The organism is Mediterraneibacter sp. ICN-202921 (assembly GCF_037890075.1).
GTDB classification, from domain to species: Bacteria; Bacillota; Clostridia; order Lachnospirales; family Lachnospiraceae; genus Mediterraneibacter; species Mediterraneibacter massiliensis.
The window spans coordinates 1-201,168 of record NZ_JBBKBE010000005.1 but is presented as its reverse complement, the minus strand read 5'-3'; the positions used below and the strand labels follow the sequence as shown (position 1 = coordinate 201,168).

The following is a 201,168-nucleotide window of genomic DNA, read 5'->3' as shown; positions in this document are numbered from 1 at the left end:
CCCCTAAGATGTCCTGCTTTAATTTCTTGCAAATTATCGAGAAATAGTGTATATTGAAAGAGTATATCTACAATTTTATTTTTATTATTTATACCAAAAGGAGTGAACAACAGTATTGGACTCGAGTGACAGTATACAATTTATCATATTGATGATTCTTCTTGCGCTATCTGCTTTCTTTTCTTCTGCGGAGACTGCATTGATGACTGTAAATAAAATGAAGATGCGTTATCTTTCTGAGCAGGGAAACAAACGCGCAAAACTCGTTTTAGACATTACAGAAAATCATACGTCTAAAATGTTAAGCGCTATTTTGATCGGAAACAACATCGTCAATCTTTCCGCTTCTTCTTTATCCGCAATGATCGCCTATGATTTCGGCGGATATATGGTCAGTATCGCCACTGCTGTCTTAACTTTTGCAGTCCTTGTTTTTGGCGAAATAACACCGAAAAACTTCGCAACGATCCATGCAGACAAAGTCTCTCTGCTGTATATACCTGTGATCCATATTTTCATGACGATCATGACTCCCGTTATCTTCGTCATCAATCTTTTCGCAAATGCTATCCTTTTCTTGCTGCGGGTAGATCCAAATGCTCGCAATACAACCATGACAGAAGATGAGCTTCGTACGATCGTAGACGTAAGCCATGAGGACGGCGTGATCGAATCTGAAGAAAAAGAAATGATCTACAACGTGTTTGATCTAGGCGACGCCAAGGCAAAGGATGTCATGATCCCACGGGTACAGATCATATTCGCAGATGTAAACAGCACCTATAAAGAATTGATCGAAATATTCCGGGAAAATAAGTTTACCCGTTTGCCTATCTATGAAGAAACAACTGACAATGTCATCGGAACGATCAACATGAAAGATCTGCTTTTATTTGACAGCGATAAGTTGGATTCTTTCCATGTGCGTGATATTCTTCGAGAAGCGTATTTTACCTATGAATATAAAAATATTTCCGAACTTCTCGTAGAAATGAGAGATGCTTCTTTTAATATCGCCATCGTTTTGGACGAATATGGGGAAACAGCCGGACTGATCACACTGGAGGACATACTGGAGGAGATTGTCGGTGAGATCCATGATGAATATGATGAAAACGAGGAAGATTTTATCAAAAAGATAAATGACCGGGAATATATTATTGAAGGTTCTGTCAGCTTGGATGACGTAAATGACGAATTAAATCTTAATCTTGAATCAGAGGATTATGATTCTCTTGGCGGCTTCATTATTGAACACCTAGATCGTCTTCCGGAATTAGGCGATAAAGTTACTACGCAGAACGGGCTTCGTCTTATTGTGGAAAAATTAGATAAAAATCGTGTTGAGAGTGTGCATGTATATCTTCCTGAAGAAATGCAGGAAGAAAATGAACTTCCGGAAAAAAGCAGTAAAAAGTCTGAAACTCCTTAATTCTATACAGAGAATATACACACCTATACCACCCCTCCCGCATATGCTGATAGAAAGGATATGCAGGAGGGGTTTTTATGCCTTATTCCATTATGCTGGACGCCGGACATGGAGGACGAGATCCGGGCGCAGTCTACGAGGGCAGACAAGAAAAAGACGATACTTTGCAGCTTACATTAGCCATCGGAGAAATACTGCAAAATCACGATATTGATGTAGAATATACGCGTACGACAGATATATATGAATCTCCTTATGAAAAAGCCATGGAAGCAAACAATGCCGGCGTAGATTTTTTTGTCTCTATACATCGAAATTCCTACCCCACTGACAACACTGTTTCCGGAGTAGAAACGCTTGTCTATGATAAATCCGGCATCAAATTAAAGATGGCAGAAGATATAAACGAACAGCTGGAAGCGATTGGCTTTGTAAACCTCGGGGTAAAGGAACGTCCCGGACTTGTTGTACTTAGAAGGACGAAAATGCCTGCCGTACTTGTAGAAGTAGGTTTTCTCAATTCTGATACAGACAATACACTTTTTGACAACAATTTTAACGATATTGCACAGGCAATCGCCGCAGGAATACTAGATACGCTGGAAGTAGAACATGATATTTTACCTTCAGGCTATACTGTACAGACAGGGGCTTTCCGCAATCCGAACTATGCGGCACGTCTCGAAAATGAACTCAAGGAACAAAACTTTCCTGCGGTCACTATACAAGAGGATGGACTCTATCGTGTCTTTGTCGGAAGCTATCCTCTACTGGACGATGCCGCCGAAATGGAACGCAGGCTAAAACGAGCCGGATACCAGACTCTCATTGTGAGCAGTTGATCCTACGTACCTATCATGCAGCAGCTGCCGAATGAAAAGGAACAGCTCATACCCTGTGTTTACATGCAAGCATGACACATGGCATGAGCTGTTCTTTTCGCACTGCTTGTTGCTTCGTTCAATTTCTTTTTATTTTTCTAGCAGGTTGCTCCGCCTTTCATGTGTTTCTGTGCCGCTATGTTTTCTGCCTTTCTCGCCAACAGACCATTCTCAAGGAGCTGTTCCTGCACATTAGCAAACCCTAATCTTGCCACCGTATCCGCAAAACGTTCTCCTGTGATCCCCTGCTCGCGGAACAGAAGGATCGCCTTTTCTACGATGGCGAGCACCTCTTCTTTGTCTGTAAAGACCTTATCCAGGTATTGCCCCTGTGCCACTTTCTTGCCCCAACGGCCCCCAATATAAACACGGTATCCAGTAATAGAATCTTCCACAGCCTTAAACGGACATTTTCCTACGCAGCGGCCGCAATGATTGCATACATTCTCGTCAATCGTAATTTTTCCATCTTCCATTTTCGCAATCTGGATCGGACAGACTTTCTCTATCTGACACACTTTACAGCCACGGCATTTTTCCAGGCTGATCTGTGGAATTTTCTGTCCGATGATCCCCAAGTCGTTTAAGTCTGGTTTTACACAGTTATTTGGACACCCGCCCACTGCAATCTTAAATTTATGGGGAAGCTTGACTGTATTATAACCATGATAAAATCTCTCATGAATTTCTTCTGACAAAGCAAACGTATCAATCAGACCATACTGACAGGTCGTGCCTTTACAGGATACGACGGGACGTACTTTTGATCCTGTTCCTCCTGTCTCCAGTCCTGCCTGCATCAGATATTCACGCAGCGGTTCGATATTTTCAAACGGCACGCCCTGGATCTCCATAGTCAGACGAGAAGTCATGGTCACCTCTCCGCTTCCAAACATTTCAGCCGCCTCTGCAATCGTCCTGGCCTCTTCCGCTGTGATCTTTCCATTTCTTGTGATGACGCGTCCATTAAATTTATCCGGTGTTCTCTTATCGTGCAGAAAGCCGAGAGCTTTTACTCTTGTGATCTCTTCTGCAGATATCTTTTCCCCTGATACATTTACCTTTACATCATTAAAGAACGTTGCGCCTTCCAGCACCACTGTATTTTTATAACCATAATACCGCATTCTGTTCTGCAGAAAATATCCTCTTTTTCCTCTCACACATACAAGCAGTATGTTTTCTTCTTTATCCAGCCCCGGGATTTCCCCATTTACAGAAGAAAGTTCTACATGCATAGCGCCCCGGATCGTAGGAACAGGGCTGACATCCACTACTTTATACCCTTCTGCCTTTCCTTCCAAATACTCTGCGGGAGTCATGCTGACCAGAGATCCATTTAATTTATTTGCAAGTACATACACGGCCTGTACAAACGGATGGATCGCTGTAGAAAAAGGCGGAGCATATGCGAAATCGGCGTTTTCAAAATCTTCTAATACAGCGCCCATGTTCAGCCCCATCACCGCAATATCTACCATCTTGTCTACAGCGCCGGGTCCCAGTACCTGAATGCCCAGTAATTTATGGCTTGTTCTGTCTGCAATGATCTTTGTGATAAAAAAAGCTGCATCCGGATAATAATGCGCTTTATCATCTGTCGGAACCAGTGCTGTGATCACATCGTATCCTGCTGCTTTTGCCTGTGCTTCTGTCAGACCGGTACGTCCGCAGTTCAAATGCGGTAATTTCACAACTCCTGTCCCCAAAACTCCTGGATACCTCTTTTCCCCTCCTGCCAGTATCTGTGCCAACGTTCTGCCTTCCATATTGGCAGAGGATCCCATAGGCGACCACTGTGCTTTCTTGGTAATACGGTTTGTTACCATAGCGCAGTCGCCCACGGCATAAATATCCTCTACACTTGTTTTCAAGGAGGAATCCACCTTAATAGTCCCCTTGAACATCTCAATACCAGTTCCCTCTACAAATTCTGTATTTGGCCGGATCCCGGCTGCCATTACGACCATTTCACACTTCCATGTACCCGCGGATGTCCGGATCCCACTGACCGCTTCATTGCCAAGGATCTCTTCTCCCTTTGTTCCCGTGATCACACGGATCCCCTCTTTTAAAAGATGTTTCTTGATATATAAAGCGATCTCATGATCTACAATATTGGGAAGCAGCTGATCCGCAAAATCAATGACAGTTACATCAACTCCTTTTGCATGCAGATTTTCTGCCACTTCCAGACCTATAAAGCCAGCTCCCACAACCACTGCTTTCTTAACGCCTTTTTCCTCTGCATAGGCACGCATCGCAACTGCGTCATCCGGCGTACGCATCTTAAATACCCCTGGAAGATCTTTCCCCGGAATCGGAAGGACCGCCGGGGATGCCCCTGTCGCGATCACCAGGCGATCGTATGTATATTCCTTTTCTTCCCGCGACTTCACATCTCTTGCCGTTACTTTTTTCCCGCCGGCATTGACAGCAATGACTTCCTTTCCCGTTTCCACAGAAACCCCCGTCAATCCTGCATATTTCTGGGGTGTATTGACGATCAGTTCCTCTCTGCCTTCGATCAGTCCTCCCACATAATACGGAAGACCACATCCCGCATAAGAAATATCTGCATCTTTCGTCAATACAAGTACTTCCATACTGCGGTCTTCTCGTTTTAATTTTGCCGCCGTCTTTGTCCCCGCAGCGACACCGCCAATGATCAACACTTTCATATACTGCTTTCCTCGCTTTCTTTATTTTACCTGGTTTTCCTCCGTCCTGTGACAGCAATGCTTTACATGTGCACATTCCGGCTTAAACGACGTACATACGATGACATCGCCGCCTCCGATCACGATTTTTTTACCGTTTACAAGTGCATCCGCCATCTTTTGGCGCGCTTCATCATAGATCCGGGTCACAGTAGGCCGAGATACATCCATTTTTCTTGCACACTGCTCCTGCGTCAAATGCTCATGATCTAACAGTCGGATCGCCTCATACTCATCAAACCCTATACGAACAGTTTCCACAACTCCTCCTCTTACAGGAAGGAATTCTGTCACACCGGGTTTGGAACAGATACACCTGCACTTCTGTGGTCTTGCCATCGTATTCACCTCCTCTGTATCTAAAGTATAGCACTTTATGAACATATGTCAATATCTCATCTCTGTACCGCACCTTATACAAGTACGTATATACGTTTCTCCTTTAATTGCAGCATTTTTTCCTGGATCTTCTTTGTTGCAAAACGGCATATATACAAAAACGGACCTGCGTATCCCTTTTCACAGGTATACCGCAAGTCCATTTTTTTACCATAACTTTTTATATATTTCTATAACATCTTTCTTTCTTGGCACTCTTGGATTCGTCTCTGTGCAGCCATCTGCCATAGCCGCGTCTGCCATCCTGTCGACCGCGCCAAAATATTCTTCCTCTGTCACCGTTCCCATCTGTGAGATGGAAAGAGGAATATCCATTTCTTTGAGCATGAACTGCACCCAGTTTACCAATGAGCGCACTGTCATGATCTCATTATAACTGCTCAATCCCAGTATCTGCGCGATCGTGGCATATCGTTTCACTGCCGGCAGATACTCAGTCCTGCTCTTACTGTGCTTATTAATATCACTGTTGAATTCAATGATATGAGGAAGCAGCATCGCATTCGCACGCCCATGTGGAATGTGGAACGTAGCCCCCAACTGATGCGCCATACCATGATTCAATCCCAAAGACGCAGAATTAAAGGCAAGCCCTGCCAAGCAGGAAGCTGCATGCATTTTCTGGCGTGCATGTGTGTCATTTCCGTCTAGATACGCACGCAGCAAAAATACGCCGCAAATTTCTATCGCCTTCTCCGCTAATGCCGTAGAGAAATCATTCCGATTAATGCTCACACATGCCTCCAGTGCATGCGTAAACACATCCATACCTGTATCTGCCGTAATAGACGGAGGTACACTCTTCACCAGTTCGGCGTCCAAAATCGCTTCATCCGGCGTAAGGGAACGTGATACAAGCGGATACTTCCTCTGTGCCGCCGGTTCGGAAACAACCGCAAAGGATGTCACCTCGGAACCCGTGCCGCTCGTCGTAGGAATCGCGATCAACCCTACTTCTGCGTAAGGATCTACGCGCAGCGCGAATTCACGGATAGATTTGGAAGAATCAATAGCAGATCCTCCACCCACTGCCACGATCGCATCCGGTTTGTACTCCAGCATTTTCTTTACACCTTCACTGATCTTTTCGATCGGTGGATCTGGAACTACATCTTTAAATATTTCAAATTCTTTATTTCCACGTTTCAGAGGTTCTGTTACCAGGTCGATCATACTGCCTTTTGCCACAAAAGGATCTGTAACGATCAGTACCTTTTTATAAGGCACCTCTGCAAGTCTATCTAATGCCTGATCCCCAAAAAATATTTTTGTTTTAATATCAAAGCTCTTCATAAGCGCCCTTCCTCTATTTGGGATAGATACATTCTATACCCAATTCTTCAAATTTTTGAAGCCAGCTCATCTCCGGTTTTTCATCCGTAACGACAGCTGCAACTTCCTCCAGAGAGCCAATCGCTGTAAATGCTGTTCTATCAAATTTGCTGCTGTCCACTGCAAGGATTCTTTTCTTTGCAGATTCCAGCATCGTCTTCTTGTTATTTGCATGCAGTTCATCAGAATCCGTGATCCCGGAATGAAGATCGATCCCCTTGCAGGAAATGATCGTCTTGTCCACATGATAAGAGCGGAGCATTTTATCTGTCTGGGGTCCTACTAACGCAAATGTACCTTCTCTTGAGACTCCGCCGGTGGAAAGTACTCTCCACTCCGGTGCGTCAAACAATTCGATGATGATCTCAATAGAATTTGTGATGATCGTCAGATTTTTACGTTCTTTTTCCTTTAACGTTTTTGCGATATACACTGCCGTAGAACTTGCGTCCAGCATCAGACTGTCCCCATCCTGAACCAATTCTTCTACTAATTCAGCTATCCTTTGCTTTCCGATCACGTTACGGTTCTTCCTGACATTGAAAGGCAGATCAATATTCACATTTTCATTGATGACCGCTCCTCCGTAACTTTTAATGGCATATCCGTCATGGACCAGTTTTTCCAGATCTCTGCGGATCGTCTCTTCCGACACATCATAAATATGACTCAGTTCACTTACGACCACACGTCTCTCAGCCTGCAGCTTATCCAATATTTCATTCCGTCTCTCTATTGCAAGCATTGCACTGCCTCCCGGTAATTTTATAAAATAGCGTTTCGGATCTGTGCATCCGGATGTGCGATAACAGAAGAATCCAGGAACATACCTCTGTCCGCAATAGATTCTTTTGCCCTCTCGATCGCCGCTTCTACTGCCGCAACTTCTCCTGTCAGCATAAGATATGATTTTCCGCACATACCTCTTGCTATCCTAAGTTCGATCAAATCTACGATCGCTGTCTTTGCAGCCTCATCTGCTGCTACGATAATAGAAGAAGCATCATACGTTTCTAAAATCCCCAAAGCTGAAACATCTTCAATATTTGCAGCTCCATAAATAGCCGGGAAAATGGACTCATGTGGATTCCCCAATACAAAACTGTCGATCAGATGCAGGCCATGCAGAGTCTTTGCATTGTCAACAGCTGCTTTTACTGCGCTTAAGTCACCTGAAATGATTGCGATATATTTTCCCGGACATACTGTCTGTGCTTCAATGATATTGACTTCAGAGGTCTTTACCATGGCGTCTGTTGCCGTAATACCTGCTGAAACAGTCTTATATTCTACCATTCCAATTGCCTTACTCATTTACCTGCACGTCCTTCCTGCGTTTCTATGATTATATATTTCTCATTTACTTCACTCACTGTACCATTTACAGAGGCATGTATACCTACACTCAATCCCTTTCCTGGTTCAGCGATCATCTGTCCTTTTGTTACCTCATCTCCCGCCTTTACGACTGCAGAAGCCGGAGCGCCAATGTGCTGGCTCAACAAGATACGTACCTTCTTGACAGCCACTTCTGACTCATCTAACGGTGCTTCTTTATTGTATTTTGTCAGATCCAGCCGTGACATCAATCGTTCCATCGGAACTTTACGGAATTCTCTCTCCGGTCCCACAGGCTTTGCCTCTACCTTAGGCGGACGGATCCCGTTTGCCCGAAGCCCTGCTTTGTACTCCGCCATCAGGCTTCTCGGCGAAAGTCCCTGGAAGCAGGAATACAGTTCACAGACACCACAGGATGAACAGAACATCGTATTGATGAAAATATTCGGCTCCTGTACATCCTTGCATGTAGCCGCCAGCATAAATTTATGCGGTTCGATCGGATGCCCTAACAAATGCCTTGGACATAAATCCGTACACATCGAACATTGACAGCAGCAAGCCGCCGCCCGTTTCATATCAATGGAATTCTTTTTTAATTTTTTCTGAATGATATAATGATCTTCCGGTAAAACCAAGATGGCGTTCGTTGTCTTTGTCACCGGCTGCGCTCCGGTCCCGATATTTCCCATCATAGGTCCGCCGACAAAATACACCGGATTGGGCGTTGTCACACGTCCGGCAAGAGCTACTACTTCGTCAAGCGGTGTGCCGATCGGTACTCTCACCGTCACGGGATGCTCTACTTCAGCGACAACAGATACCAGTTTATCCTCCACCGGCTTTTTCTCATGCAGTGCTCTGTAGACATTATACACTGTCTCTACGTTAAATACGGCAACGCCGCTTTCTATAGGAAGTCCGCCCGGTCTTACGACCTTGCCTGTGACTTCATAGATCAAAACCACTTCATCGCCTGCCGGATACACTTCGTCTAAAAGCCCCAGCTTCACTTCCGGATATTCTCCGATCACAGCATTTAAAGCTTCGATCGTCTTTTTGTATGCCTTCTTGATCCCGATGATCACTTCTTTCGCACCGACTGCCTCTCCGATCAAATGGAAAGTGTCTACGATCTCCTGTGCATATTTCTCCAGAAGCTGTCTATGTAATCTTAGTAGTGGTTCACATTCTGCGCAGTTCAAGATGATCGTCTCTGCACGTTCGTCTAACTTTGCATATGTTGGAAAGCCCGCACCACCTGCACCAACAATACCATTTTGTTGCAATATGTTGCTTAATTCTTTCATATCCATAATTTCACTACTCCAGTCCTGTTCCATCGTCAATAATTCCAACGATTGCCGCATCGACAGGCGCGTCCGGCATACCGCTTCCGATTCTCGCCGCACTGCCCTGTGCCACCAGCACAAACTCACCTATCCCTGCGCCAATCTTGTCAATCGCAATGAGCTGCTTTGCACCGGACTGCATATGCTCTAAAACATCTACAATCATAAATTTATTGCCGACTAAATTTTCACATTTCCGTGTTGAAACAACACTTCCTACTACTTTTCCTATCAGCATGTCTTCCTCCCTATTGCGATTGGTCTGTCACTCTTTTTCTCTATTTCATGATCTTTACTGTATCTCCAGTCGCAATCTTCGCTGCATTCGCTTCATCTGTATCGATATGCATTTCCAACGTAAAACTGTCATCCACACGGATCTGTACATGATTGAACACAGTTCCTCTTTCATTATCTGCTTTTACAGAAACAATATCTCCATCATGTACGCCGGCTGCCATTGCATCCTTCGGAGACATATGAATGTGTCTCTTTGCGATAATGCAGCCTTCATTCAAATAAATCGCGCCCTTGGGCCCGACTACCGCGATCGCCGCGCTGCCTGCAACATTGCCGGACTCCCTGATCGGCGCTTTTACGCCAAGGCGTATGGCATCTGTCGCAGAAATCTCCACCTGTGATCTTTTTCTTACAGGTCCTAAAATTCTTACATTCTCTATAGCACGAAGCTTTAAACCAACGATGGTCACTGTCTCATTAGAGGCAAACTGTCCGCCCATCAGTTCTTTTTTCTTTGTCAGCTGATATCCTTTTCCGAACAACGCTTCCACATGTTCCTGGGTCAGATGTATGTGTCTTGCGGAAACACCGATCGGCACCAGAAAACCGCCTTCATCCGCCGTTTTCTGCTTTTCCACTGCTTCTAATACCAGTTTTGTGATCAACGCTACGTTATTGTTATCCATATCAATTCTCCTCATTTAGTATTCACAAGCCTTACGTCCATTTCAGACGGCCGTAAGGCTGTAAATATCGTGTCAAACAAATGTTTTTTATTTATTTGATTGCCGGAAGAATTTTTTCTACATCTGTATGTGGTCTTGGGATTACGTGTGTTGCCACTAATTCTCCAAGTCTTCCTGCTGCTTCTGCGCCAGATTCTACTGCAGATTTTACTGCGCCGACATCTCCGCGCACCATAACTGTTACCAGTCCGGAACCGATCTTCTCTGTCCCTACCAATACTACATTTGCAGCTTTTAACATTGTATCTGCTGCTTCAATAGATGCTACAAGACCTCTTGTTTCTACCATTCCTAATGCTTCCTGTGACATTCTTCTTTCCTCCTTTTGAATTGTTGGTTGTACTTGCTCTGCCTGGCTTGCCGCCTGCTTTACTCTCTGCACTGTCTTTGACGGCGCCTTGGCTCTTGTTGTTCTCTTTTTTTCCTCTGCCATCTGCACTGCCTCCTAACTTACCCTGTTCACACTCTTTTCGATGATCTTCAGTATCTCTTCATGCGGACTTGGGATCACCACATAACAGGCAGGTTCTTTAATTCCATTTGCTGCGGCAGTTTCAATGGCCTGCGTGACTGCGGATACATTTCCTCGAATAATGATCGTGACAAGTCTTCCGCCTAATTTTTTTTCCCATGTGACCAATTCGACTTCCGCCGTCTTGCACATGATATCGATCGCAACTACTGCTGCGGTTACACTCGGGATCTCAAAAAATCCATACGCCTTTCCCATGAGACTGCTCCTTTACATTCATTCGCAGATAAGTCTTTCCTTACAAGGAAATACTTACACTGTAGGAAGGATTTTTTCTACGTCGTTGTGTGGTCTTGGGATTACGTGTGTTGCCACTAATTCTCCCAATCTTCCTGCTGCGTCAGCTCCTGTCTCAACAGCAGCCTTTACTGCGCCGACATCTCCACGTACCATAACTGTTACCAGTCCGGAACCGATCTTCTCTGTTCCTACCAATGTGACTTCCGCTGCTTTTGTCATTGCGTCTGCAGCTTCGATTGCTGCTGTAAGTCCTCTTGTTTCTACCATTCCTAATGCTAACTGTGCCATTGCCATTTTTTAATTCCTCCTAGATTTCTTCAATTTCTTTTTCATTGATCAAATGTGGTTTTCCTTTATCCAGCCCACTGAGTTTCAGCATTTTCTCTGTATCCTCTGTGGGTCTTGCGATCTCATATTCCGTTACGACTCCCGCTAATTCTTCTGCCCGGTTCTTTGCCGCTTCCAGCGCCGCCTGGACATCAGATACGCTGCCTCGGAACTTGATCATGACGATCAGCGGTACAGGTAATGCGTCCGCATTCGCCGGTTTATTCTTATCAAAGGTCTCCAGCCGGACATTTCCTGCTTTGCACCCGGCATCTGCCGCCGCAAAGGCAGTGGAAAGTCCGAACACCTCTAACATACCTACTGCTTCTCCCATCACTTTTCTCCTTTTAGGGATTGGCCTGACTATTTATTGATAATCGCGATCTTTAAGCCCTTCATCGCCAGATTTGTCTGGTGAGCTTCGTTGATCTGCTCCAGTGGGAACTCATGTGTGATCAGTTCATCCATCGGAAGTCCGATTCCCTTTGCTCTCTTTAAGAAATCAAATGTAGTTGCATAATCCCGCAGTGTATATACCCAGGAACCAACCAGTGTGATCTCTTTGGAACACAGATCGAAATGCGGATTGATCGTAGCGTCTCCACCATTGATAAAGAAGCCAAGCTCACATAAGCCGCCGCCATTTCTGATGAATTTATAGATGTTCGCATGAGCCACAGGTGAACCTGTACACTGGAATGCAAAATCTGCCGCATGTCCGCCGAAAGCATCTTTTACTCCCTGTGCCAGTGCTTCGATGCCCTGGAAATCCTTGAAGTTTACGCTCTTTTCCGCGCCCATTCTCTTTGCGAATTCCAGACGTTTCTGCTCTCCGTCTACTGCAACAATATTCTCAATACCCATTGTACGCAAAACTGCGATACAAATCAAGCCGATCGGTCCACATCCCTGTACGACTACTCTGCTGTTGAACCGTAAGATCCCTGTCGTCTTCGCTCTCTCTACCGCATGTACAAGTACTGCGCATGGTTCAATCAGTACGCGGGACTTCAGATCCAGATCACTGACATTAAATACTGTAGAGCCTTCACGGATCAGAATGTAATCAGCAAACCATCCGTTTAAATGGATATCATCATCCGGCAGAAGTCCGTATACATCGGCTCCTCCTACATTCTGTTTGTTTAAGTCATACATCGTAATCTCCGGATCGTCTTTGAAGATCATACAGGTCACGACTTTATCGCCTACCTTCAGTGCTTTTCCGGCGCTGTCCACTTTTACATTTTTACCCATTTTTACGATTTCTCCGGTACCCTCATGTCCGAGCACTACCGGGATCAAGCTGAATGGATCTCTCTTAAACTCGTGCGCGTCTGTCCCGCAGACACCGCATCCTTCTACTTTTACAAGAATATCTCCGTCGCCTACCTCCGGCATAGGGAATTCTTTAATATCATAATGCTCCAGAGAAGTCAGCATTGCCACATGTGCTGTCTTTGGAATAGCCTGGCTTCCTGCATTTGCTGTCTGCGCAGAAGGAATCGGCTTTTCCAGCATGCTTTCCAACACTTGTTTTACAACTGCTTCTACATTTGCAGAATTCATTTCCATGTTTTCATCCTCCTCTATCGAATACATAAGCTGTCCGACATTACGCAGCGTCTTCTCTTTGTGAAGGTGCTGGCACTTGTCAGACCTTCGCCTGTCCGGCTGGCAATGGTAAAGGTACAGAACCCTTCGCCGCCAAAGCCCAGTGCCGCATAGGACGGTCCATTCTTTACAAGAATCGCCGTATCGATCGCTTTCGCATATTTCGTGATATGGTCTACATTCTTGGAATGGATATGTGCAGAATGTCTGTTTCCATGCTCCAGCCACACTGCCTGCTCTACTGCATCGTTAAAATCTTTTGCCCTTACTACGCCAAGAATTGGCATCATAAGTTCAGTTGCGATCAGCGGATGTTCCTTTGGTCCTTCAAAGGTAATACAACGGATGTTGTCCGGCACTGTCACGCCGATCATACCAAGCAGTGTCTTTGCGTCACGTCCTACACATTTTCTGTTTAAACGTCCGTCTTTTAAAACAACTGCTGTCAGAGCATCCTGTTCTTCTTTGGAAGCAAGATAACATCCCTGCTCCTGTATCATATAATGCAGCAGTTCATCTGCAACACTTTCTACCGCCACAATCTCTTTCTCTGCAATACAAGGAAGGTTGTTATCGAATGTACAGCCGTTCACGATATCTTCCGCTGCTTTGCGGATATCTGCTGTCTCATCCACCAGTGCCGGCGGATTGCCTGCGCCTGCGCCGATTCCTCTTCTCCCGGAAGAAAGCACTGCTGTCACGACGCCCGGTCCTCCGGTCGCTGCGATCAACTGGATCGCTTTATGCTTCATCATAATGTTGCTTGTCTCTAATGTAGGATGTTCTACCGTACATGCAATGTTATCCGGTCCACCCGCTTCTACGGAAGCCTCGTTTAACAGATTCACTGCATATATGGAAGTTTTGATTGCTGCCGGATGCGGATTAAATACGACTGTATTGCCACCGGCAAACATGCCGATCGTATTGCAAAGCACTGTCTCGCTTGGATTTGTGCACGGAGTAATAGCTCCGATCACTCCAAAAGGTCCCATCTCGATCAGCGTAAGCCCTCTGTCTCCTGACCAGGCTGTTGTTGTAATATCTTCTGTTCCCGGTGTCTTTTCTGCCACCAGCTGATGCTTCAAAATTTTATGTCCAACATTTCCCATGCCTGTCTCTTCCACGCCCATACGCGCTAAGATCTCTGCGTTTTCATTGATTTTTTTACGAATGTTGGAGATTACTTTTTCCCTGTGGTCCAGGGTCATTCTTGCAACGACTTTCTGCGCCTTCTGCGCTGCCGCAATCGCCTCATTCATATCAGCAAACACACCTCTGTTTCCTGATACATCAGATGCGATCTGCATTTTCGCAAGCACTTCCTGCACGATGTCCTGCACCATCTGTTCATTTACAGACACGCTAATACCTCCTTAAACACGTCCTTTCCATAAGCTGCGATCTTAGTATCCTGTTTCGCCGTGCCGCCGCTTACCCCCAGGGCGCCGATTATCTTGCCATCTGCTTCTAACGGTTCCCCTCCGCCAAAGATCACGATCTTTCCTGCGTTTGTAAACTGGATTCCATATAAAGACTGTCCCGGCTGACTCAAGTGACTCAGTTGCTCCGTGGACATCTTAAGGCTCGCTGAAGTAAATGTCTTATTCAATGCAATGTCAAAGCTTGCTATGTAGGCATCGTCCATACACTGGACAGCAACAGGTCTTCCCGCCTTGTCTGAAACTGCGATCACTGCCTGTACGCCTATTTCCTGCGCAAACGCCTTCACTTTCTCAATAAGAGCATTGGCAAGTTCTAAGGTCATCTTGTATTTTTTACATGTACAGACATGTTCTGTTTCCGGCTTTGGATCTGTTTGTTTCATCTGTTCCAGGACAGCTTCCACTGCTCTGGAAATATCCTGTTCATTCATAGCAGTCCTCATTTCTTATATCTGATCTTATGCTTGTCTTAGTTCATACCCAGCTGATCCATAACCTTCTTTGTGATAGAAGCCACAAGATCCGCATCTGCATTTCCGATCGTGGAGGAAGCTGCTGCTGATGGGCATGCAGCACCGCATGTATGGCAGCTTGGTTTTCCCGCCTGTGCATTTGGACACAGATTTGCAGGGTGTTTTCCCGGAAGTCCAAACTGTCTTCTGATCTCATATAATTTTTCTACCTGATCTTTGGAAAGTTCCTGTGGTCCGCCGATCTGCATGCTCTGCCATAACAGACGTGCGTAGAATTCTACAGATTCCATCTTGTGATATGCATTCAATAAAGAATCTGAATATGTCAGCGCTCCGTGGTTTTCCAGAAGTACTGCATCAAAATACTGCAGATGTTCTTCTACTGCGTCCGGAATCTCTTCTGTAGACGGTGTACCGTATTTCGCGATCGGAACACATCCTAAAGCGATAACTGCTTCCGGCATGATCGGCTGTGTCAGCGGGATCCCTGCGATAGCAAATGTTGTTGCGTACAAAGGATGAGCATGTACAACAGATTTTACATCTGGTCTTTGTTTGTACACACGCATATGCATCTTGATCTCTGAAGAAGGTTTAAATCCTTTATTCGCCTGGATCACATTTCCGTTTGCGTCAACCTTACAGATATATTCTGGTGTCATGAAGCCTTTGCTGACTCCTGTCGGTGTACACAAAAATTCATTGTCGTTGAGTTTTACAGAAAAGTTGCCATCATTTGCGGCAACCATCCCACGATTGTACACACGTCTGCCGATCTCACACATTTCTTTCTTAATCTCGTATTCGTTTTGCATTTCTTCTCCTCCTTGGATTTCTGAACAAAACAGCATAAAATATTTGTTTTGTGTTGTTTCTAGTTGAATATTACCACACAATCCCACATTAGTCAACTCATTTTCATGTTGGTTTTATTGGAAAACAGCAAATTTTCTTATCTTTCTTTCAGTCTGTCTCTGTTTCCCAGGGAAGTACGTCTCCTTCTTCTTTCAGATACTCTAAAATCTCCGGGATTCCTTCATAATTTTTTGAGTCCACATAGAAGATTTTCTTACATCCCGCAAGCCTTAACCAACGTTCTGCCCGAGCTACATCCGCATTTTTATCGTGGATCTTCGTCACGATGCCGACCACCTCTCGATTACACATCGACGTGCTGCAGGGCGGGTATAAAGAATAGGGCTCCGTCGCCGACAAAAGCAGCCCCACAACATCCGCTTCATATGCATACAACGCCAGCGCATACCCTAGATGTTTCGTCTGCGCATATTCTCCCGGCGTATCAATGATGACATCAAAATGGTTCACATACTGTGTCTTGTGATAGTGTATCTTTTCTCCTTTGAGCGCCTGCGTCAATGTGGTCTTTCCACATTCGCTGCGTCCCATCAGTACAATTTTCTTCATACGATCAGGTCCTCGTTATCTCGCATACCGAAAATCCCATCTTTTCCTTTACATAGGACAGGACTGCTCGGAGTGCCGCTTCTGTCTCGGAGATCGTCCCCGTCACGATCAAAGTCCCGCTGAACCGGTCTACAAACCCCAACTCGATGCCGGCCGCTTTGATAGCGATATCCGCCGCAATGATCGCCGTCTCTGCCGGACTGATCGTAAGCACCCCGATCGCCGATTTACTATATTCTGTACGAGGATCTAATCCTAATTTCTCATAGAGCGTGCTATCCGGACTTGCGATCAAATGTGCGATCGTAATTTCTTTTCCGGGTACTAATTCCTGCACGATCCTCTCTGGTATATATTCCTGCGCCATCTTTTAACCTCCTATCTGACACTCCAGCTGCGACTCTTTTTTTGCCGCCTGCAAAAGCAGCTCCATCTTCGCATTTTCCGGCGGCTCTACATCTCCCATCAGATATGTCCTCCCAAGCCCGGCATATTTATCCTGCCCAAGCCTATGGTAAGGAAGAAGATGTATTCTTCTGACATGTCCGATTTCTTTCGCGAAACGAGCAATATCACGTATCTCTTGTTCCGTGTCGTTAAAGCCCGGGATCACCGGTATGCGGATACTCAGTTCCGTCTGTCCTGAAGCGGCAATCTTCCCTGCGTTTTCCAGCATCCGCTGATTTCCTTTTCCGGTAAATTCTTTGTGCTTGTCAGGATCCATATGCTTGATATCCAGCAGATACTGATCAAGATACGGCAGGATCTCTTCTATCACCTGGTATTCCGCGTATCCCATACTTTCCATCGCCGTACTGATCCCGCTCTCCCTCGCTGCTCTGAGCAGGTCTCTTGCAAAGGCCGGCTGGCAAAGGCTCTCACCACCCGACAATGTGAGTCCGCCGCCGGTCCTGCGATAATAAGGTCTGTCCTTTAAGACCGTCTCCATCACTTCTCCCACCGTGACATCCTCACCTATAACCTTAGGTTTTCCCTGGACAAACATGGTCTGTATCTGATATTCCTGGGACTCCGGATTACAGCACCACCGACATCTGAGCACGCAGCCCTTCAAAAACACAATGGTGCGTATCCCCGTGCCGTCATGGATGGAATATCTTTGAATATCAAATATCCTTCCTTTTGTCTGTAAATATTCTTCCATGTCGTTTCCTTTCTCATCTCTGTTTGCTGCCTTTCCTATAAACAGGCGCTCCGCTTTTCCTATCAGAACCCCTGCTCCGTCCGGCGTATGATGTCATCCTGCAGAGATCTGGACAAGGTTGTGAACAAAGCGCTGTAGCCTGCCACCCGCACGACAAGATGTTTATACTGTTCCGGATGTTTCTGGGCGTCTAAAAGTGTTTCACGGCTGACCACGTTAAACTGCATATGGCTTCCCTTCTGATCAAAATAAGAACGGATCAGACCTACGAAGTTCTCCAGCCCCTGCCTGCCGCTCAAAGCGGAAGGATGGAATTTCTGATTAAACAAAGTTCCATTAGAAGCAATGTAATGGTCCAGTCGGGACACCGAATTTGCCGCCGCCGTCGGTCCGTGCGTATCCTTTCCGGCCGATGGAGATACACCGTCCGCAACAGGTGTATGTGCCAACCTTCCGTCCGGCGTCGCGCCTGTCTGCGCTCCCAATGGAACGTTCGCAGACACCGGATAGAGCCCTGCCTGGAACATACCGCCTCTCGGATTCTTATATTTCTCAAGAGGCTTTGTGTACGTATATGCCACATCTCGCGCAAAGGTGTCTACTTCCGGCAGATCGTTTCCAAATTTCGGCACAGCTTCAATCAGCTTTAGGATACGCTCTCCATTTTCCTTTGCCGCCTCAGATTCTGAAGCAGCGATTACACTTTTTAAGATCGCCGCTACTGTATGTTCGTTGACTGTCTCTCCTGTTTCCCGCATCTCTTGTGCGATTTCTTTGGTGATGTCCGATACATCTTCCTCGTTTAAGCCTTTTCCGTAGTTCGTAAGCAGAGCTTCTTTTAATTCCTTCATAGTGATCTTCTTTTCATCATACACCAATGTCTTCACCGCATACAATGCGTCTGCCATATTTGCCACTCCAAAACCCTGAGGACCTGTGAAATTGTATACAGCGCCGCCTTCCTGTACAGATTTTCCACGCTTCATACAATCGTCTACCATAGAAGACAAAAACGGAAGCGGGCAGCGCTGTGCATGAGCTACGTCGATGGCATTGTCGGCATTGACAAGCAGTTTGATCGCATAGTCCATCTGAACCTTGTAGGCATGGTAAAATTCTTCAAAGGTTTTCATGTCCTCTACCTCGCCGGTCTTTGGCCCGATCTGTACGCCTTTATCCTTTCCGTTATGGAATACCAACTCCAGCGGGCGGCACATATTGAAAAATGCTGCATCATGCCAGCCTTCTGTCTTTCCCGCTTTCTGTGGTTCCACGCAGCCGATGATATTGTAGTCCCTCGCATCCGCCAGCGTCAGTCCCCGGCTTATAAGCGCCGGAATGATCACTTCATCATTGTAGTAAGCCGGCAGTCCGATCCCAGTCCTTGTCAATTCCGCCGCTCTGATCAGAAATTCGTGCGGAGAGCCGTTCCATACCCGCACAGACAGGGATGGCTGCGGAAGCGCCACATGCATAGATGCCGTGATGCACATAAAAGACAGATCATTTGTCACATCCACGCCGTCTTCGTTTACTCCCCCGGCTATCAGGTTCTGAAACAGACTGTATCCGGCAAATCCTTCCGCAGACACGGCATCACGACATTTATTCAAATCATTTAATTTAACCCATACACAGTCCATCAGTTCCTGGGCGAATTCTTTTGTGATCTTGCCTCTCTCTATATCTTTCTTATAATAAGGATACATATACTGGTCAAACCGTCCCGGCGAGATCGAATGTCCGCTGGATTCGATCTGCAAGAGCTGCTGTACAAACCAGAACGACTGACATGCCTCATAGAAGCCGTCGGCACCTCTCTCTGGTACGTTCGCACAGTTCTGCGCGATCTGAAGCAGTTCTTTTTGACGTACAGGATCTTTGCAGTTTTGTGCTTCCTCAAGCGCAAGACGGGCATACCGTCTGGCATATGTGATCGCGGCGTCACAGCTGATCATGACCGCCTCTAAGAACCGTGATTTTCTCTGGTAGTCTCCATCAGAGAGACTTATAGAGGCCAGTTGTGCCTCCGCCTTCTCTTTGATCCCTGTAAAGCCAATTTCCAATACCTCCTGGTATTTGACAGTGACATGTCCCACGCCATTATAAAAATAATTGCCCGGCGTAAATATATTATGCTCCATGGCAAGCAATGTCTCCGGTTCCATATAAGCCGTTGCCAGTTCACTGGTGGTACGTCCTTTCCAGTAAGCGTCTGCTTCTCTTAACTTCTGCTTTGTCTCTTCCGCTATATAAAAAGGATCTGCACTTCTTGTCTCCACCGTATCAAATTCTGCTTCCAGCCACTCATAGGAAAATTCCGGATATGTCTGACATCCGCGGGGAGCGATCGTTGTACTTCCCACAATCAGCTCCCGGTCACGGATCACGATCGGAATATGCTCCAAGATATGCGCGAATGCCTTTGCTCTGCGAATGATCACCGGTTCATTCTCTGTTTCCTTATAAGACTGTGTAAGGAGGACCGCCCGCGCCGCTTCGATCTCCGGCATTTTCGCATACAGATCTTCCACCAGTTTCGCAATTCTGTCCGACTTAGGAAGCGGTGTACTGTCATATGTATATAATCCCATCTCCGTCTGTTGCTCCTTTCTGTTTGTTTCTCGGAATCGGAAACGCAATAGTCTCCGCCTAGTTTGCTCTTATTATATAAAAAGCAGACAGCAAAGTCAATAAAATCAACAGGGTTATTCATTTTTATTGTTGTTTTTATTGTTATTATCGCCGGCATATACGTTGTTTTTATTGGTTTTCCAAATTTCTTCTTGTTTTTCTTTCCCTGCAATGTATCGTGATCATCGTAATATACTCCTCGCTCTTTTGAAGAGACAGTTCATTCAATCCCTCTTCGTAGGCATATCCATTCAGTTCTAAGTTCTGTTTTTCTGCATAAGTAAGGATATCTTCGTACACTCCCCGCAGTTTATCCCAGCCGCCGATACAAAACGCCCGGATATACGTTCCGGCAGGCAGACATTCGTCAAATTCCAAAATATCCTCTTGTCCATAAGCGTAAAAACGGTCATACTGGGTAAAATTTTTCTGCCTGAGTTCTGACACAGCGATCCTGCTGCCAAAATTATCATACAGCCCAAATACTTTCTTAAGACGCATGGAAAACTCTGCCGCAACCGCGAAATCCTGGTCGTCGTAGTTCCCTGTGATCGGGGCAGAGACAAGGATCCGCCTTGCGGGCAGTAGGATCTGCTCCACTTTACCGTGTTCTGCGATCAACCCCAATTCTAATTTATCCGCTTTCTTCTGTAAAAAGTCTTTTGCCGCCAGCAGCTGACGGATAGAAGTATCGATCATCTGCTTCTTTTCAGAAACAATCTGTGCGAAAGAAGCATCCGACGGGCTGTCTACATAGGCTTTGATGTCTTCGATCGACAATCCGATCCTGCGCAGGATCAAGATCAATTCCAGCTGGACGATCTGAAAACTGGTGTAATAGTAATACCCATTTTCTCCTATCACTGCCGGCGAAAACAATCCGATATCATGATAATAGTGCAGGGTCCGCTTATTGATGCCATTTATCCTGGCAAACTCTCCCGATGAATATAGATATTTTTTATGTTTCATAAAAACCTCCTTGACTGTACAGTTACTGTACATTATATGATATGTCATGTAAAAGAAAAAAACAAGGATCGTGAGGTATTTATATGAAATTTACTACAGTAGAAAAACAGCATTGGAAAACCATTAAAACACTATATCTGGAAGCCTTTCCCAAGCAAGAACGGAAACCCTTCTTTGTTCTGCGGCACTGCATTAAAAGTGGAAAAGGGCAGCTGTTCATCGCCTTAGAAAAAGAGCTGCTCCTCGGCTTTATCCTTGCCATTCCTTATGAAAATATGGTCATGGTAGATTACCTGGCAGTCTCTGCAAATAGCAGAAATAAGGGAACCGGCAGTTTTTTGTTAAACCAGCTGTGCCGGCAGTTTCCGGATAAAAAAATCCTGCTTCTGATCGAACGGCTGGATGAGACTGCCGCAAATGCACAGCAAAGGACTGCTCGACGCAGATTCTACTTAAAAAATGGTTTTATTTCTTCCCAGCTTTTCACAACCGGGGCAGGCGGCGATATGGAGATCCTGTGCTATGGAGAGACTGTCTCCGGGGAAGACTATCTGCGTTTACAAAAATACGCCCTGGGAAATCTCTTTTTTCGATTATCAAAAATCAAACTTGTATAGTAAGGAGGTACAGAAAAAATCATGAAAACGATCTTTTCAAAAATCAAGCTTCACCCCCGTCAAATACTGGGACTGCTGTTATTCGTTTTGTTATCTGCCGTTGGGCAAATGCTTTTACCCTCCTTTTTGGCACAGATGATCAACAACGGCGTAGCGGCAAAGTCTAAACAGATGATCTGGATCTTTGCCATTGTCATGGCAGCAGTCACTGTGTTTTCCTGTATCATCAGTTTTTTCTCTGTCAAGATCGCCTCTTATATTTCGACAGATTTTGCGGCAAAACTAAGAGAAGCTGTATTCTCCACAGTACAAAACTTTTCCGCCGCGGAAATGGATACATTTGGCACAGCCAGTCTGGTCACACGGAGTACTTCTGATATTACAAACGTGCAAAATTTTCTAACGCTTCTGCTTCGCATCGGACTGTTGGCCCCTATGATGGCAGCTGCAGGTCTGATCTTTTCCGCTGCTACCGGCGGAAAAGTCAGTTCCGTCCTGTTGGTCGCGATCCCCGTTTTGCTGATCGTCTTATCTGTCATCATGGTACTGGCATCCCGGTATTCCATCCGGCTGCGCAAAAAACTGGATCAGATCAACCGCCTGTTTCTGGAATCCCTGGAAGGTGTACGAGTGATCCGTGCTTTTAACAAGCAGAAGACAGAAAGCGTGCGATTCGAGACTTCCAACGCAGATCATGCCATGACCGCTATGGCCGCCGGGCGCATCACCAGCCTTCTGATGCCCGCGATCAGTGTGATCTTCGGCGTAACGACCGCAGCCGTCCTGGGTATGGGGGCTTACTATGTAGATACCAATGCCATGGAAGTCGGTTCTCTGGTAGCGAACAGCCAGTATATCAGCATGGTCCTTACCTCTGTGATGATGCTCTCCCTGGTGATCATGATGTTTCCTACCAGTTATGCATGCGCCAGGCGGATCGCGGAAGTATTAGAAACATCAAGCAGTATTGAGAATGGATCCTTCCCGCTTTCAAAACGCCCCTTGCGCTCTACCGTAGAATTCCGCCATGTCACCTTTGCCTATCCACACGCGGATGAACCTGTTTTAAAGGATATAAGCTTTGTATCCCGTCCCGGAGAGATAACGGCGATCATCGGCGGTACCGGACGAGGAAAATCCAGTATCCTGAAACTTATCCCACGCCTGTATGACCCTATGTTCGGCGAAGTGCTGATCGACGGCATCAATGCAAAAGAGTATAAAGTCGACGATCTGCGTTCTTTGATCGGCTATGTACCCCAGAAAAATATCCTTTTCTCCGGCGACATCGCAAAGAATCTCAATTTTGGCAAAGAAACAGGGACAGAGGCAGAGTGGACACGAGCCGCTCGGATCGCCTGCGCCGAAGAATTTATCGGCAAAAAGCAGGATGGCTATCACAGTCCGGTCTCCCAAGGCGGAACCAATCTCTCCGGAGGTCAAAGACAGCGAATGGCGATCGCCAGAGCTTTGATGAAGGAACCGGAAATTTATGTATTCGACGACAGCTTTTCTGCCCTGGATATGAAGACAGACCGACAGCTGCGCCAAAATCTAAAAGAAGCCATCAAAGATGCTACCGTCATTATCGTAGCACAAAGGATCAGCACGATCCTGGACGCAGACCGGATCCTTGTCGTCGATGACGGTCAGATCGTAGGGAGCGGAACACACAGCACACTTTTGGAGACTTGTCCTTTATATCGGGAGATCGCAGAGATCCAGCTGGGAAAGGAGGCGCTGTAATATGAAGAACACAACGGTATTTAAGAGGTTATCCGGCTATTTAAAGCCCTTTCGCCTGCAGATTCTTTTTGTGCTGCTGGCATCCGTGATCAGCACAGCTTTCATGGTGCTGGCGCCTTTTCTGATCGGCAAAGTGACGACTACCCTATTCGCCAGCATTGCGGACGGCGTCTTTTACTGGGACACGATCCTCTGGCTGCTGACTGCTCTGGTCGTTTTATATTTTGTCTCGCAATTGTTTGCGTTTCTGCAGGGATTTGGCATGGCAAAGATCACATCCTCGGTCATGCAGACACTTCGGCGGGAGATCAACGAAAAAATGCACCGCCTAAAACTCGATTACTATGATACCCATACCCACGGGGATATTCTCAGCGTGATCACCAATGATGTGGATACGCTGAATAATACCATCAGCCAGAACCTGACTTCCGCCGTAGCGCAGATCACCACCGCCGTCGGCGTACTCGTGATGATGCTTACGATCAGTCCTGTACTTTCTCTCATTCCTGTCATTATGGTACCGCTTTCTTTATGCAGCGCCGCAGGAGTCATGAAAGCCAGTGAAAAATATTACGGACAGCAGCAGGAACTGATCGGCAGGCTCAATGGATATGTGGAAGAAATGTATAACGGCCAGTCTGTCGTACAGACATGCAACTACCAAAAACGCGCAAGAAAAAGCTTCCTGTCCCTAAATGAAGAATTGAAACAAACCTCCCGCAAGGCAGAAACAACTGCCGGCGCTATAAGCCCGATCACTACGCTGGTCAATGACCTGGGCTATGTGCTGTGCGCCGCCATCGGCTGTCTTTGGGCTATTGCCGGAAAGATCGCCGTAGGCAATGTACAGGCCATGTTGGAATATACCTGGCGTTTCGCAGAACCTTTTTCTGCTCTTGCCGGCATGATGGGCAGTTTTGGAGCGGCGGCAGCCGCAGGCAGCCGTATCTTCGGCCTGCTGGACGCAGAGGAAGAATGTCCCGACGCACAGCCGTGCAGTATACCAAAAGAACACAGCGGCCGTGTAGAATTTAAAAATGTAACATTTGGCTATACAAAGGATCATCTCCTGATGAAAGGGGTCGATCTGACAGTAAATCCCGGACAGAAAGTCGCAATCGTAGGTCCTACCGGAGCGGGCAAAACTACACTGATCAATCTGCTTCTGCGCTTTTATGAGCTCAACAGCGGTTCCATTTCCATAGACGGCGCAGACAGCAGGGAGATGTCCCGGGCAGAACTTAGGAGCCGATTCGGTATTGTCTTACAGGATACATGGCTGTTTGAAGGGACCATTGCAGAAAATATCGGTTACGCAGAAGAGGGTATGGAAAAGGAAAAAATCATTGCTTCTGCCAAATCCGCCTGCGCCCACAATTTTATCAAGACACTGCCCGGCAGTTACGACATGCTCCTTAGCAAAGGCGCAGAAAATATTTCTCAAGGCGAACGGCAGCTTCTGACGATCGCGCGGGCGATCGCCTCGGATCCGGAGATCATGATCCTGGACGAGGCCACCAGCAACGTAGACACTCATACGGAAGTACAGATCCAGAAAGCTATGGCAGAACTTATGAAAGGCCGCACCAGTTTTGTGATCGCACACAGACTTTCTACGATCAAAGATGCAGACATGATCCTCTATATGGAAGAGGGAGATATAAAAGAAATCGGCAGCCATGAAGAACTCATGGAGAAAAACGGCAAATACGCCATGCTCTATAAAAGTCAGTTTGCATAAGTGGATTAGCATTGACAAATGTTCCAAAACTACGCATACTAGTAAGAAAGGATTTTTATCTTATTCCGATTCTTTATGGAAAGGCTGATATTTATGGTTTCTTACGTATTTGATATACATACACATACGATCGCAAGCGGACACGGTTCCCACGCCACCATCACAGACATGGCAAAAGCAGCCCGTGCAAACGGATTGGAAATGCTTGGAATTTCCGATCATGGTCCCTCTACGCTGGGCGGAGGGAAACCTTCTTATTTCCGCAGCCTGGCGAACGCCCCCAGAGAACGTCTGGGCGTACGCATGCTTTACGGTGCGGAAGTCAGTATCCTGGACAACAACGGCACGCTGGATCTGGACAGCGGACTGCTCTCCAGTCTTGACTACGTGATCGCCAGTATCCATCCGCCCAAAAAAACGGGTACTGTAGAGGAGAATACCAGAGCCTATATCGCTGCTATGGAACACCCTTTTGTCACGGTCATCGGACACTGTGATGACACGAAATATCCCGTAGACTATCTGGCTCTTGTAAAAGCCGCCATGGAACATCATGTCCTTCTGGAGATCAACAACAATTCTCTATCTCCGGAAGGATACCGGGGAGACACCCGTTTTAACGATCTCATGCTGTTGAATCTGTGCAGACATTTTCACTATCCTGTCATTTTCTCCAGCGACAGCCATGGCACAGCGCATGTCGGTGATTTTACCTATGCCGCCGAACTCGCGGCACAGGCAAAGCTGCCAGAAGAGCTGCTCTTAAATCGCTCTGTAAAAAATTTCTTTGATTTTTTAGACAAAAAAAGCTGATCCTACATATTTTCATAGAATCCCGGACAGTCTAACTGCGAGGTGATTCTATGAAAAAACTGAAAAAATATGTGTGGATCGGCATTTTATTTTGTCTTATCCTGGGTTCTCTTAGTCATTTTTTCTATTCGTGGACCCTTTCTAATCCCATCGTGGGAATCTTCTGCCCTGTCAGCGAGTCTGCCTGGGAGCACATGAAACTCGTATTCTTCCCTGTTCTTCTCTATTCCGGCATTCTATGCCTGCTGTCCCCAAAAGAACTCCCGGCGCTTTTTTCTTCCTGCCTGGCAGGCACATTGGCGGGAACGCTTTTTATCCCTGTATTCTTTTATACGTATACAGGAATTCTCGGCTATCATACTTTATGGCTGGATATTCTTACTTTCATACTGGCAGTTTTGCTTTCCTTTTTCCTCCTGTATCGTCTGGCAGCGTCTTCAAAAATACGGCGTCTTTTTCCTATTCTCTTATTTTTGACGCTTCTTTTTATCTTAGCTTTTTTCTTGTTTACCTTCTATCCGCCAAAACTGAATATCTTCTCCTCTTGAAACAAAGATCCCCCTTGTCATGCGCGGCACGTCCATCCGCAAGGCACATCAGTAAAGAATAAGGACCCGGAGAGATCATCCTATGATTCCCCGGATCCTTATTCTTTGGGTTAGGTTCTTATTTTTCTAACTTTTTTGGAGGAAAAATTGAAAAATAATTTTTATATTCCAAAAGGCTTTCGCCTTATTGGCTGTTTTATCTGGTCACAATATCAACCGGTACATTATAGATCTTTGCTACCTTTAGTATCGTATCGATATGTCTGCCTGTAGCCGCCGCGAAATGATGTGTCGGTCCACATTCGCTCCAACGGTTTACAAATTCTCTAGCCCCGCATGTAAAGCGTGTCCGCATATTTGTATCGCCAAAGGAGAGTATCTTACCTTCCTCATTCACACCTTCCGCAACGATAAATTTAAAATGTCCGTCCCCATCCTGTGTAATAGCCAGATAGGTGACAGGGCCTGTATATGGATAGAACTGTGTCAGGTAACCGCCGCCCGTCTTTCCATGGAATACTTTTACGATCTTCATGGTCGGTTTCTTGTCGGAAATATCCGCGTCTCCGGATCCGCTGTGCCCGATGATCGCAATATCGTCATTAAAGTCGATGGAATACATCTCTGCCAGCTGGCCTGTCCCGGAGATCGTCTTTAAAATGCTCATCGCCATCGCGACTTTCATATCTCCTTCAACCGCACAGGCTGTGCCCTGTTTGATCAGCATAGAAAAGGCCGGGATCAGCATACTGTCGAGAACACCTGCTTTCCCCTGTGCAAAACCATCATAATGGGAAGCGATCAGACCAAGTTTTTCTTCTTTCACCCATTTTTCAAATGCCACGACATACTTGGCCATCTCCCACACTTCTTCGATGCTTCCGCCGCCTTCTATATCGAAAGTATCCAGAATATCCTCAGCTTTTGCGCGTATAGCGTCTTCATCTGTGACATCGTCCGCAATAGCCCACATCTTCTCCCAGTCAAACTGTTTTGTATATAAATCCATACGTCTGTACAGATTGGATTCATCAATATACAGATCCATCATACCCGGATATGGTCTTCCGATCTGCGCGATATTCGTGTCGCGGAATCTTCTTCTCACCTGTGCAGCACGGCACCAGCTCTCGATCTCTGTCTGTACTGCCAGATCTCCGCCTTCTACCACGCCTGTGATCACGGCATGTCTCTTTCCGTATCTCTCCAGGTCAGCCACCATCTCGCCGACGGCGCCGCATGCATAGCCTTCTCCAAGCCAGGACGCGATATCTGTGTGATCGTAATCCAATGCTTTTAATTTCTGCACATTTACAAGTACCACCGGAACATCCAGATCTTTAACTGCCGGAAGCATATTGTAGGATGTAGCGTATGTAAGAAGCTGCATAAATACAAGATCTACATCCGCTGCGCGGAATAGATTTCCCGCTTCCTGTGACTGCTCTTTTGTCGTTACCATCCCGCCGTCGATGATCTCTACTGTATCCGGCAGTGTTTTCTTAAACGCGTCATACTGCGCCTCAAATTCCGGCACCAATGACGGGAACTGCGGCAGATATGCGCCTAACGCAATGGAAAATACACCTACTTTTGCTTTTGTCTCAACTAACATTTTTTCTCCTCCTACAACTATTAAAATTCATACTCTTTTATATCAAACGAGTCTCTTACACATACTCTTGCCTCTGCAAGATCCCGGAATACACCGTCATGCAGAAGCTGTACGATCACATTTCCAATAGCGGTCGCTTCTCCTGGACCCGCGGATACTTTCTTGCCCGTATACTTCGCTGTCAGCTCGTTTAAATACCCTGCGTTGGAGCCGCCCCCTACCACATAGATCGTGTCATATGTATTCCCGGTGATCTCTTCGATCTCTTTCACCGTATCGCCATAACACTTTGCCAGACTGTTATAGATGACTGCTGAAATCTCCGCCACACTCTCCGGCACCTGCTGGTCTGTATCCCGGCAGAACTTCTGCACAGCTTCGATCATACTCTTCGGCGCCAGGAAACAATCGTCGTTACAGTCTACGATAGACGGGATCGTTTCTTTGGAAGCTCTTGAGCAAATCTCCGCAAAAGATAAATCTTCTGTAAATTCTTTTTTCACGGACTGGATCATCCACAGACCCATAATATTTTTCAGGAAACGGAAACGATGGTCATATCCGCCTTCATTTGTAAAATTCGCCTTCATGCTCTCCAAGGAGCAATCTGCCTCTTTCCTCTCGATCCCCATCAGTGACCAAGTACCCGAACTGATGTAGATGGCATTATCATCATTAGTCGGTACCGCCAGCACAGCAGAACCCGTATCGTGTGTAGCCGGAAGCACGACTGTACAATCAAACCCGACCTCTTTTTGGATCTCTTCTGTAAAATTCCCAACGACAGTACCCGGCATAGATACCGGCTGGAACATCTTTGTATTAAAGCCCAGCAACTCCATCAGTTCATAATCCCAGTCATTTGTCTTAGGATCGATCAACTGTCCTGTCGTAGCATTTGTGTATTCATTTTTCTTCACTCCAGTCAGCAGAAAATGGAAATAGTCCGGAATCATAAGAAGCGCTTCTGCTTTTTCCATATATTCCGGATGTGTCTCCTTGACCGCCATCAACTGATAAACGGTATTGAACATCTGCTTCTGAATACCGGTTCTCTTATACAGATCTTCCAGAGAAATCTTTTCGTACACTTTCTCATCCATGCCATTTGTGCGGCTGTCACGGTATCCCACTGTATCGCCCAGGATCTTGTCCTTTTCATCCAGCAGCACATAGTCCACACCCCATGTGTCAATAGACATAGATACGGGGATCTTTCCTGCCTCTTTACATTTTTTCAGACCATTTTTAATTTCTGTAAACAGGCGGTCCACATCCCAACACAATGTACCGTCCTTATTATCCATTCCATTCGGGAAACGGTACACTTCTTCCAGCTGCATCCTTCCCTCTTTGACAGACGCCAGCATATGCCGTCCACTGGATGCTCCAATATCAATGGCTAAATAGTATTTATCCATTTTTGTGCCTCCTTTGCAATTTTTCAACATACTCATATTATAAAAGAAAAGCAAGGACAAAAAAAGGACGCTATTTATGAAAAATACCGTCCTAATTTGCAGTATGCTCTATTCTATCTGGCTGTACACATGTTATTGTCCCTTTCGATATTCCTTCGGGCTTACTCCATATCTCTCTTTAAACTTCCGATAAAAATAGCTGCTGTTGTCATACCCCACCAGTTCAATGATATCTGCCACCGGCAGACTGCTCTTTGTCAAAAGATACGCCGCCTGCTGCAGCCGCTTCGAAAGCAGCAGTTCTTTGTACGTTCTTCCCATCCGCTTTTTGATCTCTCTGCTCAGCCAGTATACGTCGTACCCCATCATTTCTGCCAGTTCCGCTAAAGTGCCGCTCTTATAATGCTCGTCTACATAACTCAATACATTACCTGTCAGCTCTGTATCGAACTGCCGGTTTCCCAGCTCCATTTTATCCATATAGTTTAAAAGCTGCAATAAAAGCAGCCCCATCGTGATCTGATTGCAACTTCTCTTATTGGAAGAATCATAAAAAAAGGTCCAGACCATATTTTCGATCAGATTCTGCACCGGCAGGATGCCCGCCACATGGAAATACAAATACGACGTATCCTCGTCTTTTCCACACAAAGCCCCGATCAGAAAGTCTTTCAGCAGATTTTCTTCTCCGTCCATCATGGAAAACGCCGTATCGAAAAACTCTGGCAGGACAATAAAATTTACGGCTATGTCCGACTCCCCCGCAGGCAGTATCTCCTGCACTGCATTGGGATTCAAAAAGAGCAGATCTCCCTCCTCCAGGACGACCTGATTCCCATTGAGAATATGTGTCGTCGTTCCCTGGCACATATAGATCACCTCTACATAATTATGTCTGTGCTTCGGGAAATGTACAAATCTTGTGTGAGGGCGCACTGAAATCAGCTTCCCTTTCTGCAGAAGCTTCTCGCAGTCTATCACCATATCATTTTTTTCCGTATAAATACCGGGGTCAATTCCTTTTCTTCCAGCCAGGATCTTCTTTTCTTCTTCTGTAATGACAGATAATTCTCTCAGCAATTCGGCATCCATCGTATCTCCTAAACCTGCTTTATGATCTCTTTGGCAAGTTCCATATATTCTCCAGCACTGCGGCTGCTCTTTCTGTATGCAATGACCGGCGTATTATTGTCCTGTGACCATTCGACAGCGCTGTCCACTCGGATATATGTGTCAAATACGCTTACATTTTCCAGTTCTTTTAATGTCTCAATTGTCTGCTTAAAATAATTTTTCCTTGTATCTACCTTTGTGATAACGATTCCTCCCCATTTTAAGTCAGGGGCGATCTGCCGCACTTCTTCCAGGAATTCAAACATATTCCCCAGTCCGAACAGCCCCCACGGCGTCGATTCTACCGGAAGGATCACTTCATCTGACGCACAGAGTATATTCATCACCCAACCGCCAAGCGTCGGCGGCGCGTCGATCAGGATATAATCATATACGCCGGAGTCCACAATATTCTTCATGCTTTTTTTTAATATATATTCTCTCTGCCATTTCGTAAATAATTCATATTCTATAGAACTCATCAGTGTAGAAGACGGGATCAGATCCAAGTTTTTATAAGGGGACTGTACGATATACGCTGTCAGATCATCCTGCCTTTTGATCCCTTCATATAGATTGCGGGTACTCTGCGCAAATTCCAATACCTTTCCTTCATCAAAAAGAGACAGGGACAGGTTCATCTGCATATCCCCATCTACCAGCAGCACCTTTTTCCCCAATTCTGTCATCCCATACCCTACGTTAGAACAAGTTGTCGATTTTCCGCTTCCGCCTTTATTGTTTGCAAAACAGATCACCTTTGTCTTTTTCATTCTGCGCTGCTCCTTTCTGCTGTCTGTACTTTTTTCCGTCCATCCTTTACGGATGCCCCACACGTATGACTAACGACAAACGGCTCTACATCCGATCCGAAATTCTTCTCCACCAGCCTGCAGTATTCCTCATAGGCTTCTGTTCCCGCAAAGTCCTGTTTTAATGCTTCCTGCACCCCCCGATAATACCAGGCAATCGCAGATTTGCTCTGCATACAGAACCGTTTCCAAAGATTTTCCCCTTCTGCCGGATAATCTCTGTCTATATCTCTCATGTTAGACAGCTTGTCCGCCAGACCGATCATCTGCACCGGTCTGCACGCGCTTTTCAGACGTACGATCGTCGCTCCTTTTCTTTCCTCCCAGGACTTTGTCTTGTCTTCACTCTCAGAAGCCACCATAGATGCGACCCGTTCTCCGAATTTTTCCTTCAAAAGCTCTTCTGTGACCTCTTCACAATCCTCGATCGTATCGTGCAGCACCGCCGCACAGATGATCTCTTCATCCTGCGTCATTGCAGCGACAATATCCGCCACCTCGATCGGATGGACGATATACGGTCTTTTTGTTCCTTTTCTGAACTGACCTGCGTGCGCCCGCGTTGCAAACTCTATGGCTTCATCAATCATTCTTACTGCCGCCTCCTCACCTGAAAATCACTTTTCACCTAATAAAATCATACCATACGCCCTTTAGAATCACAACGAAAACAGTATACAAATTTTATCCGATACGCTATACTGATGATACGATATAACCTATAGACAGAAAAATCGAGGTGACGTATGGATCGTAAAAATATATTGATAACAGGCGCCTCACGTGGGATCGGGCGAGCCTGTGCTTTTGTCTTTTCCCAGGCAGGATACCACGTATTTTTAAACTGCAGAAGATCGCTGGATGAATTAGAAAAAGTACGGCAGGAACTGGAAGCGATTGGCGCTTCCTGCACAATTGTACCTGGTGATGTGGGAAATCCCCATGATGTGTCGCAGATTTTTGACAAAATTTTCAAACTTTGTCCTGGGCTGGATGTTCTTATCAATAACGCCGGCATTTCCCATATAGGATTGCTGCAGGATATGTCGGATACACAGTGGGAAGAAATACTTCACACCAATTTATCTTCTGTATTTTACTGCTGCCGTGCTGCTATTCCCTATATGATCAGACAAAAGCATGGAAAAATCTTAAACATTTCTTCTATGTGGGGTACGTCCGGCGCTTCCTGTGAGGTTGCCTATTCTGCGACAAAAGCAGGTATGGACGGCCTGACAAAAGCGCTGGCCAAAGAACTGGCGCCTTCGAACATCCAAGTAAACGCTATCTCCTGCGGTGTCATCGACACACACATGAACGCCCTGTTTTCAACAGAGGAACGGCTTGCGCTCAAGGAGGAAATTCCTGCCGGAAGATTCGGCGCTCCCGAGGAAGTCGCGTCACTTGCCTTCTCTGTGTGCAGCGGACATCCTTATCTGACTGGGCAGATCATCGGACTGGACGGCGGCTTCCTATGATACGGCAGAATATTCTGCATACAGAAAGCCATCTATATTCTCCGTCAAAACTTACTGACATGCAGCTTACATCAATTATATAAGGAGTACTTTGAAATGATAAATGTAAATGAACTCACAAAAATTCCTATGGAATGTACACTCCCTGAATTTGTAGGGACTACGGTTCTTGATACGATCGGACTTGTCATACCAAGCGCAGATCCTTCTCTCCTATCACAGATGCAGCTTAAGAAATCCTATAAGAGTCTAGGTATCTTAAGTTCCCGTACCGGGGCCGCAGGGCAGATCAACGCAGTAGACGAGGCAGTAAAATCAACAAATACGGAAGTCCTCTCTATCCAGCTTCCAAGAGATACCAAAGGCTGGGGCGGCCACGGAAACTTCATCATTCTCGGCGGAGAGAATGTTGCCGATGTACGCCGTGCGATAGAGATCGCGCTGGAATTCACGAAAAAATATGCCGGGGAGCTGTATATCAGCGAGGCGGGACATCTGGAATTTACGTATTCCGCCAGCGCAGATCAGGCGCTTTCTTTTGCCTTTGACGCACCTGTCGGAAAACCCTTTGGTTTTTTCTGCGGTTCCCCTGCCGCTATCGGACTTGTCATGGCTGATCTCGCCGTCAAATCTTCTCCGGTCCAGATCATCCGCTATATGACGCCGGATGTAGGAACGAGCCATTCCAATGAAGTGATCGCAGCCGTCACCGGAGAGGCGAGTGCAGTCAAAAATGCCGTGCTTACCGCCCGTGAGATCGGACTTAGACTGCTTGTATCTTTAGGAAGTTACCCTAAGACACCTTCCATCCCTTACCTGTAGGAAGTATTCTTCTCTAACGACACTGCAATATGCAGGAGGTATAAGATGATCGAGATACAAAATCTGACAAAATATTTCGGCGCTCTCTGTGCCGTCAATCACATTTCTCTTACCATACCGGACGGCCATTTCTTTGGTCTTCTCGGCACAAACGGAGCCGGGAAAAGCACTCTTCTGAAGATTCTGTCCGGTATTCTGACTGCGGACGAAGGAACAGTCAAAATCGATGCAAAGCTGTCCTGCTCTTCCCCTGCCTTTAAGCAGGCTTTTTTCTATCTTCCGGACGACCCATATTACTTTCCAAATGCATCTCTGGAGACGATGACACAGTTTTATAAGCGGCAGTATCCTGGTCTGGATGCCGACGCCGTCTCTTATATGGCGGACACCCTGAACCTGGATATGCGGCTTCCCTTGCGCACCTTTTCTAAAGGTATGAAAAGGCAGGCATTCCTCATACTTGCGCTGAATGCCGGCACAAAGTATCTGTTCTGCGACGAAGTGTTCGATGGCCTGGATCCACTTGTCACAGAGCTGATGAAGAACTTATTTCTGCAAGAAATGAAATGCCGGGATTTCACGGTGATCGTCGCTTCTCACAAACTGGATGATCTGCAGGATATTTGCCAAAACATCGGTATCCTCCACAAAGGGGGACTGGTCACATCTGCCGATCTGACGCAGGATCTGACAGATATACATAAAATACAATGCGTTTTTTCTGATACGTCGGCAGTCGAGGAACTGCAAAAAGAACTTCCTGTGATACGCTGTCAAACAGACGGTTATTTCACGACCTTGCTCGTAAAAGACGACTTATCCGCGATACAGCGCCTCATCCGGGAAAAAGAACCTGTCTTTTTTTCAGACGTCACTTTGACATTAGAAGAAATTTTTATGATTCAGATGGAGGAACATGGTTATGACATCCGCAAAATACTTCTTTAACTGGTTTAGGGAAGCCGGACGAGGGCATCTCACAGCCTTCCTTTCCTGGGGATTCTTCTGCATTTACGGTATGATAAAAACAGCCGGTTTAAATTTTCATCTCTATACATATACCGGCATAGGAAGCACGGAGCTTTTATACATATGTGCAGGCCTTGGCGCAGCCATAGGTCTTCTCGAATTCTTTTATCTGCTGCAGCCTAAAAAACTAGATTTCTACTATAGCCTCCCGGTGAAGAAAGGCTTCATTTTCTGGAGCCGTTATTTGCACGGTCTTTTCCACTTTCTCTTGCCGCTTTCACTCGTCCTTTCTGTTTTAAGCATTTATCAAAGCAGCATAGACAGCGAATTTTCCTCTTATATCCTATCCTATACCGCAAAAAGTATATTCGTCTGCCTGATGACCTTCCTGCTTTTCTACCATATCGCCATCTGCTCTGTCATCCTATGCGGAAATATAGTCGCCGCTCTGCTTTTGTCCGCAGGCTTCTTATCCTATTTCCAATTGCTGCTTGACCATGTATTTCTTCCTTTGATCACGCATTGTTTTCAGACGTATTATAGATCTCCTCTTCTAGAATCGCTCCTTGCCCATCTGGTTCCCAGTCAGCTCTGCCGAATACTTTGCGGCACGCAATTATTTGACAAACAGCAGATCCTTGCCTACACGCCCAAGGCAGACCTCGTCCTTGGAATACTTGTATGGAACGCTGTTTTATTTCTCATCATAGCTATGGGACAAAAAAAACGAAAAACTGAAATGATCGGCAGAATTTTTACTTTTGTCACAGCTGAACGGATCGTACAGATTCTGCTGACCTTCCTAGGCGGACTTCTATGCGGAACATTTCTGTTGGATATAATGAATCTGACACCGGCGAACTTTCTTCTTTGGGGAATCGTTTTTCTCAGCAGCTCCGTTATCGCCTGCACCCTTATACATTTTCTTTTGGAATGGCTTGTACAGGATGCGCACAGAGTCCTTCTGCGCCGCAAAGCGCAGACTCTTCTTACTGCTATGGCTGTTCTTGCGACGGGATTTTTGTTTCTTGCGTGCGCCCCTGTATATGATACCTATTTCCCCCAGAGTCTAAATGTATCCGCTTTAAGTCTCAGTGTCGCAGGGCTGCATATGGATGGAGAGACCTACTCCCAGGTCCTATATGGGGATTCTTATCCTACAGAGCAGCAGTTAAAACAATACTGTTTTACAGAAGACGCCAAGACCCTTGGCATGTCCTGGATTTCTTCTGTTATAGAGTCAAACAGGCAAAATTCTATCGACGGACAGTTCCTTCCAAAAGATTCTGCCTATACCACCGTCACCGTATGCTACCATATGGATCATGGACAAAAGCATTACCGTGTCTATCCTTTAAGCAAAGAAATGTTTGCTGCTTTTGCCTCTGTCTATGAATCAGACGAATATAAAAAGGCCGCATATCCCGCCTCCTCACCAACTTATCTGGCAGATACCGGCAAAGATCTGTTCACCTGGTCTGACGGCGTAAGCAAGCTGCCTCTTAAACTGACCTCCGAAGATAAGCAAAACCTACTGAGCGCTTACGCTGCCGATATACAAAAACTGAAAATGCAGTCTCTTACGCAGACCGTACCTGCCGGGATATTAAGCATCACCTCTCAGCAGACGGGATATGTACAGGAACTTCCTATATATCCATTTTTTACACAGACCTGCTCCTTACTGGCCGATTTTGGAACAGATACAGATAAGACAATCGCTGATTATCCGATCTCTTCCATTGAGATGTATTCTTCCTATACTGTCCCTGCCGATTCCAGTGGAGGAACCATTCATCATTTCTATGAGACTCCGGAAGAGATCGAAAAATGGAAATACAGCCTGGTCCCGGAGACATTTGATATACAACCTCTCCTTACGCCCCTGACACAGGAAGGCAGAGTCAAAATAGAAAATACAGAAACAACCTCCTATAATGAGATCAAATGCCGGATAAAATAGAAATTTAACGAAGCAACAAGCAGTGCGAAAAGAACAGATCATGCCATGTGTCATGCTTGCATGTAAACAGGGTATGATCTGTTTCTTTTCATTCGGCGACTGCCGATAGCGAAATGAAGCGGAAGCGGAATTGAGCTAACACTGCGGAAGTAATCAAAGAAATATGAAGTCAATTAAATTTATATTTATTTATTGTAGTTTATCTTCTGTTGTGTTAAGGTAAAACTATCTTTTTAGATGCGCATCTATAAGAAAGAGTCTTGTGTTTTTCCAAAAGCACAGTCTGATGATCTGCTCTGTACAGATCATTCTGTTTTATCCGGTTTCCGGATCGTCAATATATCCGGATCTTTATCCGGGATATTCGCAAACATTTACCCAAAGAAACAAAATCACATATTTGTGCCGGAGAAATTTTACGTCACAGGCTATTTAGGGAAAAGTGTTGTAAACCGGCAGGCTTTTCCCTATAATGAAAGGAGAAAAGTACAGATGGAACTAAAACAAAAGCCATTGAAGGATTTGAACCTGCTGGATCGTTTTTTATTCGCACAGGCGACGGACGACCCGGATACCATGCGGGATATACTGGAGATCATCTTAGGGAGAGAGGTTGTATTAAAACTGCTGCCCCAGACGGAAAAGGAACAGCGCTCCCATCCTTTAAACCGTTATGTGCGGCTGGATGTATGGGCCATGGATGAAGAAGACACGGTATATAATACAGAAGTCCAGAAAGAGAACACGGGAAACCTTCCGAAACGGAGCCGCTTCTATCAGGCGCTGATCGACTCGAATCTGTTGACTCCGGGAGAAGTCGTCTTCCAGAAATTAAATCCCGTATATATCATCCTGATCTGTCCCTTTGACCTGTTCGGATACGGACTGTACCGCTATACCTTCCGTATGCAGTGTGAGGAAGTACCGGAACTCTCTCTGGGAGACGACGCTGTCCGTATCTTCCTCAATACCCATGGAACGAATATCAAAGGGGTGTCGGAAGAACTGGTGGAACTCCTTAGGTATATGGAGCACACCACAGAAGAAGTGAGCAGGACCTGTGCCAGCGAGCGGATCCATAACATCCAGAAGCGCATCCGGGCGATCAAATCCAGTGAAAAGATCGGAGTGAGGTATATGCAGGCTTGGGAAGAAAAGATCATGGAACGCAATGAAGCGCGCGAGGAAGGAATACGCGAAGGCCATGCTTCCGGATTAAAAGAAGGGATGGTACAGGGCGGACTGCAAAAATTGCAGGAGCAGATAGAAAAGAAAGTTCGGAAGGGATATTCCGCTGAGGATATAGCGGAAATGCTGGAAACAGATATAGAAACCGTCCAGAAGTTCATAAAAAAATAGAATAGAAATTTGACGAAGCAACAAGCAGTGCGAAAAAAACAGATTATGCCATGTGTCATGCTTGCATGTAAACAAGGTGTGCTCTGTTTCTTTTCATTCGGCGACTGCCGATAGCGAAACGAAGCGTAAGCGGAATTGAGCTAACACTGCGGAAGTAATCAAAAGAAATAGGAAGTCAAACGGCAACGGGGGCGCATGAAATGTGTATTTTGCATCGCTCGTCAAGGCTGCGCCGAAATTCCTCGCTCACGCAAAACACACATATTTTCCACGCCCATTTTGTCAGTTAAATTTATCTTTCTTTTACCAGTACTTTAAGGATTTCTGCCATATACATCACATGATAATCTTTTTTCGGATACCATTTTTCATTGATTCCGTCTTCCTGGGTAAAACACTGTGGTCCCATTTCCTGACGGTATAATTTACGGCAAACAAAAATCATGTTTGCTTCCTCAAAAGCGGTTGTCCCATCCACGTAATACGGAGTCAGTCCTGCCTCTTTTTCTTTCTCACAGTCCCGTCCTGATCTGCTTCCACATATATTTAAGGCTTTGCGATATGTCTCATCATAAAAAGATAGCGTAAACATCTCCTGTTCATCTACAAATTCCCTTGTATACCGTTGAGGTCTGATATACGCAGTGGCTACACTTTTTCCCCACATGATCCCCACGCCGCCCCAGCTGGCAGTCATCGTATTATGCTTTTTTTCATCCCCGGCAGTGATCAGCATCCACTCTTCCCCAATTTTTGTAAAAGGGTTAAACTCCAACGTCTCAATATTTACTTCTTTAAAACCCATGTCCTCTCCTCCTTCTCCTATAGCAGACGCAAATCGCTATTTCAACACAATTTTCCGGAAGTTTTTCTTTCCTTTTTTAAGAACGATACCTTCTTTTTCAAATACTTCCTGGCCATAGATTACCGCGATATCTGTCACCTTTTCTCCGTCTACAGACGTTCCGCCCTGCTGTACCGCACGGCGTGCCTCTGATTTAGAAGGAACCAGTCCGCTTTTTACTAACAAAGTAAGAATGTCAATCTTACCATCCGTAAAATCTCCATCTTCCAACTCTGTTGTCGGCATCTGCGCCGCATTTCCCTGGCTGAACAGTGCCCGTGCGCTTTCCTGTGCTTTCTTTGCTTCTTCTTCCCCATGTACCAGTTTGGTAAGTTCATATGCCAGAATTTCCTTCGCCGTATTCAGCTGTGCGCCTTCCCAGCTGTCCATCTTATCAATTTCTTCCAATGGAAGGAATGTCAGCATACGGATACATTTCAGCACATCTGCATCTGCTACATTTCTCCAATATTGATAAAAATCAAACGGAGACGTTTTTTCTGGATCAAGCCACACTGCGCCAGACTGTGTCTTCCCCATTTTCTTTCCTTCTGAATTCAAAAGCAGCGTGATCGTCATAGCGCTTGCATCTTTTCCCAGCTTGCGCCGGATCAATTCCGTACCTGCCAGCATATTACTCCACTGATCATCCCCGCCGAACTGAAGATTACAGCCATATTTCTGGTACAATGCGTAGAAGTCATATGCCTGCATGATCATGTAATTGAATTCCAAGAAACTCAATCCCTTTTCCATTCTTTGTTTATAACATTCTGCCGTCAACATCCTGTTGACTGAAAAATGCGCACCCACTTCTCTGAGTAATTCAATGTAATTCAGATCTAAAAGCCAGTCCGCATTGTTTACCATCAAAGCCTTGCCTTCCGAAAAATCAATAAAACGGCTCATCTGCTTTTTAAAACAGTCACAGTTATGCTGTATCTGCTCCGGCGTCATCATAGAACGCATATCCGTTCTTCCTGATGGATCCCCTATATATCCGGTTCCTCCACCGATCAAAGCGATTGGCTTATTTCCCGCCATCTGCAGTCTTTTCATCAGACATAAGGCCATAAAATGCCCTACATGAAGACTGTCCGCAGTAGGATCGAAGCCAATATAAAAAGTCGCCTTTCCGTGATTGACCAGTTCTCTGATCTCCTCTTCATCTGTTACCTGCGCGATCAGTCCGCGCGCCTGCAATTCTTCATAAATTCCCATTTTTTCTCTCCTTTTCTTAGTTTTATCTTACTTTCAGGCATTGTTCGAATCCTGCTTCTGAAATATCAAAAAGCCACATTCCATAGGATGATCCAACACATATCCTGTATGATACTTTCTTACCCGCCAGGCAATCCATATGTCGCCTCCTGCACCTAAAATATTCAGTATACTCAGCCACAAGAGTACCGCGCTTCCCGTTATAAATGCGGCAACATATATGCCTATACCCAAAATCATTCCTGGAAAGAGACAGCCAAATACTTTCCATACAAAGAGTCCTGCCATGCCCAGTGGGAGAGACGTAACGACCACCATTACATTCGCCCGTACTACGGAAATGATCTCTGCCTTCTCCCGGTATCCTTGTTTTAACAGTATTGCTTTTTGCCGTTCATAGTTTTCTACGACCTTTTGTCTGGCCGGTCTGCCCCTCTTTTCTTTTTCCATATCTCAGACCCATATTCTCCATTGTGATTTTTTATGTTTATCTTATTGCTGCAATGCGGAATATTTTTTATTATATAGAAAATAATTTCCTATGTAATAAAAAACGCCCTTATCTAAAAAGATAAGGACGAATATATCGTGGTACCACCTTGCTTCACTGACAATTCACATGGTCAGTCTTACTAAGTCTCCTCATGAAGACTCCTGCACAATAACGCGTGCCCGCGTCGCAGTCTACTCACACATACAAATATTTTCCACAATGCTTTTTTCAGCATCGCTTATCTTCACTATTTACATGTGTTTTCCATGCGCGGCTCTGGGATGTATTCATATATGCAGGTATCATGCGCCTCTCATCGGCCGGCTGCTTTCTGTTTTCTCCTGATTCCGTTTTGCCGGAAATACATCTACTACTTGTTCCCTTCTCTGCCTGTTCCATATATGCTGAAATCTTATCCTATTCCCGCAAATTTGTCAATAGGCATTTAAAAGAAGTTCCATTCTCGGGTTTGCGCGTTCCGAAAAATTCACATACAGTTGCTCCCACATCCGAAAGCGTCCTGCGCAGCCCCAGCTGTATTCCGCTTTTTCCTTTCTGATATACCAAAAGCGGAACATTCTCTCGTGTATGTTTATTGTGTCCGATTTCCGGATCATTTCCATGATCTGCCATCACGATCAAAATATCTTGTTTTGTGAGCAGCGGCAGCATGATACCGATCTTTTCATCTGCCGTCTCCAATAGTCTTTTATACCATCCTGCATCCTGGCTGTGCCCGGCCAGATCAGTCTCCTGTACATTGGTACAGATAAAACCTTTTTGCATATGCTGTATTTCTTCCAATGTCAGATCCAGCACTTCTGCGGTGTCCACGCAGGAGACGCTTTTCCCCTTTTCATTCGCCACAATATCCGCCACTTTTCCGAACAAAGAGACGGGTATGCCTGCTTCCGTCAGTATCGTCGGCGCCTGCACGCTTTTCTCTACGCCATACCCTAAATGAATACAATGATAATCTTTTTCATAGGATTTTGACTTTACTGCATGTATCCCTATATATCCTCCCTGCCTTGTTTCTTCGGCCTTTAATATATCTTCTATGGTATTGCCTCTTCCCCCGAATACGATCACACGGTTCACCGCTGCGATTTTCCGTACAAGACGGCCAATCTCCACTTCTCTCTCAAAAGAAATCTTATCCAGAGGTGCCGTACAATTATATGCCATCCCAAGATCCGCATCGATATTATCCGCCACAGTGACTGCTCCATCTACAAGCAGATAGCGCAGTCCCGCTGTGCTTCTTACTTCTACGCTGTGACCGTTTTGCAAAAGAATGGTTCTGATCTGTTCTATTTTCTGCTGGAAAGGCTGCGGGATCGGCTTTTGAGGAAATGTTCCCATGATTTCCTGATGTCCCATAAAAGTATCTGCTCCATCATGTAATAATTCGCTTTTCCCCCAACAGGCCGTTCCGGAAAACCGCATATTTGCACTTTCTTTCCCAAACGCATTCATAAGCCCCAGTTTTTCCAGAGTGGGAAGTTTTAACTCTGGAAATTCCTTCAAAATACTTCCCAATGTATTCGCCTTCTCATCTCCCGGTCTTGCGGTCTTGGCATCTGCCATAGCGCCGATGCCAAAGCCATCTAATACGATCACAACAAATCGTTTCATGCCTGTCCTACGCTTCCTTTCTTCTCATTTCCCAGACTATCATAGATACCGATAATCTCTGGTCTGCTTTTGGAGATCCCTTTCACCAAAACAACGTCCGCTCTTGTGACAAACGCTTGAAAACGAAACGCCATCACAGCCGTATCTCCCACTGCAAATTCTCTATCTAAACCTAGATGGTAATCAATACTTTCCATGGACGGTGTCTGCACATCCGCTTCCTTAGCATTCGCCAGACTTCTGCCTACAAGTGCGCGTTCCATGTGGGAACGTCTATAATGTCCGCCTCCAAAGCAATACGCCTTTCCGAAAAAATTGTGCGAAATCTCGCTGACATACACTGCACAGATTTTCTCTTCCATCGTATTTGCCGTGTGAGCCGGTATAGTCCCGGTCAGTCCATGTCCCGGCTCGGCGCAGTTCCCCCCGTCTACATGCATGTGTCTGATAGTCTCACAGCAGCTGGCCGATGGGGTATTGATGATCTCCGCCTCGATGCCTCTTCTATTTAATACTTCCACAGCTCTTAACACAGAAGATAGATTATGCGTCTTTTTTATACATTCTTCCTTTTCGTCATAAAGATAACAAGGAAAAGACGTCACTCCTGCCACTTGTATTCCCGGCATACGGCATAGTATATCTAATACATGATTTAAATCTGCCATAGCAAATCCTGCTGTCTGTCCGTCATATATAAGATCGCCCTGATCATATACCCGGAGCAGGATCTTCTGTTCTTTCCTTTGCTTTACGGCGGCATCCGCTATCCTCTTTGCCTTCTCCACAGAATAGACGGTTATGACCTCCGGACCATAGTTCACCACCTGTTCGATCATAGCATCCGGAATCTGTACCAGATGTCCTATATTTCCAATCGGTATATGATGACGCATCATAACCTGGGCCTCTTTAAAATCCACTGCGACTGCTCCGTCAAATCCCATATCTGTCAATCTTTTTGCAATATAGGGATTTCTTCCGATCTGTTTCAGCATAAAATACAAGCGGATATTTTTCTTCTTCGCCTCTGCCAGTATTTTTCCTGCATTTTCAAACAACGTATCTGTGTCGATCACAAAAGAATCCGGCAAAACTCGCCCCTCCTGGTGCAGAGAAAAAGCAGTCTCCAGCAAAGGAATATTCTCTTGTTTTATTCTATTTAGAAACATGCTTACACCCTCTCTATCGCTTCCCGCAAAATACGCAGTACTGTGTCCGCTCCGGCACGCATCGGATTGATCCGGATCATTCTGTTTTCCAAAGTAGGATCTGCCGCTAAAAATGTACCGGATACTCTATAAAACATGGGCACTACCTCATATTTAGACTCCGCCCCTACGGGATTGGGAGCAGCGCCTAATTTCTGTGCCTCTCGCAGTACTGCCTTTGCAATCTCTTCATGGAATTCTACCAGCAGTACTTTTGACTGCGCGTTTGCCAGAAATGCTTTTTTTACGCTTTTTAATTCTCCTCCATTTAGCCTTTGCACACACTCTTCATTGACTTGCGCCTGGATGGCCAAAGCCACAGGTACATAGACCATTCCTCTGAGCACGTCAAGTGCTTCGTGTCCCTGTGTCTGGCTTCCACCGGAATAATGCATTTTCACAATTTTATCAATGACCGCTCTTTTTCCGACGACACAGCCGATCCCTTCCGGGCCAAGCAGCTTAAACGCAGAAAAACAAGATACGTCTGCGCCGCACTGGCTGCCCATTTTCTCTACCTTCATAACGGCATAATTATCATCCGTTATAACAGGCATCTCACGGCAAGATTTGATCGTCTGGATCACACTTTCCATTTCATAAGAATCTTCCATGCTCTGCCTTGTATACTGTACCAATGCAGCCTTTATCTCCGGATGTTTTGTAAGAACTGTCCGAATGTTGTCCAGATCATTAAAATCTGCGCGTACAGTTCGTATCCCCATCATGTCCAGGCTGTTTTGTGTTGTATTGTAAACAGCCGCTGTGTGTACAAGCAGTGTATCCCCCGGTGTAACCAACGCGCACAGGGCATATCGTATCGCTCCTGTACCTGCGCCCCGCACAAAGCAGGCTGCTTCTGCGTCAAACACAGCCGCTACTGCCTTTTCTGCTTTTCTTGTCGTAACAGGCTTATTCAAACCCGGAACCACGCCCAAGTCTCCTCTGCTAAGGATCTCTTGTCCTTCAAATTCCCGTGTTATACAATCTACTACCTTAAACTGCAGCCGCAGTGCTTCTTCTAAACTTATAGTTTTTAACGGATAAGTCCGCATATCTTCACCTCTTCATTTATGAAAATTTTCCATATCCTCTGTCAAAATACAAATCCAAATTTCCAAAATATCTGCCCAGCAGTTCATCCTTTCCACCAACCAGCTTTTCGGCATATTCCAACATGATCTTTGTTTTCACAGGTGTCCCTTCACATAAGAGCACCCATCCACATCCCAATTCTTTTCCCGGTATACAGACGGCATCTGCATTCACCATATTGGCAACCCGCAGCAGACCTTTTCCGGCTTCCCGCTGTCTCTTTTCTGTCCAAGGATCGAAATGTCCGAATATACTGTCTCCCATTCCCCGCACATCTACGGGGCCTTCATAGGAGACCATAAAATCACACTGAGATAACGTATCCTTCAAAAACCGAATCAAAGTTTCCCGATCCGAATCCAGATCCGGATAAGAAATCTTTTGCACTTCTTTCCAGGAAATCGTACTCTTATCTGATGCCAAAATACAGGAGGCTTTCTCTTTGTCTTCCGGAAGATGCAAAACAGTCCGAACCGTCTCTTTCAAAAGTTCCCATTCCCTGGTGATCAATCCGACAGATGGGGAAAAAGCAAGCCCATCTGTAGAGACCCGGTGAAATTTTTCCATTTCTTCTTTTTCTATCTGAGAACTGATAAAACCGAACAACTGCAGGCTCAAAGCAGGTGCAAGAACACTTCCGCCGCCGTCGGTACCAATCCCCAGGTCATTCATATGATAAAAAACATTTAATGCTGTACCGCTGGAAGAACCCGTCATAGGGTTACCCGTAAGCGGATTACGCACACACATATCCACCGCTCTGCCTCCCAGACTATTGCAGTCCAAGGTATGCAGCGCATATTTTCCTGTATCTTCTAATGTTTTTATAAGGTGGAGCGGGATCGACTTATGGTCTTTTACCCCTATGTAAGCAGGTACCCCAGTTTGATAAGCATTGATCGCCAAAGGGAACACTTTTTCCACTGTTTTGTATGGATTTTGTATCGCCAGAAAGGTTTTCTTCGCTGCACCGATCACTGCCTCTGTTTTTTCTTTTTCCATCCTTTTCTGTCTCCCTTCTTTATGAAAAGATTCTCTGTGGATTATCCACAAGCATCTGGCGGATATGGGATTCTTGTATGCCGGCATCTCTCAGCATAGGAAGGAAATGCGTAAATAGATACATGTACCCTCTGCCGCCTTTGTATCTTAATCCTGATTTTCTTGTAATATCCATAGATAATACGACCTGAGCAAGCAGCCCCTCCTGATCCAGTTCATATAACAATGCTGCCCGCTTCTCATCTAAGAGATAATTCTCTTTTCCAATAGTGTCAAATCCTACAAAGACGCCCTGCCGCAAAACCGCACGGATATAGTCTATACGACCGATCAGATCTACATGTCCGATCACGAGTTTTCCAGGGTCTACTCCCTGAGAGACTAAATATTCCGCCTGTTCTTTTGCATACACACCTTTCGTCGTATGCGTATAAATGGGTACTTTCGTTTTCTTATGTGCCAGGACTGCCGCATCGAGCACCTTACACTCACTGTCTCTGATTGCCTCCGCAGATGTACCGATTTCGCCTAAAAGCGCCGCTTTACTATTGCTTTCCTTAAATCCATTCAGCACCTGATCTGCCATATTCTCTGCCAGTTCCTCCACAGACTGTGTATATACCTCCTTTGGAAAAAACGGTTCTTTATAATATCCGGCAGACTGCAGGATGCGGATGCCCGTCCGCCTCTCTACTTCTTCTACATAAGGTACATTCTGCCCCATCCCTGTATTGGTTACATCCACAATATTACGCACTCCCAACTCATACAACTGCCTGCATTCTCGTATAGTTTCTTCCTTACAGTCCAGCCGGCAGTCTTCTTCCTGCTTTATGCGAGACAGATCCAGGGTCATATGCTCGTGCATCAATGTATATCCGTCATTTAATATATTCATCTTCTTTGTATCCTCTTATCTAATGCAGCATATTACATATATGTATCAGCAGATAGCGCCGTTCGCTTTCCGGATAAGTCAGAAAGGATAAGTTTTCTATTGTTTTCACCAACTTTTCTGCTTCCTGATAACAAGAATCCTCTTCTACTTCTTTCCAGACTGCCTCATCCGGCATCTCCGCCTCTTTCCCTTCTAAGAGCCTCTGGGTTGCCATTGCCAGATGCGTCAGCATCGTATTTAATTTATCCTGATCTGTTTTTAAATCAGATGCCTCCAGATAGTCGATAACCTGACAGACATATTTGCCCGTTTTAAGCGAGATTACCTTTCCCTCTGTCAAGATTCTTATTCTCTCTTTTGCTTCATTCATTCTCAAGGATTCCTTTCATAATAACAGGGATAACCCGAGCTGCCGCCTCCGGCACAAAGCCGAACGCTTTTTTTCCTTCTTTTACAGCCTTAAGGATTTCCTCTTCATCCAATACCTTTCCCACCATAGCCACTGTAATGCATTTCTCCATGCCATTCATAGCGATAGCCATACCCAGAGCACCGCCTGCGCCCGTCTGGCAGGAACCTAGATAATAGTCTGCTTTGCCTGCTTTTAATGCCATTGCCGCCTGCAGGTCAGGCATGATCTCTACTTCTACTTTTCCATTTCCATACTTTTCGATCAACTCTGCATTTTCTTTTTTGTATAAAGCTCCGCCTACTACGATTTTCATTTTCTATCATCTCCTCCATTTACTATGCAATTGACAGTCCCAGAATCTTGATAATATTTGCCAGTATTCCCATACCTATCGTAACTACAGGTCCTACCGCCATTGGTACCAGGAATGGTTTTTTTGCACATTTGTTGATCATCCAGACAATCATAACGATCATAGAACCTATATAGGACATGCCCACTTCATTCATGATCATACCCGATGCTGTAAAACCTCCTACAAGAAGCGCCAATTCGAGGATCTGTGACATAGCGTTTCGGATATGGTCTCCCAATTCTCTAAGGGCAGGAAAACGATCTAATAAGCTTCCGATGCTTCCCAAGAAGAATGTTTCCAATGTGATCACAGCTGCTCCAAATGCAAACGCAAGAACACATGTCATAGTTGTGGAAAGTCCAAATGAGCCGCACAACATACCGACAGCAACAGAAAAATAAGAACCTGCCGGAGAAAACACACCTGTTACGATCGCTGTCGTATAAACCAGCGGAATATATCCAATAGCCCGTACACAGGCAACCATTGCGGCCTGCGCAAATTCATTCTGCATCTGCAGCGGACCGGAAATAACATCTGTCGTCAAAATACACTGGGATGCAGCCATCGATAATAGTCCGCCCATCAGCGCAAACCAATACCAGCTCTTTTTGATCCTTTCCACATTCACAGAAAATATATTCGTCAGATCAGCGCCGATCGCTTCCTGCTTTGTACGTACAGCAAAAATGATCATTGTGATTGTTCCTGCAAGCATTGCCATCCCGTCCGCATTTAAAGATAATGTAAAATCTCCAAAATGAAATACGCCGAAATTCTTAACTAAAATATAGACCACTAACGTAATAAGTGCTGTAATCCCGCCTTTTTTTACCCCATGTTGGAATGCTACTGCCAAAGAAGGGAAAATAGCAAAGGTCGCTACAACAATATCTGCTACATTTCCAAGATAAGGCAGAAAATCTACCGGCATCATAGAAAACAAATCTGCGATCGTAGACATAAAAGCTACGACGATAATGCCCCATGCCGCTCCGACAACAGCGGATATAACAGTTCCAACCGGTGTATCCGGACACCAAGTCCCTATGATATCCCCCATCAGTAAAAAAGTGTGGATAATAATGATTCCCATTGCTATGGAATTTGTAAACCCAAAACCTACGATCAGACCAAAACTTACAGCAAAAGAAGTCGCTGCCAGAGACTTTCTGTCCATATTTCCATTAAAATATTCTGTGTATACCGGTCTGAAACCATCATTATACACCGCCACGTTTCGATTTGCCAAAATCGAAGAAACTGCACCGATCCCTGCTGCCAACACATAATTTATCATCTTTTTTCCTCCTTCATATTCTCATATTCATTTTCTCTGCGGACTCTTAATACCTCCTTTCTCTTCCGCAGACGTTTTCTCAAAATACAAAATATTGTATTTTGAGAAAACAAAAAATAGTATCTTCCCATTTTCAAATACCTTATTTCTCATTGTACATTTTTTTGTATATTTGTAAAATAAACGCCTTCCAACTATCTAACTTCTTTCTCTTACGGACGATCCATCAGCAAATAGATCTCCTTTTTCCTCTGCGGACTTCATCTTGTATTTTCAATGTCTCTTTTACACTGATATTTTTCTCTAATATCTGCTGTAAATAACGACTGTTCTTCTTCACGACCAAAACAGCCGCAGAAAAAGACTCCTCATATTCTTCTTTCTGCAAAAACACCACTTTCAGATTATCCAGATAATGATTTTCCAGAATATCATCATAATTCCATACGCCTGCATCAATTACTCCGTCCTGCAGCGCATTCACCGTCTGTTGGGTACGGATATTGATCAATTCCACTTTTCTTTTTCCTACAACACTTTTTGTGATCTGACTCTGATCTAAAGATTCTTTGTCATACGCCACTCGCATACCGTCCTCAAGCCCGTCTTTTTCTGTATCTTTCAGTAAAAGCACATGCCGTGACAAGAAACTGCCTGCCCCAAAATTCAATGCGATCTCGATATTTCTCCCGTTTTCTATCTCATGCTGTGCTGAATACTGCGAACACACCGCAAACTGATATGTTCCGGATTCTACCAATTCCATACGCCCTCTTGCGCCGCGGGCATATGCCATATTAAAGCGAAAATTCTTCAGCTGCTCATACAGGGCCGTAGCAAAACCTTCATAGGCAGAAGAATATGGAAACGGCATGATCCCCATAAGACCTCTTACCAAAGAACATTCCTGCAGTTTTATATAATCGATATGTTCAATATATGTACCCAGATGCCCTCGTGAAACCAACTGTATGGCATGTACGTCTTTCAGATAATTCAATGCATTTTGTATTGTTCCCCTAGAAACACCCAGTTCTTCCTGATACTGCGTAATAGACGCAATACGTTCTCCTTCATTCTTAGAGAGGAAACTAAGTGCCAGACTGTTAATCGTAACTCCGATTTTCTGATACAACACATTGTTTTTATCTGTTTCCATATATGTTATCCTTCTATTGTTCAAAATTTTGTATATTTGAATTATACTGCATCTTATTTTCTTTGTCAATCTATTATTTTTGCTGAAAATTATTTCATTCGTTCAAATAAGATTAGTCCCCTATGCGCATACAGATACGTATGCTCTGCTTCCGGAATAATCAAATTTTCTCTAAAGCATCAAAAAAATTTATCGAAAAACTCCGATTCATTTCTTTAGGAATATTCACAGAAGCAGCTGGATATAAAAATCACAAGCAACACGGCGCCATTCACCCTTTTACCCGCAGTTCTTCCAGTTTTCCTTCCAATAGTTTTTCAATGGCAATTGCCGCTCCGTCTTCCTCATTGGAAGGCGCACGGTAGGCCGCTGTCTTTTTTAATATATCTGCGGCGTTTTCCATAGCCACACAGGCGCCAAATTCCATAGAGAGCATGGAATAATCGTTTAAACTGTCTCCCATGACCATAACTTCATCCATGCTGTATCCCAGACTTTCTACGTACCATTTCAATACAGGCCCTTTCTGTGCCTTTATACTGGTAATCTCCACATTATCCAGAGAGGAAGCGGCAGAAGCGATTCCCGGTATTCTTTCTACTTCTTTTTTTATCTTCCTAATGATCTCTAAATTAGTAGAAAACAAAAAAATTTTATAAATGATACGCTCTGAATTTAAAATAGCTTCTTTATCCGGGAGGACATTCGTATTTTTTTTGTATTCCTGAAACAAAGGATCCTTTAAGATTTCTTCTTTTGTCCCATTTAAGTGAAACGTCTGCACCTGCGCCACAAGAAAGTCCTCTACTTCCTCCGGCGTGCCGATGACACCGTCCAGTTCGTCTGTAAATACATACGCCGCTATCCCGGCCTTTTCAGAAATTTCCAGGATCTTTCCTGCCGCCTCCTTTTCCATGGAGATCGTTCGGATGATATTCCCTGCTGCATCCCGTACTTCCGATCCACTCGTCACGATCTGGCTGCAGCGGATCCCTGTCGGCTCTAAGGCTAGCTTTGCCTCCTCGTATCCTCTTCCCGTGGCGGCCACGAAAAGAATACCTTCCTCCTGGGCACGTTTTACAGCCCGGATCGTCCTCTCTGCTATTTTATGTTCTTCATTTAAAAGCGTCCCGTCTAAATCAGACGCAATTACCTTGATCATCTGCACACTCCTCTAATATTTTTGACGCATTTTTGATGTTTTTTGCCTCTGTCTGCCAGACTTCATATTCGCTAAAACCCGGCAGTCCCATATTTACGCCCTCTCTTCTGTATAACATAGTGCTGTCTTTCGCGATCTTGCCGGACATGTGGTAAGCACTCACTTTCGTATAGGAAATCAGCTTTACAAGTATGTCTGATGTAATCCCTGCTCCTGCTAAGATCTCTATACGCCCGGCACTTTTTTCTGCCAAGGCTTTCAAAAGATCACGCCCCTCCCATGCAGAATTTCTCTGTCCACTCGTAAGAATGGTTTTCATCCCCAAAGATATCGCCTGTTCTAACGCTTCAAAAGGATCCCGGCACATATCAAAGACCCTGTGCAGTGTAAAATCCGTTCCTTCTGCCATGTCCAGCAGTTCCTGCATCTGTTCGATATTCAGCGTGCCGTTAGGGCGTACTATCCCTGTTACGATCGCATCAGCTCCTAATTCCCGGTACATCTGGGCTTCCTCTTTCATTTGCGCAAACTCATATGAGTCATAACAAAAATCTCCAAATCTTGGACGAAGCAATACACGGATCTCTAAATCCGTGTATTGCTTCACCTGTTGAAATAACGCTTTACCCGGTGATGTGCCTCCTATGATAAGATTGCTGCACAGCTCGATCCGGTCAGCCCCTCCTTCCTGGGCTTCCAACGCTGACCTTACGCTGTCCACACATACTTCCAGCGTATACTTCATTATTGTATTCCTTTCTTTAGTTTCCAGCGAGTATTACCGCGGTATCTTGGATAAAGCGGCTTTATCACAAACTAAAATAGCGTCTTTATGCAGCTGCAAGATAGATGCCGGTACCTGCGGTGTGATCTCTCCAAAAAAGGCCTTTGCCACAATGTCTGCTTTGGCTTCTCCATTTGCAACTAAAAGTACTTTCCTGGCCGCCATGATCGTCCCAATCCCCATTGTATATGCCTGTCTCGGCACATCATCCGCAGAAGCAAAGAAACGCTTATTTGCTTCGATCGTACTTTCTGTCAGGTCTACACAATGTGTCTGCTTCTCGAAAACAGCAGACGGTTCATTAAACCCAATATGCCCATTATGTCCCAGACCAAGCAGCTGCAGATCGATCCCGCCCAGAGACCGGATCAGTTCTTCATATCTTGCACACTCCTTAGCGGAATCTGCTTCCATTCCATTGGGAACATTTGTATTTTCTTCCATGATATTTACACGGTCAAACAAATTTTTATGCATAAAATAATAGTAACTTTGATCATTTGCATGATCCAATCCCTTATACTCATCTAGATTTACTGTCTTTACCTTGGAAAAATCTACATCGTTGCTTTCATACAATTCTGTCAGTCTGTCATATGTGCCGATCGGCGTGGAACCTGTCGCCAATCCCAATACACAATCCGGCTTTAAAACAACCTGTGCAGCTATAATATTTGCGGCGATCCGGCTCATTTCCTGGTAGTCGTTTGCTTCATAAATCTTCATTTTTTCTTCCTCCTTCTGCTTTCCGATTGTCGGAAAGGCATTTCTACAGAGAACAAAGCGGGCAAGCCCGCTTTCCCTTTCCCATAGAATAAAAACCAGATCTCCTGAATATAAAGAACCTGCTTTATTTCTTGAAAATCTGGTCTGCCTCCATTCATCCTGTTTTCGTTTCTCGAATTAATCTCATACTATCAAGTACCTGCTCTATTGTCAATCCTTCTCTTATTACTTATACAAAATTTCTTTTAAAATAAGTCCCTGAGGAGGCGCTGTGACGCCTGCCGCCTGCCTATCCTGGGCTTTTAAAATATCCCGCACCTTTTCCGGCGTATAGAAACCTCTTCCGACACGCAAGAGCGTCCCAACAATGATACGGACCATATTATAGAGGAAACCATTTCCTCGGATCCGGATGATCCACTCGCACTCCTTTTGTTCAACGGTCAATTCATAAATCGTCCGTACTGTATTTTCCACATTTGTCCGCACATTGCAGAAACTGGCAAAATCATGTTCTCCTATCAGATAAGATGCTGCTTGTCTCATCTTATCCAGATCCAGTCTATAAGAAACAAAATATGTGGTACGTCTTCTTGTAGGATCTGGCGTCTGGGCATTCCAGATATGATATTCGTATATTTTTTCACAGTCACAATACCTCGGATGCCAGTCTTTTGGAACCTCTTCGGATCTTACGATCACAATATCTTCCGGCATCTTCTGGTTGACAGCATAGGCGATCCGTTCCGGCGGAATACTTGTATCTGTATCAAATACCGCCACATTTCCCAGCGCATGGACTCCTGAATCTGTCCGACTGGCACCGATCACACGGATATCTTCTTTGAGAACCTTTGACAGCTTCCGGTTGAGGACTTCTTCTATCGTAAGTCCATTCGGCTGTATCTGCCAGCCGCAGTAATTCGTACCGTCGTATGCAACGATCAGCTTAATTCTCTTCATCTTTTTTCTTCTCCAGCTTTTCTTTTAAAATATCCAGACTGAAAAATCTATCAACCGCCCCACATAAAAGACCACAGCCAGATATAAGACAACAAACACATACGCTGCTCTGTCTCTTCTCTGATATACAAGCGGCTTCATCTTTGTTCTTCCGTCACCGCCATGATAACAGCGTGCTTCCATTGCCATAGCCAGGTCACCTGCGCGCCGGAATGCGGATACGAATAAAGGAACCAGAACCGGCACCATAGCTTTTGCTCTCTGCAAAATATTTCCACTCTCCAGGTCTGCTCCTCTGGCAATCTGCGCTTTCATGATCTTGTCTGTCTCTTCCAAAAGAATCGGAATAAAACGGAGTGCAATAGACATCATCATAGCCACTTCATGTACCGGAACCCGGATCTTGTTCAACGGATGCAAAACCCTTTCAATTCCATCCGTCAATGCATTTGGCGTTGTCGTAAATGTCATAAGAGACGATCCTATGACCAGATACATCAAACGGACTGCCATAAATACTGAGATTCTAAGTCCCTTTTCTGTAATCCTGAAGATCCAGAAAGAAACCAGCACCTCGCCTCCTTTATTCAAAAACAGATTCATTAAAACAGTAAATAGCAATAAAATAACGACAGGCTTCAAACCTTTGACGATAAACTTAAATGGTACCCGGCTCAAATAGATCACAAAACCCAGAAAAACGGTAGCTGTCACATATCCCAGAAAACTATTCTGCACAAACAGCGACACCAAAAACAAAAGTGTACATACGATCTTTGTTCTTGGGTCCAGGCGATGTATCACGCTCTTTGCCGGATAATATTGTCCTATCGTAATATCCCTGATCATAGTCTCTCCTTTTTCAGACTGTTTAGAATCTCCTGTGCCGCTTCTTCCACCGTAGTCACGTCTGTACGCACCGGTAAGCCATGTTTCTTCAGATCATGCATGATATACGTCACCTGCGGAGCTGACAGTCCCACTTCTTCCAGTTCCTGATAATGTGCAAATACTTCTTTCGGGGCGCCGTCCAGCATCTTCTCTCCCTGGTTCATGACAAGGATACGCTCTACATATCTGGCAATATCCTCCATACTATGGGAAACCAGTATAACGGTTATCCCTGTCTTTTTGTGAAGCACCTCTATCTGGTCCAAGATCTCGTCCCGTCCTCGGGGATCCAGCCCTGCTGTGGGCTCATCCAGTACAAGCACTTTCGGATGCATGGCGAGTACGCCGGCAATCGCCGTACGGCGCTTTTGTCCGCCGGATAATTCAAAAGGAGATCTGTCATAATATTTTTCAGGAAGTCCAACCAGTTCCAGCGCCTCAACTGCTCTTTCCTTACACTGCGCGGCAGAAAGTCCCTGATTCTTAGGTCCAAAGCAGACGTCGCTTAATACGTCCGTCTCAAACAACTGATGTTCCGGGTATTGAAATACCAACCCCACCTGGCTGCGCAATGTTTTCAGGTCATACCCTTCCTCATAAATATTCTTTCCCTCATAATACAACTTACCGGAAGTCGCTTTCATAAGCCCGTTGAAATGTTGGATCAGCGTAGATTTTCCGGAGCCTGTATGTCCAATGATGCCGACAAACTGTCCCTGTGGTATCTCCAGGCTGATATGCTTCAAAGCATGCTGCTCATAAGCTGTGCCCGGACTATATACATAACTGATATCTTCTAATTTAATTGACATAATGCTTTCACCAGCTCTTCCCTTTTTAATATCCCTCTAGGCAGTGTAAGCCCGCTTTTTCGAAGTTCCTCTGCCAGCATCGTCACTTGAGGCACATCCATCCTATATTGTTTCAGTTTCTCCACCTGGCTGAATACCTCTCTGGGAGTTCCATGCATCACGATATGCCCGCTGTCCATCACAAACACTTCATCTGCATCTATGACTTCTTCCATATAGTGGGTGATCAAGATGACCGTCACCTGTTTTTCTTTTCTGAGCTTTTCTACTGTGCGTATCACTTCTTTGCGCCCATTAGGATCCAACATAGCGGTCGGTTCGTCCAGTACGATACACTTTGGCTCCATTGCGACCACACCAGCGATCGCTACCCGCTGTTTCTGTCCACCAGAAAGTTTATTTGGAGAATGTGTCCGATATTGGATCATTCCGACAGATTTTAAACTTTCTTCTACCCGCCTCCAGATTTCCTCTGTAGGTACGCCTAAATTTTCCGGTCCAAACCCTACATCCTCCTCTACTACCGTACCAATGATCTGGTTATCCGGATTTTGAAATACCATGCCTGCACTCTGTCGTATATTCCACAGTTCTTCTGCATCTTTTGTATCTTTTCCATCTACCCACATAGTGCCGCCTGTAGGTACAAGGATTGCATTCATATGCTTAGCGAGGGTAGACTTTCCAGAACCATTATGCCCTAAGATCGCGACAAAAGAGCCCGGCCTGATCTGCATGTCAATGCCGTCGATTGCTTTGTTTGTCCCTGTTATATTTCCATTTTCATCTCGTTTTTCATATTCATACGTAAGTTTCTCTGTCTCTACCATTTCCATCTGTCTTTGCCTCCCTGTCCCTATATGTGATCCAGATTCCCAGACTGACAAGCACCAGTGCCAGAATATTCTGGAAAGATATGATCTGCTCGCCAAGAAACAACGCCGAAAGTACTACGCCAAAGATCGGGATCGTAAAGCCATATATGGCTACCTTACCTACCGGGTTATATTTCAAAAGAAGCGTCCATATACTAAATGCCCCCGTGGAAAGCAATGCCATATACACAAGCAGACACAGGCTCTTAAGATCGCCTCCGCCAACTTTTCCGCCTAACGCAAAACCTATGAGTATCAAGAGAAAACCCCCCAGCAATGTCTGATATGCCGTGATCGTCATTGCACTCTCCCTGTCTGAGATCATCTTCAAAAGTACTGTACTGACCCCGTATGCCAGACTGCACAGCAGTACCATGCCTTCACCCATTATATGGAAGCCTCCGGCAAGAGCTCCCGGCGCCAGATTGATCACGACCACACCCATCAAACCAAACAGACAGCCTAGGGATTTTGTCCAGGTCATTTTTTCATTTTTTATAAGAAAATGTGCCACTATAATAGAAAAAAAGGCGTTCGAACCGTTTATAATAGAGCCCTTTGTCCCTGTCGTATGCGCAAGTCCTATATAAAAACACACGTACTGTATCGTCGTCTGTACGATACCCTGCCGTAAAATGCAGGGAAAAGATGTTCTTTTCATTGTAAGCACTCTCTTTTCCAGCACACAGCCAAGAAGAAACGTGAGCACCCCGGACAGAAAGAAACGATATCCAGCAAAGAGAATCTGGCTTCCTACTCCCTCTATCGCAAACCATTCATATCCTATCTTAATACAAGGAAAAGCACTCCCCCACAGAGCACAGCACAAAAGTGCCAGCAGGCATACGCCTGCCGGCTGTGTCAGCTTTTTTTTCATTGCATCCTCCCGGAAAAGATTACGCTTTCTGCGGCTCTTCGTATTCCTCGCCGAAAGTTTCCACGGTGACTTTTTTCATTCGCTGTGTCTCCAGCGGTTTATCACTATAATCCGTAGCTGTATCTGCAATTTTATTTACTACATCCATGCCTTCCGTAATCTTGCCGAACGCCGCATACGCTCCATCTAAATGGGGAGACTTCTTGTGCATGATAAAAAACTGTGAGCCTGCAGAGTCTGGATGCATCGCCCGCGCCATAGACAAAACGCCTTCCTCATGGAGCAGATCATTCGCAAAACCATTCTGAGAAAACTCTCCCTTGATCGTATATCCTGGGCCTCCCATACCTGTTCCGTCAGGACAACCACCCTGGATCATAAAACCGCTGATCACACGATGAAAAATAAGTCCGTCATAAAAGCCTTTATTAACCAAAGAAACAAAGTTCTTTACTGTATTCGGCGCGATCTCCGGATACAGCTCTGCTTTCATGATATCTCCGTTTTCCATTTCAAATGTCACAATTGGATTTGCCATAATTTTCCCTCTTTTCTACTTTTCTATACTGCACATATTGTAACGAATTTCCTTCTTCCCGTCAATAAAATCTATGCACACTGCCTTGTTTGTAAAATCTGATCATTCCGCCTTTTTCTTCCATCTGGGTATTCCACAGCTCTTTTAAGGGCAGCACGCTTTTCTGTCCATATGTAGCTGCAACGATCCATATTCCCTCCTGTCTTATTTCATATCCGAAACATAAAAACCAATGCCATTGAAAATCTTGGAATTTCTTATTTTTGTGGCGTAAAAGCAGATAAGGGATCGGATATCCTGCATCGATCTGCTGTTTTACTAATTTCTCTGCTTCTGAATAAGTATGTTCTCCGTGAAACGCTTCCATATAAAGCTCGTTCACCCCTACATCTGCAAGATATTTTCTATATCCATCTATAAACATGGATAATTCCTTTACGCCCCCGACTCTCGGCTTTAAGTACGGCTTCATTTTCATCCCGAACCGCACATACTCTTCTCTTGTCAGAGCCTGTACAGCAAAAGGACAGATCTCTGTACAGCCGCCGTGAAGCGCAAAATAAATACTGCTGTCACAGGCAGTCACCGCCGCACACCCGCCCATATTCATGACTACGTTGCTAAACCATGCCTGACTTCCTCCGACTGCTCCATCGATTGTAAAATATTTCAGTACTTTTTCCATTTTCTTTATCACGCCTCTTGTTTCTTATCCTTGCGATTTACAGGATTCTGTATTTTGTCTCCCAAAGTCCTCCCGCACCGATCTTATACTGGAATAAAATACAACCCCGAGTATAATACTCCCCCCGATCAGCTCCCGTATCGACGGTGTTTCTTTTAAGAGGAAAAACGCCGCCGCAATACTATAGACAGACTCCATACCCGATACGATCCCGGCAGTCTGCACTTTCACATACCGAAGGCTTTCTATATATAAAGTATGCGCCACTGCCGTAAATACCATTCCCAGTGTGAGGAGGATCAGGAAATCACTTCCCTGCGCTCTTTGCGGACTGAAAAACAACACCGGAAGTAAAAGGATACTGGCTGTCGCCTGCTCATAAAAGGCAGTCAGCGTACTGGAATACTGCTCCATAAATTTCCGGTTCATCAAAGATAATACCGCATAGCTGAGACTCCCCGCCATCCCCCATAGAATACCCTGCGTCATAAAATTCCCCATTTCAAACCGGGGCACGATAAAGATGACGCCGACCAGCATCACCGCCGCTGATATGATCTGCTGCATTTTCAGCTTTTCTTTAAACAAGGCAGGTTCCAGAAATGTCACAAAAAGCGGAAATGTCGAAAAGGTCAATGTTCCTATGGCTACCGTGGAGGTCTGGATCGACTGCATGAACGTGGTCCAGTGTATGACAAGCACAGCGCCTGCCGCCATCAGCAGCAGATAATCCTTTCGGCGCGCCAGCCGCGTCTTTTCTTTTCGCAGCTTTAAGAAAAACAGCAGACACAACGAGGAAAATACCACCCGCCAAAATACGATCACTGCTGGCGGAAGGTCTAACCACTTCGCGAAAAGTCCCGAAAGACTCATCAAGAACACCGATGTATGCAGAACAGCTAAGCCTTGCTTTTCTCCTTTCATTTGTCTCACCCTCCTGTATTTTACATTCCAAAAGAAAGCCGTATCTACTTCTTTACCGGTTCTTCCTGCTTTAGTTATCTTTTTCATTCTTGCATATTCGCCGCCGGACATATCCCCGTATCTTCACCCTACTACTGACCAGGTGTCCATTTGGCCACCTTTAAATATGCTATATATATTATATATCTCCCGCATTTTCAAGTAAATAGTATTTATAGAGTGCGTTTTTATATAATTTAAGTAATGCATCCACCTTTAATTTGTATCTATCAAAAGCACCTCGTTGAATTTTTATTTTTTTATTAAAATAAAACTGCCGCTCTGGCAGATGTTTCATCTACTTTCGCGGCAGTCCTTCTTTACATATAAAATTGTTTAAAATGTAAATCTATATACTAAAATAATTTTCTGTTGATCGCTTCCAATTCCTCTCTGGACAATTGTACGTAGCTGGTAGCAAGCACAGGCTGAAGTTCCTCATACACTTCATCTGCAAACTCCTCTATTTCTTCTTCCTGCATTCCAAAATCACGTAATTTTTTTATTTTCCATATTTGATCTAACAATTCTTCTAATCGACAAAGGGCATCTTCTTTTTTACACTGCAGCAACTCTGCCAATATAAATAATAGCCTGCTTATTTTCCCTTTTGCATCCTTTTCATAATACAGATCAAGTACGGCACAAAAAAATTGATAGTTACTTTCCCCATGAGCCACATGATATCTCCCGCTCAATGGGAATGCAAGAGCATGTACTGCGCCACAGCCGGCATTTCCAAAAGAAATTCCGGCATAGTTACTGGCTCTTAAAACATCTCTAGCCCATTTATTTCTGCTCTCTTGCCCTTCTTTTGCTATTCCGACAAAAGCATTGATGATTGATTTTATAGCATGTTCTGCAAATAAGTCTGTATAGGCATTTGATTTTGGCGATAAGTACGACTCTACTGCATGGATCAAGGCATCAATAGAGCTATACGCAAAAAAGCGATAAGGTAACGTATGAATAAATTCTGGAATCAAAATTGCCTTATCCGCATAAAACGCATCGTATGCCATTCGTACTTTTGTCTGCTTTTTGATAGATGCGATAATTGCAGATCTCGTAACCTCACTCCCGGTTCCACATGTAGTAGGGATAATAAGTAATTCTCTTTCTTTTTTAATTTTTGACGGATCGTTAAAGATTTCTTCTGTATAATGAAATGTCTTTAAAGAAAGCAATTTCGCTATGTCAATCACGGTTCCTCCACCCACAGCGATCACTCTATTATAATCTAATCTATCCGTTTTTTGTAATACAGCGTCTACCATCTCATCAGATGGCTCTCCTTCTCCAAAATCTTCTTGAAAAACAATATGACAATTTAAATGAAAAGGTTCTATAAAAGGAGCGTAGATGAACCGCTGTGTTAGTAACAGATCATCTGTATGTATAGGAAATTCCTCCAAAAACTCCTTGAATGTCATATATTCATATATCTCCGGTACTATTTTGAATTTTTCCATAACTTTCTCCTTACCACTCATATTTGGGGATTAGTTTTTATATTACGGTTCCTAAATGAAATTTCCTTTACTGTCTGTATATATTGTTCCGGTATTTCCTTTTTTTCTCTGCCTGTAGCTAAAAGCAATAAATATTGCTCACTGGTTCTCTCTATATTATCGCTGGCAATCATTGCTTTTTCCATCGTGATCCCTACTCCTATCGTGCCGTGATTCTCCATAAGTACTCCTGCGCTTGTCCCAATAGCTGCTTTTACATTTTCTGCAAGTTCTAGAGAACCTGCAGGGGCAAATGGTGCAACCGGTACTTCACCTCCTAAATAGGAAATACTCTCTACATCTATAATAGGCAATTCTGCGACGCCTTTTATCGAACTTGCTAAGGTTCCATATTTCGAATGCGAATGTACGATAGCTTCCACTTCCGGTCTTATCTGAAATATATAACGATGCATAACTGCTTCCACCGATGGCTTATATTTTCCTTCTATCACCTTTCCCGACATATCCAATAGGCATAAATCCTCTTTTGTAAGTGTTGTATATGATCTCGATGAAGGAGTAATAACAAATAATTCTTCTCCTTTTACACGTGCACTTATATTTCCGGCAGTACCAAGCGCATATCCTTTTTCCACCATTGACCTTACGCCCCACATAACTTCTTCTTTAGCTTGTTCTACCGCGTTACACATATTCTTTTACCTCCCATCTTTGTATCAATTTTTTTCTTATCATATCAAGAGACTCTTTTTTAGCTTCCAATAAAAATTTTTTATCCTGTGCTGTATTTAAAATCGCTTTCAGCATATCTATCTGAGCATCACCTGATTTCAATGCCATACAAAACACAAATTGTGCAGGCACCTCCTGTTCAGGCATTTCCATATTATGAAACAAAACTGGAGTTCTTAACTTTATCACACAGATTGCCGGAGTTATCACATGTATAGAATCCGTATGAGGTATCGCAACCGGCACTTCTGTCATCAAACCTGTAGGATAAATTTTTTCCCGTTCTATACATCCATGTAAAAAAGAGTCTTTTACAAAATGTTTATCATGGAGTTCTCTATACGCCGCCTGAATTGCATCTTCCCATGATCTGGGGGCCGCCTCAAGCATTAATATGTCATTTATCATCTATTTTTCCTCCGTCTGTCAATGCTGTCTACAATATCCTCATAACCAATTAAGGGGATATAACAGTTTATTCATATACAATTGCATTTTTTATACCCTGCTGGTTTGCATGTGCTTCAAGCGCTTCGACTAGATTTTCCAATCTATACTCTCCTGTGACAAAAATATCTTCCGGGATTTCATGATGATTGATCATCTCGTTTGCCATCATCACATGCTTAGGTGTCGTATGAAAAAAGGCTGCGATCGTCAAGCCTCCATAGTGCATCATCTGCGTATCTATTGTAATTTTCGTCCCTGGTTTACAGCCTCCAAACAGATTTATGTATCCGCCTTTGCGTGCAATCATAATACAATTTTCCCATGCCGCCGGCTGTCCGGTAGCATCTACAACCGCATCTGCACCTCGTTTTGCAGGAGTATGATCACGAATCGTCCTCACAATGTCCATATTGCTATTTAATAATATCGTCCTGTCAATTCCAAGTTTTTCAGATACCTGTAACCTATTCGCCGAAAAGTCCGCCTGTATAACATGCGCCCCTCTTCGCTTAATAATAAGCGCGATCATAAGCCCTATCGGACCTGCACCCATTACCACCACGGTATCCCCATAACTGAACTTTGTCATATCCGCACCATACATAGCGCATGCCAGCGGTTCTGTCAATGCAGCAGCCTTATAACTGACGTCGTCCGGGATGTGAAACGTGTTTTGCCTTACGACGGGTCCCGGAATATACACATACTCCGAATGACCGCCCTTGATGCGAATTCTGTTTTCGCAGCACCCATCATTCCTGCCCGTTTTACAATAATAACACTCTCCACACATAGCTGCGCTATGTGGTACGATTCTATCTCCTATCTCAAAACCCGTTACGTTCTTTCCTTTTTTGTATACGATTCCTGCTGCCTCATGTCCAAAAGAAATCCCTGGTTTGTAGCTTGGATGTCCTCTTTTATATGTTTTCACATCCGTCCCACATGTCAAAGAAGCTTTTACTTTCATGATAATGGCATCTTCTTCTAACTCAAACATAGGACGTTCTTCAATCCTTACATCTTCCGGTCCATACCAAAGAGCCATTTTCATCATTTTTTCCATAACCCTCAGTTCTCCTTTTCCCGTACTTTTTTATCCTTTTCGCTCTGCTCTCCAATAGCACAGATATGTACTTTACGCTGACGCGGACGGGAATAGTCGAAATCCACAAAATAGAGATCCCCACATCTTCCTATCTGCATCTCTCCATTTTGAATCACAAACGTCTGACTGGCGCCTAACAATGTGGCTTTCAGATGTGCCGGTCCATTTAACATAATAGACGGATCTTCCCAAAATACCGATTTCGTTTTAGCCTGTTCTAAATGGAGCGGACCAGGATATCTGTAATATCCATCATCACTCGTCTGTGCAGGAAATATTTTTTCCAAACCCTTATTTAAATCCACCTGCAGAAATTCATCTCCCTTTATGTCAAAATCATGAACCATCTCTTCAAAGAAAACGGCACAGGTCGTATGTTCTGTCTGCACTGTGATTATACCGTTGATAATCTGTGTTTCTTCTATAAATCGTTTTACCTCATCCGTGATTCGAAAAAAAGTTATTTTTTTCCCTTTCGTCTGTAAACACAACTCTTTTGTTTTGACAGTCATACTTCCTCCTCTTCATAAACCTTGCTTCCGAATTCTTCCCTTGCTTTTAATGCACCGTCAAACAATTCGCGAATCTTTGCTTTCGGATTTTCAGACAAAAATATTCCCGAGCTTGCCCCTGACCCTTCCGAGCCATTTTTGATTGCGTTATACACATCCTGAGCCGTCCTATTCCCTGCACCCTGCAGCACTATGATTTCCGGGCAGATTTCTTTAATCGCCTTTTTGGTGTTGTACATATACTCTACATCTGCCGTTTTTCCTGTCCCTATCAGCTTCTGTTGTTCACATATGATCATCGTTGGTTTTAGAAGCGCCGTCATTCTTGCTTCCTGCACAGAATCCGCCAGAATAATCGTATTCATTCGTACCTCTTTTGCGCGGGAAACTGCTTTTATTAACTGGCTTAATGTCATTGGACGTTCGACATGATTTAGAAATACACCGTCAGCACCGGCTTCTGCTAATGACTCCGGAAGTATATGCCCCATACCTCTTCCAACATCTATAGGATCCATCCCCTGTGCATTTAACATAATATATTTTGTCTCTGAAGCTATATTTGCCAAATCTGTATATGGAGCGCTAAACATAATGGACATATCATATTCTTTTGCCAGACCGTCTGCATATTTCGCAAGTTCCAACAAAGCCTCTCCATACATATAAGCTTTTGAATTGATTCCAAATACAGGCGTTTTTATTATTTTCTTCATGATCCTTGCTCCTATTTCCCAAAAAGATGATAATAATGTCTTAAAATATCCTTCATACCTTGATCTCCATCAGCCAATATATCCATCATATTCTGTGCCTTGGATGCTTTCAGTCCCCTATATCCTCCTGTAGCAATATCGGTAAATAAATTAATTTTACTGATTCCCAATCTTGCCGCTTTCTTTAGATTTTCATCTCCACTGGAAGATCCGCCATGTAATACAAGTGGAATACTTACCGCTCTTTTCAGTTCTTCTAATCTTTTAAAATTTAACTTAGGTGTCCCTGCTGCATATATCCCATGAGCTGTGCCAATTGAAACGGCTACAGAATGTATCCCTGTCTTTTTCACAAACTCCACGCAATCATCAACTTCTGTATATATAGAATCATTTTCTTCTTCATTTTCGTAGTTTTGTCCGGAACCTACATGTCCAATCTCTGCCTCCACACTGACTTCTTTATTTCTTGCATACGCAACAATTTCTTTTGTCTTTTCTACATTCATTTCAAACGAATCATTAGAACCGTCAATCATAACCGAAGTAAATCCTAAGTCGATCGCGTTTTTAATAAATTTCAAATCATATCCATGGTCAATATGAAGGCTGACCGGTACTGTCGCCTTTTTTGCATAATATCTGCCCAATTCGGCAGCTTCTTCTAACGTAAGAAAATTCGTTTTCATATTTCCGCTGTATGCTACGATAATGGGTTTATGAAATTCTTCAGCTATTTCTATATAAGCCTTTAAACTATTCTGATTAAAAAAGTCAGGCGATGGAATTGCATATGTAGATTCATTAGCTTGCTTTAATATCTCTTTTGAATTCACTAACATATTTCTCTCCTGTCAAAACCTATTACGCTGCACCAAATAATTTTGCAATTCCTACCACCAGGATATCAACAATATTTGCCAGCGACGCTCCTGTGACTTTGGTTCCTTCTGCTATTTCCATAACACCCGCCGCACTTATAAATGTAGTCGCTATATCTGCCATAAAATTCATAGAAAGTACAAGTAATACCATAAATATAGTTCCATTTACCAGACCTCTAAATAAATTTCCTTTACTGATCATACATGTCATCCCTGCATAGTAGGGAATCGACGCCAGTATGCCTACCGGAAAATATGTATTGCCCGGAATAATAAAAGCAATCGCAATTGTAATTGGTATTAATAAAAGTCCAAGTGTTATAACTGCGGGATCTCCCAACCCAAAAGCTGAATCACATCCCAGTAAAATTTCTCGATCTTCTCCCAAATGTTTGACCACAAACTGTTTTGCTGCTTTACTTACCGGAGCCAATCCTTCCATAAACAGGCTGACCATCCTAGGAAGCAATACAATGACCGCTGAAATTCCTACTGCGACTTGGATCATAACAGCTGGAGTCTGTAAGGTAATTACAGCCATAAAAAGCCCTACAATAAAACCTACGATTGCGGGATCCCCCAACACGCCGAGCTTTTTATTGATCCAGGATAGATTTATATTGATCTTATTGACATGTGGAATTTTATCCAAAACTTTATTTGTGACAAAAACAACTGGTATTGCTGCCAAAGTCGAACTCTTTGTTGTACAAGTAGTTCCTTCATATCCAAAATATTCCTGCCACCATGGAGCAATTTTATCGCCTACAAAATTAATAAACACCATAAGAGCCATGGCAAACACAAAACTGATAATCACTGCTGGAGCGCCTGTTATTCCCGCATTTCCTAAAATATAATACAAAATAGAAGCCGACATCAAAATATGCCAATAATTCCAAATGTCAATATTTAATGTTTTGATCACCTTTGCTTTAATAAGAACAAAATTAAGAATCACTCCACCCGGTATAACAACTGCTGCAAACGGAGATGTCCATGCCGCCGCAGACAGTGTCTGCCAGCCGACATCAATCGTCGTAAAACTGCGTGAAGCGCCTGATCCTGCATAATAGTCGATGATAGGCTGTATCGTAGTTGTCAGCAGTGAAATAACAAGTTTTAATCCCTGAAAACCAATACCAAACAGTAAACCGCTTTTGAATGCTTCAAAAAATTTCATTCTGAAGATCAATCCTAAAACAGTAACAATAATCGGTAAAAAGGCAATTGCTCCTATATTCAAAATTTCTTGAATGATATTAGTTAATATTTCCATATAAACCCTCCTATCTAATGTTCTCTTTTCCCTTGCATTTTCTGTTTTTTAAAGTTTTGCCGCAACTTCTTCCAACAGATCTCCACATTTCTTTTTTGCCGCTTCTTCCCCTATACCAGTAATCAAAGCTGTAACGCTCATAAGCGGAACTGGCAATTCTTCACGATACATATTCGTTGTCAACACAACATCGACCTGACTCGCCTTAGATACTACTTCGCTCATATTGCTTTTCTGTATAGCTGCCTCGATTCCCCGCTCTTCACAGATCTCACGCACGCTTTGTGCCGCAAGTGTAGAAGTCGCAATACCACTTCCACATGCAATCAAAATCTTAATTGGTCTTTTTTGCATATTTTCACCTCCTTTTATCGCTGTTCTTTATTAAATTGTTGAATTTCATAAAATTTAATCATATTTATGATATCCGTCTTACTTTCTGCTGAAAAAAGCAATGTCTGCATTTCATGATTTGCCATACAACGTACCATATGAAAAAAAACAGAAAGATAACTATTTTCGTCTGGAATACTAACCGCTAAAACGAACTTCACCGGATCATTTCCTTCATGTCCAAATTCTATTGGAATTTTTAATCTGATAAAACTGATTCCCAAGCTTACTGCTCCGTCACGCGGTGATGCATGTGCGATAGCAACACCAGGAGCAAACACGATATACGGTCCGTTTTTGCAGACTAGATCAATCATTTTCTTTGTATACTTTTCTGAGCAATGTCCTGTTTCTTCCAACATTTTCCCAGCGGCGCAAATTGCTTCTTCCCAGTTATCTACCTGCTTATCAAGCGCCATCATTTCTTTCCGAAGTATTTTATAAAACCATTGATCTCCCTGCGTTTTTTCTATTGTCAACTTATACTTCTGATTCAGCCTGTCCAATTTTTCTTCTGAAGAAAAAAGCGCGATCGTATCATTTTCTGAAATAATTTTATTATATTCTTCTACATAAGACAGAAGCCTGCTGATTTCTTTTTTATACTGCCTGTTTTTCTTTTTTTCTCTTATATGATTTTCTTTTATATAATTTTGGATCTTTATGATATCTTTCTCGTATAAAAGCGGATTAATCTGAATTGTCATATTCATTTCATCTTTTAACGGCACAGTAGATATCACCATATCAATATTGCTCCTGTCATACTTTTCCAATTTATGTACTGGGATTATATCTTCCACGTTAATATTAAAATTAGATTTTAATTTCACTTTTAACAGCATTGCCGTACAAAGACCGGCAGGACATATAATTAATGCAGATACTGACTGTTGTTCTGTTTTCAATACTTCAAGCGCTGATGCGATGTGCATGACTATATAGGAAATTTCGTCCTTTTCCATCTTTTTTCCGATCATCCGTTCAATATCTTTGATATTTTCTGCTACATGCTCAAATATTTCTGGATACATCTGCTCTAGTTCTTCGCACAAAGGATTTTGTGTTTTATACTCATTGTTTCTTAGATGATAGATAGTAGATTTAATATGTTCCATCAAAGATTCATAATTCTGATATCCTATCCTCTCTTTGATATCCAGGCTCATACAGACTGTCCACACAAAAGACGCGATAATCATCTGTGTTGTCACCATCTCCATATCTCCAGCAAAATCTCGTCCCGCTATCTTAAAATTATCCATCAAGATATCATTAAAACTCTGTACCTCTTCTTCCGTGACCTTCCCTTCATAACCTGACTTTTTTAAAACTTTTTTCAGTAATTCTAAAGCTGCTTTGCTAAATTGATTTTCCATAGTTACAGGCGAGGAGCCTATTATATTCCCCTGTAATATCCGATTGACCGTTATTAGCAGATAGGTTTCGATTGCCTTAAATGCAGTATCTAAAAAATCCAATTTATAATCCTCTTCATATTGAAGAAGTGACTGCCTAATATATGTCCCATCCACCAGTTCCTGCATAACCTTATCTATCAGCCTGGAATATATCCCGTCCTCCTGCTCCAATCTTATGCATAATCTGTAAGCAAGACGCCGGATCTGAAGTTCATCACCCAAAATACGATATCCCTTCTTTGTTCTGGCTTCTAAAATAATTCCCTCTTCAGCAAGTTTATTCTTTATCTCCAAAATTTCTTTTGACATAGTACTTCTGGAAACAAATAAACGATCTGCCATATAATCTGTTGTTGTATAATCAGCCCGACAAATAATCATGATAATAGCAACTGTTTGTCTTTCTTCAGCTGATAAACGATACTTATAAAAATTGCTGTCTTTGACCGTCCTTTGTACTTCCTTCTGAAATCTCTCACTGTCCTGGATATAGATATATCCTTTAGAAATAGTAATCAGATTTTCTTCGCCAATAACCTCCTGTAATCTTTGTATATCATTTCTCAAAGTTCTTTCTGAAACCCGGAATTCATCTGTCAGATCTTTGATTGAAATTTTATCCTTCATTAACAATTTAGTTATAAGAACATCTTGTCTTTTTATCATCTTTCCACCTGTCTTCCGAAACCACAAAACTTTTTTTCTATATCATCACTATATCATAGGCATATCGGCACAAAAATATTAAGTTTTTTCGTATTTTTATTGTTTTTTGCAATAATTTACACTCTATTTTTTTCACTATTTTTCTATTCATTCCTATAAACTCTTTCTGGTCGATATGTACATTTTTTTTGCCTTTTTTTAGTTACTGATGACATTGTCCATTTAGACGTCCGGGATTATACTGATTACAGAAAACAACGAAAAGCAAATTTCCAAGGAGGCTATACAAATGGCAAGTTTATCACTAAAAGGAATTCAGAAAATCTATCCAAACGGATTCCATGCAGTAAAAGATTTCAATCTCGATATTGAAGATAAAGAATTTATCATCTTTGTAGGACCATCAGGATGTGGTAAATCTACAACTCTTCGTATGATCGCAGGCCTGGAAGATATCTCCGGCGGTACTTTAGAGATTGATGGAAAGGTCATGAACGACGTGGAACCAAAAGACCGTGATATCGCGATGGTATTCCAGAACTACGCTCTGTATCCACATATGACCGTATATGACAACATGGCTTTCGGTCTGAAGCTTCGTAAAGTACCTAAGGCTGAGATCGATAAAAAGGTCAAAGAAGCAGCTCGTATCCTTGATCTGGAAAAACTTCTTGACCGTAAACCAAAAGCTCTCTCCGGCGGACAGAGACAGCGTGTTGCCATGGGACGTGCGATTGTTCGTAATCCAAAGGTATTCCTTATGGACGAACCACTTTCCAACCTGGATGCAAAATTAAGAGTGCAGATGCGTATCGAGATTTCCAAGCTGCATGAAAACCTGGGCGCAACCATCATCTACGTAACACATGACCAGACAGAGGCTATGACTCTTGGTACAAGGATCGTTGTTATGAAAGACGGTGTCGTACAGCAGGTAGATACACCGCAGAACCTGTACAATACACCTTGCAATTTATTTGTTGCAGGATTTATCGGTTCTCCACAGATGAACTTCTTAGACGCTGTTGTAGGCGTAAAGGGAAATGACGTTACTCTGACTATCGGAGAACATGTATTGAAAGTTCCAGCTTCTAAGAAACAGGCGCTGATCGACGGCGGTTACGACGGAAAGACAGTTGTTCTTGGTATCCGTCCGGAAGATGTACATGATTCTGAGGCATTTATCAGCAACTCTCCTGAAAGTGTCATCAAATCTACAATCAAAGTGTACGAGCTTCTTGGTGCAGAAGTTTACTTGTATTTCGATGTAGAAGGTACACAGATGACTGCTCGTGTAAATCCACGTACAACTTTAAGAACCGGAGACAAAGCTGTGTTTGCTCTGGATATGGAAAAGATTCATCTTTTTGACAAAGAAACTGAATTGACGATTACAAACTAATGCATTACAATGAAGAATAGCAGCTTAGCAAACGCGAAGAAGCTATTCCGTGCAGATACATACTGCACAGATGATGCCTAAAATACTAAAAGGCTGCACTTCATGTGCGGCCTTTTTTGTAAAAATCATTGTATAGAAGAGGTATTTATGGAACAGACACCTGCATTAAAGAAGGCACTGGGTGAGTTAAAAAGAATTACCGGTATTTCCCTGGATATGCCCCCCTGCCTCCTATGAGGAGATGGAAGAAGCCGTCAGACAGATCCACTGTCTTACTATTGCGTATAAAGAGAAGTATAATAAAACAGATTTTTTATACAGCCTCTTAAACGGGAACATCCAGACATGCGAGCTCAAGGAACGCGCGTCTCGTCTGCATATTCAGCCGGAACAATTGCGGATTTTATTTCTTTTAGAAACGAAAACTGCCTATGACGATACTGTACTGGAGATTTTAAAAAATATATTTCCTGCACAGGCAAAAACCTATCTGATTCCTGTAAATGCACAAAGAATCGCTGTTTTAAAACCAGCGGATCCAAAAGACAGCAGTCCGGATGATTGTACTAAAAGCGCACGGATGATCGTAGATACGTTGAATACAGAAGCGCTGGTCCATGTGCAGGTATCCTTTAGTTCTCTTCTTCATTCTCTGGCAGACTTGCCGGGCGCTTATGAAGAAACCAGTCTTGCCCTCAAAGTCGGGAAACTCTTCTTCTCAGAACAAACTGTGTTTCCCTATAACAAATTAGGTATAGGCCGTCTGATCTATCAGCTTCCGGTACCGTTATGTGAAAGCTTCTTGAAAGAACTTTTTGGTGAAGAACTTCCTCAAGCATTTGAAGAGGATACATCTGTCACGATCAATAAGTTTTTCCAAAATAATCTGAATATAGCAGAAACATCCAGACAGCTGCATATGCACAGGAATACGCTCATATATCGATTGGAACAGGTAGAGAAACGAACGGGTCTGGATATTAGAAAATTTGAAGATGCAATGACATTTAAGATTGCTATGATGGTCATGAACTATTTACAGACAGAAAGGAACCTTTAATTATGAATGATGCTATGTATGAACAAATTGTTGCCCGGAAGCCCAGACCTTATGATCTGCTTATCAGGATCCTGATCGTACTCCTGATCGTCGCGATCATCTTCTTTGGCATGCCTTTGATCGGTATGATTGCTTTACTCCCGGCACTCGTGGTAGGCTTTCTTGCTTACTATATCATCTTTCCACGCCTGAATGTGGAATATGAGTATTCTATTTTAAACCATGATATACAGATTGATGCCATTTACAGCAAAGCCAAAAGAAAAGCAAAACTGGGATTTGACATCCAGCAGGCAGAGATCATCGCTCCTGCAAAATCTCCGCGCTTGCAGTCCTACCATGCGGAAAAGACATATGACTTTACATCCGGTGAGGCTGCTGCCAAAGTATACGCGATCATGATTTCCCTGGAGCAGAAAAATTCCTGTGTTTTGATCGAACCGGATGACAAGATGCTCGATCACATGAAACAATGGATGGGTATGAAATTATATCAAGATTAAAAATCATATATGAGAAACTTACGTTTTGCCTATTAAAAAACGGTATAGCCACGAACGACTATACCGTAATTTTTTAAAGATCCGCCTTGTCCCCTACATTTCTTTATATGCAGGAGGCAAACAGATTCCTTTCTATTTTTTATTCCAATTTGCAGCAGCTGCCACCATTTTATCAAGAATTTCTAAAAATATTTTTTGATCTTTTTCAGAAATACCTGCCAAACAAACATCTCTGAACTCTTGTGCTATATCTGTCAATTTAGCGTTTATCAAGCGACCTTTATCAGTTAATACAAGTATTTTCTTCCTTTTATCATTGACATCCCCTTGTCTTAATATTAATCCTTCTCTTTCTAGTCGATCAAGTATGCCCGTAATAGTCGGCTCTTTTGCACCCATTAGATCAGCTAACAGCTTCTGAGTAAGATTACCTTCTCGATTTATATAATACATGGCAATCCATTGTGATTTTGTAACACCATGCCTTATAAGTCTGTTATTTAATGAATCTGATAAAGTTTTAGATGCAACATTTGTTACAAACGCTACACAACAATCCAAATCAAACAAGAAGATTTCCCCATTCTATATCCATATTGATTTAATGATATTTTCAATATATAAATCCTTATAGATTTTTCCCAGTAAATTGACTTTTAACTTTTCAACTTTTTTCAAGTCCAACGTATCGCTAAAAACATCAACATTATTAATTATATCATTATTTATATAAATATCAAGGGTTAGGGGTTTTCCTTTTATTATAAAAATACGCTGTATTTGTGCTTTTTCTTTTTTGCCAAATATCCATTCATGACTTTTTAACATTTTACATGTATGTATCTCATCCGAATGTACGACATGTTTGATGAATCTTGCGTTCGTATATATTTTTTTAAACGATATAAGCAGACTGTTTTTTAAACTCTCAACAGAAATAGAAGGAATTAATTCTTTTAAATTTACGACCCGGCTTTGTACAGATTTTATCCCCTTGCCAACAAATTTACTCATATCAGGTGTTAGGCATTTTAAAAGTATGGATAAATCAAGATCTACCATTAATGTACCATGAATTAAAAATTTTTCTTCATCTTCGAGCCAGGCCATTCCTGAAAATTTTTTTCCATTTGATAATAAATCATTTCTGCCTTTTAATTCTGCTTCAATCCCCTCTTCTTTTAACGCATTCAAAATGATACGCATCCATTGATCTACATTTTTATTTTTCTGATCCGATATAAAAGTAAAGTTAAGATTACCTAAATCATGATATACACAGCCCCCGCCAGTAAACCTTCTTACCGGAAGAATATTTTGTTCCTTAATATATTCTAAATCAAGCTCTTTATATATATTTTGGTTTCTTCCCATTACGACGCAAGGTTTATTTCGCCATAATAAAAAAATGACTTCATCCTCTGATAAATGATTATAATAACTATATTCCCGTGAGATATTAGTATAAGGATCAGTAGAATCCAAAACAACAATTTTTGCATCCATCACATGTGCACTCCTCTGCCAATCAGATCAAGACATGCCTCATGAATTACTTCTGCAGTTGTCGGATGAGCAAATACAGTATGTGTCAGTTGGGTAACTGACACATTGTTTTTCATAGCTATTGTAATACTGGAAATTAAGGAGGACGCATCTGGCCCGCAAATTACAGCTCCCAATATTTCCCCCTTTTCCGATGTCAGAAGTTTTATAAATCCCTTGTTCTGATTCATAGTCAATGCTTTACCATTTGCAATAAATGGAAATCGGGAAGATTTATATTTCCTATTTTGATTTTTTAAATCTTGCTCACTATAACCTATAACCGCTATTTCCGGATCCGTGTATACAACGGCTGGTACATGTATATCTTTTACTTCTCTTTTTTCTCCCAGCATATGATCAACAGCCGCCATAGCTTCATGAGATGCTAAATGGGCTAATTTTAACCCGGAGGACACGTCGCCGATCGCATATATATTTGATACATTTGTCTGTTTATATTCATTGACTATGATACTGCCATTTTGAGGATTAAACTTAACAGATGTATTTCCGAGGCCAAGTCCATCAATATTCGCTTTTCTGCCCGTAGACATCAAGACTTTATCAGCAATCGATGAATACATCTTCCCATTTTTTTCAAAAGTAACTACATACTTTTTTTCTACAGTTTCTTTGATATTTACTACCCTGCTTGAAGTACTTACATGAATATTTTTTTCTTTACATACTCTTTCCATCTCTCTGCCGGCATCCGGATCCAACATTGGCAAAAGGCGGTCTTGAAACTCTACAATATGTACTTTTGAGCCAAATGTATTATATATAAATGCAAATTCTGATCCGATCACACCTCCTCCGATCACCAAGAGTGTGTCTGGTATTTTGTTTAAACGTAAGGCTTCTGTCGAATCGATCACACCATCCAGATCATAGCCTTCTACTTTTAATGTATCTGGCACAGATCCTGTAGCAATGATCATATTTTTTGCCTGTATTCTTTTATCGCCAACTTTTACTAATTTGTCATTGATAAATTCAGCTTTTCCCTCAATGAATTCTATCTTATTTTTATCGATTAGATACTCTATGCCTGAAACCAATGTATCTACTACAGAATTTTTCCTCTGTAAAACTTTTTCGATATTAACAAACGCATGAAAATCTCCTTCTATACCAAATAACTCCATTTCTTTTAATGCAGCATAAAAATGAGCCGATTGAACAAGAGATTTCGTTGGGATACATCCTATGTTTAAACAGGTTCCTCCAAGTTTAGACTTTTCAGCCAATGCCACATCCAAGCCTCTTTTACAGGCATAAATGGCTGCAACATATCCTCCGGGACCTGCTCCTATAACCAACAGATCCTTTTCAATGATCTTAGCATTAGTATCAGTTTTTACTTGTAAATTTTCATCCAGCAATATCAACACTTCATTTGCTGTTACTTCTTGACCTTCTTCTACAAGTATCTCTTTAATATAGCCGTCTGCACTAGCTTTTATCTGCCGATTGCCTTTTGCTGTTTCTATTGAGCACAAAATTTGATCCTTTTTAACTTTTTCGCCTACATTAATATTGATCTTACCGACAATACCGGGCTTTTTACCTGGGATCATAGGAACTTTTACTTCTATCATGGCATATCTACCCTCTTCAAATAGAGGGCTGTTTGATAACAGCCCCAAATAAATCTATTCTACGACTACTTTTGTTAATTTCATTGGTACTCCATTTTGTAAACAATCGCCAACGGGGCATCTGGACTCGATAAATTCAGCATATTTTTCTAACTCTTCTTGACTCGCATTGGATTGAAAATGCATAGAATAGCGGATTTCCTGATAACCGTTTCTTACGCCTTCAGCGAGCCCCATAAATCCATCAGGATCCAAATCTCCTTCAAGTTCTACGTGAAAGCCTTCAAGATGAATTCCATTCGCTTCTGCAAATGCAAATGCTACTATTGATTGGCAAGATCCTAACGCACATAATAAAGCTTCAACCGGATTCATGCCAGTATTTGTGCCGCCCAATCCTTCCGGTTCATCCATGATCAGCTTAAAGCCTCTGGCTTCAGATTCCACTTGTAAACCTTCTGTTGTTTTTCTTGCAATTACCTTAAAAGTTTCTTTCATTTTTTCTCCTTTCTTTCACTTCTTCCCAATGCATTTTTCTTAGCTAGCTAATACTTAGTATACTATGTTTTTATTACACTATAAGATATAGTATCGTCTAAAAACTGTCAACCATTTTGCAGATTTTTCGTTTTTTTATACAAAAAAGGTTCTCCTATGACTCCTCATAGAAGAACCTTATATATTTTTTTCTTAAAAGAATCCGATTTTCCAGCTCTTACTCTCCCGCCAGATATTTACATGCCGCCAGTCCTGCTACGGCGCCGTCCGCCGCCGCAGTCGTAAGCTGCCGCACTTCTTTTGTCCGGCAGTCCCCTGCCGCGAATACGCCCGGGCAGGAAGTCAGACAATCTTCTTTCGCCTCAATAAATCCACCTTCATCTAACTCCACTAACGCTTTAAATCTGTCATTCTGCGGAATATGCCCGATCGCGACAAACACGCCGGACACTTCTATCTGAAAATCTTCCTCTGTCTTTTTATTATGCAGGATAAGACCTTCCACCATAGATTCTCCCAAAATGTCTTTCACTGTAGCGCTTAAAACAAACTCTACGTTTTCCTTTTCTTCCAGACGTTTCACCAGACTCTTTTCGCCGCGAAATTCATCTCTTCTGTGTACCAGATATACTTTCCGGCAATAGTTGGACAAAAACTCTGCGTCCTGAAGGGCCGTATTTCCTCCTCCTATCACTGCCACATCTCTGCCTCTGAAGAATGCTCCGTCGCAGGTTGCGCAGTAGGAGACTCCCGCGCCCACCAGTTTCTCTTCTTTCTCTATTCCAAGATGACGATGCGTGACTCCTGTTGCCAGGATCACCGAACGGCATGGATACGCTTTTTCGGAAGTCTCCAGGACAAACATCCCTTCTTCTTTTGTCACTGCGCTCACTTGGTCTACTATTGTCTCTGCCCCCAGCTTCATCGCCTGATCTAACAGATTCATGGAAAACTCACTGCCGCTTACACTGGCGATTCCCGGATAATTCTCCACATTTGTAGAGGAAGTGATCTGTCCGCCGAAATTTGTTCCTTCTATAATGACTGTACGCTTCCCGGCGCGCTGTCCGTAGATCGCCGCTGTCATCCCGGCTGTACCGCCGCCTATGATTCCAATGTCATACATACCCTGCTGCCTCCTTTATTTTTCTTTCTGTTCCTTTTCTGCATATGCTCTGATATTAGAAGCATTCGCCAGTTTCTTGACCTCCTGGTCCTGCACGATCACCAGAGTCGGAGCCTGCATGACTCCATATTTCTGCGCCAGTTCCATATGCTCCTCCGCATCCACGATCTCATAAGGGATCTGTGCTTCTTTCAAAGAATTTACCGCTATTTTGCAATTCGGACAAGTCTTGGTGGTAAAAAGAAACGTCTTTGTCTCTTTCTCGCCTTCCGTTATATCTGCCGCCTTCTCTCCTGCTTCCTGTATACTTCTTTCGTATTCTGCCGCTGCTTTTGTTTTTATCTTCATGTGGGAATTAGTAATATCATATACCTTACGTTCTTTAAATTCCTGTGTCTTTCCATCATTCCAGTTCTTTACCGGACGATAATATCCTGTAATACGGCTGTACACTTCTGTCTCTTTTCCACAGATCGGGCACTTATACTGTTCTCCCGACAGATACCCGTGATTCTGACAGATCGAATACGTAGGCGACATCGTGTAATACGGCAATTTGTAATTTTGTGCGATCTTTCTGACAAGCGCTGCCGCTGCCTTCCAATCCGGAAGCTTCTCTCCTAAGAATGTATGGAATACCGTACCGGACGTATATAAAGTCTGCAATTCATCCTGAATATCCAAAGCCGCAAATACATCTTCTGTGTAGCCTACCGGAAGATGAGAGCTGTTCGTATAATAAGGAGTTCCATTACACTCCGCTGCCGTGATAATATCCTTAAACTGCGCCACATCATGTTTTGCCAGTCTGTAGGTCGTAGACTCTGCCGGAGTCGCTTCCAGGTTATATAGATCTCCATACATTTCCTGATAATCAGACAGCCGTTCACGCATATGATTGAGCACATTCTTTGTAAATTCCTGTGTCTCTTCATGTGTCATATCCTTACGTATCCATTTTGCGTTTAAGCCTGCCTCGTTCATTCCGATCAGACCGATCGTAGAAAAATGGTTGTCAAAAGAACCCAGATACCGCTTTGTATACGGATATAATCCTTCATCTAAAAGTTTGGATATAACCGTCCGTTTGATGTGCAGAGATCTTGCGGAAATATCCATCATACGATCCAGTCTCTTATAGAATTCTTCCTCATTTTCCGATAAATATGCGATACGCGGCATATTGATCGTTACGACCCCGACTGATCCTGTGCTCTCACCACTGCCAAAGAAACCGCCGGATTTTTTACGCAGCTCACGTAAGTCCAGACGCAGACGACAGCACATACTGCGCACATCGCTTGGTTTCATATCACTGTTGATATAATTAGAAAAATACGGTGTCCCATATTTTGCTGTCATTTCAAACAACAGCCGATTATTCTCTGTATCAGACCAGTCAAAGTCACTTGTGATCGAATACGTAGGGATCGGATACTGAAACCCTCTTCCTTCAGCGTCGCCTTCGATCATTGTCTCGATAAAGGCCTTATTGATCATATCCATCTCCGCTTTACATTCCCCGTATGTAAAGTCCTGGTCTTTTCCGCCGACGATAGCCGGGATATTTTTTAAGTCCTCCGGCACTGTCCAGTCCAGCGTAATATTAGAAAACGGAGCCTGCGTTCCCCAGCGTGACGGGATATTCACACCATAAATAAATGATTCAATACATTTTTTCACTTCCGGATAGGTCAGATGATCTGCCTTCACAAAGGGGGCAAGATACGTATCAAAAGAGGAAAACGCCTGGGCTCCCGCCCACTCATTCTGCATGATTCCTAAGAAATTCACCATCTGGTTGCACAGAACACTCAAGTGCTTTGCCGGCGCAGAAGTAATCCTTCCCGGAATCCCCCCAAGCCCTTCTTGTATCAGCTGCTTTAAAGACCAGCCTGCACAGTATCCTGTCAGCATAGAAAGGTCATGGATATGTATATCTGCATTTTTATGCGCTTTTCCAATCTCCTCATCATAAATCTCGGAAAGCCAGTAATTTGCCGTGATCGCGCCGGAATTACTCAAAATAAGTCCGCCTACGGAATAGGTCACAGTAGAATTTTCTTTTACACGCCAATCCGTGATTTTTACATAACTGTCCACAATTTCTTTATAATCCAAAAGGGTAGAATTTAGGTTTCGGATCTTTTCTCTCTGCTTTCTATACAAAATATAGCCTTTTGCCACATCTGCATAACCCGCTTTGATCAGCACAGATTCCACACTGTCCTGGATATCCTCCACAGACACCAACTCATCTTTGATCTTGGGCTCAAAGTCTGCCGTTACTTTCAGTGCAAGCAAATCTATGATATCCTGGTTATATTGTTTCTCCTGCGCCTCAAAAGCCTTCCGTATCGCTTCGCTGATTTTTACCAGATTAAATTCGGCAATCTTCCCATCCCTTTTTGTTACCTGATACATATTTTTATTCCGTCCCCTTTCTTTTTAATAATATTTACATATTGTATTTCGTCAGACACTGTATCTATTGTATCATCCGTCTAAAATCATGTCAATCAAAAACACCAATATCTAGTTTTTGTTGCCAAAACAATACACTAGATATTGGTGTTTATTCAACCCCTCGCAATTCTGCGTTCGGTACATTTTTTCTGACGATCTCAAGCGCCTGTTCCATAATTTCTTTCGTATATCCCCGCAGTCCCGGAGCGATCAGATCCCCGGAATCTTGAAAGCTTTGCAGATAATATTTTTCCGCTCCTCTTATCCATCTTCCAATCGCCGCAAAATCTTCTCGTTTATGAAATTCTCTTACAACAGTGGTGCGAAATTCATACGGTATGGAACCCGAGAGGAGAAACTCTACACTTTGCAGTATATTTTCCAGATCATATTCCTCGATTCCGATAGTCACTCCATATTTATCAGGCGCATTTTTAATATCCATTGCTACATAATCCAGTAATCCTTCTTCTGCCAGACGCTTAAGCAACAATATGTTGCTTCCGTTTGTATCCAACTTGATCAGATAGCCAAGATCCCGTATCTTTCTTATAAATACTTCTATATCCGGCTGGAGCAGCGGCTCTCCTCCTGTTATACATACCCCGTCCAGAAGTCCCCGCCGCTTTTTTAAAAAGGCAAGTACCTCCTCTTCAGGTATATCATTCTTTCTGTCTACATGTGTCACCAAAGAAGCATTGTGGCAAAACGGACAGCGGAAATTGCAGCCTGCCGTAAAGAGCGTGCAGGCCACCTTTCCGGGATAGTCTAAAAGCGTCAGCTTCTGTAGTCCTTGTATCACCATTATGCTTCCTCCGATTTTTGTCTGAAATACGCCAACATAACAGGCATATATTCCTTTGTGTAAGCATGCAGAGAATAACTTCCCTGATTTAAACACCAATCTGTTATCAACGCCCTCTCACACAAAGAATAATATCTCACGATCTCACTGACCGGCTTGTCCGTGCGTATCTCTCCCCGCTTTTGCCCTTCCTCCGCAATCTCTGTGATAAGCTGATAGTATACTCTGTTTTTATCCAGAAGATGACGGTTGCCTTTAAACGTAAGCTGCGTAGAATACAGAGAAGTCAAAAGATCAAGCGGGATCTTTTTCTCAATCATCTCATGTGCTTTTTCATTTAGATATAACAGCTTATCAAAACTGTTCATAGACGGTTCCATCCTGGCAGCCAATTCCTCATAGAAATCATCTAAGACATTGGACAATGTGCCAAGCAGTTCATCTTTTGTACTGAAATAGTAATAAAAAGACCCTTTGGAAGTTCCCGACAGTGCGATGATATCGTCCACTGTCGTCTGATCATACCCTTTCTCATAGAACAACTGCCATGCCGCAGATACGATCCTAGTCTTTACGCTTTTCTTTTTCTCATCCTTATCCATGTTACATCTTCCTTGAAACTTCCGCGCATGTCTTCATCGCTTCTATCACAGCACTTCTGAAGCCCTTTTCTTCCAATACCCTCACGGCCTCTATCGTAGTACCTGCCGGCGAGCAGACCATATCTTTCAATTCTCCCGGGTGTTTTCCCGTCTCCAACACCATCTTTGCACTGCCATACACTGCCTGCGCCGCGAATTTATACGCCTGTGGTCTTGGCATTCCATCCGCAACAGCTGCATCTGCCATTGCCTCGATCAGCATAAATACATAGGCAGGAGAACTTCCGCTCGTAGAAACGACCGCATCCATGAGTCTTTCTGGAATGATCTCTACCTTTCCAAAAGCCTCTAATATCTTCTGCACATACGCTTTTTCTTCCTCTGTCACAAATTCATTCGGGCAGGCAGCCGTCATTCCTTCGCCCACCATGGCGGGCGTATTTGGCATTGTACGGACGATCTTTACCTCTTTTCCAAATTGTTCCCGCAGCCAGTCCAGTGTCTTTCCCGGCGCGATCGTGATCACGATCTGCTCTTTTGTGATAACATCTTTTATTTCCGCTATCGTCTCTGCATAAAACTGCGGTTTTACAGAGAGAAGCAGTACTTCTGCTTTTGAGGCTACCTCCCGGTTATCTCCCGTCACGCAGATGCCATACATATCCTGCACACGTTTTCTTCCTTGTTCGCTTATATCTGAGCCCAATATCTCTTCTGGTTTAAAAATCCCTTTTTTGATAATGCCTCCCATAATAGCGCCTGCCATATTTCCTGTTCCGATAAATCCCAGTTTCATCTGATTTTTGCCTCCTTCAGCCTTTATTTTACACAGAACCCCCGTTCTTCCTCCAACGGAAGTTCTGTAGTATCCATCCATTCGATCGAAATAAAATGTCCGTTATTTAAACCTTTTAATAATTTATGTATCAAAGCTTCCCGGCCCTGGATCTCCATTGTCACAGTGCCGTCCCATTCATTTTTCACCCAGCCGGTCAGCTCCAAAGACTGGGCAAGATATTTCGCAGTATAGCGAAAGCCCACTCCCTGTACTCTGCCGTGGAATACAATATGCTGTCTTACTTCCGACATGGTCCCACCGTCCTTTTCTTATCATTCTATTACGGATTGCAAAAAAAGTCACTACCCTGCCGGAAGTTCTTCTATCATTTAGTGAAAGCTCTGTTCCGTCCGCTCAATAATCTCATCCTGCAAAGCCTTGCTTAGATTCCGGAAATGATCGCTGTATCCTGCAACTCTGACGATTAAATCTTTATAGTCGTCCGGATGCTTCTGTGCCTCTATCAGCGTCTCCTTATCGATCACATTAAACTGGATATGATGTCCGTCCATATTGAAATAGGTACGGATCAGGTTTGCCATCTGATCAAGGCCTTCCTCGCCCGCCACCACACTCGGTGTAAACTTCTGGTTCAAAAGCGTGCCTCCCGTCTGGAGATGATCCATCTTAGAGCACGATTTTACGACTGCCGTCGGTCCGTTTATGTCCGCTCCTTTTTCCGGGGAAATCCCTTCTGAAACAGGCTTATGTGCCAGGCGGCCATTGGCGCTCGCCATCATAACTTCCCCAAAATATACATGACAGGTAGTCGGCAGCATATTGATACGATATGTCCCTCCCAGCATATTCGGTCTGCCGGTCACCTGTTCCCGGTAGTACGCAAATACCGCCTTCATGATGTCGTCGGCATAATCGTCGTCATTGCCGTACTTCGGCGTTTTATTCCTTACCAGGTTTAAGATCCTCTCATGTCCTTCAAAATTATCTTCCAACGCTTCTAACAGCTCTGCCATTGTAAATTTCTTTTCATCAAATACATTATATTTGACTGCTGCCAGACAGTCCGTGATGGTTCCGATCCCCACGCCCTGTATATATTTTGTATTATATCTGGCGCCTCCGCTGTTGTAATCTTTTCCTTTGCTGATACAGTCATTGGTGATCACAGATAAAAATGGGACCGGCATATGCTCTGCATAGATCTTTTCGATCACATTGCTTCCCTTGATCTTAATATCCAGGAAATAGGCGATCTGCTTTTTATATGCCTCAAATACTTCCTCATATGTCGTGAATTCTGTTACATCGCCTGTTTTTGGCCCTAACTGTTTTCCTGCCACTTTATCATATCCGTTATGCAGCGTTAGTTCAAATATCTTAGGCAGATTAAAATAGCCTGTCAGGATATATGCTTCATTTCCGAAAGCACCCGTCTCCACACATCCGCTTGTTCCGCCTCGCCTTGCGTCTTCCAGGGTTTTTCCGGCGTTAAGCAGTTCCTGTATGATCGCCTCGGTATTATAAAATGCAGGCTGTCCCCAGCCTTTTCTAGAAATTTCGCAGGCGCGTTTTAAGAATTTCTGCGGCGTCTTTTTACTGATCTGCACATTTGAACTTGGCTGCAGCAGTTTCATTTCATCCATGCAGTCTAAGATCAGGTAACTGACGTCGTTGACGCCATTTTCCCCATCCGGCGTGATTCCGCCTGTATTCATGTTGGCAAAATCTGTATACGTTCCGCTCTCTTTCAGCGTGATGCCCACTTTCGGAGGAGCCGGCTGATTGTTGAATTTTACCCACAGGCACTCTAATAACTCTAGGGCACGTTTCTCGTCTAAGATCCCCGCCTCTATGTCTCTTTGATAAAATGGATTTAAGTGCTGGTCAAAGCGTCCCGGGCTGTACGCATCCCATGGATTTAATTCGCTTGTCACGCTTAAGTGTACAAACCAATACATCTGGATCGCCTGCCAGTATGTCTGCGGTCTGTGCGCCGGAACGACATCACAGTTGGCAGCGATCTGAAGCAGTTCTTCCTTTCTTGTCTCATCCTTTTCTGTCTGCGCCAATTCCCTTGCATATGCCGCATACCGTTCTCCCAGAATCATGATGGCGTCACATGCGATCTTCATTCCTTCCAGTTCATTTTTTTTATCATATGCCTCTTTATCATTTAAAAAGTCCAGTCTGGCGATCGCTTCCTCGATCTCGTTTTTATAATCCAGAAAGCCCTTCTCATAGATTTTCACAGAACCTACCGTATGTCCCGGTCCCCGCTGTTCCATGAATTCTGTAAAAATACCGCTTTCATATGCCGCCTTCCATTCCGGTGTCATCTGACGCAGTATTTTATGACGAATGGATCGTTTCTCCCAGTAAGGGATCATCACTTCTTCCTGCACTTGATAATCTTCTTCTCTTACTTTAAAACTGATCAGCTCTCGGTCATTCATCACACGCATATCATCTACGGTATGACAGCACAATTCGGGAAAAGTAGGCGCAGCCTGGGGAGAATCCCCTTTCTCTCCCACGATCAGCTCTCCCTCTCCGATATAGAGTGTCTTTGTCGCAAAATACTCTTTGAGCACCTGTGCCCGAAGCTCCGGCACCGATATTTCTCCTTCATATTTCTGATACGTCCTCGTCTCACTTTTCGCCCGTTCCAGATCGATATGCGCTTCCGTATCCAGGCTGACTTTTCTCAACTTTTTGATTCTTTCATTCATTCCTCTTTCTTCCATCTTACCCTTCTCCTTTTATCCACCTATTTTTACTTTATATCCTGCTTCCTGAAATAGATCTGCAAATGTCTGCATTTCTTCCCCCGACGGGGCACAAAGTGCGTCTCCCTCATACGCTCTGCCCAGCCTTGCATATTTTGCGCTTCCCGTATTGTGATACGCAAGCAGATTGACCTGCAAGACCCGGATCTGCTTTTCCTTTAGATAGGAAAGAATCGCCCGCATACTCTTTTCGTCCGCATTGACTCCTTTGATCGTCGGTATACGGATGTAGATATCCGCGCCCGCATGATTGAGATATTCCAGATTTTCCAGTATCTGTTCATTTCCAAACCCCATGTACTTCTTATGTATAGCTGTATCCATGGTCTTTATGTCATAAAGAAATAGATCCGCAAAGGGCAGGAGTCTTTCAAAATTTGCACGAGGCGCATAGCCGCACGTATCTATCGCCACATGGATCCCGGCGGCTTTCAGCTTCTTTGCCACTGCCACTACAAAATCCATATCCGCAAGCATCACCTCGCCGCCGGACAGTGTCACCCCGCCGCCGGACTCTTCATAAAACATTTCGTCCTTTTTCAGCTCTTTTACAAGGCCGTCCACTGTATATTCTTTTCCTGCGATCTCCCGCAGATTCAGATTACAAACTTCCGTACATCTTCCACACGCTGTACAGATCCCTCTGTCCGTCCACGCCTTTCCTTCCTGTATACGCACAGCATACGCAGGACAGACTGCTGCGCATGCGCCGCAGCCGACACAAGGTTCCGTATGGCAGAGCAGCTCCCGTCCGGCATTTTGCGTCTCCGGATTGTGACACCATTGACAGCGTAGAGCACAGCCTTTAAAAAATACAGTCGTACGGATCCCATCCCCATCATGAATGGAATACTTCTGTATATCTGTGATCAAGCTCATCTCTTTTTCCTTTCTCATCCGTTTAATTTTTTATTTTAGACTATTGTTTGTACTTTAGTCTAATAATAGCATACAACTGCGTAAGTTACAAGGAAAAAGAACCGGTGCCGCAGAAAAATCTCCGCTGCATCGGTTCTGTCTTATATTTCTTTTAACACCATGTCGCCTCTCTTTTTGAATACATAGAATATATCAATATATATTCCTACTATCTGCCCGCAGTACTTTTTCACGATCATTCCGTCATAGTCATGCGCAAGCTGATTTCTCACCTTTAGCATTTCCATCCAGACATCTGCGTCGATCAGTTCTGCCGCAAAGGCTTCTTTTAGTACTTCTCTGGGAGAACCGGCTATAAAACCTGTCATTGCATAATATTGTATCAGGATATCCTTCATCACTTTCCACGCCAGATCAAATGTAATACTATATTTTGCACTTGTTCCGCTTAATACAAATGAATCTGACATATTTCTTTCCTTCGCCTCCGCCAGAGAATCCAAAGACTTCTGAAAAGATTCGTATATCTTAAAAAATTTTGCGTCCATATTTTTCTATATCCTCCAATAGCAGGGAATTTTTACATTCATCTAAATTTACAAGATCGATTTTATAAAGGGTAGGAATGTCTGCAATTTCTTCTTCCAGCACGGCAAACTTTTCTGCTCCCAAAACCGCTATGTCTATATCGCTTCGCTCCCTCTCTGTTCCTTTGGCGCGAGATCCGAACAGGAACACTTCTGCGGCATTATGCTGCCGGCAGATCCTTACGATCTGTCGGATGCTCTCATCAACTGTCATATTACTGTTCTTCCTTTCTCCCCATTTTCATATTTTCATTTTATCAAAAATATTACAAAATATCTATGCAAAATAACTCTATGATTGTGTATTTTTCGCCCCTATGCTATACTGTATTCATACTTTTGTTCTGATTACAAAGGAATTTCCTAAGTAAGAAGGCACATATAGGAAAAGCTGACAGGGGATTTCCCTGTTTTTGTCATACCTGTGCTTTCTGGGCACAGGTATTTTTTTCTCTGATTCCATCTGTGAGAGGAGGTTTTGCCATGGATACCAGGATTGCTTTGATCGGTATCGTCGTCAATTCCAATGAAGCCATAGACGACCTAAATCATCTGTTGAGTCAATACTCTGCCTACATTATCGGCAGAATGGGAATTCCTTACCGGGAAAAGGGAATTTCTATCATCAGTATCACGCTTGACGCCCCCAACGACGTCATCAGCGCCCTGTCCGGAAAGCTGGGCATGCTTCCCGGGATCAGTACAAAGACGATCTATGCAAAAGCAAAATAACAAACAGCAGGAGTCACTATGGACAATATGAACATTTTGATCGACAAGCTTGCCCGCACCCATACGCTCTCCAAAGACGAATGGGTACATCTTATCCGGGGCAGGACGAAAGAAAGCAGCGAATATCTGTTTTCGCTGGCGCGAAAATTCCGTGAAAAATATTACGGACACGACATCTATATACGCGGACTGATCGAGTTTACCAATTATTGTAAAAACGACTGTCTCTACTGCGGCATTCGCAGAAGTAATCAAAACGCCCGACGCTACCGGCTCAAAAAGGAGGAGATCCTCTCCTGCTGCCGCACAGGTTATGCGCTTGGTTTTCGTACTTTTGTGCTCCAGGGCGGAGAGGACGGCTATTATACCGACGAAGTCATGGAAGATATTGTGAGCACGATCCACAGCGCCTATCCCGATTGTGCCATTACTCTATCCATTGGAGAGCGCTCTTACGAGAGCTATCAGCGTTTATTTGACGCCGGCGCCTCCCGCTATCTGCTGCGTCACGAGACATTCGACGCTTCCCACTATGCCAGGCTGCACCCTGCCGCTTTAAGCGCCGCAGAACGCCAGAAGTGCCTGTGGGATCTAAAGGAGATCGGCTACCAGGTGGGAACAGGTTTTATGGTGGGCTCGCCGTTCCAGACACCCGAAAATCTGGCTGATGACATGCTCTTTTTAAAAAGACTGAATCCGCATATGGTAGGGATAGGCCCTTTCATTCCACACCGGGACACCCCTTTTGCCAGTGAACAGGCCGGTACACTTTCTTTAACACTCTTTATGCTCGCTCTCATCCGGGTCATGCTTCCAAAAGTCCTGCTGCCTGCTACAACGGCACTTGGCACGATCGCGCCAGACGGGCGAGAACAGGGGATCCTGGCCGGAGCAAACGTCGTGATGCCCAATCTGTCCCCCCAGGATGTACGCAAAGATTATCTGCTCTACGATAATAAGATCTGTACCGGGGATGAAGCGGCAGAATGCAGACAATGCCTGGAACGCCGCATGAACAGCATCGGTTGCCGCACCGTCGTCGCCCGCGGAGATTCTTTAAATATTTAAAACCATTGCTTAATAAAAATGAAGGAGGATGCAACTATGTATGATGTACATTCAAAACATGCCGAAGACTTTATCAATCACGAGGAAATCTTAGAAACACTTGCCTATGCCGACGAAAACAAACATAATGCCGCTTTGATCGACACTCTGATCGAAAAGGCAAAGAAACGAAAAGGACTCTCCCACAGAGAGGCTTCTGTACTGCTTGCCTGTGACTTAGAAGAAAAAAATGAAGAAATCTTTCGTCTGGCAGAACAGATCAAGAAAGATTTCTATGGAAACCGGATCGTTATGTTCGCTCCGCTCTATCTGTCTAATTACTGTATCAACGGCTGTACCTACTGTCCTTATCACGCGAAAAATAAACATATCGCCAGAAAGCAGCTAACGCAGGAAGAGATACGCCGAGAAGTTATCGCGCTGCAGGATATGGGACATAAACGCCTTGCCCTGGAAGCCGGAGAAGACCCGGTGCGCAATACAATGGACTATTATCTGGACTCCATCAATACCATCTACAGCATTAAGCACAAAAACGGAGCGATCCGGCGGGTCAATATCAATATTGCCGCAACGACTGTGGACAACTATCGTTTATTAAAAGAAGCAGGCATCGGAACGTACATCTTATTCCAGGAAACCTACCACAAAGAAAGCTATCTGAAACTGCATCCAACAGGTCCAAAGCATGATTATGCGTATCACACCGAGGCAATGGACCGCGCTATGGAAGGCGGTATCGACGATGTCGGAGTCGGCGTTTTATTCGGTCTGGATAAGTATCGCTACGAATTCGCCGGACTTCTGATGCATGCAGAACATTTAGAGGCTGCTTTCGGCGTGGGACCGCATACGATCAGCGTGCCCCGTCTGCGTGACGCAGATGATATCGACTCCTCCGCATTTAAAAACGGCATCGACGACGATACTTTTGCCAAATTAGTTGCCTGTATCCGTATCGCCGTTCCTTATACAGGCATGATCATCTCCACAAGAGAGAGCCAGAAAACAAGAGAACGGGTGCTGCACTTGGGTATTTCTCAGATCAGCGGCGGTTCCCGCACCAGCGTAGGCGGCTACTGTGAGCCGGAACCAGATACAGAAAAATCAGAACAGTTTGACGTGATCGATACAAGAACACTCGATGAAGTCGTCTGTTGGCTGATGGAGATGGGCTATATCCCCAGCTTCTGTACTGCGTGCTACCGTGAAGGAAGAACCGGAGATCGTTTCATGTCCCTGTGTAAGAGCAGACAGATCCAGAACTGCTGCCACCCGAACGCACTGATGACGCTGAAAGAATATCTCATGGACTACGCTTCTCCTAAGACAAAAGCCATCGGCGACGCACTCATTGAAAAGGAAGTCTTCAATGTCCCCAATGAGAAAGCGCGCTCTGTAGTACTGGAAAATCTGCGGCTGATCGAACAGGACAATCGCCGGGATTTTCGTTTCTGATGCAAAAAGCCTTTCAGACAGGTATACGCAACACAAACATATACTGCAAAAAAGGAGGATCCTATGAGCAACTTAAATGCCACACCGTCTGCTAACCGCCTTCATATCGGTATCTTCGGCAGGAGAAACGCCGGAAAATCCAGTATCATCAATGCGCTCACCGGACAAGATCTGGCCATCGTATCCGATGTGCAGGGAACCACGACAGATCCCGTCTTAAAAGCCATGGAGCTTCTGCCCCTGGGCCCCGTCGTCCTGATTGATACTCCGGGGCTGGATGATGAAGGAACATTGGGGGCGCTCCGTGTCAAAAAAGCCTTCCAGATGTTAAATAAAACAGATATTGCCGTTCTCGTAGTGGACGCCAGCGGGGGACTGACGGAAAAAGACCGGGAGATCCTACGCAAAATACAGGAAAAAGAAATCCCCTATGTCATTGCCTACAATAAATGCGATATGACGCCCCTCTCCTCTGCGGCAGAAGAAAATGTCATACACGTCAGCGCCGCAACCGGAAAGAACATACACCAGTTAAAAGAACTGATCGCCCGCTGTGCCGTGACAGAAAATATCGATAAAAAAATCGTAGGCGATCTGCTCTCTCCCGGCGATTTTGTCATTCTTGTAGTACCTATTGACTCCGCAGCGCCAAAAGGACGTCTGATCCTGCCGCAGCAGCAGACGATCCGAGATATTTTAGATTCCGGCGCTATTGCCGTTACCGTCAGGGACACAGAGCTGGAAGATACCCTACGGCGCCTGGGCAGACAGCCTGCTCTTGTCATTACCGACAGTCAGGTATTTGAACAAGCTGCCGCCGTCACGCCGCCCGGTATCCCCCTTACTTCTTTCTCTATCCTGTTTGCCAGATATAAAGGGGATCTGAAAATTTTGACGGAAGGCGCCGCTATGCTGGATCAATTAAAAGAAAACGACACTGTCCTCATCTCTGAAGGGTGCACGCACCACCGGCAATGTAATGATATAGGCACTGTCAAACTGCCAAACTGGATCCAAAAGCATACAGGAAAACAGCTCCGCTTCGCCTTTACAAGCGGAACACAATTTCCGGATGATCTGTCCCCTTATCAGCTCGTCATCCACTGCGGGGGCTGCATGCTTAATGACCGGGAGATGAAATACCGCCTTCGCTGCGCAAAGGACCAGGGTATTCCGATCACCAATTACGGCACCGCCATCGCACACATGAAGGGGATCTTAAAACGCAGTACAAGTATATTCTCTATATAGAATTTTTTACACATGAAAGAATATCTTTTTTAAAAACGTATCTTTTCAATAGAAACAGGACTGTCCGCTTTAAAAAGCCGGCAGTCCTGTTTCTATCATTCCATATATGAAAAGATACACGCCTGATACAAAGAGTATACCGGACACCGCGATCAGGGAGATCACGATACCTGGTTTCCGTCTGGGAAACAGTGTATCCCGGTATCCTTCCGTCTGGCTGTGCAGCAGATAGTTGCCGATATACAGGCATGCCGGAGCCGCCGCAGACAGCATCACAGATAATCCTATACTTGTCAGCGGGATCTGCTGCATTTCAGAAAAAGCCCCTGTCCGCACCATATATTTGTATATATCTCCCATGGCCGCAAGCACGATCACGGAAGACATATTATTGATAAAATGGTACAGGCAGCTGTAAAACAGATTTCCTGTCTCCAGAAAAATAAACCCTAACGCAGCGCCGCCCAGCGCAGTCGGAACAAATTTCGCCGGACTGCCGTGAAACAGTCCGAATATAACGCTGCTGATCAAAATGATCAGCCATTTCTTTTTCAAAGGCAACAAACTGTTGACAAATATCCCTCGAAACAAGACTTCCTCACAGATCGCCGGAGATACCGCCAGGATCACTGTCAGCAGAAGCACAGGGATATCCGCATAGCCAAGCGCTGTCTCGATCCCTGTCTCAAAATACGCCTCTGGAAAAAACAACTGTAAGAGCATCGTCGTAACAGAGATCAAAAGCATCATCCCCATCCATAGTATCCCGACGCCCGCCATTGTCGTAAAACACGGTTTCCTGAACGGAAATACCTCTTTAAAATCCCCTTTCCATATCCAGACAGCCGCCACAGACAAAAGTAAAAATCCTGCCTCTCCTAAAATACTCCCTATTCTTCCAAACTGCCCTACGATCTTAGGCGCGATCAAAAACAGATACACGGCTGCGATGGCGATCACAAGAAAGCCCTGCCAGGGACGCAGCGTTCTATATTCCTTTTTCTTTCTCTCTCCCAATCATATTCCCTCTTTTCCTTTTTCTTTATCTTTTTTCTTTATCCTTCTTCCTGATTATACCACAACTGTCTTTGCAGTGTCTAAACGTTCTTGCCGGCTTTATATATCTATAGTTTGACCGTTTTTGTCGCTGTCGCCTCACGAAAAGCAAGATCGTGTTCTACCAAAAGCATGGTAGGGGAAAAACTTTCTATCAACTGTTCGATCTGCCTGCGGGAGTAGACGTCGATGAAATTAAGCGGTTCATCCCACACATATAGATGCGCCTTCTCGCAAAGACTTTTTGCCAGCAGGACTTTTTTCTTCTGCCCTTCTGAAAAATCTTTCATATCTTTTTCAAACTGTACCCGCTCAAAATCCATCTTTCGAAGGATTGCCTTAAACAGGCTCTCATCCAGACCGTTCTCTTCCGCAAATGCCGCCAAAATGCCCGCCAAGTGCGACGTATCCTGGGGCACATAAGAAATCACAAGCCCGGATCCTATCGTCAACATGCCTGTATGTTCGATCGGATGACCGGTCAGCAGTTTCAGCAGGCTGCTCTTTCCGCTTCCATTCTTCCCATCAAGGAAAATACGTTCCCCCACCCGTACCTGGAACGATACAGGCCGGCAGATCTGCCGTCCGTCATACAGCACTGCCACATCTGAAAATGCGGCAAGCAGATCCGTATGATACTTTGCCGGATAAAGCTTTAATCTATCTATGGTTTCCGCATTTTTCAGCAATGCCGCTTTTTGCTCCATACTCTGCTGCTGACGTTTTTCGATTGTTTTGGACCGTTTCATCATTTTTGCGGCTTTATGTCCGACATATCCTTTATCTGCCGCGCCGATCTTAGAGGCCTCAACCCGTTCAGACCATACCGCAGAACGCTTCGCCGCTTTCTGCAGCCGGCGTATGTCTTTTTTTAAACGCTCATTCTGTGAAGTCTCCGCCTTCTGCTGCCGTTCAAAATTTTCCATCCAGGATGAAAAATTCCCGCTTTGTACTTCTATGTCTGCCCTGTTTAATGACAAAATATGATCCACGCACCCGTCTAAAAACTGCCGGTCATGGGATACTAAAATGAACCCTTTTTTCTTTCTAAGATAGGCGGATACTTTTTTACGGGCATCCGAATCTAAATGGTTTGTTGGTTCGTCTATAAGCAGAAAATGTCCTTCATTTAGAAAAAGAGCTGCCAGCAAAACTTTCGTCTGCTCTCCATTGGAAAGTGTTTCAAAGGGCCGCCATAACACCTCCGCGTCGACAGCCAGATAAGAAAATTCCCGCAGTATTTCCCATGTATCTGCCAATGGACATACTTCCTGCAATACAGCCTCTGTCTGCCTTGCTTTGTCCACAACTGGATATGGGAAATAATCAAATTTTACACTGCTTACTATTTTTCCTCTATATTCATATCTGCCAAGCAAAAGCTGCAAAAAGGTCGTTTTGCCTTTTCCGTTTCTTCCCACAAAGCCAAGCTTCCAGTCTGTATCGATTTGAAAACTGACATCCTCAAATATCACATCACTATTTGACGGATAAGAAAAAGTCAGATTTTCCACTTTTATCATAGACATACGATCCTCTCCTCCTTCTATGTTTTATTCAGAAAAAGTTCCACATCGCAGCATTCTCCGCCTGCGGCAGGCTGCTTCAGCAACACGATACCTTTCCGCCGCAGTGCGATCCCTGCGATCTTTTCTTCTTTCATAATTAAGTAATCTCCTATGAAATACAAAAAGAGCCGCAAGAAAGTAACTCTTACAGCTCATTATACGCAAAACAATTCTTCAATAAATGAAGGAAACTATGCCATGAGAGAGCGATTGATCACTTTCTTGCAACAGACACAATAATCCTGCAAAAGCAGCCTTATTGTATATTCCGATCTTATCTGCAAGAAAAGTTAATCATCCTTTCACCTCTTTCATTGATTCTGAAGAAACTATACCACGACCTGTATAAAAAGGCAAGTATCTTTATGAAACTCTGTTCTCACCACCAGATGATGTGTCAGATTCTTCCGTATCTGTGATCTCTATATTTTTCGGGAATATGATCTCCGCCTTAAAAAGATCCGCCTCTGTCTCGATCTTCAGCTCTCCGTGCTGCAGCTGTGTGAAGCTCTTTGCGATCGCAAGCCCTAGTCCGGAGCCTTCTGTATTTCGTGAAGAATCTCCCCTTACAAATCTGTCTGTAATCTCTTCTACATTGAAATTCAGTTCTGTCGCGGAAACATTTTTCATAAAAATACGCACCTGTGAATCACTTTCTTCCATTTCAATGTATGCTCTCGTATGGGGCATTGCGTATTTCGTGATGTTGACGATCAGATTTTCAAATACCCGGTAGGTTTTCTGACTGTCCAGGTTCAGTATCACTTTATGCTCCGGAAGCTTCCAACGAAATTCCAGATTTGCCTCTTTGATCTTATTATCGTTTTCCAGACCTACCTGTTTCAACAGATCTACAATGTCTACTTTCATATAATGCATGATCACATTTTTACTCGCCGCCTTGCTGATTTCAAACAGATCTTCGATCAGGACTTTCAGACGAAGAGATTTTCTTTCTAATACATCAATATATTCCTTTCTTTTGGCTTCATCCCGCTCTGTTTTCAGCAAATCTGTATATGTGATGATCGCTGTCAACGGAGTCTTTAGGTCATGTGAAACATTGGTGATCAGTTCTGTTTTCATCCTTTCGCTTTTTACTTCCTTCTCCACCGCCTTCTTAAAACCCTTCTGGATCTTTTTGAGTTCTTCCTGGATCGGGGCAAATATCCCCAGATCTCCCTCCAACGGCGTGTCCAGATCTCCATTTGCAAGTTGGTTTGTAGACTGTAACAATACTTTATATTTGTCCTGCAGATCGTGGAAATATTTCTTCAGGAAGAAAAACAGTAAAACCGAATAGATACACAGCGCAAACAAACCGAAAAACCACATACTGCATATGATCGCCAAGACGATAAAATTAATCCCGATGATCTTGAAGATCGTACGGTTTGTCTTATCCTGAAAATTCAAATGCAGCAGTGAATCGTACTGCTTTGCCGCAAATGTACGGATACGTTTCCAAATATTTTTGATCCCGCTTCCGATTTTCTTTCCTATGCTTCCACCGCCGTCTTTGAGCCAGCCTATCACCTTCGCCGTCAGCGTCCGTTTTATAAAATATTCTCTCTTCATCGTAAAAACCGCCCTTAGACAAGTAAATACCCAATATACCGCCAGGTAAATCAAAAACCACATGAGGAAGTTAATACATATGGCAAACTGGTCGTTTAACAGACTGTTCTGCCCCTGAACGATCTGCGGCAGTTCCTGGTTGATCGTTGCCAGTACGACCGATGCCGCCGGATAAAGACTTATATACAAAAACCACAGTACGCACAGTACTACTTCCAAAGGAGCCGTAAATATCGCCGCATTTCCTATATCAAATTTGTGTCGGAAAGGCAAAAGCAGTGCCGCCGCTGCCGCAAATGCCGCAAACAACATGGCAAATGTCAGCATCCTGCTGTAGGCGATCACATTGTATGCCGACGGAAATCTCGTCGTGCTGACCGAATCCGCATAGGCATTCAGATTTTCTTCTGTCATACCATAGATAACGGTCACCCCTTGCGGCGTAGATATATCGCTCCAATAGGATATTTCTGTATTTTCCATTTCCTTTAGGTAACTTTTCTGGGCATAGTACTGTGTTTCCTCGTCTATCTTTGTTCCGGTCACACTGATATCAGACAAGTCCCCATCTTCCTGGAAGGTAAATTCCGCACGGAACGCGTACCCTGTATCTTCTTCCTGCAAATTTTCCGATACATCTGCTGACAAATTCTCAAGCAGCGACTCTCCCGCCCGGTCGAACAACCCGCAGTCCATATATTTACGTAGTAATAGAAAGTTGCTATCCATATAATCAGAAAGAATATCTGCCTTGTCGGTTTCCTGGGAATATTCATTATAGAGAAAATAATTTCCTTCACACAGATCATCCGCCATGCCATAATATACGTCGTTCCAGGCATTTTGCTGGATAGAGACTGACTCCATATCCTCCCCTATCATCCTATATGTGGACAGCATGCCTGCGGCACACAGACAGACCACGATAAATAAGATCAGGATACCCTGCCTAGATTTGTTTTTCGATTTTGTATCCAACACCCCACACCACCTTCAAATATTTTGGATTTTTCGGATCCATTTCTATTTTTTCCCGGATATTGCGCACATGCACCATGATCGTATCCGTGTTGATTGCTTTCTCCTGCCATACTCTCTCATAGATTTCTTCAGCCGAAAACACTCTGCCCGGATTCTTCGCCAGTAAAAGCAAGATCTTATATTCGATCGGCGTCAGCTTGACCGGATTTCCATCCACCGCAGCCTCTACTGTATCCTCATTGATCTCCAAGCCGCCTATAACGTGCACGTTCTCTTTAGGAGCCAGTTTCTCCATAAATTTTCTGTAACGCCTCAGCTGGGAATTAACCCGCGCCATCAGCTCCATCGGTGTAAATGGTTTTGTCACATAATCGTCTGCGCCCAGATTCAGTCCTGTGATCTTGTCGACTTCCTCTGACTTCGCCGAGAGCATGATGACCGGGAAATCATATTTCTCCCTAAGCTTCATCGTCATGTGTATTCCATCCATCCGCGGCATCATAATATCCACGATCGCCAGATGGATTTCTTCTTTTTCTAAGATTTCCAGTCCTTCGACTCCATCCGACGCCTGAAACACTTCATATCCCTGGCTTTTTAAATATATCTGGATTCCTTCCCGTATTTCTTTGTCATCCTCTACGATCAATATATGATTTGTTTCCATCTTTTCCTCCTCAAACTGTTGTCTTACTATCGCCGTTATCACTTGACCGGCGCAGGCACACATTCTTCCTGTATGCCGTGCGCCTCTGCTATTATACCACAGTTTTGGAAATCCGCCTCTGTGGGAAGCACAGGAATTTCTTTCTTTTTTACGATTCCATAGTCCTGTACCTGTACTCGTACAGTCGTGAAAGGAAGAGGAATGACGTATTTATCCCATCTTTTGTGCAGACGGATACATAAGGAATAAGATACCGTGATTCCTACAAATTCTTCCTGCGCCTGTTCCGACAGATAAAATGCCAGCTTTTTCGGCTCATGCCTTGGACCGAGCGGTCCATCCAGAGCGATCGCCAGCGAATGTGTCTTTTCATAAGATGCCTGTAAGATCTTCTTCAGTTCACGAAATGCTTTGAACCCATCCGGCACTCGTAATGCGCTCCCTCCGCATCTTTCTACCATATGCTCGATATAGTTCCCCCTTGTATCAGCTGTTACGATCACATCCACCGGACTGGTCTTATGTGCCAGCTCTTCCAATACCAAATTCATAAAAAAACTGTCTTCATGCCAGAATCCAAAGATCTGGCTCTCTCCGTACTGTGTATTTTCCTGCCATTGAATCTTCACAGTCTTCTCCAAAATTCTCAGATAACCGGTAAATATATGACGCAGTATCCACTGCCCCGTCTGTCTTACTCTCATATCCTGCTTCTCCTTTCCCCATATGCCCAGCCTTCTTCTAATTTCTCTTTGGCCCGTATCTCCTCTTGTTTGCGTAAAATGCACTGCATATACAGATTTTCTTCACGCAGGGCGATCCGTTCTGCCCGATAATTCTCTGCCATAAGGATGGCCCCTCTTTTTAACGCCGTGTGTATGTCAGGCTTTAGAGCCAGCGCTGCTTTCTCCGCCCACTTCTCTGTATTTTCTGCTGTCCGGTAGCCATTCTGCCCGTCCAGGATACTATCGTCGACCCCGACTGCCCGCACTGCGACTACAGGTACTCCCGCCGCAAGTGCTTCTGCCAGCACAATCCCCTGCGTCTCTGATCTAGACGCAAACAAAAATAGATCCGATGCTCCCAGATAGTCTTTGATCTCTTCATTCGGGATATTTCCTGTAAAGAGCACTTCTTCCTGCAATCCGAGTTTTTCCACTTTCTTTTGCATTACCTGTTTCTGGCTTCCGTCTCCTATAAACAACACCCGAAAACTGCCGCCAAGTTTCTTTTTTATCTCTACAACTCCTTCCAACAGAAAATCCGTATTTTTCTCTTTCTCCAAACGTGACACGGTACACAGTAAATATTTCCTTTTTCCTGCATATTTTTCACGTATCTTACGCGCACGCTCTTTGTCCTGCCTAAAAAAGTCTTCATGCAGTCCCGTAGGAAGTACTGCCGTCGGTGTCCATGTACCATTCGACTGCATCTGCTCTTTCATCCCTTCGGAAGGAGCAAACACCATGTCGCATTGATTCGTAAACCAGCGCATATATCCTGGGACGAGACGTTCTTTCAGATAAGAAACAAATCTCTTTTTTGCCCATCCGCTATTTTCTTTTAGCTGAAAGAAAGGGATATAATGCAGATAATCCTCATATCTCGTATGCCATGTATACACAACGGGAATGCGGTATTTCTTTCCCAGATACAAGGCACATGGACCTACAAACATCGGATGATGTACATGGATCATATCAAAATGCTCCCGGCTGAATACGTCTGTGATCTCACGGATGAAGACTCTTGGATATACCATTCCGTTTTCCATCGTACGCTTCATCGTTCTAAACCGGACAACCCGCTCTGGTATTGCGTTGTCATCTGTATAGCCTTCATATTCCGGTGCAAACACGGTCACTTCATGTCCCCGCTTTATCAGTTCCTGCGCCTGCCTTTCTACAGATACCGGAACGCCTCCTACAAAGGGTCTGTAATTATTCGTAAGCATTGCGATTTTCATGTCCTTTTCCCCCTCTATGATAAAACTTGGATTGCCGCCTCGCCAAAGAAGTAGCCAGCTCCGACGAATACCAGATTCCAGATAAAAATGCCAAGCAGAGAACTCACCGTATATTTCATGAACTCCATCTGGACCATCCCTGCCGGAATCGAGATGATCGTCCTCACCATGGGCAGCAACTTGCTTACAAACACGCCTTTTCCACCCTTTTCTCTAAGCATCTCCATCTTCTCTTCGATCACTGCTCTATGCTTCGGGAACTTTTTAAAATACCATCCCATCACCTTTGGTCCCCCCAGTCTTCCAAGGAAATACAAAAGCCAGCTCCCTGTCAGCCCTGCCAGTACAGTCAATACCATCACGAGTGGAAAACTGATGTCCCCTTTTGCCGCCCATATCCCGGCAAGAGGCATGATCACCCCTGCCGGAAAACCCGGCAGGTTCAGATATTCCAGCAAAACGATCAGGTAAATAAAAAAGGCTCCATATTCAAGAAAATAATTTGTCAGTGTCTGGATATTCATAAGATAAGCCTCCTTTAACTGTTTACAGGATACTCTGTAATTCTAAAGGAGGCCGCTATAAGATTTTAAAGAATTTCTTAAGAATAAAGAAAGAGACTGCTTTATCAGGCAGCCGAAAACGTCTAAACTAAAATCGCTTCCAACATCTTTATGACATCAAACAACGTATCAAAACGGTACAAAAGAAGTTTCTCTGTCTCTTTGGATGGCTCTACCATATCCGGGATCATGATCACGTGCATGCCTGCAGCGTGCGCAGACTGCACTCCCGACGGTGCATCTTCAAGCGCAATGGTATGTTCCGGATCGGTACCAATCTCACGGCATGCCTTCTCATAAATCTCCGGCGCCGGTTTACTCTTGGACACCATATCTCCACAGACGATACCATCAAAATACGCAAACAAACCCAGACGAGTCAGATTTTCCTGGGCGTGCTGTCTGCGGGAAGATGTGGCAAGTCCGGTCTTAAGTCCATGTTCTTTGGCAAAGAGGAGTAATTCTCTTGCTCCCGGCTTAATGTCTAATCCTTCCTTGTCCACGATCTCATGGAACTTTTCCCTTGTTATGACCGTAAATTTCTCCATTGGAAAGTCCTTCGATACATGCTCCTGAAAGTATTTTGTCCGCCCCGCCAGATTCATCCCGATCGTATGGTAGATATGAGAGCCAAAATCGGGATAGCCTAATATCTCGCCCGCATACGCCCACGATCTCTGTACGATCTTCTCGGAATCCACAAGAAGTCCATCCATATCAAAAACCAGCCCCTCGATCGGCGCTGGTCTTTTCCACATCACTCTTTCTCCTTCTGAGGTCTGAACTGGATCTCCCCTGTCTGTGCGTCCATCCCCTCTACGATTGCCAGAGATTCTAACTGAAAGCCTAGGTTTCTGATGATCCTTCCGCCGGACTGGAAGCCCTTCTCAATCGCGATCCCGATTCCTTCCACGGTCGCTCCGGCAGCCTGTACGATCTGTATCAATCCCTGCAGAGCACATCCATTCGCAAGGAAATCATCGATGATCAATACATGATCCTCCGGCCCTAAAAATTTCTGCGCAACGATCACATGGTTTTTACATTTATGTGTGAAAGATTCCACTTCTGCCACATACATCTCTCCATCCAGATTAATGCTCTGTGACTTCTTGGCAAATACCACCGGCGCATGGAAATACTGTGCTGTGATACAGGCGATCCCTATACCCGAAGCCTCGATCGTGAGGATCTTATTGATCGTCTTCCCCTCAAAACGGCGCTTGAATTCTTCTCCCATCTGTTCCAGCAGCTCAATATCCATCTGATGGTTCAGGAAACTATCTACCTTTAGTACATTTCCTTCTTTGACTACTCCGTCTTTTACGATTCGTTCTTCTAAAAAATTCATCCTTTATTCCCCTCCTGATCCGTCTCAAATATTTTAAATACCCACTTTAAAATATACGCATTTAACCATGCTACTATAGAAACTCCGATCCCCATCCAGATCGGAACCGATACAAGAAGCGTTCTGACTGTAAGCAAAGACAGCAGTACCGGCCCTGCTGTGATCACCATCATCAAGATCGTATATGGCAGTTTGGCAATGGACAGGATAACGGCGTTCTTAAACGTCGCTTTTATGCTGTTTTCATACCGTGCTGTCAATGGAAATGCATAGAGGAAAACAGCAAACAGCCAGAAACTAAAAAATCCAAATATGACCTGGAACACTAGTCTCATCGTACCTTCCAACATCTTCGCCACATTTAGATCCACCGAAAGAATCGTGCCAAGGACCAGAAACAAGAGCCACATGATCGTGCTTTGTTTAAAGTTCTCTTTAAACGCCTTGAAAAAGCTCCTTGCTATGTACCCTTCTTCATTTCTTACGATCTTGTGCATTACAGAATACAATGCCGCCGTGGAAGCGCCGATCGTCACGATCGGGACAGAACAGACCAGCCATAGGACATTCAGGATCACAAAATCACAGATACGGGAAAGCGCTCTTGTAACCACATTATCCATCATATTAAATTTCATAACTACGTATCACCTTTCTTTGTTCCATACGCGTATAGTATAGCATATCTTTATATATGAATAAAGAGTCTGCTTTTCGCAGACTCACAGGATATTTTATTTCCGGGTATGAAAAAAGCGGGTGATGGGAATCGAACCCACGTATCCAGCTTGGAAGGCTGGTGTTCTACCATTGAACTACACCCGCGTCATCTCTGACACAAGTGGTATATTATCATATATCAGATCAAATTGCAAGTATTTTTTTCAAAAACCGAGCAAAAGGTAAAACCGAGCAAAATCAAATCGCAAAAACCATGCAAAACCAAGTGCGGTTTATTCTGTCAAAATGATATTCGGATAAATCTTTTCCATCCTGTCATCCGGAAAATGCTCGTCAAAGAAATCACTGACCGCCGTCTCTGCACTTTCTGCTGTCTGCCGCTCTGTATACCGATCCAGCGCCAGAGCAGATATGACGATGTTCACAGACATAAATGCGATCATACAGATACTTAACACTTTTCCCATCTTCATCGGAAGTTTTTCTATCCACTGTGACAGCTTCGGATAGATGCCTTTCATCCATACAACTGCCGCTATCCCCCAGAAAAAGCAATACAAAAGATTGATCCTTCCGCCCAGATTAAAGGGAATCTTGCTATAATCCCAGAATACCGTTCCAAATACCAGCTCTGTAAACACGCTGCATATGTATTCATACGCCCCTCCCAGGAAGGTGCCGAAAACAAAAATATACCGATCGCTTTTATCTCTGTATCTGTACAGTATCCACGTCAGAAGCGCACACGCGATCCCCCACACCAGACTGAATGGTCCATACACGACGCTGCTTCTGCTCATCAGCCGCCCTGTCGTAATGAGACAAAAGATCGTTTCCACAATGTCCCCCAGAAATGCTCCGATAAAAAACAGCGAAATCAGTTTATAAAATCCACACCCTTCCGCAAATACAGCCGGAACATGTTTTTCCCGGCAGGCAGCATCCTCCTGGCTTATATTGGGAAATGCTTTTACCATACGTTTCTGAAGCTGCCGGGTCATCGCGTTTTCTATCACTTTGGAAGTCTTTTTTAATTCACTTGTGATCTGCTCAATCTTTCCATTCTTTTTCTTAAGACCCAAAATCGCCAGTCCAGAACCTATATAATCGATCAGAAGAAGGCCCGACAGTATCCACAGCAGAATTTCTCCTATCCAACGAGGCAGCCATAATATTCCTTCACAAAGCAACGGGTCGGCAAAGCAGATCATCACAACAGAGCAAACTCCCCACAGTACGGAATTTTTCAGGCAGATATACCCATCCAGCTGAAAACGCTTATTCGAATAATCCCACCATTTGTGCTGGAACATTTTTTCCATTACTCTGCCGGTCAGATACTCAATAAACGTCGTAATGATCATGCCGCCCAAGAATAAAAAGACAAGCCGGTGTGCAAGTTCCGGAAGAAATACCGCTACTGCCACCGCTCCGGCGCCATAGATCGGACAAAGCGGTCCGCTTACAAACCCCCGGTTGACAAACGTGTGTCTTTTATAAGCGGCAGCCGCTACTTCCGCCGCCCATCCTATAAAAGAATAGATATAATAAAACCAGATCAGCTCATAAATCGTATACTGCATATTTCATTTCCTTTCCTACTGATGAAGGTATCATATCACACTTATGTCGAAAAAGAAATTTTTTGTCGAAAAAAACATCCCGGCTCTCTCAAATTTTATTGAGAACCGGGGTGTTCTATGTGATAAGGACTTTACTTTATGAGTACCTCTAGTTATCATCCTTCGATCGCAATATGCTTTTTCGTCTCTACAGCCTTTTCATCCTTCTTTGGAATGGAAAGTCTTAAAATACCATTTTCATATTTCGCCTTTATATCCTCCTGGGTAAGGGCTGTCCCTACGTAAAAGCTTCTCTGCATGGCCCCTGCATAACGCTCTTTACGGATATATTTGCCTTTCTGGTCTTCTTCCTCTTTATCCAAACCTTTGGAAGCAGATATGGTCAGATATCCATCCTCCAGCTGAGCGCTGATCTCTTCTTTCTTGAAGCCAGGAAGATCAATATCGATTTCATATCCTTGATCATGTTCCCGGATATCTGTTTTCATCATATTTTTTGCGTTTTTTCCATACAGCGGATTTCTCTTTCCCCAGAAATCACTCTCAAACGGGAAGCTCATCCAATCATCATCAAATAAATTTTCTCCAAAAATACTCGGCATCATCATACGTCATTTCTCCTTTCATTTTCTATCTTTCATGATTTTCTATGAACCGCTTACGCGGCTGCCATCAGCACCCTTGAAGTCCTTCGCAAGTGTTGTAAGCGTGGAATCTAAAGAATCGGAAATACGATATGTTGTATCTTTTTTCCTTTCCTTTTGTTCTACTTATTATATAGCACATGTATGTTAGCACTGTCAAGAGGTGAGTGCTAATTTTTTCATGTTTTTTTGCACCCCCCTTAAAATCAATGATATGGTTATACACTTCCATTGTTACATCTATATGGGCTGGTGATCTACATTAACTGTTTTTGCCTTGATGTTTATATCTTTCCATGCAACTCTTGTAGTATCAGTCAGCTCACGAGTTGCCATGAGAACCATTCCTTTCTAAAAAGCTTCTTCCCTTGTTCACACAGCGTGCTTTGTCCTTTCTTATTATGGACTATAAAGTTTCAAAATATCACAATATGACAGCAGACATCTTGTTATAGAAATATCCGAGAACTAGTAAAAGGAGGCAAAAACGCCTCCTTCTATCAGAAACCTGTCAATTTAAAAAGCATAAGTTCATTGGCGGATCCGTCTTCCCTTTCCTGCGTAGCCATAATCAAGACCGCCCCATCATCTAAAAGCTGCATATCTTCCAACCATGGATAATCGGTACCGAAAATATCTTCTGTCCTGACAACACCCACATGTACGCCTTCCTTATCCCAAAACTGTATGCTTCTCATGTTTCCGTCTATAGCTACAAAACCATTCTCGGTTTCTGCCATGCCTGTGATACTACCCAGCTTATCCGGATCACTGATATCTGCTCCGCCTAATTCCATAAGCTGGTTTCCCTCATAGTCATAAACAATAATTTTTGTATTGTCTTCTTCGGCGGCAATTTTTCCTGCTACTAAGATATGCTGATTCGAAATCTCCACATCGTCCAACATGGAAAATGGACCTTCTCTTGCGGTATCGTCATTTAGTCCTGTCAAGATCCATGGCGCTGCTGTCAGATTTCCCTCTTTATTCGTAATCTTCTGCGTATCACTGTTTACCCAAAAACTAATTCCCCATTCACCGGACGGATGCATGGTCAGGTCACCTGTTATCGTTGTCTGTAATGCTTTTTGACCGTCTTTTACTCCGATCACCTCAAAAATCCCCTGCGAAAGATAGAGCATTCCATTAGGATCGGCAGATATATATTCATATTCATCATCCAGTTCCATAGAAGAAACAAATTTCATCCCCTCTTCTGAATATTCATATGTATCCAGTTTGTTTTCTGCTAAATGGAATATTTGATCTCCCTGCTTGTAAAATTTGTGTTCCATAATCTGCATAGTTCCCTGCGCTTCTTCAAATGGAATATATTCCGGCACAATCGTGTATGCGCCCACCATTTGCTGTGTCAATGTCGGCTGGAATATTTCCCCTTCCCACGGCCAAGGTGCATCCGTTTTTCCTTCATCTTTCAATTCCAGCCAAATACCTTCTAATAATTCTTTCACTTCTTCATCTTCTGTACCGCCATTGACTGTAACCATATACGAGACTCCTGACGGCTCATGACGGTATTGATAACAATTGCTTCCCGAATCTTCCTTTTCGAGCGTCGTGTATTCTGCATTGCCGATAAGCAAGGTTTCCAGTTTTCCATCGGCATAGTCTTTTAATTCAACTCCATATGCCTCCAGTCCCTTCCGAAAACTATACGCCTCCTCACTCTCTGCTGATACTGTCACTTCATATGTCGAATCCTCTCTTGTTTCTCCGTCGAAAAATGTTACACCGGCATATTGTTCTTCCTTCTGCATATTTTCTTTATCATATTTCCAGGATTCCGGATAATAGACTTTAAATAATCCTAAATCTATATGTTGCCGATCCTTAAATTTATCCTCCGCAGATTGTTCTGTGAATTGTTTCTTTTCTGCTGTTTCCATTTTCTGTTCACAGGCTGTCAACAACAACATGCACATGGTCACAGATACAAAACACCATTTTCTCTTCCTCATAAAAATCTGTTCTCCTCTCAGATTTTAGATTTATTCATACTCTAGTTTTCTTCTGCATCATTTTTTATACAATGAAAAGTATAATAATCCTCCTCATCACTATACTCTGCCTCCAACGTCCCATCCTCATTCATGGTCACATATATAGCCGGGGTTTCTGTCTCGATCGTACAATATCCTAAAGCTGCAGACCATGGAAATGTACCTATTTCCTGTCCTTTATACACTACTTCAACATTTCTGTCATTTTTAAAATTCAATCGTAATGCATCATGAATATCCTCTACCCCTTCCATCGTGGTCTGTGGTCCGTCTCCCAGAAGTTCTTCTACACTTTCTGACATCCATTCGCCTAATACCGCACTTTCTTCATCCGTCAGATACAAGTCCGGATCCATAGCTTCAGTTCCCTCTTTGGCAAAAATAATCTTTACCCCCATTCCCAGCATGTCATCAAAAGAAATTGTATCTTCTCTGATCACTCCAATCATGTCTTCTCCTTCAATTGTTAAAGTAAATTGATCTTCTTCCACTGACCACTTGCCTTCCCCCGTGTCTTCACCAATGAGAACACGCACTTTACCTCCACTCTTCACTTCAAATTCAAATGCTCCTCCAAAAGTATCTTCAATTCCAACAGACATTCCCATCATCTGCGCAGAGACAGCTATCCATTTTCCTTCATAAGGGCTTTTCTCTTTTGAAGAACCACCTCCACATCCGGTTATAAATACTATACTGATAATACAAATGAACATACATATACAGCGCATTTTTTTCTTCATAATACTCTCTCCTCTTTCTTTTTATTTCTTGTCCGATAAAAGCGGAAGCAGTAATTCTGCCACCTTACTGATCGGCATGGTCTGCAAAATCACTTTTCCTGGTCCTCTGACAATCGTATTAAAAATCCCTTCCCCGCCAAGCAGCATATTTTTTGCTCCTTTTACAGCCACAATATCCATCGTACAGCTTTCTTCCATTGCTGCAAGATATCCTGTACTGAGTAAAAGTTCTTGTCCGGCGTGCAAATCATATTCAATCGCACTGCCGTCGATTTCAATAAATGCAACGCCATTTCCGCTCAACCTCTGCATGATAAAGCCTTCTCCGCCGAACATTCCCTTGCCCAGCTTTTTTTGAAAATGCATAGACAGCTCTACCCCTTCCTCGGAAGCTAAAAACGCACTTTTTTGTACGATCATGGAACTTCCTGCACGAATATCTAACGCTTTAATCTCTCCTGGAAAACTAGATGCAAATGAGACGATGCCTTCCCCGCCTTCGGCAGTGAATTTATTCTGAAACATAGAATCTCCTGACATTAGTCTGCCGAACATTTTCTTGGCACCACCTCCGGAAACTGTTTCCATTTTCATGTTAGGACTCATCCAACTCATACTTCCACTTTCAGTGATCATGGATTCTCCTGCTGATAACTCGCAGACAACAACCGGTAAATTTCCTCCTAAAATCTCATATTTCTTCATTCATCTTTCCTCGCTTTCTTCCTTTTATTTTATGCCATTACAATACCATGTCTGCTTTTCTCATTCTATGGAACCAGGTCTACTTTTCCTACTTAAAGGCAAAAGTAGACCTGGTATACCATGCAAAAAGCACAAAAGATGCAGTAATCTTTTGTGCTTTTTCACTAATTCTTATTCAATTCTTCTCTTTTCTCTCCAAACGTCCCAGGCAATCACATCTGCGGAAAAGATCTATATACATCATCAATTCATCATTTGATGATATCCCCAGTTTGCGATAAATATTTCCGTTATGCTTTTTTATTGTACTCATACTGACACATGCGATCATTGGAATCTGAGCTAGCTCATATCCTTCTATATAATAATGAAAAATCGTATACTCTGCTCTCGTCAGTTCCTTCACATTTTCCGCAAATTGTCTCAGTAATTCTTCTATCTGCGGCGGAAGGTCGTTGACTGAGATTTCCTTATCTTTTTCACTGATATATCGATACAGGGCTTCTAATTCTTTAATATTAGAATGTCGATTCTCTAATTCTTTCCCTTCCTGCACATCTTGAAAACTTTTTAGTATGGGCCGGACAAAACGTCTCGACAAATACATAGCAACCAGATACATCAATAAAATAAAGCCTCCGACGCCTATCATAGTATAAAAACGATTTCTGGAAATGCGCTGATCACAGTCTTCTTTTGGTATCAGTACTGCAGTCACCCACTTGTCTGCCCCCTGCATTTGAAAATCTATAGTTTCATTTAAACCATAGTAATCTTTCTTCTGTCCATGATAGACATTATATCCTTTTCTTTCTTCAAGCAGAAGCTTTTCCGTTTCTGCTAACCAGGTTCCTTCTGTATTGCCTGTCATTCCCTTATCCACACATACATAAGAGCCTTCCATTGGAGCGACCAGAGATACCATTGCTCCATAAGTACTTTCTTTCGACGGATATTCCAATTTAAAATGTACATGATTGAGTTCCACCCCGCAGATACCATAATACTCTCCGTTTCTTCCTAGGATCGGCACTGTAAGTACCATAATATCTTCCCATGTATCCGGTAACTTCATCCGATACGACCAGAAGTAATCTCCTTGTGAAACGCTCTCCTTATCACTATACTCATCCCAACCGGGCAAAACTTCTGTATTAAATTCCAAATTCCACCGGTTATGGAGTTCTAACCCATATGCTCTGGCAATCTCCGGACTGCCTCGGAACAGGATTGTCTCCGGGCTCAAAACCACATTGCTGCTCACGTTGATCAAGCGGAGATATACTCCGCTGCGAGAATGGGCCGCATTTGCTATTTCCGTATTGACAGTTGCGTCTAATACCGCAAAAGCTCCGCTGCTGCGTCCCATCCGAATAGTCGTATTCGTCTCTGTATATAAAATATCCTGCGCTTCCGTTAAAAGTTCTCCCTTATTATTCAGATCAGAAAGTGTCGTTTCCTTCATTTCTAAAAAATCATCTAGCTCTTTTCCCAATCGTTTAGACATCTGAAGTGCATAGCCGGCATATTCTTCTAATTCTTCTTCCACTTCTTCTGAAGACTGATATAACTGCTGCTCCAATGCTCGTGCAATTTTTTCCTCTGTCCTTCCAAAACCTCCGATCGCTACCCAAAGAACAACTGCTATTCCCAGTCCAAACAAAATCAGAGAGATTAAATACAGCATCATTTTCCACTGCAGAGATATCTTTCGCTCCGAAAAAAACTTAAGGAATCTTTTTGCTTCTCTTATCGTATGCTTCATCCACTTCCCCCTCGGCCTATTTTTGCATAGACTCCTTCAAATGTTCTAACGCTTCGGCAGTCAGTGTTCCTACATCTTTTTCTCCTGTCTTCCAACTCTTGTTTGCAATACGAAGTTCACTTCTTGCCTTTTCTTCAAAAGCTGTTTCCAATGTCAGATAAGATTCCAACTGTGGCGGAGTATAAAACACATAGAAAGCCTGAGTTTCAATGAAGGCCTCATATAAGCTTTTATATTTTGGATCGCTTAATTCTTCCAATGCTTTCGGAAGAACATCAAACGCTTTTTCTGTCACCGGCATATATCCGACTTGTGTTACAAAGCGAACATTATTCTCTGGTTCTGTCAGCCATTTCAAAAATGTTGCCGCTGCCTGTTCCTTTTGCGGTGTAGATTTTACTGTACAAAAACCAGCTCCTCTCTGCATGACCATTTTCTTTTCCTCTGTAAAATAAGGCACCGGCTTCGCAATGACCTCAATATTTTCAGAACGATTGTCCTCATATGTTACAATGTCTTCATAATAGAGAACACTTGCAGATGAAGCCACACTAACCACAGCGTTTCCTGTACGGAGCGGTTCTGTCGCATACCCTTCATTCAACCACACTCCACCCTGTATGGCTGCTTTAGCATAAGGTACCCAGGCCTTTTCAAATTTTTTTCCATAAGCAATATCCCCATTTTCAAAGAACGATTCCCCCATAGATTCCGTACCGACCTGAAAATAATTAAAATGATAATCATGCACAAAAAATGTTTTTCCATCCCCTTCAATTTCCGGCGTTTGCTCGTCTGTCCACTTATAATACTCTATAGAAAGATCAAATAATCCTTCCCATGTATTTAATTGTTCTAATTTGGCACCTGTGGCATCTGAAAAGCGATCGAACAGCGTTTTGTCAATGAACATAATTTCTGTCGATTTTGCAAGTGGAAATGAAACAAGCCGACCCTCTATAGTTCCCTCTTCTAAAAATGAAGGAATATACGCTGCTAATTCTTCTTCTGAAAAATACTCTCTGTAGTCTACTAAAATATCCGGATCCGGCATAGCTAATATGGTCTTTGGATAGGAGATAAACATATCCGGAAGTTCCGATGCCCCCGGCTCATCATTCGCCGCTCGCAAGACCGCATCATGAATATTATTTGTGTTCGAAACTACTGTCACCTGCAATTTTATTCCTTCCGCAGCACCGACAGTAGTATTAAATTCTTCAATCATATCATTTAAAGGAGAATCTGTCTGTCCGCCATAGACATGCCATATTGTCAATGTAACCGGCTTCTTTTGCTTTTCTTTGCTAGCACAAGCAGAAAGTATCAATGCCAATAGACCAAACATAATCCCCGTTGTTACGAAACACTTTTTTCTAAGCCTTTTCATATTATTCCCCCCGATAATTCCACCATGCTTTTCTGCGTTATGTACAAATATTTCGTACTCATTATAACTATTTATATTATAACTGAATTTTTCTCCTTGCACAATCAATCTTTACACCCATTTATGACATCCTTACATTTTTTTCTCATTCATCACGGATACTTACTATAAAATTCCCCTGCCTCATAGGCGATCACGCACCTATGGAGCAGGGGGGCTTCAATTGCTATGTTATTGGATAGTATCTATAAAACGATCAATATCCTCCGTTGTATTATAAAAATGCAAAGAAACTCGTATTCCATTCCTATAATTTACTGTTATTCCTTTCTTTTGCAGCATCTCATATTTTTGTTTCGAATCTCTGCAGCCTATGAGTGTGATTCCCGCCATTTCTCCTTCTGTCGGAGACAAGACTTCTGCTCCATCCAGCCTTTGGACCGCGTCTCTCAAATACTGTGTTAGGTTTTGTACTTTTTTACATATCTCTTCTTGATGTTCTAAAATAATTTCTACTCCTTGCCTCGCTCCAAAAATTCCGGAAAAATTCATATTCCCGGTTTCATACCGCCTGGCTTCCAACGGCAGGTCAAATTTATATGTGGTGTAATCAAACTTATTTTTCATCCCTGCCCAGCCGATAAATGGATTTTTCAGATCTCCCAGTATTTCTTGATTGATATAAACAAATGCGATTCCATCAGGTCCCAAAAGCCATTTAAAAAATCCGCTTATCAAAAAATCTATGTGCACCTTCTTCACATCGATCGGCAACACGCCGAGTCCCTGTATCGCATCCACGACAAATATGATATTATGCGCCTGACAAAATTCACTGCACAGCTGCAGATCTGTCACCATACCGTTTGACGACTGTACCCAGCTTATGCTCAGGGCCTTCGTTTTTTCGTCGCATATCTTTGCCAGTTTTTCCTCATTAAGTATTCCATCATTTACATCTATCATCCTCACTTCTACACCTTGTGATTCCAGATTCATCCATGGATATATATTGGAGGGAAATTCTATATTGGTAACAACAACATTGTCTCCCTCTTTTAGATCCACAGCTTTTGCCGCCAGATTGATCCCCATAGAAGTATTCTGCAAAAACATGATCTCTTCCGGATCACTTCCGATCAATTGCGCGGTTCTGCTTCGCAGCGTGTCCACTTCTTTCCAATACTCTGCAAATGACGGTCCATTTCTTCTGCGGCTCTCATGAAAATCTTCAACCGCTTCAAACACGGCTTTTGGCATCAAAGACATGGCGCCTGTATCTAAGTAGCATTTTTGCGCCGTACTTCTTATATCACGAATAATTTCTTCCAAAGCTCCCATGCTCTCACTCCTTCTCTGTCAGTTTCAAGACCAAGTCTTTTAATACTTCTGACGCTTTCACAATTTGATCGATTTCAATGTATTCCTCTTTCGTATGTGCCTGTTCTATGGAACCGGGTCCAAAAACAAACACCGGGATTCCCCATTTCGCTAACTTGCTTGCGTCACATCCATAGGGCAAACCTATGATCTGTTCATGCAAGCCATGCTTATGCAAGACTCCACCGACGATCCTCTTCCTATATTCTTCTAGTTTCGTTCCATAAGACGGATCTGTCAAATACGGTTTTTGGAATATAACACGAGCTTTTTCGCTTTCACTTAATTCTTCCCAAACCATATCTTGGATCTCTTGATATACAGTTTCCCATGTTTCCCCCGGTATCATCCTTCTGTCTACATGAATAACACAGTGGTCAGGAACCGAGTTTACGATCGTCCCCCCTTGTATCAGCGACACAGCTACTGTTGCGTTTTTGCATGCAGAGTCACATCTGCATACTGTCTGCTTTTCGATTTTATTTTGAAAGATCTGGATGATCTTTGCCATTAAATAAATCGCATTTTCTCCCTTTTCCGGCATAGATGTATGTGCTGCAATTCCTGTTGTCTCTATACAAAAGCGAATACTTCCTTTACATGCTGAAGCAAGTCTTAATTCCGTCGGCTCACCAACCACAGCAAAAACAACCTTATCTCTATATTTCCAATTTAAAAATTCATCCACGCCTCTATGCTGAAATTCTTCATCACAGCACAAAGCCAGACAGAGATCAAACGGAAGTTTTTCCTTTTGTTCCTTCAATTTTCCCATTGCCAAAAGCATTGCGCACAGCTGCCCTTTGGCGTCACAGCTTCCTCGTCCCCACAGTTTCCCTTCACAGATCTTTGGAGAAAATGCGTCTTTCATCTCTTTTACATCTACGACGTCGCTGTGCGTCTGAAACAAAACGATCGGTTTCTCTCCTAAACGCTCACTCATACAGATCAACAGATTATATCTGCCGGGCAGCACTTCTTGTTTCTCACAATAATACCCCTTTGCACAGCACATTTCATACACATGGTCCACAAAAGCAGCTTCTCCGAAAAAATCGTTGTCTTCTAACTTACAATCTCCCGGATTTACACTTGGAATTTCAACAAACTCTTTTAATATCTGACTGATTTCTCTTTTCATACTCTTCTCACTCTTAAAACGACGGCGGAATAAATGCTCTGGACATATGATAAATCGCTTTGTCTATATGTTCCTGCGCACGATCCATTACGACCATCCGATGTCCCGGCAATAATATATCTGCTTCAAGTCCTTTTAATTTTTTAATATCTTGTCTATATAAAGATAGATCACAGCCCGGACAATTCAACAGGCCGACTAGTCCATTGACAAAGACATAATCTCCGGAAAACAGGATCTTTCTTTTCCCATCATCTAAAAAATATGCCATCAGCCCTGCGCTGTGCCCACGTAATTCAATACATCTTACTGTATATTTTCCTACTTTAAGTTCTTCTCCATCCGTCACATACAAGTCAGGATTTGGAAAAATAAATTCTTCGCCTTCCGGATAACACCCTGAATTTTGAGAAATTTCATAAGCTTCTCTTACCTCATCCGGATGCGCCTGCATATCTTCCCATTCATTTCGGGGCGCGGCGATTTTTATCCCAAACTCCTGCAGATCCCTTCCACCCCCGCAATGATCCGCATGCAGATGTGTAAGATATACTTTTTTCAATCTTTTTATATCTATATATTTTTCTATATTTCGGATGATCTGTCCGGTATCATAGCCCACGCCGCAGTCGATCAATGCCGCTTCCTCGCCGCCATCGATCAAATAGACATGACAGTCATAGGCATTGGAAAGCCCAAATTCCGCACTTCCCACCAAGTAAATATCTTCCGTTAATCTCATTTGGCTATTCATCCCCTTTCCACAATTTTACCGGTATTACAAGATTCAATTAAATACTGGCAAAATTCAATACCGCGCACTGCCTGTTCAACAGTAACGACCGGTTTCTTCGTTCTCCCCAAAACCAGATCGATCATATGCTTATTTTCGTTTACCAAAGCTCCTGTAATCTCACCGTTGATTTCCGGCCATAATGTCATGTCATGACTTTCTAACTTTCCATCAAACATAGATACAAGTGTATTCCCCGGACAATTCAATTTCAACTGCCCTTTTTCCGTCATCACTGTCAATTCCGTATCCAAATACTGTCCAAATTCATTAGGCAGCCTCCACTGCGTTTCCAGATTACATACTACGCCATTTTCCATTTCTGCGATCCCAAACACAATATCAGGACTTCTATATTCCTCTTTCGATTTTTTCTGGATCCCGCAGACGCTTTTTATGTGAGAATCTGTCAGCCATGTAATGATATCTATGTCATGCGCCAATGCCATAAAAACCGGATGTGTTCTTGAATGCAGCGAAAATCTCTCGATCGGTACGTTTCTTTTTACTCTGATGGATAAAATTTTACCATACATATCTTCATTTTGTAATATTCTATAAGCATTATTGTAAGATGCGTCATAACGTAAGATATGTCCCGGCAAAATATATAGATCCGTACTTTGCTCTAATTCTAGCAGCTTTTTCCCATCTTCCATATTTAAACAAATGGGTTTTTCTAATAACACATGTTTTCCGGCCCGGATCGCCTTCTCTGTAAAGCTGTAATGTGTATCCTCCCCTGTAGCAACAATGATCACATCGATCTCCGGATCATTCATAAGATCATCCACATTCGTATACCAATTAGGAATTTTATATTTCTCACAGATTGTTTTCAATCGGCTTTCTGTTCTACAGCTGACTGCATGGACTTCCGCCTCAGGCAATTGTTTTAATGCCTGAATATGCATGACCCCAAAGTCTCCAACTCCTACAATTCCAAACTTAACTTTTTTCATATAAACCTCCTACTTATCAAAGAGGGCCCCTTAATCCTGCAAATTAAGACACCCTCTTCTTTTCATTACTCTTCTTCCGGCATAGAAATTCTGTTAAAGAACTTACTCATTCTATTTTCTTCCACTGTACTTCTTCTTGTCAGATAAGAAACAAACAGACAAACAATCAATGATACACATGTACTTGTGGCCGTTGTAGCTGCCAGTGCCTGGATCCCGCCGGTTCCGGTAAAGGATACGATTGCTCCGCACACTGTTCCTGCAAGCAGTCCTGCCAATGCTCCTGTCGCATTTATCTTCTTAATAAATAATCCTAAAACAATAATTACAAATATTGGCATATCTGTTATCGCAATTACATTCAGGATCGCATTCAATGCGCCGCCGATCTTTGGCACTAACAATGCCCAACATGTTCCCAAAACAGCCATGATGATCGTTACGATACGAGACACTTTTAAATACTTTTCTGAAGATTCATTTGGCTTCCATTTTCTATAAAAATCTTCTGTGATCAAAGAAGAAGAAGCGCACAGTGCTGAATCAGCAGTAGACAGCCCGGCTGCTATAAGTGCGAAAAAGAAAATTCCTAATAACCCTGTCGGCAATAACTGCATAAAGATAGTCGGTCCGACCATATCCGGATTCATAGACGCAACAGTAGCTGGATCAAGCATTGCTTTCGCAGCAATTCCCGGAAGGATCTCCATGATCGCCATTGGGATTGCAATCAGTCCTGCAAATAAAATTCCCCATCTGGCAACATTTACTGTTTTGGCTCCCAATCCACGCTGCATAACAAACTGACTCGTAATAAAATAAGGGAAGCCTAATAATGTCATCGCGATAATATACGGCCATCCGTTTGGATGTTCGATTCCGGGAACAATTTCCATGATTTCCGCCGGAACAGCATCAACCAGTCCAGTCCATCCGCCAAATTCTTTAAAAATAAATACCATTCCAATAAATAAGCCGATCCACATCAGGACGAATTGAATAACATCTGTTACAACAACGGATGTCAGACCGCCAAGATAGGTATAGATCAAAACGATGATCGCTGTACCAATGATCACAATCCACAAAGGAATATCGAATAACAGACTTATAATCACTGCCGCCGCATAAGTAGTAACACCCATGCGGTTCATTGTATCTGCAATGACCCAGATCACACTGATCACACTTCGTACCTTTCCGTCATATCTGTCTTCAAAAATCTCTGACATCGTTGTATAACGCAACTTACGATAAATAGGCACAAACACGACCGCTGCCAGCACACAAGCACAGGCATTCAGCGCGATCCACACAACCGAGATACCAGAATTATAAACAACACCAGGCTTTCCGACCATACTCCATGTAGAAAAATTCGTTGCTCCAAATGTTGCCGCCAGGGCAAATGGGCCAAACGACCGGCCGCCCAAGGCAAAATCCTCAAAACCATTTACTTTTTTTGAGACATAGTATCCTATAAATAATGTGAACACTAAATATAATACCATAATTGCAATATCAAGAAATGAAATATTCACAAAAACACCCCCTTATTTTTCTAACATCTTAATAACCTCATTTCGGCTTACGCTAATAAAGCCGCCTACAAACCATACCGCATATCCTCCAAGAACAAGAATATTGATGATCTGTCCGGAGATCATACTCCTCAATACACATCCGCCTATAAACATAGCCGCTCCCAATGCCATGATCCACATTCCGTACCGTTTGCTCGTAACAGGTGCATGTTTGCTTTCTAAGAAGAAAATTTTACCTCTGAATTCCAAAATCGGTCCAATGATCATCAAAAGCGTAGACGCTACGATCGATGCCATGATCAAAATTGTAATGATATCCATTCTCTCTCCTCCTCTATCATCCTTTTACTTTATTTCCACGATCAATTCAATTTCTACCGGTGTATTAAAAGGCAATTCATTTGAAGATATCGCGCTTCTGCTGTGTCTTCCATCTTCGCCAAATACTTCTACCAATAACTTTGATCCCCCATTTATCACCGCCGGCTGCAGCACAAACCCATCCGCAGAATTGACAAAACCTAATACTTTCACAACTTGCTTTATCTCATCCAAATTTCCTAAATATTGTTTCAAAACTGCAAGCGCGTTAATCATACACTGCCTTGCCGCTTCCTGGCCTTGCTCTACAGTAAGCTCTTTTCCGACTTTTCCTTCATAAAGAAGTTTTCCATCTTTTTTACAATCCTGCCCTGATATATATAAGAGCTTTCCCACCTGCTTCACAGGGACATATTCTGCTACCGGCTTTGCAGGAATAGGAAGAATAATACCTAATTCCTTTACTCTTTCCTCTGCACTCATATTTCAACCTCCGTCTTTGCTAAATTTTCTAGTTACTTTCATTTCACACGTGCTTTTTGATTAATCAAACTATTTATTTGAATACTAACAATTAATTTGATTTTTGTAAATAGTAAATTTACATAATTATATCTCATATTTTTATGCATATTCAACAATTTTTTTGTTTTTTGCACCTATTTCCACTATATTTTTCTTGTTTTCCATATTTTTCATCATTATTTCGCCACCAAAAAGCAATACAATTTGTTTGAAATTTTAAATATTTCCTCCATCTGTCATCTAATATTTTCATTATTTTTTGTCAGCTTCATCATTTTTTATATTCTTTTTTCATCAAAAAGCCACACAAACCATACTTTTTGTTATATTACATCTTTACAGATAACATTTTATATGCTAACATTTCATTATCAAAACTAATACAAGGGAGATGGAACTTTATAATGAAGACTATTTATGACGATTGGGATACATGGCAACGTCTTATGTCCATGTTAGAACATCAATTTGGTTCAAATTGCGAAATAATCCTTCATGATCTGACAAAAGATTATAATCATACTATTGTCGATATAAGAAACGGACATATTACCGGCAGAAATATAGGAGACTGCGGAAGTAATCTCGGCCTGGAAGTCCTTCGCGGCACCGTACAAGAAGGGGACCGTTACAATTATGTTGTATACACAAGAGACGGCAAGATCCTGCGTTCCTCTACTATGTTTATCAAAAATGATGAAGGTAATGTTATTGGCTGCTTATGCATCAATCTCGACATCACCGAAACTGTACGATTAGAAGAATTTTTAAAGCGATACAATAGCTATGAGATAGAAGAGGATACTGACCAAAGTATTCTTCCCACTTCACAAAAGCCTGCCGCGGCAAATATCTTACCTTCTGATTCCCCTTCCGATTCAGAAGTATTTGCAAATAATATTACAGAAGTCCTGGAATTTTTAATTACTCAAGCCGACAACCGAGCCGGAAAACCTGTAGATGAGCTTTCACGAGAAGAAAAGATTGAATTTGTCAGATATTTAGATCAAAAGGGTGCTTTTTTAGTGACCAAATCTAGCGAACGGATTTGTGAACATTTAAAGATATCACGATTTACGCTTTATAATTACCTAGATCTTATCAGGAAAGAGTCAAACACGGAAACAACTAATGAAGAATAAATTTTTCTCCATCTCTAGCATTTAAGCAAAGGAGGCTTTCTCAATGAAACTGTCAGATATACGCACATTTAAGCAACAAATGGATTCCGATTGCGTCATTGGTATCTTTTCCAAAACCAACGATGGTTCATTTATCGAAAGTTCTGGAAAAAGCGGAATCGACTTTTGTATACTCGATATGGAACATGGCCCGGTCAGTTATGAACACCTTCCCAATCTGATCCGTGCGTGCGAATGTACAGATACGCTGCCCATCGTACGTGTAGCCGATAACTGCGAAGAATATATAAGCAAAGCTTTGGATTTAGGCGCTGCCGGGATCCAGATCCCACAGATAAATAATAAAACAGCAGCAGAAAAAGCCATACAATATGCCAAATTTTATCCCCAGGGAAATAGAGGCGTATGCAGATACGTAAGAGCAGCAGAATACTCTTCTCTTGAAAAATCTCAATATTTCAAAGAAGCAAATAAAGCAATGATCATCCTGCAAATAGAAGGAATCGAGGGAATCCAAAATTTGGATGAAATATTATCCGTCCCCGGGATCGATATTATTTTCATCGGACCTTATGATTTATCTCAATCACTTGGACTGCCTGGAAATGTACATCATCCAAATGTGATCGAGCAAATGAAACTCATTGTTGAAAAAGCCAAAAACGCTAATGTTGCTGTCGGCACTTTTGTTGATACATCAAAAGACGCGCTCTACTGGAAATCTCTAGGCGTAAAATATATCGCTAACTCTGTCGATGTAGGTATTTTTTATTCCGCATGCAGGGATATCGTAACCTCAATCAAAATCAGTTAAGATCGTTACAGAAAAAAGCGCTGAAAACAGACATGTTTTCAGCGTTTTTTTCTGTAATGTCGCTGCATAGGAGAGGAGAACGCGGATCATATTTCTCTATGTTTTCTTTGACCGTTATCGGACTAGAATTCGCATAACAGTATTTACATCCATTTAAACACGTATTATAAGCTCCTATATCTATACTTTCTATGCATCCGCACACCGCTCTCTGCCCCTTATCCTTTTTCGCAGAGAGCCATGTCAACAACTATACTGTTCTGTTAATCTTTGAACCTCCTGTCTCATCTGTTCCACCACTTCATCGGGCCCGATGATCTTGACGTTCTTTCCAAGCGAAAACACCCACCCCAGGAACTGCCTGCTGACATGGACATGTACATTGACAGTAAAATATTCTTCATCTGCCGGTATCAACATAACCTCTTTGCCAAACCTATCGATGATAACTCCTGCCAGCGCATTAGCCACCAGAAGTTTTACAGTCTGCTCTTTTCCGCCGAACATGCCAAAACTTTTCTTGGCATAATCCGCCATATCTAATTTTTTAAAATGTTCTCTGCCTTCCCTTGCTTCGTCTGACATCCTGATATGGAGCATCTTATCCACCCGGTAATGTTTAATCTTCTCTGCCTCTGTATCATATCCGACCAGATAATAATTTTCATCATCCCAGGAAAGTCCCCACGGACTGATATGATACCATGCCCCGCCATGCCTAAGTTCCATTTCCTTTTTTACATTCCACTGATAATACTGGAATTTTATCTTCTTATTCTCCGATATAGCATTATGGATCGCGTCCACTATATAATAGATACTTTCATTCATCGTCTTGATCCTGCCGGATACATACACCTGTCTCTGCAGCTTCTGCGCGTCATACTTACTGACAAGCTTTTCCAGCTTTTTGATCAAGGCATTCGTTTTCTTTTCTGTGATGAATTTAGAAGACTGGATCGCATCCACCAGAAGTTTTAGTTCCGGCAATTCAAACAGGCGGCTCACTACATGATAATGATAACGGTTTCCGACAGACTCCCCTTCTACTTCTACCCCCAGAGCTTGCAAATCTCGCAGATCCGCATAAATACTCTTTCGGTCTGCTGTCACATCATATTCCTCCAAAGCCGCCTTAATTTCCGGCATCGTGATATAATGTTCATCATCTGTATTTTCCTGCATGATCTGTGCCAACCGATATAACTTAAATTTCTGATTTGTTCCCTTGGGCATCGTGTTTGACTCCCTTCATCTTCTCGTATATTCATTCTGTAGGGACAGTATCTTCTTCAGGTACTCTACTTCACAAAAATCTTTTGCATTTTTCCGAAACTCCCTTTCTCACATTATACTTTACATAAAATTCAAATACAAGAAATGTATGAGTTAAGAGCTACATCTATGTATACTCCTCTATGCACGTGCTGACATTTCGGACATATATGGAAGGAAACGTGATCGCTCGGCTGCTTTATGCCAATTGTAGATCCTGTCCGTCCTTGAAACTCTTTTTACAAACTTTGCAAAGAATCCCTGATGTTGTAACCAATACCACTTTTGCATACGCAGTATCTGCAATTTTATCATACAGGCGGCCGGCGCTCATCGATTCACCGATGACTGTATAGGAACTATTCGCCACATATCCAATCTTTCCAAGCCCGTCATACATCACTTTAATCGCTTCTTTATCATACTTATTGTCCGGTTCTTTCTCCAATTTAATTTTCATTCCTTTTTTCAGAAAATCAGCTCCGTAATAGTATTTCGTTCCTGTCAGTGTGATAAATACTTTTCTCATCTTGTTTCTCCTTTCGTTTCTACAATCTCACGCACCCGAACCTTCTCAGATAATTCCAGATCTTTCTCAACTCACAATCTTATCGATCGTTCATATAATCATAGTAATCCGCTTCGCTGGCAAATAAGATATATCTGCCCTCTACCAGTCCCATGTAACCATCTCCTGTATGAAATCCCTTCATTATGATCTCCTCCATTTTTCAAAAAATTATGCTCTGTTTTCTTTGATGGTTACATTCTAAATCTATAGGTGGGGTATAAAAATCCCTTCTTTTACACAAACAATCCCTTTAATTACATTTTTAAACAAAAATTCAGTCAATCTGTCACTTTCCATTTCAACAAAAATGTTGGTTATTTTTTGCAACTTTACATAAATACATAGATTAAAAAAGAACAGCGCCCATATTTAGACCGCTGTCCTTATAAGATATTATTAATTTGATTTTCGTTTTCTTCTATATATACTAAATGCTCCGACACCAGAAATAGCCAGTAACACGATCCAAACCGTCATATTAGCATGATCCCCCGTTGCTACACTTCCCGCAGCTTCGGTTTTATTATCGCCCGGTGTATTTGCTGTATTCTGCCCATTTGGTTTGTTTGGTTTATCCGGATCATTTGGAACTGTCGACGTACCTTTTTCTTTTACAGTAACTTTGATCGTCTTCGTCACAGAAACACCATTACTGTCTGTCACCTGGTATGTTACTTTATAACCCCCGGATCTGCTTGTGTCCACCTCATTCTCCACAATTTCTATTGCTGACGTAAGATCTCCGTCTTCTGCGTCTTTTGCCGATACGCCTTCCAACGGTTTAAACGTATCTCCCACCGCAAGAGTCTTATCTTCCGCGTAAATTACCGGAGCACGGTTTGCAACATAAGTTAAAATATTTTTATTTTCTTCACTTCGACCGATATGTAATGTCGCAGGCATATAAGAACTTACGATAAAATGGTGATGCTCGTCTGCATATGCCGCACCTTGCTCGCCTCCTGCTTCATCTAAAAAGGCAACCAACGGTGTCCCTTTTGTGTCTGGAAGTTGTTCGACATCTTGGCTCATACTTTCTATAGCAACCGGATATTCTTCACTGATTCCCGTATATGCATTTGCCATAGTAAGAACTGCTGTTCCATTCCTGTCACTTTCCAAACCTACTGTATTCTCTTTATCAATCTGTACTTGATCATAAACCTTTACTGTTGCAATGGAAGTAATGCAAACCGCTTCACCAAGCCATTCCTTCCATTGCTCTCTATTATTGTTGCAGGTATTCCCTTCGATCACCGTACTGCCTTTTATTTCTGTCACGCCTTGATTTGCATAGATACCGCCGCCGGAACCACTTGCATGATTTCCTTTTATGACACAATCTTGAAGCACAAGTGTATCTTCACCATTCATCATGATCGCCCCGCCGTGCCCGACATTCCATTGATAATCCGATTCAGGAGAAACCCGATTATTCTCAAAGGTCACAGCTTCTACACGCACATTTCCAGTTCCTTCGATTCTTAATGCGCCTCCATACACGTTTTGATTATATTTCCCGCCTTGGTTGTTTGAAATACTTCCTCCCTTAATGGTAACATCGCTGTCTTTTGTCCAGATTCCGGCTCCTCCCTGGGTATTGTTTCCGCATGCAGTGTTATGATCAATTACAACATAATTTAAATTTACTGTACTTTTTTCTGCATAAATTCCGCCTCCACTGCTTTGTGCAGAATTATATTCCGTACCGAAATCTTTTGTTCCATTATTTGAAATGCTTATTTTTGCATTCTCTTTTCCCAAAATATCAACCTTGGCATACTTTGCATAGATACCGCCGCCGTCACAAGCATATTTTCCTACGTTTGTGATACTGTTATCATCAATTTTTCCGCCCGTCATCTCAAAGGAAGCTTTTCCATTTAAAGAACCATAGACATACACTCCGGCGCCAACCATACCATCATTACTTTGGATCGCTCCTCCTGTCATTTTAAAAGAACTGTTTTCTCCATATACAAAAACCCCGGCGCCATAATGTACATTATCTTTGGGTTTAGCGATCACTCCATTATCATGGATATTTCCATTGTTCATAACAAAAGATGCCCCATTATGAACTTGAACGGCAGCTCCTGCAACAGCATTTGAGCCTACATTATAATTACCGGTGATCTCGCCGCCATCCATGACAAAGCTTGCTTTGGCGCCATCAAGTACAACGGCAGCATTTCTGCTGTCTGCCCTCGATGTTGTATCATAAACCGTCCAACCTGATATAGATGCCTGCTCTGACATCCGCATTTGACCTTGGCAATATATCAAACCTTTTACGCCATATCTTCCATTAAAAAAGCCATCTGAAGTATTGGCTTTCAAACTGCCGTCTAGCGAAAATATCCCATTTTCACTCACTTCAACAAAATTTGCATGAGCTAATGTACCTTTTCCTTGGTCATACTGGTCTGCTTCTATTACATAATTTCCCTGCAATGTTAATCGCCCATTGTCACCAACATAAAATTCTCCCACGTCAGATGTTGACGGACGCACGATTATCGCGTCTGTTCCTGCCAAAGTAATTTCTACGCCGGCCGGAATCGTAATTCTTTCATCTGACGAACTCTTTACGATCCTTCCACTGATTGAAATCGTCGTATCGACAGAGGCTCCTTCAATCGCCGTTTTCAAATCGCCCCAAGAAGCAGCCGTATTTACTTTTGCAGAATATGCAACAGGCGGATTCTGAGCCTTTTCCTCCGTTCCAATCGCTTCAGATTTCAAAGCCTCTGCTTTTTCTTCACTGCTCTCTTGTGTCACATCCTGCTCTTCCGGATCTGTTTCTCCGCCCTCTTGTGTCACATCATACTCTTCTGTTTTTTCTCCACTGCTCTCTTGTGTCACATCATATTGAAGATGAGAATCCGTTGTTTCTTCGGCAAATACAATCTGCGGCATCAAACTTAACGCCATAGTCAGCGTAAGAAATCCCGCAGTTACCCCTTTGACCAGCCTCATGGTTATCCCTCCCGTATTTTTCGCTTTTTCTACGTCTATTATACTGCATTGCTATAAGCAAGACAACAAACCCCTTTTTCTGTCATCTTATAACCTTTTCTGTCATCTTATAGCCTTTTTCTATCATATCATTGCTCTCTTTAAAAATTCATTTCCTCTATTCTTTTGATTTCCAATGGAAAACCGTCATTCGCCACAGCTTGTGTTAAAAACATCCTAATTGCTGTAGTTGTATCTGTACCAAGATCCTCAGATTTTCATTCGTATTTCGATATGGTATAATACGTTCAGAAATAATTGTCTGTCAGAATAACCGGAAACAAATGACTGAATGTTTTCATTCCAAGGACTTTGTCCAACAGATTTACGATTTCAATTACAGAAGCTGATGTATTTAAGCCCCGTAAAAAAGCTAATATAAAACTAGTTTCTGTAAAATGTATCATACTGATAAAATCCAAGCAAATATGCAGACGATGTGGAACTCGTACCCCTTATCTCATTGCACAAGAACTTGGTATTCAAATAATGGAATGTCCTTTCATCAAGCAGCGAGGAATTTACAAATATAAAGCAATATCATTTAAAAAATAACCCGTCAACTCTCTAGCAATGAGGTTTAAGGAGGCAGCAAAATGTTTAAAAAGTTAATAAAAATAGTATGCCTATTTATTATGTTAGTAACTATTTTGGGGGGATGTAAAAGTCAAAATGTGTCGTTACAAAAGGACATATTTTCATATTTAGATGAAAATATGCAGGAAAAAACTTGTGTAAAAATATCTGATTTTACACAGTTTGAATGGGATACCTTACTGATTTTTAGATATCCTATTACCCAAAAAGAGATTGAAGAAGCAATAGGGGTGCGATATGAAGGTTCCCTTGATTTAACTTCAGGAATGATTTTTGTTTTAAACAATGAAGTGGTGTATGATGAAATATTCAAAAATGCTTATACAGCACTAACGCCATTGCTAATTTATCCATATGAAGATATCAATTATTCAAAAAAATATGCTGCTTTTTCTCCCGATACAGCAATTTTTGAATGTGAAAAAGTTACAAGTGGTGAGATGTATGGATATAGACTTTATCCATGTAAAATGAATTGAAGTTGCAATCATAAGCCTCCCGCCACGTAAGATGATGGGAATGGATTCCTGCTGTATGATCACCTCTGCTATACTCTTGTAGAAAGCCAAAAAGCAGAATGGTTCATATAGATAGGATTTAAGCAAAAAATCCTCATGACCATGAGGAAAAGTAAAAAATATGCGGTAAGATTAAATTTAGAATTCCATTTTATATAACTGATTTTCTATTATAACCGTCCGCTTCCTCTCAGTTTTTTAAACCCTGCTCGGCTCGAGATTCCTTCCTTTGCAAGTGCAGTCAGTTCCGTATAATCTTCTTTGGATCTTACCATTTTGTTTGCTTCATGATTTTTCGCTCTCCTTTCCGTCTGAAAATAAAAAACACCGCATTTCTATGCTGCTTTTTGTCTAATATAATTTTATATCTACTACTCAAAAAATACCCTTGTTATATTTGAATTGCCCATAAAGCATCAACCCCAATCCGACAATAACCGCTGGCAGAATGATAAAGCCCATAATTTCTCCGCTCCAAAACGAAGCGATAAAACCTAACACAAGAGATATTCCTATAATCAGTGTTCCGATTCCAATCGTTTTTCCATACTTTGGTATATCTTCTTCTTTTACTTTTCGCCTGTTGTAAGAATGAATTGTGCTAATATTTCCTTTTATATTTACAATTCCTATAACAGATATGAATACTCCTAAAATCAATAACATTCCCCGCCTTGTCCATCCGGCAGCTCCGCTTTCTTCTTTTCCCGGTCAAAAACAAAGTCCTGTTTCATTTCCGGCGGTCTGCCCCGGCTTTTATGGCTGATATCTTTTACGGAGCCATCTGCCAGATTTTCTTCTGTCAGGCCGTCTCTTGTCATTTTGGGCACGACCGTATCTTTTCCTGCAAATTCTTTTCCTGCAAAATATATTCTCCTTTCCATCGAGAAAAACAAAAAAGCCATTTACATTTTTACAGTAAATGACTTTTCCTTTATTTTGTTATCTCGATTTTATTTCATTTTGTTTTCGTAGTCTTGAAGTTCATGAAATATGTTATCTATGAACACCATATTTTCTTCGATTCTATAGAGCATAAAATATCGATGTCTTAAAAAATTCATTCTATGATAACCTAACGCTCTAAGTCTTTGGTTCTCACATAAAGACAAACTTCCTGCAACATTTTTCAAGCAATTTAATGTATCTTCAAAATCATCAAGAATATTTCTGGCTGCTTGTTCATTTTTCTTTTCAAAGAGAAGATATTGAATAAATCTATCGAAATCTTCTTCTGCATCTGATGTAACAACAACCTTATAATCCATATTTTCCCCTCAGTTCTGAAACAGCCACTTCCGCTGATTTGTAATTTCCTTTTGCTGCTGACTCTCTGGATTTCTCCAGTTTTTCTAAAATCTCTTCTTCCGTCATAGGACTATATGGACTTCGTACTATTCTTTTAATTTCAAATGGAAAACCATTATTTGCCACAGCTTGCGTTAAAAACATCCGAATCGCTGTAGTTGTATCTGTTCCAAGATCTTTAAAAAGCTGATCGGATTTCGTTTTTAACTCATCATCGACTCGAATTTGTATTGTACTTGACATATTTCACACCTCCGTTTTTCTTTATTATAATGCCTAATCACTTCTAATTCAATGCATTTGTAATGATTTGACACTTATATTGATTTTTATATCACATTTTGACTAATGAATCCTCCCTTCCTTTTCCCTTTGCTCCACTTCTTCTGGCTTTGTTGTCATGAGAGAATATAACTTTAGGGACTTATCAAACTTTTCCTTAAACGGAATGATTGTTGTCCCATAAAAGAGAAGCCCTTCTCCTTCCCCAGAATTCGTAACATAAGACAACTGATACGGTGAGATATTTAATTGTTTTGCCAGGATCTGCCGGTCACCTGCAGCCTGATTTAACATTAAAATAAAATCACTATTTTCAAAAATATTTTCGATTTCCCGGCTGGAAAGGATGTCCTTTATATTCTGCGTGATTCCAGTCGGAATTCCTCCCCACTTCCTAAACTTCTTGAAGATCTCTACCGAATAAGCTGCGGTCTGCTCTTCTTTCAGAAGGAGATGGCATTCATCAATATAGTACCAAGTAGATTTTCTTTCCAAGTTCCTTGATATCAAAGCTGTAACAATCCTTTGTGCCTGGGATTCCTTCTGTTTTCGGAGACAGTCATACAAATCTCCAGGAATCGGCATATTTTCTGGTTTGGGATCAGAAAAATAATTCTGATATACAAGCGGAAGGCAGCGGATTGATATAATCCTTACTGTCTACCACGATCAGATTATTGCTGGTAGCATTCAATCCATAATACAAAGAATCACCGCCCATGAATAATTCCTGTGTGGTAAATGGTACGAAAATAGCTGTACTGGTCGTTGTCAACGCTCTCTTAATAGGAATATGATTTACACCAAGCGAAAGACTGCTCATAAGTCCTTCTTCCTGCTGATAATCCAGACGCTTTAAGTCCCTATGCTCGATTTTGTAAGAGAAGCATTTGAAATTGAAAAGCAGAAACAGAAAGATCTGGGCATTCACTGTGAAGTTACAATTGGCGGATACACAGATTTTATTTTCATCAACCGTTTTGGACAGGCACAGCACCAAGAGACACTTAATAAAGCAAAAGAGAAACAGGACTTAGAAAATTCAATCTTTCAGACAGCAGGTATCGCACAGAAATATAACTGTATGTCGCTCTGCTTTTTATAGTGGCTATCCACTCGTGCCCGCATTTTCCTTTCCATACAACCTTTTTATGAGAACCTATTGAAACCTCGCTCGGCTTCAGTGTTGCTAAATCGTTAATTCCTTTCACTACTCTTGCTCCCGAACATATCGGGCATTTTTCTCCGTTTGAACGAGCCTTAACGCTTGTCTGCCATTCGTGACCACAAACACCTTTCCACCAAACTCTTTTATTTGAACCAAAGGTTACCTTATCAGGTGTCAGCGGTAGGTTCTTATCTGACCATTCTCTAATAAGCTCCGGATGTACTTCTGACAAAAGATTACGCATAGCAAATCCTCTCCTTCCTTTGGCTTTATTATATGAAGAAAAGGATATTTCCCCAAGTTTGCGAATATGTGAATAAAAAAGCTCTTTGAGAAAGGGTGTTCCTCTCTCAAAGAGCAATTCCACAAACTGGAAATTATTGTTTTCTATATGTGAATATAATTCCAATTACAGAACTTATAAAAACGAATGGCGCCAATCTTACAAACAAAAATTCAAAGCCATGTAATAGAGTACCTACAATTGCCAACTCCGGGTCATTAAAATTCCAAGTCAAATATTCACTATTGATACCTGCAAGAGCAATAAATACTATTATAATGATCGCACACACTATAATGAGCAGACAACGAATTGTTGGAGCTCTCATCTCAATTCTTTTTGCAAGCTGAAGATTGATCACTTCGAGTTTTTCAGAAATATTCTTTAAACTTCCTTCATTCAAACTTTCTTCCTGTACAGTTTCTCCGAGCAAAATACTTACAGAAGTATCCAACTCTTCTGCTAATGAGACAAGCAAACTTGAATCAGGAACCGATAATCCTTTTTCCCATTTCGATACTGTTTGCCTTACTACATTTAGCTTTATAGCCAGCTCTTCTTGTGAAAGCCCTTTTGCTTTTCGCAGATTTCTAATATTTTCATTTAACATAACCTGTGCCTCCTTTGTTTTGATACATCTATTAAATATCAAAACAGTCGTTGCCACAAGCAACGCAAACTAACATCTGTAATTATAGCATAAAATCTAGACGCTTACATGTTTTCAATCTCTCTGTAAAGCTGGAAATTGCATTGCATCAGTCTTTTACTCTATAATTAGATACAGCAATTTCACTTGGACTTTTTTATAGCCAAGTTGTAATTGCTATCATAGTGCAGTCCAAGCTCTCTGCACATTCTATCGTTCACTTTATTTAATGCTTTCTTATATTCTGCATACTGCGGTGACAGAACCATCATGTTAGGAATGAATATATCATTATATCCTTTATCCTGAAACTCTTTCTGCATTTTTCTCTGTGCGACAAACGAGGGATGGTATTTCATGATACCAGTTTTCATTTCAGCACCCTTCCATACCATTTTTTTTAATCTTTCGTATTCGCTTTCACTCATATCACGATAATGGGCTATCATCTCATCAGCAGTTCTTGTTTCTTGAATAATCCCGCCTGCCAGCTTCACTCCTATTCCCATAATAAAAGGAATTTTCAATGTAGTTTCATCACAATACTCTAATATATTCCTTAGAGCTTGCTTCTGCTCCGGCGTTCTTATTCTTATATGAAGAAATGGTTTAAAGTGACTTTTTAAGTAAATGCCCCAATCTTTTCCCGGCAGCAAAGACTCAATTGCATTTTCAACAGTCTGGTAATCAAGCAACTCATTTGCTTTATCTGCATTACCATCATCAATAAATTCTCTCAAAGCTTCAAGTTCTGATTCTTGTAAAGCCTTTTCCCTCAGTTTTTCTTGGTAAATACGAAGAAGAATGCTTTTATCTCCACTTTCCAAAAGACTTTGTATATCTTTAATACCAATACCAAGCTTTCTATATACTGAAATCTTTTTTAAAGTTTCAACATCTTGTACAGAATAGTTGCGGTAACCGTTGCTATCTTTCTCTACTGATAACAAACCTTTTTCTTCATAATACTTAACTGCACGCTTTGTCATTCCGACTTCATTTATAATCTCGTTCAATAGCATCGGGAACACCTCCTTTTGGTGATAGTATAAGAGTGTACGCTGCGTACAGGTCAAGAGATTTTCGTACTTTTTCAATTTTCTTATTCAAACTGCAATTTTATGCTAACAGCTAAGACTCATCTTTTATTTTCCAGATATATCATTCTTTAATGAGTCTACAATACTTTATAAATTCATTTAGAAAAATGCTTCGGATTAAGATACTTAATGTCTGTATTAATCACCTCAAATCTTTGCGTTACTAAATGTTATATGATACTAATCATCTTCTGAAAAAGTATTAATCTTCGAACGATACATCTTATTTACATCTGCATTAGATTTTAAAATTACCACAAAATCAGAAAGAGCATTAGGATTTATAGAACCATCTTTCAAATATGCATTAGGTTCTTCGTCCCAAGACAAAAGATAAACATTAACTTGGTAGAGTCCTTGGGGAACTTCTAATATAATTGCTTCTTCTTCTGAAACAGTTTTGTTTATATATTCTATTCCTGACAAGATAATTTTACCGTTTGCATTAAATAAATATGGCTCCGATTGCACACAAATATATCGTTGTTCTCTTTCTGTCAAGTCTCTATCTATTTTTAATGTAAAAGAGCGACAACCATCTTCAAATATGTATATTGGTACAAAATAATTTTTAGATATTTGTTTCTTTATATCATCATTTTCACAAAAAAATAGTTCCCATTTACCATAGTCATCAATTTCTTTATAGGTGTCATAGTCCCAAAGTGCCCACATACCACTACCTGTTGCTAACTCTTTTTTGCATACATTTACATTATTATTAGACTTCTTAAATTTATCAAATAATCCCATATTCAGCGCTCCTTTCCAAATTCTTATTTATCGTTATATATATATCTTCATTATATCTATTCTTCCCAACCACTACAATGAAAATATAATCTGCAACTTATAGTTCTCTTTCTAAAAATGGGCAATCCTTTGTAGGACTGCCCATTTTTTCTGCTAATTATGCAATTTTTTCAGCTCTGCATCGTTTCCTGCATCAAATGATGTAAGTTTGATGTAAATTGCTGTTTTTTATGAAATTCACCAAATGAAGTACATCCCGTTTTATCAGGCAAAACGGTACATCCTTATATCAAATTAGTACAGCTTTGCACCTGCCGGAATCTTATCATCCAGGATCAGAACATTGAGTCCTTCTCTTCCCTCTACAAGATGTGTAGCGGAGATGATCATACCGCAGGAATCGATTCCCATCATCTTACGTGGCGGAAGGTTTGTGATTGCAAGCAATGTCTTTCCGACCAATTCTTCCGGCTCATAGTAATCGTGAATCCCGCTTAGAATCACACGATCTGCGCCACTTCCGTCGTCTAATACGAACTTCAGAAGCTTTTTAGATTTTGGAACTGCTTCACATTCTTTTACCTTTACAGCACGGAAATCTGACTTGCTGAATGTCTCAAAGTCAACCATATCTTCGAACAAAGGCTCTACTTCTACGTTGGAGAAATCGATCTCAGCCTTCGCCGGTGCAGCTGCTTCTTCTGCCGGAACAATTACCTTTGCAGCTACCGGAGCAGACTGTGCGGCGTTGTTTGCTTCGTTCTTTGCAGCGCCCTGTGACTTCATTGTCGGGAATAACAATACATCTCGAATTGCCTCTGCTCCTGTCAGCAGCATACACATTCTGTCAATACCATATCCAATACCGCCTGTTGGTGGCATACCGATCTCCAACGCATTCATAAAGTCTTCATCTGTTGTATTTGCTTCTTCGTCTCCCTGTGCGAGAAGTTCTTCCTGTGCACGGAAACGTTCTCTCTGATCGATCGGATCATTAAGCTCTGAGTAAGCATTTGCCATCTCCCAACCATTCATAAAGAACTCAAATCGTTCTACATATTCCGGATTCTCTGGTTTCTTCTTTGTAAGAGGGGAGATCTCAATTGGATGATCCATTACAAATGTAGGCTGGATCAAATGTTCCTCTGCAAATTCTTCAAAGAATAATGCAAGAATATCACCTTTTTTATGACGTTCTTCATATTCTACATGATGCTCTTTTGCAAGAGCTCTTGCTTCTTTCAATGTATGAACTTCGTTCCAGTCAACACCTGCGTATTTTTTCACGGCATCTATCATTGTGATACGCTCAAATGGTTTTCCAAGATCAATCTCAACACCTTTATATACAATCTGCGTTGTTCCAAGAACTTCTTGTGCAACATAACGATATAAATTCTCCGTTAAATCCATCATACCATGATAGTCTGTATATGCCTGGTAAAGTTCCATCAATGTAAACTCTGGATTGTGTCTTGTATCCAGACCTTCATTACGGAATACTCGACCAATTTCATATACGCGCTCCAGGCCTCCAACGATCAGTCTTTTCAGATACAGTTCCAAGGAAATTCTCAGTTTAAGGTCTTCGTTTAACGCATTAAAATGAGTCTCAAATGGTCTTGCCGCCGCACCGCCTGCATTCGCTACAAGCATCGGTGTCTCAACTTCCATAAATCCCTGTCCATCCAGATAGGTACGGATTGCTCTTAAAATCTTGGAACGTTTTACAAATGTATCTTTCACATCTGGATTCATGATAAGATCCACATATCTCTGGCGATACCGCAAATCTGTATTTGTCAGGCCATGATATTTTTCAGGAAGAATCTGCAAACTTTTTGAGAGCAGCGTAACAGCAGATGCATGGATAGAAATTTCTCCCGTTTTCGTCTTAAATACTTCGCCCACGATCCCGATCATGTCACCTACATCCATTTTTTTGAACTCTTTATAGTTTTCTTCTCCTACACTGTCCCTTGCCACATAGGATTGGATGTTTCCCTGCAGATCCTGAACATTACAAAAAGAGGCCTTTCCCATGACACGTTTCGACATCATACGCCCCGCAATAGAAACTTTTTTCCCTTCCAATTCTTCGTAATGCTCTTTTATCTCCTTACTGTGATGTGTCTGCTCATATTTGGTAATGGCAAACGGATCCTTTCCGCTCGCTTGTATCTCTGCCAGTTTTTCCCGGCGTACCTTTCTTAACTCGTTCAGATCTGGTTCCTGTACATGATTATTCTGCTGTTTGGACACTGCTTTTCTCCTTTCTTTATAAGCGAATTCAGACCCCTTATTACAGGGGTCTGGATTCAAAACATTATTTACATGGATCGGCTGATATCCAGGACCTTATACTGGATAACTCCCGCCTGTGTCTCCACGTCTACTATCTCTCCGACTTTCTTTCCGAGAAGTGCCTGTCCGACAGGAGATTCATTGGAAATCTTTCCCTCCAGACTGTTTGCTTCTGTGGATCCCACAATTTTGAATTCCATTTCTTCATCATACGTAATGTCGAATACTTTTACCTTACACCCTACGTTGATCTTGTCAAAATCAACCTCATCCTCAACAACGACTTCTGCATTTTTCAGGATGCCTTCGAGTTCCTCGATACGAGCCTCTATATCTCTTTGCTCGTCCTTTGCAGCATCATATTCCGCATTTTCAGATAAGTCGCCCTGCTCTCTCGCCTCTTTGATTTTCTGTGCAACTTCTTTTCGTTTGACTACTTTCAGATTTTCAAGCTCATCCTCCAGAGCCTTCAATCCAGCATAAGTCAGCAGTCTTTTCTTTGCCTCTGCCATGATTCTTTCTGCTTCCTTTCTTTCCCGTGTTTTTTATTCTATATTGATTTAAGCTTTTCTCTTCCATGTATTTTTCAGAAGAGACACCATTCTTTTCAATTATATTTCACAATTTCAATATTATACCCAATACCTATAATGATGTCAAGAGATTTTCCAGTTCTTCATAAGACTCCACTGTATTGATCTTCTCACGCAATTTTGCTGCTCCATGAAGTCCTTTCGTATACCATGCTACATGCTTTCTCATCTCGCGTATGCCGATATACGCCCCCTTACACTGTATCTGGAGAGAGGCATGCCGCAGCATGGTGTTCTTCACCTCCTGGATATCCGGCCTGGCGGGAATCTCTCCTGTCTTTTCATAAGCAGTCAATTCTGAAAATATCCAGGGATTACCCTGTGCGCCTCTTGCGATCATCACACCGTCGCATCCTGTCATCTTCTGCATTTTGACTGCTTTTTCCGCCGATGTCACATCCCCATTTCCGATGACCGGTATCTGCACCGCTTCTTTCACCTTCCGTATGATCTCCCAATCTGCTTTCCCACTGTAATACTGTTCCCTTGTCCGCCCATGGACTGCCACTGCGCAGGCGCCTGCCTCTTCTGCGATCTTTGCGATCTCGACCGCATTGACGTGTTCCTCGTCAAAGCCCTTCCTGATCTTCACCGTAACCGGTTTTTGGATTGCTTTCACAACTGCATTTACAAGTTCATATACCCGTTTCGGTTGTTTCATAAGAGCCGAACCTTCCCCGTTTTTTACTATCTTGGGTACAGGACATCCCATATTGATATCTAAGATTGAAAAAGGACGATCCTCGATCTGTTTTGCCATCTCACTGACGATTTTTGGATCAGAGCCAAACAGCTGCAGGGAAACCGGCATTTCTTTCGGATCGATAGCAAGCAGGCTTTCTGTATTTTTATTTTGGTACAAAATCCCTTTGGCGCTGATCATCTCCATACACATAAGCCCTGCTCCCTGCTCTTTGCACAACAAGCGAAATGGCAGGTCGGTCACGCCTGCCATGGGTCCCAATATATAACAGTTATCCAGTTTTACATTTCCTATCGTACATTGTCTCATCTTACATTATCCCAATATTTTTTATTTTTATTATAGATCAGACGCAGACCATTCAGAGTAAGCTGCGGATCATACGTATCAATACTGTCCGTAGATTCCGCTATGATCTTTCCCAGTCCCCCTGTTGCAATAACGGCGATTTTCTCGTAGGGCGCCTCCTGTTTGATCTTCCGGATGATATACTCTGTCTGCCCGATCGCGCCGTACACAAGTCCTGCCTGCATACTGCTGATCGTTTCCTTTGCCAGAATCGACTTCGGTTTCTTGATCTCCACTGCCGGGAGCATAGCCGTTCCGCCCCACAGGGAGCGTCCCGCTGTTTCTATACCGGGTGCCGTGATACCCGCTTCAAATGTTCCATCCGGTCCGATCAGATCATAGGTCGTAGCTGTACCAAAATCTACGACGATCACTGCCCCTTTTGCGCTCTCATATCCTGCTACCGCATCTACGATACGATCCGGTCCAATCTCTTTTGGGTTTTCCGTCACGATACGTATGCCTGTCTTGATCCCGGCAGAAACGATCAACGGTCTTACATGCAGATATTTGATAATGCCGCTTATCAGAGAATGCATGATATCCGGCACCACTGACGCTATGATCACCGCTTTAATATCTTTAGGCGAAATATCTCTGTGCTCTAATATGCCACAGATGGTAAAGCCATATTCATCGGATGTACGTGCCTGTTTTGTTGTCATCCGGAATGTTCCGATCAACTCTTCTTCCTCGAATACGCCCATTGTCACGTTTGTATTTCCCACATCAATCGTCAGAAGCATCTTTTTCCTCCTCAAACTCTTCTCCCAAATAAAAAATCTTAAAAAACAATTCTAATGATTCAAACAATTCTCTCTTTGTCTTCTGCAGTTCCTTTATTTTAAGCACACTTCCGATCTCATCAAAAGTAAAATCCTCTTCCCGATGTTCTACTTTCAATTCCAGATTGCCTTCTTCGTCAAATACAAGCATAAGAACGCCGCCCACATCCTCTGTATAGAGCACGCACATGATCTGCAGTTCCTGTCTGATCCCTTCCGGCAGTGCGTTAAACTCCGGATTTAAATAAAATTTTTGTTCATACGCGCTCGCCGCGCATAATACGATTTCTTCTTCCATATGTTCCCTTTCCCGTACGAGATATCAAATAGTGCTTATTTCACATGTTCTACACATATCCATATACACCCCTGACAGATACTTCTCCGGCATAGATCTTTTCTTCTGTCCCGTCCTGTCTGCGTACGATCAGTTCTCCTGTTGCAGTAATCCCGAGAGCTCGTGCTGTATATGTCTTATCATTCCCCAATATACGCACTTCCCTGTCACGGTTTACGAGCCTCTCATTATACACTTCTTTCAGCAGAGACAAATCTTCCGTCTCCAAAAACTTTGCATAATATTCTTCGTAAGCTCTTACGATTTCTGCGATCAGCAAAGCGCGTTTTACCGTACTTCCAGTCTCCAAAAAGAGCGATGTAGCCTTATTCTCGATCTCTTTCGAAAATTGTTCTGTGTTCACATTGATGCCGATCCCTGTCACCACATAATTGATATAATCAATCTCCGTGCTCATCTCTGTCAGAATACCTGCCAGCTTCTTTCCATGTACGACAATATCATTCGGCCATTTGATCTGCACATCCAAACCTGTACATTTCTTCAGCGCTTCTGCCGCTGCGCATGCCGCCACCAGTGTCAGCATGGGCGCCTTTACCGGTGGGATATCCGGTCTTAAAAGAAGCGTCATATAAATGCTTATGCCCGGCTTTGATTCCCAGGCTCTTCCACGTCTGCCTTTGCCGGACTTCTGCATATCCGCCACAACGAGCGTCCCATGGGGCGCACCATCTTCTCCCAAGACCTTCGCCCGGATATTGGTCGAATCTGTCTCTTTATAACAGACGACCTGCTGCCCTGCCCATTTTGTATGAAAAAGACTTTTCAATTCTTCTGCTGTCAGTATATCCGGACTATCCACGATGCGATATCCGCGGTTTCTTACCGCCTCCACATGATATCCTTCTTCTTTTAGCTGTCCGATCACTTTCCACACTGCTGTACGTGAGACGCCTAATTTCTCACAGAGCTGCTGTCCGGATACATATCCGCCGCTTTCCCGCAGCATTTTCAAAATTTCTGTTTTCACAAATTTTCACCCTGGTTGTATATTTATTTTACTTCTCCCAATGTAGCCATCATGACGGCTTTGATCGTATGCATACGATTTTCCGCCTCATCGAATACCCTGGACTGGGCGGACTCAAATACTTCGTCTGTCACTTCCATATCCTTGATACCAAACCGCTCTCCCATTTCTTTTCCAATCTTTGTCTTCAGATCGTGAAATGCAGGCAGACAATGCAGGAAAATTGCCTCTTCTTTCGCATTTTCCATCACTTCTTTTGTCACTTTGTAAGGCGCCAATTCACGGATACGTTCCTCCCATACTTCATCCGGCTCTCCCATAGACACCCAGACATCTGTATAGATCACATCCGCATCTTCTGTGCCGGCTTTTACATCTTCCGTAAGTGTGATCGTAGCCCCGCTCTCAGCAGCATATCCCTTGCAGATATTTACCAGTTCTTCATTCGGAAAATATTTCTTTGTCGTACATGCCACAAAATCCATTCCCATCTTCGCACAGGCGATCATCAAAGAATTTCCCATATTGAATCTGGCATCTCCCATATAGACAAGCTTAATTCCCTTAAGCGAGCCAAAATTCTCGCGGATGGTCAGAAGATCCGCCAGCATCTGCGTCGGATGATACTCGTTCGTCAGACCATTCCACACAGGAACACCCGCATATTTCGCCAGTTCCTCCACGATCTCCTGACCGAAACCACGATATTCGATCCCGTCATACATTCTGCCAAGTACACGAGCCGTATCCTCGATACTTTCCTTCTTTCCAATCTGGGAGCCCGACGGATCTAAATAGGTTGTTCCCATTCCCATATCATGCGCTGCTACCTCAAAGGCACAGCGTGTCCTCGTACTTGTTTTCTCAAAGATCAGCGCTATATTCTTTCCTCTATACTGTTCCACCGATATGCCGTTTTTCTTTTTTTCTTTCACATCCGCAGCCAGATCCAGCAGATACGTAATCTCCTCCGGCGTAAAATCTTTCAGTGTTAAAAAGTTTCTTCCTTTTAAATTCATCTCTTTCTCCTCTCCTATATCCATTAGTACATGCGTAAAACGCGGCAGGTTGATCTTGTCTGCCAGAGCCGCATAACGTTCCTTTACGATCATAAGTATTTCATCTATCGTATAGATCTGATATTTCAGCACACGCAGAAGCTTTGCGCTGGCCTCCAGCATTGCCAGATATAATGCCTTGTCTGTAAAACCAAGCGGAAGTTTAAGCACAAATGCCATCTCCGCCTTTTCTCTGTCAGAAATACCGCTTAGTTTTTCATTATACCATATTTCCTCATGATTCTGTTCCAGATAATACATAAATCCTTCCAGTCCATACAGCATCCTCTTGGCATCATAGTATCCGATCTTCAAATTCTGCCGGCTTCTCTTGCCTTCAAATTCTATGATGCTTCCGAGACGGACCCGCGGACCAATCTCATAGACCTCACTGTCACTTGGCATTTTTACTCTCGGCTCCCGCCCCGGTCCGTAGATCCGGATCTCTATGATATCGGTATATCCCCTCTTTACAAGAGAATTCAAAGGTACGTTATTGACTACCCCGCCGTCAATATACCGCTTCCCGTGCAGCTTTTCATTTTTAAAGCCTAGCAGGTATGCGCTCGCCAGCAAAAAATCTTCCAACATACCTTCTGGTATATCTTCTATGCTTAGATCCAGTTCTTTCATATCTGTAAGAGAAAACGTCAAAATACAAAATTCTTTTTCACAATGGCGTATTTTCTCTTCATCCACCATTCCGTGGATCAGATGTCGAAGAGGCGTGATATCCACCCCTCCCTCTGACAGTGTGCTCCATATCTCTGCGATCACCTCCGAAAACTTACGCTTGCCGGCAAAAAGTTCCTCCATCCAGTTGTCATCTACATCCATCACTTTAGAGAAAGTCATCTCACTCCAGATTTTTTCTGCATTTTCTATATCATCCATACAGATAAGTGCCCCATTTAGGGCTCCTACTGAAGTACCCGCCACTGCGTTGATCTTTATCCCAGCTTCCTTCAGGGCTTTCCAAGCCCCAATCTGATAGGCGCCCCGCGCGCCACCGCCGTCCAGCACAATGCCATATTCTTTAGATAGATCCAATATCGGCTCCATAAATTCACCTCTGTTTTCTTCTCTGCCGTCCTGCTTCAAACATCAATATCGCAGAAGCGACTGCCGCATTCAGAGATTCTGCCTTTCCCTGCATGGGGATACGTACTTTGACATCCGCGCAGGCAGCCACTTCTTCCTTAAGCCCATTCCCTTCATTTCCTATCAGAAATGCGCAGGAATCTCTGTAGTCTTCTCCATCATATTCATGTATTCCCTCTAGATGCGCCGCATATATTTTTATTTTTTCCTGCTTTAATTTCCGTATCTCGCCGCATATATCTTCCGCATAGTAAAAAGGAACTCTGCAAACAGCCCCCATCGTAGAACGGATGACTTTAGGATTATATATATCCACACAGTCTGCGCTCAGCAAGATACCTGTAGCGCCTGCGGCCTCTGCTGTTCTGAATATGGTTCCCAGATTTCCCGGATCCTGCAAATTATCCAATACAAGAATATGTGCTTTCTTCCCTTGCTTTATACCGGTAATATCTGAAAAATCATACGCCATCTGCCGCACGACTGCCAAGATCCCCTGCGGACTCTTTGTGTCAGAGACATGGGCAAATACAGGATCCGAAAGGATTTCCGGTTTTTTCTGAAGTTCTTCCATCTCTTTTTTGTGCTGTTTCCACCAACTCTCTGCCACATACAGACTTTTGATTCGTTCTGCCGGCATCTCACGCACGATCCTGGAGCCTTCTGCGATAAAAACCCCTTCGTTATTCCGTATCTTGCTCTTTTTCTGGAGTTGTATCAATTCTTTTACTTTCTGATTTCCCGTACTTGTTATCATCACTATTTTCACCCTGTTATTCCATATGAAATCTTTCCAATACAGAAGTTGCTCCTATAATGATCAAGATCCCGTCCTCAGGAAGCGGCGCATGCGGATCAAACGTTACATTTACCTGCTCATTCTGGATGATCCCAACCACATTGATTCCATATTTTTCTCGAACCTTTAATTCAGAAAGGCTCCTTCCCACCCATTTTTCAGGTACTTTGCTTTCTGCCATACTGTATTCTGACGAGAGTTCGATCCAGTCGGAAAATGTATTCGACACCAGATTCTTCGCCACCCGGCTTCCCATCTCCCTTTCGGGATAAACAACAGAATCTGCACCTACTTTTTCAAGGATCGTACCCTGCAGGTTGTCCTGTGCTTTTGCCAGCACATAGGGAATCCCCATCTCTTTGCTCAGCATCGTTGCCATGATACTTGCTTCCAGACTTTCTGATATGGCCACTACAGCCCCGTCCAAGTTCCGTCCTCCAAGCGCCTGCATTGCCTCCGGATCAGCCACATCTGCCCGCATTGCATAGGACACTTGATCTGCTATCTCTTGTATTTTTTCATAGGACTTGTCTACCACCAGCACGTCACATCCAAGACTCTCCAGTGTCAAAGCCACACTCCATCCAAAACTTCCCAATCCAAACACAGCAAACTGCTTTCTCATATTTTGTGTTCTCCTATCCTAACATAATCCGTTTCTCCGGCAGCTCTCTGAACTGCGTGCCTGCCCTTGCCTTTCCCGCAAATACTAACGCCATCGTCATGGGACCGATTCTGCCTGCATACATCAATATCATCAGCACGACCTGGCTCGCCCTCGAAAGAGACGGTGTCAGATCCGCAGACAATCCCACTGTACCGATCGCGGACGTTGTCTCATACATAATATCCAGATACTCTGCCCTCGGCTCCAGCACAGTGATCACCCCTGTTCCAATAAGCCAAAATAAAAAAGTCACCAGTGTGATCGTAATACCGGAACGAACGATCGAGTCATCCAGCTTTCTTCCAAAGCACTCCGTGTCCTTCCTGCCTCTCAAGACAGACAGAGCTGTCAAAAGCAGCATTGCTATTGTAGTCGTCTTAACACCGCCTGCGGTTCCGGCAGGGGAGCCACCGATAAACATTAGAACACACCCCAAAAGCTTAGAACCTTCTGTAAGGCCTCCCTGCGGCACTGCCGCAAAACCGGCTGTCCTTGTTGTAACAGACTGGAATCCAGAAGCCATCAGTTTCTGCCCCAGGCTAAAATTCTTCATTGTCTCCGGATTATTGTATTCTAAAAGGAAAAAGCCGGCAGTTCCCAGCAAAAGCAGCGCCGCTGTCATGGTCAGCACGATTTTGCTCTGCAGTCCCAGCCTTTTTATCAGTCTGCCTTTTGGCTTTCTTCCCTTCAGCACTTTTTTCGTATTGACGTGGATATCATGCCATACAGGAAAACCTAATCCGCCCATCACGATCAAAAACATCGTCGTAAGATTTACAAGCGGGGAGCCCACATAGTCAATAAAACTATTCTGCCCTAATATGTCTATTCCCGCATTGCAAAATGCGGAGATTGCATGGAAAATACCATATCCTATTCCGGGATACACTCCATATTCTGGGATAAACTGCAAAGAAAACAAGACTGCTCCTATTCCTTCTATGAGCAGTGTTCCTTTTAAAATGCGGATGATAAACCTGACAAGACCTGTCAGTGTATCCAATCCATACGCCTGCTGTATCACCACCCGCTCTTTCATCGTGATCCTGCGGCGAAGAGCCAGAAAAAATGCGATTGTACACGCAATGACTCCCAGACCTCCGATCTGGATCAGAAGCAGCAAAACCAGTTTTCCCAAAAGGGTGAACTGTTCCGCCGGAACGATCGTCACAAGTCCTGTCACGCAGACTGCAGAAACGGATGTAAAGAGAGAGTCAAAAAATGCGATCGGCTTCTGGTTGCAGATCGGCAGCCATAAAAGTACGCCGCCCAGCAAAATAATGCCAAAAAAGCCCATGGCAATCCTTTGCATAGTCGTAAGTCTCAATTTTTTCATTGTTTTTTTGTGATTTTCATATTTTTTATCACTATATTGCTTCGTGTCCATTATACCTTAAACCGATAACCCACGCCCCAAATCGTCTCGATATACTGCGGGTGTGAGGTATCATACTCTATTTTTTCCCTTATTTTCTTAATATGCACAGTCACGGTCGCAATATCCCCGATCGATTCCATGTCCCATATCTCCCGGAACAATTCTTCTTTTGTATATACATGGTTTGGATGTTTTGCAAGAAATGTAAGAAGATCGAACTCTTTCGTTGTAAAAGAGCGTTCTTCTCCGTTGACCCATACCCGTCTTGCTGTTGTATCGATCTTCAGACCGCGTATTTCTATAATCTCATTTTCTTCTGCCGTACTGCCTATCAGACGTTCATATCTCGCAAGATGTGCCTTTACACGCGCCACCAGTTCACTTGGACTGAAAGGTTTCGTCATATAATCATCCGCACCCAATCCAAGTCCCCGTATTTTATCAATATCGTCTTTTTTCGCCGACACCATGATGATCGGCGTGTTTTTCTGATCGCGCACCTGACGGCAGATTTCAAACCCATCTACTCCCGGGAGCATCAGATCCAGGATGATAAGATCAAAATCTTCATCCAGCCCTTTTTGCAGGCCAACTTCTCCATCTGTCGCAACCTCTACTTCAAAACCGCTTAATTCCAAATAATCTCGTTCCAGTTCTGCGATGCTTTCTTCATCTTCCACGATCAAAATACGTTTACTCATCCATCGGTACCTCCTGATATTTTCTTACTACAAAATACATGGTCGTTCCAACCCCTTCTTCACTGGTCGCCCAGATATTTCCGCCATGTTCTTCTACGATCTTTTTTACAATGGAAAGTCCGATCCCGCTTCCTCCTTTTGAAGAATTTCTGGAAGCGTCCGTCCTGTAAAAACGGTCAAATATATAGGGCAGATCTTTTGCCGTGATCCCCTTTCCATTATCTCCTAGTTCTACCTGGATAAAATCCCCTACGTCCTTTAGATTCATCGTAATCTTTCCCTTTGGCTTATCCATATATTTCAGGGAATTTGAAACGATATTATTGATAACCCGCCTAAGCTGTTCCGGATCTACGATCACCTTAGAATCAGTCTCCACATAGTTGCGGTATACAAATTGAACGCCTTTCGCTTCTAATTCCATATATAAATCCTCTGCACAATCTCCAAAATAATTTTTTGCCGAGATCGTTGTGAAATTATACGGAATACGGTTTGTATCTATTTTAGAATACAGCGTCAGCTCATTGATCAACAGATCCATCTCATTAGCCTTATTATATATGGTTTTGATATACCTGTCCATTTTTTCAGGGGTATCCGCCACTCCGTCCATGATTCCTTCCACATACCCTTTGATCGCCGTGATCGGCGTTTTTAGATCATGGGATATATTGCTGATGAGTTCTTTATTCTCCTTGTCATATGCCACCTTTTCCTCTGCGTTTGCTTTCAGGCGCAATCTCATCTCCTCAAAATCCTGGCACAGCTGACCGATTTCATCATCAGCCTCTCTCTTGATCTCAAAGTCCAGGTTTCCTTCCTTTATATTGCGCGCAGCCCGCTGCAGCTTTGTCAATGGTACGGATACAGTACGATAGATCCAGTATATAAGAAGCGCTGCTGTCAAAAATACGATCAGGAGATAAATTTGTTGGATCTCGTTGACCTTGCGCGACGAAAATGTATACATCGCAACTGTCGTAAAAATAGTCGGAAGAATCATGACTGTCATAAACGCAATGATCAATTTTGTCTTTAATTTCATAGCCGGCTCCTTTCCTTTTTCATAATAGGATTCTGAAAAAGGCAGGCATTTCCAAACGGCGCCCGCCTTTTTATCCGCACCTGGTTTAAATCCTATAATGATTTAGTATACCATACTGCGCATGTTAAATTCAATATTTCGGATACGCAAACCACAGTCCTTTACAATATCTTTACGGTATTATCCGATATATTTTTTCAGTACATCTACTTTATCCAGTTTTTCCCATGGAAGATTCAGATCGTTACGTCCAAAATGCCCGTAAGCAGCCGTCTGTTTATAGATTGGACGGCGCAGATCCAACATTTGGATGATACCCGCCGGACGCAGATCAAAATTCTCTCTTATGATTTTTACCAGTTCCGCGTCTGCTATCTTTCCTGTTCCATATGTATTTACCATAACAGAAGTCGGCTGGGCAACTCCGATCGCATACGAAAGCTGGATCTCACATTTTTTTGCAAGCCCTGCTGCCACAATATTTTTCGCCGCATATCTCGCCGCATATGCCGCAGACCTGTCCACCTTTGTACAATCCTTACCGGAAAAAGCGCCGCCTCCATGACTTGCCATTCCACCGTACGTATCAACAATGATCTTCCTACCCGTCAGGCCACTGTCTCCATGCGGGCCGCCTATTACAAACCTTCCTGTAGGATTGATGAAAAATTTTGTTTCTTCATCAATCATAGTCTCCGGAATCACCACATCAAATACGTATTTTTTGATATCTTTGTGTATCTGCTCCTGTGTCACATCCGGATCGTGCTGTGTAGAAAGCACGACTGCATCCAAACGTTTAGGAATGCCTTCCTCGTCGTATTCCACCGTGACCTGCGTCTTTCCGTCCGGACGCAGATAGGCAAGAGTCCCATCCTTGCGCACCTTGGTAAGCTGCCGTGCTAGTTTATGTGCCATAGCAATCGGATAAGGCATATATTCCTCCGTTTCATCAGAAGCATATCCGAACATCATCCCTTGATCTCCGGCGCCGATCGCCTCAATATCCTGCTCCTCCATTATATGTTCTTTTGCCTCCAGAGCTTTATCTACTCCAAGAGCAATATCTGCCGACTGCTCGTCAATAGTCGTGACAACGCCGCATGTATCTGCGTCAAACCCATATTTTCCTCTGGTATAGCCAATCTCGCGCACCGTCTCTCTTACAATTTTGGGAATATCCACATACGCATTGGTCGTAATCTCACCCATTACCATCACCAGACCCGTCGTACAGCATGTCTCACATGCCACACGGCTCATAGGATCCTGTTCCATCAAAGCGTCCAGGATCGCATCGGAGATCTGATCGCACATTTTATCCGGATGTCCTTCTGTTACCGATTCAGATGTAAACAATACTTTTTCCATAGTACAACTCCTTTCTTCACTTTCTCTCCTGTATGTCCTGTTTTCGTCTGGATATGGACAGCTTCCTTTCCAGGAGACGCTGTACAAATTCCCGCCAACAAAAACAGCCCACACAAAGCGGACTGTCGTTATCTCATAACAATCCTCTTATTGTTCGATTACTCGCTCAGGTTGGCACCTTCCTTAAATGAAGGGGTTGCCGCAGCTTCCCAGACCCTTTGTGTCTCCACTGCTCTGAATAAGAGAAAGTTTACACTATTTCATTTTATTTGGTTCAATAGGAACTTTACACTGTATCAGGGAAAATGTCAATATGTATTTTATCATTTGGCTGAAATCTGCTATTCGTTTTTCTGCGTGATCACTCCTGCATCATCAATGACCGCATTTGGAGAAAGCCCTTGCAGAAAATCATACATCTCTCTTTGTTCAGCCTTGTCGCTTATGTACTGCGTCGTATACCCAGTCTGCAGGCAAGGGACAAAAGACATCTCTTGCAGACCATCATAAGTGATCTCCAGCTTTAAGAGTCCCGTATATTTCGTCTCATCATTGAACCAAAAATCTCCCATACTGTATATGATCGGTTTTCCGTCTGCGTATTCGATCCCTTGCAGTACATGCGGATGTCCGCCGACCACAATATCTGCTCCGGAGGCAAGAAATTCGCGCCCCTGCTCTGTCTGATAATCTGCATACTGATTTGTGTCCTCCGGTCCCCAATGAATATAGGCGATCAGATAATCGCATTCCTGCGAGGCTTCTTTGATGATCTGCTTATATTCTGTCGTATCATACGCCTCCAATACGCCCGGGGAATCTTCCGTAGCTGCAGGCGTATAATATACAATCTCCGCATTTGTCGCCGCCACAAAACCGATCTTGATTCCATTCACGATAAAATATACCGGCCGTACAGCTTCCTCTTTATCTTTTCCGCCCCCCACATAAGGCAATTTTGCTCCATCCAAATACTCCAGCGTATCTAAGAGAGCCTCCTCACCGTAATCATATACGTGGTTATTGGCAAGAGAGACCAGATCTGTCCCCATCTGATGCAAAAGTTCCATACGCTCCGGCTTAGCTCTGAATGTATATAGTTTTCCTTCCAGAGGCTCTCCCCTTTCACTGACACAATATTCATGATTCAAATAAAATACATCTGCCTGTGTTGTCATGTCTAAAATTTCAGGAGAAATGCAGGCTTCTAATCCTTCTGTCTCATCATAATGGTCAAGCACGAAACCATCCTCTGCAAAACAGATATCTCCTGCCACAGTTATCTCTGCCTTTTTCTTTCCCTTGCTTTCCCGCAAGTAGATCTGATGTTCCTCTGCTGTCTGCTCGTCCGCAAGCCATCCTTTTCTCCTGTCTTCTAGTACCTGTAAAGTCTCTCCAGTCGCCTCATAGATATCTTTCTGTGTGATCTTCCCTTTTTCTGCCTTTTCTAAAAGTACCCCTTTCGCCTGCTGAGAATACTGCTTGATAAACCAATCCGCAAAATCCGCTTCTTCTTTGTCTACATCAGCAGTCTGAACAGTCTCCTGTTTTGCTGCGGCAAATGCCCCATAGCAGGATTCTACAGCACTTTTAACAAGTGCGCGCTGCTTTTTTTCTTTTGAATTTTTATATATATTTACACCGACAACCGAAACTGCCAGAACAAAAACCAGAATCCCCCCTCCTAGCACTGCCATCTGCTTCCTTACCTGTCTTGCTCGCCTTCTGCGCATTGCCTCGCGCCGCTCTCTGCTGTATCTTCCGCCTTCCATCATTTTCCTCCCTCTTATCTCTTTGTCGATGCTTGGTAAATCTGTACCCTTCTGTTATAGATTTTCCCATTCCGGTACATAAAAGTCAATACTTTGTCCACTGCTGATGCCGCAAGTTCTTCTGTCAAAAATGTACACATACGATATGTTTTGCGTACAATGCAAAAACGTGCAGCACTTTTTCTGTATCCATACAGTTAAGTACTACACGTTCTATCTGTTTTTTGAAATCCATACTGAATTTTTTCCGACATTTCAGCTTAAGCATCAGCCAACCTTCAGCTTAAATTTTTGTATTTCTTTCTCGCTGGATACTTTTTCGATCATACCGCCCAAACTTTGCAGTTTCTGTTCAAAACATTCGTATCCTCTCTGAATATATACAATATCATCTATAATGGTGATCCCGTCTGTCGCAAGTCCTGCGATGCAGAGTGCTGCTCCCGCTCTAAGATCCGGCGCACTGACTCTCGCACCCGAAAATTTCTCTACACCTTCAATGGTAGCAGAATTTCCTTCTACTTTGATAGCTGCCCCCATTCTCGCCAATTCATCCAGATATTTAAATCTGTTTTCAAAAATACTCTCTGTGATCGTACTGGTTCCCTCCGCAAGTGCCAGCGCCACTCCGATCTGCGGCTGCATATCTGTCGGATATCCTGGATATGGCAGCGTTTTCACCTGTGTGCTTCTAAGTCTCTTCTTTGCGACTACTCTTACTGCATCATCAAACTCTTCCACTTCACATCCAATATCGACCAATTTAGAGATTGTCGCATCTAAATGTTTTGGGATCACATTTAAAACTGTCACATCCCCTTTTGTACAGGCTGCGGCAAACATAAAAGTCCCCGCTTCGATCTGATCCGGTATAATGGAATATTCTGATTTGTGAAGTGTCTTCACGCCGCGGATCTTAATCACATCTGTCCCTGCGCCCCGGATATTTGCGCCCATACTGTTTAAAAAGTTAGCAACATCTACAACATGCGGTTCTTTCGCTACATTTTCCATGATTGTGATTCCATCTGCCATCGCTGCGGTCATCATGACATTGATCGTCGCTCCAACAGAGACAACGTCAAAATATAGATGCGTACCCCGAAGCTGCTCCGCATCTGCCACGATCTTCCCGTGTTCAATATCTACATCCGCACCCAGGGCTCGGAAACCTTTCAGATGCTGATCGATCGGTCGGCTCCCTATATTACATCCCCCGGGAAGAGCCACCTCTGCTCTTTTATACTTTCCAAGCAGCGCCCCCAATAAATAGTAGGACGCTCTTATCTTCTTGATATAATCATATTCGATATTAAAACTACCGATAGCGCTTCCATTGATCTTAACTGTATGTCTGTCCAGCCGCTGTACAGTAGCTCCAATCCCGCTGATTGCTTCCAACATAACATTAATGTCATTTACATCCGGCAGGTTATCGATCAGAACTGTTTCGTCCGTCATAATGGCTGCCGCCAAAATCGCTAAAGCCGCATTCTTGGCGCCGCCTATTTCCACTTCACCCACAAGCGGATTGCCGCCTTTGATAATATATTGCTCCATCTTGCACCTCGATCATTCGATATTATTTTCGTATATTCTCCTGCTTTACTCATCTATATCCGTTTATATTCTTACAGGCATCCCCAGCAGGTATATTATACAATGCATGCCCTTCAAGGGAATATGTTTCGTCTGCTAAAATATATTTTTTGCCGTTTTATTTCATAATACACTGTGACATTATACCACAAAAACGATTTTTGTAAAATCATTTTTCTCCATGTAACTATTTTAAGTTAATTTTGACCATTTTCATATTTTTCAACTTGTTCAAGAACATTCTCGATCGTCTCTTCGATCTGACAGCTGTCCTCGCTTACTATAATGTCCGCGTATTTTTCAAAATATTTCACTCTCTCATCATACAAATCCTGCAATGTCTGGCCTTCCCGCAATACGACCCCTCTTTTTTTAGGGTTTCGTATCCTCTTTTTTATTGTTTGATAAGAAGCTTGTAAATATACAATAATACCAATCTCTTTAAAATGCCGCATGGCCTCTTCACAGTAGACAACGCTTCCTCCCGGTGAGATCACTGAATTTTCCGCGTTTACATCTCTGTTTACCTGATTTTCTATTTTTAAAAAGCCTTTCTCTCCTACCTCTTCTATAATCTCACGGAGCAGTTTCTTTTCTTGCTTCTGGATCAACAGATCTGTATCAATAAATTGCTTGCCAAGCCTTTTCGCCACTACAACGCCGACCGTACTCTTTCCCACTGCCGGCATCCCAATAAAGATAAGGTTTTTCTTCATATGTATTCCATCCTTTTATATCCCGTTTATTATTTCCGTTTAGACGATTCCCTCTCTAATGACAAATATTGCGGAATGTCCGAATGAAAATAATTTTTTTTAGTATAGCATACTTTTTTTTATTAGTAAAATCGACGCTGACACCTCCGGTGATCACAGCGGCGTCTGTACAATTCCTGGTACAGCATCACTTCTATCATATCCCGCAGCCAGTTCTCTCCAACCCCTAAACTTGGCATCGCCAGATCCTGTTCCATCGGCTCCTTCCGTCTTTCAGCAGAGAGCATCTCTGCATATTCTGTCCCATAAAATAGTTTTTCATTTTTCAGCACATTTTCATAGATCCGACTACACATCATACGAAGCTGCAGTTTATCTGGATACTCGTCATATATCATACTGTTCTCATACTCTGATCGATCACATTCTTCTTCCACGTAGGGCAGTATCTTCTTAGGAATATCCGGATACATACTTTTCATGTACTCCATATCCCTTCTTTCCATTTTGTCATCATCATAGACAAATGGCAGAGGATATGCCATGTAATAAGGCAGTTTGCGACTCATATTTCCTACACTTCCATTCCGACATTATATGAACAATATATGCCTATGCCGCTCTATACGTGCAGATAATAAACAGAATATAAATTTAACGAAGCAACAAGCAGTGCGAAAATAACTGCTTGTTGCTTCGTTAAATTTATATTCTATTATCTTGCCATTTCCAGCTGTGGCCCTACTGCTTTATGTGTCTTTATAACTGTCTCTATCTCCCGCAGATCTGAAGATGGCAAATCTCCCGGAATGGTATTCTTCACAGCGCTTGTCGCATTTCCTATTTCCAGAGCACGCTGACAGTCGTCAGGTTCTGACAGAAGTCCGTACAGAACGCCGGATACATATGCATCCCCACTGCCGATACGATCTACTACTTCAATATTGCGGTATGGTTCTTCTTCGTAAAATTTGTCCTTACGTGCGTCATAAATAACAGAACCGAATGTGTGGACTTTCGGACTGTGAACGATCCGCTGTGTAGATGCGACAATAGAGATAGGATATTCTTCCGTAAAACTCTTCATGATCGTTTTTGCGTCTCCTTCTTTCAAAAACGTCAGACGCGCCGTATCCTCTGAGCAAAAGAAAATATCCACATAGGGCAGTATCTGCTCAATACATTCCCGCGCCTCATCTCCGGTCCAGAGGTTTCCACGGAAATTCACATCAAAAGAAATCCACGCGCCTGCCTCTTTAAATCTTTTCATCATTTCTATCGCCGTATCCCGGCACTGTCTGCTCAAAGCTAATGTGATCCCACTCGTATGGAAACAGCGGGCAGAGGAAAACAATTCCTCAGAAAAATCAGAAACATCTATTTTATTTACAGAGGTATATACACGGTCATAGACGATTCCCGGCTTTCTCGGATATGCCCCGTTTTCATAATAATAGACTCCTAAACGTGCGTCATGAGAATTGTCGTATACAAGATAATCATCGCTGACGCCACAGAAACGGATCCTATTTTTTGCATAAGTACCAATATCGTTTGCCGGGAGCTTTGAGATGATCCCGGTCCTAAGTCCTAGCAAAGATACGCCTGACACAACATTCAGCTCGGCTCCTCCTACTTGCTTTTGCAGTGTTTCTCCGCGTACCAGCCGCTCATTGCTCGGTGGTGACAGGCGCAGCAGTACTTCTCCCAGCGCCAGCAGATCAAATGATTTATTCATGTTCCTACCTCCGTATATTATTAGAGATGCTGCATGGCAGACAGCATCTCTCGACTTAATCTATTTTATTTAAAATGGGTTAGCTGGTTCATTATCTTTGGACACGTCCGGATCCATCTCCGCCTGCCAGTTTGAGAACTTCATCCATAGATACCATGTTGAAGTCTCCCTCTATAGAATGTTTCAGGCAGGAAGCCGCAACTGCAAACTCGATCGTAGCCTGAGAATCATATCCGTTTAAGGAAGCACATATCAGACCGCCTCCAAAGCTGTCTCCACCGCCTACACGGTCTACAATGTGCATTTTATATTTTTTGCTGAAATAGTAGTCTTTTCCATCATATAACATAGCTGACCAATTATTGTCATTTGCAGATACCGACTCACGAAGTGTGATCGCAACTTTAGAAAAGCCAAATCTATCAGCCAGCTGTTTTGCAACATCTTTATATCCTTCGTGATTTACTTCACCCTTTGTTACGTCTGTATCAGCTGCTTTAATTCCAAATACATCTGCTGCGTCTTCTTCATTTGCGATACATACGTCTACATACTGGCAAAGTTCTCCCATTACTTGACCTGCTTTTTCTTTAGACCATAATTTATTTCTGTAGTTCAAGTCGCAGGAAACGGTAACACCTGCTTCTTTTGCCGCTTTACATGCTTCCAGACAAATTGCTGCCACGTCGTCATTCAACGCCGGTGTAATGCCTGTGAAATGGAACCATTCTGCGCCGTCAAAAATCTCTTTCCAGTTAAAGTCTGAAGCACTTGCTGTCGCAATCGAAGAATTTGCACGATCATAGATAACTTTAGACGGACGCTGTGAAGCACCCTTTTCCAGGAAGTAGATTCCTACTCTGTCGCCGCCGCGCGCAATATAAGAAGTATCTACTCCATACTTTCTCAAGGAATTCACCGCTGCCTGTCCAATCTCATGTTTTGGCAGCTTTGTAACAAATTTTGCATCAAAGCCATAGTTTGCCAGAGAAACCGCAACATTTGCTTCTCCTCCGCCATAAGTAGCGCCAAAAGTATCTGCCTGTACAAAACGGTAATATCCTTCCGGAGCCAGTCTCAACATAATTTCACCAAATGTAATTACTTTCTTTGCCATTTTATTTTCCTCTGCTTTCTTTTACAATTTCTACTGCTTCTTTTACAAGTTCTCTGATCTTGTCAAATTCTCCAGCCTTTACCAGATCACCTTTTACCATCCAGCTGCCGCCGCAGGCATGGATCTTATCGCACGCAAGATACTCTTTTACATTCTTTGGATTAATTCCGCCTGTAGGCATAAATTTCATTCCTACATACGGAGCAGCGATCGCTTTAATATAAGCAAGTCCGCCTGCCTGTTCTGCCGGGAAAAATTTTACAACTTCCAGACCATTTTCCAAAGCCTGCTCTACATCGCTTGGGTTTGCACATCCCGGTGTGATCGGGATATTTTTCTCTACACAATATTTTACAACCTTCGGATTCAATCCGGGGCTCACAATAAACTTTGCGCCTGCTGCTACTGCACGATCCACCTGCTCTGTTGTCAGCACAGTACCTGCCCCAACCAGCATATTCGGAAATTTTTCTGCCATAATACGGATAGACTCTTCTGCCGCATCCGTACGGAATGTCACTTCCGCACATGGAAGTCCTCCGTCACAAAGAGCCTGTGCGAGAGGCTCTGCGTCTTTCGCGTCATTTAAAACAACTACTGGAACAATACCGATCTCACCGATTTGTTTTAATACTTCGTTCATTTTCATTTCTCCTTCAATAGTTTCATAATATGAAAATATGTTCCACGATGTGATACATCATACTTATTAGTATACTCACGGAAAGCAAAAAGTCAAGTATCAAAATTGCTTAAAATACAGCCATTTCTTTTGTGAATAAGTAACAGTTGCGCGAACTTCGAAAATATGATAAAATTTGTTTCATATTGTGAAACAGAGGTGTTTTTTTATGGAAACCAAGAATCCAATCCAGGTTGCCGGCAGGCTTTTTGAGACGCTGGAGCTTTTGGCTGATAAAGGTTCTCTTGGTCTGATGGAGATCAGCAGCAGCCTGCAGCTAAATAAAAGTACCGTACACAGAGTTTTAAATTCTCTCATTTATATGGGATATGCGAGGCAAAATGAAGTGAACGGCAAATATGAACCTACCTTTAAAATTGTAGACATGTCTAATAAGATCATGGGCAAAGTGGACATTGTCAATCTTGTCCGTCCGCATTTAAGAGATTTGGTGGAAAACACAAAAGAGACGGTCCACTTTGTGGAACGAGATGGTCTGGACGCCGTCTATATAGATAAGGTAGAATCTTTCACCAACGGGATCCAGATGGTATCCAGGATCGGCAGCCGTATTCCTCTTTATTGTTCTGGTGTCGGCAAAGCGATCGCCGCTCACCTTCCTGAGCAGGAAGTAAGGGATATCTGGGAAAGAAGCTCCATTGTCCGCATGACGCCTTATACGATCACAAATTTTGAACAATTTAAAGAGAACCTATCTGACGTCCGTAAACGGGGATATGCACTGGATAACGAAGAAAACGAGACTGGCGTCCGCTGTATCGCCGCAAGTTTAAAAGACCACGCAGGTAAAGTACGCTATGCTTTCAGTATTTCCGCGCCAGTCAACCGCATGGATAATGACCGTATCCAAGAATTGTCCCACTATGTGCTAAAAACAAAAGAACAGATGGAAAGTGAGCTGTGCCCATGAAAAAAAATCTTCAGACCGCCTTCAGTACCCGGCAGTATATGTTGTCACGAGATTTTGAGATCTATTATTATAGTACCCGTCATTTGAACAGAGTAGAAAATCACGCGCATACGTACTATGAATTTTATTTTTTCCTGGAGGGAGACGTAACAATGATCATAGAAGACTCCTCCTTTCTTCTAAAACAGGGGGATGTTGTCCTTATCCCGCCGAAAGTACACCATTATGCCATCATAAACAGTCATGAACAGCCTTATCGCCGCTTTGTGCTCTGGATCAGTGAAGAGTATTGCAGCCGTCTGCTCTCCCTTTCCCCGGACTATCTCTATTTAATGCAGCGTGCGCAGGTCATGAAACGTTATATTTTTCATAATGATGTCATTGCCTTTAATGCTGTACAGTCCAAGGTACTACGTCTGATCGAGGAGAGCCGTTCTGATCGTTTTGGTCATGCGGCACAGGTTTCCCTCTGCGTAAATGATCTTCTGCTCCATTTAAACCGTCAGGCCCATGAACAGGAAAATCCTAAAGAGGTCAGAGGCAGACAAAATCTGTATCAAAACCTCCTGTATTACATTGAAGACCATATAGAAGAAGATCTCTCTCTCGAAAAACTCTCCGAAATATTTTATTTAAGCAAATACCATATCGCACATGTATTCAAAGAAAATATGGGTCTCTCTGTGCACCAGTATATCTTAAAAAAGCGGCTTGCTGCCTGCCAAAACGCAATACAAAGCGGAGAAAACATCAGCGAGGTCTACCTCAAATTCGGCTTTAAAGAATATTCCAGCTTTTATCGTGCATTTAAAAAAGAATTCGGTTTTTCTCCCAGAGAAGGCCGGCATATACAAACGCAAAGCTAAACGGGAGCTTTGCTCCATCAAAAGATTTTGCAACGCTCCCGTTTTTTATTCTGCTCCTATCTGACTGCCCATCCGGCAAAGAATCCTCCGCGGACTGCCTGCGCCACCTGTCCGATCTTGCCACAGTCTCCAACGATCGACGTATTGGGATATTTATCGGCAATCTTATCTGCTAATTCCAGACGGCTTTTCATGCCAAATGCTGTTACAATAGTATCTGCCTTGATTTCTGTTTCTTCTCCATTGTATACAGCATGGATCCCTTCCGGTGTGATCTGCGTTATCTTACAATTTGTATACATTTTCACACCATAATCTTCCAGTTTAAACAGCAATGGATTTCGATTATCCAGCAATGCATCCTGTGCAATCTCCTCTTTCATCTCAACGATCATAACTTTTCTGCCCTGCATAGCCATTTCCAAAGCATAATCACAACCAGAAAGTCCTCCGCCGGCTACCAATATAGTCTCGCCTTTTATTCGTTCCGGCTGTGTATGCGCATCTAGTACGTCCACTACATTTTCTGCGTCTATACCCGGGATCGGCGGACAAATCGCTGTTGCTCCAACTGCCGCAATGATCTGATCTGCCTCTTTTAATTCTTCAGATTCTTCCGTGATCTCTGTATGTAGACAAACCTGTACGCCTACTTTCTCAAGTTGTAATTTCTGCCATTTTACAAATTCTCTAAGTCTGGACTTAAACGGCGGTGTATACGCTGCCAACAGCTGTCCGCCCAACTCTCCCGATTTCTCATACAGAGTCACCTCATGTCCTCTGACAGCAGCCACACGTGCTGCTTCCATTCCTCCGGGACCTCCGCCGATAACAGCCACTTTTCGAGTATGCGCAGCCGGTGTCAGAGGATAATTTGCTTCAAATACTGCCTGCGGATTCACCGCGCAGGAAATGACTCTATTTTCATATAACCGACGTACACAGACTTCATTGCACAAAATACAAGGTCTTACGTCTTCTCTTTCATTCCAGCGCAATTTTTCCGGCATATATGGATCTGCCACTACCTGTCTTCCAAACATGGCAAAATCTATTTTACCTTCTTTTATTAACTGTTCTGCTGTTTCCGGCGTATGGTTGCCTGCATTCAAAACCGGGATATGTACCGCTTCCTTTATGCGGGACGCAGCCTCTGCCATACAACTATCCCCTGCATAGATGGACGGAACGATCCATTGTTTTCTCTCATAGCAGCCCAAGTCTACATCCAGAGCATCAATGCCCAGATCTTCCAGATATTTGGCGATCTCTATACTTTCTTCCAGCGTACGGCCTCCCTCAAAGTCATGGTAGGCACCCATTCTGAGCAGGATCGGGAAATCCGGTCCCACTTCCTCACGCAGCACTTCATAAATTTCTCTCACCAATCTCATACGATTTTCAAAGCTTCCGCCATATTCATCTGTTCTTTTATTCCATGCCGGTGTCATAAACTGATCCAGAATATAACCGCTGTGTGCGTGTATCTCAATCGCGTCTGCCTCAGCTATGACCGCATGCCGCCCGGCAAGGCGGAATTTTTCGATAATATCTTTGATTTCTTCAATAGTAAACGGACGGCACAACTGATCTGGAAAATAAAATGACGGAACCGCGGACGCGGAGACCATCTGATCCGACGAAAATGGAAATGCGTTTCTCCCCAGCCCGCATCCCAACTGAATACATACCTTACAATCATGCGCATGGATCGCTTCTGTCAAAAGCGCCCAGCCTTTCATCTGTTCATCCGTACCCGCTGTCGTAATGTAATCGATCCAGGGATCTGTCTTGTTCGTTACATACTGTACTTCTGTAATGATCATCCCCAAACCGCCTTTTGCACGTTCTGCATAATACTCGATCTGCGCCTTAGATGGATAACCGTCACGGTTCTCTGAAAAAGTTCCCATTGGAGCCATTACCATACGGTTCTTTAATTTTAGCTTTCCGATCTGCCCTCTTGAAAGCAAATGTGAATAATTGTTATTCATTATCCTGTTCCCTCCTTTTCATTTTGCTGCGTGTATTCTATTTTTTATTTTACAGTATTTAAGTTGACTATCCTATGTGCTTAATGCCATAATATATATAATTTATAGTGCATTATGCACACTTCATACAGAAGGAGGAAGTCTATTGAATCTCGAACAAAATGTAAAAGAACGCCTCGCATTATATGAGTGCCTTCCTTACGGTCTGGAAACAGTTTTGCATACGGCCGGAGAACTTTTTCACAACCCGATCATTTTGACTACAGCCGGTTATAAAGTTATTTCGCTGATCAATACTACCGGTGTAGAAAATCCCGATCCAATTTGGCAATTTTGTTCCAAATATGGATATTGCAGCGCTGATTCTATCGACAATTTTAAAAGTACCGGCGTCACTTCGGCAGTCCATACCGCCTCTGGCTCTACATGGATCAATTTCAGTGTAGGAAAGGATATTCCCCGCCTGATACAACGTATAGAGGCAAAGGATAAGACGATCGCTTATATTGGTATCTATCAGTTGACCAGCAAGATTACAGAAGAGACCAAGTTCCTTTTAGATACTCTTTGCCAGATCCTTTCCATCCTTTTGCAGCAGAGTCCGCTGATCTATGAAGAAAATGACAGTATTAAAGCAAATATCATCCAGGATCTCCTGCACCAAAACCTTAGGGAGCCCTCTATTTTAGAAGATCGTCTATTATCCGCAAAATGGAAACCGCTGTCTCTTTTTTCCATTATCGTCATCCTGTTCCATCCTTCTGATACAAGTTCTTACTTTCAAAAATATTTAAAGCGGGATATCATGAACACACTGCCGATCTGCACAGTCACAGAATATTCTGGGAATCTGATTGTTTTGCTCAATGCCCGAAAAGAGGCTGACTTTGCTCTCGCATACCGCCAACTTAATTCTATATTAAAACATAACCGGCTGCAGGCAGGCGCAGGCAGATATTTCCATACACTTACCGCACTCCCCTACCATTATACCCTTGCCTTAGAATCTGCCACGATCGCACAAGTGCATAATCCCGGAGAATATCAGCTTTTTCAGTATGATGATGATTTCCTGAGCCACGTCTTAAATCGAATCCCTGCCCAATATTGTGACGAGGGTCTGCTCAGTCGTGGTTACAGTCTCCTGCGGGCATTTGATAAAGAACATGATACAGAATATACGCATACCTTGGAGACATTTATAGAAAAATGGGGGAATATCAATCAGACAGCAGAAGCTCTCTATGTACACAGAAATACAGTGCGTCTTCATTTACAAAAGATCAAAGAGATCGCCGGAGATATATATGCTCCTAATTTTTTATTTGATTTTTATCTTTCATCCAAACTGATCCGCTGGTACAGTCGTAAGATTTAAATCGGCAGGAGGTAAATACGTATTTTATTTACTTTTCTCTCAAACTTTTCGTTTGTTTCTTTGGATATTTCTGCACATCGAACAGAATGAGATTATACTTTCTCCATCGAATCTTTTGGAACATGGACTTTTACCCATTAGAAATGTGTGCCGCCAGGCGCGCCACAAAAAAAAAGACATCCACCGTTCATAGCAGAGAACGGGGATGTCTTTTTCTGGTTTTTCTGTTTTATATTATTTTACCTCTTCCAGGTCAAAGCCAAAATATCTCACTGCATTATTGTAAGAGATGTCTTTGACAATACCGCCAAGTACTTCCATATCTTTTGGATATTCTCCGTTTTCTACCCATGTACCAAACAGATCGCAGAGTATCCTTCTGAAATATTCATGTCTCGCATAGGACAGAAAACTTCTGGAATCCGTCAGCATACCCACAAAATTGCTCAGACAGCCAAGATTTGCAAGGGATGTCAGTTGTTTTGTCATCCCCACCTTATGGTCATTAAACCACCATGCAGAGCCTTGCTGTATTTTTGCAGCTGCGCTGGAGTCCTGGAAACAGCCAAGGATCGTTCCGATTGCTTCATCATCGTTTGGATTCAGGCTGTATATGATCGTCTTCGGCAGATCACCCGTTTTGTTTAATGCATCCAAAAAGTCAGCCATCTGACCGGAAGGTGCATAATTGTTGATACAGTCAAATCCTGTATCCGGCCCCATTTTTTCATACATAGGCGTATTGTTGTCTCTCTTGCATCCGTAATGGAGCTGCATCGCCCATCCAAGCCTGTTATACAGACCGCCCACAAAAAGCATAAATGCCGTCTTATATTTCAGCACTTCTTCTTTTGTCAGCTCACTTCCAGAAAGTTTCTTCGCAAATATAGACTCTATTTCTTCTTCTGATGCTGGTACATACATCACATACTCCAGTGCATGATCGGAAGCGCGGCATCCCATCTCATGGAAAAATTCTGCTCTTTTTTCCAATGCCTTTTTCATATCCGCAAATGTACCGATCTCCATGCCGCTTACCGTTCCAAGAGTCTTTATGTACTCTGCAAAGGTCGATTTTTCAATTCCCATTGCCTTGTCCGGACGCCATGCCGGAAGTACCTGCACAGTAAAACTGTCATCTGCCTTTAATACTTTATGCCATTCAAGAGAATCGGCCGGATCATCTGTTGTACATAACAAAGTGACACCTGACTGGCTGATCAGATTCCGCACACTCATCGAATCTTGCTGTAATTTCTCATTGCAGAGATTCCATACCTCCTCTGCCGTTTTTCCGTTCAGTACACCATAATATCCAAAATATCTTTGTAATTCCAGATGGCTCCAGTGATACAGCGGATTTCCGATCCCACGCTCCAACGTTTCCGCCCATTTTTGGAATTTTTCCCGATCAGACGCATCGCCTGTGATATATTTTTCCTCCACACCATTGGAACGCATCAGACGCCATTTATAATGATCTCCCCCAAGCCATACCTGTGTGATATTTTCAAATTTTCTGTCCTCTGCAATCTCCTGCGGGTTAATATGGCAGTGATAGTCAAGGATCGGTGTTTTAGCCGCATAGTCATGATACAGCTCCTTTGCCGTCTCTGTACGAAGTAAAAAATCTTTATCCATAAATTGTTTCATCATCCAATCTCTCCTGTCTTTTAACTTATGATTTTAAAATATTACCTTATTTTGTGCTTTCTATATTTTTATACGTATCCCATCAGACTTGGCAGCCACAAGGATAACTGCGGAATATACGTGACAAGCAGCAATACGGCAAATATCGCTGCAAAATATAGCAAAAGCTGCCTGAATACCGTTTCTATCTTGACTTTGCCGACTTTTACTCCGACAAACAGTGTCGTTCCAACTGGCGGTGTGATCGTGCCGATGCACAGATTGAATATCATCATAATGCCGAAATGAACTGTATTCATTCCGAGCGCTGTACATACCGGCAGAAAAATCGGTGTAAAAATCAAGCATGCCGGTGTCATATCCATAAAAGTACCTACAAACAACAGCAAAATATTAATGATCAGCAGGATAATATATTTATTATCCGTCAATCCCAGCAAAGCACTGGAAATCGCTGTCGGAATCTGTGTAAATGCCATGATCCATGACATGATACTGGATACACCGATCAGGAAAATAATGATCCCTGTCATTTCAGCGCTGTCTTTAAAAATTTTCGGCAGATCTTTTAGTTTAATAGATTTATAGAAAAACAAAGAAAGTATAAGGCTATACACAACCGCCACAACAGACCCTTCTGTCGCGGTAAAGATTCCCGCTATGATCCCTCCGATCACGATAACGATCAAGAGCAGACACGGCAGTGCTTGTAAAAATACTTTTAATTTTTCTTTTCCCGTCATCTTCACTGTGCTGATGTATCCATTTCTCTTTGCCAGCACGAAGATCACCAACATACACGCAAGTCCCCACAAAATACCTGGGATATACCCCGCCATAAACAAAGCTGCAACAGAGGTTCCTCCACTGACAAGGGAGAATGTGATCATAACATTGCTCGGCGGGATAAGAAGTCCGGTCGGCGCAGTCGCGATATTCGCTGCCGCGGAAAAGTTTCTGTCATATCCTTCTTCTTCCTCTACAGGTCCGATAATAGAACCCATCGCCGATGCTGCCGCCGTACCCGAACCGGAGATAGCTCCGAAAAGCATATTCGCCACAACATTGGTCTGCGCCAACGCGCCAGGAGCTCGTCCACACAATAATTTGGCAAGATTGATCAGCCGGATGGCGATCCCACCTTTGTTCATGATATTTCCTGCTAAGATAAAGAATGGTATAGCAAGCAGGGAAAATACGGAAATACCGGAAAATATGCGCTGTGCGCCTGTAACAACTGCGATATCGAAAGACATGACAGGCAGGATCGCACAGATCGACGATATACCAAGCGCCACTGCGATCGGAACACCCGCTATCAGCATAATAATCAGTAATATCAATATGATCAAGCCGCTTAATACTGCAATATCCATATATTTTTCCTCCCTCCTTATTCTTCCTGCCGCGAAATTTGGCCTTTTGCCTTCACTATATCTATCAGATTCAGTATATTATATATGAGGATCACAATGCCGCTAAACGGAAGCACGAGATACACTGCCCCCATTGGAATACCCAGGGACGCCGTTACCTGCGCGAACTGCAGTTTTGTGATGGTTATGCCTCCGATCACAAGCACAGCCAGGGTAAAAAGAAAGATCAGCACTTCAATCACAATTTCCAGTATCATCCGCTTCTTTCCCGTCAGTTTATCCGCCAGAAATCCCATTCTCATATGATCGCGTTTCCCAAACACGAGAGCCCCGGAAAATAAGGCCATCCATGTAAAACTATAGGTTAGTAATTCTTCGGAAACTGTACTCGGACTGTTAAAAAAGTACCGTACCACGATCTGATATGTCCCGATGATCACCATTGCCGCAAATAGAAATACGCATAAAAAGGTCAGTAGATTATCCAGTCCTTTTCGGATTTTCTTTAACACTTCCATTTTATTTTCCCTCCTCTGCTTCGGCCTTCGCATTGATTTCCTGGATATGATCATAAATATCCTGGATATGGGGGTTTTCTTTCAGCATCTTCTCATGGAGTGGTTCTACCTTCTCTTTAAATTTGTCTACATCCACTTCGATAAATTCTACACCCATCTCACTTTCGGCATACTCTTTTGCTTCCTGTGCCTGTGTGTCCCACTCTTCCATTTCCACTTCTGTCGAAATACGTGCCGCTTCCTGGAATATCTCCAGTTCTTTTTCACTTAAGCTTTCCAGAAATTTCAAATTTCCTATCAGCATATCTGGAACCATCTGATGCATATTATAGGAATAATATTTTGCGACCTCTCCGTGCTTATTGTTCGTCAATGCCAGTTCATTGTTCTCTGCTCCGTCAATCACACCCTGCTGGATCGCCGTATATACTTCACCAAAGCTCATAGGCGAAGCTGCCGCTCCAAATGCCTGCATCATAGAAACACTGGCCGGACTTTGCTGCACACGGATCTTCAAGCCTTTTAGATCTCCCGGTTCATAGATTGGTTTTGTCGCATAAAAATTTCTTGTTCCGGCATTATACCATGTCAGCACACGAAAGCCCGCGTCATCCGTTGATTCATATATCTTTTCCATATACCCTGTGTCTTCCATTGTTTCATGATATGCTTCCTCTGAGGTAAACAAATAGGGCATACTGAAGATCTCGTATACATCCGCAAATGTCTCCAGATTGGCAGTTCCCGCCACAACAAAATCAATCGCGCCTGTCTGCGTCAATTCAATTGCCTTTTGCGCGCTTCCTAAAATTTCATTTGGAAAGATCTGCACTTCATATTCATCTCCGAGGTTTTCCTCTACATATTCTTTGAACGCAAGCAGACCAATATGCTCCGGATGCGTCTCCGACTGTCCGTGGGAAATGCGGATAATTCTCTTTCCATCCGTGAAAGCTGTCCCTCCTGATGAAGATGCGCACCCCGCCGTGCCCAAAAGCAGCGCTGCGCAGAGTCCTGCTGATATCATTCTCTTGATCGCCCTCATTTTTTCCTCCTTTCGTATCATTTCTGTACCAGATGTACCGCAAATCCGCCTATTTCTTCTTTGATATATACAGCTGTCAGTTTTTCGTTTTTATACTTCGCAGTCTCCATATCTATCTCTACACCTTGTTCTTCCAAGTAAGCAACTGCCTTCTCTATATCTGTAGTTCCGATCGCAATGTGTCCTTTTTCTCCAAGATAAGGCTTCTTCATCGCTTCCACTGCTGTTCCGGCAAATACAGAGCTATTTCCCACTTTTTTTGCAAATCCGAAAATCTCATCAAATCTGCCCGCTACCTTGCACGCCTCTCCTTCATCCGCACAATTGATCCCAATGTGACGCAGTTCAAATCCTAATTCTTCTAATTTGTTCATTTTTATTTCCTCCTCTTTTATAAGTTCTATAATTGCTAAAAGTCTGTTGTACACCGTTTCACCAGATGACACGCAACCGGAACTTCTGCCGGTATATCTTCCTGCCCGCACAGAAGCCGCATCATATTATCGATCGTAATATTACAAAGTCGCTCTCCGGTATTATCTATAGTCGTCAACTCTGGTTCACAACAGACTGAAAGCTCTGAATTATTGTATCCGATGACCGAAAGTTCTTCCGGCATCTTCATTTTTTTTGCATGGGCATATTTCACAGCGCCTACTGCAAGTCCGTCATCCGTAGCAAGTACACTGTCAAATTCCAGATCCCGTCTGGAAAGAAGGATATCCCTCACATAATGTATCTGATTCTGCACATATAATTTCAATTCTCCTCTCACAGGCAGTCCATGACTCCTAAGCGCCGTCTCATATCCTTCCATCTTTCTCTTAGCACTGTAAGAATGGGAATCTGTAAGAAACAAAATTTTCTTTCTGCCTGCTTCTATCAGCTGAGAGGCGGCAGCAAAAGTCGCCTGGCAGTCTTCACTATATACACTATATATATTTTCCCCTTTTAACTGTCCGTTAATCAAAAATACCGGCACCTTTTCTGCTGCCTTTCTGATATATTGGACAGAGGCGTCCTCCTCACCTCCGGCATAGATCGACCCAACCATGACAAGGGCATCTATCCTTTTTTTTAATATTAATTCGATCGCCTGTTCCTTCTTTTTCTGCTTATAACTGCTGGCATATAAAATACAGTCATAACCGTATTCACGAAGTCTTCTCTCCAAAAACGCTACTGCTGACGCCATATAGGAATCTGCCACATCCGGACATATGATCCCGATCGTCTGCATAGAGTTCAGTCCCAGTCCTCTCGCAAACACATTCGGAGTATAATGATATTCTTCCATAACCGCTCTTACTCTGTGTTTTGTCTTTTCACTAACTCTCGGGCTGTCATTTACCACTCTGGAAACCGTTGCAATAGAAACACCTGCTATTTTTGCTATATCATAAATGTTCACTGGTACCTCCGCCTTGCTCTTGCCATAACTTCTTATTGATATTTTCGCTTTTCTCATTTGAGAAACCGCTTACATTTTCTTTCATTATATAGAATAATCGCTTGCTTTACAATGCCTTTTTTCATATAAATCTCCCAAAATCATTCTTATATTTTTATCTATTCTGCTATTTTTTTCGTATTATTTCCCGCATCTTTGTTTTTATCTTGACGTATGTTTTAAAATGGTGTAGCTTAAATGTAAGCACTTACATTATGCAGCTATAAATAATACGAAAGGAAGCCGTTATGAAAACATATTTACAAATCAATCTCAAGGATAGTGTTGCAGTTGCGCTCACTCCTTTGTCAGCTGGAACCCCTATAAACTTCGATTCATTCTCTTTTAACTTAAAAGAAGACATCCCGCAAGGTCACAAATTTGCTCTCACCAACATCAAAAAAGATGAGCAGATCATCAAATATGGATACCCGATCGGTTTTGCCAAAGAAGACATCGCTGTGGGCAGTTGGATCCATATCCAGAATATCCGCACCGGACTGGGAGATTTATTGACATATACTTATAACAAACAGGATACAGACATTCGTCCTACCGAAGAACGTTTCTTCCAGGGTTTTCGCCGCGCTGATGGAAAAGTCGGGGTTCGCAACGAACTTTGGATCATCCCTACTGTAGGATGTGTAAATAATGTTGCCACCTCTATAGAACGCAAAGCACAGGATCTTATCCAGGGTTCTGTTGAAGCAGTTGCCGCTTTTCCACATCCGTATGGATGCTCCCAGATGGGGGATGACCAGGAACACACCCGGCAGATTCTTGCCAATCTGATCAATCATCCTAATGCAGGCGGAGTACTTGTCCTTGGTCTTGGCTGTGAAAACAGTAATATTGACATATTAAAAGAATATATTGGTGAATATGATCCAAATCGTGTAAAATTCCTCGTCTGTCAAGAGTCCGATAACGAGATCGAGGATGCCTTAAAACTTTTATCCGAGCTTGCAGAATACGCAGGCAGCTTTCACCGCGAACCGATCAGCTGCAGCGAGTTGATCATCGGCATGAAATGCGGCGGCTCTGATGGTCTGTCCGGTATTACAGCCAATCCGACAGTCGGTGCCTTTTCCGACCTGTTGATTTCTAAAGGAGGGACTACTATTCTGACCGAGGTTCCAGAGATGTTTGGCGCCGAGACCCAGCTGATGAATCGTTGTGCAGATGAACAGTTGTTTGAACAAACCGTGGATCTGATCAACGACTTCAAAGAATATTTCAAGCGGCATAACCAGACAATTTACGAAAATCCATCTCCCGGTAATAAAAAGGGTGGGATTTCTACATTGGAAGACAAGTCTATGGGCTGCACGCAAAAATCAGGTACCGCTGCCGTAACAGGCGTTCTTTCTTATGGTGAGCCTGTTAAAGTCAAGGGCTTGAATCTGTTAAGTGCTCCAGGAAACGATCTGGTCGCAGCCACCGCGCTGGCAGCCTCAGGCGCACATATTGTCCTGTTCACGACTGGAAGAGGAACTCCTTTTGCTTCTCCTGTACCGACAATAAAGATTTCTACAAACAATACACTTTTCGAAAAAAAGAACAACTGGATTGATTTTAACTGTGGAACTCTTGTTGAAGGAGATACACTTCCTGAACTACGAGATAAATTTTTTGATTATGTAGTTTCTGTCGCTTCCGGTGAACAAGTAAAATCAGAGAAAGCCGGTTTCCATGATATGGCGATCTTCAAACAAGGAGTCACCTTATAAAAATCTGTCTTTACTTTTAAGTCCTAAAAAACCTTGACCAAATTAACAAAAGACATAGGAAGATAAATAGAAAAGGGGCGTATGAATCTACGCCCCTTTTGCCAGCTAAATCAATTCAATGTATCTGTGTTTTTCTGCAGCACAGTCTGCTGATCTGCGCTGTACAGATCATTCTGTTTTATCCAATTACCAAATCGTGAGCATATCCAAGATTTTTATCCGAAATATTCGCAAACATTACCCAAAGAAACAGGATCCGATACTTGTTTTTCACTTACACTTTCGCAGCTTACGTTTATATTGAATGACTCCTTCTATTTTTATAAAGCATGATCGCCGCTGCTGCGACGAGCAGTTCTGTCATCGGATAGGCACACCACACACCTGTCATTCCCCCGATCGCTGACAGTAAAAATGCCATAGGGATCAAAACGATAAAGCCTCTGAGCGCAGAAATACTCTGTGCAAGAATCGGTTTTTCCGTTGAAATAAAGTAGGTTGCCAATACAATATTAACCCCTATAAACGGGCAGGCCGTAAAATAAATCCTCAATCCTTTTACGGCAAAATCTGCCAGTAACCTATCCTGCTCGCTGTTAAACACAGAGGTGACAGCAGCTGCTTTAAAAAATATGATAAAGTAGATCACAGCTGATAAAAGCAGCATCGTGAACATGGCATATTTTAATATACTGCTGACATCCTTTTGCTTTCCGCTGCCATAACTTCTGCTGAGAATCGGTTGGATCCCCTGCGACAAACCTGTATACATTGCTATCACCACAAGCGATATGACAGTTATAACACCAAAAGCCGCAACACCTACATTTCCTGAAATACGCAGTAAGATAAAATTAAACAAAAACATAACAATCCCCGAAGCAGCTTCTGTAAGGAATGGCGATACACCGCTCAAGAGTATACCCCCCCATATCTTTTCCAGCAGGTGTAGTTCTGACAAAATGGAATGTATTTTTTCTTGTAATAAAATGTATAGATAATATGCCAATACTGATGACCGGAGCAAGTCCTGTCATTTTCTATGACGCCGCCTCGCCCTATTTCTTTGATACTTTATTGTAATACCGCAACTTTTACAATATCTCCCGCAATCTCATCAATTTGATTTTTCTGCAAATGGGATATAATAAAGACATAGAAATAAATGAACCCCAATTTTATTGAGATTGGCTAAGGAAGGATGGTATTTTACTATGGAAATGACATTGAGATGGTATGGAAGCAAATTTGATACTGTAACCTTGCAGCAGATCCGCCAGATCCCTGGAGTGACTGGAGTCATCACAACTCTATATGATACAGCGCCAGGAGAAGTATGGAGCCGTGAGCGCATCCATGAACTGAAAGCAGAAGTAGAAGCTTCTGGCCTTCACATTTCAGGTATCGAGAGTGTAAATATACACGATGCGATCAAGGTGGGCTCTGCTGACAGAGACAAATACATTGATAATTATATCCAGACATTAGAAAATCTGGCACAAGAGGATATCCATCTAGTATGTTATAACTTTATGCCTGTATTTGACTGGACACGTACTGAACTTGCCCGCGTAAGACCGGATGGTTCTACTGTACTTGCCTATACACAGGAAGCAGTAGATGCGATCGATCCGGAAGATATGTTCCATTCCATCGCAGCTGACACAAACGGAACAGTCATGCCAGGATGGGAACCGGAACGTATGGCGCATATTAAAGAATTATTCGAAATGTATAAAGATATTGATGATGAAAAGCTGTTTGAAAATCTGAAATACTTCCTGGAACGCATTATGCCGACTTGTGACAAATACGATATCAACATGGCGATCCATCCGGACGATCCTGCATGGAGCGTATTCGGACTCCCACGTATCATCATCAACAAAGCCAATATCCTGCGCATGATGAAGATGGTGGATAACCCGCACAATGGTGTGACCTTCTGCTCCGGTTCTTACGGCACAAATCTGGAAAATGATCTGCCGGATATGATCCGCTCCTTAAAAGGAAGGATTCACTTTGCACATGTAAGAAACTTAAAATTCAACTCTCCGACTGATTTTGAAGAAGCCGCACATCTCTCTACAGACGGAACCTTTGATATGTACGAGATCATGAAAGCTCTCTATGAAATTGGTTTTGACGGCCCGGTTCGTCCGGATCACGGCCGTATGATCTGGGGAGAAGTTGCAATGCCAGGTTATGGTCTCTATGACAGAGCGCTTGGAGCTACGTATTTAAACGGACTCTGGGAAGCGATCCAGAAAGGAGCAAGATAATCATGAGATTAAATGAAGCAGGTCTTGCAAACCACAAAGAATGGGAAGAAAAGGGCTATGCCCTTCCCAAATTTGACAGAGCAGCTGTCACAGAAAATACAAAGAAAAGCCCTCGCTGGATCCACTTCGGCGCCGGCAATATCTTCCGTGCTTTCCAGGCAAATGTCGTACAGAATCTCTTAAATGAAGGTATTCTCGATACCGGTCTGATCGTAGCAGAAGGATATGACTATGAGATCATCGAAAAAATGAACCTTCCGCATGACAGTTACAGTATCCTCGTCACCTTAAAAGCAGACGGCAATGTAGAAAAAACCGTTGTCGGAAGTGTCGTAGAGTCCCTTGCTCTTGACTCTGACAATACCGTTTCCTTTGCACGCCTCAAGGAGATTTTTGAGACAGATTCCCTCCAGATGGCAAGTTTTACCATCACAGAAAAGGGATATAGCCTCGTAAACGGCAAGGGCGTTATTTTGCCAGATGTAAAAGCAGACATGGAAAATGGTCCCGAAAAACCAGCAAGCTATATCGGAAAAGTAACTTCTCTCCTTTACGCTCGTTTTCTGGCAGGCCAGAAGCCGATCGCTATGGTAAGTATGGATAACTGTTCCCACAATGGCACAAAATTATATGACGCAGTAAGCACATTTGCAGACAAATGGGTAGAAAACAAGCTTGTTGACGCTGCTTTTGCAGAGTATATCAAAAATCCACAGAAAGTATCCTTCCCTTGGTCTATGATCGACAAGATCACACCACGCCCGGATCCTTCTGTAGAAGCCATTCTCCAAAAGGACGGTGTGGAAGAATTAGACCCTGTTATTACCGGGAAAAATACGTACATTGCTCCTTTTGTCAATGCGGAAGAATGTGAATATCTCGTCATTGAGGATGCTTTCCCAAATGGCAGACCTGCGCTGGAAAAAGGCGGGCTTATGTTCACTGCACGTGAGACAGTCGACAAGGTGGAAAAGATGAAAGTCTGCACCTGCTTAAATCCGCTCCATACCGCACTCGCCGTATTTGGATGTCTGCTGGGATATGACTTGATCTCTAAAGAAATGAAAGACGAAACTTTAAAGAAACTGGTAGAAGGAATCGGCTATAAAGAGGGACTGCCTGTTGTTGTAAACCCAGGTATCCTGGATCCAAAAGACTTCATCGATACCGTACTCAATGTCCGTGTTCCCAATCCATTCATGCCGGATACCCCACAGCGTATCGCTACAGATACCTCACAAAAACTTGCGATCCGCTTCGGCGAAACGATCAAAGCATACGCTGCATCACCAGAACTTGATACCGCAGATCTGAAATTGATCCCGCTCGTATTTGCCGGATGGCTGCGCTATCTCATGGCAGTAAACGACAACGGAGAAGCTTTCGATCTGAGTCCGGATCCACTTCTGGATACTGTCTGCCCATATGTTGCAGATATCAAATTGGGAAGTGATTTTGACGCAGAAACAGTATTGAAGCCTGTATTGGAAAATGCAAAAATCTTCGGTGTCGATCTGTATGCTGTCGATATGGCAGGACTGGTCTGCAAATATTTTAAAGAAATGACACGCGCAACGGGCGCGGTGCGTCAGACATTGGAGAAATATACCGCATAAATTTCCAGACATATATCATAATGGGAAGGACTTTCGACAAACGAAAGCCTTCCCATTTTAATTTGTATCTTTGCCTGTTCTTCGATATAATAAAATAAACGTATACTCATCCGGCTCCCACAGCACATATCTTGCAGGCGGATGCGCCTCCATAAGTGCCACATGAGTATATAAAGGAGGTACCTATGCGCTATAAAAATATCATCTTTGATTTTGGAAATGTGATCGGAACTTTTCAGACTGCTTCTATCCTGAAACCATTCTGCAGATCTGCAGAAGATTTCGATCTGCTCTCTTGTGTTATTTTCAAAAATTGGGGTGCTCTGGACGCAGGCACAATAGACTATGAAGAAAACGCCCGTTTTTGCATAGATCTTCTCCCGGACAGACTCAAAGAAACCGGGCGCGCCTTTTTTGCAGACTGGGTGCAATATATCCGCCCGCTCCCTGACACATGGAATTTTATCCGGGAACTCAAAGACCAAAATGTGGGTATCTATCTTCTTTCCAATGCTCCCACTAAGTTTGCCCAGGAAGCGCCGGATACCTTTGAGATCTTACAGCTGTTCGATGGACTCGTATTTTCCGGCCCTCTTAAGATGGCAAAGCCCGCTCCTTCTATCTACCATTATCTATTTCAGACTTTTCATCTAAAACCGGAAGACTGCTTCTTTATCGATGATACCGCCGTAAATATCCAGGCCGGCAGAAAACTCGGTATGGACGGACTCGTATTTACCGGCGACATAGAAGCCGTCAAAAAGGAACTGGCAAAAGACTGCTGAAAAGAGCAGTCTTACTTCTCCAGGCATCCCGGCAGCGCTTTTGCCTCAAAAACCTCCAGACAACCCTTTCTTAAATTCTCTCTGTGCTTCTCTTCTCTGATCTTTCTTTGCAATATCGTCTCTTTTGTCATAGAGTTTTTTCCCTTTTGCAAGACCAATCTCTACCTTGACCAGACTATCAGAGAAGTACACTCTAAGGGGAACGACCGTAATCCCCTTTTCTCTCATTTTCCCATAGATTTTGTCGATTTCTTTTCTGTGCAGCAGAAGTTTTCTGACACGCAGCGGATCTTTATTAAAGATATTTCCTTTCTCATAAGGACTGATGTGCATACCATAGATATACATTTCGCCTTCTTCGATCCGGATAAACGCCTCCTTGATGCTGCACTTTCCCATGCGCAGGGATTTTACCTCTGTCCCATGCAGGACGATCCCCGCCTCATATTTTTCTAAAATAAAATACTCATGATATGCTTTCTTATTGTTGGCGATCAATCTGCCTTCTGTCTTTGCCATCACTCTTCCTCATTTCCATCATCGTATTTTTGTTCTTCGCCGACAAATACAAAGTCCACGGTCCGCTGTAGTTTATCAGCGCCAATAACCCGTACCCGTACCGTCTGCCCTAATTTGTACACATGCCGCGTGTGTGTTCCGATCAGATCGTACTGCTCTTCTCTGTATTCATAGTGATCGTCCTGCATATTCACCACGTGCACAAGTCCTTCCACTGTATTCGAAAGTTCTACATAAGCGCCCCATTTTGTAATGCCGGAGATCACCCCTTCATATTCTTCGCCGATATGCCGTTTCATATATTCCACTTTTTTCAGCTTCACTGTCTCCCGTTCTGCTTCTTCGGCACGCCTCTCCCGTTCGCTTGCCTGCATAGATACCTGCGGCAGGAGCTTCTCATAGTGTTCCATTCTTTCCGGTGTCATCCTGCCCCGGATATTTTCCTTTATGATCCGGTGTATCTGCAGATCCGGATACCTGCGGATAGGGGAGGTAAAATGTGTATAATACTTGGCCGCCAACCCAAAATGTCCCGTATTTTCCGGCGTATATTTCGCCCGTTTCATAGAACGCAGCGCAAGCCTGCTAATGAGCGCCTCCTCCGGTGTTCCTTCGATTTTTCCGAGAAGCTTTTGTATTTCTTTTGCATGCACTTCATTGCCCATATGGATATGATAGCCAAAATTATTGATAAAAGTGCTTAACCTTTTTATCTTCTCTTCATCCGGCGCTTCGTGAGTCCTGTAGAGGAAGGGCTGTTCTCTCCAGAAATATTCCTCCGCCACCGTCTCATTGGCAAGGAGCATAAAATCTTCGATGATCTTTGTCGCCACATTACGTTCATATGGCTGGATATCCTGTGGAACTCCGTTTTGATCCAGGACGATTTTTGTCTCTGGAAAATCAAAATCAATGGAACCTCTCTTATGACGTCGTTTTCTCAAAATCGCCGAGAGCTGCGCCATCCGCTGAAATAAAGGAACCAAGTCAGCATATCTTTCCGTATACTGCATTTTTTCTGATATATCCGCCTTATCATCCAGTATCGCTGCCACCGCCGTATAAGTCATCCTCTCATCCACACGGATGACCGTTTCCGCAATCTGATGGTCCACCACTTCTCCTTTTTGATCGATCGTCATAAGACAGGACAAAGCAAGACGATCTTCCCCTGCATTTAGGGAGCAGATACCATTGGAGAGCTTATGTGGCAGCATGGGGATCACCCTATCTGCCAGATATACGCTCGTCCCCCGTTTTAAAGCCTCTCTGTCCAGAGCGCTTTTCTCTTGAACATAATTCGAGACATCTGCTATATGGACTCCCAGATGGTAGTATTCGCCTTCGCATGTCAAAGATACCGCGTCATCTAAATCCTTTGCATCCTCTCCGTCGATCGTCACCATCTGCCAGCTGCGCAGATCCAGCCTTCCCTCTATGTCTGCCTCACTTACCTCCTTGCCGACCCGCACCGCCTGGTTTAAAACTTTCTCAGGAAATTCCACAGGAAGGTCATACCCCTTTACAATAGACATAATATCCGTCCCTGGATCATTGACGTGCCCGAGGATCTCCACGATCTTTCCTTCCGGCTTCAGATTCTCTCCGCCATAGGAAATCATTTCCACAACGACCTTATGCCCTGTCATGGCGCCCATCTCTTTCCCCGCCGGAATATAAATATCTGTCATGACACGTTGATCGTCCGGGCGCACAAAACCAAAATTTTTGCTCTTCTCATATAATCCTACGATCTTCACCGTTCCATGAGAAAGTATCTTTACAATCTTCCCTTCTCTGCGGCGTCCTTCCGGAGATTTCAAAATGATACACTCCACCTCGTCTCCCTGGAAAGCCCCTCCTGTATTTTCTTCGGAAATAAAAATATCTTCTGTATCATTCTCCTGTATCACAAAGCCAAAACCTCTGGCATTTGCCTGAAATATACCGGTCAGACGCTTTGCCCCTCCCTTTGTATATTTTCCTTTTTTAGAGACAGAGATCTTTCCTTCCTCCACCAAGGCGTCCAGCACCTCTTTTAATTCCTGCCGCTGTTCTTTCGGAACCTGCAGGATAACAGCCATCTCTTTTATCTTCATAGGCACATAAAGATCGTCACAGATAAAACTGTAGATCACCTTCTTGCGCTTTTCAAATGTCTGCTCCATATATCCACCTTTCCGTAATACATATAGAAAAAACACCCTATAGCATCCGTATAGAGTGTTTTGTCATTTCATCTTCTTAGTTAAATACTCCCAGGTTCAAAACTAAAGCCAGCACCAAAAACAACACCGCAAGAAACTTCGTAGACTTTACAAGCGCACCTTCCATAGAGCGTCCTTTATTCTGGCCCCAATACGAATCTGCAGCTCCGCTGATCGTTCCCAAGCCAGCTGATTTCCCTTCCTGCAAAAGAATAATTGCTGATAATGCAATACAATCTATAACAAATATTATCGTCAAAATAATTTTTAATATATCCATCCTTACACCTCCTGTGGATAAACCAAAATTAGTTTATCACAGTTATCCATAATTTGCAACCATCTTTTCAGTAGAGTATGCAGCTGCCTATGCCTTTTTTCTATTTTGCATATACAGGCCATATACAACAGCCGCCGCCCCTGCGGATATAAACATCCATATAAGACCAGACGTATCATCGCCTGTTTTTACAGCCCTATCTGCACGATCTGCCTTTCCCCCGTTTTCTCCATATACAGGCGCCTTTTCCCCATTTCCTTCCTGCGCAGGTGGTTCTTCTCCGCCTGGAATATGCTCTGCCGCTTTCACAAAGATCGTAAGTTTTTCCTCGTGATCTGCCATATTTTTGTCATCATGAAATTTTACTGTCAGCTGATTGGCACCTACTTTAAGCGCGCCTTTTTTCGTATCATACGTCAGCGTATATACGCCATTTTCATCTGTATTTACCGCCTCGTTCAGCTTTTGACCGCCTGCGAAAAATGTTACCTGTCCATTGGTCGGTTTTACCGAAACTCTCGGCGGCTCTGATGAATCCGGTGCATTTCCCGTCGCTCTTGGAGATACTTTTATCGTGATCCTATCTCCATACTGTACATCCGTTGTTTCCTCTGTACCAAGATAGGCCTTCACGCCTCCCTCAAATACAGTCCCTGACTGTGTGATCATAAAAGATACCTGAGCATCTTGAGCCGGCAGACTGTATTTCCCGGCATCATTTCCACTTAACATTGCGCTGGCGGAATATGTTCCCACTTCTATGCCTTCTCCCTCTACCGAAAGCTGTGCATCATCTGCGGCAGCGATATTCTCTGCAGTAATCGTCGGTGTCTGCGAAGTACCGTTATAGACAAACTGCGTATCTCCCCATACAAGTTTGAGTTCTGTTGGGGATGGTTTTAATATATTCTCCCAATACCCGTTTCCTGTCGAAAGAGTTGTAAGACAGGTGATCGGACTTCCGCCCCCGTCATCCGACGTATCGGTCGTCACATATGCCTGCCCCTTCTTATTCACCACACGGTAACGATGCATGCCATAGTCATCCATATCGTCTGAGTCTGAAAAATATACGCCGCTGAGATTGCCGGCAGAATCATATTCTGCGCCCCATACTGTAACAACATGGGCGCTTTCCCATAATTTATATGTCAGGGTAACGATCTGCCCCTGCTCGAAAAACTGCTTCATATCTGCAGAGATACTCTGATAATTTCCTGTAAAATCGTAGAAACGGCGCTGCGTCAAAATATCCGGTCCGAATACAGGATAGAAAAATCCGCCCCTCTTGTCCGGTCCTGTTTCCACAAGTTTTTGCCCGTCATACCCCGGATCATTTGTACCGCCGTTTTCTTTCGGCGGGTATCCGTTGATAAACTGATCCTGCAGGATATCCGGCCAGTTTCCTGTTGTCCTGTTTGCAAACTGTTCTACAAACCGCGCATATATCTTACTGTCATGCTGTCCCGGAGTCTGCCCTTTCAGTTCTCGTATCTCCTCTGCCTTCGGCGCTTCCGGATATGCTGCCAGATACCTGTCTATATACGCTGAATTCTGGTCGAGCCACCAGTGAAGCGTGTTAGAAGCGGCAGCAGAAAAACACAGATTGGCATCCTGGATCTGATCCGGCGTCTTATTTACATCATACCACCCATTTCCGGCCGTATAGGGAGCTATATATTCTACATATCTAGTACCGCCCTGCTCATATTCATGTTTTTGAAATTCACTGTCGCCGCCGCCCATCTTCGGAGGCGTAATATGATCTGCCCAGTAAATGGTTTTTTTCGCTCCGTCTTCATCTATATATTCTGTCACCTGTCCCACTCTGTCTGTCCCCGCGGCATCCATTGCATAACTGCCAAAGGAACTGCAAAAAAAGGAGATCATGCTGGCCATACAAGTAATCATACACACTTTTCGTATATTCTTCACATTCGTACCTTCCTAACTATATGATTTTTAACTGCTTTATTCTAACATATATACCGGCTTGGGTAAATAAAAATCCTATTTTCTATTTTTCCTTTTTATCCCTTTAGTCGGACAGCAGTCTCTTCCTGATCTGCTCTGTATGCTCCGAATGAAAATATGGCAGCGCTTGTGAAGCTTCCGCAGCAGATGCAAGCAGTTTCAGCTCGCCTTTTTCAATCCCACATATTCTTGCCAGGAAATTCTGCGACGTCTCCAGGTACTGGATCCTGTTATACCGCAGCAAGAGATAATGCCGTCCTGCGTATCCTCCGCATATTTTCAGAAACATACTGTCCATTCCTATTCCGGCAGTTCTATACTTTAAAAACATGCAGAGTACTGCTGTGACAAGGATTCCTGCCTCCGCTCCTAAAAGCCAGAGAGCATATGCAGGCCGGTACGCTATACACGTCATACACACTGCGGCTGTACATACGATAAAAATACTGAAAGGAAACAGCCATGCCGCCCAGACTGTCCTCGGCTGTCTTTTGATTTCCAGATCCACCGCATCCCTAAACTCTGGAAGAAGGTAATGTATTTTGTCTTTCAGCTGTTCTTTTGTGCTGTACAGGACAAGAAAAGCTTTCTGTCCCGCCTCGTCATTCATCCCTACATTGACGACTTCCACCATGTATCGCCCTGCTATTCTTGCCAGCATTGTCTGGTGTATCTTGAGCGCCTGGATCTTATCGACCGGGATCGTATAGCTTACTTTTTTTAAAAGACCATAGCAAAGATAGATCTTATCATTTTGCCTCTTTGCCCGGAAATCATAATACTGTATAAAACCCTTTATCGTATCCCAAAAAGCAGAAAAAAATACAGACGCGGCGATCAGTATACTTGCGAACGCTCCCAGGATCGTCTGCACACCGCCCGGTTCCCGGATGATCCCGATGATCACTGCCACTGCGCCTACTGCGCCAGCTATTGTAAGAAAGAGCGACAAAATACTGATGGAAAACAGTCCATGCACACACAGGCCGGCAAGATCTGTCGTAATATCATACAAAATCTCTTCTTTTTTCCCTTGTTCTTGTACCGTCGCTTCTTCCATGTCCGGATTCTGATATTGCAGGAGCATTTGTGTGATCTGCTCACAAAATCGAAGTGCTTCTTTCTTTTTCAGCACGATCTTCACATCCGTTTTATCTGCTGTCGACAAACTGTTCGTATCCAATTTTACTTTATATGTCCCGATCAGCATTTCAAACAAGTTCTGTTCTGTATTGATGTTAGATATATTTTTGATCCCGATCGTATGCTTTCTTTTATTGAGTGTGTTACATTCAATAACAATCGCCTGATCCTGAACGGATATGTATGTTTTTGCCCACACAAACAGATTTCTTCCTATGAGTAAGAGTATAACAAACAGGCAGACAAGCGCCCCTATAAACGCTCTGTCTGTAAACAAAAATTGAAAATCTTCGCTTTTGAGCCGTTCCAGGTTCTGCGCAAGGCCACTGACCACCATAATCAAAACAATATAAAAAAAGCTGCCAAACTGCTCCAGAACGATCGATATGTGATTTCTAAACCTCTCCTTCTCTTTCTTCATCACTTCTGTCTTTCTCCTTTTGTTCTGCCGCGATCTCATTGATACGCCTGCGCAGAGATTCTGCGATCTGTTCCGCCCGTTTTTCTTCCAGGAAAGAAATCGTAACATCACCTCCACCTGTAGTAACGACCACCTTTTCCACTTTAAAAAGCTGATCGATAGGTCCCTTTGCTGTTTTCAGCTTATGTAAACGCTCGATCGGAACAATATTTCTTTTGACGAACAGATAGCCTTCCCGTATATCGATACATTCTTCATTGATACTGTAGCGGTATCTGTGATAACGAAAATAAGGACTGATAAGCGTATCCAGCAGCAGCAATACTATGAGGATCACGGATATGACCTTTCCAACACCGATATTCTCCGGAAATATCCAAAAATAATTTACCGCGCCTATGACTGCAAGCGAAACCGCACATACGAGTATCCCCGCCACATACATACAGTAAAGCGCTCTTATGGATAACTTTTCATATTGCATTTCTTCTCTCCCACCCTTTTTCTTTATCCTGTACACAAATCGGCATACAGCAAGAATCTGTCTCTTTGTATGCCGATATTCTCCTGTCCGCACGACAGCCGCCTTTTCCTAGACAGTCCGCTCACGCTTAAACAGCAGGCAGCACTGACTGCACGAAAATACGTATACACCTGTAAACAAAGCGTAACATACCCCAGCAGGTCTGTCAAACGTTTAAAAGCCCATATCTTCTTCTATCCTAAGAAGCTGGTTATATTGTGCTGTCCGCTCTGTTCCCCAAGGTGCTCCTACTTTAATATAATCTGTCCGAAATGCCACGGCAGCGTCTGCAAGCATTGTATCCTCTGTCCCTCCGCAGCGACAGGAAAGTATGGTCTGCTTCCCTGCCTTTCTTGCACTCTCCGATACGTCCAACGCTTCGCTGAGGGTCCCCATCTGCGCAAGGTTCAGCACAACTGTATCGACTGTTTTTACTTGCCCTTCCTTAGCAGAGTTCTGTATATCCTCTGTGCACGGAACATCTGCTGCCAGCTGTACTTTTCCGCCCAGACGTTCTTCTATCTTCTCCCATCCTTCCCTGTCATTGTTCCCCAATGGTTCTTCTATCAGATCTATCGGAAAACGTTCTGCCAATTCTTCATAATAAGAAAGCCATTCTTCTGTACTCCTTATGATCTTCTGCCCCTTTCTCTTACTCTCTCCCGGAAAATCGTATACTTTTCTGTCTGCATTATACAGCCTGGAAGCCGCTGTATGAAGAACAATGGAAATATCCTGTTTCATCTGGCAGCCCGCTCTTTTTACTGCTTCTTCTGTTAATTCCAGCGCTTCCTTCACATCTGTCAGATCTGGGGCAAATCCTCCCGCAGCACCTGTACGCACGACATCTGTTTTTTCTTTCAAAATTTCTTTTAGACTCTGATAAACTTTTGTACAGATACAAAAACCTTCTCTGTAATTCTTTGTTTTTCCAGGTATGAGCAGAACTTCTTGTATATCGAATGTATTCTCTGCATATATGCCGCCGTCTAAAATGCTGAACATAGGGATTGGCATTCTCTTTGTCCTCATTCCTCCCAGATACCTGTAAAGCGGAAGTTTAAGCGCTGTCGCCGCCGTACGTGCCGCTGCCATCGAGATTCCTAAGATCGTATTCACTCTCAGATTTCTTTTGTCAAAGTTACATGCTGACTTTGACAACACTTTGTCCAGTTCCGCCTGGTCAAATACATTCAGCCCCAGTATAGCCTGCGCTAACTCAGCATTGACATATTCTACCGCCTGTTCCATAGTTCTTTCCATATTTCCATTTTTCCAGTCTCTTGATCTTGCGGCTTCATAACCTTCTGCAAGAATTCCTGCCGACACAGATGCCCTGCCTACAATATCCTCTCCTGCCAGAACTTCTGCCTCAAAAGCAGGGTTACCTCTGGAATCTGTGATTTCTCTCGCGTAAATATCTCGAATCGGTAAATAGCGATACATAGATTTCGTCCTCCTTACGGAAAAATAGTATTTCCCGATAACCGACTCTTAATGCGTTGACTTTTCATATTCGACACGTTACAATTCGTTTAGAAAGTCGATTACCGCGAATGAGGAGGCTCTGCAGATGAAAGAAAAAGTCCGCCATTTTCTGCTGCTCACAGCAAGTACGCTGATCATGGCTGTAGGAACCTATTTTTTCAAATTTACAAACAATTTTACTTTTGGAGGGATTACCGGACTGGCTGTTTTAGTTGCCCATACCGGCATTATGTCCGCCAGTGATTTTACCTTTGTCATGAATATGATTTTACTTATCATAGGGTTCCTTATTCTCGGGAAAAAATTTGCTGCAAAAACCGCTTACTGCAGTATTCTTCTATCCTTTTCGCTCTCCGTTCTGGAACGTATCTGTCCTATGAGCGGTCCGCTTACCGATCAGCCCATGCTGGAACTGTGCTTTGCTATTGCCCTTCCAGCACTTGGTTCAGCTATTCTTTTTAATATTGGATCCTCCAGCGGCGGCACCGATATTATCGCCATGATCCTTAAGAAATATTCCAGTTTTGATATTGGGAAAGCTTTACTTGTCACGGACATACTCATTACCGTAGCCGGCTGTTTTATGTTTGATATTGAAACAGGACTTTATTCCTTCCTAGGACTTGCTATCCGCTCCTTTATGATCGATACTTTTATTGAGAGTTTTAACTTGTCCAAATACTGCAATGTCATATGTGACCATCCACAGTCTGTCTGTAAATTCATCGTCCAGACTTTACATAGGAGCGCGACGATATGTCATGCGCAGGGCGCCTTCTCCGGGAAAGACAAATACATTGTCCTTACGGCATTAAACCGCCCCCAGGCCGTCCGCCTGCGTAATTATATCAAAGAGACACAGCCGGAAGCTTTTATCCTGATCTCTAATACAAGTGAGATCATAGGGAAAGGCTTCCATAGTGTTTAAAACTTTGTCAACAAAAGGAGTCCTTATCATGAAACAACTGGTCATTGCTGAAAAACCATCTGTGGCACGGGATATTGCCCGTGTCCTTAACTGTAAAAAGAAAACCGATACCTTTCTGGAAGGAGAAAAATATATCGTCACCTGGGCGCTCGGACATCTCGTCACTTTGGCAGATCCGGAAGAATATGGCACGCAATATAAAACATGGGATATAGATACTTTACCTATACTGCCAAAAGACTGGAAACTGACCGTCATAAAACAGACATCCCGGCAATATCGCGCTGTAAAAGAACAGTTGTATCGAAAAGACGTAAACAGTATCATCATTGCCACAGATGCCGGCCGTGAAGGGGAACTGGTCGCCCGCTGGATCTTGGAAAAATCCGGCACCAAAAAGCCTGTACAGCGGCTCTGGATTTCTTCTGTCACTGATAAAGCGATCCGGGATGGATTTGCACACTTAAAACCGGGAAAAGTTTACGAACCGCTTTATAAAGCTGCCGTGGCAAGAGCACAGTCCGACTGGATCGTAGGCATCAATGCGACTCGAGCCCTGACCTGTAAATATAACGCACAGCTTTCCTGCGGACGTGTACAGACACCAACGCTTGCCATGATCGCTGCACGTGAAGAGGAGATTAAAAACTTCACTCCCCAGCCATACTATGGCATGAAGGCTATAGCAAACGGCATTACCTTTACTTGGATAAACAGCCATACAAACACGAACCGTACGCCCAATAAGGAGCATATACAAAAGCTTTGTCAGCATGCGGCAGATAGATTGACTGTCACAGATGTTCATAAAAAGGCAAAAAAGTCTTTTTCCCCCGCACTTTATGACCTAACCGCACTACAACAGGAAGCAAATGCCAAATTTGGTTTTTCTGCAAAGGAAACGCTCAATATCATGCAGAGACTTTACGAAAATCACAAGGTATTGACGTATCCAAGGACAGATTCCCGTTATCTGACAAGCGACATGACAGATACGCTGAAAGAACGTCTTCAGGCATGTGCCGTAGGACCTTATAGACGACTGGCGGGCAAGCTTTCCTTTCAGAAGATAAAACCAAATAAATCTTTTGTAGACAACAGCAAAGTCTCCGACCACCATGCGATCATTCCAACTGAACAGTTTGTACAGTTAGAACATATGACAAATGAAGAAAGAAAAATCTACGATTTAGTCGTACGGCGTTTTCTCGCCGTTTTATCTCCTGCCTGTGAGTATGAAGAAACTTCTCTCCAAGGCTGTGTCTCCATACAAGGCTCTAAGGATCCAGCTGTCTTTACCGCCAAGGGACAGCGACTCCTGACTGCCGGCTGGCGGGAAGCATACGATGCAGACATACCGGGAATAGAAGAGGACAGTGAAGACGCTCTTTCTTCTATCCAGACATTTCCTGCCGTCCAGAAGGGAGAATCGATTCTCATTTCTTCTCTTGCCATAACGGAGGGGAAAACAAAACCGCCCGCCTATTTCACAGAGGGCACTCTCATCTCCGCTATGGAAAATCCAACCAAATACATGGCACGAAAGGATAAAACTCTTGTACGCACACTTGGAGAAACAGGAGGCCTCGGAACCGTGGCTACACGGGCAGATATCATTGAGAAATTATTGAGCAGCTTTCTTATGGAAAAGAAGGGACATGAACTGCATATTACCTCCAAAGGAAAACAATTGCTTGCCCTTGTGCCGGAGGATCTAAAAAGCCCGGAACTTACCGCTCAATGGGAACTGCGTCTGCAGTCCATCGCAAAAGGCAAAGAATCGGACCGACATTTCATGCACGAGATCGAGGGATATACGCAGACTCTTATACAGGATATCCGGACAGCTTCCGGTACCTTCAGGCATGACAACCTGACACGGACCAAGTGTCCAAAATGTGGGAAATATATGCTGCTGGTCAATGGAAAACATGGACGCATGCTCGTCTGTCAGGACAGAACATGCGGACACCGCGAGACAATCTCCCGACTGACCAACGCCCGCTGCCCCATGTGTCACAAAAAAATGGAGCTGGTCGGCAAAGCGGATGGACAGCGTTTTGTTTGCTCCTGCGGATATAAAGAAAAACTAAGTTCCTTCCAGGACCGGAAGAAAAAGGAAGGAAAAAGCGCTACAAAAAAAGATGTAAACGCCTATTTAAAAAAACAAAAAAAAGAGGCTGAAGCCCCTATCAACAACGCCTTTGCAGATGCGCTTTCCAAACTGAAATTATAAACTTAACTGACGAACTGCCTTTTAGAGAAAGAGTGAAATCTATTATAGAAGATACGCAAAGAACCACCGTCTCTTCCAAGCACAAGTTTCACTCCACTATCAGAAGGCAGATTCCTCAATGAAATTTCAAAAAAAGACGACTTCACGCTGCTGCCGACTTTCAAACAGAAGTGTTTTTGCCTTTCGGCGAAAATACGCAGCAGCGTGAAGTCGATTTTTTACGTTTTGAATATAAACTTAAGTGCGGAAGAACGTAAACGCGATAACTGTATGTTTACTCCTAATGGAAATAATGATCTCCTATCTGGATCCCCCAGTTTCCATTGCCAAAAGACATGCAGTCTCCGATCGGATTGCTGCCTGCCAGTGCATCTGCTGCCGCCTGCATGGCGGTATCTGTATATCCTCCGCTTGAAAGCACCGAATCCAACCATCCTGTCATAGCCGGTCCAAACTGTCCAGGCTGATAAATGACTTCTGCTATTGTATTGGGATACGCTCCGCTTCTCACACGGTTCATGACGACTGCGCCTACAGCCACTTGCCCCTCATAGGGCTGATTGCCTGCCTCACAGTATATCAATGCTGCCAGAAGGCTCTGCTCATCCCAGGATACCTTTACACCCTCCTGACTCCAGGACGCAGAATCCTCCGCTTCCTGTGCCTGTATCGCTGCCTGCGCCGCCTCCTGTTGTCTGGCCTCTTCCGCTGCCTGCGCCGCCTCCTGGGCAAGCCGTTCTTCCTCCGCTTTCTTCTGTGCTTCTTCCTGCTCCTTTTTTTCTTCCTCTTTTTTCTTTATGGTATAAGATGTTTTCGCTTTTTCCGCCATTCCCTTTGCATCTTTTATAGCGGCACTCGGTATTTCTTTTAAAATCCTCTCCAGAGTCCACTCCCCGTTCCTCTGGTTCAAGATCATAGCAGATACAGCAGCCTCTTCTGGCTGCGCCGCTATACTGTCAACCCCCGGAACCGCCGCTGTGCATATAGTGACAGCCGACAGCATAGCAATAAATTTTTTATATTGTTTCATACTCCTACCTCCGATTTATTGCAATATCTTTTCATATATATTACAGATATTACAAAAATGTTACAGACGTTATTCTAATATAAAAAATCTATTCTGTCAACTTTTTTATTTCTACACAGTTCGACTCATTTAACGCTTTCTCTATTTTATTTACTTAAATTTTACATGTTTCCGCCTTAGAGCTCCCAACTTCCTGCAAAATCCCGAATCCGGTTGCCTATGTATTTAATTCTGCCTGTTAAAAATCTATTTTAATGCATCTTAAATATAGGACTGATTTTTTTATAGATCAAAAATACGATCACAGACACCAATATGCCCTTCAATAAATTAAACGGTGCCACAGCCAGCATGACAAAAGTCGTAAGATTAGTAATATGGCTGTTGACCGCTGTTCCCATATCCACCAGCGCTTCCAAAGGCATCCCGAAGGCCGCTGAATATACTGGAAGAAGCACAAACGCATTAATCACACATCCGATCACAGTCATCAAAATAGTCCCTGTTCCCATTCCGATCAATGCACTTTTTCTGGTGCGGTTTTTCTTATAGATCAGTCCTGCCGGCACACAGAAAGAACACCCGATGATAAAATTGGCCAGTTCACCAACTCCTGCCGTAGTCGTTCCTTTCAATACTAAGGCAAGTAAGATTTTTACGAGTTCGACTGCTGCCCCCGCCATAGGCCCCATTGTAAAACACCCGATTAAGACCGGAACCTCACTGAAGTCTATTTCATAAAAAGCCGGCGCAAAGGGAAGAGGGATCTCGAAAAACATCAAAATCAATGCCAAGGCTGCCAACATCCCTACTTGAACCACCATCTTCACACCTGTTTTGTGCATTTGTTTTTCCGCTACATTTGTCTCTGAACTCATTTCATTTCTCTCCTTTTCTTTTTATGTTTTCGGATTGTTTGATCCGATAGAAAAGAAAACATCTTCCTGGCAATTCTGTCATTTTCTCAGTCACATATTCTCAAACATCTGTCCGGAGCTTTTATGCAGGCATATCTTAATAAAAAAAGCCTCGAATCATTGTTCGAGGTCCCGTTGCTATTTCTATGACACAATTTCTTCTCTCATCCAGACTTTACTGTCGGTATCGGAATTCACAGCTTCTCACCATGTCACCGATTCAGCTGCCTACATAAGGCAGGTCGCGGACTTTACCGCCGGTTGGGACTTACACCCGACCCCGAAGAATTTTCTTATTTATGTATTTAGTATACTCTTTTTGTATCTATAAATCAAGATTTTTGGGCTTTTTCCAGCGGCTATAAACCAATTGCAAAATATCTTTATTGGAAATGATCCATTACATTTATGAAACTGACCGCTGAAGAACAATGGGCAAAACTTCAAGCAGTCAAGAAAATTGCTGATAAAGCATGAAAAGAAGCTTGATAGACACAGCCACCCGCCTATGGGTGGCTGCTTCGGCTATAAATCTTTGTTATCTATAGAATATCAATATGCTCTCCTGCCAAGGCTTTGTTCATACTGCGAACTGCACAGAACTTTCCGCACATGGAACAAGTATCATCATGTTCGGGGCTTCTGTCATCCCGTATAGCCTTCGCTGTCTCTGGGTCAAAGGCACATGCCCACTGCGCTTCCCAATCCAGCGCTTTTCTTGCGTCTGCCATCCGGTCATCCATTTCTCTGGCTCCTCTTACTCCTTTTGCTATATCTGCAGCATGCGCAGCGATCTTAGAAGCAATGATTCCCTGCTTTACATCCTCTACATTTGGTAAAGCCAAATGTTCCGCCGGCGTTACATAACACAAAAAGGCAGCTCCTGCCGCTGCGGCAACTGCGCCTCCGATCGCCGCGGTAATATGGTCATATCCTGGCGCAATATCTGTCACCAATGGTCCTAACACATAAAAAGGTGCGCCTTGGCATACAGACTGCTGTACTTTCATATTGGCCGCGATCTGATCCAGCGGCATATGTCCCGGTCCTTCTACCATCACCTGCACATCCTTCGCCCAGGCACGTTTTGTCAGTTCACCCAGCCGGATCAGTTCTTCCATCTGGCATACATCTGTCGCATCCGCAAGGCAGCCGGGACGACATGCGTCTCCCAAAGAAATCGTGACATCATATTCCCGGCAAATATCCAGAATTTCATCATAATATTCATAAAAAGGATTTTCCTCTCCTGTCATGCACATCCATGCAAAAACAAGCGATCCCCCTCTGGATACAATATTCATCTTTCTTTTGTGATTTCGTATCTGCTCAATCGTCTTTCTTGTTATTCCACAGTGCAGTGTCACAAAATCCACGCCGTCCTCTGCATGAAGCCTGATCACATCAATAAAATCTTTTGCCGATAATGTATCTAGATCTCTCTGATAGTGGATCACTGAATCATATACCGGTACAGTCCCGATCATTGCCGGACACTCTGCCGTCAGCTTTCTCCGGAAAGGGATCGTATCCCCATGGGAAGAAAGATCCATGATAGAATGTGCTCCCATATTAACAGCTTCCATCACTTTTTTCATCTCTATATCATAGTCTTTACAGTCTCGTGAAACTCCTAAATTTACATTTATTTTTGTACGGAGCATAGAACCGACTCCCTCCGGGTCTATGCAAGTATGATTTTTATTTGCGCATATCACCACTTTTCCTTCTGCTACGAGCGGCAATAACTCGTCTGTTGTCATCCTTTCCTTTTGCGCTACTTTTTTTAATTCTTCTGTTATGATTCCCTTTCTTGCTGCCTCCATCTGTGTCGAGAAGTTTCTCATCGTATTCTTCCACCTTTCTTTTTCTTGCTCCTTCATCAGACAATACTATTGCAGCAAAAAACTGCCGCAACGTATACATATACTTTGCGGCAGTCCGGTCATCTTAATCCTCTGTCCATGATCGTATATCCCTACGTTGGCATTATCCAAATCAGGTTATGGGTTAAAGCATCTCAGCTTACTCTCAGCCCGCTTTAAACGCGAGCACCCCTTTTTATAAAAGTATTATAATATACTGCAATTGCATTTGCAATTACTAACTTAGCGGGAACTCTTCATATTTTTTTATAGATTTGTTCATAATCCATTCAAAAGTCCATCACACTTTTTACACAATTATTTTATATACTATAATTGTTCTAAAGATAGAACACTTTTTCATAAACTTTTTCCCCCTTTGAGTCACAGCAATATGTGGCTCTTTCCTTTTATAAAAATACATAAGCCTAACAGCGCATGCAGCAGGAAATGCTTATCTGCCGCGCCGGCAGGCTTATTTTGTTTTCTTATATCAGAAACAAAGCCAGACGATCAAATCCAGTGAAAAGATCGGGGAAAAATATATAAGACACATTTGCGCTGCTTTGTCGATTAACTTCCTATTTACAGCATATGTGCTCTTAGTTCTTCTCCACTCTTTATACTTAAATACGCCGGCGCGACATCAAATACTGTCTTGCAGCCTGTCTGTCCTTCTTCTGCCAGTCTGTACGCTGCTCTTGCATATGCAACGATCACAGAGGAAGTAAACTCTGGATTGGAATCCAATTTCAAACTATACTCGATCAGATGAGCATTTTCTTCATTCCAGCCTGTCTTTCCACTGCGGAGCACAAATCCGCCATGTGGAATTCCACTGTGCTCTTTCTTTAACTCTTCTTCACTGATAAAGTGCACTGTTGTATCATAATCAGCGAAATAGTTCGGCATATTTTTGATCTCTTCTTCCACTTTCTTCGCATCCGCGCCTTCTTCCAATACTACATAGCACTCTCTTGTATGTTTCTGGCGTGTTGTCAATTCTGGATTCTCTCCATCTCTAACTGCCTTTAAAGCTTCCTCAACAGGAACTGTATACTGTTTTGCGTCTTTTACGCCTTCCACACGACGGATCGCGTCAGAATGTCCCTGGCTGACTCCTTTGCCCCAGAATGTATAATCGTTCCCCTGCGGCAGGATCGCGTTTGCGTACATTCTGTTCAGAGAGAACATCCCCGGATCCCAGCCTACGGAGATGAGTCCTACTTTTCCTCCTTCTTTTGCAGCCGCATCTACATTTGCAAAATGCTCCGGGATACGTGCATGTGTATCAAAGCTGTCCACCACATTAAATAATTTTGCATAGACCGGCGTCTGCTCCGGCAGATCTGTAGCGCTGCCTCCGCACAAAATCATAACATCTATTTTATCTTTCCAGTTTTCCGCCTCTGCTAAAGCACATACTGCCGCACTTTCTGTTAAAATCTTTACATCCTCTGGATTTCTGCGGGTAAATACAGCAGCCAGTTCCATATCCGGATTCTGCTTGATCGCACATTCTACGCCGCGCCCTAGATTTCCATATCCTAAAATCCCAATTCTTATACTCATAACGAACATTTCTCCTTTCTTATACAATTCGGTTTTTATTATACGAGTACCTTTTGGATTTTTCAAGAATTTTCATATCATCACACACATTTTTTGTATACAGACCAACAGAAAAACCAAACAAAAAGAGCCCTTTACGGACTCTCTACCGCAGCAGTCTGCCGCGCATTTTATTCCATATATGTCCCTGTACATACTCATATGCCCTGTCATAGACCCATAGACCGGCCTGGCCTGCCGCAATAACGATGAGGAGCATAGAACCCGGAATGGCTTTTGAAAACAACAGTTCCTGAAAAACCAGTACCATAGGGATATACATAACATTAAAGATCACATATTTCATCATCCAGAATAAAATATGGCGTTTCTCTATGTTAGGATGCTTTTCCAGCACATGCCAGATACATTCCACTGCCAAAATATAAAACCCCATAGCCGCAAATGAAAGCACATAAATTTTATTTGGCGCGACCAAAACTCCCAGCAAAACATCTGCCAGATAAAAGGCGGCCCCTATCTTCAAACCATATTCGCGGATCACAATACCTACAAAATAAGAGGCTGCCGCTAAAAGGAACAATGTATTTGTCTCAATCACACTGCCAAGAGACATGCATACGACCGACACTGCAAGCAGCAGGCCGCCGAATGCCATAGATTTTGCTTTTACATGCATGAACAAAGATCTCCTCCCATACATTCACACAAACTGTCTGCACACCATAGGTCACAGCACATATTTCCTGTGCCGCAGGAAGATCCTCCTGTTCCATATCCGCCGCCATATGGATTGCTTTGGTATCTGCGGCTGCTAAAATCGAGTTGATTTAGGAACTGACGGTACTGCAGATTATTCGGTTCCATGTTGACGGCCTGTGCCGCATGCTCTCTTGCCACAAGATTATTCCCAATCCCTGCGTTGGCACATCCGCTGACATAATACCACATTGCCGAACGGTTCTGGATCTGATCAAGCACATTCAAAGCTTCCCGGTAATGACGGCTGTTCACATAATTTATGGCTGCCTGCATCTGCGGATCTTGCTGCGCCTGATTATATCCGCCGCCGTAGCCGTAGGAATATCCCCCTGTGCTTCCGGTGGAGCGTTCTTTCATGATCGTATCATACGCTTCCTGTACTTCTTTGAATTTCTCCTCCGCCAGATCTGCCAGCGGATTATTTACATTCGCATCCGGATGGTATTTTCTTGTCAGATCACGGTATGCCTTTTTTATCTCATCATCCGATGCATTGGGTGACACGCCCAGTACATCATATGGATTTTTCGTCATTTTTCTTTTCCTTTCCTTCTCTTTTCTTCAACTGTATCTTATGATAGCGATTCCAGACTCCATCATACAATATATTTCTCAAAATGTCCACATCTACGATACATGGCAGCTTTTCAAATTCCACACTGCACTCTGCGATCATCATACAGAGGATCTCCCTGCATTTTTCTTCATAATCTTCCTGCGTGCAAAGTTTCTTAAGCGGATTATAGCATTTCTTTTTCAGATCCTCTTCCAGATCCTCATACGCATCCATGATGTATATAAACTTTCCCAGGAAAAAGCCCATTCTGCGCAAACTCTTTTCCCACATATCCTCCTGCCAGACAAACAATTCCTCCATCAAACGCCCAAAGCATCCTGCCGTCCGGTCAAGATCTGTACTATTTTCTTTTTCGCAGGCGGCAAGTTCTTTCAGGGAGGTTTCGATTGCCTGGCTCTGACGCGGATACTTTGCAATGATCCGTTTCGCCTTACGCTTCAGCGCCCCCTTTGCCAGAAATGCGCTTACTTTCTTTTCATCCCGCCAGTCATCTTCTAGATGATACCATGCAAGCAAAACATTCATATCTGCCGCATATTCCGTGATCTCGTTTTGCAGCATCTGCTGTTTTTTTATCGGATGCACCTTACATCTATGCACTTCTGTACAAGTCTGGCTCTCATATAAAGACGTCAGCAAAATGATCGCAAATGTCATATCGTACGTCAGTGTCATCTGTCCGGATATACCGTATTTTTCTTTCAGGATATGGCAAAGTCCGCAGTAATATGCTTTATATTTGCGCAAATCTTTAACTTTTAATTCTGGTTCACATATGGTCACATAACCAAACATATCTTTTCTCCATATCTCTATTATCCTATTTATATATGGTTTTTAGTATAACACAGCTCATTTTTAACCCATATAAAATTTTTGTAAATCTTTTCTGATTGGGCAATTGTTAACTATTTTTATTATAAGGTTGACATTATATCATTTTTCTTTTATACTTTATGTATGCTGCAAATATAGGAATATGGAATACACAAAAGGAGTCTATTATTATGGAAACAACACGCACCACTACTCATAGTCTTACTCGTATCGCACTGATGACAGCCGTCCTCTGCATTATCAGCCCTTTTACCATCCCTCTGCCATTTAGTCCGGTCCCACTATCTCTCGCCACCTTTGGACTCTATCTGTCCTGCTATGTGCTTGGAATGAAAAACAGCGCCATAAGCTGTATCCTCTATATCCTGATCGGAATCGCAGGCATTCCTGTCTTTTCTTCTTTTGGAAGCGGGATTGGAAAGATTGCCGGACCCACCGGCGGCTATCTGATCGGGTATCTTTTTCTCGTAGTCATCGGCGGCTTTTTTGTTGAACATTTTTCAGATACACTCTCTTTGCAAATAGGAGGACTACTTGCAGGCACCGCTGTCTGCTATCTGTTCGGGACTGTATGGCTTGCCGTACAATTACATGTGAATTTTACAGCAGCTCTTATGATCGGCGTTGTTCCCTATTTGATCGGAGATGCCCTCAAAATCGCTGCTGCCGTTTTTATCGGACGGAAACTTAAGTCTGCACTTCAGTTCCTCTAAAACAGAGGAACTATTTTTCTGTCTTTTCCTATATTCCTCGCATAGTAAGCTGGATTCTCTTTTTCTTCAAATCTACACTCATCACTTTTACGTCTACAACATCTCCCACACTGACAGCTTCCAACGGATGTTTTATATATCGGTCTGTGATCTGCGAAATATGTACCAGCCCATCCTGGTGTACACCGATATCTACAAACGCACCGAAATCAATGACATTACGGACAGTGCCTTTTAATACCATTCCTTCTTTTAAGTCTTCCATCTCCAGCACATCCGTACGCAGGATCGGTTTCGGCATCTCTTCACGCGGATCACGGGCAGGTTTTTCCAATTCTTTTACAATATCTCTCAGCGTGATCTCTCCGATTCCTAATTCTTCGGCAAGGCGCGCATAATCTCTGATCGTAAGTGACAGCCCGGTTAAATTTCTGCCTGTGATATCTTCCGGTTTGAAACCTTGCTTTTTTAAGAGTTTTTCTGCTGCCCCGTAAGATTCGGGATGCACCCCTGTCGCATCCAACGGATTTTTTCCTCCCTGGATGCGCATAAAGCCTGCGCACTGCTCAAATGCCTTTGGCCCTAATTTTGCTACCTTCAGCAATTCCTTACGACTCTCGAATTTTCCGTTTTCTTCTCTGTACGCCACGATATTTTTCGCAATCGTACCAGTGATCCCAGATATATAAGATAATAACGGAGCAGAAGCCGTATTTAGATCCACGCCTACTTTATTTACACAATCCTCTACAACTCCTGTCAAAGATTCCCCCAGTTTTTTCTGGTTCATATCATGCTGATACTGACCTACCCCAATAGATTTCGGATCGATCTTTACTAATTCCGCCAGCGGATCCTGCAGTCTCCTTGCAATCGAGGCAGCACTCCTTTGTCCTACGTCAAATTTAGGGAACTCCTCACTTGCCAGTTTACTTGCAGAATATACCGATGCTCCCGCCTCATTTACAATCACATACTGTACTTTCTCCGGAATTTCCTTCAGAAGTTCTGTGATAAACTGTTCTGATTCCCGGGAAGCCGTTCCATTTCCCAGGGAAATCAACGTAATATGATATTTAGGGATGATTTTTTTGAGCAGCTCCTTAGACGCCTTGATCTTCTGTGGTGTCGTCGGAGCCGTCGGATAGATCACCGTCGTCCCCAGCACCTTTCCTGTAGCGTCTACCACCGCCAGTTTACAACCGGTACGAAATGCCGGATCCCAGCCAAGCACAACTTGTCCGGCAATAGGAGGCTGCATCAAAAGCTGATGGAGATTCTTTCCAAATACTTCGATGGCTCCATCCTCTGCTTTTTCTGTCAATTCATTGCGGATCTCTCTTTCGATCGCCGGCGCGATCAGACGCTTATAGCTATCCTCCACTGCTTCTTTTAACAAAGGCATTGTATATGGATTCTCTGTATGGATAACCTGTTTTTCCAGGAAGCGCAATATTTCTTCTTCCGGCGCCTCGATCTTCACCGTTAAGATCTTCTCCTTTTCTCCACGGTTTACCGCTAAGATCCTGTGACCTGCCAATTTCATGACAGATTCCTCAAAGTTATAATACATCTCATATACGGATTCTATTTCTGCATTCTTCGCCGTGGAGAGCAGTTTTCCCTTTTTCATCGTGATCCGCCGGATCCAGCTTCGATGATCGGCATCATCTGAAATCGCTTCCGCAATAATATCTTTTGCCCCGTCGATTGCTTCTTTCGTATCTGCGACGCCTTTTTCCTCCGAAATATACGCTTTCGCCACATCTTCTACAGACTCTTTCGTTTTTTGCAAAGTAATAACTGCTGCAAGCGGTTCCAGACCTTTCTCTTTCGCGATCGTCGCTCTTGTCCTTCTCTTTGGGCGGTACGGGCGATACAGATCTTCTACGACGACCAGCGTCTCCGCCGCGAGGATCTGACTTTTTAGATCTTCTGTCAGCTTTCCTTGTTCCTCTATACTAGACAATACCTGTTCTTTCTTTTCTTCCAGATTTCTAAGATAGACAAGCCTTTCATACAATTTACGAAGCTGCTCGTCATTTAGGGAACCCGTCGCTTCCTTACGGTATCTGGAGATAAACGGGATCGTGTTTCCTTCATCTATCAATTTGACCGCCGCGTCTACCTGTTCGCGCCGGACTGCTAATTCTTCTGTCAGTTTTTGGTTAATGTCCATTTTTCTTGTACCTCACATTTTCTCTTATGCCGTGCAAATCAGCTTGCCGCGGCTTTCCTCATTATACACGAAAAAACCTTGTTTTTACAAGAAAATCGCAAAAGAAACTCAAAATCAAAAAAGCATTTTCCCTTGACATCCCCTGCTTCCAGCCTTATGATTGTCCCATGAACCGTACATTGATTTATCCAATAAAAGAAAATGAAAATGCTCTTCATATCGAACAATTTTTGAGAAGACAGGGATATTCTCGACAAAATCTGACAGATTTAAAGAAGATGCCGGAAAGTATACTGGTAAACGGACACTGGAGCCGCTTAAACCAGCGTGTGTATACAGGTGATACACTGGTCGTGAGAATACAGGAAACCACTTCTTCGGATAAAATTCCGCCCGTGTGTCTCCCTCTTACTATTCTTTATGAAGATGAAGATATCGTAGTTGTCAATAAACCGGCAGGAATGCCTGTACATCCTTCTTTAAACAACTACACAAACTCTCTTGCCAACGCTCTCGCCTGGTATTATCAAGAGCAGCATAAACCCTTTATCTTTCGCTGTACAAACCGTCTGGACCGAGACACGTCCGGCATAACAGTGATCGCAAAACATATGCTTAGTTCTAATCTTCTTTCTTCTATGACGAGGCGCCATACAATAATAAGAGAATATCTTGCCGTCGTAAAAGGAAAAGTAGAGCCTTCTCAGGGAAGTATATGCGCACCCATCGCCAGAAAAGGGACATCCCTGGTGGAACGTACCGTGGACTTTGAACATGGAGAACATGCTGTTACGCATTACAAAACTTTGGCAGCGACACAGCTAAGGGAGGACAATACCCACAGCCTCGTATGGCTGAAGCTTGAGACAGGCCGCACACACCAGATACGTGTACATATGAAGTACCTCGGCTTTCCACTGATCGGAGATTACTTGTACAACCCTGATATGGAATATATAAAACGCCAGGCACTTCATTCCTGGCGTCTCTCCTTTCCCCATCCCATCACAGGGAAAAACATGTGCTTTACCGCACCGCTGCCAAAAGATATGGCAGCTTTATTTCCTGATTTTTAAAAACTTCACTCCTCTGCTTGCCTATACGCTCAGTTTTTTGTCTGCAAGAAGCCCAGACAGTAAGAAGAGGACAATACATACGATGACGTAATACAGATAATCCCATGCCTGGATCTCAAATGCTGACACATGGAGCATATCACTTATAAGCGAATACCCCTTTTCTACGATCCAGTTGAACAGGAAAAACAGGAGCACTGAAAATAAACCTGCAAAACGGGAATTTAAGAAAAGTGTCCTGGATATGATGATCGCAAGAAATCCGACCATAATAATTTCCGTCCATGCGATAAACAACAGAACTATCATCATAAAGAACCATTTCCAGTCGACTCCTACAGAAAAGACCGCATCCACAAAACGCTTCACGGCATCCAGCACCATCTGCAGACCGCCGATCTTTACCATGCCTGCGGTAAAACAGATACAGCCTGCGGCTATAAATGCCGCAAATACAAATAGCATCTGTAAGATTGCCGAGATAAATTTACCACCCAGTATCTCCCACACTGACTTTGGGATCATCCAGAGCATATGACTCTGTTTTGTCCTAAGATCTCTGTTAAATACGAGCAAACTTTCAATGCCTGTATAAAAAATCACCAGAAATGCCCCCAGAAACAAAATTCCAATGCTTACAACCATCGTGGTATCTCTGTTAAAAATCAGCCCTGCCAAAAAGGTAAGTAAACATACCGCCAGTCCAAACAGTATGATGAGCCGGGCCGTACGCTGTTTTCTCCATTCATATTTTATAATTTTTCCCATCGTTCTCTCCCCCTTACATAATCTCCATATAAATATCCGCGATCGATCTGCCATTTTGCATACGTTCTTTTTCTGTCTCCGTCTGCAAGAGCAGCTGTCCATTTTTCACAAAAATCGCCTCGTCGATAAAACTTTCTATCTCGTTGATCAGATGTGTCGAGATCACGAAACAATTCTTGCTGTCTGCTTCATCCAAGATCATAGACACGATCTCTTCTCTTGCCTTAAAGTCGATTCCATTGAGTGGTTCATCCAATAAGTACAAAGAAGCCTTTCTGGAAAGCGTCACTACGACCTTTAATTTTGCTGTCATCCCTGTGGACAGTGCTTTTACCTTCATAGATTCTTCCAGACCTACTTTTCCTATCATCTGCCGGAACTTCTCTGTATCAAAATCCATAAAGAAATCTGCATAATATCTTCCCACATCCTTTACCGTCATATAATCATAGAAAAATGGTTCTGTAGACATATAAGCAATCTCATTTTTATATTTATATGTCCAGGGAGCACCCTTATAGCAGATTTCCCCTGATGTAGGCTTTGTAAGCCCTGCTACCATTTTCATCCAGGTCGTCTTTCCGCTCCCGTTTTCTCCAAGCAGGCCATATATTTTTCCTTCTGAAAGCTTTATATTAAAATCACTCACCGCTTTCTTATTTGCAAAGGATTTATTTAATCCTGTACACTGTAAAATCATTGTTCTTCCTCCTTATAATCCGCGATCTGAAATATGATATCATCCTTCTGATACCCTAGGTCCTGCATTTCTCTCATAAAATTCTTCAAAAGTTCCTCTGCCATTTCTTTCTTGATCATCCCAAACATTTTCTCTTCCTCCACGACAAATGTTCCTATCCCTCTCCTTGTAAAACAATAGCCTGCTGTCTCCATTTCCCTGTAGATCCTCGCCGCTGTGTTCTGATTGATCTTATAGATCACAGCAAGTTCCCGGTTAGAAGGCATCTTATCTCCCGGTTTTAACTGACCCTGGACCATCTTTTTTTTCAAATCATGTATCACCTGCAAATAGATCGGCATTTCTGTATTATAATCCATATGTCCCTCCTTTGTACTATCACATCTTTTCTCTTCGTACTGCGCATATACTCTTCGTCCAGATGTTCTAGTGATATAGTTAGATAGTACACTAGTAATTTGTGTTTGTCAACCCATTTTTTCGAATTTACGGCATTCGCGGTCAGCTTAAATATACGTACTATCCTATAGCACTATAGCTTACAGAAACAAGATATCCAACTAGATACAAAAACAGCGCAGCAGCCAATTGGCTGCTGCGCTTAAGAACTCTGCCCTTTAGGGGCATTTTATATTTTTCCGCTTGGGGTTTTTATTTTATGCTTTTTCCCAAAGTTCCTCTGCTTTTTCCTTCCAAGCTTTCGCATACTCCTGGCATTTCCCACATAAATGCTCTGCCGTCTCAGGGGATTCCAGATCCGTAGACCTAGCTTTCGTCCTTTTTACCATCTCGACAAGTTTTTCCGGATTCTCCAGCATAGGGCACGGACGAAGATGATTCTTGTTAAAGGGCTGTTCTTCTCTATAGGCCATAAATAGCGGCTGTCTAAGAGCTTCCAGCAAAGTCACCTGCTTGATGTTAGCGCTTGAATAATGAATAAATACACATGGTTCCACATCTCCGTTTGCATTGATATGGCAATAATTCCTTCCGCCTGCAATACAGCCTCCGACATATTCTCCGTCATTTTGAAAATCAAATGCGAATATCTCTTTCCCCCCTGTCATGCCACGGATCTCACGCACTCTGTGATACATGTACTCTCTCTGTTCTTTTGTCGGCAACAAGTCTACTGCCGCCGCATTTCCTACCGGCATATAATGAAAATACCAGGCATACCGACACCCCTTTTCTATGATCATATCCAGAAATTCATCCGATGTAACTGTCTCTATATTTGCTCGTGTATAGCAGATCGACGTGCCAAAGATCTGTCCATGCTGTCTCAGCAGATCCATTGCCTCCATCACACGGTCAAATACGCCCTTTCCTCTTCTTCCGTCATTAACCTCTGCATATCCTTCCAGGCTTAGAGAAAGTGTCAGATTTCCCACTCTTTCCATTTCCTGACAAAATGCTTCATCTACCAGCGTACCATTTGTAAAGGCATGAAACTCACAGTCGTTATGCTTCTCACATAGGCGCAGTAGATCTCTTTTGCGTACAAGCGGTTCGCCCCCCGTAAGCATATACAGATAAATCCCCAATTCTTTTCCCTGTGTTATGATCGTATCCATCTCTTCAAAACTTAAATTCAAAAGATGCCCGTACTCTGCCGCCCAGCATCCGGTACATCGTAGATTACACGCACTGGTAGGATCCATTAAGATCAGCCAGGGGATATTGCACTGATATTTTTCTCGGGACAAATGCATCACCTTCGTTCCATACAACATAGCTTCAAATCCAAGATTCAAAGCCGTTGTCTTGAGTACATGTGGACTCACCTCATCAAAGAGCCGGTTTAAGTACTGCATCCATTTACTTTCTGGATCCTCTATCAGTTCACGGGCTTTTTCGTAGGATGCTGCTTTAAATCGATCCCCTGCAAAATTTTCCGTCAGATCTACTAGTTTCAGAAGCGCCTTTTGTCTGCTTTCTTCGTTGTTCATGTATTTTAGTACACCGTCTGCTGCCGCTGAAAACGCAGCACGTTCTGTCTGATGCTTCAAATTTTTCATAACTCTTATCCTTTCCATTGCATTTATATTGTACATAAGCAAACTATTTCTTCGTTCTGTCTGCTGCCTATATTATAGGCTCTTAGCATCTCTTTCGTAATATGCAACTTCCCATATCCGTACTTTTATACAGACATTCCTGCACATTTGCTCCCTTTTTGGAACATTTCAGTCCTTTTGTATACTTCTGATAAACTTTTGTTCTATTTTATGCTATACTTATCCAATACATTTACGAATGATTACAAAGGAGATCGATCTTACTCATGGAAAAGAAAAAAGAAATGACAAAAGACCTGCTGACAAATTCTTTTAAGACTCTGATTCTAAAATACCCATTTGAAAAAATTACTGTCCGTATGATCACGGACGGTGCCGGTGTCATCCGTCCTACCTTTTACAAATATTTTCAGGACAAATATGAAATTCCCGAATATATCCTGGAAAAAAATATAAAAGAAAAAATCCAGGTACTCATTGACAACAACATGGAAAAAAATATTTTTCAACTTCTGTGCAGTTGTCTTTTAAAGGACTTTGAATTATACAAACGTCTGTATCTGATCGAGGGGTCCAACTCTTTTGAAATTCTTATGTTTCAGTATATCCATACTTTACTTCTAGAGCTGTTGGAGAAATATCCCCTAAGATCCCCCGATCATCTGAAGCCTTTTACAAAAGACACCCTAGCCAGATTCTATACAGCCGGGATCACTGCTTCACTTAAGTATCATATTCTGCATGGCACTTGCCTGCACCCGGAAGAATTCATGGAAGCCTATGACTACCTGATCCATCATTCCTTCCTTGATCTTGTAGATTACGAGCCGGGAAGCTGACCACCGTACTCTTATTTTAAAATACTGCGCACAAGTCTTTCTTTCCACTTTTTATACGGCGGATATCCCACAGACAGCTGTATTCCCGCCGGCTTCCGATAAACGCTCCGTTCGTGGGTAAAGGAAGAAAAGCTGTATTTCCCATGATACTTTCCTATGCCGGAATTGCCCACTCCGCCGAATGGTAGATAGGGCCCCACCAGGTGGCTGATTGTATCGTTTACTGCCGCTCCACCCGATCTTGTGTGTTGTAGGATCCAGTCTGCCACTTTGCTGTTTCTTGTAAAAATATACAGCGCCAGAGGAGTTTCTCTTTTCTGCACAAAATGCACTGCCTCTTTCAGCGTCTTGTAGGACAAAACCGGAAGTATCGGACCGAACAACTCCTCCTGCATACATGCCGCCTGTTCATTCTCCCCCAGATCCTGAAGATCCAGGATCACCGGACCTATATACCGCTCTTGTCTGTCTCTTCCACAGAAAAAGACCTGATATGCCTCATCTTGTTTTAAGATTCTGCTTAGCCTGTCAAAATGATTTTCATTAACAATTCTTCCAAACTCTGTATTGCTCTGTACATTTGTCCCATATAATTTTACAACTGCCGTCTTAAGTTCCTCTAACAGTTCTTCCTTGACAGATTCATCTGCCAGCACATAATCCGGTGCCACACAAGTCTGTCCGGCATTGAGAAGCTTTCCCCACATAATCCTGTATGCCGCCTGCTTTATATTCGCGCTTTTCTCGACGATTACGGGGCTCTTCCCTCCCAATTCCAAAGTCACAGGTGTCAAATGCTCTGCCGCTGCCTGCATAACAAGTTTCCCGACTCTTACGCTGCCCGTAAAAAACAGATAATCAAACCTGTGTGCCAGCAATGCCTGATTCGCCTCTATCCCTCCGCAGACACAGCAGATGTACCTTTCCTCAAATGTCTTTTCTACCATTTCCTTTACGGCTGCCGCAGTATGTGGTGCCAGTTCTGATGGCTTGAGCACAGCGCAGTTACCGGCGGCTACAGCGCCGATAAGCGGTTCTATCAGTAACTGAAAAGGATAATTATAAGGACCCATGATCAAAACCTGTCCATAAGGTTCTTTTCGCACTCTGCTTTTTCCTGGAAATAAATGTACAGGCGTGTGTACTTTTTCTTCCCTGGTCCAATAAGACAGATGTTTCAGCGTATACCGTATATCGGAAAGGACCAGACCAATCTCCGTTTCATAAGCTTCTGCCCTGTGTTTGCCCAGATCCAGAAAAAGTGCTCTTTCGATTGTTTTTCTTTCCATCTGAATGGCCTGGTAAAGTTTTTGCAGGTTCTTTGCACGAAAGTGGACATCCAGCGTTTTCCCTGTCTGAAAAAACTGTTTCTGCCTGCACATGATCTTTTCTATCTGTGCACGGTCTATCTGCGTATACTTCTCTTTTTCCGTCCCCATGTACCCATTTCTCCTTTCCTATTCATCGGGCAGATAATAAATCTGTATCTTTCCCGTGATCTCATTGACTCCTATCTGCGACCGTACACCAAATACTTCCCCTATATATTTCTCTGTGATGATCTCCTCCGGAGACCCTGCCGCCACGATCTTTCCCTTGTCCATCAATATGATTTTGTCACAATACATGGCAGCAATATTCAGATCATGGATCGAAGACAGCACTGTAATATCTTGTTTCTTTAATGTCTGCATGATCAAATACTGATAGCGGATGTCCAGATGATTTGTCGGTTCATCCAGAACGATCAGCCTGCTTTGCTGTACCAACGCTCTTGCCAGCAATACTCTTTGCTTCTCTCCGCCCGAAAGGCTTAAATACATTCTGTGTGCATACCCATCCATTCCGACATCCCAAAGAGCACTCCTGCAAAGATCTATATCTTCTTTCTTTGCTCTTTCTAAAAATCTCCGGTGCGCATATCTGCCATACATCACCATATCCAACACTTCTACATCAAATTCCACTGTGTTTTCCTGCGCCACTACTGATACTTCCCGGGCCATCTCTTTAGGCGGCAGCGTCATCACATCTCTTCCGCTGATAAACACTGCATTTCTTGTCGGTTTATAAGTTTTATATATATTCTTGAGCAATGTAGTTTTTCCGCATCCATTTGGTCCGATCAGTCCGACAAAACCGCCTTCCTCTACACAAAGGGAAACGGCATCCAACACCTGCGTCCCCTCTATCGTATAGTCCAGATCTGTTACCTTTAACTGCATATCTGCCCCCATATCTTTCTGCATATTCTCCCCTCCTATCCTGCTCGATTTTTCTTGATCAGATACAAGAAAAACGGCGCTCCGATAAAGGCCGATATGATGCCGATCGGCAGTTCTTCCGGGGCTATGACGATCCTGGATATGACATCCGCCAGCATTGTAAACAGTCCGCCTGTCAAGATCACTGCCGGGAGCAGCCTCTTATGTTTCGAACCGACTATTGATCTTACAATATGCGGCACCACCAGACCGATAAAACCGATCACTCCGCTTACAGAGACTACGACACCGGTCAGCGCTGTCGCTGCCAATATGATGATGCGCTTGATCCTTCCTGTATTGACTCCCAGGCTTTCTGCCACATCATCTCCCAGGAGCAGCACATCCAATTCATTTACAAACAGCAAGATCAGAACAATGATAAAAGCAAACGCGACCGCCACATATTTTACTTTTCCCCAATCTGCCCCGCTTAAAGAACCAACCATCCAGTACTGTGCGGTCTTTGTCTTATCTGAGCCACTGTTGCATCCATAAATGATAAAATTTGTGACAGCAGTGAACAAAGCCGCTGTCGCAATCCCCGCCAACACAAGCCGGCTGGAGGTGATCCTGCCTCGATAAGCAGCCATGTTCAAAGACAAAAGGATAGAAGCCGCCGCTCCCAATACTGCCCCTGCGATCGTAGAATATCCGCCTAAAAAAGCAAACCAGCCAAGAACGATCGCCGCTACCGCACCGGCGGAGGCACCGGAAGAAATCCCCAATACATACGGATCGGCTAACGCATTTTTCGTCAATGCCTGCATGAGCACGCCGCAGACGGACAGTCCCGCGCCTACGATGCAGGACAAAAGCACTCTGGGAAAACGGATATTCCAGATGATCGTTTCCAGATTTTCTTCCCATGTGGGTATAAACAACTCTGTTCCCGCTATTTTATTTATCAGGATCTCTAAAATGTCTGCCGGATCCATTTCCACGGCTCCTATGGATATGGACAAAAACGCGGCAACCAGCAAAAGGGCGCAGACTGACGCCATAAATGCCAGATACTGCCCCCTGTTTCGAATCATTTTTTGTCTCTTCATTCGTATTTCTCCGGATATAACTGCTTCGCAATGTCTTCTACAAGTCTCGCAGAACCGGCGGAACCTTGCATATCAGAGCAGCACGCGGAAATGATCCTGCCCTCTTTCACTGCCCGCAGATCTTTCGTTGCATCATTCGTCCGCAAAAATTCTGCTTTTTTCTCTACTTCCTCTCCGCCTTCATAATCCAAGATCAATATCACATCCGGATCGCGCTCCACGACTTCTTCCCAGGATGGCGTCGCCCATCCCGCCTCTATATCGTCAAAAATCGAAATGCCGCCGGCCAGTTTCAAAATATCCCCCGGCATCCCCTGGCATGCGGTAAATGGAGCTTCTTCCCCTGAATCATAGGCAAACACAGTAATGGGATCTTCATATACCTCGCTGCCCAAGGTGTCTTCCACATCCTGCAGCGTATCTTTCATCTCCTGTACCTTTTCTTCCGCCGTATCCTCTGCCTTGAAGATCTTTCCCAGTGTCTCATAATCTTTATATAAATCTTCGAAAGTAGCGCTGTCTGAACACACATAAGGGAAATACATAGCGATTCCATTTTCTTCACAGAATTTCGGACTGAAGTTCTTATCTGAAAACACAGAATCCCACCCCACCAGAAAGTCACATCCTGTTGCGATCATTTCTTCTTTCGATAAAGTTGTGATCCCTTTTCCGGCTTCTACAAGCTGCGGGATCTCCTCTCTTGCCGGATATTCCGAAACCAGACTCCAGCAAGAACCTTTCGTGTATCCGGCCATCTGTTCTTCCAAGCCAAGATCAAAGAAAAAATCTGCCATCTGATCTCCGGATGCCACGATATGATCCGGCATTTCTGTAAAGGTATACTCCACATTCTCCCCCAGTCCGGAACGTTCCAAATTCAAAGTAACCGTCACAGGTGTATAATCGCTTTGTGTCTTCTTTGCCTCTTTTGCTCCTTCTGCCTCTTTATTTTTCCCACATCCTGTAACAAGGACACAGAGGAGGCCTGCGCATAATGCTGCGCTTACAATTCTTCTCTTCATCGTCATTTCCTCTCTTTTCTCGATTTCATTTACGGGAATATCTGTCTTTTTTACAGGTGTGTTATATGATTTTCATTTTTCTCGTCCCCTTCCTCCTTCCCCTTACCGGAAATTTGCAAGATAACTTTAGCAAGTCTTAGGGCTTGGCATCTTCCTCGATTCCGCCTTCTCACGCTTCACTTCGCGCAATGGCCTGATTGAAATCTTGTCCGCCTTACCTCAGGTGTAAGCTGCCAGTGAATTCCACACTGTTCCTTATTAAGTCAGATGACACTAAAGTCTTTGTAATTTATATATTACAAGTGGATTCATTATATACTAAATCGCTCCCCGGCGCAAGCAGAGGGATTTCTCTCCTCCTCTACATTTTTCCTGCATAGTATGCTAAAATAAATCTGATATACGCCACCTTGACG

At 43.2% G+C, this 201,168-nt stretch carries 193 protein-coding genes, 1 tRNA gene, 4 pseudogenes and 4 riboswitches; of the genes and pseudogenes, 34 read left to right on the top strand and 164 right to left on the bottom strand.

Annotated features, from left to right (window positions below):
* Window positions 1-115 precede the first annotated feature (115 nt).
* Together WKT01_RS06750 and WKT01_RS06745 are read left to right on the top strand one after the other, a co-directional pair.
* Window positions 116-1,432, top strand: a complete 1,317-nt coding sequence (locus tag WKT01_RS06750; protein ID WP_270394951.1) for an HlyC/CorC family transporter — start codon at window positions 116-118, stop codon at window positions 1,430-1,432.
* Window positions 1,433-1,509: 77 nt separating this feature from the next.
* The gene (locus WKT01_RS06745) at window positions 1,510-2,274 is read left to right on the top strand and encodes an N-acetylmuramoyl-L-alanine amidase (RefSeq protein WP_267304004.1); all 765 of its coding nucleotides are present in this window, start codon (window positions 1,510-1,512) and stop codon (window positions 2,272-2,274) included.
* Between the two features lie 137 nt (window positions 2,275-2,411).
* Here WKT01_RS06745 and WKT01_RS06740 read toward each other — a convergent pair whose 3' ends face one another.
* The 21 genes from WKT01_RS06740 to WKT01_RS06640 all read right to left on the bottom strand — a co-directional run bounded on the left by WKT01_RS06740 (window position 2,412) and on the right by WKT01_RS06640 (window position 21,267).
* A complete protein-coding gene (locus tag WKT01_RS06740) occupies window positions 2,412-4,994 on the bottom strand; it encodes an FAD-dependent oxidoreductase (RefSeq protein ID WP_270394950.1) in 2,583 nt (860 codons plus the stop codon).
* A gap of 21 nt (window positions 4,995-5,015) precedes the next feature.
* On the bottom strand, window positions 5,016-5,372 hold the full coding sequence (locus tag WKT01_RS06735; RefSeq protein ID WP_117975320.1) for a DUF134 domain-containing protein: 357 nt from the start codon (window positions 5,370-5,372) through the stop codon (window positions 5,016-5,018).
* A gap of 207 nt (window positions 5,373-5,579) precedes the next feature.
* The gene (locus tag WKT01_RS06730) at window positions 5,580-6,725 is read right to left on the bottom strand and encodes a 1-propanol dehydrogenase PduQ (RefSeq protein ID WP_270394948.1); all 1,146 of its coding nucleotides are present in this window, start codon (window positions 6,723-6,725) and stop codon (window positions 5,580-5,582) included.
* 13 nt (window positions 6,726-6,738) lie between these two features.
* Window positions 6,739-7,509: a DeoR/GlpR family DNA-binding transcription regulator gene (locus tag WKT01_RS06725; RefSeq protein ID WP_270394946.1), complete on the bottom strand. Its 771-nt coding sequence runs from the start codon at window positions 7,507-7,509 to the stop codon at window positions 6,739-6,741.
* A gap of 20 nt (window positions 7,510-7,529) precedes the next feature.
* The gene (locus WKT01_RS06720) at window positions 7,530-8,078 is read right to left on the bottom strand and encodes a BMC domain-containing protein (protein WP_059066695.1); all 549 of its coding nucleotides are present in this window, start codon (window positions 8,076-8,078) and stop codon (window positions 7,530-7,532) included.
* On the bottom strand, window positions 8,075-9,418 hold the full coding sequence (locus WKT01_RS06715) for a 4Fe-4S dicluster domain-containing protein (protein ID WP_270394980.1): 1,344 nt from the start codon (window positions 9,416-9,418) through the stop codon (window positions 8,075-8,077). The genes WKT01_RS06720 and WKT01_RS06715 overlap by 4 nt, the downstream gene beginning before the upstream one ends.
* Window positions 9,419-9,425: 7 nt before the next feature.
* Entirely contained in the window at window positions 9,426-9,692 is a 267-nt protein-coding gene (locus WKT01_RS06710) for a EutN/CcmL family microcompartment protein (RefSeq protein WP_059066693.1), read from the bottom strand.
* 40 nt (window positions 9,693-9,732) lie between these two features.
* Window positions 9,733-10,380 (bottom strand): phosphate propanoyltransferase, encoded by a 648-nt coding sequence (locus WKT01_RS06705; protein WP_059066692.1) that lies wholly within the window; start codon window positions 10,378-10,380, stop codon window positions 9,733-9,735.
* A gap of 91 nt (window positions 10,381-10,471) precedes the next feature.
* Complete coding sequence (locus WKT01_RS06700) at window positions 10,472-10,750, bottom strand: BMC domain-containing protein (protein WP_044954962.1); 279 nt, start codon at window positions 10,748-10,750, stop codon at window positions 10,472-10,474.
* A 135-nt stretch (window positions 10,751-10,885) separates the two neighbouring features.
* A complete protein-coding gene (locus WKT01_RS06695) occupies window positions 10,886-11,170 on the bottom strand; it encodes a BMC domain-containing protein (protein ID WP_270394943.1) in 285 nt (94 codons plus the stop codon).
* Between the two features lie 54 nt (window positions 11,171-11,224).
* Entirely contained in the window at window positions 11,225-11,500 is a 276-nt protein-coding gene (locus WKT01_RS06690) for a BMC domain-containing protein (protein WP_009003872.1), read from the bottom strand.
* 19 nt (window positions 11,501-11,519) lie between these two features.
* Entirely contained in the window at window positions 11,520-11,873 is a 354-nt protein-coding gene (locus WKT01_RS06685; protein ID WP_059066690.1) for a BMC domain-containing protein, read from the bottom strand.
* Between the two features lie 29 nt (window positions 11,874-11,902).
* Window positions 11,903-13,114, bottom strand: a complete 1,212-nt coding sequence (locus WKT01_RS06680) for a zinc-dependent alcohol dehydrogenase (RefSeq protein WP_059066689.1) — start codon at window positions 13,112-13,114, stop codon at window positions 11,903-11,905.
* A 14-nt stretch (window positions 13,115-13,128) separates the two neighbouring features.
* The gene (locus WKT01_RS06675; RefSeq protein WP_059066688.1) at window positions 13,129-14,517 is read right to left on the bottom strand and encodes an aldehyde dehydrogenase family protein; all 1,389 of its coding nucleotides are present in this window, start codon (window positions 14,515-14,517) and stop codon (window positions 13,129-13,131) included.
* Window positions 14,508-15,029 carry a GlcG/HbpS family heme-binding protein gene (locus WKT01_RS06670; RefSeq protein ID WP_270394937.1) on the bottom strand — a complete coding sequence of 174 codons (522 nt, stop codon included), beginning with the start codon at window positions 15,027-15,029 and terminating at the stop codon, window positions 14,508-14,510. Before WKT01_RS06670 ends, WKT01_RS06675 begins: the two co-directional genes overlap by 10 nt.
* A gap of 38 nt (window positions 15,030-15,067) precedes the next feature.
* A complete protein-coding gene (locus WKT01_RS06665) occupies window positions 15,068-15,886 on the bottom strand; it encodes a class II aldolase/adducin family protein (RefSeq protein WP_059066686.1) in 819 nt (272 codons plus the stop codon).
* A 148-nt stretch (window positions 15,887-16,034) separates the two neighbouring features.
* Window positions 16,035-16,496 (bottom strand): EutP/PduV family microcompartment system protein, encoded by a 462-nt coding sequence (locus WKT01_RS06660; protein ID WP_059066685.1) that lies wholly within the window; start codon window positions 16,494-16,496, stop codon window positions 16,035-16,037.
* A gap of 4 nt (window positions 16,497-16,500) precedes the next feature.
* Window positions 16,501-16,863, bottom strand: a complete 363-nt coding sequence (locus tag WKT01_RS06655; protein ID WP_059066684.1) for a BMC domain-containing protein — start codon at window positions 16,861-16,863, stop codon at window positions 16,501-16,503.
* A 3-nt stretch (window positions 16,864-16,866) separates the two neighbouring features.
* Complete coding sequence (locus tag WKT01_RS06650) at window positions 16,867-17,661, bottom strand: glycyl-radical enzyme activating protein (RefSeq protein ID WP_340311707.1); 795 nt, start codon at window positions 17,659-17,661, stop codon at window positions 16,867-16,869.
* A 62-nt stretch (window positions 17,662-17,723) separates the two neighbouring features.
* Window positions 17,724-20,255 (bottom strand): glycyl radical protein, encoded by a 2,532-nt coding sequence (locus WKT01_RS06645; RefSeq protein ID WP_340311706.1) that lies wholly within the window; start codon window positions 20,253-20,255, stop codon window positions 17,724-17,726.
* 169 nt (window positions 20,256-20,424) lie between these two features.
* The gene (locus WKT01_RS06640) at window positions 20,425-21,267 is read right to left on the bottom strand and encodes a MerR family transcriptional regulator (protein ID WP_270394932.1); all 843 of its coding nucleotides are present in this window, start codon (window positions 21,265-21,267) and stop codon (window positions 20,425-20,427) included.
* Window positions 21,268-21,350: 83 nt separating this feature from the next.
* On the opposite strand from WKT01_RS06640, the gene WKT01_RS06635 reads away from it, so the two are divergent.
* From WKT01_RS06635 to WKT01_RS06615, 5 genes are all read left to right on the top strand, one after another.
* Complete coding sequence (locus WKT01_RS06635) at window positions 21,351-21,884, top strand: GNAT family N-acetyltransferase (RefSeq protein WP_270394931.1); 534 nt, start codon at window positions 21,351-21,353, stop codon at window positions 21,882-21,884.
* A gap of 21 nt (window positions 21,885-21,905) precedes the next feature.
* The gene (locus tag WKT01_RS06630) at window positions 21,906-23,630 is read left to right on the top strand and encodes an ABC transporter ATP-binding protein (RefSeq protein WP_270394930.1); all 1,725 of its coding nucleotides are present in this window, start codon (window positions 21,906-21,908) and stop codon (window positions 23,628-23,630) included.
* A gap of 1 nt (window position 23,631) precedes the next feature.
* Window positions 23,632-25,374 (top strand): ABC transporter ATP-binding protein, encoded by a 1,743-nt coding sequence (locus WKT01_RS06625; RefSeq protein ID WP_270394929.1) that lies wholly within the window; start codon window positions 23,632-23,634, stop codon window positions 25,372-25,374.
* Window positions 25,375-25,467: 93 nt separating this feature from the next.
* Window positions 25,468-26,187 carry a phosphatase gene (locus WKT01_RS06620; RefSeq protein WP_270394928.1) on the top strand — a complete coding sequence of 240 codons (720 nt, stop codon included), beginning with the start codon at window positions 25,468-25,470 and terminating at the stop codon, window positions 26,185-26,187.
* Between the two features lie 50 nt (window positions 26,188-26,237).
* Window positions 26,238-26,735 (top strand): DUF6512 family protein, encoded by a 498-nt coding sequence (locus WKT01_RS06615; RefSeq protein ID WP_340311702.1) that lies wholly within the window; start codon window positions 26,238-26,240, stop codon window positions 26,733-26,735.
* A 196-nt stretch (window positions 26,736-26,931) separates the two neighbouring features.
* Here the strand turns inward: WKT01_RS06615 and WKT01_RS06610 are convergent, their stop codons facing one another.
* The 5 genes from WKT01_RS06610 to WKT01_RS06590 all read right to left on the bottom strand — a co-directional run bounded on the left by WKT01_RS06610 (window position 26,932) and on the right by WKT01_RS06590 (window position 32,286).
* On the bottom strand, window positions 26,932-28,350 hold the full coding sequence (locus WKT01_RS06610; protein WP_340311700.1) for an arabinose isomerase: 1,419 nt from the start codon (window positions 28,348-28,350) through the stop codon (window positions 26,932-26,934).
* A gap of 20 nt (window positions 28,351-28,370) precedes the next feature.
* Window positions 28,371-29,771, bottom strand: coding sequence for a rhamnulokinase (rhaB, locus tag WKT01_RS06605; RefSeq protein ID WP_340311698.1), 1,401 nt, complete (start codon window positions 29,769-29,771; stop codon window positions 28,371-28,373).
* Window positions 29,772-29,903: 132 nt separating this feature from the next.
* A complete protein-coding gene (locus WKT01_RS06600) occupies window positions 29,904-30,863 on the bottom strand; it encodes an AraC family transcriptional regulator (RefSeq protein WP_340311696.1) in 960 nt (319 codons plus the stop codon).
* An 8-nt stretch (window positions 30,864-30,871) separates the two neighbouring features.
* Window positions 30,872-31,657 carry a ParA family protein gene (locus WKT01_RS06595; protein WP_340311694.1) on the bottom strand — a complete coding sequence of 262 codons (786 nt, stop codon included), beginning with the start codon at window positions 31,655-31,657 and terminating at the stop codon, window positions 30,872-30,874.
* Complete coding sequence (locus WKT01_RS06590; RefSeq protein ID WP_270394920.1) at window positions 31,654-32,286, bottom strand: HD domain-containing protein; 633 nt, start codon at window positions 32,284-32,286, stop codon at window positions 31,654-31,656. Before WKT01_RS06590 ends, WKT01_RS06595 begins: the two co-directional genes overlap by 4 nt.
* 156 nt (window positions 32,287-32,442) lie before the next feature.
* Between WKT01_RS06590 and ymfI the strand changes: the two genes are divergently transcribed.
* From ymfI to WKT01_RS06565, 5 genes are all read left to right on the top strand, one after another.
* On the top strand, window positions 32,443-33,174 hold the full coding sequence (gene ymfI / locus WKT01_RS06585) for an elongation factor P 5-aminopentanone reductase (protein WP_270394918.1): 732 nt from the start codon (window positions 32,443-32,445) through the stop codon (window positions 33,172-33,174).
* A 96-nt stretch (window positions 33,175-33,270) separates the two neighbouring features.
* Window positions 33,271-33,996, top strand: a complete 726-nt coding sequence (pduB, locus tag WKT01_RS06580) for a microcompartment protein PduB (RefSeq protein ID WP_270394917.1) — start codon at window positions 33,271-33,273, stop codon at window positions 33,994-33,996.
* A gap of 45 nt (window positions 33,997-34,041) precedes the next feature.
* Window positions 34,042-34,944, top strand: coding sequence for an ABC transporter ATP-binding protein (locus tag WKT01_RS06575; protein WP_270394916.1), 903 nt, complete (start codon window positions 34,042-34,044; stop codon window positions 34,942-34,944).
* Window positions 34,919-36,928 (top strand): DUF6449 domain-containing protein, encoded by a 2,010-nt coding sequence (locus WKT01_RS06570; RefSeq protein WP_340311688.1) that lies wholly within the window; start codon window positions 34,919-34,921, stop codon window positions 36,926-36,928. The genes WKT01_RS06575 and WKT01_RS06570 overlap by 26 nt, the downstream gene beginning before the upstream one ends.
* A gap of 492 nt (window positions 36,929-37,420) precedes the next feature.
* On the top strand, window positions 37,421-38,287 hold the full coding sequence (locus tag WKT01_RS06565; protein WP_340311686.1) for an Rpn family recombination-promoting nuclease/putative transposase: 867 nt from the start codon (window positions 37,421-37,423) through the stop codon (window positions 38,285-38,287).
* Window positions 38,288-38,579: 292 nt separating this feature from the next.
* On the opposite strand, the gene WKT01_RS06560 is transcribed toward WKT01_RS06565, so the two are convergent.
* The 33 genes from WKT01_RS06560 to WKT01_RS06400 form a co-directional block, all read right to left on the bottom strand.
* On the bottom strand, window positions 38,580-39,092 hold the full coding sequence (locus tag WKT01_RS06560) for a flavin reductase family protein (protein WP_340311684.1): 513 nt from the start codon (window positions 39,090-39,092) through the stop codon (window positions 38,580-38,582).
* Window positions 39,093-39,128: 36 nt separating this feature from the next.
* A complete protein-coding gene (tyrS, locus tag WKT01_RS06555; protein ID WP_340311682.1) occupies window positions 39,129-40,352 on the bottom strand; it encodes a tyrosine--tRNA ligase in 1,224 nt (407 codons plus the stop codon).
* A gap of 33 nt (window positions 40,353-40,385) precedes the next feature.
* Complete coding sequence (locus tag WKT01_RS06550; protein WP_270394911.1) at window positions 40,386-40,802, bottom strand: DUF3267 domain-containing protein; 417 nt, start codon at window positions 40,800-40,802, stop codon at window positions 40,386-40,388.
* Between the two features lie 460 nt (window positions 40,803-41,262).
* Window positions 41,263-42,483 (bottom strand): phosphopentomutase, encoded by a 1,221-nt coding sequence (locus WKT01_RS06545; protein ID WP_340311679.1) that lies wholly within the window; start codon window positions 42,481-42,483, stop codon window positions 41,263-41,265.
* The gene (locus WKT01_RS06540) at window positions 42,480-43,655 is read right to left on the bottom strand and encodes an alanine racemase (protein WP_059066663.1); all 1,176 of its coding nucleotides are present in this window, start codon (window positions 43,653-43,655) and stop codon (window positions 42,480-42,482) included. The genes WKT01_RS06545 and WKT01_RS06540 overlap by 4 nt, the downstream gene beginning before the upstream one ends.
* A 2-nt stretch (window positions 43,656-43,657) precedes the next feature.
* Window positions 43,658-44,749 (bottom strand): aminotransferase class V-fold PLP-dependent enzyme, encoded by a 1,092-nt coding sequence (locus WKT01_RS06535; protein WP_270394908.1) that lies wholly within the window; start codon window positions 44,747-44,749, stop codon window positions 43,658-43,660.
* A gap of 16 nt (window positions 44,750-44,765) precedes the next feature.
* Window positions 44,766-45,791 carry an amidase family protein gene (locus WKT01_RS06530; protein ID WP_270394907.1) on the bottom strand — a complete coding sequence of 342 codons (1,026 nt, stop codon included), beginning with the start codon at window positions 45,789-45,791 and terminating at the stop codon, window positions 44,766-44,768.
* A 19-nt stretch (window positions 45,792-45,810) separates the two neighbouring features.
* Window positions 45,811-46,689, bottom strand: coding sequence for a phosphotriesterase family protein (locus WKT01_RS06525; RefSeq protein WP_270394906.1), 879 nt, complete (start codon window positions 46,687-46,689; stop codon window positions 45,811-45,813).
* 19 nt (window positions 46,690-46,708) lie between these two features.
* A complete protein-coding gene (locus tag WKT01_RS06520) occupies window positions 46,709-47,059 on the bottom strand; it encodes a PRD domain-containing protein (RefSeq protein WP_059066660.1) in 351 nt (116 codons plus the stop codon).
* Entirely contained in the window at window positions 47,052-47,414 is a 363-nt protein-coding gene (locus WKT01_RS06515; protein WP_059066659.1) for a DUF2620 domain-containing protein, read from the bottom strand. Before WKT01_RS06515 ends, WKT01_RS06520 begins: the two co-directional genes overlap by 8 nt.
* A 22-nt stretch (window positions 47,415-47,436) precedes the next feature.
* The gene (locus tag WKT01_RS06510) at window positions 47,437-48,756 is read right to left on the bottom strand and encodes a YhfT family protein (protein WP_082667444.1); all 1,320 of its coding nucleotides are present in this window, start codon (window positions 48,754-48,756) and stop codon (window positions 47,437-47,439) included.
* Window positions 48,757-48,982: 226 nt separating this feature from the next.
* A complete protein-coding gene (gene yhfZ, locus WKT01_RS06505) occupies window positions 48,983-49,915 on the bottom strand; it encodes a GntR family transcriptional regulator YhfZ (protein WP_059066658.1) in 933 nt (310 codons plus the stop codon).
* 271 nt (window positions 49,916-50,186) lie between these two features.
* Complete coding sequence (locus tag WKT01_RS06500) at window positions 50,187-51,077, bottom strand: HAD family hydrolase (protein ID WP_340311667.1); 891 nt, start codon at window positions 51,075-51,077, stop codon at window positions 50,187-50,189.
* On the bottom strand, window positions 51,055-51,822 hold the full coding sequence (locus WKT01_RS06495) for a copper homeostasis protein CutC (RefSeq protein WP_340311666.1): 768 nt from the start codon (window positions 51,820-51,822) through the stop codon (window positions 51,055-51,057). The genes WKT01_RS06500 and WKT01_RS06495 overlap by 23 nt, the downstream gene beginning before the upstream one ends.
* A 33-nt stretch (window positions 51,823-51,855) precedes the next feature.
* Window positions 51,856-52,587, bottom strand: a complete 732-nt coding sequence (nagB, locus tag WKT01_RS06490; protein ID WP_340311665.1) for a glucosamine-6-phosphate deaminase — start codon at window positions 52,585-52,587, stop codon at window positions 51,856-51,858.
* A 225-nt stretch (window positions 52,588-52,812) separates the two neighbouring features.
* Complete coding sequence (gene truA / locus WKT01_RS06485; RefSeq protein WP_059066654.1) at window positions 52,813-53,550, bottom strand: tRNA pseudouridine(38-40) synthase TruA; 738 nt, start codon at window positions 53,548-53,550, stop codon at window positions 52,813-52,815.
* A gap of 24 nt (window positions 53,551-53,574) precedes the next feature.
* Entirely contained in the window at window positions 53,575-54,399 is an 825-nt protein-coding gene (locus WKT01_RS06480) for an energy-coupling factor transporter transmembrane component T family protein (protein ID WP_059066653.1), read from the bottom strand.
* A complete protein-coding gene (locus WKT01_RS06475; protein ID WP_282923908.1) occupies window positions 54,396-55,253 on the bottom strand; it encodes an energy-coupling factor transporter ATPase in 858 nt (285 codons plus the stop codon). Before WKT01_RS06475 ends, WKT01_RS06480 begins: the two co-directional genes overlap by 4 nt.
* A complete protein-coding gene (locus WKT01_RS06470; protein ID WP_059066651.1) occupies window positions 55,238-56,089 on the bottom strand; it encodes an energy-coupling factor transporter ATPase in 852 nt (283 codons plus the stop codon). The genes WKT01_RS06475 and WKT01_RS06470 overlap by 16 nt, the downstream gene beginning before the upstream one ends.
* Entirely contained in the window at window positions 56,055-57,005 is a 951-nt protein-coding gene (locus tag WKT01_RS06465; protein WP_117975586.1) for a DMT family transporter, read from the bottom strand. The genes WKT01_RS06470 and WKT01_RS06465 overlap by 35 nt, the downstream gene beginning before the upstream one ends.
* Window positions 57,006-57,024: 19 nt before the next feature.
* Window positions 57,025-57,543, bottom strand: a complete 519-nt coding sequence (locus WKT01_RS06460) for a peptidylprolyl isomerase (protein ID WP_059066649.1) — start codon at window positions 57,541-57,543, stop codon at window positions 57,025-57,027.
* A 61-nt stretch (window positions 57,544-57,604) separates the two neighbouring features.
* Window positions 57,605-58,228, bottom strand: coding sequence for a hypothetical protein (locus WKT01_RS06455; protein ID WP_340311664.1), 624 nt, complete (start codon window positions 58,226-58,228; stop codon window positions 57,605-57,607).
* A 24-nt stretch (window positions 58,229-58,252) separates the two neighbouring features.
* Window positions 58,253-59,152 (bottom strand): DMT family transporter, encoded by a 900-nt coding sequence (locus WKT01_RS06450; RefSeq protein ID WP_340311663.1) that lies wholly within the window; start codon window positions 59,150-59,152, stop codon window positions 58,253-58,255.
* A gap of 395 nt (window positions 59,153-59,547) precedes the next feature.
* Complete coding sequence (locus tag WKT01_RS06445) at window positions 59,548-60,663, bottom strand: iron-containing alcohol dehydrogenase (RefSeq protein ID WP_340311661.1); 1,116 nt, start codon at window positions 60,661-60,663, stop codon at window positions 59,548-59,550.
* Window positions 60,664-60,680: 17 nt separating this feature from the next.
* A complete protein-coding gene (locus tag WKT01_RS06440; RefSeq protein ID WP_282923903.1) occupies window positions 60,681-61,358 on the bottom strand; it encodes a class II aldolase/adducin family protein in 678 nt (225 codons plus the stop codon).
* Window positions 61,351-61,806: a PTS sugar transporter subunit IIA gene (locus WKT01_RS06435; RefSeq protein ID WP_282923902.1), complete on the bottom strand. Its 456-nt coding sequence runs from the start codon at window positions 61,804-61,806 to the stop codon at window positions 61,351-61,353. The genes WKT01_RS06440 and WKT01_RS06435 overlap by 8 nt, the downstream gene beginning before the upstream one ends.
* A 67-nt stretch (window positions 61,807-61,873) precedes the next feature.
* Window positions 61,874-62,914, bottom strand: coding sequence for a zinc-dependent alcohol dehydrogenase (locus WKT01_RS06430; RefSeq protein ID WP_340311658.1), 1,041 nt, complete (start codon window positions 62,912-62,914; stop codon window positions 61,874-61,876).
* A gap of 5 nt (window positions 62,915-62,919) precedes the next feature.
* Complete coding sequence (locus WKT01_RS06425) at window positions 62,920-63,468, bottom strand: YjbQ family protein (protein ID WP_282923899.1); 549 nt, start codon at window positions 63,466-63,468, stop codon at window positions 62,920-62,922.
* A complete protein-coding gene (locus WKT01_RS06420; protein WP_282923898.1) occupies window positions 63,465-64,184 on the bottom strand; it encodes a triose-phosphate isomerase in 720 nt (239 codons plus the stop codon). The genes WKT01_RS06425 and WKT01_RS06420 overlap by 4 nt, the downstream gene beginning before the upstream one ends.
* A gap of 11 nt (window positions 64,185-64,195) precedes the next feature.
* A complete protein-coding gene (locus tag WKT01_RS06415) occupies window positions 64,196-65,026 on the bottom strand; it encodes a class II fructose-bisphosphate aldolase (protein ID WP_282923897.1) in 831 nt (276 codons plus the stop codon).
* 22 nt (window positions 65,027-65,048) lie between these two features.
* Window positions 65,049-66,347, bottom strand: a complete 1,299-nt coding sequence (locus WKT01_RS06410; protein ID WP_282923896.1) for a PTS transporter subunit IIC — start codon at window positions 66,345-66,347, stop codon at window positions 65,049-65,051.
* A 48-nt stretch (window positions 66,348-66,395) separates the two neighbouring features.
* Window positions 66,396-66,701, bottom strand: a complete 306-nt coding sequence (locus tag WKT01_RS06405; RefSeq protein WP_282923895.1) for a PTS sugar transporter subunit IIB — start codon at window positions 66,699-66,701, stop codon at window positions 66,396-66,398.
* A gap of 14 nt (window positions 66,702-66,715) precedes the next feature.
* Entirely contained in the window at window positions 66,716-68,827 is a 2,112-nt protein-coding gene (locus WKT01_RS06400; RefSeq protein WP_340311652.1) for a BglG family transcription antiterminator, read from the bottom strand.
* A gap of 289 nt (window positions 68,828-69,116) precedes the next feature.
* Here WKT01_RS06400 and WKT01_RS06395 point away from each other — a divergent pair, with 289 nt between their 5' ends.
* From WKT01_RS06395 to WKT01_RS06385, 3 genes are all read left to right on the top strand, one after another.
* Window positions 69,117-70,229 carry an ABC transporter ATP-binding protein gene (locus WKT01_RS06395; RefSeq protein WP_059066646.1) on the top strand — a complete coding sequence of 371 codons (1,113 nt, stop codon included), beginning with the start codon at window positions 69,117-69,119 and terminating at the stop codon, window positions 70,227-70,229.
* Window positions 70,230-70,470: 241 nt separating this feature from the next.
* Entirely contained in the window at window positions 70,471-71,289 is an 819-nt protein-coding gene (locus WKT01_RS06390; RefSeq protein ID WP_340311650.1) for a PucR family transcriptional regulator, read from the top strand.
* Window positions 71,290-71,291: 2 nt separating this feature from the next.
* Window positions 71,292-71,792 carry a DUF6106 family protein gene (locus WKT01_RS06385; protein ID WP_340311648.1) on the top strand — a complete coding sequence of 167 codons (501 nt, stop codon included), beginning with the start codon at window positions 71,292-71,294 and terminating at the stop codon, window positions 71,790-71,792.
* Between the two features lie 132 nt (window positions 71,793-71,924).
* Here the strand turns inward: WKT01_RS06385 and WKT01_RS06380 are convergent, their stop codons facing one another.
* The 14 genes from WKT01_RS06380 to WKT01_RS06315 form a co-directional block, all read right to left on the bottom strand.
* Window positions 71,925-72,362: a MarR family winged helix-turn-helix transcriptional regulator gene (locus WKT01_RS06380; RefSeq protein ID WP_340311647.1), complete on the bottom strand. Its 438-nt coding sequence runs from the start codon at window positions 72,360-72,362 to the stop codon at window positions 71,925-71,927.
* Window positions 72,363-72,377: 15 nt separating this feature from the next.
* A complete protein-coding gene (locus WKT01_RS06375) occupies window positions 72,378-73,298 on the bottom strand; it encodes a lipoate--protein ligase family protein (protein WP_340311646.1) in 921 nt (306 codons plus the stop codon).
* On the bottom strand, window positions 73,298-74,941 hold the full coding sequence (lpdA, locus tag WKT01_RS06370; protein ID WP_340311645.1) for a dihydrolipoyl dehydrogenase: 1,644 nt from the start codon (window positions 74,939-74,941) through the stop codon (window positions 73,298-73,300). The genes WKT01_RS06375 and lpdA overlap by 1 nt, the downstream gene beginning before the upstream one ends.
* A gap of 54 nt (window positions 74,942-74,995) precedes the next feature.
* The gene (locus WKT01_RS06365; RefSeq protein ID WP_340311644.1) at window positions 74,996-75,439 is read right to left on the bottom strand and encodes an OsmC family protein; all 444 of its coding nucleotides are present in this window, start codon (window positions 75,437-75,439) and stop codon (window positions 74,996-74,998) included.
* 217 nt (window positions 75,440-75,656) lie between these two features.
* Window positions 75,657-76,565, bottom strand: coding sequence for a thioredoxin-disulfide reductase (gene trxB / locus WKT01_RS06360; RefSeq protein WP_340311643.1), 909 nt, complete (start codon window positions 76,563-76,565; stop codon window positions 75,657-75,659).
* Between the two features lie 15 nt (window positions 76,566-76,580).
* Complete coding sequence (locus tag WKT01_RS06355) at window positions 76,581-78,989, bottom strand: ribonucleoside triphosphate reductase (protein ID WP_340311642.1); 2,409 nt, start codon at window positions 78,987-78,989, stop codon at window positions 76,581-76,583.
* Window positions 78,990-79,140: 151 nt separating this feature from the next.
* Entirely contained in the window at window positions 79,141-79,836 is a 696-nt protein-coding gene (locus tag WKT01_RS06350) for an anaerobic ribonucleoside-triphosphate reductase activating protein (protein WP_059066637.1), read from the bottom strand.
* Complete coding sequence (locus tag WKT01_RS06345) at window positions 79,836-80,438, bottom strand: TetR/AcrR family transcriptional regulator (protein ID WP_270394889.1); 603 nt, start codon at window positions 80,436-80,438, stop codon at window positions 79,836-79,838. Before WKT01_RS06345 ends, WKT01_RS06350 begins: the two co-directional genes overlap by 1 nt.
* Before the next feature lies 1 nt (window position 80,439).
* A complete protein-coding gene (proC, locus tag WKT01_RS06340; protein WP_340311641.1) occupies window positions 80,440-81,234 on the bottom strand; it encodes a pyrroline-5-carboxylate reductase in 795 nt (264 codons plus the stop codon).
* 23 nt (window positions 81,235-81,257) lie between these two features.
* Window positions 81,258-81,527 carry an acylphosphatase gene (locus tag WKT01_RS06335; protein ID WP_270394887.1) on the bottom strand — a complete coding sequence of 90 codons (270 nt, stop codon included), beginning with the start codon at window positions 81,525-81,527 and terminating at the stop codon, window positions 81,258-81,260.
* A 78-nt stretch (window positions 81,528-81,605) separates the two neighbouring features.
* Window positions 81,606-83,981 carry a trans-4-hydroxy-L-proline dehydratase gene (gene hypD, locus WKT01_RS06330; protein ID WP_340311640.1) on the bottom strand — a complete coding sequence of 792 codons (2,376 nt, stop codon included), beginning with the start codon at window positions 83,979-83,981 and terminating at the stop codon, window positions 81,606-81,608.
* 15 nt (window positions 83,982-83,996) lie between these two features.
* Window positions 83,997-84,902, bottom strand: coding sequence for a trans-4-hydroxy-L-proline dehydratase activase (locus WKT01_RS06325; RefSeq protein WP_340311639.1), 906 nt, complete (start codon window positions 84,900-84,902; stop codon window positions 83,997-83,999).
* 140 nt (window positions 84,903-85,042) lie between these two features.
* On the bottom strand, window positions 85,043-85,450 hold the full coding sequence (locus WKT01_RS06320) for an HI0074 family nucleotidyltransferase substrate-binding subunit (RefSeq protein WP_340311638.1): 408 nt from the start codon (window positions 85,448-85,450) through the stop codon (window positions 85,043-85,045).
* Complete coding sequence (locus WKT01_RS06315; protein WP_340311637.1) at window positions 85,431-85,703, bottom strand: nucleotidyltransferase domain-containing protein; 273 nt, start codon at window positions 85,701-85,703, stop codon at window positions 85,431-85,433. The genes WKT01_RS06320 and WKT01_RS06315 overlap by 20 nt, the downstream gene beginning before the upstream one ends.
* 269 nt (window positions 85,704-85,972) lie before the next feature.
* Here WKT01_RS06315 and WKT01_RS06310 point away from each other — a divergent pair, with 269 nt between their 5' ends.
* From WKT01_RS06310 to hydF, 4 genes are all read left to right on the top strand, one after another.
* Entirely contained in the window at window positions 85,973-86,221 is a 249-nt protein-coding gene (locus WKT01_RS06310; RefSeq protein ID WP_340311636.1) for a TM1266 family iron-only hydrogenase system putative regulator, read from the top strand.
* 27 nt (window positions 86,222-86,248) lie between these two features.
* Window positions 86,249-87,289, top strand: coding sequence for a [FeFe] hydrogenase H-cluster radical SAM maturase HydE (hydE, locus tag WKT01_RS06305; protein ID WP_340311726.1), 1,041 nt, complete (start codon window positions 86,249-86,251; stop codon window positions 87,287-87,289).
* Between the two features lie 36 nt (window positions 87,290-87,325).
* Entirely contained in the window at window positions 87,326-88,747 is a 1,422-nt protein-coding gene (hydG, locus tag WKT01_RS06300; RefSeq protein ID WP_117975599.1) for a [FeFe] hydrogenase H-cluster radical SAM maturase HydG, read from the top strand.
* Between the two features lie 63 nt (window positions 88,748-88,810).
* A complete protein-coding gene (gene hydF, locus WKT01_RS06295; protein WP_340311635.1) occupies window positions 88,811-89,998 on the top strand; it encodes a [FeFe] hydrogenase H-cluster maturation GTPase HydF in 1,188 nt (395 codons plus the stop codon).
* Between the two features lie 69 nt (window positions 89,999-90,067).
* Here hydF and WKT01_RS06290 read toward each other — a convergent pair whose 3' ends face one another.
* From WKT01_RS06290 to WKT01_RS06170, 25 genes are all read right to left on the bottom strand, one after another.
* The gene (locus WKT01_RS06290; protein ID WP_117975601.1) at window positions 90,068-91,015 is read right to left on the bottom strand and encodes a type II CAAX endopeptidase family protein; all 948 of its coding nucleotides are present in this window, start codon (window positions 91,013-91,015) and stop codon (window positions 90,068-90,070) included.
* A 107-nt stretch (window positions 91,016-91,122) separates the two neighbouring features.
* On the bottom strand, window positions 91,123-92,583 hold the full coding sequence (abc-f, locus tag WKT01_RS06285) for a ribosomal protection-like ABC-F family protein (RefSeq protein WP_117975602.1): 1,461 nt from the start codon (window positions 92,581-92,583) through the stop codon (window positions 91,123-91,125).
* 402 nt (window positions 92,584-92,985) lie between these two features.
* Entirely contained in the window at window positions 92,986-95,178 is a 2,193-nt protein-coding gene (locus WKT01_RS06280; protein ID WP_416389128.1) for a sensor histidine kinase, read from the bottom strand.
* On the bottom strand, window positions 95,150-95,848 hold the full coding sequence (locus WKT01_RS06275; RefSeq protein ID WP_059066625.1) for a response regulator transcription factor: 699 nt from the start codon (window positions 95,846-95,848) through the stop codon (window positions 95,150-95,152). The genes WKT01_RS06280 and WKT01_RS06275 overlap by 29 nt, the downstream gene beginning before the upstream one ends.
* A 38-nt stretch (window positions 95,849-95,886) precedes the next feature.
* Entirely contained in the window at window positions 95,887-96,552 is a 666-nt protein-coding gene (locus tag WKT01_RS06270) for a hypothetical protein (RefSeq protein WP_082667442.1), read from the bottom strand.
* Complete coding sequence (locus WKT01_RS06265) at window positions 96,549-97,814, bottom strand: glycosyltransferase (protein ID WP_270395856.1); 1,266 nt, start codon at window positions 97,812-97,814, stop codon at window positions 96,549-96,551. The genes WKT01_RS06270 and WKT01_RS06265 overlap by 4 nt, the downstream gene beginning before the upstream one ends.
* A gap of 14 nt (window positions 97,815-97,828) precedes the next feature.
* A complete protein-coding gene (locus WKT01_RS06260) occupies window positions 97,829-98,338 on the bottom strand; it encodes a DedA family protein (RefSeq protein ID WP_059066623.1) in 510 nt (169 codons plus the stop codon).
* A 122-nt stretch (window positions 98,339-98,460) separates the two neighbouring features.
* Window positions 98,461-99,135, bottom strand: coding sequence for an HAD family hydrolase (locus WKT01_RS06255; protein WP_340311634.1), 675 nt, complete (start codon window positions 99,133-99,135; stop codon window positions 98,461-98,463).
* Window positions 99,135-99,728, bottom strand: coding sequence for a xanthine phosphoribosyltransferase (locus WKT01_RS06250; RefSeq protein ID WP_117975607.1), 594 nt, complete (start codon window positions 99,726-99,728; stop codon window positions 99,135-99,137). The genes WKT01_RS06255 and WKT01_RS06250 overlap by 1 nt, the downstream gene beginning before the upstream one ends.
* Window positions 99,725-100,366 carry a YesL family protein gene (locus tag WKT01_RS06245; protein ID WP_340311633.1) on the bottom strand — a complete coding sequence of 214 codons (642 nt, stop codon included), beginning with the start codon at window positions 100,364-100,366 and terminating at the stop codon, window positions 99,725-99,727. The genes WKT01_RS06250 and WKT01_RS06245 overlap by 4 nt, the downstream gene beginning before the upstream one ends.
* A gap of 116 nt (window positions 100,367-100,482) precedes the next feature.
* Window positions 100,483-100,553 (bottom strand) — tRNA-Gly (locus WKT01_RS06240).
* Between the two features lie 128 nt (window positions 100,554-100,681).
* Entirely contained in the window at window positions 100,682-101,992 is a 1,311-nt protein-coding gene (locus WKT01_RS06235; RefSeq protein ID WP_117975609.1) for a putative ABC transporter permease, read from the bottom strand.
* A gap of 155 nt (window positions 101,993-102,147) precedes the next feature.
* Window positions 102,148-102,600 carry an Hsp20/alpha crystallin family protein gene (locus tag WKT01_RS06230; protein WP_117975610.1) on the bottom strand — a complete coding sequence of 151 codons (453 nt, stop codon included), beginning with the start codon at window positions 102,598-102,600 and terminating at the stop codon, window positions 102,148-102,150.
* A gap of 536 nt (window positions 102,601-103,136) precedes the next feature.
* On the bottom strand, window positions 103,137-104,615 hold the full coding sequence (locus WKT01_RS06225; RefSeq protein WP_117975611.1) for a hypothetical protein: 1,479 nt from the start codon (window positions 104,613-104,615) through the stop codon (window positions 103,137-103,139).
* Window positions 104,616-104,656: 41 nt separating this feature from the next.
* The gene (locus tag WKT01_RS06220; protein ID WP_117975612.1) at window positions 104,657-105,400 is read right to left on the bottom strand and encodes a hypothetical protein; all 744 of its coding nucleotides are present in this window, start codon (window positions 105,398-105,400) and stop codon (window positions 104,657-104,659) included.
* 21 nt (window positions 105,401-105,421) lie between these two features.
* Window positions 105,422-106,105 (bottom strand): TIGR00266 family protein, encoded by a 684-nt coding sequence (locus tag WKT01_RS06215; RefSeq protein WP_117975613.1) that lies wholly within the window; start codon window positions 106,103-106,105, stop codon window positions 105,422-105,424.
* Window positions 106,106-106,280: 175 nt separating this feature from the next.
* A complete protein-coding gene (locus WKT01_RS06210; protein WP_117975614.1) occupies window positions 106,281-107,870 on the bottom strand; it encodes a helix-turn-helix transcriptional regulator in 1,590 nt (529 codons plus the stop codon).
* A 16-nt stretch (window positions 107,871-107,886) separates the two neighbouring features.
* Window positions 107,887-109,260 (bottom strand): extracellular solute-binding protein, encoded by a 1,374-nt coding sequence (locus WKT01_RS06205; RefSeq protein ID WP_340311632.1) that lies wholly within the window; start codon window positions 109,258-109,260, stop codon window positions 107,887-107,889.
* Between the two features lie 231 nt (window positions 109,261-109,491).
* Window positions 109,492-110,601: an aminotransferase class V-fold PLP-dependent enzyme gene (locus WKT01_RS06200; protein WP_117975744.1), complete on the bottom strand. Its 1,110-nt coding sequence runs from the start codon at window positions 110,599-110,601 to the stop codon at window positions 109,492-109,494.
* Window positions 110,602-110,605: 4 nt separating this feature from the next.
* Window positions 110,606-111,781, bottom strand: a complete 1,176-nt coding sequence (locus WKT01_RS06195; protein WP_117975743.1) for a M20 family metallopeptidase — start codon at window positions 111,779-111,781, stop codon at window positions 110,606-110,608.
* 13 nt (window positions 111,782-111,794) lie between these two features.
* Window positions 111,795-112,523 carry an MBL fold metallo-hydrolase gene (locus tag WKT01_RS06190; RefSeq protein ID WP_270395888.1) on the bottom strand — a complete coding sequence of 243 codons (729 nt, stop codon included), beginning with the start codon at window positions 112,521-112,523 and terminating at the stop codon, window positions 111,795-111,797.
* 8 nt (window positions 112,524-112,531) lie between these two features.
* Window positions 112,532-113,536 carry a Gfo/Idh/MocA family protein gene (locus WKT01_RS06185; protein ID WP_117975741.1) on the bottom strand — a complete coding sequence of 335 codons (1,005 nt, stop codon included), beginning with the start codon at window positions 113,534-113,536 and terminating at the stop codon, window positions 112,532-112,534.
* Between the two features lie 65 nt (window positions 113,537-113,601).
* A complete protein-coding gene (locus WKT01_RS06180) occupies window positions 113,602-115,077 on the bottom strand; it encodes an SLC5 family protein (protein WP_340311631.1) in 1,476 nt (491 codons plus the stop codon).
* A gap of 12 nt (window positions 115,078-115,089) precedes the next feature.
* Window positions 115,090-115,401: a hypothetical protein gene (locus WKT01_RS06175; RefSeq protein WP_059066603.1), complete on the bottom strand. Its 312-nt coding sequence runs from the start codon at window positions 115,399-115,401 to the stop codon at window positions 115,090-115,092.
* A gap of 24 nt (window positions 115,402-115,425) precedes the next feature.
* On the bottom strand, window positions 115,426-115,884 hold the full coding sequence (locus WKT01_RS06170) for a RidA family protein (RefSeq protein WP_059066602.1): 459 nt from the start codon (window positions 115,882-115,884) through the stop codon (window positions 115,426-115,428).
* Between the two features lie 446 nt (window positions 115,885-116,330).
* Here WKT01_RS06170 and WKT01_RS06165 point away from each other — a divergent pair, with 446 nt between their 5' ends.
* The gene (locus WKT01_RS06165; protein WP_270395891.1) at window positions 116,331-117,068 is read left to right on the top strand and encodes a helix-turn-helix transcriptional regulator; all 738 of its coding nucleotides are present in this window, start codon (window positions 116,331-116,333) and stop codon (window positions 117,066-117,068) included.
* A gap of 43 nt (window positions 117,069-117,111) precedes the next feature.
* On the top strand, window positions 117,112-117,882 hold the full coding sequence (locus tag WKT01_RS06160) for an HpcH/HpaI aldolase family protein (RefSeq protein WP_059066600.1): 771 nt from the start codon (window positions 117,112-117,114) through the stop codon (window positions 117,880-117,882).
* On the opposite strand, the gene WKT01_RS06155 is transcribed toward WKT01_RS06160, so the two are convergent.
* The 6 genes and pseudogenes from WKT01_RS06155 to WKT01_RS13745 all read right to left on the bottom strand — a co-directional run.
* On the bottom strand, window positions 117,875-118,087 hold the full coding sequence (locus WKT01_RS06155) for a DUF1848 family protein (RefSeq protein WP_408606313.1): 213 nt from the start codon (window positions 118,085-118,087) through the stop codon (window positions 117,875-117,877). The genes WKT01_RS06160 and WKT01_RS06155 overlap by 8 nt on opposite strands.
* Before the next feature lie 38 nt (window positions 118,088-118,125).
* Entirely contained in the window at window positions 118,126-119,118 is a 993-nt protein-coding gene (locus WKT01_RS06150) for a helix-turn-helix transcriptional regulator (protein WP_270395893.1), read from the bottom strand.
* A gap of 238 nt (window positions 119,119-119,356) precedes the next feature.
* A complete protein-coding gene (locus tag WKT01_RS06145) occupies window positions 119,357-119,686 on the bottom strand; it encodes an HIRAN domain-containing protein (RefSeq protein ID WP_059066597.1) in 330 nt (109 codons plus the stop codon).
* A gap of 438 nt (window positions 119,687-120,124) precedes the next feature.
* Complete coding sequence (locus WKT01_RS06140) at window positions 120,125-122,707, bottom strand: immunoglobulin-like domain-containing protein (RefSeq protein WP_340311630.1); 2,583 nt, start codon at window positions 122,705-122,707, stop codon at window positions 120,125-120,127.
* A gap of 161 nt (window positions 122,708-122,868) precedes the next feature.
* A pseudogene (locus WKT01_RS06135) lies at window positions 122,869-122,958 on the bottom strand (type II toxin-antitoxin system RelB/DinJ family antitoxin); the annotation flags it as partial.
* A gap of 45 nt (window positions 122,959-123,003) precedes the next feature.
* A pseudogene (locus WKT01_RS13745) lies at window positions 123,004-123,150 on the bottom strand (IS30 family transposase); the annotation flags it as partial.
* A 192-nt stretch (window positions 123,151-123,342) separates the two neighbouring features.
* On the opposite strand from WKT01_RS13745, the gene WKT01_RS06130 reads away from it, so the two are divergent.
* Window positions 123,343-123,822, top strand: coding sequence for a hypothetical protein (locus WKT01_RS06130; protein ID WP_117975735.1), 480 nt, complete (start codon window positions 123,343-123,345; stop codon window positions 123,820-123,822).
* A 414-nt stretch (window positions 123,823-124,236) separates the two neighbouring features.
* Here WKT01_RS06130 and WKT01_RS06125 read toward each other — a convergent pair whose 3' ends face one another.
* The 29 genes and pseudogenes from WKT01_RS06125 to WKT01_RS05980 form a co-directional block, all read right to left on the bottom strand.
* Window positions 124,237-124,527 carry a hypothetical protein gene (locus WKT01_RS06125; RefSeq protein WP_117975734.1) on the bottom strand — a complete coding sequence of 97 codons (291 nt, stop codon included), beginning with the start codon at window positions 124,525-124,527 and terminating at the stop codon, window positions 124,237-124,239.
* Window positions 124,518-124,745 (bottom strand): hypothetical protein, encoded by a 228-nt coding sequence (locus tag WKT01_RS06120; protein ID WP_147337205.1) that lies wholly within the window; start codon window positions 124,743-124,745, stop codon window positions 124,518-124,520. Before WKT01_RS06120 ends, WKT01_RS06125 begins: the two co-directional genes overlap by 10 nt.
* 69 nt (window positions 124,746-124,814) lie before the next feature.
* Window positions 124,815-125,129 carry a type II toxin-antitoxin system RelE/ParE family toxin gene (locus WKT01_RS06115; protein WP_117975732.1) on the bottom strand — a complete coding sequence of 105 codons (315 nt, stop codon included), beginning with the start codon at window positions 125,127-125,129 and terminating at the stop codon, window positions 124,815-124,817.
* Window positions 125,119-125,412, bottom strand: a complete 294-nt coding sequence (locus WKT01_RS06110) for a type II toxin-antitoxin system RelB/DinJ family antitoxin (RefSeq protein WP_117975731.1) — start codon at window positions 125,410-125,412, stop codon at window positions 125,119-125,121. The genes WKT01_RS06115 and WKT01_RS06110 overlap by 11 nt, the downstream gene beginning before the upstream one ends.
* A gap of 102 nt (window positions 125,413-125,514) precedes the next feature.
* Window positions 125,515-126,310: pseudogene (locus WKT01_RS06105) on the bottom strand (TraG/VirB4 family ATPase); the annotation flags it as partial.
* Between the two features lie 241 nt (window positions 126,311-126,551).
* Window positions 126,552-126,863 (bottom strand): annotated as a pseudogene (locus tag WKT01_RS06095) (zinc-ribbon domain-containing protein); the annotation flags it as partial.
* A gap of 133 nt (window positions 126,864-126,996) precedes the next feature.
* A complete protein-coding gene (locus WKT01_RS06090; RefSeq protein WP_059066575.1) occupies window positions 126,997-127,512 on the bottom strand; it encodes a helix-turn-helix domain-containing protein in 516 nt (171 codons plus the stop codon).
* A 182-nt stretch (window positions 127,513-127,694) separates the two neighbouring features.
* The gene (locus WKT01_RS06085) at window positions 127,695-128,573 is read right to left on the bottom strand and encodes a MerR family transcriptional regulator (RefSeq protein WP_059066574.1); all 879 of its coding nucleotides are present in this window, start codon (window positions 128,571-128,573) and stop codon (window positions 127,695-127,697) included.
* A gap of 258 nt (window positions 128,574-128,831) precedes the next feature.
* The gene (locus tag WKT01_RS06080; protein ID WP_059066573.1) at window positions 128,832-129,404 is read right to left on the bottom strand and encodes a hypothetical protein; all 573 of its coding nucleotides are present in this window, start codon (window positions 129,402-129,404) and stop codon (window positions 128,832-128,834) included.
* A gap of 294 nt (window positions 129,405-129,698) precedes the next feature.
* Entirely contained in the window at window positions 129,699-131,666 is a 1,968-nt protein-coding gene (gene lysS / locus WKT01_RS06075) for a lysine--tRNA ligase (protein ID WP_340311629.1), read from the bottom strand.
* A gap of 68 nt (window positions 131,667-131,734) precedes the next feature.
* The gene (greA, locus tag WKT01_RS06070) at window positions 131,735-132,220 is read right to left on the bottom strand and encodes a transcription elongation factor GreA (RefSeq protein ID WP_059066571.1); all 486 of its coding nucleotides are present in this window, start codon (window positions 132,218-132,220) and stop codon (window positions 131,735-131,737) included.
* 133 nt (window positions 132,221-132,353) lie between these two features.
* Window positions 132,354-133,313, bottom strand: coding sequence for a tRNA dihydrouridine synthase DusB (dusB, locus tag WKT01_RS06065; protein WP_059066570.1), 960 nt, complete (start codon window positions 133,311-133,313; stop codon window positions 132,354-132,356).
* Window positions 133,310-134,098 carry a type III pantothenate kinase gene (locus WKT01_RS06060; protein WP_340311628.1) on the bottom strand — a complete coding sequence of 263 codons (789 nt, stop codon included), beginning with the start codon at window positions 134,096-134,098 and terminating at the stop codon, window positions 133,310-133,312. Before WKT01_RS06060 ends, dusB begins: the two co-directional genes overlap by 4 nt.
* A complete protein-coding gene (locus tag WKT01_RS06055) occupies window positions 134,082-134,435 on the bottom strand; it encodes a DUF6145 family protein (protein ID WP_117975778.1) in 354 nt (117 codons plus the stop codon). The genes WKT01_RS06060 and WKT01_RS06055 overlap by 17 nt, the downstream gene beginning before the upstream one ends.
* A 49-nt stretch (window positions 134,436-134,484) precedes the next feature.
* On the bottom strand, window positions 134,485-135,465 hold the full coding sequence (locus WKT01_RS06050) for a biotin--[acetyl-CoA-carboxylase] ligase (RefSeq protein WP_059066567.1): 981 nt from the start codon (window positions 135,463-135,465) through the stop codon (window positions 134,485-134,487).
* Between the two features lie 23 nt (window positions 135,466-135,488).
* Window positions 135,489-137,585, bottom strand: a complete 2,097-nt coding sequence (gene argF, locus WKT01_RS06045) for an ornithine carbamoyltransferase (protein WP_340311627.1) — start codon at window positions 137,583-137,585, stop codon at window positions 135,489-135,491.
* A 4-nt stretch (window positions 137,586-137,589) separates the two neighbouring features.
* Window positions 137,590-138,381 carry a TrmH family RNA methyltransferase gene (locus WKT01_RS06040; RefSeq protein ID WP_059066566.1) on the bottom strand — a complete coding sequence of 264 codons (792 nt, stop codon included), beginning with the start codon at window positions 138,379-138,381 and terminating at the stop codon, window positions 137,590-137,592.
* A 16-nt stretch (window positions 138,382-138,397) separates the two neighbouring features.
* A complete protein-coding gene (locus WKT01_RS06035) occupies window positions 138,398-139,048 on the bottom strand; it encodes a potassium channel family protein (protein ID WP_059066565.1) in 651 nt (216 codons plus the stop codon).
* A gap of 13 nt (window positions 139,049-139,061) precedes the next feature.
* Entirely contained in the window at window positions 139,062-140,426 is a 1,365-nt protein-coding gene (locus WKT01_RS06030) for a TrkH family potassium uptake protein (RefSeq protein WP_340311626.1), read from the bottom strand.
* A 50-nt stretch (window positions 140,427-140,476) separates the two neighbouring features.
* Window positions 140,477-141,169 (bottom strand): response regulator transcription factor, encoded by a 693-nt coding sequence (locus WKT01_RS06025; RefSeq protein WP_059066563.1) that lies wholly within the window; start codon window positions 141,167-141,169, stop codon window positions 140,477-140,479.
* Complete coding sequence (locus WKT01_RS06020) at window positions 141,162-142,217, bottom strand: sensor histidine kinase (RefSeq protein ID WP_059066562.1); 1,056 nt, start codon at window positions 142,215-142,217, stop codon at window positions 141,162-141,164. The genes WKT01_RS06025 and WKT01_RS06020 overlap by 8 nt, the downstream gene beginning before the upstream one ends.
* Window positions 142,218-142,397: 180 nt before the next feature.
* Complete coding sequence (gene metK / locus WKT01_RS06015; protein WP_059066561.1) at window positions 142,398-143,588, bottom strand: methionine adenosyltransferase; 1,191 nt, start codon at window positions 143,586-143,588, stop codon at window positions 142,398-142,400.
* A gap of 144 nt (window positions 143,589-143,732) precedes the next feature.
* A riboswitch (SAM riboswitch) is annotated at window positions 143,733-143,833 on the bottom strand.
* Between the two features lie 96 nt (window positions 143,834-143,929).
* Window positions 143,930-145,363 carry a CapA family protein gene (locus tag WKT01_RS06010; RefSeq protein WP_242866576.1) on the bottom strand — a complete coding sequence of 478 codons (1,434 nt, stop codon included), beginning with the start codon at window positions 145,361-145,363 and terminating at the stop codon, window positions 143,930-143,932.
* Window positions 145,364-145,627: 264 nt separating this feature from the next.
* Window positions 145,628-146,920: a UDP-N-acetylglucosamine 1-carboxyvinyltransferase gene (locus WKT01_RS06005; RefSeq protein ID WP_059066560.1), complete on the bottom strand. Its 1,293-nt coding sequence runs from the start codon at window positions 146,918-146,920 to the stop codon at window positions 145,628-145,630.
* A gap of 236 nt (window positions 146,921-147,156) precedes the next feature.
* The gene (locus tag WKT01_RS06000) at window positions 147,157-147,675 is read right to left on the bottom strand and encodes a shikimate kinase (protein ID WP_059066559.1); all 519 of its coding nucleotides are present in this window, start codon (window positions 147,673-147,675) and stop codon (window positions 147,157-147,159) included.
* Window positions 147,676-147,797: 122 nt separating this feature from the next.
* Complete coding sequence (locus WKT01_RS05995; protein ID WP_117975480.1) at window positions 147,798-148,244, bottom strand: hypothetical protein; 447 nt, start codon at window positions 148,242-148,244, stop codon at window positions 147,798-147,800.
* 146 nt (window positions 148,245-148,390) lie between these two features.
* Window positions 148,391-149,413 carry a sugar kinase gene (locus WKT01_RS05990; protein WP_059066557.1) on the bottom strand — a complete coding sequence of 341 codons (1,023 nt, stop codon included), beginning with the start codon at window positions 149,411-149,413 and terminating at the stop codon, window positions 148,391-148,393.
* Between the two features lie 91 nt (window positions 149,414-149,504).
* Entirely contained in the window at window positions 149,505-150,530 is a 1,026-nt protein-coding gene (locus WKT01_RS05985; RefSeq protein ID WP_059066556.1) for a sugar kinase, read from the bottom strand.
* A gap of 1 nt (window position 150,531) precedes the next feature.
* Window positions 150,532-151,173: a bifunctional 4-hydroxy-2-oxoglutarate aldolase/2-dehydro-3-deoxy-phosphogluconate aldolase gene (locus tag WKT01_RS05980; RefSeq protein WP_059066555.1), complete on the bottom strand. Its 642-nt coding sequence runs from the start codon at window positions 151,171-151,173 to the stop codon at window positions 150,532-150,534.
* 208 nt (window positions 151,174-151,381) lie between these two features.
* Between WKT01_RS05980 and WKT01_RS05975 the strand changes: the two genes are divergently transcribed.
* Together WKT01_RS05975 and WKT01_RS05970 are read left to right on the top strand one after the other, a co-directional pair.
* Window positions 151,382-152,143 (top strand): IclR family transcriptional regulator, encoded by a 762-nt coding sequence (locus WKT01_RS05975; RefSeq protein WP_059066554.1) that lies wholly within the window; start codon window positions 151,382-151,384, stop codon window positions 152,141-152,143.
* Window positions 152,140-153,009, top strand: a complete 870-nt coding sequence (locus tag WKT01_RS05970; protein ID WP_059066553.1) for a helix-turn-helix domain-containing protein — start codon at window positions 152,140-152,142, stop codon at window positions 153,007-153,009. Before WKT01_RS05975 ends, WKT01_RS05970 begins: the two co-directional genes overlap by 4 nt.
* Window positions 153,010-153,065: 56 nt before the next feature.
* Here the strand turns inward: WKT01_RS05970 and WKT01_RS05965 are convergent, their stop codons facing one another.
* On the bottom strand, window positions 153,066-155,003 hold the full coding sequence (locus tag WKT01_RS05965) for an oxidoreductase (RefSeq protein ID WP_117975481.1): 1,938 nt from the start codon (window positions 155,001-155,003) through the stop codon (window positions 153,066-153,068).
* A 145-nt stretch (window positions 155,004-155,148) separates the two neighbouring features.
* Here WKT01_RS05965 and WKT01_RS05960 point away from each other — a divergent pair, with 145 nt between their 5' ends.
* Complete coding sequence (locus WKT01_RS05960) at window positions 155,149-156,381, top strand: PucR family transcriptional regulator (protein WP_117975482.1); 1,233 nt, start codon at window positions 155,149-155,151, stop codon at window positions 156,379-156,381.
* Between the two features lie 234 nt (window positions 156,382-156,615).
* Here the strand turns inward: WKT01_RS05960 and uxaC are convergent, their stop codons facing one another.
* The 6 genes from uxaC to WKT01_RS05930 form a co-directional block, all read right to left on the bottom strand.
* Complete coding sequence (gene uxaC, locus WKT01_RS05955) at window positions 156,616-158,034, bottom strand: glucuronate isomerase (RefSeq protein WP_340311719.1); 1,419 nt, start codon at window positions 158,032-158,034, stop codon at window positions 156,616-156,618.
* A gap of 68 nt (window positions 158,035-158,102) precedes the next feature.
* Window positions 158,103-159,410, bottom strand: coding sequence for a TRAP transporter large permease (locus tag WKT01_RS05950; RefSeq protein WP_059066549.1), 1,308 nt, complete (start codon window positions 159,408-159,410; stop codon window positions 158,103-158,105).
* Window positions 159,411-159,427: 17 nt separating this feature from the next.
* Window positions 159,428-159,928, bottom strand: coding sequence for a TRAP transporter small permease (locus WKT01_RS05945; RefSeq protein WP_340311625.1), 501 nt, complete (start codon window positions 159,926-159,928; stop codon window positions 159,428-159,430).
* A 1-nt stretch (window position 159,929) separates the two neighbouring features.
* Window positions 159,930-160,973, bottom strand: coding sequence for a TRAP transporter substrate-binding protein (locus WKT01_RS05940; protein WP_340311624.1), 1,044 nt, complete (start codon window positions 160,971-160,973; stop codon window positions 159,930-159,932).
* A gap of 17 nt (window positions 160,974-160,990) precedes the next feature.
* Window positions 160,991-161,347 (bottom strand): VOC family protein, encoded by a 357-nt coding sequence (locus WKT01_RS05935; RefSeq protein ID WP_059066546.1) that lies wholly within the window; start codon window positions 161,345-161,347, stop codon window positions 160,991-160,993.
* Window positions 161,348-161,382: 35 nt separating this feature from the next.
* Window positions 161,383-162,384, bottom strand: coding sequence for a LacI family DNA-binding transcriptional regulator (locus WKT01_RS05930; RefSeq protein WP_059066545.1), 1,002 nt, complete (start codon window positions 162,382-162,384; stop codon window positions 161,383-161,385).
* Between the two features lie 287 nt (window positions 162,385-162,671).
* Between WKT01_RS05930 and WKT01_RS05925 the strand changes: the two genes are divergently transcribed.
* Window positions 162,672-164,153 carry a UxaA family hydrolase gene (locus WKT01_RS05925; protein ID WP_340311623.1) on the top strand — a complete coding sequence of 494 codons (1,482 nt, stop codon included), beginning with the start codon at window positions 162,672-162,674 and terminating at the stop codon, window positions 164,151-164,153.
* A 295-nt stretch (window positions 164,154-164,448) separates the two neighbouring features.
* On the opposite strand, the gene WKT01_RS05920 is transcribed toward WKT01_RS05925, so the two are convergent.
* Window positions 164,449-165,069 carry an MATE family efflux transporter gene (locus WKT01_RS05920; protein WP_340311622.1) on the bottom strand — a complete coding sequence of 207 codons (621 nt, stop codon included), beginning with the start codon at window positions 165,067-165,069 and terminating at the stop codon, window positions 164,449-164,451.
* Between the two features lie 298 nt (window positions 165,070-165,367).
* Here WKT01_RS05920 and uxuA point away from each other — a divergent pair, with 298 nt between their 5' ends.
* From uxuA to WKT01_RS05905, 3 genes are all read left to right on the top strand, one after another.
* The gene (uxuA, locus tag WKT01_RS05915; RefSeq protein WP_340311621.1) at window positions 165,368-166,435 is read left to right on the top strand and encodes a mannonate dehydratase; all 1,068 of its coding nucleotides are present in this window, start codon (window positions 165,368-165,370) and stop codon (window positions 166,433-166,435) included.
* A 2-nt stretch (window positions 166,436-166,437) separates the two neighbouring features.
* A complete protein-coding gene (locus tag WKT01_RS05910; protein WP_340311620.1) occupies window positions 166,438-168,051 on the top strand; it encodes a mannitol dehydrogenase family protein in 1,614 nt (537 codons plus the stop codon).
* A gap of 185 nt (window positions 168,052-168,236) precedes the next feature.
* Complete coding sequence (locus tag WKT01_RS05905; RefSeq protein ID WP_340311619.1) at window positions 168,237-168,836, top strand: HAD family hydrolase; 600 nt, start codon at window positions 168,237-168,239, stop codon at window positions 168,834-168,836.
* Window positions 168,837-168,881: 45 nt separating this feature from the next.
* Here the strand turns inward: WKT01_RS05905 and smpB are convergent, their stop codons facing one another.
* From smpB to eno, 7 genes are all read right to left on the bottom strand, one after another.
* Window positions 168,882-169,355: an SsrA-binding protein SmpB gene (gene smpB / locus WKT01_RS05900; RefSeq protein ID WP_340311618.1), complete on the bottom strand. Its 474-nt coding sequence runs from the start codon at window positions 169,353-169,355 to the stop codon at window positions 168,882-168,884.
* Window positions 169,355-171,523, bottom strand: coding sequence for a ribonuclease R (gene rnr, locus WKT01_RS05895; RefSeq protein WP_340311617.1), 2,169 nt, complete (start codon window positions 171,521-171,523; stop codon window positions 169,355-169,357). Before rnr ends, smpB begins: the two co-directional genes overlap by 1 nt.
* 76 nt (window positions 171,524-171,599) lie before the next feature.
* Window positions 171,600-171,842, bottom strand: a complete 243-nt coding sequence (gene secG / locus WKT01_RS05890; RefSeq protein WP_059066538.1) for a preprotein translocase subunit SecG — start codon at window positions 171,840-171,842, stop codon at window positions 171,600-171,602.
* 87 nt (window positions 171,843-171,929) lie between these two features.
* Window positions 171,930-173,777 carry an IdeS/Mac family cysteine endopeptidase gene (locus tag WKT01_RS05885; RefSeq protein WP_340311616.1) on the bottom strand — a complete coding sequence of 616 codons (1,848 nt, stop codon included), beginning with the start codon at window positions 173,775-173,777 and terminating at the stop codon, window positions 171,930-171,932.
* Window positions 173,778-173,880: 103 nt separating this feature from the next.
* Window positions 173,881-175,380 (bottom strand): PH domain-containing protein, encoded by a 1,500-nt coding sequence (locus tag WKT01_RS05880; protein WP_340311615.1) that lies wholly within the window; start codon window positions 175,378-175,380, stop codon window positions 173,881-173,883.
* Window positions 175,355-175,864: a PH domain-containing protein gene (locus tag WKT01_RS05875; protein WP_340311614.1), complete on the bottom strand. Its 510-nt coding sequence runs from the start codon at window positions 175,862-175,864 to the stop codon at window positions 175,355-175,357. Before WKT01_RS05875 ends, WKT01_RS05880 begins: the two co-directional genes overlap by 26 nt.
* 213 nt (window positions 175,865-176,077) lie before the next feature.
* Window positions 176,078-177,349 (bottom strand): phosphopyruvate hydratase, encoded by a 1,272-nt coding sequence (gene eno / locus WKT01_RS05870; protein WP_340311613.1) that lies wholly within the window; start codon window positions 177,347-177,349, stop codon window positions 176,078-176,080.
* A 127-nt stretch (window positions 177,350-177,476) separates the two neighbouring features.
* On the opposite strand from eno, the gene WKT01_RS05865 reads away from it, so the two are divergent.
* Complete coding sequence (locus WKT01_RS05865) at window positions 177,477-178,319, top strand: YitT family protein (RefSeq protein ID WP_059066534.1); 843 nt, start codon at window positions 177,477-177,479, stop codon at window positions 178,317-178,319.
* A 28-nt stretch (window positions 178,320-178,347) separates the two neighbouring features.
* A complete protein-coding gene (locus WKT01_RS05860) occupies window positions 178,348-180,555 on the top strand; it encodes a DNA topoisomerase III (protein WP_340311612.1) in 2,208 nt (735 codons plus the stop codon).
* Window positions 180,556-180,835: 280 nt separating this feature from the next.
* On the opposite strand, the gene WKT01_RS05855 is transcribed toward WKT01_RS05860, so the two are convergent.
* The 7 genes from WKT01_RS05855 to WKT01_RS05825 all read right to left on the bottom strand — a co-directional run bounded on the left by WKT01_RS05855 (window position 180,836) and on the right by WKT01_RS05825 (window position 188,073).
* Complete coding sequence (locus WKT01_RS05855) at window positions 180,836-181,585, bottom strand: cell wall hydrolase (RefSeq protein ID WP_340311611.1); 750 nt, start codon at window positions 181,583-181,585, stop codon at window positions 180,836-180,838.
* 251 nt (window positions 181,586-181,836) lie between these two features.
* Window positions 181,837-182,463, bottom strand: a complete 627-nt coding sequence (locus tag WKT01_RS05850; RefSeq protein WP_059066531.1) for an ECF transporter S component — start codon at window positions 182,461-182,463, stop codon at window positions 181,837-181,839.
* A 191-nt stretch (window positions 182,464-182,654) separates the two neighbouring features.
* Window positions 182,655-182,794: riboswitch (FMN riboswitch) on the bottom strand.
* Between the two features lie 250 nt (window positions 182,795-183,044).
* Window positions 183,045-184,349 (bottom strand): phosphomethylpyrimidine synthase ThiC, encoded by a 1,305-nt coding sequence (gene thiC, locus WKT01_RS05845; RefSeq protein WP_059066866.1) that lies wholly within the window; start codon window positions 184,347-184,349, stop codon window positions 183,045-183,047.
* Between the two features lie 111 nt (window positions 184,350-184,460).
* A riboswitch (TPP riboswitch) is annotated at window positions 184,461-184,571 on the bottom strand.
* 381 nt (window positions 184,572-184,952) lie between these two features.
* A complete protein-coding gene (locus tag WKT01_RS05840) occupies window positions 184,953-185,939 on the bottom strand; it encodes a diaminopimelate dehydrogenase (protein ID WP_340311610.1) in 987 nt (328 codons plus the stop codon).
* A gap of 145 nt (window positions 185,940-186,084) precedes the next feature.
* On the bottom strand, window positions 186,085-186,618 hold the full coding sequence (locus tag WKT01_RS05835; RefSeq protein WP_340311609.1) for a hypothetical protein: 534 nt from the start codon (window positions 186,616-186,618) through the stop codon (window positions 186,085-186,087).
* Complete coding sequence (locus WKT01_RS05830; RefSeq protein ID WP_340311608.1) at window positions 186,609-187,235, bottom strand: J domain-containing protein; 627 nt, start codon at window positions 187,233-187,235, stop codon at window positions 186,609-186,611. Before WKT01_RS05830 ends, WKT01_RS05835 begins: the two co-directional genes overlap by 10 nt.
* A complete protein-coding gene (locus tag WKT01_RS05825) occupies window positions 187,216-188,073 on the bottom strand; it encodes a DUF5685 family protein (RefSeq protein ID WP_340311607.1) in 858 nt (285 codons plus the stop codon). The genes WKT01_RS05830 and WKT01_RS05825 overlap by 20 nt, the downstream gene beginning before the upstream one ends.
* 212 nt (window positions 188,074-188,285) lie before the next feature.
* On the opposite strand from WKT01_RS05825, the gene WKT01_RS05820 reads away from it, so the two are divergent.
* Window positions 188,286-188,828 (top strand): biotin transporter BioY, encoded by a 543-nt coding sequence (locus tag WKT01_RS05820; RefSeq protein WP_340311606.1) that lies wholly within the window; start codon window positions 188,286-188,288, stop codon window positions 188,826-188,828.
* 28 nt (window positions 188,829-188,856) lie between these two features.
* On the opposite strand, the gene WKT01_RS05815 is transcribed toward WKT01_RS05820, so the two are convergent.
* Complete coding sequence (locus WKT01_RS05815; protein WP_340311605.1) at window positions 188,857-191,007, bottom strand: Tex family protein; 2,151 nt, start codon at window positions 191,005-191,007, stop codon at window positions 188,857-188,859.
* Window positions 191,008-191,174: 167 nt separating this feature from the next.
* On the opposite strand from WKT01_RS05815, the gene WKT01_RS05810 reads away from it, so the two are divergent.
* On the top strand, window positions 191,175-192,083 hold the full coding sequence (locus tag WKT01_RS05810) for an RluA family pseudouridine synthase (RefSeq protein WP_340311604.1): 909 nt from the start codon (window positions 191,175-191,177) through the stop codon (window positions 192,081-192,083).
* A 21-nt stretch (window positions 192,084-192,104) separates the two neighbouring features.
* Here the strand turns inward: WKT01_RS05810 and WKT01_RS05805 are convergent, their stop codons facing one another.
* The 4 genes from WKT01_RS05805 to WKT01_RS05790 form a co-directional block, all read right to left on the bottom strand.
* Entirely contained in the window at window positions 192,105-192,851 is a 747-nt protein-coding gene (locus tag WKT01_RS05805; RefSeq protein ID WP_059066522.1) for a hypothetical protein, read from the bottom strand.
* A 13-nt stretch (window positions 192,852-192,864) separates the two neighbouring features.
* Entirely contained in the window at window positions 192,865-193,551 is a 687-nt protein-coding gene (locus WKT01_RS05800; protein WP_059066521.1) for an ABC transporter ATP-binding protein, read from the bottom strand.
* Window positions 193,548-193,910 carry a GntR family transcriptional regulator gene (locus tag WKT01_RS05795; protein ID WP_059066520.1) on the bottom strand — a complete coding sequence of 121 codons (363 nt, stop codon included), beginning with the start codon at window positions 193,908-193,910 and terminating at the stop codon, window positions 193,548-193,550. The genes WKT01_RS05800 and WKT01_RS05795 overlap by 4 nt, the downstream gene beginning before the upstream one ends.
* A gap of 297 nt (window positions 193,911-194,207) precedes the next feature.
* Window positions 194,208-195,572 (bottom strand): radical SAM protein, encoded by a 1,365-nt coding sequence (locus WKT01_RS05790; protein ID WP_117975508.1) that lies wholly within the window; start codon window positions 195,570-195,572, stop codon window positions 194,208-194,210.
* A gap of 266 nt (window positions 195,573-195,838) precedes the next feature.
* Here WKT01_RS05790 and WKT01_RS05785 point away from each other — a divergent pair, with 266 nt between their 5' ends.
* Entirely contained in the window at window positions 195,839-196,411 is a 573-nt protein-coding gene (locus WKT01_RS05785; RefSeq protein ID WP_117975497.1) for a TetR/AcrR family transcriptional regulator C-terminal domain-containing protein, read from the top strand.
* Between the two features lie 11 nt (window positions 196,412-196,422).
* Here WKT01_RS05785 and WKT01_RS05780 read toward each other — a convergent pair whose 3' ends face one another.
* From WKT01_RS05780 to WKT01_RS05765, 4 genes are read right to left on the bottom strand one after another with little or no spacing between them, the layout of a single operon-like run.
* Window positions 196,423-197,850, bottom strand: coding sequence for an aldehyde dehydrogenase (locus WKT01_RS05780; protein WP_340311603.1), 1,428 nt, complete (start codon window positions 197,848-197,850; stop codon window positions 196,423-196,425).
* Window positions 197,851-197,868: 18 nt separating this feature from the next.
* Window positions 197,869-198,660, bottom strand: a complete 792-nt coding sequence (locus WKT01_RS05775) for an ABC transporter ATP-binding protein (protein ID WP_242866575.1) — start codon at window positions 198,658-198,660, stop codon at window positions 197,869-197,871.
* Between the two features lie 11 nt (window positions 198,661-198,671).
* On the bottom strand, window positions 198,672-199,727 hold the full coding sequence (locus tag WKT01_RS05770) for a FecCD family ABC transporter permease (protein ID WP_340311602.1): 1,056 nt from the start codon (window positions 199,725-199,727) through the stop codon (window positions 198,672-198,674).
* Window positions 199,724-200,752: an ABC transporter substrate-binding protein gene (locus WKT01_RS05765; protein WP_340311601.1), complete on the bottom strand. Its 1,029-nt coding sequence runs from the start codon at window positions 200,750-200,752 to the stop codon at window positions 199,724-199,726. The genes WKT01_RS05770 and WKT01_RS05765 overlap by 4 nt, the downstream gene beginning before the upstream one ends.
* Window positions 200,753-200,863: 111 nt before the next feature.
* A riboswitch (cobalamin riboswitch) is annotated at window positions 200,864-201,045 on the bottom strand.
* Window positions 201,046-201,168: the final 123 nt, after the last annotated feature.

Bases quoted from the DNA above. Each gene is read 5' to 3' on its own strand.
- WKT01_RS06745 (WP_267304004.1), top strand. From the start codon at position 1,510: ATGCCTTATTCCATTATGCTGGACGCCGGACATGGAGGACGAGATCCG.
- WKT01_RS06740 (WP_270394950.1), bottom strand. From the start codon at position 4,994: ATGAAAGTGTTGATCATTGGCGGTGTCGCTGCGGGGACAAAGACGGCG.
- WKT01_RS06735 (WP_117975320.1), bottom strand. From the start codon at position 5,372: ATGGCAAGACCACAGAAGTGCAGGTGTATCTGTTCCAAACCCGGTGTG.
- WKT01_RS06730 (WP_270394948.1), bottom strand. From the start codon at position 6,725: ATGAAGAGCTTTGATATTAAAACAAAAATATTTTTTGGGGATCAGGCA.
- WKT01_RS06725 (WP_270394946.1), bottom strand. From the start codon at position 7,509: ATGCTTGCAATAGAGAGACGGAATGAAATATTGGATAAGCTGCAGGCT.
- WKT01_RS06720 (WP_059066695.1), bottom strand. From the start codon at position 8,078: ATGAGTAAGGCAATTGGAATGGTAGAATATAAGACTGTTTCAGCAGGT.
- WKT01_RS06715 (WP_270394980.1), bottom strand. From the start codon at position 9,418: ATGGATATGAAAGAATTAAGCAACATATTGCAACAAAATGGTATTGTT.
- WKT01_RS06710 (WP_059066693.1), bottom strand. From the start codon at position 9,692: ATGCTGATAGGAAAAGTAGTAGGAAGTGTTGTTTCAACACGGAAATGT.
- WKT01_RS06705 (WP_059066692.1), bottom strand. From the start codon at position 10,380: ATGGATAACAATAACGTAGCGTTGATCACAAAACTGGTATTAGAAGCA.
- WKT01_RS06700 (WP_044954962.1), bottom strand. From the start codon at position 10,750: ATGTCACAGGAAGCATTAGGAATGGTAGAAACAAGAGGTCTTGTAGCA.
- WKT01_RS06695 (WP_270394943.1), bottom strand. From the start codon at position 11,170: ATGGGAAAGGCGTATGGATTTTTTGAGATCCCGAGTGTAACCGCAGCA.
- WKT01_RS06690 (WP_009003872.1), bottom strand. From the start codon at position 11,500: ATGGCACAGTTAGCATTAGGAATGGTAGAAACAAGAGGACTTACAGCA.
- WKT01_RS06685 (WP_059066690.1), bottom strand. From the start codon at position 11,873: ATGGGAGAAGCAGTAGGTATGTTAGAGGTGTTCGGACTTTCCACTGCC.
- WKT01_RS06680 (WP_059066689.1), bottom strand. From the start codon at position 13,114: ATGGAAATGAATTCTGCAAATGTAGAAGCAGTTGTAAAACAAGTGTTG.
- WKT01_RS06670 (WP_270394937.1), bottom strand. From the start codon at position 15,029: ATGAATGAACAGGATATTTCCAGAGCAGTGGAAGCTGTCCTGGAACAG.
- WKT01_RS06665 (WP_059066686.1), bottom strand. From the start codon at position 15,886: ATGCAAAACGAATACGAGATTAAGAAAGAAATGTGTGAGATCGGCAGA.
- WKT01_RS06660 (WP_059066685.1), bottom strand. From the start codon at position 16,496: ATGAAGAAAATTGTACTGATGGGACGCAGCGAATGTGGAAAGACCACA.
- WKT01_RS06655 (WP_059066684.1), bottom strand. From the start codon at position 16,863: ATGGCGCAGGAATATATACCAGAGAGGATCGTGCAGGAATTAGTACCC.
- WKT01_RS06650 (WP_340311707.1), bottom strand. From the start codon at position 17,661: ATGGAAGAATATTTACAGACAAAAGGAAGGATATTTGATATTCAAAGA.
- WKT01_RS06645 (WP_340311706.1), bottom strand. From the start codon at position 20,255: ATGGGATTATATACATATGACAGTACACCGCTTCCTAAGTCGGACAGA.
- WKT01_RS06640 (WP_270394932.1), bottom strand. From the start codon at position 21,267: ATGAAACATAAAAAATATCTATATTCATCGGGAGAGTTTGCCAGGATA.
- WKT01_RS06635 (WP_270394931.1), top strand. From the start codon at position 21,351: ATGAAATTTACTACAGTAGAAAAACAGCATTGGAAAACCATTAAAACA.
- WKT01_RS06630 (WP_270394930.1), top strand. From the start codon at position 21,906: ATGAAAACGATCTTTTCAAAAATCAAGCTTCACCCCCGTCAAATACTG.
- WKT01_RS06625 (WP_270394929.1), top strand. From the start codon at position 23,632: ATGAAGAACACAACGGTATTTAAGAGGTTATCCGGCTATTTAAAGCCC.
- WKT01_RS06620 (WP_270394928.1), top strand. From the start codon at position 25,468: ATGGTTTCTTACGTATTTGATATACATACACATACGATCGCAAGCGGA.
- WKT01_RS06615 (WP_340311702.1), top strand. From the start codon at position 26,238: ATGAAAAAACTGAAAAAATATGTGTGGATCGGCATTTTATTTTGTCTT.
- WKT01_RS06610 (WP_340311700.1), bottom strand. From the start codon at position 28,350: ATGTTAGTTGAGACAAAAGCAAAAGTAGGTGTATTTTCCATTGCGTTA.
- rhaB (WP_340311698.1), bottom strand. From the start codon at position 29,771: ATGGATAAATACTATTTAGCCATTGATATTGGAGCATCCAGTGGACGG.
- WKT01_RS06600 (WP_340311696.1), bottom strand. From the start codon at position 30,863: ATGGATGCCGAATTGCTGAGAGAATTATCTGTCATTACAGAAGAAGAA.
- WKT01_RS06595 (WP_340311694.1), bottom strand. From the start codon at position 31,657: ATGAAAAAGACAAAGGTGATCTGTTTTGCAAACAATAAAGGCGGAAGC.
- WKT01_RS06590 (WP_270394920.1), bottom strand. From the start codon at position 32,286: ATGATTGATGAAGCCATAGAGTTTGCAACGCGGGCGCACGCAGGTCAG.
- ymfI (WP_270394918.1), top strand. From the start codon at position 32,443: ATGGATCGTAAAAATATATTGATAACAGGCGCCTCACGTGGGATCGGG.
- pduB (WP_270394917.1), top strand. From the start codon at position 33,271: ATGATAAATGTAAATGAACTCACAAAAATTCCTATGGAATGTACACTC.
- WKT01_RS06575 (WP_270394916.1), top strand. From the start codon at position 34,042: ATGATCGAGATACAAAATCTGACAAAATATTTCGGCGCTCTCTGTGCC.
- WKT01_RS06570 (WP_340311688.1), top strand. From the start codon at position 34,919: ATGACATCCGCAAAATACTTCTTTAACTGGTTTAGGGAAGCCGGACGA.
- WKT01_RS06565 (WP_340311686.1), top strand. From the start codon at position 37,421: ATGGAACTAAAACAAAAGCCATTGAAGGATTTGAACCTGCTGGATCGT.
- WKT01_RS06560 (WP_340311684.1), bottom strand. From the start codon at position 39,092: ATGGGTTTTAAAGAAGTAAATATTGAGACGTTGGAGTTTAACCCTTTT.
- tyrS (WP_340311682.1), bottom strand. From the start codon at position 40,352: ATGGGAATTTATGAAGAATTGCAGGCGCGCGGACTGATCGCGCAGGTA.
- WKT01_RS06550 (WP_270394911.1), bottom strand. From the start codon at position 40,802: ATGGAAAAAGAAAAGAGGGGCAGACCGGCCAGACAAAAGGTCGTAGAA.
- WKT01_RS06545 (WP_340311679.1), bottom strand. From the start codon at position 42,483: ATGAAACGATTTGTTGTGATCGTATTAGATGGCTTTGGCATCGGCGCT.
- WKT01_RS06540 (WP_059066663.1), bottom strand. From the start codon at position 43,655: ATGTTTCTAAATAGAATAAAACAAGAGAATATTCCTTTGCTGGAGACT.
- WKT01_RS06535 (WP_270394908.1), bottom strand. From the start codon at position 44,749: ATGCGGACTTATCCGTTAAAAACTATAAGTTTAGAAGAAGCACTGCGG.
- WKT01_RS06530 (WP_270394907.1), bottom strand. From the start codon at position 45,791: ATGGAAAAAGAAAAAACAGAGGCAGTGATCGGTGCAGCGAAGAAAACC.
- WKT01_RS06525 (WP_270394906.1), bottom strand. From the start codon at position 46,689: ATGAATATATTAAATGACGGATATACATTGATGCACGAGCATATGACC.
- WKT01_RS06520 (WP_059066660.1), bottom strand. From the start codon at position 47,059: ATGAATGAAGCAAAAGAGAGAATAAGAATCTTGACAGAGGGAAAGGTA.
- WKT01_RS06515 (WP_059066659.1), bottom strand. From the start codon at position 47,414: ATGAAAATCGTAGTAGGCGGAGCTTTATACAAAAAAGAAAATGCAGAG.
- WKT01_RS06510 (WP_082667444.1), bottom strand. From the start codon at position 48,756: ATGATAAATTATGTGTTGGCAGCAGGGATCGGTGCAGTTTCTTCGATT.
- yhfZ (WP_059066658.1), bottom strand. From the start codon at position 49,915: ATGGAAACAGATAAAAACAATGTGTTGTATCAGAAAATCGGAGTTACG.
- WKT01_RS06500 (WP_340311667.1), bottom strand. From the start codon at position 51,077: ATGATCAAGGTAATTGCGTCTGATTTAGACGGGACGCTTTTAAATGAA.
- WKT01_RS06495 (WP_340311666.1), bottom strand. From the start codon at position 51,822: ATGAAGTATACGCTGGAAGTATGTGTGGACAGCGTAAGGTCAGCGTTG.
- nagB (WP_340311665.1), bottom strand. From the start codon at position 52,587: ATGAAGATTTATGAAGCAAACGACTACCAGGAAATGAGCCGGATCGCC.
- truA (WP_059066654.1), bottom strand. From the start codon at position 53,550: ATGAAGAGAATTAAGCTGATCGTTGCATACGACGGTACGAATTACTGC.
- WKT01_RS06480 (WP_059066653.1), bottom strand. From the start codon at position 54,399: ATGATCAGGGATATTACGATAGGACAATATTATCCGGCAAAGAGCGTG.
- WKT01_RS06475 (WP_282923908.1), bottom strand. From the start codon at position 55,253: ATGTCAATTAAATTAGAAGATATCAGTTATGTATATAGTCCGGGCACA.
- WKT01_RS06470 (WP_059066651.1), bottom strand. From the start codon at position 56,089: ATGGAAATGGTAGAGACAGAGAAACTTACGTATGAATATGAAAAACGA.
- WKT01_RS06465 (WP_117975586.1), bottom strand. From the start codon at position 57,005: ATGAAAAAAAAGCTGACACAGCCGGCAGGCGTATGCCTGCTGGCACTT.
- WKT01_RS06460 (WP_059066649.1), bottom strand. From the start codon at position 57,543: ATGGCAAATCCAATTGTGACATTTGAAATGGAAAACGGAGATATCATG.
- WKT01_RS06455 (WP_340311664.1), bottom strand. From the start codon at position 58,228: ATGGAAAAAGTACTGAAATATTTTACAATCGATGGAGCAGTCGGAGGA.
- WKT01_RS06450 (WP_340311663.1), bottom strand. From the start codon at position 59,152: ATGAAAGGAGAAAAGCAAGGCTTAGCTGTTCTGCATACATCGGTGTTC.
- WKT01_RS06445 (WP_340311661.1), bottom strand. From the start codon at position 60,663: ATGGAAAAATTCAAAATAGTACCGGAGATATATGAATATATGACATTC.
- WKT01_RS06440 (WP_282923903.1), bottom strand. From the start codon at position 61,358: ATGTGTAACGCGGTAGAACAAGCTAAAGAAGAAGTTATGTGGGGCGTA.
- WKT01_RS06435 (WP_282923902.1), bottom strand. From the start codon at position 61,806: ATGATAAATGACATATTAATGCTTGAGGCGGCCCCCAGATCATGGGAA.
- WKT01_RS06430 (WP_340311658.1), bottom strand. From the start codon at position 62,914: ATGGAAAAAATGATGAAAATGGCTCTTTGGTATGGACCGGAAGATGTA.
- WKT01_RS06425 (WP_282923899.1), bottom strand. From the start codon at position 63,468: ATGACTGTCAAAACAAAAGAGTTGTGTTTACAGACGAAAGGGAAAAAA.
- WKT01_RS06420 (WP_282923898.1), bottom strand. From the start codon at position 64,184: ATGAAGAAAATAATAAAAACGCCTGTATTTGGAATCAATTCAAAAGCT.
- WKT01_RS06415 (WP_282923897.1), bottom strand. From the start codon at position 65,026: ATGTTAGTGAATTCAAAAGAGATATTAAAGCAAGCTAATGAATCTACA.
- WKT01_RS06410 (WP_282923896.1), bottom strand. From the start codon at position 66,347: ATGGAAATATTAACTAATATCATTCAAGAAATTTTGAATATAGGAGCA.
- WKT01_RS06405 (WP_282923895.1), bottom strand. From the start codon at position 66,701: ATGCAAAAAAGACCAATTAAGATTTTGATTGCATGTGGAAGTGGTATT.
- WKT01_RS06400 (WP_340311652.1), bottom strand. From the start codon at position 68,827: ATGATAAAAAGACAAGATGTTCTTATAACTAAATTGTTAATGAAGGAT.
- WKT01_RS06395 (WP_059066646.1), top strand. From the start codon at position 69,117: ATGGCAAGTTTATCACTAAAAGGAATTCAGAAAATCTATCCAAACGGA.
- WKT01_RS06390 (WP_340311650.1), top strand. From the start codon at position 70,471: ATGGAAGAAGCCGTCAGACAGATCCACTGTCTTACTATTGCGTATAAA.
- WKT01_RS06385 (WP_340311648.1), top strand. From the start codon at position 71,292: ATGAATGATGCTATGTATGAACAAATTGTTGCCCGGAAGCCCAGACCT.
- WKT01_RS06375 (WP_340311646.1), bottom strand. From the start codon at position 73,298: ATGGATGCAAAAATTGTTGTTTTGGATTCTACTGATCCTTATACTAAT.
- lpdA (WP_340311645.1), bottom strand. From the start codon at position 74,941: ATGATAGAAGTAAAAGTTCCTATGATCCCAGGTAAAAAGCCCGGTATT.
- WKT01_RS06365 (WP_340311644.1), bottom strand. From the start codon at position 75,439: ATGAAAGAAACTTTTAAGGTAATTGCAAGAAAAACAACAGAAGGTTTA.
- trxB (WP_340311643.1), bottom strand. From the start codon at position 76,565: ATGTATGACATTGGAATCATAGGCGGCGGTACAGCCGGGATGACAGCG.
- WKT01_RS06355 (WP_340311642.1), bottom strand. From the start codon at position 78,989: ATGTATCAGGTAACAAAAAGGGATGGGAAGATTGCCGAATTTAATCTG.
- WKT01_RS06350 (WP_059066637.1), bottom strand. From the start codon at position 79,836: ATGGTGATACAAGGACTACAGAAGCTGACGCTTTTAGACTATCCCGGA.
- WKT01_RS06345 (WP_270394889.1), bottom strand. From the start codon at position 80,438: ATGGATAAGGATGAGAAAAAGAAAAGCGTAAAGACTAGGATCGTATCT.
- proC (WP_340311641.1), bottom strand. From the start codon at position 81,234: ATGAAACTGGGATTTATCGGAACAGGAAATATGGCAGGCGCTATTATG.
- WKT01_RS06335 (WP_270394887.1), bottom strand. From the start codon at position 81,527: ATGTCGGAAGTAAGACAGCATATTGTATTCCACGGCAGAGTACAGGGA.
- hypD (WP_340311640.1), bottom strand. From the start codon at position 83,981: ATGGAAGAAAGAGGAATGAATGAAAGAATCAAAAAGTTGAGAAAAGTC.
- WKT01_RS06325 (WP_340311639.1), bottom strand. From the start codon at position 84,902: ATGAGCTTGATCACAGATATACAGAAGTATTCCATTCATGATGGGGAT.
- WKT01_RS06320 (WP_340311638.1), bottom strand. From the start codon at position 85,450: ATGGACGCAAAATTTTTTAAGATATACGAATCTTTTCAGAAGTCTTTG.
- WKT01_RS06315 (WP_340311637.1), bottom strand. From the start codon at position 85,703: ATGACAGTTGATGAGAGCATCCGACAGATCGTAAGGATCTGCCGGCAG.
- WKT01_RS06310 (WP_340311636.1), top strand. From the start codon at position 85,973: ATGGATACCAGGATTGCTTTGATCGGTATCGTCGTCAATTCCAATGAA.
- hydE (WP_340311726.1), top strand. From the start codon at position 86,249: ATGAACATTTTGATCGACAAGCTTGCCCGCACCCATACGCTCTCCAAA.
- hydG (WP_117975599.1), top strand. From the start codon at position 87,326: ATGTATGATGTACATTCAAAACATGCCGAAGACTTTATCAATCACGAG.
- hydF (WP_340311635.1), top strand. From the start codon at position 88,811: ATGAGCAACTTAAATGCCACACCGTCTGCTAACCGCCTTCATATCGGT.
- abc-f (WP_117975602.1), bottom strand. From the start codon at position 92,583: ATGTCTATGATAAAAGTGGAAAATCTGACTTTTTCTTATCCGTCAAAT.
- WKT01_RS06275 (WP_059066625.1), bottom strand. From the start codon at position 95,848: ATGGAAACAAATCATATATTGATCGTAGAGGATGACAAAGAAATACGG.
- WKT01_RS06270 (WP_082667442.1), bottom strand. From the start codon at position 96,552: ATGAGAGTAAGACAGACGGGGCAGTGGATACTGCGTCATATATTTACC.
- WKT01_RS06265 (WP_270395856.1), bottom strand. From the start codon at position 97,814: ATGAAAATCGCAATGCTTACGAATAATTACAGACCCTTTGTAGGAGGC.
- WKT01_RS06260 (WP_059066623.1), bottom strand. From the start codon at position 98,338: ATGAATATCCAGACACTGACAAATTATTTTCTTGAATATGGAGCCTTT.
- WKT01_RS06255 (WP_340311634.1), bottom strand. From the start codon at position 99,135: ATGTGGAAAAGACCAGCGCCGATCGAGGGGCTGGTTTTTGATATGGAT.
- WKT01_RS06250 (WP_117975607.1), bottom strand. From the start codon at position 99,728: ATGAATTTTTTAGAAGAACGAATCGTAAAAGACGGAGTAGTCAAAGAA.
- WKT01_RS06245 (WP_340311633.1), bottom strand. From the start codon at position 100,366: ATGAAATTTAATATGATGGATAATGTGGTTACAAGAGCGCTTTCCCGT.
- WKT01_RS06235 (WP_117975609.1), bottom strand. From the start codon at position 101,992: ATGCAGTATACGATTTATGAGCTGATCTGGTTTTATTATATCTATTCT.
- WKT01_RS06230 (WP_117975610.1), bottom strand. From the start codon at position 102,600: ATGATGATGCCGAGTATTTTTGGAGAAAATTTATTTGATGATGATTGG.
- WKT01_RS06225 (WP_117975611.1), bottom strand. From the start codon at position 104,615: ATGAGGAAGAGAAAATGGTGTTTTGTATCTGTGACCATGTGCATGTTG.
- WKT01_RS06220 (WP_117975612.1), bottom strand. From the start codon at position 105,400: ATGAAGAAAAAAATGCGCTGTATATGTATGTTCATTTGTATTATCAGT.
- WKT01_RS06215 (WP_117975613.1), bottom strand. From the start codon at position 106,105: ATGAAGAAATATGAGATTTTAGGAGGAAATTTACCGGTTGTTGTCTGC.
- WKT01_RS06210 (WP_117975614.1), bottom strand. From the start codon at position 107,870: ATGAAGCATACGATAAGAGAAGCAAAAAGATTCCTTAAGTTTTTTTCG.
- WKT01_RS06205 (WP_340311632.1), bottom strand. From the start codon at position 109,260: ATGAAAAGGCTTAGAAAAAAGTGTTTCGTAACAACGGGGATTATGTTT.
- WKT01_RS06200 (WP_117975744.1), bottom strand. From the start codon at position 110,601: ATGGGAGCTTTGGAAGAAATTATTCGTGATATAAGAAGTACGGCGCAA.
- WKT01_RS06195 (WP_117975743.1), bottom strand. From the start codon at position 111,781: ATGAAAAGAGAAATCAGTCAGATATTAAAAGAGTTTGTTGAAATTCCA.
- WKT01_RS06190 (WP_270395888.1), bottom strand. From the start codon at position 112,523: ATGAGATTAACGGAAGATATTTACTTGGTGGGAAGTGCGGAATTTGGG.
- WKT01_RS06185 (WP_117975741.1), bottom strand. From the start codon at position 113,536: ATGAAAAAAGTTAAGTTTGGAATTGTAGGAGTTGGAGACTTTGGGGTC.
- WKT01_RS06175 (WP_059066603.1), bottom strand. From the start codon at position 115,401: ATGGATATCATTACAATTTTGATCATGGCATCGATCGTAGCGTCTACG.
- WKT01_RS06170 (WP_059066602.1), bottom strand. From the start codon at position 115,884: ATGAGTGCAGAGGAAAGAGTAAAGGAATTAGGTATTATTCTTCCTATT.
- WKT01_RS06165 (WP_270395891.1), top strand. From the start codon at position 116,331: ATGAAGACTATTTATGACGATTGGGATACATGGCAACGTCTTATGTCC.
- WKT01_RS06160 (WP_059066600.1), top strand. From the start codon at position 117,112: ATGAAACTGTCAGATATACGCACATTTAAGCAACAAATGGATTCCGAT.
- WKT01_RS06150 (WP_270395893.1), bottom strand. From the start codon at position 119,118: ATGCCCAAGGGAACAAATCAGAAATTTAAGTTATATCGGTTGGCACAG.
- WKT01_RS06145 (WP_059066597.1), bottom strand. From the start codon at position 119,686: ATGAGAAAAGTATTTATCACACTGACAGGAACGAAATACTATTACGGA.
- WKT01_RS06140 (WP_340311630.1), bottom strand. From the start codon at position 122,707: ATGAGGCTGGTCAAAGGGGTAACTGCGGGATTTCTTACGCTGACTATG.
- WKT01_RS06130 (WP_117975735.1), top strand. From the start codon at position 123,343: ATGTTTAAAAAGTTAATAAAAATAGTATGCCTATTTATTATGTTAGTA.
- WKT01_RS06125 (WP_117975734.1), bottom strand. From the start codon at position 124,527: ATGTTATTGATTTTAGGAGTATTCATATCTGTTATAGGAATTGTAAAT.
- WKT01_RS06120 (WP_147337205.1), bottom strand. From the start codon at position 124,745: ATGGAAAGGAGAATATATTTTGCAGGAAAAGAATTTGCAGGAAAAGAT.
- WKT01_RS06115 (WP_117975732.1), bottom strand. From the start codon at position 125,129: ATGGATTATAAGGTTGTTGTTACATCAGATGCAGAAGAAGATTTCGAT.
- WKT01_RS06110 (WP_117975731.1), bottom strand. From the start codon at position 125,412: ATGTCAAGTACAATACAAATTCGAGTCGATGATGAGTTAAAAACGAAA.
- WKT01_RS06090 (WP_059066575.1), bottom strand. From the start codon at position 127,512: ATGTTAAATGAAAATATTAGAAATCTGCGAAAAGCAAAAGGGCTTTCA.
- WKT01_RS06085 (WP_059066574.1), bottom strand. From the start codon at position 128,573: ATGCTATTGAACGAGATTATAAATGAAGTCGGAATGACAAAGCGTGCA.
- WKT01_RS06080 (WP_059066573.1), bottom strand. From the start codon at position 129,404: ATGGGATTATTTGATAAATTTAAGAAGTCTAATAATAATGTAAATGTA.
- greA (WP_059066571.1), bottom strand. From the start codon at position 132,220: ATGGCAGAGGCAAAGAAAAGACTGCTGACTTATGCTGGATTGAAGGCT.
- dusB (WP_059066570.1), bottom strand. From the start codon at position 133,313: ATGAGACAATGTACGATAGGAAATGTAAAACTGGATAACTGTTATATA.
- WKT01_RS06060 (WP_340311628.1), bottom strand. From the start codon at position 134,098: ATGCTTCTGACGATTGATGTGGGAAATACAAACGTGACAATGGGCGTA.
- WKT01_RS06055 (WP_117975778.1), bottom strand. From the start codon at position 134,435: ATGGAAGAAGAAATCGTATTATGCGCGGCGAGCGCGTATGAACAAAAA.
- argF (WP_340311627.1), bottom strand. From the start codon at position 137,585: ATGGAGCCGATATTGGATCTATCTAAAGAATATGGCATTGTGCTGGAC.
- WKT01_RS06040 (WP_059066566.1), bottom strand. From the start codon at position 138,381: ATGATAACAAGTACGGGAAATCAGAAAGTAAAAGAATTGATACAACTC.
- WKT01_RS06035 (WP_059066565.1), bottom strand. From the start codon at position 139,048: ATGAGAAAGCAGTTTGCTGTGTTTGGATTGGGAAGTTTTGGATGGAGT.
- WKT01_RS06030 (WP_340311626.1), bottom strand. From the start codon at position 140,426: ATGAAAAAATTGAGACTTACGACTATGCAAAGGATTGCCATGGGCTTT.
- WKT01_RS06025 (WP_059066563.1), bottom strand. From the start codon at position 141,169: ATGAGTAAACGTATTTTGATCGTGGAAGATGAAGAAAGCATCGCAGAA.
- WKT01_RS06020 (WP_059066562.1), bottom strand. From the start codon at position 142,217: ATGAAATTAAAGACAAAATTGATCATTGCGTTTATGACAGTCATGATT.
- metK (WP_059066561.1), bottom strand. From the start codon at position 143,588: ATGGAAAAAGTATTGTTTACATCTGAATCGGTAACAGAAGGACATCCG.
- WKT01_RS06010 (WP_242866576.1), bottom strand. From the start codon at position 145,363: ATGATGGAAGGCGGAAGATACAGCAGAGAGCGGCGCGAGGCAATGCGC.
- WKT01_RS06005 (WP_059066560.1), bottom strand. From the start codon at position 146,920: ATGGAGCAATATATTATCAAAGGCGGCAATCCGCTTGTGGGTGAAGTG.
- WKT01_RS06000 (WP_059066559.1), bottom strand. From the start codon at position 147,675: ATGAAGAAAAACCTTATCTTTATTGGGATGCCGGCAGTGGGAAAGAGT.
- WKT01_RS05995 (WP_117975480.1), bottom strand. From the start codon at position 148,244: ATGAGTCGCAAACTGCCTTATTACATGGCATATCCTCTGCCATTTGTC.
- WKT01_RS05990 (WP_059066557.1), bottom strand. From the start codon at position 149,413: ATGAATAAATCATTTGATCTGCTGGCGCTGGGAGAAGTACTGCTGCGC.
- WKT01_RS05985 (WP_059066556.1), bottom strand. From the start codon at position 150,530: ATGGCAAAGAAAGTAATTACATTTGGTGAAATTATGTTGAGACTGGCT.
- WKT01_RS05980 (WP_059066555.1), bottom strand. From the start codon at position 151,173: ATGAACGAAGTATTAAAACAAATCGGTGAGATCGGTATTGTTCCAGTA.
- WKT01_RS05975 (WP_059066554.1), top strand. From the start codon at position 151,382: ATGGAAACCAAGAATCCAATCCAGGTTGCCGGCAGGCTTTTTGAGACG.
- WKT01_RS05970 (WP_059066553.1), top strand. From the start codon at position 152,140: ATGAAAAAAAATCTTCAGACCGCCTTCAGTACCCGGCAGTATATGTTG.
- WKT01_RS05965 (WP_117975481.1), bottom strand. From the start codon at position 155,003: ATGAATAACAATTATTCACATTTGCTTTCAAGAGGGCAGATCGGAAAG.
- uxaC (WP_340311719.1), bottom strand. From the start codon at position 158,034: ATGAAACAATTTATGGATAAAGATTTTTTACTTCGTACAGAGACGGCA.
- WKT01_RS05950 (WP_059066549.1), bottom strand. From the start codon at position 159,410: ATGGATATTGCAGTATTAAGCGGCTTGATCATATTGATATTACTGATT.
- WKT01_RS05945 (WP_340311625.1), bottom strand. From the start codon at position 159,928: ATGGAAGTGTTAAAGAAAATCCGAAAAGGACTGGATAATCTACTGACC.
- WKT01_RS05940 (WP_340311624.1), bottom strand. From the start codon at position 160,973: ATGAGGGCGATCAAGAGAATGATATCAGCAGGACTCTGCGCAGCGCTG.
- WKT01_RS05935 (WP_059066546.1), bottom strand. From the start codon at position 161,347: ATGAACAAATTAGAAGAATTAGGATTTGAACTGCGTCACATTGGGATC.
- WKT01_RS05925 (WP_340311623.1), top strand. From the start codon at position 162,672: ATGAAAACATATTTACAAATCAATCTCAAGGATAGTGTTGCAGTTGCG.
- uxuA (WP_340311621.1), top strand. From the start codon at position 165,368: ATGGAAATGACATTGAGATGGTATGGAAGCAAATTTGATACTGTAACC.
- WKT01_RS05910 (WP_340311620.1), top strand. From the start codon at position 166,438: ATGAGATTAAATGAAGCAGGTCTTGCAAACCACAAAGAATGGGAAGAA.
- WKT01_RS05905 (WP_340311619.1), top strand. From the start codon at position 168,237: ATGCGCTATAAAAATATCATCTTTGATTTTGGAAATGTGATCGGAACT.
- smpB (WP_340311618.1), bottom strand. From the start codon at position 169,355: ATGGCAAAGACAGAAGGCAGATTGATCGCCAACAATAAGAAAGCATAT.
- rnr (WP_340311617.1), bottom strand. From the start codon at position 171,523: ATGGAGCAGACATTTGAAAAGCGCAAGAAGGTGATCTACAGTTTTATC.
- secG (WP_059066538.1), bottom strand. From the start codon at position 171,842: ATGGATATATTAAAAATTATTTTGACGATAATATTTGTTATAGATTGT.
- WKT01_RS05880 (WP_340311615.1), bottom strand. From the start codon at position 175,380: ATGAAGAAAGAGAAGGAGAGGTTTAGAAATCACATATCGATCGTTCTG.
- WKT01_RS05875 (WP_340311614.1), bottom strand. From the start codon at position 175,864: ATGCAATATGAAAAGTTATCCATAAGAGCGCTTTACTGTATGTATGTG.
- eno (WP_340311613.1), bottom strand. From the start codon at position 177,349: ATGTATCGCTATTTACCGATTCGAGATATTTACGCGAGAGAAATCACA.
- WKT01_RS05865 (WP_059066534.1), top strand. From the start codon at position 177,477: ATGAAAGAAAAAGTCCGCCATTTTCTGCTGCTCACAGCAAGTACGCTG.
- WKT01_RS05860 (WP_340311612.1), top strand. From the start codon at position 178,348: ATGAAACAACTGGTCATTGCTGAAAAACCATCTGTGGCACGGGATATT.
- WKT01_RS05855 (WP_340311611.1), bottom strand. From the start codon at position 181,585: ATGAAACAATATAAAAAATTTATTGCTATGCTGTCGGCTGTCACTATA.
- WKT01_RS05850 (WP_059066531.1), bottom strand. From the start codon at position 182,463: ATGAGTTCAGAGACAAATGTAGCGGAAAAACAAATGCACAAAACAGGT.
- thiC (WP_059066866.1), bottom strand. From the start codon at position 184,349: ATGAGAAACTTCTCGACACAGATGGAGGCAGCAAGAAAGGGAATCATA.
- WKT01_RS05840 (WP_340311610.1), bottom strand. From the start codon at position 185,939: ATGAGTATAAGAATTGGGATTTTAGGATATGGAAATCTAGGGCGCGGC.
- WKT01_RS05835 (WP_340311609.1), bottom strand. From the start codon at position 186,618: ATGCATGTAAAAGCAAAATCTATGGCATTCGGCGGCCTGCTGCTTGCA.
- WKT01_RS05830 (WP_340311608.1), bottom strand. From the start codon at position 187,235: ATGACGAAAAATCCATATGATGTACTGGGCGTGTCACCCAATGCATCG.
- WKT01_RS05825 (WP_340311607.1), bottom strand. From the start codon at position 188,073: ATGTTTGGTTATGTGACCATATGTGAACCAGAATTAAAAGTTAAAGAT.
- WKT01_RS05820 (WP_340311606.1), top strand. From the start codon at position 188,286: ATGGAAACAACACGCACCACTACTCATAGTCTTACTCGTATCGCACTG.
- WKT01_RS05815 (WP_340311605.1), bottom strand. From the start codon at position 191,007: ATGGACATTAACCAAAAACTGACAGAAGAATTAGCAGTCCGGCGCGAA.
- WKT01_RS05810 (WP_340311604.1), top strand. From the start codon at position 191,175: ATGAACCGTACATTGATTTATCCAATAAAAGAAAATGAAAATGCTCTT.
- WKT01_RS05805 (WP_059066522.1), bottom strand. From the start codon at position 192,851: ATGGGAAAAATTATAAAATATGAATGGAGAAAACAGCGTACGGCCCGG.
- WKT01_RS05800 (WP_059066521.1), bottom strand. From the start codon at position 193,551: ATGATTTTACAGTGTACAGGATTAAATAAATCCTTTGCAAATAAGAAA.
- WKT01_RS05795 (WP_059066520.1), bottom strand. From the start codon at position 193,910: ATGGATTATAATACAGAAATGCCGATCTATTTGCAGGTGATACATGAT.
- WKT01_RS05790 (WP_117975508.1), bottom strand. From the start codon at position 195,572: ATGAAAAATTTGAAGCATCAGACAGAACGTGCTGCGTTTTCAGCGGCA.
- WKT01_RS05785 (WP_117975497.1), top strand. From the start codon at position 195,839: ATGGAAAAGAAAAAAGAAATGACAAAAGACCTGCTGACAAATTCTTTT.
- WKT01_RS05780 (WP_340311603.1), bottom strand. From the start codon at position 197,850: ATGGGGACGGAAAAAGAGAAGTATACGCAGATAGACCGTGCACAGATA.
- WKT01_RS05775 (WP_242866575.1), bottom strand. From the start codon at position 198,660: ATGCAGAAAGATATGGGGGCAGATATGCAGTTAAAGGTAACAGATCTG.
- WKT01_RS05770 (WP_340311602.1), bottom strand. From the start codon at position 199,727: ATGAAGAGACAAAAAATGATTCGAAACAGGGGGCAGTATCTGGCATTT.
- WKT01_RS05765 (WP_340311601.1), bottom strand. From the start codon at position 200,752: ATGAAGAGAAGAATTGTAAGCGCAGCATTATGCGCAGGCCTCCTCTGT.